Origin of the sequence: Streptomyces cyanogenus (assembly GCF_017526105.1) — a bacterium.
GTDB classification, from domain to species: Bacteria; Actinomycetota; Actinomycetes; order Streptomycetales; family Streptomycetaceae; genus Streptomyces; species Streptomyces cyanogenus.
This window is the reverse complement of record NZ_CP071839.1, coordinates 6,586,991-6,817,676: the sequence shown is the minus strand read 5'-3', so window position 1 is coordinate 6,817,676 and position 230,686 is coordinate 6,586,991. Positions and strand designations below refer to the sequence as shown.

The following is a 230,686-nucleotide window of genomic DNA, read 5'->3' as shown; positions in this document are numbered from 1 at the left end:
TGCACTACACCTCGGCACCGCCCGGCCCGGACGGGTCCGGCTTCCGCTTCACCGCGGTCAGTGCCGGGGTACCGGCCACGTTGCTGCGGGAGGCAGAACAGCTCGTCGGGTACGAGCCGCCACGCGATCTGCCGGACCGGCCGGACGCCGAGCAGCTGAAGTCCTTCCCGAAGGCCTTCGCCTGCACCGAACTCGCCGACGGCGGACGCCTGCTGTGCCGGTCGGTGTACACCGGCGCGGACTACAGCGGGCGTTGGGGCAACTTCCACGCGCACGCCGTGCATCTGCCGCCCGGGACCCGGCTGCCGGACGGGGCGCTGCCGATCACCGCGTGGGAGTCGCCGCGCTGGGCGGACACGACTCCGCCGGGCGGGCGGCCGGAGCCGGTCGACCGGTTCGAGCCGTCCGGACTGCTGCGCCGGGACGGGCTCGTGGCGTTCGCCCGGTCCCGCGCGGACCGGCTCGCCGCGTTCTTCGCCGACCTGCGCACGCTGACCGAGGGCAGCGACGTCCGGCAGATCGTGCTCGTGGAGCGGGACAGCGCGGACGTGGCCCAGTGGATCGCGCTGGCCTGCACGGTCCTGCCGCGCGAGCAGGCCCACCGGCTGACCTTCACGACGTACACCCGCCGGCCGCAGCAGGCCCGCCAGCAGATCGTCGGGGCGCTGCCCTCGTCGGATCCGGTCGGGCACGACCACCGTTTCCGGGTGCACGACTGCACCGGCCGGGCCGCCGGGGAACCCGTGGCGGACGCCTGGGCCGACGTGTGCGCGCGGATCTGGACGGCCGGGCGGCCCGAGCTCTTCCGCGACAGCGCCCGCGACGTCGGTGACACCGCCGGCGATGTCGGCCGGCTCGCCGTGGCCGCGCTCGCCGAGCGCATCGAGCTGCCGCCGGCCGCCCGCGCGGCGGCGGCCCGCTGGGCCACGGAACACGCCGCCGTCCTGCCCGAGCCGACGCTGTCGGCGCTGCTCGGGGAGCTGGCACGGGAGACCGGTACGGAGCCCCGGGACGCCGTTGACGACGAACCGGCGGCTCTGGCCGCCCTGTCGGCCCGGCTGGACGGGCAGGTACCCACGGTCGTCTCGGCGCCGCTCGCCGCACGCGTGCTGACCCTGGCGGTACGCGGACGGGGCCCGGTGCCCGCAGTGGGAGCGGGGTCGCTGACCCCCGAGGTACGGGCCGCCCTGGCCCGGGACCTCGCCCCGGCCCTGCGGCAGGGCATCGCCGACCCGTCCGGACCCGCGACCGGCCGGCCCCTGACCCTGCTGCACCTCGCCGACCTGCTCGACATCGACTGCACGGACCTGCTGCCGGAGTTCGCGGGCCGCATCGCCCGGGAGCTGGTGGCCGACCACGAGCCTTCCGGCGCACCGGGTACCGCCGGGACAGGCCCCACCGGACCGGGTGACAGGCGCCCGGGTACCGCCGGACCGGGTGACGCCCACCCGGGTACGCTCCCGACGGGCAACGGGCTGCCCCGGCCCGCCGACCCGGAGAGCGCCCGTCCCGCCTGTCCCCCGGCTCTCCTCGACGCCGTACACGGCCACCCCGCGCTGCGGTCCGCCCTGTTCGGGGCGTTGGATGCGCTCGCGGTGGTCGAGCCGGTCGTGGTGGCCGGACGGCTCGCGGGTGCGGGGCTGCCGGTGGCGCTGGACCCGGGCTTCCCGCATCTGCGGATGTGTGTCCTCGGCGACGCGGCGGCCGGCCCGGCCGGCGGTGACCGGCGTGGCCGGCTGCGCGCGGTGCTGCACACCGCCGGCGTCTCGCCGCACGCCGAACCTGCCGTCCTGCGCACCGCGTTCCGTCTGGTGTGGCCCGACGAGCCGCCCACCGGCGAGGAGGCGAGCCTGCTGCTGAACGAACTGGGCTCGGACGCGCACCGGCTGGCCGGCACCCGGGACCTGCTGGTGGCCGCCGCGCTCGCCGCCCCGGCCGAGGACGCCGCCGCCCCGCTGCTCGCCGCCGACCTGCTGCGCTGCTTCACCACGGAGCTGGACCCGGCGCACCGGGCCCCGCTGCTCCTGCTGGAGTTCGCGGCGCTGCTCGGCACCGAAGGCGAGGGCGAGAACTGGGTGGAGCGGGTCCGGGCGCTGCGGGACGGCGCGGTCGAGCCCGTGCCCGAGCAGGTGACCCGGCGGGTGTACGAGGCCGTCGGCCGGCGGCTGCTGACCGTGCCGGTGCCGGAGAGCGAGCTGTACGCGCTGGCCCGCTCCGGCGACACGGCGCTGCTGGCCGCCTACGAGCGGGCGGCCCGCGGTCCCGCGGCGGCCGAGCGGCTGCGTACGTCACCGTCGTACGTGGCCGCCCGCTTCTGCGACTGGAGCGCCTACCAGGACACCGATCCCGGCTGGGAGGCGACGCGCACGACGCTGCTGGCGAAGGTGTTGCGGCCGGTGGTGCGGGCGCTGCCCGCCGAGGACCGGGCCGCGGTCGAGGAGGCGCTGGGCCGCACCGGCCGGGGCAGGCTCGACGCGTTCCACGCGTGGAACCGGCCGGGCGCCCTGGGTCGGCTGGCGGGCCGGCTGACCGGGCGCGGCCGGCGCGAGGAGCGGACGGGCTGGCCCGGGGACGTCCAGCCGCCCGCCGGCGGAGGTGCCCGGTGAACGCCCAGGGCGGTGCCTCGGACCTGTACCTGGCGTTGCAGGTGGTGCTGGCCCTGTTCGGCTGGGCCGGGCTGGTCGCCGTCGCGGTGTGCCTGTTCCGGACGCTCTGGGAGTTCCTCGGCCGGGGTGTGCACGCGGTGTGGCGCAGTCTCGGCCCCTGGCAGGCGGGCCGCCTGGACCCGCGCCTGCCCGGTACCGGGGGTGCGGAGCCCGCCGAACCCGCCTACTGGTGGCGGCAGTCGTGGACGGACGCGGCGTCCGCCGGCCGCGACGGTATGCGGATGCTGTGGCGGGCGTTCACCGATCCGTGGCTGAACCGGACCGTGCGGAACATGTTCCGCGGCCGGCGGCCCGGGGGCCGCCGGGTCCGGGTGCCGCTCGGCCGGTTCCTGCTGGTCACGCTGATCGCCCCGGGTACGGCGGCGGGGGCGCTGATCGGCGCGGTGCTCGCCACCGTGCTGCTCGGCTGGGTCCTGCTGGTCCTCGCCCTCCTGCTGGGCGTGGTCTGGCTCGGCTGGGCGGCGGGCGTGCCCCTGCTGCGCGGGATGGAGCGGGGCTGGGCGCTGCTGCGGGGCCTGCGCACCACCTGCCCCCACCCGGGCTGTTACGTGCCGGTGCCGCTGGCCGTGCACCGCTGCCCCGGCTGCCCGGCCCGCCACGCCGAGCTGCGGCCGGGCCGGTACGGCGTCCTGTGGCACGTGTGCGGCTGCGGGCGCCGGCTGCCCGCCACCCGGCTCACCGGCCGGGGCCGGCTGGCCGCGCTCTGCCCGGGCTGCGAGCAGGTGCTGCCGGAGGCGGTGGCCACGACCCGGGTGGTGCACACACCCCTGGTCGGCGGGACGTCCTCGGGCAAGACGATGCTGATGGCGGCCATGGTGGAGGGGCTGCACGCGTGGGCCCGGGAGGGCGGACTGCGGGTCGAGTACGCCACGGTGGCCGACCGCAGCGCCCACACCGGGGTCAACCAGCAGCTGAACCGGACCGGTCGGGCGCACGCCACCACCGGCGGCCCGCCCCGCGCCCTCATGCTCACGGTGTCCCGGGGCCGCCGGCGCCGGCTGCTGTACCTGTACGACCCGATGGGCGAGTCGGTGAGCGACGCCGAACGCGTCCGGGCCCAGCGGTACCTGGCGCACGCGGACGGGGTCGTCCTGGTGGCCGACGTGCTCGCCGATCCCACGGTGCGCGCCCGGCTCGGCCCCGCGGACGCCGAGCGGGCGGAGCGGGCGCGGCCCTCGGCACAGGGCCCGCGGACCACGTACGAGCGGCTGACCGGAGAACTCGCCGCGCTGACCGGACGCCGGCGCCGGCTGCCGGTGGCCGCGGTCGTCACCAAGCGGGACGTGCTGGACCAGCTGACCTCGCTGCCGGCGCCCGGCGACGCCCGGATCGACCACTGGCTCGGCGACATCGGCCTGGGCGCGCTGGTGCGGGCCCTCGGCCACGACTTCGGGGCGGCCGGCTACTGGGCGGTCAGCGCCCACGCCGCCACCGGGACCGGCCCGCTGGAGAGCGAGCAGCGGCGGGCCGCCGAACCGGTGCTGTGGCTGCTCGCGGCCTCCGGGCTGCGCACCGGCCCGCTGACCGGGCAGACCGGACGCGGGGCGCGCCGGGTGCCGCCGCCCCGTCGGACGCACGACGGCACGGAAGCCGACAGGGAAGGCGGATACAGCCCGGCATGAATCACGTGACCCCCTCCGTCGGCCGGGCCCGTCGCGCGATGGCGGGCCTGTTCGTCACCGCCCTGGTGCTGGCGCCGGCCGCCCTCGTCTGCACGGTCTGGCTGCTGCTGGCCTGACCCGGCCGACTCCTCCGATTCCCCACCCCTTTGACGCGAAAGGAACCGCGGCGTGAGTGACATTCCCGGCGGGCCGATGGCCAACCGGCCGGTCCACTTCATCTGGCTGCTCGACTGCTCGTTCTCGATGCAGGGCGAGAAGATCGCCAAGCTCAACTACGCCATCAGGGAAGCCGTTCCGGAGATGCGGTCGGTGGCCCACGACAACCCGGCGGCACAACTGCTGCTGCGCACGGTCACCTTCTCCACGACGGCGCAGTGGCTCCACCAGACCCCGGTGCCGGTGGACGACTTCACCTGGCAGGACGTGCAGGTCGACGGCATGACCAACCTCGGTGAGGCACTGCACCTGGTGGCCCGGGAGCTGCAGACCCCGCCGATGCCGCAGCGGGCGCTGAAGCCGGTGCTCGCGCTGGTGTCGGACGGGGTGCCCACCGACGACTGGAAGGCGGGCCTGAAGGCGGTGGACGCCACCCCGTGGGGCCGCAAGGCGGTCCGGGTGGCCATCGCGATCGGCGCGGACGCGGACCGCGGGGTGCTCCAGGAGTTCCTCGGCAACCCGGAGCTGCAGCCGCTGGACGCCAACAGCCCCAAGCAGCTGGCCGCGGCGATCCGCTGGGCGTCGACGGCGGCCGTGAAGGCGGCCTCCCAGCCGGTCGCCGGTGACGGTTCCGGGGTGAGCCCGGTGAAGCAGCCGTACGCGCCGCCGGTGCTGGACGACGACGATGACGACGACGTGTGGTGACGCTCGGGGTGCGACGGTGGGAGACCCTGCGCCACAGCGTCCAGGGCGTGGGCAAGCGGCAGAACCAGGACTGGCACGACTGCCAGGGCAGCGGGTCCGGTACGGATCCGCTGGTGCTGGCGGTGGCCGACGGGCACGGCTCGGCGGTGCACGCGCGCAGCGCGCTGGGCGCGCGGTTCGCCGTGGACCGGTTCCTGGTGCTGGCCAGCGCCTTCGGACGGGCGGCGCACGACTGCCATGAGCCGGGGCGGCTGACCCGGCTGATGACCTACGCCCGGGACGACTTCCCGCGGGCCCTGGTGCACGAGTGGCGGCAGGAGGCCCTCGGCCACTGGGACCGGAACCGGCCGGTCGTGGAGGAGGCGGCCCGGGAGCCGCGGCCCGAGGAGAAGCTGGTGCTGTACGGCACCACGCTGATCGGTGCGGTGCTCACGCCGTGGCTGTTCGTGGCCTGGCAGATCGGCGACGGGGACCTCGCGGTCGTCGAGCACGACGGCACGCTCACCCGGCCGCTCGCACCCGCCGAGGAGGACCTGGGCGACGAGACCGAGTCGCTGTGCGGGCGGGAGGCATGGCGGTCGATGCGGATGCACTGGGCGCCGGTGTTCGAGCAGGCGCGGGCCCCGCGGCTGGTCGTCCTCTCCACGGACGGTCTGTCGAAGAGCTTCGCGTCGGCCGACGGGTACGCCGAGTTCGTCCTCGGGCTGGCCGGCCGTCTCGCCGAGGAGGGCGGCACCGGCGTCCGCGAGTCCCTGCCCGCCTGGCTCGCCCAGGCCTCCCGCTACTCCGGTGACGACACGACCCTGACGGCGGCGGTACGCCACCCGGAAGCCCCGCCTGAGGCGTCGGGCCCGGCAGCAGCCCCTCCCCCTGCGGAAGCCTCGGCCCCGGCTCCCGCGGCGGACACCTCGGCCCCACCGGACCCCCGAACCGCGGCCGGGCCTACCGGTGGCGACGTGGACATGGAACGAAAGACGGAGACGTAGATGAGCGGCATGCTCGATGGCGGGACGCGCCTCGTGGCGGAGAACGGTGACGGTGTCGAGATCCTCGGCTTCCTCGGTGCCGGTGGCCAGGGCGAGGTGTACCGGGTCCGGACCCCGGACGGTGAGCGGGCCCTGAAGTGGTACTACCCGACCTGCGCGACCCCGGACCAGGAGGCGATCGTACGGGAGCTGGTGACCCGGGACTTCGCCGACGACCGGTTCCTGTGGCCGGAGGCCTTCGTGCCGGAGCACCGCGGCTCGTTCGGCTATCTGATGGGGCTGCGCCCGGACCGCTACAAGGGTCTTCCGGCGCTGTTCCGGCGGCAGTTGCGCACCAGCCCGCGCGCGCTGCTGACGGCCTGCCTGTACACGGTGGAGGCCTACCAGGCGCTGCACTCGCGGGGCATCGCCTACCGGGACATCTCCTGGGGGAACATCTTCTTCGACCCGGACACCGGTGACGTGCTGGTCTGCGACAACGACAACGCCGTGGTGGAGGGCGACGCCAGCGGCATCTCGGGCACCATGGAGTTCATGGCGCCGGAGCTGGTGCGCGCGGATCCGGGGGCGCGCCCGGGCACCCAGTCCGACCTGCACTCGCTCGCCGTGCTGCTGTTCATGCTGCTGATGAACCATCATCCGCTCAAGGGCAGGCGCGAGTTGGGCATCCACTGCCTGGACGAGGCGGCGGAGCGCAAGCTGTACGGCAGGAGCCCGCTGTTCGTGTTCGACCCGGCGGACGACGCCAACGCGCCCGACCCGCTGGAGCACGCGACCGTGCTGGCCACCTGGGAGGCTGCGGCGGAGCGGCTGCGGGAGCTGTTCCGGCGGTCGTTCACGACCGGATTGCGCGATCCGGCGGCCCGGGTACGGGAGTCGGAGTGGCGTGACGCGCTGCGGGCGGTGCTGGACACGGTGGTCGAGTGTGCCGCGTGCGGGCGGCAGAACATGACCGAGCCGGGCGAGAACCCGCCGCCGCGGGACTGCTGGGGGTGCGGGGCCCGGCTGGTGCTGCCGCCGCGGCTGACGGTGACCACTCCCCCGCCCCGCACCGAGCACCACATCCGGCTGCGCCGTGCCGCCCGGGTGCAGGCCCACCATCTGCTGCCGGAGCCGGCGCGGCACGACTGCTCGGACGCGGCGCTCGTGGCCGAGCTGGTGGAACACCCCGAGAAGCCGGGGCGGTTCGGGCTGGCCAACCGCTCACGGGGGACCTGGACGGGCACCCGCTCCGACGGCACCGTGCAGACGGTCGAGCCCGGTCAGACGGTGCCGCTGCGGTCGGGGCTGGACCTGGACCTCGGCGGCGGGGTCCGGGCGGTGGTGCGGGCGCGGTGACGCCCGTGACCGGAGCCCCGTGCTGGCGGGGCTCCGGCCGCTCACAGCCCCAGAGCGGTGAGGAGCTGCTGGGTGAAGGCGAGACTGCCGGTGCCGGCCGAGGCCGCGATGGCGATCGTTTCCAGCGCGGAGCGGATCCGGCCCCGGTTGGGCGGCAGGCCGTCCTCGGCGGACTCCTGGAACTGGGCCTGGATGATCTCGCCCTGGCGCACCAGTTCCGGGTACTCGGCGCGCAGGGTCTCGGTGAGCCGCGCGGCGAGGTCCATCATGGTCGGCAGGTCGGGGTTGGCGTGGTTGATCTGGATCTGCCCGTGGTCGCCGAAGTTGGCCGGGCCGTTGACGTTGCCGATGTTGTAGGAGCTCATGTTCCGTCCTCGCTTGTGCTCCCGCGGCTCGGTTCCGGGCCGGAGGAGCCGTCGGATGGCTGGGGTCAGGGCTTCGGCGCGGGCTGACCGGATCCCGCGGGCCCGGGTGCGCCCTGGGCGCCCGGGCCGCCGTGGGGCCCGGGTCCCTGCTGCCCGCCCAGGAGAACTGTCCCGTGGGCGCCGAAGTTGCTGGGGCCGCTGACGTTACCGATGTTGTACGTCTGCGTGTTGATGACCTGTACGGCCTTGTCGAAGGAGCTGGTGTCGATGTTGTGGTCCTGCAGGAACCGTTCCGTGGCGGTGAGCACGCCCTGCTGGAGCCGGAACAGGTAGTCCTGCGCGTCGGTGCGTTCGATGTAGCCGGCCTCGTCCCAGGCGCCGAGGTCCTCGCGCAGGCTGCCGGTGGCACCGTAGTCGTGGCGGACGTGCTGCCTGGTGATGGCACGGCGGGTCCTGGCCAGGGCGCGTTCGCGGTCGCGCTGCCAGCGGTGGCGGCGCAGGATGCGGCCGAGGGCGCCGCGCAGCTCGGGACCGGTGCGGCGGGTGGCGTGGCGGACCAGGTCCCACCACCGTTCGAAGGGAGCGACCGGGATCCGGTCCACGCGGTGGAAGCGGCCGTCCAGCGGCGGTATCGCGTAGGCGGCGACCTCCCAGGTCAGACTGGGGGGCTGGAGGATCGCCCGCAGGTACATGGAGACGATGAGCCGGCCGCCCTCGCCGACGCGTTCCAGGCACAGGTGGGTGCGCATGCCCGCCCCCGGTGTCCGGAGGCCGGCCTGGACGAGCTGCTTGGGTATCTGGGCGCGGGGCGGCCGGGTGGGGTCGGGCAGCAGCTCGGGGATCAGGTGGGCGTTGCTGCCGCGGACGTAGAGCCGGTTCCTGGCCCGCAGACCCTGCAGCCCGGAGATGTTCTCCATGTGCCGTGCCACGTAGGTGTGCAGGTCGATGACGTCGAACGGGCGCAGCGGGAGTTTTCCGCCGCCGGGTGCGTCGGCGGGTCTGCTGATGTCGATGGGCTGCCAGACGACTTCCTTGATCTTCTCGCCGCTGCCGACGAACGGTGTGGTGTAGGCGGCCTTGTCGGCGTAGGGCAGGACGTTGGCGCGTTTGAGGTCGTGCAGCGCGGCCTCTGCCTCCGGTTCCACGGGGGGTGCCGTCTGCTCGGGCCTCTCGTTCGAGAGGAACACCTGCCGTGCCGTGTCGCGGCGGTGGGCCTCGGTGTGGCGGACCAGCGCCCACGCGATCGCGTAGGCGCCGAGAGGGCCGAAAATCGCCACCCATCCGAGTGACGGGTGCGCGTTGACCAGTCCCCAGAGTCCGACGAGCAGGGCGAGGGGTACGGCGATCTGGAGGCAGGCGAGCCGGTGGTCGAGGGTGGCGCGGCGGCGGGTGGCCACGCGCGCGTGCCGGGCCAGGGCGACGAAGTTGATGTTGAGGCTGAGCCCGAGGGCGTTGAGCCGGTCCCCGGTGAGCACCCGGTCGACGTACAGGGCGAAGTCGTCGTCGAGGTGCACGGAGGCGCTCAGGCGCCGGGTCACCCCGTCCTTGCGGTACTGCGGCAACGACGGCAATGGTCTGCCGGTCACACTCATCCGTCCGTTCCCCCTCAGGCCTTCCGCCGCGCTTCACCCTAGGGACAACTCCGGGGGTTTGTCGCGTGGTTCGGCGAGCCGGGGTGGCGGGGGACGGGCATGTGGTAAGCGAGCCGCCGCGGTCCGGCGCTCCCCTGTGACGTCGGACCGCGACGGCTCTTGGTTCTGCGTCGGCCGGGGCCGCCGTGTCACACGTGCGGCGCGAACGGCCCGCCGCAGGGTCACTTATCGGCCAACCTCTCGTCCGCTCAGTCGAACCGGAGCGCGCCGGTGCGGGTGCGCTTGAGTTCGAAGAGATCGGGGTGCCGGGCCAGCACCCGGAAACTGTCGAAGAGTTCGGCCGCCTCGGCGCCGCGCGGCACGGCGCGCAGTACGGGTCCGAACCACACGGTGCCGTCGAGGTGCAGGGTGGGGGTGCCGACGTAGCCGCCGGTCTCCGGTTCGGTGCCGGCCATGTGGCTGCGGCGGACGGCGTCGTCGTACGCCGGATCGCGGGAGGCCGCCGACAGGTCTGCGGGGAGCCCGAGTTCGGCCAGCGACTCGGTGATCACCGTGTCGAAGTCCTTGCTGCCCTGTTCGTGGATGCGGGTGCCGAACGCGGTGTACAGATCGCGCAGCACCGCGTCGCCGTGCCGTTCGGCGGCGGCCACGGCGACCCGTACGGGGCCGGTCGAGCGGTCCACCAAGTCGCGGTACCAGTCGGGCAGTTCGTTCCCGGTGTTGTGCAGGTACAGGCTCATCACCCGGAACCGGAGGTCGAGGGGGCGCAGCCGCTCGACCTCCAGCAGCCAGCGCGAGGTGATCCAGGCGAAGGGGCAGGCCGGGTCGAAGAAGAAGTCGACCCGGGTCGGGCCGGGGGCGGCGCGGGGAGCGGTGCCGGTGCGGGGAGCGGTGTCGGTGCGGGGAGCGGTGTCGGTGCTGCTGTGCGTCATGACGGCGACGCTAGTGCCGGGTCGGGCCGGAGTCCCGGCCCAATCAGCCACGCTGCGAGTGGTCCGATCGGCGAGCCGACCGCGGTCACCGGGCCGGTTCAACTGCCGTGCCGCACCGCCTCGTCGGCGAGCCGGACCAGTTCGGCGACCGGCAGCGAACCGGCCGGCCGGCCCTCGCGCGCGAACTCGCCGGCGAGGCGTTGCAGCAGTTCGTTCAGCGGAGTGGGGACGCCGTGCAGCCGGCCGAGCAGGACGATCTCGCCGTTGAGGTAGTCGGCCTCGATGGTGCCGGTGCCCCGGACCAGGGACTGCCAGGAGGAGCCGCCGCCGCGCGGGGCGCCGTCCAGCGGGACCACGGTGACCTTGTCGCCGCGGGCCGCGCGCTGTTCCCCGGCGTCGGCGTACGCGATCCCGGCGGCGTCGAGCACCGCCTCGCCCTCCGCCCGGACCCGCGTGAACAGCGCCCGGGCCGCCTCGCTCACCACGGGTCCGCTGACCGCCTCCAGCGCGTTGCCGAGGTTTCCGAGCAGCTTGGCGTACTGCCAGCGGGCCACGTCGGGCACGACCGGCGCCTCGAGGTGCGCGTCCGCGAGGTCGGCGGCGATCCGGCGGGCGGTGTCGTCGGTGCCGTGCGGGACGCGGCCGAGGTGCAGGACGCCGGTGAGCGGGGTGCCGGCGGCGGAGACGACACCGGGTTCCACGAAGGTGGCGGGCAGCCAGACGCAGACGCCGTACACACGCCGGAAGCGGCGCAGTGCCAGCCGGCAGCCCTCGACGCCGTTCTGCAGGCAGACGAGCGGCAGCCGTTGGGCCGCCGTGCCGCCGCCGGCGACGGGTGCGCCGGCCCAGGTCTCCAGGGCGGCCACGGTGTCCTGGGTCTTCACGGCGAGCACGAGGACGTCGTCGGGACGCAGCTCGCCGAGCGGGCCCGGTCCGTCGACGACGGGCAGCCGCTGCGTCAACTCCCCCTGCGGTACCCGCAGTCGCAGCCCGTGCTCACGGAGGGCGGCCAGGTGCGGGCCGCGGGCGACGAGGGCGACATCGCGCCCGGCCTGGGCCAGCCGACCGCCGACGGCACCGCCGACCGCGCCGGCTCCGATGATGATGTAGCGCATGCCGCCGAGCCTCGCACACACCCGGTCCACGGCGCTGTGCCGTGCGGCCGTCGTGCCCCGTGGGGGCGGGCACGACGGCCGCGCCCGGCGTGGGCCGGGTTGCCCGAAACTCTTGCTGATCAGCGGGGCATGGATCAACTCCTCCACGCAGCTGTGACTTGTTCAACAAACTTTCGCAATGACAAACCGGGAGCCCTGGCCGCGGATCGGACACCGGCGGCCCTGAGAGCCGTCCCCGAGAACCGGCGATAGATGTAAGGGGCCGCCGTCCTCCCCAGCGATGATCCGGCCACCGCGCAGTTCACCGGACAGTACGACGAGACGTTCCTGCACGGCCCCTACCGTCGAACCGAACGAGCACAGAGGTGACGGCAGGGGGCCGTCGCCGCACACGAGGGGGGCAGACCCGTCATGGGGAACACAGAGGTGCGGGTGCGGGGGCTGGCCGCCCGCGCCGGCGGCTGGAGCGCCCGGCACCGCTGGGCGGCCGTCGGCATATGGGTGCTGTTCGTGATCCTGGCCATGGGGCTCGGCTCCGCGGCGGGCCGGGTCGACGTCGACCAGAGCGACCAGCTCAAGGGCGAGACACACACCGCCGCGAAGATCATCGAGGATGCCGGGATCAAGGAGTCGGCCGGCGAGACCGTGCTGATCCAGGCGAGGACCGGTTCCGTCAAGGCCACCGGTCCCGAGTTCCGCGCGGCCGTCGCCGACGTCGTCAAGGCTGTCCAGGGCACCGGCAGGGTCACGGACGTCACCTCGCCGTACGACACGCACACCATCTCCCGTGACGGGCGCAGCGCGCTGGTCCAGTTCGACCTGCGCGGTGACGCCGAGACGGCCGCCGACCGGATCGAGCCGGTGCTGAACGCCGTCGCCGGGGTGCAGAAGGACCACGCCGGGCTGCGGATCGAGGAGATCGGCGGCGCCAGCATGCAGAAGCAGTACAAGGACGCCTTCGGGGACGACTTCCAGCAGGCCGAGTACTCGGCGGTGCCGGTCGCGCTCGGCATCCTGCTGATCGCGTTCGGCGCGCTGGTGGCCGCGCTGCTGCCGGTGGCCCTCGCGATCACCGCGATCATGGCGACGATGGGCCTGATGGGTCTGGTCAGCCACCTCCAGCCGATGAGCGACACCGCCAACTCCGTGATGCTGCTGGTCGGTATGGCCGTCGGCGTGGACTACTGCCTGTTCTACCTGCGCCGCGAGCGTGAGGAGCGGGCCGCCGGCCGGGACGCGGGCACCGCGCTGCGGATCGCCGCCGCCACCAGCGGCCGGGCGGTCGTCGTCTCGGGTGTGACGGTGTGCGTGGCGATGGCGGGCATGCTCTTCACCGGGCTCGCCGAGTTCGAAGCGATGGGGCTGGCCTCGCTGATGGTCGTGGCGGTCGCCATGGTCGGTTCGGTGACCGTGCTGCCCGCGTTGCTGTCGCTGCTCGGCGAGCGGGTCGAGAAGGGCCGCCTCCCGTTCCTGGGCCGCCGCCGGCGCAAGGGGAACGGGGACAGCCGGTTCTGGTCGGCCGTGCTGCGGGGTGTGCTGGCCAGGCCGCTGGTCTCGGTCGTCGTCGCGGCCGGTGCGCTGCTGGCGATCGCCGCGCCCGCACTCGGCATGAAGACCCAGCAGCTCACGCTGGACCAGGAGTTCGGCGACTCGCTGCCCATGGTGCAGACGTACAACCACCTCAACGAGGCCTTCCCGGGTGGCAGCGAACCGGCCCAGGTCGTCGTCAAGGCCGACGACATCAACGCCCCCGACGTGCGGCAGGCGCTGGCCGACTTCCGCAAGCAGGCGGTCGCCTCGGGTGCCTCGCGCGGCCCCGTCGAGGTCAAGCTGTACGACGCGCAGAACGTGGCCCTGGTGTCCGTGCCGCTGGTCGGCGGCTCCGACATGGACCAGGCGACGAAGAGCCTGCAGAAGCTGCGCGACGAGGTGCGGCCCGCCACGCTCGGCAAGGCCGACGGCGTGCAGGCGCCGATCACCGGGCAGGTCGCGGGCAACCACGACTTCAACGACCAGCTGATGGGCTCCGTCGTCCCGGTGTTCGTGTTCGTGGTCGTCTTCGCCTTCCTGCTGATGCTGCTGTCGTTCCGTTCGCTGACGGTCGCCATCACGTCGATCGTGCTGAACCTGCTGTCGGTGGCCGCCGCGTACGGCATCCTCGTCGCCGTCTTCCAGCACGGCTGGGGGGCCTCGCTGGTGGGCGCGGAGGGGGTCGGCGCGATCGTCACCTGGCTGCCGCTGTTCCTCTTCGTGATCCTGTTCGGGCTGTCGATGGACTACCACGTGTTCGTGGTCTCCCGGATCCGCGAGGCCCGGATGCGCGGCCGTACGACGAAGGACGCCATCCGGCACGGGGTGGTCACCACGGCCGGGGTCGTCACCAGTGCCGCGGTCATCATGGTCGCCGTCTTCGCCATCTTCGGCACGCTGTCCATGCAGTCCATGAAGCAGATGGGCGTGGGCCTGGCCGCGGCGGTCCTGATCGACGCCACGGTCATCCGCGGGGTGCTGCTGCCGGCGGTGATGGCGCTGCTCGGCGAGCGCAACTGGTACCTGCCGAAGTGGCTGCACCGGCTGCCGGACCTCACCCACGACGAGGCGCCGGAGCCGGTCGCGTCGCCGGCGCCCGGCCGGGGCGAGCGGCTGACCGTCTGATCCCGCCCGTCGGTGCAGGGCCCGCCGGTTCCCGCGGGAACCGGCGGGCCCTGTCCGCGCACGGCGGCGCCCCCGGCGCCGGGCGTGCTCACCGGGAGGCGGCGGCCGTCCGGCGCGGGCCGCGGCCGGGCAGTTCGGCCTCGATGAGGTCGGCAGCGCGCCGGGTGCCGCCCTCCTGGGCCATCTCCGCCTGCACCTGCTTGAGCCTGCGGGCCACCTCCGGGTCGTCCACCAGGGCGAGCGCGGCCTCGCGGAGCCGGCCGGCGGTGGCCTCCTCGGTGGGCAGGTGCCGGGCGACCCCGAGTCCCTGGAGCATGTCGGCGTTGCCGAACTGGTCGACGGCCTGCGGTACGGCGATCATCGGCGTGGCGGTGGCGAGCCCCTCCTGGCTGCCGCCGGCACCCGCGTGCGTGACGAACAGGTCGGCCTGCCGCAGGATCGCCGGCTGCGGCACCCAGCTGCGCACCTCCACATGGGCCGGTACGTCGCCCAGCTCGTCCCGGGTGACATGCCGGCCCACCTGGAGGACGACGTGCCACCCGGGCAGGTCCGCGAAGGCGCGCACGCACTCCCGGTAGAAGGCGGGTCGCTTGGTGAAGGACGAGCCGAGCGAGACCAGCACGACCTTCTCCGCGCCCGCGGGGCGCTGCCAGTCGCCCTGGCCGGCGCGGTCGCCCTGGCAGGAACCGACGAAGGTGTGGACGCGTTCGTCGACCCGGTCGGCGTGCGGCTGGAGTGCCCTCGGGATGAGCACCAGGGAGCGGGCCGGGAGGCCGACGAAGGAGTCCGGGTCCTGGCTGATCCCGTTCTCGGCCAGCCACGCCTCGAACCGGGCGTAGTACGCCCGTCCGCGCTCGGTCTGCCGCGGCTCCCGCCACATCGGCTCGGCGACCTCCTCCTCGTAGCCCTCCCAGGCGACGAGGTTCGGGGAGAGGGAGATCGCCGGGACGCCCCAGCGGTGGGCGAGGACGCGGGCCGGGTAGGAGGCGATGTCGTGCAGGACGAGGTCGGGGATGTCGCCGGCGTAGGCCTCGGCGAGCTGCGGGAGCGCCTGGATCGCGTCGTCCAGGAACGGCTCCACGGTGTCGAGCAGGGTGGACCCCCAGGCGTCGGGATCGGCGTCGGGTCCGGGCAGCGTGGAGGTGTAGGGCACGGGCCGGGCGCCGGTGGCGGCCACCTTGTCGGCGAAGGCCGGCGGGATGGCGTAGGTGACGCGGTGGCCGCGGGCGACGAGTTCACGGATCACCTCCACGCTGGGGTTCACATGGCCGTGGGCGGCGATGGAGAACATGGCGATGTGGGCGGGTGTGGTCGCAGAAGGCATGCCGTCGAGGCTAAGCGAGACGATACGTCTCGTCTAACTCTTTTCCGTGCACCGCCCCCTCCTCCGAGGTGTCGGCTCAGCGCTGGTAGCGGGCCAGCACCAGGTTGCCGTCCCGTTCGAGGCGGTGGCGCAGCTCCGCGAGGCCGATCGCGCCGCTGTAGTACTCCTGGTAGGCGGGCGTGGCCACCTTGTCCTTCCACTCCGGGTAGCCGCGCACGGACTGGGCGGGCGCCGGGCGCAGCCGGGCCGCGAGGGCGGTGCCGGTGGCCCAGCCGTACTCGGCGGTGTGCAGGGCGGGGTCCTTGAGGGCCTGGGTGCCGGTGGGCAGCATCCAGTCGCCGAGGGCGAGGCGGACCGTGTTCCGCGGCCGGAGCAGGAAGTCGATGAAGGCGACCGCCTCCTTCTTGTGCGGACAGTCGGCGGACACGGACAGCGTCTGCGGACTGACGCCCTGGGTGAGCCCGTCGGCGCCCGCCGGGGCCGGCAGCACCGTCCAGTGGAAGTCCTTCGGCGCCTGCTGCACGATCTGCTGGCGGTAGGAGAAGCCCAGCGGGACCATCGCGTACCGGCCGGAGAAGAAGCCGGGCAGGGTGTCCGAGCCGCCGCTGCCGAGCGTCGAGGCGGGCGCGCTGTGGTCGCGGGTGACCTGGTCGCGGATGGTGCGCGGCACGACCTCGTCCCCGGGCGTGAACCGCACGGTGACCCTGCCGTCCGCGTTCCGGTGGAAGAGCCGCCCGCCCGCCGACAGGGACAGGTTGAGCGTGGCGGAGACGGGTTCCTTCAGCGGCCAGGCCACGCCGTACCGCCCCGGCCCGCTCAGCCGCTTGGCGACCTGCCGGAACTCCGCCCAGCTCCAGGGGTGTCCGGGCGTCGGAATGCGCACCTTCGCCGCGCGCAGCCGGTCGGCGTCGGCGATCAGCACCCGGGGCTCCTGGAGGAACGGCACGCCGTAGACACCGTGACCGAAGGTGGTCGTCGCCCAGCCGGCGCGCGGGATACCGGACCGCAGCCGGGCGGGCAGCAGCCCGGTCAGGTCGGCGAGGTGGCCGCCGTAGGCGAAGTCGGCCAGGTCGTCGGAGGCGTCGTGGATGACGTCCGGGGCCTCACCGCCCTCGAAGGAGGTGAGCAGCTGGTCGTGCACGCTGTCCCAGCTTCCCTGTACGTACTCGACCTTGACGTCGGAGTGGGTGGCGTTCCACTCCCGGACCAGCTCCTTGTTGGCGGCGACGGACTCCTGCTGCCAGGCCAGGGACTGGAAGCGCAGGGTGACCGGGCCGCCGTCCGTGCGGCCGCCCGGGGAGCAGCCCGCGAGGAGGAGCAGGAGGACGACGAGCGCCGTGCCGATCGCGGTGCGCATCAGCTCTTCACCGCCCCGGCGAGCAGGCCGCCCGTGATCCGCCGCTGGAGGAGCGCGAACACGGCCACGGAGGGCAGGGTGGCGAGGAACGCGGCGGCGGCCAGCGGGCCGAGGTCGGCCACCCCCTCCGCGCCGATGAAGTGGGTGAGGACGACCGGGAGGGTCTGCTTGCCGGGGCTCTTGAGCAGCACCAGCGCGAAGAAGAACTCGTTCCACGCGGTGACGAAGGCGAACAGGGCCGTCGCCGCGATGCCGGGGCCGAGCAGCGGCGCCGTCACCGACACCAGCGTTCTCAGCCGCCCGGCCCCGTCGACGGACGCCGCCTCCTCCAGTTCGACGGGCACCGCCCGGACATGGCCGACGAGCATCCACAGCGCGAACGGCAGCGCCCACACCACGTACACCAGCACCAGTCCGGTCAGGGAGTCGATCAGCCGCAGCTTCTTCAGCACCAGGAACAGCGGGATGATCACCAGCACGAACGGGAACGCCTGGCTGACCACCACCCACCCCGTGGCGGCCCGGGCCGTCCGGGTGCGGTGCCGGGCCATGACGTAGGCCATGGGGGTGGCGATCAGCACGGCGACGGCGGCGGTGCAGAACGCCACCAGCAGCGAGTTGAGGGCGGCGTGCGCCAGCGGCTGCTCGGCGAAGGCCTGCCGGACGTTGGCCAGGGTCGGGTCGCGCGGGATCCAGGCCGGGTGCAGAGCGGCCAGTTCGCGGGGGGACTTCAGCGCGGTGGACAGCAGCCACAGCAACGGGAACGCCAGGAGCAGCAGATAGCCGAGGAGGGCGGTGTACTGTCCGGCCCGCGCGGCGCGGCGGGTCCGCGAGGTCGGCGGAGTGCGGGAGGTCTGCCGGGTCCTCATGCGCGGTCACCGCCTCGCAGCCTGCCGGCCAGGAACACCGCGAGCAGGACCGAGACCACCGCGACGAGCACGCAGCCCATCGCCGCCGCGTAGCCGAACTGGCCGTAACGGAAGGCCTCCTCGTAGGCGAAGAGCATCGGCAGCCGGGTCTTGCCGCCGGGTCCGCCGCTCGTGAGCACGTAGACCAGGGCGAAGGAGTTGAGGTTCCAGATGAGGTTGAGCGCGGTGATGGCGAGTGCCACCGGCCGCAGTGCGGGCCAGGTGACGGTGGTGAAGCGGCGCCAGGCGCCCGCGCCGTCGACGGCCGCCGCCTCGTGGAGTTCGCGGGGGACGTTCTGCAGTCCGGCGAGCAGGGCGACCGTGGTCTGCGGCAGGCCCGCCCAGACGCCGACGAGGATCACCGCGGGCAGCGCGGTGGCCAGGCCGCTCAGCCAGTCCCGGCCGGCGCCGAGACCGAGGTCGCGCAGGGTCTCGTTGAGGACGCCGGCGTCCGGGTTGTAGACGAGCCGCCACATGATGCCGACGACGACCTCGGGCATCGCCCAGGGCACGATCGCGAGGGCGCGGGCCAGGCCGCGCAGGCGTAAGTCCTGGTTCAGCAGCAGGGCCAGGCCGAGCGCCAGCAGGAACTGCGGCACGGTCACGCCGGCCGCCCACACCAGTCCGATGCGGAACGACTCCCAGAAGAGGGTGTCGTGCAGCAGGTCCCGGAAGTTGAGGGCGCCGATCCACCGGGTGGCGGCCGTCCGGCCGGACTGGGCGTCGGTGAAGGCCAGCAGGATGCCGTAGAGCAGCGGGCCGACGCTCAGCAGGAGGATCGGGATGAGGGCGGGCAGGACCAGGAACCAGGAACCGTGATCGGCGGCCCGGCGGACGGCCGGCCCGCGCGCTGCTGCCGGTGGTGTCCGCGCGTCGGCCACTGATGTCACGGAATCAGCCCCTTTGCCTGCACCGGTTGGCGTGTTCATGGTCGTGAAGGCCCGGTACCTCGTCAAGGGCCCGCGCACGGCGGCCGACCTGTGCGAATGCGAGACTGGCCGAGGACCGGTGACCGCACGGGCACGGCACGGGAAGACGGCACGGAGGCACGAGGATGGACGAGGCACGCGCACGGGACGTACTGGCCGCGGCCGGAGTGCTGCCGGGCCGTGCCCGGGACGCGCGACTCCTGGCCCTCGGCGAGAACGCGGTGTTCGCGGCCGGCGATCTGGTGGTGAAGGTGGGCCGGGACGCCGAACTGCTGGCCCGGGCCGAGCGCGAGCTGGCCATCGCCGGCTGGCTGGCCGAGGCCGGCGTACCGGCGGTCCGGGCGGCCGAGCCGAAACCGTTGCTGGTGGACGGCCGTCCGGTGACCGTGTGGCACCGGCTGCCGGATCCCGTACGGCCCGCCGAGCCGCGGGACCTGGCCGCACTGCTGCGCAGGGTGCACGCACTGCCCTCTCCTCCCTTCGGGTTGCCGCCCCGCGACCTGCTGGGCGGTGTGGAACGCTGGCTGCGGCTCGCGGGCGACGCGATCGACCCGGAGGACGCGGCCTATCTCCGGGCGCGCCGCGACGGCTTCGCGGCCCGGGCGGCGGCGCTGACGCCGCGTCTGACGCCGGGGCCGATCCACGGCGACGCGCTGCCCCGCAATGTGTACGTGGGGCCGGACGGGCCGGTCCTGGTCGACCTGGAGACCTTCTCCGCCGATCTGCGCGAGCACGACCTGGTGGTCATGGCCCTCTCCCGCGACCGTTACGGACTGCCCGCCGAGGCGTACGACTCCTTCACCGAGGCCTACGGCTGGGACGTGCGCGAGTGGGAGGGCTGTGCGGTGCTGCGGGGCGCCCGGGAGACGGCGAGCTGCGCCTGGGTGGCCCAGCACGCCCCGAGCAACCCGAAGGCGCTGGCCGAGTTCGAGCGCCGGGTGGCGTCGCTGCGGGACGGGGACGCGACGGTGCGCTGGTATCCGTTCTGAGGCTGCCCGTCGAACGCAGCCGGCCGAGAGCGCCGGAAGGGGCGCGGGGCCGTGTCCGGTCCATGGCCCCGCCGCGTGGGCGCGACCCGGCCGCGACGCGCCCGCGAACGGAAGGGGCCGGGGTCTTTCGTTCGGATCGGCTCCGCGAGCCCGGCAGGAACCGAACGCAAGGCCCTAGGCGGGCTGGCCCTCGGTCAGTTCCCGCAGCGGCCAGGTGCCGTCGACCACCGCGTCGGCCTCCCCCTTGCGGCGCAGGAACGCCTGGAAGTCGGCAGCCCAGTCCGCGTACCACTCGATCTGCCGCTGGTGCAGCTCGGCCGGGCCCAGGGAGGCGATCTTCGGGTGGCGCTCGGCTATCGCGGAGGCGAGCCGCGCCGCGGCGAGGGCGTCGGCGGTGGCGTCGTGGGCCGCGCCGAGGACTATGCCGTACTCGGCGCAGACCGCCTCCAGGTTCCGTTTGCCGCGGCGGTAGCGGTCGACCCAGCGGTCGATGGTGTACGGGTCGATGACCGGGGCGGGCCGGGTGCCGCCGAGCCGGTCGGTCAGGGACGGCAGGCCGTACCGCCGCAGTTCGGCCGAGAGCAGGGTGAGGTCGAAGGCCGCGTTGTAGGCGACGACCGGGACCCCCGTCTTCCAGTAGGCGACCAGGACGTCCGCGATGGCGTCGGCCACCCGGTCGGCAGGACGGCCCTCGGCCGCCGCGCGTTCGTTGCTGATGCCGTGCACGGCGACCGCGTCGGCCGGGATCTCCACGCCCGGATCGGCCAGCCATTCCCGGCGCCCCATGGGCTCGCCGGCCCTGACCTCTATCACGGCGCCCGTGACGATGCGCGCCGCGCGCGGATCGGTCCCGGTCGTCTCCAGGTCGAAGCCGATCAGCAGCTCCTGGTGCCAGCCCATGGGCGGCCCCCCTTCTCGGTGGTGCTTTCCCCCAGTGGCTCCCACCATTGCACGCGGCACTGACAATCCGAGGACCGCGTTCCGCTTGCCGTCACGAACAGTTCAGGACACCGGACGCGAATCCGCCCACGTCAGCTCGAATTCCTCGCGGTATGTCGGGAAGAGCCCGGCTTCACCAACGTCGTCCGACTTGACCAGCTTGCTGCCGTTGCGCAGCACCAGCACCGGCGACTCCATCCCCCGCGCCCCCCGCAGGTAGGACTGCACCACCGCGATCCCGTCGGCGCCGTCGCCGTCCACCAGGTAGGCGGTGAAGCGGGGCGTCTCGTCGTACACCTGGATCTCGAACGCGCCCGGGTCGCGCAGCCGGGACCGTACCCGGCGCATGTGCAGGATGTTCATCTCCACCGAGCGGCTCAGTTCGCCCCGCTTCATCCCGAGTTCCCGCTCGCGCCGCTTGACCGAGCTGGAGGCCGGGTTGAGGAAGAGCAGCCGTACCCGGCAGCCGGACTCGGCGAGCCGGACCAGGCGCCGCCCGGAGAAGTTCTGCACCAGCAGGTTGAGGCCGATGCCGATGGCGTCGAGCCGGCGGGCACCGCCGAAGATGTCCTCGGCCGGGAACCGGCGCAGCAGCCGCACCCGGTCGGCGTGGACCGCGACGACGTCGGCGTACCGGTCGCCGACCAGGTCCTCGACCGCGTCGACGGGCAGCCGGCGCGCCGAGGGGACGTCGCCGCCCGCGCCGAGCATCTCCAGCAGCCGGGCGGAGGCCCGCTCGGCCTGGCCCAGGACCGCCTCGGACAGGGCCCGGTTGCGGGAGACGACGTTCCGTGTCACCTCCAGCTCGTCCAGGGCGAGTTCGAGGTCCCGGCGCTCGTCGAAGTACGGCTCGAAGCACGGCCAGTGCTGCACCACCAGCTCGCGCAGCTGTGGCAGGGTGAGGAAGCTGAGCACGTTGTCGTCGGCCGGATCCAGCAGGTAGCCCTTGCGGCGGCTGACCTCGCGGACGGCGACCGCGCGCTGCACCCACTCCTGCCCGGCCGGTCCGGCCGCGGCCACCACCCACTCGTCGCCGTGGACGGGTTCGTAGATGGGCCGCAGGACGGCCGCCACGACCGCGCGCAGCCGCTGTTCGACGAGGTTCAGCCAGATGTAGGCCCGGCCCGCCCGCTGGGCGCGGGTGCGCACCTCGCGCCAGGCGTCGGCGTCCCAGTCCAGCTCCGGCCCGATGGACCCCGCTTCCATCGGCCGGGCCAGGGACACCGCGCCGGGCGGGACGTCTGCGGAGTTCCCCTCGTGACCCTCGTCACCAGGAGGCAGCTCCAGCCCTCCCGAGCCCACCCGTGCACCGCCTTCCGCTCCCCCGGGCCTTTCCCGTCTCAACGATCAAGGAAGGGTACTCCGCAAGCGGTCGGCGGTGCAGCCGGATGGGCAGGTCGGTTTCCCGACTGCCCGGCTCAACTACGCTATTCCCAGTGACCGTTCTGCCATGCCAGCTCCTTGGGAGTGAGCGGATTCATAGCCGTGACGTCCCGTGGGGCGATGGAGAAGCCCTGCCAGTGCACGGGCATGGGCTGCTGGTCCTCGTCCCGGGCGATGTGGTGGAAGCCGACGTTCATCCAGATCACCGGGTGAGTGAGGTTCTGGCCGTTGACCCACTTGTCGACGGACTTCGGATGGCCGGTGTCACAGGCGGAGTTCTTGACGGCGAACAGCTCGCACTTGTCGTACTCGGTCACGTAGATGTCGTGCCGGGTGAAGTCGCGGCCCGGGTACCTGGTGGTGGGCCCGGGGACCAGCTCGTACGAACGGGCGTGCCCGTCCTTGTTCTTGCCGGTCGCGCTGACCACCCGCCACCAGCGGTAGGCCTTGGAATCACCCGCGAGTTCCTTGGTGACCTTCGTCCGGGTGGTCTTGGCGGTCGGCCCCTCCTGCGAGCCGGAGGGGGCGCTGACGGTCGAGTCGTACTGCTCGACCTTCGTCCTGGACGAGCCGTCAAGCCCGAAGTCGAGCCGCCAGAAGACGTTGTGGCTGTGACTGGTGGAGTAGTCCCTGGCCCCCTTGCCGATGGGCCAGCCGCGGCCGTCCTGGGCGTTGTAGTCCTCCCAGGAGAGGCTGCCGGTGGCGCCGACGTTCATGGCGATCGTGCCGTCGTCCTGGAAGCGCCACTCGCTGATGTACTCGTACCAGCCGACCTGGTTGACGGTGTAGACCAGCAGGTCCTTGCCCTGCTGCTGGTAGGTCCTGCCCGACTGGAGGCTGTCGTGCATCCGGTAGGCGTGACCACGCGAACGGGTGGTGGTGCACAGGCCCTTGACGTTCGGGTGGCGCGGGTCGCCGTCCGGGACCTTGACGGTCTTGATGGTGCCGCCGGGGCACTCGCCGGGCGACAGTTCCATCAGGTCCTGGGCGAAGGTCTGGTCCGTCAGGTCGTACCACTCGTGCTTCCCGTCGTCGTACGGGACGTGGATCTGGCCGAGTCTGGCGCTGTTGAGGACCTTGATCGGCTTGTTCTCGCCCTTGGGCTGGTAGGAGACGTTCTGCAGGACGAGGCCGGCCTTGCTGTCGTAGCGCCAGCACATGCGCCAGGTCGTGCCGGTGGTGAGTTTCTGCTCGATGGTGTAGGCGGCGCTGCAGCCGGGTGCCGCCGCGGGCGCGGTCCGCGGCCGGGCCGCGGCCGGGCCGGCGACCGTCGTGGCGCCGGCGGCCAGCGCCGCGAGGGACAGCGCGACGGCCGCGCTCTTGCGGGCGGTACGGCCGAGGCCGGGCACGGCGCCGGTCAGGTGCTTTTCGGGCATGAAAGGGGTGACTCCCTTGCCAGAGGTGCGGTGGGAAAGGCGGGCGGCGGCCGGTCAGCCGCGGTCGAGGGCGGCGGCCTTGCGGGCGCTCAGGTCGATCACCAGGTCCCGGGTGTCGATCCAGGGCCCGTTACGGACCTTGGTGAACAGGCGCACGCACCGGTGCTCGCCGCACCGGTCGAGCACCGCGGGCTGGGCGCCCGGCGAGGCCTCGTAGATCCCGCCGCTCAGTTCGAGCTGGTCCGGTGAGGTGAGTTGCTTGCCGGTGGCGTCCTTGTAGTCCGCCCTGACTCCCGCGCCCAGCGGGTCGGCGATCAGGATCCGGGCCGCCTCGGCGCTCTCGGCGCGGCTCGGCGGCGGCTGGACACCGTGCTGGGTGCCGGTGTGCTCGACCTTCCCGGTCCCCAGGTCGACGGTCTTGGTGACGAGTGTGTCGTTCCCGTAGTCGTAGAAGGTCACGTCGGCCCGCCGCGGCGCGTCCGGGTCGTCCGCCTCGTCGGCCTCCGGTTCGGCGAGGTCGGTGCTCAGCCGCTGCGGTCCGCGGCCTCCGGCGACGTCCCGGCCCGTGGCCGAAAGCCGTCCGCTTTCGGCGATCTTCTCGACCCGCCGGATCTCGTCGTCGGTGAGCGGGTCCCGTCCGGTGCCCTGTTTCGGCTCGGCGGGTGCCTGCTCGACGGCACCGGGCGGTGCCGCGTCCTGTCCCTGCCCGGCCTGCCGCGCGGCCCGCGTACCGCCGCCGGGCCCTCCGGAGTCGTCCGCTCCGGCCGTGCCCGGCAGGGTGACCGCGACCATGGCGGCGGTCCCCGCCGCCGCCAGAGCCGCGCCGGTCAGTACCTTGCCCAGATGACGGTGGACTTTCTCGCGCACATCCTCCCCCTGCTCCCCTTGGGTCCCCTGGATCGCGTGTTGCCCCGCTGGTTCGGCGCACGGCGGGTACCAGAACCGCCGTGCGCGCTGGTCACTGTTCAAGAGGGCGGGTGAGCCACGGGAGGTTGCCTCACTTTCGGACGAGACGCGGGGCCAACGCGGCCCCACCCGGACGGCACACCTGGGAGAGTCGTATCCATGCAGGTCTGGCCTGGAGAGGCGTATCCGCTCGGCGCCACCTATGACGGCGCCGGAACCAACTTCGCGGTCTTCACGGAGGCCGCGGACCGAGTAGAGCTGTGTCTGCTGCACGACGACGGCTCGGAGACGGCGGTGGAACTGCGCGAGAGCGACGCGTTCGTGCGGCACGCGTACGTGCCGGGCGTGATGCCGGGGCAACGGTACGGGTTCCGGGTGCACGGCCCGTACGACCCCGGGCGCGGGCTGCGCTGCAACTCGGCGAAGCTGCTGCTCGACCCGTACGCGAAGGCGGTCAGCGGGGCGGTCCGATGGGGAGAGGAGGTGTACGGCTACCACTTCGGCGCGCCCGACAGGCGCAACGACCTCGACTCGGCGCCGCACACCATGACCTCCGTGGTGATCAACCCGTACTTCGACTGGGGCGACGACCGCCCGCCGCGCACCGACTACCACCACACCGTGATCTACGAGGCCCATGTGAAGGGCCTGACCATGCGTCACCCGGGGCTCCCCGAGGAGCTGCGGGGCACGTACGCGGCCCTCGCCCACCCGGCGATCATCGAACACCTGACCAAGCTCGGGGTGACGGCTCTAGAACTGATGCCCGTGCACCAGTTCGTGAACGACCACCGGCTGGTCGACATGGGCCTGAACAACTACTGGGGCTACAACACCATCGGCTTCTTCGCCCCGCACAACGCGTACGCCTCCTGGGGCGACCGCGGCCAGCAGGTGCTGGAGTTCAAGTCGGCGGTCCGGGCGCTGCACGAGGCCGGGATCGAGGTCATCCTGGACGTGGTCTACAACCACACCGCCGAGGGCAACCACCTGGGTCCGACGCTGTCCTTCAAGGGCCTCGACAACCCGTCGTACTATCGGCTCGCGGACGACCCCCGCTACTACATGGACACCACGGGCACCGGTAACTCGCTGCTCATGCGGTCCCCGCACGTGCTCCAGCTGATCATGGACTCGCTGCGGTACTGGGTCACCGACATGCACGTCGACGGCTTCCGCTTCGACCTCGCGGCGACGCTCGCCCGGCAGTTCCACGAGGTGGACCGGCTGTCGTCGTTCTTCGACCTGGTGCAGCAGGACCCGGTGGTCTCCCAGGTGAAGCTGATCGCCGAGCCGTGGGACGTGGGCGAGGGCGGCTACCAGGTGGGCAACTTCCCGCCCCTGTGGACCGAGTGGAACGGCAAGTACCGCGACACCGTACGGGACCTGTGGCGGGGCGAGCCGCGCACCCTCGCGGAGTTCGCCTCACGGCTGACCGGCTCCTCCGACCTCTACCAGGACGACGGCCGCCGGCCGCTCGCCTCCATCAACTTCGTCACCTGTCACGACGGTTTCACGCTGCACGACCTCGTGGCGTACAACGAGAAGCACAACGACGCCAACGGCGAGGACAACCGGGACGGCGAGAGCCACAACCGGTCCTGGAACTGCGGGGCGGAGGGCGACACCGACGACCAGGAGGTGCTGCGGCTGCGCGCCCGGCAGATGCGGAACTTCATCGCCACGCTGATGCTGTCCCAGGGCGTGCCGATGATCAGCCACGGGGACGAGTTCGCCCGCACCCAGCGCGGCAACAACAACGCCTACTGCCAGGACACCGAGCTGTCGTGGGTGGACTGGCCGGAGTCCCTGGAGAGCGACCTGCTCGAGTTCACGCGCGCGATGGTGTGGCTGCGCCGGGACCACCCCGTCTTCCGCCGGCGCCGCTTCTTCCACGGCCGTCCGGTGGAGGGCACCCATGACGAGCTGTCCGACATCGCGTGGTTCACCCCGGAGGGCGGTGAGATGACGCAGCAGGACTGGAACTCGGCGCAGGCGTCCGCGCTGACGGTGTTCCTGAACGGCCACGCCATCTCCGAGCCGGGCCCGCGCGGGGAGCGCATCACCGACGACTCCTTCCTGCTGATGTTCAACGCTTCTCCCGAGCCGCTGGACTTCCTGGTACCGGTCGACCACGGCCGGCAGTGGCAGGTGGTGGTCGACACGGCCCGGCCGGAGGGCGTGCCGCCGGGAACGGGCGAGAAGGTCGCGGCCGGGGACCGCATCACCCTGCCGGACCGCAGCCTGACGGTGCTGCAACGGCCGGCATAGCGGAGGCCGGGGGCGAGGGACGTCCCGCCGGCGGCCTGGGGCCGGTTCTCCGCCCCAGGCCGCCCCGCGGTGGGGCCGCGCGTCCCGCCCCCGCGCGTACAGGCCGGGCGGGGCCGGGTGGCCTGCACAACTTTCGGCGGCTCCGAGGCAACCAGGAGCCCCCACGGGGTTTCTGACATCTCGCGTCCTGCGCTCGACGGGAGAGACGAGATGACACCTCAGACCACGAGGAGCGGCCGGCCCCGTCCGGCGGTCCCGGGCCGTCCGTCCGGCTGGCTGCCGGCCACAGCCCTCCTCCTGGCCATGACGACGTCCTGCACGGGCTCCGCGCCGGCGGGCGGAGCCGCCGCGGCCGCGAGGCCCGGCACGGCCGGAGTGGGCGACCGGCTCTTCCCGGCGCTCGGCAACGGCGGCTACGACGTCGTGCACTACGGGCTGACACTGGACTACGTTCCCGAGACCAACCACCTGAAGGGCAGGGCGGTCATCACGGCACGGGCCACCCAGGGCCTGAGCCGCTTCGACCTCGACCTGACCGGACTGCGGGTGCGCACGGCCACGGTGCAGGGAGCGAAGGCCCACGTCGCACGCAGGGACGACGAGTTGGTCCTGACACCGGCGAAGGCGGTGCGCAAGGGCGAGACCTTCAGGACGGTCGTCACCTACGAGGGCACCCCCCGCACGCTCCAGGGCGACGACGGAGGCCTTGAGGGCTGGATCGAGACCGACGACGGCGCGACCGCCCTGGGCCAGCCGACCGGCTCCACGACCTGGTTCCCGGGCAACCACCACCCGTCGGACAAGGCCACGTACGACATCACGGTCACGGTGCCCAAGGACGAGGACGGCGACCCCTACGACGTGGTCGGCAACGGCACGCTGATCGCCGAGGAGGACAAGGGCGGTGCCGTGGTCCGGCACTGGCGTACCGAGGAGCCCATGGCGAGCTACCTCGCCCACGTCTCGGTCGGGCACTTCGAGATCCACAAGGGATGGACGGACGACGACCTGCCCGTCTACGTCGCCGTCGACCCGGACGAGTCCGAGGACGCCGCCGGTGTCGTGGACGCGGTGAAGGAGGTCGTCGACTGGGCAGGCGACCGCTTCGGCCCCTACCCCTTCTCCTCGACCGGTGCCGTCGTCGACCACCTGCCCGGGCTCGACTACGCCCTGGAGACCCAGACCCGGCCCTACTTCGACGAGGCGCCGGACGAGGCGCTGCTCGTGCACGAGCTGGCGCACCAGTGGTTCGGCGACTCCGTCACGCCCCGCACGTGGAAGGACATGTGGCTGAGCGAGGGGCTGGCCACCTACGCGGAGTGGCTCTGGGAGGAGGACCACGGCGGCAGGGACACCAAGGAGATCTTCCGGGACTTCTACGACGGCAGGGACACCGAGAGCGAGGGCATCTGGGCCTTCCCGCCGGCCGACCCGCCCGGTGCGGGGCACGTCTCCGACCCGCCGGTCTACGGACGCGGCGCGATGGTGGTGCACAAGGTGCGCGAGGCCGTCGGCGACGAGGCCTTCTTCGACATCCTCCGCACCTGGACCCGACGGCACCGGCACGGCAACGCCGACACCCGGCAGTTCGTCGACCTGTGCGAGGCCAGGTCGGGGAAGGACCTGACCGGCCTCTTCGACACCTGGCTCTTCACCGGGAAGAAGCCGTCCCGGACGTGAGCGGAGGTCGAACGACCGTTCGCCCCGGGTCCTTCCGGCGGGGTGGGCCGCATGCCGGCGCGGCTCCCCCGTTCGTTCCCGGTGCTCGTTGCGGGCACGCGCGCATGGGTCCGTCCGGGGGTCGATGACACGAAACCCGGCGAGCGGGGTACGTAGGTTCCCATGACTTCTGCGCGACCCGGACCGGGGGTGCCCACGGCCACCTACCGGCTGCAGCTCCAGCCCGCGTTCCCGTTCGCCGCCGCCGAAGCGGCCGTACCGTACCTGGCGTCGCTCGGCGTCTCGCACCTGCATCTGTCCCCCGTCCTGGAGGCCGTCCCCGGCTCCGCGCACGGCTACGACGTCGTGGACCACGCGCGCGTGCGCGAGGAGCTGGGCGGCGAGGAGGGGCTGCGCGCGCTGGCGCGCACCGCGCGGGAGCACGGCCTCGGCCTGGTGGTGGACATCGTGCCGAACCACATGGCGGTGTCGCCCCGGCACAACCGCGCCCTGTGGGAGGTGCTGCGGGAGGGGCCCGGGTCGCCGTACGCGCGCTGGTTCGACATCGACTGGGAGGCGCAGGGCGGCCGGGTGCTGCTGCCGGTGCTCGGCGGCCCGATCGGCTCGGAGCTGGCACACCTGGCGGTCGACGGCGACGTCCTGCGCTACCACGACCACGCCTTCCCGCTCCGCCCGGGCAGCGAGCACCTGCCGCTGCCCGAGCTGCTGGACGCCCAGTGGTACCGCCCGGTGTGGTGGCGGCTGGCCCGTACCGAGCTGAACTACCGGCGGTTCTTCAGCATCTCCGAGCTGATCGGGCTGCGGGTGGAGGACCCGGAGGTGTTCGAGGCCACCCACGCCACGATCCTGCGGCTGCTGGCGGAGGGCGTGGTCGACGGGCTGCGGATCGACCACCCCGACGGGCTCGCCGACCCCGACGGCTACCTGGCGCGGCTGCACGAGGCGACCGGCGGGCGCTGGACGGTCGTGGAGAAGATCCTGGCCGACGGCGAGCACCTGCCGGCCTCGTGGCCCGTCGCGGGCACCACGGGCTACGACGCCCTGCGGCACGTCGACGGCCTGTTCACGGACCGCACCGGGGCGTACGAACTGCTGGGCCGCTACCGGGCGTTCGCGGCACCGCAGACCGACCGGGGCGGCAACTGGGAGGCCACGGTCCGGCGGGCCGCGTACAAGGTGCTCACCCACGAACTGGCCACCGAGACGGACCGGCTCACCCGCGTGGCCGCCCGGCTGTGCGCCGTCTCGCCCGACCTGTCGCTGCGCGACCGCGCGCCCTGGGCGCTGCGCACGGCCGTGGAGGAGCTGCTGGTGCGGATGCGGGTCTACCGGCCGTACGCCTCCGGTGACGCCTCCGCCGTGATCACCGAGGAGGCCGCCGCGGAGGCCCGGCTGGCGTTCGTGGTGCCGGAGGAGGCCGAGGCCGTCGGCATCGTGCGCCGGCTGCTGGTCGAGCCGCCCGGCGACCCGTCGGCGCCGGACCACGCCGACCGCGTGGAGTTCCGCACCCGGTTCGCGCAGACCGCGTCGGCGCTGCGCGCCAAGTCGGTGGAGGACACGGCGTTCTACCGCTATGTGCCGCTGCTGTCGACGGCCGAGGTGGGCGGGGACCCGGGCAGCCCGGGCGTGGCCCCGGAGGAGTTCCACGCGTACTGCGCGCGCGTGCAGCGCGACTGGCCGCTCACCGGCACGGTCGTCTCCACGCACGACACCAAGCGGAGCGCGGACGTGCGCGCCGCACTGGCGGTCCTCACCGAGTGCCCGGACCGCTGGGGCGAGCTGCTCGCCGAGGTGAGCCTGGCCGAGGAGGGCGCGCCGGACGGACAGCTGGCCTGGGCGGCCTGGCAGACGGTGTTCGGGCTGGGGCCGGCCGAGGAGGACCGGGTTCGGCAGGCGCTGCTGAAGCATGTGCGCGAGGCGGGCATGTACACCAGCTGGACGGAGCAGGAGCCGCCGTACGAGGAGGCCGTGGCGGCGTTCGTCGCGGCCGGTCCGTGCGGGCCGCCCGGCGAGCGCGTGGCCGCCTTCCGCAAGGCGCTGGAGCCGCATGTCCGGGCCAACGTCCTCGGCACCGCGCTGGTCCATCTGACGATGCCGGGGGTGCCGGACGTGTACCAGGGCTCGGAGGGCGAGTACCGGGCGCTGGTGGACCCGGACAACCGTCGGCCGGCGGCGTTCCCGCCGGAGGCGCCCGGCGAGAAGGACGCGCTGACGGTGGCGGCGCTGCGGCTGCGCGCCCGGCGGCCGGCCGCGTTCGGCGCGGACGCGTCGTACGACCCGCTGGCCGCCGAGGGCCCGGCGGCCGAGCACTGCCTGGCGTTCGCGCGCTCCGGTGAGGTGGTCACGGTGGTGACCCGGCTGTCGCTGCGTCTCGCGGAGGCGGGCGGCTGGCGGGAGACGACGCTGCCGCTGCCGCCGGGCCGCTGGGCGGACGTGCTCGTCCCGGGGCGGGAGTTCACCGGCCACGCGCGCGTGGCGGACCTGCTGGACCGGCTGCCGGTGGCGCTGCTGGAGCGGGTCGCGCAGGACTGAGGGGCCGGCCGGATCAGGTGGCCGGTACGGCAGGCGGCTCGCAGTCCTCGTACGGCCCGGAGGTTTCCAGAGCCGGCCAGGTGGCGCGCAGGAGGTCCACGAAGGCCGCGGCGGCCCCGGTGGGCGGCACGCGCGCGTAGACGGCCAGGGGGCGCTTCCAGGGCGGGTCGGGGCTGAGGACGACGCAGTCCTCGCCGACGGCGCCGCGCACGATGTGGGCGGGCGCGGCGCACACCCCGACGCCGGCGGCGGCCATGCGTACGGCCGTCGAGGTGTGCTCGGTCCACACGGCGGTCCGGGGCCGGAACCCGGCCTTCCCGCAGGCCCAGTCGAGGAAGCGTTCGCCGTGCACGACGGGTTCCATGGCGCAGCGGATCCACGGGTGGTCGGCGAGTTCCGGGAGCGTGACCGTCGTACGGCCCGCGAGGCGGTCGTCGAAGGGCACGACGAGGACGACCTCCTCCTCGCCGACGGGCACGACGGTGCCGGACCGGACGGCCGGCTCGGGGCCGACGGCGAGGTCGGCGGTGCCGCGTTGCACGGCCTCCTCCAGGGCTTCGGCGGTGGCGTACTCGTGCAGGCGCAGCAGGACCCTCGGGTGGGCCGTGCGCCAGCGGGCGAAGACGTCGGGCAGGGCGCCGACCGCGATGGAGTGCAGGGCCGCGACATGCAGTTCGCCGCCCTCGGCTCCGACGGTGGCGCGGGCGGCGCGGCGGGCCTGCGCGGCGCTGCGGACGGCGAGTTCGGCGTGCGGCAGGAAGGCGCGGCCCATGGGGGTGAGGCGCACGCCCCGGGGCAGCCGCTCCAGCAGGGCGCCGCCGACCGACTTCTCCAGCGCCTTGATCTGGTGCGAGAGCGCGGGCTGGGTGACGTGCAGGGCGTCCGCCGCCCGTGTGAACGACGCCTCCTGGACGACCGTCACGAAGTACTCCATCTGGCGCAGGCTCAACTCCCCGTGCCCTCCCCGTCCACCTGGTCCACCTGGTCCGCCCATGAAGACCATGCATGGATTCCACAACAACATTGCCTTGGACTCATGACAAGAGGTGGACGGAAGGTGGATGCCATGACCATCGATACGGGCATCCATACATCCGACGTGATCGTCATCGGCGGCGGCACCGGCGGTTACGGCACCGCCCTGCGCGCCGCCTCCCTGGGGCTGGACGTCGTCCTGGTCGAACGCGACAAGGTCGGCGGGACGTGTCTGCACCGGGGCTGCATCCCGAGCAAGGCGATGCTGCACGCCGCCGAGCTGGTCGACGGGATCGCCGAGGCCCGCGAGCGCTGGGGCGTGAAGGCGACCGTGGACTCCGTCGACTGGGGGGCGCTGGTGGCCACGCGGGACGACATCGTGGCGCGCAACCACAAGGGTGTGGAGGCGCATCTTGCACACGCGGGCGTGCGGGTGGTGCGGGGCAGCGCACGGCTGACCGGGGCGCGCACGGTGCGTGTGGAGGGTGTGCGCGCGGACGCGGCGCCGGGCGCGCTCGGTGAGCGCACGGCCGGCGGGCAGGACCTCACCGCGCGCCGCGGGATCGTCCTCGCGACCGGCTCGCGGCCGCGCACGCTCCCGGGGCTCGCACCGGACGGGCGGCGGGTGGTGACCAGTGACGACGCGCTGTTCGCACCGGGGCTCCCGGGGTCCGTCCTGGTGCTGGGCGGCGGCGCGATCGGCGTGGAGTACGCCTCCTTCCACCGGTCCATGGGCGCGGAGGTCACCCTGGTGGAGGCCGCCGACCGGATCGTGCCGCTGGAGGACGCCGATGTGAGCCGGCACCTGACGCGCGGCCTGAAGAAGCGCGGGATCGACGTGCAGGCGGGCGCCCGCCTGCTGGACGCGGAGCTGCTGGACCACGGTGTACGCGCGCGCGTGCGCACCGAGCGGGGAGAGACCCGGACGGTGGCGGCGGACCGGCTCCTGGTGGCCGTCGGCCGGGCGCCGGTCACCGAGGGACTGGGCCTGGCCGCGGCCGGGCTGACGACGGACGAGCGGGGGTTCGTCGTCCCCGCCGACTGGGGCCGGCTGGAGACGGCCGTGCCGGGCGTGCACGTCGTCGGCGACCTCCTGCCGCCGCCCTCGCCCGGCCTCGCCCACGCCTCCTTCGCGGAGGGGCTGCTGGTGGCCGAGACGCTGGCCGGGCTGCCGTCGGCGCCGGTGGACTACGCGGCCGTGCCCCGGGTCACGTACTCCGCGCCGCAGACCGCCTCGGTCGGACTGACCGAGGCCGAGGCACGCGCGCGCGGGCACGAGGTCGACGTCAACACGATGCCGCTGACCGCCGTCGCCAAGGGCATGGTGCACGGGCAGGGCGGCCTGGTGAAGGTGGTGGCGGAGGCCGGCGGCGGGCAGGTCCTGGGCGTGCACCTGGTCGGCCCGCACGTGTCGGAGATGATCGCCGAGAGCCAGCTGATCGTCGGCTGGGACGCCGAGCCCGCGGACGTCGCCCGGCACGTGCACCCGCATCCCACGCTGTCGGAGGCGGTGGGCGAGGTGTTCCTGACACTCGCGGGACGCGGTCTGCACCAGCAGTGAACCCACGGAACGCAGTGGCCCGGACGGGGGCGGGCCACTGCGTCCGGGCGCCCCCGGGAGCCTCCCCGGCCGCACGCTTGACAGTTGACCCGCCGCATGCGGGACTGGGAGGGCGAAGCCGGGCGGACAAGTCGGGGGTGAGTCCTCTGCCGGAGCTGCGCTATCCCAGCGTTCCCGAACTGGTCGCCTCCGCTCGGGCCTTGGCGGCGCAGGAACCCGGGCTGTGCGCGCTGCGTCAGGTGGGCGTCTCGCGCGCGGGAAGACCCCTGCACCTGCTGTCGGTGGGGCACGCCCGCCGTGCGGTGCTCGTGGTGGCGGGCGCGCACGCCAACGAGCCGACGGGCGGCTCCACCCTGCGGGTGCTTGCCCGAAGAGTGCTGGCGGAGCCCGAGTTGCGGGCGGGCACCTCCTGGCACTTCCTGCTGTGCGCGGACCCGGACGGCGCGAGTCTGCACGTCACCCCGGCCCCGCGCAGCCTGCTCGACTACCACCTCGGCTTCTACCGGCCGACGGGCGCGGAGCAGCCGGAGTGGTCGCCCTCGGTGCTGCCGCCGGACCGGCTGCCGCCCGAGACCCGGGCGCTGACCGGGGTGATCGACGAGCTGCGCCCGTACCTCCAGGTGACCTTGCACGGCACCGATCTGGGCGGCAGCTGGGTGCAGCTGACCAAGGACGTGCCGGGCCTCGCCGAGCCGTTCGCCAAGTCCGCGGCGGAACTGCACATCCCGGTGGAGACGGGGGCCTCGGACGCGGCGGGCTGGCCGGCCTCCGGCCCCGGGGTGCACGTGATGCCCGGCCCGGAGAGCGGTGTGGCCTATCCGAGCATGCCGGACGACGCCCGGCACAGCACCTGGTACCACGCCCACCGGTACGGCGGTCTGACAGCCGTCGTGGAGGTGCCCATGTGGGCCAGCGACCTGGTGGACGACCCGGCACCGCACCCGGCACCGGCGGCGGCCATGCGGCGGCTGGCCGCGCGGCTGCTGCGGGACGCGCGGGAGGTGGAGCGCATCCTCGCCGAGGCGCTGCCCCGGCTGGACGGCGTGGACGGGCCGCTGCTGCGGGCCGCGCGGTGGGCGCTGGAGCTGATCCCGGGCCTGGCCGAGGACTGGACCCACACCTCTCCCGCGGGTACGACGATGGCCTATGTCGGCAGCGTGGACGCCTTCGGACGGCGGCTGCCGCTACGGGCCGCGGCGATGCTGCTGAGGGTGCTGCGGGAGACGGACGACCGGGCGGCACCCCGCCTGGAGCAGCTCGTCGCGACCTGGTGCGACGCCTTCGCGGAGCGGTTCAGGGCCCGCTGGGTGCCGGTGGCTCACCAGGTTGAGCACCAGTCCCGGACGGTGCTGGTGGCGGCGCAGCAGGCGCGCGAGCAGGCGTGGTGAGCCGGCCCCGGCCCACGCCACCGGGACCCCGGCCCACGCCACCCGGGCACCGCCCCACACCGCCCGGCCGTGGTGCGCCGGTCAGCCGTCCAGGGTGAAGACCGACCCCGTCCGCGCCCTCATGGTGCACGCGCTGCTGTAGGTCTCCTGGAAGTCGACCGACCGGCCGTTCCACTGCCCGCTCGCGTGGACGGTCACCGGCGCGAAGATCATCGGGCAGAAGACGTTCGCGGGCGGGATGCGGCCGATGTCTCCGCCGGCGGCGGACAGGTCGGCGCACGCCTCGGCCGCGTGCGCGTGCCCGAGGGGCGGGTCGCACAGCAGCAGCGTGCCGCGGGTCTCGGAGGACCGGGCGTCGCCCTTGGTGACCGTCAGGTAGAGCCAGTTGTCCGGGAGGGGGCCGCGGGAGGCCGCCCGGGCCGGGCCCGCGGTGAGAAGGCCGGTGGCGGCCAGCAGGGCGCCGGCCGCCGCTGCCGCTTTGGTGAGGTACGTCATGCCCGTTCCATCGGCACGGCGGCCCGGCTTCCGCAGTGCGGCTCACCCGATCGGGAGGGTACGCGCGCGTGACCGGGCACCAGTTCGACCGGGGTGGGCCGGTCAGCGGGCCGCGAGCCGGAACGCCGCCCGGCCGAAGGCGACCTGGTCGCCCTCGCGGACGACGACCGCCGCGATCACCCGGCGGCCGTTGACGGTGGTGCCGTTGGTGGAGCCCAGGTCCCGGAGGATCCACAGGCCGCCCTGATGGCGGAGTTCGGCGTGCACGCGGGAGACGGTCTCGTGGTTCAGGCGCAGTCCGTTGGCGGGATCGCGGCCGATGCGCAGCGGGTGGGTGTGCGACGGCTGCGGCAGCAGCAGCTTGGGCAGCCGCTCGGCCTGCCAGGCCCGGCGCAGCCGCACGGTGAACCCGGAGACGGCTTCCACGGTGCCGAGGACCGCGCGGGAGAACCGATTCTCCCGGGGCAGGTCGGCGACGAGGGCCGCGAGTTCGTCGGAGCGGCGGGCGACGAGCGCCAGCTCCATGCGGCGGACGAACGTGTCGTGCGAGAGCCGGCCCATGGCGACGCCGTCGCGCAGCACCCGCAGCGCCTTGTCCCGCTCCTCGTCGGACAGACGCGCGGGGTAGGTGGAGAACTCGAAGGACGACGTCACGCAGGTGATTGTCGGGCAGTGAACCGCGAGTGTCCAGAAAACGCGGAATCGGTGCGGGTGGGCGGGCAGTTCCGCGACACCTGCCGGCAAAGGGCGGATTCGAAAGCGGATTGATCGTCCGGGCGGCACGATGGAGACGCGGGACATCACGGTGAGCAGACGAAGGGGAACCGTCCGTGCAGTTCGAGGTGTGGGCACCGCAGGCAGACCGAGTGACGCTCCATTGCGAGGGCACCACGCGCGCGTTGGCGCGCGATCCCGCGCGCGAGGGGTGGTGGACGGGCGAGACGGAGGCGCAGGACGGCGCGCGGTACGGGTTCTCGCTGGACGACGGCCCGGTGCTGCCGGACCCTCGCTCGCGCCGCCAGCCGGACGGCCCGGACGGGCTGAGCGCGGTCGTGGACCACGGGCGCCACGAGTGGCGCACGCAGTGGCCGGGGCGCGGGCTGCCGGGCGCGGTGCTGTACGAGCTGCACGTGGGCACGTACACCCGCGAGGGCACCCTGGACGCGGCCGCCGCCCGTCTGGAGCACCTGGTGGAACTGGGCGTGACCCACGTGGAGTTGATGCCGCTGTGTCCCTTCCCCGGGCGGCACGGCTGGGGGTACGAGGGCGTGTCCCTGTGGGCTGTGCACGAGCCGTACGGCGGCCCCGAGGCCCTGAAGCGCTTCGTCGACCGGGCGCACGGGCTCGGTCTGGGCGTCGTACTCGACGTCGTGCACAACCACTTGGGCCCGTCGGGCAACTATCTGCCGCGGTTCGGGCCGTACTTCACCGACACGCACACCACCCCGTGGGGCTCGGCGGTGAACCTGGACGCGCCCGGCTCGGACGAGGTGCGCGCGTTCCTCCTGGGCAGCGCGCTGGCGTGGCTGCGGGACTACCGGATCGACGGGCTGCGGCTGGACGCGGTGCACAGTCTGTACGACACGCGCGCGTGCCACTTCCTGGAGGAGCTGTCGGCGGCCGTGGACGGCCTGGCGGACGAGGTGGGCAGGCCGCTGTTCCTGATCGCCGAGTCGGACCTGAACAACCCGCGGTTCATCACCCCGCGCGCGGAGCACGGCCTCGGCCTGCACGCGCAGTGGAACGACGACTTCCACCATGCCCTGCACACCGCGCTGACCGGTGAGTCGCAGGGCTACTACGCCGACTTCGCGCGGGACCCCTTCGGCGCGCTCGCCAAGACGCTCACCGGCGGCTACTTCCACGACGGCACGTACTCCAGCTTCCGGGGCCGCAGCCACGGCCGGCCGCTGGACCGCGCGCGCGTGGCCGGGCACCGGCTGCTGGGCTACAGCCAGACCCACGACCAGGTCGGCAACCGTGCCCAGGGCGACCGGCTCTCCGCCCTCGTCTCCCCCGGTCTGCTGGCCTGCGCGGCCACGCTGACGCTGACCGCGCCGTTCACGCCGATGCTGTTCATGGGCGAGGAGTGGGCGGCGGGCACGCCCTGGCAGTTCTTCACCGACCACACCGACGCCGAGCTGGCCGAGGCGGTACGGCGGGGCAGGCGGCGGGAGTTCGCCTCGCACGGGTGGGCCGAGGAGGACGTGCCCGACCCGCAGGACCCGGCGACCCGGGAGCGGTCCTGTCTGGACTGGTCGGAGCCGGAACGCGAGCCCCACGCGCGCGTGCTGGCCTGGTACCGCCGGCTGGTCGCGCTGCGCCGGGAACAGCCCGACCTCACCGACCCGGACCTCGCCGACACGAAGGTGGCGTACGACGCGGACGCCCGCTGGCTGGCCTTCCGGCGCGGGGACGTACGGGTGGCGGTGAACCTGGGCAGGCAGGAGGCGGCGATCCCGCTGGGCACCGGCCGGGTGGACGTCCTCGCGGCCTGGGACCCGGTCGAGGCACCGGGCCCGGACGGGCTGCTCCAGGTGCCCGGGGAGTCGTGCGTGGTGCTGACCCAGCCCTGAGGGGCCCTGCGGGCGAGAGGGAGGCCTTGAGGGGTTGTCCAAGGGCCCAGGCGCCAGGGCGGACCGCCTGGGGGCTCCGGGCCCGCGTCAGGGCTCCGGGGCGTCCTCCTGGAAGTCCGTCACCCGCTCCAGCAGGATCGGCTCCCAGGCGCGCCGCAGCTGGGTGCGCAGCAGGGGCAGCGAGCCGCCGGTGCGGCCCTCCAGGTGGCCGGTGAGGCGGATGACGGTGTCGCAGCGGGCCAGCCACAGGCCGCGCAGGCAGGGGCGGGCGCCGTAGCCGGCGAGGGTGGCGGCGCGGACGGCCGGCGGGGAGCCGACCGCGACGGCGAGGCCGGCGATGTCCTCGGCGGGGTCGCCGAGGGCCGCCGCGGTCCAGTCCAGGATGCCGCGCACCCGGCCGTCGGCGCTGACCACCACGTGCGCGCCGGTCAGCCCGTGGTGGGTGAGGACGGCGGTACCGGGCTGCGCGGCGAGCTGGGCCGCGCCGGGCGGGGTCAGCTGGTGCAGCCGGGCCGCGTCGAACTCGTCGGCGGCGGCGAGCCGTTCTGCCGCGTGCACGGCCATCCTGCGCAACGCCTCCAGGGAGCGCGGCGCCGTACGCGGCACGCCGAGCGCCTCCGCCTGGCGTGCGGGCACCGCGCGCAGCCCGCTCAGCAGCCCGGCGAGATCGGCCTCGCCGACGGCCGAGACGTCGTACTCGTCGGCCGTACCGCCGGGCACCCGGGTGTCGAGCGTGTAGGCGAGGCCGGGCGCCCAGTCGCCGTGCGCGACGCTGGTCGGCACGGCGACGGGCACGTGCGGGCGGATCAGGTCGCGCAGGCGCAGTTCCCGGCGGCGGCGGACGGAGGCCTCCCGGTCGGGCGCGAGGCGCAGCACATGGCGGCTGCCGATCCACCAGGTGTGCTCGCGGTCCTCCGTCACGGGCCGCACATCGGGTCCCCCGGCATCGTCGCCGCCCTCCTTGAGCAGCGAACGGACCAGTCGGCGGACGGTGTCCGCGGTGGGTGTCGGTGCCTGGGTCATGGGTCGCGCGTCGCCGTTCCGGGTGTCGTCGTGACGGGTTCTCCTCGGGCCTCTCAGTCCACTATGACCATCTCACGGGTGGTGTTGTTGAGGCGGCGGCCGCCGTCCTCGGTCACGGTGACGATGTCCTCGATGCGCACCCCGAAGCGGCCGGGCAGGTAGATGCCGGGCTCCACCGAGAAACACATGCCGGGCACCAGCGGCTGCTCCTCGCCCTCGATCATGTACGGCGGCTCGTGCGTGGTGACGCCGATGCCGTGCCCGGTGCGGTGGATGAAGTACTCGCCGTACCCGGCGTCCGCGATCACCGCGCGGGCGGCGCGGTCGACCTCCTGGCAGGCCACGCCCGGTCCTACGGCCCGGAAACCGGCCTCCTGGGCGGCGCGCACGACGTCGTGGACCCGGCGCTCCTCCTCGGTCGGCTCGCCGACGTGGACCGTGCGGGTGGTGTCGGAGCCGTAGCCGTCCTTCAGGCCGCCGAAGTCGAGGACGACCATGTCGCCGGGCTGGATGACGCGGTCGCCGACCTCGTGGTGCGGGTTGGCGCCGTTCGGCCCGGAGCCGACGATGGTGAAGTCGACCTGGGAGTGGCCGAAGCGGCGCAGCAGGCCGGCGAGGTCGTGACCGACGTCGGACTCCCGGCGGCCCGCGAAGGGAACTTTCCGGATCTCCTCGAACGTTGCGTCGGCAGCCGCTCCGGCGGCTGCGAGGAGTTCCAGCTCGGCCGCGTCCTTCACCGCGCGGAGCATGGGCAGGGCGTCGGTGAGGGAGGCGTAGGAGGTGTCGGGGAGGGCCCGCTGGAGGCCCAGCAGATGCATCGCCCAGGTGTTGTCGCTGATGCCGAAGCGGCCGCGGTCGTCGAGGAGGCCGGCGGTGACGGCGTAGGGGTCCTTGCCGTCGGTCCAGTCGCGCAGGGTCAGCGCGGCGGCGCCGGCCGCGTGCTCGGCGTCCGGGGCCTCCAGGGTGGGCACGACCAGCACGGGGTCCCGGCCGGGGGCGAGGACCAGCACGGTGAGCCGTTCCGTGACCGCGGTGGGCGTGTAGCCGGTGAGCCACACCATGTCCGGACCCGGGGCCACGAGCAGCCCGGCGAGGCCGGCGTCGGCGGCGGCGCGCGCGGCACGCTCCATCCGGGCGCTGTAGTCGGCGGCGGTGAAGGGCGCGGGCGTGGTACCGGTCATCCGGGCCTCCGGGCACGGGTGAGGAAACGGGGCGACGGCGTCTCGGGCAGCATCCTGCCCGCCCGGACGGGGCGACGCGAGCCGGTCCCGGGGACCGGTGTCCCGCGGTCCGTGGAGAAGCGGCTCGGCATGGGCCCATGATGACCCGCGGGACGCACGGTGACCAGCGGGTTTCCCGGCGTGTACGGGACGGGCGCGAACCGCGCGGCGGCATCGGCCACGAACTGGGCCACGTCTGCAACCGGGACGTCACCGCCGGCACCGGGGCGGCCCGACGCCGGGACCACTGGCCCGCCGCTCCTCCCCCGGCACCCGGCCGCCCGGAGGCGGTCCCGTCCCGTCCGTCGGGGGGCGGCCCCGCACCGGCCGGATCGCGGCTCGGTCAGGTCACCACCGCGGGCGTCACCGTCAACTGCTGGTAGCCGCCGCTGCGGTGGCGCACGGTGAGGAGCAGCGCCTTCCCCGGGCCGGCCCGCCTGACGGCGCGGGCGAGGTCGGCGGCGCTGTCGATGCGGGCCGCGCCGAGTTGCAGCACGACGTCCCCGCGGACCAGGCCGGCCGCGTAGCCGGGGCCGGGCACGTGCACACCCACCACCAGCGCGCCCGCCTTCTCGGCGTCGACGGCCTCCACGCCCAGTGCCGGGCCGGGTGCGACGGCGGAGGTGGTCGTGGAGGTGGCCTCGGCCGACTGGGCGGGCGGCGGAGCCTTGCGCTGCGGTTCGGCCAGTCTGCTCATGCCGATCACCGTGGCGCCGACCGTGCCGATGCCGACGCCGGAGAGCACCAGCACGACACCGGCACACAGGCCGAACAGCACGGTCCGCCGCCGCCGTCCGCGCCGGGGCGCGGCATGCGGTCGGCGGGCGGCACCCGGGGTGCCGTCGTCCCGCCTGTCCTGACCTGGCATCGGCTTGGGCCGCAACGCAGTCTGTTCCATGGTTCGCTCGCCTCCGGCTGGTGCTCTACCCGGGGCGACGGTCCGCGACGAGACACGAACGAGTGAGAATGGCCGAAGGGTGGCGGAGGGTAGCCATGGCCGTCGAGGACACGCGCCTCCGGCTGAGGCTGCGGCGCACCGGCGGGCGACAGGCCCGACCGTCACGGCACCCGGCCCTGCTCCCCGTCGCCTTCGCAGCCGAGCCCGCGTCGGCACAGCCCGCCGGGGGAAGTTCACCCAGCGAGCCCGACCGGTGCACGCCCCTGGTCCGGTGGAGCCTCTGGCCCGGTGGGGCCCTGTTCCCGCGCGGGTTCGGCGTGCCGTAGCGCCTCCCCTGTCACCCGCCGCCCACCAGGCGCCGCACCAGTTCCGCCGCCGCTCCTCCGGGGCTGCCGCTGTGGAGGAGTTCCGTGCGGTGGACGAGGCGGGGGGCGGTGAGGGGGACGGCGGTCGCGCCGGGGAGGGCCGTGGCCGCCGAACGGGGCAGCAGGGTGAGGCCGTGTCCGGCGGCCGTGAGGGCGGTGAGGGTGCGGACGTCGGTGCCCTCGTAGCGCAGGGCGGCCCGGAAGGCGCCGCCGGCGGTAGCGGCGCGCAGGTGCGCGAGCGGGAGTGCCGCGTCGGGCGCGTCGAGCCAGCGGGCGTCACGCAGGTCGCCGAGGCGCAGGCCAGGGCGACCTGCGAGGGGGTGTCCGGCGGGCAGCAGGACGCTCACGGGTTCCTCGGCGATGCCGTACGTGGTCAGCGGTGCCACGTCGGGCAGCCGCAGCGGATCGCTCGGCGCGGCCAGCCCGTCGACGAGGCCCAGGTCCGCGGTGCCGGTGGCGACGGCGGCGGGGATCTCCGCGCGGGTGAGGACGCGCAGGGTGACGCCGGCCGGCGGGAGCGCGCCGAGGACGGCGGGGCCCAGGGCGGTCGCGGTGGCGACGAGGGTCAGACCCTGCTGAGGCGCGGCGGCCATGCGGACGACGTCGGCGCGGGCCGCGTCGAGCCGCAGCAGCAGCGGGCCCGCGTGCTCCAGCAGCCGCTCGCCCGCCGCGGTGGGCACGACCGGCCGGCGGGTCAGCAGTGGGGCGCCCAGGTCCTGTTCGAGGGCGGCGATGTGCTGGGAGACGGCGGACTGGGTGTAGCCCAGCTCGCGCGCGGCCTTCGAGAAGGAGGCGAGACGCGCCACGGTGACGTACGTGCGCAGCAGATGCGGGTCCATACGGCACAGCATCCCACTGCATCAGTAACGCTTATCGACCGTGCACCAACCATCGTTGGACGTGAACCACCCGTCGTCCGGAGGATGGTGGCCATGTCGAACACCGCCACCCTCGCCCTCGTCGGGGACCGCTCCCCGCACGTCGCCTCGCACACCCGCGTCCCGCTCCTGCTGGACGCGCTGGCCGCCCGCGACCGGTTGGTCCTGGACGCGTACTGGATCTCCTCGCAGGACGCCGAGGCCGAGGGCGCGGTGCGCGGCTTCGACGCCGTGTGGGTACTGCCGGGCAGTCCCTACCGCAGCGAGGCGGGTGTCCTCGCGGCGGTGCGCACCGCGCGCGAGGAGGGCATCCCGTTCCTGGGCACGTGCGGCGGCTTCCAGCACACGCTGCTGGAGTACGCCCGGAACGTGTGCGGTCTGACCGGCGTCGCGCACGCCGAGAACGACCCGGACGCCGCGGACCCGCTCATCGAGCCGCTGGCCTGCTCGCTGCTGGGTCACGAGGCAGCGGTGACGATCGACCCCGGCTCGCTGGCCGCGTCCGTGATCGGCTCGGCGCGCACGGTGGAGCGGTACTTCTGCGCCTACGGCCCCTCCCGCCACCTGGAGACGCTCCGCGCCCACGGACTGCGGTTCTCCGGCCACGACCAGGACGGCCAGGTCCGGATGGCCGAGCTGCCCGGCCATCCGTTCTTCCTGGCCTCGCTGTTCCAGCCCGAGCTGGCCGGTGACGGCTCGGACCCGCACCCGATGATCCGGGCACTGGCGCGAGCCGCGGTCGCGCACGCGGCGGCCCGGGCCGCCCTGCCGGTGTGACCCCCGCCCGTCCTCAGCCCATGTGACTCCGCCCGTCCTCAGCCCGTGTGCCCCTCGCCGTGGCCGCCGTGGGCCCCGCCGTGGTCGAACTTGAGGGCCTCGGGCGGCATGACGACGAAGGGCCGCATCATGCCCATGTCCTCGTGCTCCAGCAGGTGGCAGTGGTACATGAACCGGCCGTACGCCCCGTCGAAGCGGCCCATGACCCGCAGCATCTGGCTGCCCGGGACCCGGAAGACGTCCTTGTGGCCGCGCTCGTTGGGTGCGAGCGGGATCGTCGTCCCCGCGTCGTACCGGATCGGGGTTCGCGTGCCGCCGGCCGCCGGGTCGAAGCCGGAGACGTCGTAGGCGTCCCGGCCCATCAGCTGGAAGTCGGCCAGGTGGATGTGCATGGGGTGCACGATGGGCGCGAGGTTGAGGAAGCTCCACTGCTCGTGGCTGCCCTCGCCGATGGTGAAGCCGAGCCCGTCGTTGAACGTCCGTGCGGTGCGCCGGTACGTCTTCGTGGTGCCGTCGGGTCCGGTGATCTGGACGATGCCGTCGGCCGGGAGCCGGAGCCCGGCGGTGTCCTGGACCTCGGTCATCTCCCAGATCTCCGGGTGCCCGCCGGCGCCCCTGGTGGGGGGCGGGGTGAGCAGGATCAGGCGGTGGCCGTGCGGGACGTCGTGGGTGAGGCGGCGGAAGGAGCCGGAGAGCACCTCGGGCAGTTCGAAGGTGTCCTCCTCGCAGCTCTCCCCGACCCGGAACTCCAGCACGGCCGGGTAGGGCACGTTACCCGCCGGATCGGGCACGCCCGCCGGCTGGTTGGGCCCCTTGTTCACCAGGCGGAGGGTCCGTCCGGCCAGCCCGCGGAAGTCCACCAGCAGGTCGAAGCGCTCGGCCGGCGCGGCGGTCAGGGCGGGCAGCTCCGCGTCGAAGTCGACCGGCACCGGGCGCGGCAGCAGGCCGCCGTCGCTGCCGATCTGGTGGACGGCCCCCGTGACCGGCTCGCCGTCCTCGTCGATCAGGACGAGCTCGAAGATGCGCGCGTTGGAGGCGTTGACCAGCCGGAACCGGTACCAGGCCGGGTCGACGTCGGCATACGGCCAGATACGGCCGTTGACCGTGGTGTACGGGCCGGTGAACGGGATGGAGACCGGCTTGCCCGTCTCCGGGTTGCTCTCCTGGACGACCACCGTCTTGTGCAGGAGCCGGCCGTTGAGGCGGCCGTCCTCGTCGGTGTCGAGGTTGCGGTCGGCGATGAGGAGCGGGATCTCCCGCTCGCCGGAGGGCAGGCGGAGGGCGTCCTCCTCGTCGTCCCGGACGAGGTAGGTGCCGTACAGGCCCGACATCACGTTCCACCGGGTGATGTTCATCGCGTGGTCGTGGTACCACCACTGCACCGCCTGGTGGTCGTTCGGGTACTCCGACAGCTGGGCGTCGCCGGAGCCCACGGCGTTGTCCGCCCAGCCGTCGTTGCCGCCGCCGGTCTGTGCGCCGTGCAGGTGGGTCACCGACCAGGCGGGCAGGGCGGCGACGTCCTTGTTCGGTTCGACGCCCTCGCGGCCGGGCTCGGTGGTGGCCTGCGGACGGCCGTCGGTGCGCAGTGGCACCTCGACGGAGGTGACCGGGTACTCGCTGTCCTTGGGAATGCGGTTGGTCCAGGCGATGCGGACGCGCTGTCCGCGCCGCACCTCGATGGTCGGGCCCGGCACGTGTCCGTCGTAGCCCCACATCAGGGTCGGCGGCAGCTGCGGGTGCAGTTGCACCCAGGCCGGGCGCAGGGCGATCTCCGTCTCGCGCAGCACGTCGTCGCCGGCGGGCCGCAGGACCGGCGGCACGGTCAGCGGTGCGGCGTACGGCGTCAGTTCGTGCGCCTCGGGCGCCGTCTCGGGCGCCCCCTTCCTCTCCTTCTCCCCCGCGCCGGCTCCGGCGGTCTCTCCGGTGAGCCTCTCGATGGTCTCGGTCAAGGTCGAACACCCCCGCGTGTTCGTGGTTTGTTGTTCCCCTTACTCCACAAGACTCCCGAGGGCTCACCGAAGTTCCCTGAATGCCCGATTCCGCACGAGAAGATTCGGCGATCGTCAGCCGAACGCCAGGGCGGGCACGGCGGGAGCCCGGTCGGGCAGGAAGCCGTGGGCGCGGCGGCCGAGCCACTCGGCCTTGTAACGGTCGACGCTCCGGTGCCAGTTCAGGATGCCGGCCAGCCAGTTCTGCAGGTCGACCACATAGCCGTCCATGGCGGCCCGCGCCTCCTCGGACAGTCGGAAGTCGTCGTACAGGACCGGGAGTTCCTGCGCGATCACGTGCTCGAACTGCTGCATGCGCTGGGTCGTCAGATCGTGCACGACGGCGAGCGCGGCCGGGTAGTCCACGCCGAAGAAGTTCTGCACGACCAGGACGGCGTTGTGGATCTCGCCGTCGTACTCGATCTCCTTCTGGTACGAGAAGATGTCGTTCAGGAGGCACGCGTAGTCGATGGCGGAGTTCTCCAGCGAGCGCACCGGGCCGCTGCGGTACACCGCCGGCGGGACCGCGGGTCCGTGGCCCATGCGGCACAGGCTCAGGGTGAGGTCGGAGCCGAAGGTGGCGCGGCGCATCTCCAGGTAGTCGACCGGGTCGGGGACGCGGTTCTGGAGCTGGTTGGACAGCTCCCACACCCAGCTCTCGGTCATCGCGTCCACGGATGCCTTCAGGGTGCGGCGCTGGCCGGCGGTCATCGTGGCCGTGGTGCGCGCCCAGAGGTCGATCAGACCGCGTTCCATGGCGTTGCCGGGGACGACGGCCGGTTCGCCCTCGACCGGCATGCACTGCGACAGCCGGGCCGTGGTCAGCCGGGCGGCGGCCAGGTCCCCGCGGTGGCCGTACACGAGCGGGTAGTAGTCGTCGCCGTAGGTTCCCCAGGCGAGCCACTGCGCGCTCAGGTCGAGGGCCTCCGGCGTGGCGTCCGGGTCCAGGCCGGCGGAGCACAGCGCGAGGTCGTACGCGGCGAGCTTGTCCTCGTCCCAGACGCCCTCCCGGACGATGCCCATGTGACGGCACCAGTCGACGAGGTGGCCGCGGGTGTGGTCGAGGTGGGGGCTGAGCTGGAGCTGGAAGGGCATGTACAGGTCGGGGATGCGGGACGGGCCGACCTGCTGGTACGGCACGTGGGAGTAGGCGCGCAGGCGTTCCTGGGCGGCCGAGGCGAGGAGTGCGCCGATGTCGGCGGCGGAGGTTCCGGGACCGCTCTTCGGCTGCCAGGGCGAGTCGGACCGTGCGCCCTTGTTCATGTAGCGGCTGGAGCGCAGGTGCCATTCGTGGCCGCCGGACTGCCAGTCCTGGAGTCCCTTGGTGTAGGCGGCGACGGCGGCGGCCTCGCCGGGCGTGAGGCCCTTCTCCAGGGCGACGGCCGGGACTTCCGTCAGCGCGGTGTGCTCGAACTGGTGCAGCCGGGAGGTGAGCACGTCGTTGACGGTGTCGGCGGCCTCCTGTGTGGTGCAGCCGAAGAACTTCTCCAGGACGAGCACGCCGTTGCTGTTCTCCCCCTCGTCCTCGACCTCGCGCTGATAGGAGAACAGGTCGTTGCGCAGGTGGACGGCGTCGGAGAACGTCTCCATGAGGACGCGCAGCGGCCGGGTGCCGGCGACCGCGGCGGGCACCTCGGCGGTCGCGTACTCCACGAGCCCGGAGGACCAGGGGGCGCCGCCGACCTTGCGGCGCATCTCGATGTACTCGACCGGGTTGGCGATCCGCCCCTCGTTGATGTTGGACAGCTCCCACATCGACTCGTTGAGCAGATGCTCGGTGGCGACGGAGAAGCGGCGGCGCCAGTCCACGGACATCGACGGCACCGTCCGCGCCCACAGGTCCTTCAGCCCGGCCTCCACCGGATTCTCCGGTTCCGGCACGGGGGTGGCGAGGTCGAGCGGCATGAACAGCGGCAGGCGGTCCAGGTGCGCCTTTCCGGCGGCGCGGTCCTGGGTGCGCTTGTACATGTCGAGGAAGTGGTCGTCGAAGAAGAACACCCACACGTACCAGTCGGTGATCAGCGAGAGGGCGGGTCCGTCGCAGTCGGGGTGGGTGTAGGCGCACAGGAGGCCGTAGTCGTGCGCCTCCAGGTCGGCCTGTTCCCAGATTCCGGAGCCCTCCAGCATGCCCGTCTCCCGGGCCCACTGCGTCGAGTGGGCCCGGGCCTCCTCCAGGTGCGGGTTGAGCCGCGCGGGATACGGCATGTAGAAGCGCGGGAGTTCGAACGGCTGCGTCATGGCCGGGCACTACCCGGGGCCCCGGACCCCCATCCACCCCGGGGTACATGATCACACCATCGCGTGAACCGCCCGTGAAAGGGGGAACTCGGGCGGGGGGTTGTGGCGTTGGTGCCCTTGCCGTGCCCGCGCGCGGGCGCCACGGTAGGCGCATGACCTCCTTCGTGTTGCCCCATGAGGTGCACGGCGACGGCGCCCACAAGGTGTTCGCCGTGCACGGCTGGTTCGCCGACCGGTCCGCCTACGCGGCCGTCCTGCCGGACCTCGACCGCACGTCCTTCGGTTACGCGCTGGTCGACCTGCGCGGCTACGGCGAGGCCCGGGACGCCACGGGCGCGTACACGACGGCCGAGGCGGCCGTGGACCTGGTGGAGCTGGCGGACCGGCTCGGCTGGGAGCGGTTCTCGGTGATCGGGCACTCCATGGGCGGTGCGGTGGCGCAGCGGCTGCTCGCCGTGGCCCCGCACCGGGTGCGCCGGATCGCCGGGGTCTCGCCGGTGCCCGCCTCGGGCATGCCGCTGGCCGGGGAGCAGGCGGCGCTGTTCGCGGACGCGGCGCACCGGGCGGAGAACCGGCGCGCGATCATCGACGTCACCACCGGGGGCCGGCGGCCCGCCGCCTGGCTGGACCGGATGGTCGCCCGCTCGCTGGAGCGCAGCGACCCCAAGGCCTTCCGGGCCTGGCTGGACTCGTGGGCGGGCGAGGACTTCAGCGCCGACGTCGTGGGCAGCGAGGTGCCGGCGCTCGCCGTGGCCGGCGCGCTCGATCCGGCGCTGTCGCCGGAGGTCATGCGGCAGACCTGGATGAGCTGGTACCCGCGCGCGCGGCTCGCCGTGCTGGACGCCGCAGGCCACTACGCCATGGACGAGACCCCGCTGGAACTGATCCGTACCGTCGAGGACTTCCTGCGGGCGGACGCGGCGGACGCGCCCGACCCGGCAACCGGGGCGCGCGAGGACGAGCCGGCGTGAGCGTGCCCGCGGCGCCGCCGGTCCCGGACGTCTTCGATCCGCGCCGCTACGCCAGCGGGGTTCCCTACGACGCCTACCGGGTGCTGCGCGACCACCATCCGGTGGCCTGGCAGGAGGAGCCGGAGGTGCTGGGCTGGCCGGCCGGGCCCGGGTTCTGGGCTGTGACCCGGCACGCGGACGTGGTCCGTGTGCTGAGGGACGCGGGGACGTACTCCTCGTACGCCGGTGCGACCCAGATCCGGGACCCGGACCCGGAGGACCTGCCGTTCATCCGGCGGATGATGCTCAACCAGGATCCGCCGGGGCACGGGCGGCTGCGGCGGCTGGTGAGCCGTGCCTTCACGCCGGGGCGTGTGGACCGGTTCGCGGCGGTCGCCCGGGAGCGGGCACGGACGCTGCTGGCGGGCGCCCTGGAGGCGGCGCGGCAGGGCGACGGCACGGTCGATGTGGTGGCCGCCGTCACCGACGAGTACGCCCTGCTGAACCTGGCGGATCTGCTGGGCGTCCCGGAGAGCGACCGGCGGCTGCTGCTGCACTGGACGCAGCGGGTCATCGGCTACCAGGATCCGGACGAGGCCGGTCCGCCGGTGCTGGACGGCGCGGGCAGGCCGGTGAACCCGCGGTCACCGGCGATGTTGCGGGACATGTTCGCCTACGTGCGCCAGTTGGCCGTACACAAGAGACGGCACCCCGCCGACGACATCCTGACGACACTCGCGCACGATGCCGAACTCGCCGACGGTGAGCTGGAGATGTTCTTCTTCCTGCTCACCGTGGCCGGCAACGACACCGTGCGCAGCGCGGCCCCGGGCGGGCTGCTGGCCCTGGCCGGGCACCCGGAGGCGTACGAGCTGCTGCGTGCAGGGAAGGTCGGCGTGCCCTCCGCCGTGGACGAGCTGCTGCGCTGGCACCCGCCGGTGCTGACCTTCCGGCGGACGGCCGTACGGCACACCGGACTGGCGGGCCGCGACATCCGGGCGGGCGACAAGGTCGTCGTGTTCCACGCCTCGGCCAACCGGGACGAGCGCGTCTTCGCCGAGCCCGACCGGCTCGACCTCGCCCGCTCCCCCAATCCGCACGTCTCCTTCGGGGACGGCCCGCACGTGTGCCTCGGCGCCCACTTCGCCCGGTTGCAACTGCGGCTGCTCCACGAGGAGGCGCTGCGGGTCCTGCCCGGGCCGCCGCGGCTCGCCGGACCGGCCGGGCGGCTGGTGTCGAACTTCATCAACGGCATCAAGTCACTGCCGCTGCAGCTCACCTGACGGATCGACCTGGATCAGCGCGTGTGTGCCGCCGGTCCGCCAGCGCTGCCCCTCGGCCGCCACCAGTGCGGCCTCGGTCGCGGCCGTGAGTCCGGTGATCACATCGGACTTCAGGGTGCGCAGCGCGGCGACCGGGCCGGGGAAGTACGCGGTGGTCTCACGGAAGGGCGTGGTGGGCGGCCAGAGCCGGTCGCCCACCAGGCGGCGGTAGTTCAGGTCGCCCTTGACGACGGTCAGCGTGGCCGCCGCGAACTCGGCGCGCAGGTCGTCGGGCATCGCGGCGTAGGGCAGCGGTGCGCAGGAGAAGGGATGGGCGCGGACGGTGAGCCGGCCGTCGGCCATCGCCGACCAGAGCACCCGCCCGTACTCGGCGGCCGCGCCGGAGGCCGCGCGCAGCCGGTGCAGGGCGTCGACCACGTCGGCGGTGGTGGCGTCGGAGACGTAATACGGGTACGGCTTGACGTGCAGGACGGCCTGTGCGGCGCGGCCTTCGGTGAGGAGGTGGGCGATCAGCAGGAGATCGGGGACGAGTTCGCGGCCCGCGTTGTCCGCGACGAGCACGAGCGTGCCCGTCCCACCGGGCGGCAGCAGCGACCAGAGGGTCCCGCTGTCGTCCGCGACGAGCGCGGGGGCCGGTTCCCGGTCCTCGGCGCCCGCGGCGGAGAGCCGGAAGCCGAGGTCGGCGCGGTTGCCCCACAGCGAGCCGTGCAGCAGTGCGCGGGCCCGCTCCTCCTCCGGCAGCTCGCGCAGGCCGTCCAGGGCGGCGAGTTCCTCGTCGGTCTCCGGGGCGTCGAGTTCGGCGCGTTTGAAGGGGCGGAAGGGGTCGATGCCCTGCCAGGCGCCCGGGCCGAACCAGCCGACGGCGTCCAGCAGCCGGCGGTAGAAGTAGCTCTCGGACCACAGCCACGGCACGTCGTACCAGGACCGGCCGGCGTACTCGGCCAGGTCCCAGCCGTGCCACCGGTCACGGTCCGGGGCGTCGGCCGGGAGCGGCTCGATCGTCCCCTGGGTGCAGCTCTTCAGCAGCTCGTCGAGAGCCGCCTGCTGTCGGGGGCCGTACGGAAAGGCCTCCCGTACCTGCCGGATGATCGCCGGGTGCCGCTCGGCCAGCACGCTGTGCGGGAAGGAGCCGGGTTCGTTGCCGAGGATCACAGGTGCGAAGGGGGTGTCGGGCATGTCCGTCACGGTATCGCGGGCGTCAGGCGGCGCGGATCTCCCGCTCCAGCTGCGTGGCGAGGGTGACGTAGCGGGGGCGGCGGTGCACCGGGACGAGTCCGCGGATCATGAGGTGCCACATCTCGGCGACTCTGCGCGGCAGCCGCCCGGCCGGTTCCAGCGAGCGGCCGGCGACGCGGGTGCCGATGAAGAAGCAGACGAGGGAGTGGGCGACGGCGCCGACGTCGAGGTCGCCGTGCACGTCGGCCTCTCTGACGGCCCCGCTGAACTTCCGGGTGGCGAACTCCAGCCACTCGGTGAACGGATGCCGCAGCGGCGGTCGTACGGCGATGTCCGCGGCGGCGAGACGCAGTCCGGCGCGCGGCACGGGGTCCTCCACGGCGAGCCGGGCGATCCCGAACGTGGTGCGCATCAGGGCCTCCAGCGAGGAGCAGCCACGGCTCTCGACCTCGGCGACGAGCCGTTGCGCGGCCTTGGCCTGGAGCTCCAGGATGGCGTGGGCCAGATCCTCCTTGGCGGCGAAGTGGAAGTACAGGGCGCCCTTGGTGACCTTCGCGTGTGCGACGATGTCGCTCAGGCTGGTGGATTCGTACCCGTGCCGGTCGAACAGATCGGCGGCGGCCGTGATGATCGTTGCCCGGGTCTGTTCAGCGCGTAACTGCCTCGCCATCCTCGACCCCTCCTCGCACCTCTAACGAACAGGACATGCGGTTTGTTTTTAACCCCTTGGATACGATAACTCACCCAACGGCGACGGGAGTCCGGTGTGTCACGCGCACTGCGACACGTGTCACCGGCCCGCCCGGCACCGGCTGCACGCTCGGCGCCAGGCGAAACGGGCGAGCCCACATCGGATTCCCCCTTCGTCACGGGCGGGCGCCCGGCAGCCGGGGCACGACGACTGCCGCGCCCATGATCGCCACGATACGAGGCGGACGGCCGGCTCCTCAACGGCACGTGGAAGCAGGCGCAAAACAGCCGAACCGGTCGGTGCTTTCACGCCCCCCGCGCACGGGCGCGCCGATCGGACTGAACGCGTCGGACGCCCGCGCCGTACTGGACGCCGCAGACCCTGTTCCCGCGCCCGCCGAGGAGACGTCCCGGATGACTCGGATGACCGCCCGCCTGAGCGTCAGGGTGGCCGCTGCGGCGGCACCGTTGCTGCTGCTGCCGTGGGCGGCGGGGCCCGCCCGGGCGCACGGAGCCCCGACGGACCCGGTCAGCCGGGTCTACGCCTGCTCGCCCGAGGGCGGCGCCGCCCGGACGGCGGCCTGCCGGGCCGCGATCGCGGCGAACGGCTCTCCGTTCACCGCGTGGGACAACCTGCGGGTGGCGGGGGTGGCAGGTCGCGACCGGAAGGTGATCCCGGACGGCAGACTGTGCAGCGGGAACCTGCCGGCGTACCGCGGCCTGGACCTGGCGCGGCGGGACTGGCCGGCGACGCGGCTGAGTCCGGGTGGCCGGCTGACGCTGACCTATGCGTCGACGATCGCGCACGAGGGCACGTTCAGGCTGTACCTGACCAAGCAGGGGTACGACCCCACGAAACCGCTGACCTGGTCGGACCTGCCGGAGCGGCCCTTCGCCCAGATCACGGACCCGCCGCTGCGCGACGGGGCGTACCGGATGAGCGCCACGCTGCCGGCCGACCGGACGGGACGCCAGGTGCTCTACACGATCTGGCAGAACAGCAGTACGCCGGACACGTACTACTCGTGTTCCGACGTGGTGTTCCCGGAGCGCGGGAAAGCCGCCGGGGCCAAGCGGCCCACGGGAGCGGCGTCTTCGGCACCCGCACAGGCATCGGCAACGGGTTCGCCGACCGCACAGGCGTCGCCTGCGCAGGGTTCCCCGGCGGCGAGTTCGACTCCCGGTGTGCGCGGGAGCGAGGGGCGGGCCGAGCGTGCCACCGTCCACGGGACCCCTGTTGCTCAGGCCACGCACGGCGGTTCGGGACCCTCGGCGCCGCTGCTGGCGGGCGGCGCCACCGCGGTGCTGCTGCTCACCGGTGGCGCCGCCCTGGTTCTCCGGCTACGGCGTCCGCGACGACGCTGAACCGGACCCTCCGGTCGGTCAGTTGACGTAGACCCGGGCACCGGCGTCGGTGACGGGCGCGTACTTGGCCGTGAAGTAGCCGTTGGCGAAGCACAGCGACGAGCCGGAGCTCTTGGTGAACTGCTGGTTCGTGAAGGTGATGCTGCTGTCGGCGTTGTCGGCCTTGCCGGTCAGGCTGGGCGCCTGGTAGACGCAGGTGACGGTGCCCAGCAGAGTGCGCAGCTGGACGGTGGCCTGGATGAAGGAGCCGCTCGGCGGCGAGACGGTGAGGGTGCCGGCCGAGGTGATCGTCGCGGAGTACGGCAGGTTGTTGATGGTGATCCCGTTGACACCGAGGACACCGGGGACGTTGCTGGAACAGGTGCTGTTGTCGAAGGTGTGCGCGGTGACGGACTCGGTGGCCGTACCGGGCGCGGCCGGGTTGCCGGTGACCTGGGCCGTGAACTGGGATCCCGTGCACTTCACGCCACTGGTGCCGGTCGGGCTGGAGTAGAAGGTGGCGGAGGTACCGGAGGCCAGGGGCGCGGTCAGGGTGTCGCCGACGGCGGCCGCGGTGCCGCCGGCACTGCCGGTGGTCAGGACCGTGTCGGCGGCGGAGGCCGGGGTGGCCCAGGTGAGGGCGAGCGCCGTGGCGGTGCCGGCGAGGGCGAGGAGGGAGCGCGTACGCATGCGGGTGCCTCTCTTCCGATGTGGGGGGGGACAGATGAGGTGGCGGGTGGCGGGTGGCGGGTGGTGCGGGGGATGCCGCCGGCGCGGGGCCGTGGCGCCTTCTCCGTACGCGGCGGTCCCGCGACGGCGGCACACCGGACACCGGCCGAAGGCCTCGGGGGAAGGCCTCCGGCCGGGCCGGACAAGGGAGCGGCCGGGCACGGTGAGAAAGAGGGAACGACGTGCCGGTGCCGCTGTGTGAGGTGGAGCGCTTGCCGTGACCGGGCCGGGAACGCGGCCGGTACCGCGGGGGCGCGGCGAGGGCCACGCCGGGGACGCGGCGGGTGCCGCCTGCTGGATCCGGCGCCACGGATCCGTGGAAACAGGGGAAGTTGTAGACCTGGTCAACCGCCAACGTCAAGGTCCGGAAGGGGAGTTGTAGCAGGCGGGTACGGGCCCGCGCACATCCGACACCCTTTTTTCACAACTCCCTTGACCCCTTAAAGTAACCGGCGGTAACTTCCTCGAAGGCTACCGCCGCGTAACGAGAAAGCCCTTGCACCCGCCGGGAGTTGCGAGGAGGCGTACGCGGCATCCGCTGTCCGCGCCAGGACACCGCGCCGCTGAAGCCCAACCCGCATTGATCCATGCATGGGAGCAGACATGGCCTCGTCCCCGGACCTCCCGTCCGCCCGCAACACCCCCGAGATCCCTGGAAGCGACGCCCCCTCCGAAACCCCCGACACCGCAGGCACCGGCTCCGGCAGCGAGAGACGGGGACGCGTCCGGGCCCGCCGGGCCGCGGTGATGGCGGTACCCGCCACCCTGGTCGCCGCCGGCCTCGCGGTCCTCACCTCGCAGGGCGCGCTGGGTGTGCAGTTCGCCATCTCCGGAATGCCGTTCACGGTCACCGCCACAGAACTGAACGGCACCGGGTTCGAGCAGTTCGGCGGACTCGACAACATGGCGGAGGGCAGCCCGAACGCCGGGGACACCGGCGGCCAGGTGCTCATCGTCACCTCCGCGATCAAGCACGCCACGCTCACCAGGCTGTGCCAGAGCGTCGACCTCGGCGGCACGAACCTGCTGATCACCGCGGGCAGCGGGGCGGAGAAGGTCAGCGCGACCGACCTGACCACCGACTCCACCGAACTGTCGGGCGACGCGGCGTTCAACAACATCGAGATCGGCAACGACGCCAGCACGCTGACCAAGGCGGGCGTGAAGGGTCCGATCGGCGTCTTCAGTCAGCAGGCCGACACCGTGCGGATCGCCAACCTGCGGCAGACCAACTACGCGACCACGGCCGGTGTGTTCAAGCTGCCGGGTCTCAAGCTCCGCTTCGGCGACTCGGGTTGCTGATCACCGTGCCGGACCGTCCACGCCGGGGACCGAGGCTCGCCTTCCGCGGATGGCGGGCCCGCCGGCCGTTCTGGGGCGGGTTGCTGCTCGCCCTCGGCGGCGGCGAGATCCTGCTCACCGAGAAGGCCTCGCTGAAGGTCGTGCTGCACATCGGCATGCAGGGCCTGGCCGGCTATCTGCTGCCGGGCCTCATGGTGCTGCTGGGCCTGCTGATCCTCTTCAACCCCGCCCAGCGGCTCTTCTACTCCATCACCGGCATTCTGCTCTCCCTGGGCACCTGGCTCACCTCCAATCTGGGCGGCTTCTTCATCGGTCTGCTCCTCGGCGCCACCGGCAGCTGCCTCACCTTCGGCTGGCTCCCCGACCAGGAGCCGCGCATCAGCCGCCGCAAGCGCCGCAAGCAGACACGCACCGGCACCCGCTCCCTGACTTCGGAGGGGGCGGAGGGGGCGGTCTGAGGGGGGCTGCCTGGGTATGGACGGGGGTCGGAAGTCGTGGACGAGATCGGGGACTTCTTCGAGGGAGAGGAGGACTGAGCGGAGAGGGGGTGGGCGGGAGAGCGGTCCAAGAGGCCAGGAGGGGGCGTGGGCCAGGGTGTTCTCGCCGACGGTGGCCAGCCGGGCGGCGGCCCCGGCGTCGGCGAGCCGGACCGGGGCGGGCAGGGCGAGGCCCGGCCGTCGAGCGGGACGCGGGGCGGGTGCCCCCGAGTCCGGGGGCACCCGCGCCTGTTAGGCCCGCGGTCGTACCGGTCGTTCCAGCGGGTCGTTCGAGTGGTGGGCGTCAGGCGAGACCGGCGGACTTCAGCCAGGCCTTGGCCACGTCCAGCGGGTCCTTGTTCTCCATCTGCACCTGGATGTCCAGCTTCAGCAGGGTCGCGGTGTCGAGCTTGGCGGAGACCGCGTCGAGGGTGTCGACGCCCTTCTGGGACAGCGCGCTCTTGTGGACGAGCGGCTGCACGTTCTCGAACCCGAAGAGGTTCTTCGGGTCCTGCAGGACGACGAACTTCTCCTTGGAGATGTTCGCGTCGGTGGTGAAGATGTCCGCGGCCTGGACGGCGTCCTTCTTCAGCGCCGCCAGCGTCAGCGGACCACCCGCGTCCAGCGCCTTGAAGGACTTGAACTCCAGTCCGTAGACGGACTTCAGGCCCACCAGGCCCTGCTGCCGGGTCTGGAACTCCGGCGAGGCGCCGATGACCAGATCCTTGGCGACGTCCTTCAGGTCGGCGATGGTCGAGTTCTCGGTGAGGTGGTACTTCTTCGCGGTGGCCGCGTTGACCGTGACCGAGTCCTTGTTCTCCGCCGCCGACGGGTTGAGCAGTGTGAGCTTGGAGTCCAGCTTGGCGTTGACGGCGTCCGTGGTCTGACCGAGGGTCTTCGGGGTGGCCTTCGGGTCGAGGTAGGCCAGCAGTGCGCCGTTGTACTCGGGCAGGACCGAGATGGAACCGTTCTTGATCAGTCCGTAGGTGGTCTCGCGGCTGCCGATGTTCGGCTTGTAGGTGACCTTGATCCCCTTGGCCTTGAGAGCCTCGCCGTAGATGTCGGCGAGCAGCGTGCTCTCGGGGAAGTTGTTGGATCCGACGACGACGCTGTCGCCGCTCGCCTTGTTCTCCGTGAGGGGGTTGTCGGCGTTGCCCTTGGAGGAACAGCCCGCCAGCAGAGCCGTCGCCGCCGCCAGGGCGACCACCGCCGCGCCTCGGTTCCTCCGGATGGACCTGCTGATGTGGGTCGTGTAAGTCACGCGCCGATCCAATCCAGCCGGTTCCTGGTCAGTCAAGGCCCACAGATCACCGATTGGCCTCGATCCGCGACCGCTTGACCACGGACAGCACCCTCTTCGTAACGGATTCTTGATGAAAGGTGAGCTGATGGTCACCTCAAGCGGACTGTAGTCTCGGCCCAGTTGGTATCGACCACAGCGGTGTGCGGGGCCCGCTTCGGTGTCGTGAGCACAGGCGTTCCGAGGGCGACGAGGCCCTCGGCGTCCGGGAGATCCGGGAGCGACTGTCTCTCCCGGACAAGACACCCACGAAGGAGGCCCGGTGTCCACGAACGAGGTGGACGCGCCCGACCGACACGCCCCCGTCCGGGGAGCGGCACGGGCATTCGCCGACCGCTGGCCCTTCCGGCGCAAGCTCAACCTGCTCGTCGGCATCCCCCTCGCGGTCATCGCCGGCCTGCTCGCGTACCTCATCACCGACCTGGTGCAGCAGTCGTCCAGCGCGGCCGCCGCGGCCCGGCTGGTGCGGGACAGTGCGCAGGTGGCGCGGCTGGTGGACCGGGTGGAGGCCGAGCACCAGCAGGCCATCCTGCTCTCGACGCGCTACGAGTCCGGGGACGCGCACCCGTCGACGGACGCCTACCGGGCGGCCCAGCACGCGGTGGATACCCAGGCGACCAGGGTGCGCGAGGCCTTCGGCGACCGGCTGCCGCGGAGCGAGGCGCAGGCCCTGCGCGGCGTCGAGGGTCTGAGCAGCCTGCGCACCTCGGTGGAGCAGTCGTACCTGCCGGCCGACAACATCGACCCGGCCTACGCGGGCGCCGCCCAGGGCCTGATCGACGGGCTCGGGCTCGACCGCAACACCGACCTCTCCGAGACCTTCACCGGCAGCCTGCTGGACTCCCTGCTGCGCGCGGACGCCGCCCACGGCGCCTTCGAGACCAACGTGTTCGCCGCCACCACGGGCGACACCAACGCGCTGATCGAGTTCACCAACGCGGTCGGCGCCTACGACCTCTACGCCAACCAGGCCGGCCGTTTCGGCCGGTTCGCCACCGAGGAGCAGGCCGAGCGACTCGCCGGCATCGAACACACCGGGGCCCAGCGCGAGATCGCCGAGGCGTACGCCGAACTCCAGGTAGGTGTCGGCCGGTTGCAGACGGATGACCAGGCCGCGCTGCGGCGTGCGGTGCAGGACGCGCTGGCCGACTACCCCGCCTACCCACGGCAGGCCACCGCCCGGCTGGAGATCACCACGGCGCTGGTCGGCCAGATCGCCGACCGGGCCGACGCGGCCGCCGACTCCGCCCGGTGGCGGGCCGGCCTGCTGCTGAGCGGCGCGCTGATCGCGTTCGCGCTGTGGCTCGCCTTCGCGGTGCTGGTGCGCCGCTCGGTGGTCCGGCCCGTGCAGGCGCTCACCGGCGCGGCGCGGGAGGTCGCCGAGGTGGCGGGGCGCGAACTGGCCCGGGTGGCCGACGACGACGCCGAGGACGACGGGCCGCCCCGGCTGCGGGACATGCCGGTCACGGCCCGCGACGAGATCGGCGACCTGGCGGCGGCCTTCAACCAGGTGCAGACCACCGCCGCCGCGCTGCTGGAACGCCAGGTGCTCAGCCGCCGCAACACCGCCGAGATGTTCGGCAACGTCGGCCGTAGGGTCAGCAACCTGACCACGCGGCAGCTCGCGCTGATCGACGCGGTGGAGCGCGGGGAGACCGACCCGGCGCTGCTGGAGCGGCTGTACTCCATCGACCACATCGCCGTACGGCTGCGTCGCAACGCCGACAGCCTGATGCTGCTGGCCGGCATCCGCGAGGCCGTCCTGGACGCGGGGCCGACCGCGCTGTCCACCGTGGTCCGGGCCGCGCTCGGGCAGATCGAGGGCTATCAGCGGGTACGGCTGTACGCCGCGTCGGACGCCCTGGTCGAGCCGGACGTCATCGGGGACCTCACGCTGATGATGGCCGAACTCCTGGAGAACGCGGTGTCGTTCTCGCCCGAGGGCAGCCCCGTCGAGGTCACCGTCCGCTCCGGCACCGACGGCACGCACGTGGTGGTCACCGACCACGGCCTCGGCATGAGCGCCGAGCGGCTCGCCGAGGAGAACGCCCGGCTGATCCGTCGCGAACGCCTGGACCTGGTGCCGACGAAGGTGCTGGGCCTGTTCGTGGTGGGTGCGCTGGCGCGCCGCTGGGAGATCGGGGTCGAGCTGACCCGGACGCCGGGCGGCGGTGTGACGGCGGAGGTGACACTGCCGGCCTCGCTGCTGCTGACGCCGAGCGCGGGTCCGGTGACTCCGGCCACCGCGACACCGGCACCCGGGCCGACCGTCCCGGCACCGCCAGGGGACACACCACCGTCGGCTCCGGCACCGGCCCTCACGGCGGCACGGAACACTGCCCGCACACCGGCACCGGACACGGCCCACACGCCGACCCCGGACGCCTCCCCCAAGCCGGCACCGGGCACCGCCCCTACCCCGGCCCCAGGCACCGCCCACGAGAAGGCACCGGCCGACGGTACTGCCCGTAACCAGCCCATCCGCGCGGAACACGGCGGCCCGCTCCCCCGCCGGATCCCTCGCCGCGCACCGGAGAACTCCGAGGCACCGGCACCGTCCGGGGAACAGACCCCGGACGGCGCCGAACACACCGCACGCCCCCTGCGCCGCCGGGTGCGCGGGGCCACGCTGCGCACCACCGCCGGTGCCGCGCCGGCGGTGCCGAAGACCGTGCTGCCGCTGGACGCGGAGGCCGTCCGCAGCGAGCTGGAGGAGTTCGAGCAGGCGGTGGAACGCGCCCGACGGGACGCCGACACGGGCAGCGTCCCCCGCCCGGACGGCACCACCGGCACCACGCACCCGCCCCACCAGCCGAACCACCTTCCGGAAGGAGCCGAGCAGTGAGCACCTCGACAGGTGACAGCCCCACGGACGGCAGCGCGCCGGCCGATCTGCGGGCCGCCGCAGCCGACTTCACCTGGCTGCTGAACCGCTTCGCGACCGAGACGGCCGGCGTCGTCGACGCGATCGCCGTGTCCTCCGACGGTCTGCTGATCGCGGTGTCGCAGCTGCGTGAGCACGCCGACTCGGAGCGGCTCGCGGCCATCGTGTCCGGCATCACCAGCCTCGCCGCGGGCGCCTCCGGCAACTACGGACTGGGCGGCCTGAACAAGGTCATCATCGATCTGGAGGGCGGACACGTCATCGTCTCCGCGATCGGCAGCGGCGCCGTGCTCGGCGTCGTCACCGACAAGGAGGCGAAACTCGGCAACATCGCCTACGAGATGACGCTGTTCGCCAACCGCGCCGGTGCCGCGCTCAGCCCGCAGCTGGTGCTGGAGCTGAAGAACAGCGTCGGCGCGGCGTCGGCCCGCTGAGAAGGAGAACCCTCCCATGGCGGACGGCATCCCGCCGCCGGGCCCGGACCCGGTCGGCCCCGCCCCCGCCGTACGGCCGTACCTGGTCACTGCCGGCCGGGTGGCGGACGCCGCCTCCGGCCGGGCGCTGCCCGTGGAGACCCAGGTGGTCGCCACCGCCGACGGTCTCGACGCGCTCGGCCGGCTCTCCTTCGAGCAGCACGACATCGTGGCCGCCTGCCGGCTGCCGCAGTCGATCGCGGAACTCGCGGCCCGGCTGCGGCTGCATCTGAACGTGGTCCGCGTCCTCGCCGAGGACCTGCGCGAGGAGGGCCGGCTGGCGGTGTACGTACCGGACGCCGAAGCCACCCACGACGCGTCCGTCCTGCGCAGGGTTATCGACGGCCTGCGGGCCGTCCCCGACTCCCGAGGGGTACCGAGTGACACCGACTGAACCGCTCCTGGCCGGGGGCCGGGCCGCGCCGGGAGCCGTCCGGCCGCCGCTGCCGGTCAAGATGGTGATCGCGGGCGGTTTCGGCGTGGGCAAGACCACGGCCGTCGGCGCGATCTCGGAGATCGAGCCGCTGACCACGGAGGCGTCGATCACCGAGGTCGCGGCGGGCGTGGACGACCTCACGCACACCCCGCGCAAGACCACGACGACCGTGGCGATGGACTTCGGCTGCCTCACCATCGACCCGACGCTGAAGCTGTACCTGTTCGGCACGCCGGGGCAGGAGCGGTTCGGGTTCATGTGGGACGACATCGTGGAGGGCGCCGTCGGCGGGCTCGTCATCGTCGACACCCGCCGGCTGGACGACTGCTACGCGGCCGTCGACTACTTCGAGCACAAGGGCATCCCGTTCGCCGTCGCCGTGAACGCCTTCGACGGGCGGGTGGAGCACTCCCTGGAGGAGGTCCGCTGGGCGCTGGACGTCTCCGACGGGGTACCGGTGGTGGTGTTCGACGCCCGGGAGCGGGGCTCGGTGCGGGACGCGCTGCTCGTCGTACTCGAACTGGCGCTGGCCCGCACCGAGCGGTGACCGTCAGCCGCTGCGGCGTACCCCCGGCGACACGGTGAGCCGGGCGGCCGCCCAGAACACGGCGAGGGTGACGAGGGCGAGCCCGGCGACAAGGGTGGCGCCGCCGATGACCTTCTCGTAGTTCCTCTGGTAGAGGCCGTCGATGATGTACCGGCCGAGGCCGCCGAAGCTGACGTAGGCGGCGATGGTGGCCGTGGAGACGATCTGGATGGCCGCGGTGCGCAGGCCGCTCAGGATCAGCGGGAGCGCGACCGGCACCTCGACTTGGAGCAGCACGCGCGCCTCGGACATCCCCATGCCCCGGGCCGCGTCCACCGGGGACGGGTCGACGGAGCGGATCGCCTCGTAGGTGGTGACCAGGATCGGCGGTACGGCGAGCACGACCAGCGGGATCATCACCGGCAGCATGCCGAGGCCGAGCCAGATGAACATCAGCACCAGCAGGCCGAAGCTGGGCAGCGCCCGGCCGGCGGTGGCGACGAGTGCGAGGGCGTTGCCGCCGCGGCCGTAGTGGCCGGTGAGCAGGCCGACGGGCAGCCCGATCGCGGCGGCGACCAGCAGGGCTTCCAGCGAGTACTGGACGTGCTCGACGAAGCGGGTGGGGATGCCGTCGTAGCCGTGCCAGTGGGCACTGTCGCTGAAGAAGGCCTGCGCGAAGTTCAGGACGTTCACCGGGTGGCCCCCTTCCGCGGCATCCAGGGCGTGAGCAGGAGCCGTACGAGGACCAGCGCGGCGTCGACGAGGACGCCCAGCACCCCGATGGTGAGCACCGAGTTCACGGCCAGGGCGGGCCGGTGGTACGTCTGGGCGTTCCAGAGCATGTTCCCGAGGGCGCCCTGGTTGCCGATGAGCATGCCGACGCTGACCAGGGAGATGCTGGACACGGCCGCGACCCTGAGCCCGGCGATGATGGCGGGTACGGCGATGGGCAACTGGACCTGGAAGTACCGGCGTACGGCTCCGAAGCCCATGGCCTGCGCCGCGGCCAGGGTCTCCGGCGGCACCGAGCGGACGCCGTCCACGATCGCCGGGACCAGCACCACCAGGCTGTAGAGGGCGAGCGGGATCATCACCGTGGTCTCGCTCTGCCCGAAGTAGTCGATGAGGACGACGAAGAAGGCGAGCGACGGAATGGCGTAGAGCACGGTGGTGATGCCGAGGACGGGCGGGTAGATCCAGCGGAACCGCACGCACAGCTGGGCGATGGGCAGCGAGACGAGCAGCCCGGCCAGCACCGGCAGCAGGGCCTCGCGCAGATGCAGCCCGACGAGGCCGAGGTAGCTGTGCTGGAGGTCGCTCGGGAGGTCGAAGAAGCCGCTCATCGCCCGGCCTTCACGTCGGCCTGCTCCGCCACCCGGCCGTGGGCGGCACGGATGGCCTCGCCGATGACCTGCTGGGAGACGACGCCGACGGCGCGTCCCTCGCCGTCCACCGCCACCGCCCAGCCGGTCGGCGAGAGCACGGCACCGTCGAGCGCGGTGCGCAGCGAGTCGGTGCCGGGCACGAACGGCCGCCCGAAGTCCAGCAGCCGGTCCCGGTCGACGGCGCCGGCGGTGAGCCGGTCCGGCTCGCTCCAGCCGAGCGGCCTGCCGTCGAGGTCGGTGACGAGGAGGTAGGGGGCCGTGGCCCGGGAGGCGAGCTGGTCGGCGCCGGCGTCGATCGCGACGATGGGCGCGGTCTGCAACTCCAGTTCCGCGGAGGGGAAGAAGGAGAGCCGGCGGATGCCGCGGTCGGCGCCGAGGAAGTCCTCCACGAAGGAGTCGGCGGGCGCGCTCAGCAGTTCGGCGGGCGGGGCGAACTGGGCGAGCCGGCCGCCGGTGCGCAGCACGGCGACCTTGGTGCCCAGCTTGATCGCCTCGTCGATGTCGTGGGTGACGAAGACGATGGTCTTGCCGAGTTCGTCCTGGATGCGCAGGAGCTCGTCCTGGAGTCCCTTGCGGACGACGGGGTCCACGGCGGAGAACGGCTCGTCCATCAGCAGCACCGGCGGGTCGGCGGCGAGGGCGCGGGCCACGCCGACGCGCTGCTGCTGGCCGCCGGAGAGCTGGTACGGGTACCGCTTGGCCAGCGCGGTGTCGAGCCCCACCCGTTCCATCAGCTCCGCGGCCCGGGTCCGGGCCTTCTGCTTGGTCCAGCCGAGCAGGCGGGGCACGGTGGCGATGTTGTCGAGGATGGTGCGGTGCTGGAAGAGACCGGCGTTCTGGATGACGTAACCCATGGACCGGCGGAGGGTGTTGACCGGCTGCTGCCGGATGTCCCGGCCGTCGAGGAGGATGCTGCCCTCGGTGGGCTCCACCATCCGGTTGATCATCCGCAGGGTCGTCGTCTTGCCGCAGCCGGAGGGCCCGACGAGGACGGTGATCGCGCGGTCCGGTATCTCCAGCGACAGCCGGTCGACCGCGACCGTGCCGTCGGGATACCGCTTCGTGACTGCCTCTATCCGTATCAAAACGCCGCGTACCCTTCGGGCCGACCGATCCTGGGCTGGTGCGGGGAGAGTCTAGACGGCGACTGTTTCAGCAGTTTGGCGGCGAGCGCCAGTCCGCACGCACCGCTCGAAGCGGGTCTGCCGTTCCGCTACGCCCACGCCGCGCGGGGTGCGCGGCACGGCGAGGTCGTCCCGGGCGGGGCACCGACGTGCCGGCGTACGGAGGGCGGCAGACGCGGGATCGCCGCACCCTGCACGCCCGGCTGCGGTCCGCCCTGGACCGGCTGCGCGCGCTGCGCCGGAGCGCGGAGCCCGGCCGCTGGCCCGGCCCGGAGGAGATCACCGAGCAGCGCGCCGCCACCGAGCACGCGGCGCGGCTCATCACGGAATTCCAGCGACGGCCGGACTTCCAGCGGTTCCTGACCCCGTTGCCGCTCGGTCTGGACGATCTCGTGCCGGCCGCCGCCGAGGGCCCGGTGGTGAGCGTCAACGTCCATCCGCGACGCTGCGACGCGCTGGTGCTGCGGCCGGACGGAGTGCGCCCGGTGCCGCTGCCCGAACTGGACGCGGCCGGCCTCGCCGCGCAGGCCGTCGGCGCGCTCGCGGCCGGTCCGCGCGATCCGCTGTTCGGGACGGCGCGGGAGATCTTCACCGGCACGCTGGCCAGGTTGTGGGACGTCCTGGCCGAACCGGTCCTGGACGCACTGGGGTTCACCGGTCCGCCGGCTCCGGGCGCGCCCTGGCCCCGCCTGTGGTGGTCGCCGTCCGGCGTGCTCAACTCCTTCCCGCTGCACGCCGCCGGGCGCCACGGCCCGGGCGTGCCCGCGGGGGCGGCCGTCCTGGACCGGGTGGCCTCCTCCTACACGCCGACGCTGCGGGCCCTGCTGTACAGCCGGGCCCGCCGGCGTGCGGCGCCGGGCCGGCGGGTGCTCGCTGTGGCCATGCCGCAGACACCGGGGCAGGCGCCGCCGGCCCGGACGGTGGCCGAGGCCGGGGCGGCCGGTGCTCATGGGGCTCGTCACGGACATCGGCCGCAAACTGGCCAAGCGCCGGGCGGCGGCGCTGGTGCTGCCGGGGCTGGTGTTCACCGCGCTCGCGGCCACCGGACTGTCCCTGGGCCAGCGGCACTGGGCGGACCTGGAGCTGCTGCGGCACCTGCTGGTCGGGCCGGACGCCACCCGGGCGGCGGTGTGCGGAGCGCTGCCGGGCGCCGCGGTGGTGCACTTCGCCTGCCATGCCGGCAGCGATCCCGAGGACACCGCGGCGAGCCGGCTGCTGCTCGTCGACGGCGACCTGCGTGTCGGGGAGATCGCCGAGCTGCATCCGGAGTCGGCGGAGCCGGCGTATCCGTCGGCGTGCGGGGCGGCCCGTGCGAGTGCCTCGCCCGCCTTCGTGGACGAGGTCATCCACCTGGCCTCGGTCTTCCAGGTGGCGGGCTACACCCAGTCGGTGGCCACGCTCTGGGAGGTCGGGGACGCCTTCGCCGCCGAGGCCGCCGCCGCCTTCCACCGCGCGCCGGCCCCGGCGCTGCCGGACCCCGCCCCGCTGCCCGCGGTCCTCGCCCTGCACCACACGGTCCGGGCGCTGCGCGCGGCCGGCCCGGACCACCCGTGGACCTGGGCCGCCCTGGTGCACGCCGGCGCCTGACGCGTCGCGCCGGGCGCCGGTGGGTGGCCGACGCGTGCCCGCCGAGTCCGGTGCCCAGCGGCGGCCCGGCAGTCATCCGGGTGCGGCTCAGCTCTCCTCGGGGACCAGCCGCAGGGAGATCGAGTTGATGCAGTACCGCTGGTCGGTGGGGGTCGGGTAGCCCTCGCCCGCGAAGACGTGCCCGAGGTGGGAGCCGCAGCGGGCGCACCGCACCTCGGTGCGGACCATGCCGTGGGAACGGTCCTCGACCAGTTCCACGGCGTCGGTGTCCTTCGGGTCGTAGAAGGACGGCCAGCCGCAGTGCGACTCGAACTTGGTGTCGGAGGTGAACAGGTCGGCGCCACAGGCCCGGCAGGAGTACACGCCCCTGGTCCTGGTGTCCGTGTACTCACCGGTGAAGGCCGGCTCGGTGGCGGCCCGGCGCAGCACGGCGTACTCGGCCGGGGTCAGCTCCGCGCGCCACTGCTCGTCCGGCTTCTCGACGTCGTACGACATCAGCTCTCAGCCCCTTTACTGCGACAGGCGGTCCAGGATCAGCGGGCCCAGGTCGGTCACGTCGCCCGCGCCCATGGTGAGAACGAGATCACCGGGCTTCGCCATTCCCGCGATCACCGAGGGGATCTCCGCCTTGTCGTGCACGGCGGTGACGTCGGCGCCGGCCGCGCGGGCGGCCTCGATGATCAGCTCGCTGGTCACACCGGGGATCGGGTCCTCGCGGGCCGGGTAGATGTCGAGCACCACCGAGGCGTCGGCGAGGGTCAGCGCCTGGCCCATCTCCTTGCCCAGTTCCTGGGTGCGGGAGAACAGGTGCGGCTGGAAGACGACGAGGATCCGGGCGTCGCCGGCGGCGGCGCGCATGGCCTCCAGGTCCGCGGTCATCTCGGTGGGGTGGTGGGCGTAGGAGTCGATGACCTGGACGCCGGCCGCCTCGCCCTTGAGCTGGAGGCGCCGCTTGACGCCGGTGTAGGCGGCGAGCGCCGGTGCCAGTTCCGCGGCCGGGACGCCGAGGGCGGCGCCGGCGGCGAGCGCGGCGACGGCGTTGAGGGCGTAGTGCCGGCCGGGCACGGAGACGGTGAAGGTCAGCTCCTGCCCGTCGAGCACCACGGTGACCCGGCTCCTGAGCCCCTGCGGGACGATCGACAGCACGCGGACGTCGGCGTCCTCGGCCTCGCCGTAGGTCACCACCCGCACCGCGCCCCCGGCGACGCGCCGGGTCAGCTCCCGGGCGCCCTCGTGGTCGGCGGAGACGACCAGGGTGCCGCCCTCGGTGACGCGGCCGACGAACGTCTCGAAGGACTCGTAGATCTCGTCCATCGAGGCGTAGTTGGCGTGGTGGTCCAGCTCGACGTTGAGGACGATGGCGACCTCGGGCGTGTACTTGTGGAAGCTGCGGTCCGACTCGTCCGCCTCGGCGACGAAGATGTCGCCCTCGCCGTGCAGCGCGTTGGAGCCGGGCGCGTCCAGGTCGCCGCCGATGGCGTACGACGGCTTCAGCCCCAGCTCGGTCAGCGAGACGGCCAGCATCGAGGTGGTCGTGGTCTTGCCGTGCGTCCCGGCCACGGCGATCGGCCGCAGCCCCTCCATGAGCGCGGCCAGCGCGTCGGAGCGGTGCACGACCGGGACGCCCAGCTCGGCGGCGCGGGCCAGCTCCGGGTTGTCGTCGCGGATCGCCGAGGACACGACGACACAGCTCGCGTCGTCGGCGAGGTGCCCGGCGGCGTGGCCGATGTGCACGGTCGCGCCCAGCGCCCGCAGCGCCTCGGCGGTCGCCGACTCCTTGGCGTCGCTGCCGGCCACCTTCGCCCCACGCTGCGCGAGGATCTTGGCGATGCCCGACATCCCGGCGCCGCCGATGCCGATGAAGTGCGGTCGGTCCATGGCGGTAGGAAGGCCGGGTGCCATGCGTTTCTCCCCAGAGACGGTACGAGCTGGAAGCAGCCCTAGCCTATGCGCTCGAGCACCCGCCACCCTGCAAGGGGCGTGGGGCGGCCGACCCGGGGGCGCGGGGCTGCACCGATGTGCGGCTCCGCCGCGTGGGCGCGACGCGCCACCCTCTTCGCGCCCGCCGTCACACGGCACCCCGAACGGCGCTCACCGCCCGGCCCGGCGGAGCGTCTACGCCTTGCTGTGCGAGAAGAGCTTCAGCACCGGCACCCCCACCTTGTGCCGTGCCCGTGAGGCCCAGTCCCGGTGGAAGAACTCCTCCACATAGTGCGGATCGGTCAGCACGATCACCTCGTCCGCGCCCACCTCCGCGACCAGCGACTTCAGCGCGTCCAGCGGATGGTCCTCGACCAGCCGGCCCTCCGCCGCGCTCCCCGCGGAGCGCAACGCCCGCAGGGACACGTCCAGGGCCTGCTGTCCCACGCTGCGCGCCTCCTGCCCCTCCGGCGTCTCCCGCTCGCGCACCGCTTCGTCGAGTTCGCCGAGCGCGATGTCGTCGATGGCCCGCAGCAGCCGGTCCGCCTGCTCGCCGCGCGGCTGGAGCAGTACGTGGAAGGCGACGGGCTCGTCTCCGTGCAAGGTGGTGACGAACTCCACGTCGGCGGAGGTCAGAGCCTTCTCGATCATCAGAACGCTTGTGAACACCAGGCGGCCTCTTCTCCTTGGAGGGCCCGGCAGGGCCCCTGCGGAAACCATCCTTCCCCGTGATCGCACGGGTAGCGCCGGACCGGGTCCACCCGCCGCAAACTAACCGGAACGGCATATTCCGCTACCTTCAGGACCGACGGTAACGACCGAACAGGAATCCGTCCTCCTCCAGCAGGGACGCGAGGGTGAACCGGTGCGGCACCGCGACCGACGGCCCCCCGGCGATGCGCTGGGCGCTGCCCGCGGTGAGCGTCGGCGAGAGGGTCAGGCACAGCTCGTCCAGCACCTCCGCGGCGATCAGCTGGCCGAGCAGCCGGGGGCCGCCCTCGGTGAGCAGCCGCGTGTGGCCGAGGCCGGCCAGGGCCTGGACCGCGCGGGCCGGCTCCACGCCCATGCCCTCGCCGGCGATCAGCACCTGCGCGCCGGCCCGCTCGGCGGCGGCGATCCGGTCGGGGGCGGCCGCGGCCCCGGTCAGGATCATCGTCGGCACCAGCGGCGAGGTGAACAGCGGCAGCGTGAAGTCCAGCTCCAGGCTCGCGGTGACGACGGCGATCGCCGGGACCGGGCCCTGCCCGGCGGCCTTGCGCGCCCCGGCGAACTCCGTCCGCACACGGGCGGGCCGGTACCCCTCCTGCCGCACCGTCTCCGCGCCCACCACCACGACGTCCGCGAGCGCCCGCAGGGTGCCGAAGATCCGCATGTCGGTGGCGCTGGAGATGGGCTGGGAACGGCCCTCGTGCTGGGCGGCGCCGTCGAGGGAGGAGACCATGTTGGCCCGCAGCCACGGCCGCGGGGCACCCTGCGCCGGCTCCGGATAGGCGTAGGCGGCGGCCAGCTCGGCGAGGCTCCACTCCCGGTTCTCCGCGTGGGCGGGAGCGGCCTGGGCGGCGGCGGCTCCCTCCGCTTCCGGGCCCCCGGCCGAGGCCGGAGCTGCTGTCTCTTCGGTCACAGGGAACAGGCGTCGCATGCCGTGCAGTGTGACACGGCGCTTAGCATGAGTAACTGTGTCGTCCTCCTCCACCACCCCCGGATCCAGCCCGCTGCCGGACGCCGGCCCCCTGTCCCTGTGCGCCCGCGAGCCGCACGTCCCCGCGGACCGGCTGGTCGCCGAGATGGTGCCGCCTCCGCGTTTCGACTCGGTCCGCTTCGCCACGTACATCCCGGACCCGGACCAGCCCAGCCAGACCGAGGCCGTCCGGGTGCTGGAGGGCTTCGCGGCCGGGCTCGGCGGGACCCAGGCCGCCGGCAACGGCAAACGCGGCCTCTTCGGTTTCGGCCGGGCCAAGGCGCCCAAGGCCCCCGCGGGCCCGCGCGGGGTGTACCTGGACGGCGGCTACGGCGTCGGCAAGACCCACCTGCTCGCCTCCCTGTGGCACGCCGCCCCGGCCGAGCCGTCCCGCAAGGCCTTCGGCACCTTCGTGGAGCTGACCAACCTGGTCGGCGCGCTCGGCTTCCAGCAGACGGTGCGGACGCTGTCCGGGCACAGCCTGCTGTGCATCGACGAGTTCGAGCTGGACGACCCGGGCGACACGGTGCTCGTGTCGACGCTGCTCGGCAAGCTGGTCGAGGCGGGCGTGGCGCTCGCCGCCACCTCCAACACACTGCCCGGCAAGCTGGGCGAGGGCCGCTTCGCCGCCGCCGACTTCCTGCGCGAGATCCAGGGCCTGTCGGCCCACTTCCGCACGCTGCGCATCGACGGCGAGGACTACCGCCACCGCGGCCTGCCCGAGGCACCGGCGCCCTTCTCCGACGAGGAGGTCATGAAGACGGCCTTCGCCACCGAGGGCGCCTCGCTGGACGACTTCCCGCACCTGCTGGAGCACCTGGCGAGGGTGCACCCGAGCCGGTACGGCGCGCTGACCGACGGGCTGCGGGCGGTGTGCCTGACCGGTGTCCGGCCGGTGCCGGACCAGTCGACGGCGCTGCGGCTGGTGGTCCTCGCGGACCGGCTCTACGACCGCGAGGTCCCGGTGCTGGCCTCGGGCCTGCCGTTCGACAAGCTGTTCAGCGAGGAGATGCTGAACGGCGGCTACCGCAAGAAGTACTTCCGCGCGATATCCCGGCTCACCGCGCTGGCCCGCGACGCGAAGGGTCTGCTCGGCGCCTAGCCGTCACCCGGGCGTCCAATAGTCGATCAAAACACGCGGGTCAAGGGCTGGTTCACGCCACGCCACCCGCACTTTTCACGCTGTCTTGGGCGCGTAACGTTCGGTTAACCCTGCAAAGGCCTCCGCCGGGTTAACGTGTTTCTTGACCATCCATTGACCAACCCTTGGTCTGGACAAGAAACGTGAATGCGGTGGAGGGGGGCTCATGTTCCGAGGTACAGCCGTCCGGAGCCTGCTCACCCTCCTCGGCGCCGCACTGCTGGCGTTCCAACTCTTCACTCCCACGGGAACCTTCGCACCCGCGCATACGTTCCGTCAGGCCTTGACCAAGGCCCAGACCGGAATCACTACCTCCGCGCTCCCGGTGCGCGAGGGCACGGACAAGGTCCGCGCCCCCAGCTGCCCGGGCGACCCCCTGGGAGCCCCGCACGTCCGCGACCGGCAGCGCTGCCCGGCGTCCTGCTGCTGCCAGGAACGCGGCCCCATATCCGGCCGGACGGCCGGAGCGGACCCGTCGGCACCCTCCGAGGTCCGGCACCGCCCCACTCCCAGAGCCTCCAGAGCCCACACCCCGGCAGCGCTCCAGGTCTTCCGCTGCTGAGAGCCGGCTGCTCTCTCTCCCCCCCAACCGTTGTTCAAGTCCGACGCGCCAGGCAGGCGCGCCAGGAGGAACTCATACCCATGCAGCCCCTCATCGACAACGCCCGTACCTTCGGACAGCGCCCTGAGGAGTTCGCCAAGCTCGCCGAAGGCCAGTCCCCGCAGGTGCTGTTCATCACCTGCTCCGATTCCCGGGTCGTCCCGGCCCTGATCACGGGCGCCCGCCCCGGCGAGCTGTTCGAGCTGCGCACCGCGGGCAACATCGTCCCGCCCTACGTCTCCGAGCACCCCACCAGCGAGGCGGCCACCATCGAGTACGCCGTGGAGGTGCTCGGCGTCCGCGACATCGTGGTCTGCGGCCACTCGCACTGCGGCGCCGTCGGCGCACTGGTGCGCGGGGACGACCTGACCGCCGTACCGGCCGTGCGGGACTGGCTGGCCTCCGCCACCCCGCGCCCGGCCGGTGCGGCCGAGGACCCGGAGGTCGCCGAGGGCGTGCAGTCCCATGTCCTGACCCAGCTGCTGCGGCTGCGCTCGTACCCGTGCGTGGAGCGGAAGCTGGCGGAGGGTCAGCTCGACCTGCACGCCTGGTACTACGAGGTGCACACCGGCGCCGTACGGACGCACCGCCCGCAGACCGACACCTTCGAGTCCCTGTGAGCGCGCCGATGACCGACAACCGCACACTCATATCCCGTTTCCCCCACCTCAAAGAGGACTTCGCCGCCTCCCTGGTGGTCTTCCTGGTCGCGCTGCCGCTGTGCGTGGGCGTGGCCGTCGCCTCCGGGGTGCCGGCCGAACTCGGCCTGGTCACCGGCATCGTGGGCGGCATCGTCACCGGGCTGATGCGCGGCAGCAGCCTGCAGGTTTCCGGTCCGGCGGCCGGCATGACCGTGCTCGTCTTCGAGGCGGTCAAGGAGTTCGGCCTGCCGGTGCTCGGCGTGATCGTGCTCGCCGCCGGAGTGCTCCAGGTCACCATGGGCCTGTTCCGGCTGGGCCGTTACTTCCGCGCCATCTCCGTCTCCGTCGTGGAGGGCATGCTGGCCGGTATCGGCCTGGTCATCATCGCCGGGCAGCTGTACCCGGCGCTGGCGGCCAAGGCGCCCGACTCCGGCCTGGACAAGATCCTCCAGCTGCCCGGCGCGTTCCTCGACGCCCCCGGCGACACCGACGCCCTGGCCTCCCTCGCGGTGGCCGGGGGCACGATCGCGGTGCTGCTGCTGTGGAAGCGCACCCCGGCGAAGGTGCGCGCGGTACCCGGCCCGCTCGCCGCGGTGGGACTCGCCACGCTGGCCGCGTTCGCGCTGGACCTGCCGGTGGCCACCGTGGAGGTGCGGGGCCTGCTCGGCTCGGTCCAGCCGCCGCCGCTGAGCGCCTTCGGCGAGCTGGCCGGCGTCGGGCTGCTGGGCACGATCGTCGCGTTCACCCTGATCGCCTCCGCCGAGTCGCTGTTCAGCGCGGCGGCCGTGGACCGGCTGCACTCCGGTCCGCGCACCCAGTACAACCGGGAGCTCGTCGCCCAGGGCGCCGGCAACATGGTGTGCGGGGTGCTCGGCGCGCTGCCGATGACCGCGGTGATCGTGCGCAGCGCGGCCAACGTCCAGGCGGGCGCCCGTACGAAGGCCTCCCGGGTGCTGCACGGCGTCTGGCTGCTGCTGTTCGCGGCGCTGCTGCCCGGCGTGCTGGCCTACATCCCGATCCCGGCCCTCGCGGGCATCCTGATCCACGCGGGTGCCAAGCTGGTGCCGCTCCGGGCGCTGTCCGTGCTGTGGCGCGAGCACCGCGGGGAGGCGCTGGTGCTGGCCGCCACGGCCGTCTCCATCGTGGCGGTCAGCATGTTCGAGGGCGTGCTCATCGGCCTCGCGCTGGCGGTGGTCAAGACCGCCTGGGAGGCCTCGCACGTCAAGCTGGAGGTCGTGGACAAGGGCGCCGGCCCGGTGGAGGCACACCTGTCCGGGAACGCCACCTTCCTGCGGCTGCCGAAGATCCTGGACAGCCTGGAGTCGCTGCCCCAGGACCGCCCGGTCCGGCTCGACCTGTCGGGGCTGCACCACCTGGACCACGCCTGCCGTACCGCCCTGGACAACTGGGCCGCACGGCACAGCGCGGTCGGCACGGAGCCGGTCAAGCTGGTCACAGCGGCCTGAGTGCCCGCCCGTGGGGCCGGGACGCGGAGAACTCTCGGCATCCCGGCCCCACGGGCCTATCGTGGCAACAGCAGACAAAGCGGCCTCTGGGTGAGGAGGTCACCATGGTCGAGGACCTTGTGGTGGCCGTGGCGGCGGCGGGCTCCGCCGGTCTTGTGTACCTGGCGGCGGCGGCCCGGGTGGTCAAGCAGTACGAACGCGGTGTGCTGTTCCGCCTCGGCCGGGTCGCCGGTGAGGTGCGGTCGCCCGGCCTGAACCTGATCGTTCCCTTCGTGGACCGGCTGCAGAAGGTCAACATGCAGATCGTGACCCTGCCGATCCCGGCCCAGGAGGGCATCACCCGGGACAACGTCACCGTCCGGGTGGACGCGGTGGTCTACTTCCGGGTGGTCGACGCGACGAGCGCCCTGCTGAAGGTCGAGGACTACAAGTTCGCGGTCTCGCAGATGGCGCAGACCTCGCTGCGGTCCATCATCGGCAAGAGCGATCTGGACGACCTGCTGTCCAATCGCGAGAAGCTGAACCAGGGCCTGGAACTGATGATCGACAGCCCGGCGGTGGGCTGGGGCATCCAGGTCGACCGGGTCGAGATCAAGGACGTGTCCCTGCCGGACACCATGAAGCGGTCGATGGCCCGCCAGGCCGAGGCGGACCGCGAGCGCCGGGCCCGGATCATCAACGCGGACGCCGAGCTCCAGGCCTCCAAGAAGCTCGCCGAGGCCGCCCAGCAGATGGCCGACACACCGGCCGCGCTCCAGCTGCGGCTGCTGCAGACGGTGATGGCGGTGGCGGCCGAGAAGAACTCCACCCTGGTCCTGCCCATCCCGGTGGAGCTGCTGCACTTCCTGGAGCGGGGCGGGCAGCAGCCGGGGCTGCCGGAGCAGGAGCGGGATCCGGCCGCGCACCCCGACGGCGGACCGCACCCCGACTGACGGGCACGCACCGCACCCCGACTGACGGGCACGCACCGCCCCGCGACTGACGGGCACCCGGAGCCACCCCGACCCGGACCGAAGGAGCACCCGTGCCGAAGAAGCCGGCCAGGAAGCACGAGGAGCCGCTTCGGGACCTGCTGCGCCTCCCACCGGGCGAGCGGATCGAGCTGTCCGGGTACGACGCCCGGGCCACCCCCGGAGCCCCGGACGGCAAGCAGGCGGCGCTGACGGACACCGAACGCATGGGCAAGCACCTGGCCCGGCTCCAGGAGCGGCTCTGGGCGGCGGGCACCGCGGGCGACCGCCGCCGGGTGCTGCTCGTGCTGCAGGGCATGGACACCAGCGGCAAGGGCGGCACGGTCAAGCACGTGATCGGCCAGCTCAATCCGTCCGGCTGCCGGATCAGGGCGTTCGCGGCGCCCACCGAGGAGGAGCGGCGGCACGACTTCCTGTGGCGGGTGCGGCAGGCGCTGCCGGAGCCCGGCGAGATCGGCATCTTCGACCGCTCGCACTACGAGGACGTGCTCATCGCCCGCGTCCGGCACCTGGCCCGGCCCGCCGAGATCGGCAGCCGCTACGGCCTGATCAACGACTTCGAACGCACTCTCGCCGAGGACGGCGTCACCCTCGTCAAGTGCTTCCTGCACATCTCCTACGACGAGCAGCGGCGCCGCCTGCTGCGCCGCCTGGACCGACCCGACAAGCACTGGAAGTTCGACCCGGCCGACATCGGCGAACGCGCCCTGTGGCCCGCCTACCAGGAGGCGTACGAGCTGGCCCTGGAGCGCTGCGCGGCCCCGTACGCGCCCTGGTACGTGGTCCCGGCGGACCGCAAGTGGTACCGCAACTGGGCGGTCAGCCGGCTGCTGCTGGAGCAGCTGCGGGAGCTGGACCCGCGGTATCCGGAGGCGGACTTCGACGTGGCGGAGTGCCGCGAGCGGCTGCTGGAGCAGAGCTGAGCCGCCGGCGCCGGCAGACGTGGGCCGGGCCGTCCGGGGTACCCGGCGGGCATGCGCGAACAGCGGAAGGTCACCGATTCGTACTGGCTGCAGACCGCCCCCGGGCCGTCCCATCCCGCCCTGGACGGGGACCTCGTCGTGGACGTGGCCGTCGTCGGCGCGGGCATGGCCGGGCTGAGCACCGCGCACGAGCTGGCCCGGGCCGGGCGGCGGGTGGCGGTGCTGGAGGCCGGGCGGGCCGTGGCCGGGGTCACCGGCTACACCACCGCCAAGCTGACCGCCCAGCACACCCTGGTCTACGACCGGCTACGGCGCACCCGGGGACCCGAGGGGGCGCGGCTGTACGCCCGTTCGCAGACCGAGGCGATCGAGCACGCGGCGGCGCTGGTGGCCGAGCTGGGCGTCGACTGCGAGTGGGAGACCAGGGACGCCTACACCTACGTCCGGGACCGGTCGCGGGTGGACGAGGTGCGCGCGGAGGCGGAGGCCGCCCGGGAGGCGGGGCTGCCGGCCTCGTTCACCACGGAGACCGGGCTGCCGTTCCCGGTGGCGGGAGCGGTCCGGGTGACCGGGCAGGCACAGTTCCACCCGGTCAAGTACCTGCGGGCGCTCACCGCCGATCTGCTCGCGCACGGCGGCCAGGTGTTCGAGCACACCCGGGTCACCGGTCTGACGGAGGGCGAGCCGTGCCGGCTGACGACCGAGGGGGGCGCCACGGTGACCGCCCGGGATGTCGTCGTCGCCACCCACTACCCGGTGTTCGACCGGGCCCTGCTGTTCGCCCGGCTGTCCCCGCGCCGGGAGCTGGTGGTCGCCGGTCCGCTGGGCGACGGACCGGATCCGCACGGGATGTACATCACGCCGGACGAGAACACCCGCTCGGTGCGTACGGCGCCCTATGGCCCGGACGGGCAGCGGCTGCTCGTGGTCACCGGGGAGCACTTCACGCCCGGCACCGGCGATCCGCAGGCCGGCTTCGACCGGCTCGCCGGCTGGGCGGAGGTGCACTTCCCGGGGGTGACCCTGGACCATGCCTGGGCGACCCAGGACAACGAGTCCACCGACACCGTCCCGCTGGTCGGCCCGCTGCACCCGGGTGCCCGGCACGCCTACGTCGTCACCGGCTTCGGCGGCTGGGGCCTGAGCGGCGGGATCATGGGCGGGCTGCTGCTGACCGCGCTGATCACCGGCCGGGACTGCGCGTGGCGGGAGCTGTACGACCCGCGCCGGCTGAAGTCGGTGGTGCGCGAGGCGCCGTCGCTGCTGAAGACGCAGGCCGAGGTGGCCCGGCACTTCGTCGGCGACCGGCTGAAGCCGCCGGCCTCGGTGGCCGACCTGGCCCCGGGCGACGGCGCGGTGGTCCGCTCCGGCTCCGCCCGGCTCGCGGTCCACCGCGACGAGGCGGGCGCCCTGCACGCCGTGTCGGCCCGCTGCACCCACCTGGGCTGCCTGGTCTCCTTCAACCGCGCCGAACGCGCCTGGGAGTGCCCCTGCCACGGCTCGCGCTTCGCCGTCGACGGCACGGTGCTCCAGGGACCGGCCGTCAAACCCCTGGAGCGGCGCGAACTGGAGTGACGGGAGCGCGGGTCGCCGCCGCCGCGCGGGTGACCGTACCGCCGTGTCGCGGGCCGAAATAATCACATAAACAGACATTCAGCTTTATGTTCGCACGGTGATCCCACACGTACGCTCCATCACCGTCGTCTGCGTCCTGGGCGCGGCGCTCACCGCCTGCGGCGCTGCGGGCAGTGGGCGCCCGTCCGCCTCCTCGTCCCCAGCCGGTCCGCCCGTGCTCGCGCCGGGCCCCGGCGGGCTGACCCCGGTCTTCGAGCACGGTCCGCGCACCCGGGGCAAGACGGTCGCGCTCACCTTCGACGCCGACATGACCGCCGACCAGGGGCCCCGCGCGGCCTCCGGCGAGCACTTCGACAACCCCGGTCTGATCGGCGCCCTGCGTGAGCTGAAGGTGCCGGCGACCGTGTTCATGACCGGCCGGTGGGCCGACCAGTACCCGGCCCAGGCCCGCGACCTGGGCCGGGACCCGCAGTTCGAGGTGGCCAACCACTCCTGGAGCCACTACGCCTTCACCGCCGACTGCTACGGCCTGCCGACCGTCGACGCCGACGGGATGCGGGCCGACGTCCAGCGCGCCTACACCTCCCTGCGCAAGGCGGGCGTGCCGAAGGCGATGCCCTACTTCCGCTTCCCCGGCGGCTGTTACGATCAGCGGGCGCTGCGCGCGCTGAGCGGGCTCGGGGTGACCGCCGTGCAGTGGGACGTGGTCAGCGGGGACGCCTTCGCCACGGACGCCGACGCGGTGGTCAGACAGGTGCTCGACGGGGTCAAGCCGGGGTCGGTGGTCGTCATGCACTGCACCCGCAGCGCCGCCCCGACCACCGAGCAGGTCGTGCGCAGGGTCGTACCGGAACTGCGGGAGCGCGGCTACCGGTTCGTGAAGGTCTCGGAACTGATCGGCCAGGCGGGCACGGGCCGCTGACGTCCTACGCTGAAGGCATGAGCGACGAGGACTACTGCACGATCGTCGAGACGGTGAAGCCGGCGAAGGCCGACGGTCCGCCGTACGCGGACTGCGTGCTGTGCCGGGAGCCGACGGAGTACCCCGAGTCGTACAAGGGCATCACGCTGTGCCCGGTCTGCGAGTGGCAGGAGGCCCAGCGCACGGCCTGCTCAGGGTGAGCGGCGCGAGACGAGCCGGCCGGTCGCGGCGAACGCGGCCGCGGTGAGCAGGGCCGCGGCCGCCAACGGCAGCAGCGGCACCGGTGCCCGGCCGGTCTGCGAGCCGGTCACCAGGCCGCTGACCGCCGCCTGCGCCGGGGAACCGGCCGACACCACCGCCAGCAGCGCGCCCAGCAGCATCGCCGACACCGCGCGGCCGGTGGAGCGCAGCACCGGCCGGTTGGTGAGCGCGCCGACGGCCGTACCCAGCAGGGCGCAGGCGAGGACGGCGGGCAGTCCCGCGGCGGCGGCGCGGAGCCGGGGGACGTGGATCCGGTGGCCGTTGCTCGCCGGGTCGCTGACCAGCGTCACCACCACGGTGGCCGCCACCCCGAGCAGTGCGGCGACGAGCAGTGCGGTGAGCAGACAGGCGAGGTGTGCCCGGACGGGGCCGCGGGCAGCGGCGACGCAGGCCCGGGCCGCGGGCGGCTCGCCGGTGACACAGATCCGTACCAGCCAGGCGGCCACCGGGAGCAGACCGGCGGCCGTGTAACCGAGCGAGTCCAGCACCGGCTGGCCGCTCTGCACGCCGACGCCGAGGAACGCGACGTACAGGATCACCGGGGGCAGCCAGCGCTGGGAGCGCAGCAGCAGGTCGGCGTGGTAGCGCAGCAGCGCGGTCATGGGCAGCTTCCGGGGTCGGCGGACGGCGGACTGGCGGGCGGTTCGACGCGCACCACGTGCCAGGGCGGGCGGGCCGTGAGCAGGGCGCGCAGCAGGATGTCGGAGTGGGAGGCCGGCACGGCGAGCCGGTGGCTGCCCGGGGCCGTCTCCTCGGCGGAGACGGCGACCCGCACCGCGTCCGGCGGCAGCTGCCCGCCCGGCGCCCCCTGCACGGTGACGAGCGTGACCGGTCCGGCCGGCCGGGTCCGGTCGCCGGTACGGCGTTCCAGGCCTCCGCCGGTCACCGCGTAGGTCGCGTCCGGCGCCCCGGCGAGCCGGCGCGGGTCGTGGTCCACGAAGACCACGGCACCCCCGGCGGCCGCCCGCTCGGCCACCGCCCGCTCCAGCTCGCCCCGCGCCGCCGTGTCGAGGCCGGTCCAGGCCTCGTCCAGCACCAGCAGTTCCGGGTCGCCCAGCAGGGCCTGGGCCACGGCGACCTTCTGGCTGCTGCCCTTGGACAGCCGCGCCATCGGCGTACCGGCGTGCGCGCCCGCGCCGAACCGCTCCAGCCAGGTGGCCGCGGCGCGTGCGGCGGCCCTTCGGCCGAGGCCGTGGACGGTGCCGAGGTGGGTCAGGTAGCCGGCGGCCGTGAAGGGCAGGGCGGACGGGAACCGCTCCGGCACGTACGCGGTGCGCGGGCGGCCGGTGATCCGGCCCTCGCTGGGCGCGTCGAGCCCCGCGAGCAGCCGCAGCAGAGTGGACTTCCCGGTGCCGTTCGCCCCTTCGATCCGGGTGAGGGTGCCGGGGGCTATGACGAGGTCGACACCCCGCAGCACCCAGGGGCCGCGGATGCCGTAACGGCGGCCCACGGCGGTCAGGCGCAGGTCACTGTCCATGGAGGTCATTGTGTGGGCCGGGGGGGTCGGGTGCAGGGGGCCGTTCCGGTACGGCGGCCGCGGCCGGGCGCCGCTCAACGGGCCATGCCCCGGCCCAGTTCGGCCGCCCTGGCACGCACCGCCGCAGCCCAGGGTCCGCCGTCCTCGGGCGGGGCGGACACCCCGGTGGCCGAGACCTGCACGTCGGACAGGGGGCCGTCCGGGAAGGCTTCGAGCCGGCCCCAGTCGATGTCGATCCCGGCGCGCTCGGCGAGGGCGACGACGGTGCCGACGAAGCCTTCGGAGAGGGCCAGGACGACGGTGTGGCCGGTCCGCCGGTGCCGGGCGAGCAGGGCGTGCACGAAGGCCCCGAAGACAGCCGGATCGATCTGGCACTCATCGTTCCGCATCGGCCCGATGCCGGACGGCAGCTCCAGTTCGGCCTCGAAGACCTCCACCTGCCGCTGGAAGAGCCGCGACGCCCCGTTGGACGGATTCCACAGCGTCTCGTCCCCCATGTCGAAGTACTGGCTCACCGCGCCCCCTCACGTCCGCTCACTCGGTCAAGAGGGCCGAGCGTGCCGGCCGGTTCACCGGCGTCGCCGGAATTTCCCGCGCGCGCCCCGCGCGTTGATCGGTGCGGTCGCGGCTTCGTAGGCTGGGCGCCCGTGAGCCACGTTCCAGCCCCCACCGCCGACAGTCCCTTCCGGTCCGCACGCAGCCCCCGCGACGAGGCACCCCAGTTCGTGCTGCCGCTCGTCGTACGCATCGAGCGCAGCGCACCGCCTGCCCGCACCGACGCGCTGGAGACGGCGGCCCGGGCCGTGCTCGTCCTGCTCGGCGACGACCGGACGCAGGGCGACGGCGAGTGGGCCGAGGCCGTGCGGAACTGGGAGGACGCCCGCATCCGCAAGGTGGTCCGGCGGGCCCGCGGCGCCGAGTGGCGGCGCGCCGGGACACTGCCCGGGATCACGGTGACCGGCAGCTCCGCGGAGGTCCGCGTCTTCCCCCCGATCCCCCTGGACGGCTGGCCCAAGGACCTGGCCAGGCTCCAGGTGTCGGGCACCGAACTCGACGACCCCGAGCCGCCCCTCCCCGCCGACCCGGCCGCCGGGCCGGTGCTCTGGCTCAACCCGGAGCTGGAGATGTCGGCCGGCAAGGCGATGGCCCAGGCCGGCCACGGGGCCCAACTGGCCTGGTGGGCCCTGTCCCCCGCGGAGCGCACCGCGTGGCGCGACGCGGGCCACCCACTCGCCGTCCGCACGGCCGACCCGGCCGACTGGCCCCGGCTCACCGCCGGCGGCCTGCCGGTGGTGCGGGACGCCGGCTTCACGGAGATCGCTCCGGGGTCCTGCACGGTCGTCGCCGATCACCCCGCGCTGCGCTAGGCGGTCGGCCGGAACCTCAAATGTTGCTCTGAACGCGTCAGGGTGGGGGTTCGCGGGCGGCCGACGGGGCCATACCCCCGTCACTCGGCGCAGGAGCGCGGGGCGAGGAGGGGGGAAGCGGCATGCGGCGACTGGGGACCGGGATCGGGTGGCGGCCGGAGATCGCGGACGCTGTGGAGGCGATGCCGGGCATCGACTGGGTGGAGGTCGTGGCGGAGAACGTCTGCCCCGGCCACCTTCCCGAGTCGCTGCTGCGGCTGCGCGAGCGCGGTGTGACGGTGGTCCCGCACGGTGTCTCCCTCGGCCTCGGCGGTGCCGACCACCCCGACGAGGGGCGGCTGACGGCGCTCGCCGAGCGGGCGGAGGCCCTCGGCTCGCCGCTGGTCACCGAGCACATCGCCTTCGTCCGGGCGGGCGGCGCGCTCACCGCCTCCCCGGGTCTGGAGGCCGGCCACCTGCTGCCCGTGCCGCGGACCCGGGACGCCCTGGACGTGCTGTGCGAGAACGTCCGTATCGCCCAGGAGGCGCTGCCGGTGCCGCTGGCGCTGGAGAACATCGCCGCGCTGTTCTCCTGGCCGGACGAGGAGCTGACCGAGGGGCAGTTCCTGTCCGAGCTGGTCGAGCGGACCGGCGTACGGCTGCTGATCGACGTGGCCAACCTGCACACCAACCACGTCAACCGGGGCGAGGACCCGGCCGAGGCGCTGGCCGCGCTGCCCCTGGAGGCGATCGCCTACGTCCATGTCGCGGGCGGCTTCGAGCGCGACGGCGTCTGGCACGACAGCCACGCGCACCCCGTGCCGGGCCCGGTCCTCGACATCCTGACCGGTCTCGCCGCCCGGGTGGCGCCGCCCGGGGTGCTCCTGGAGCGGGACGAGAACTTCCCCGGACCGGGCGAGCTGGAGCGGGAGCTGGACGCCGTCCGGGAGGCGGTGGCGGCCGGGCGCGGGCGCGCGGCGGAGCCTGCGGTGGGGGGTACGGCGGTGAGGGGGGCCGTCGGTGCCGGGGCCAGGGGCGTCGGCGTGCTGGCGCGGCCGGTGGCCGGGGCGCGCGAGCGGGTGGCGGTGGCCCAGACCGCCGTGCTGTCCGCCCTGGTGGCGGGGACACCGGTGCCGGAGGGGTTCGACCGGGTGCGGATGGGGGTGCAGGCGCGGGCGCTCGCGGCCAAGCGGGCGGGGGTGGTGGCCAAGGTGGCGCCCGAGCTGCCGGTGATCCTGGGGGCGGGGTACCGGGAGGCGTTCCTGGAGTACGCGCGGCAGCGGCCGATGCGCGGCGGGTACCGGCAGGACGCGCTGGACTTCGCCGGGCACCTGCTGAAGCTGGGGCGGGCGGGGGACGCGGGGTCCCTCCGGGAGCTGCGCGAGTGGTGGCTGGACCGCTCGGGCCCGGCGCCCCGCAAGCGGGGCTTCGCGGCCCGGGTGCTGCGGCGCCGGGCCTGAGGGAGTGCCCGGGCCGGTGGTCGTCCGCGCCGACGGGGTGCCGTCCGTCCGCGGCCCGCAGGCCGCGCGGGCACGGCCACGGCCGACGCACTGCGGTTCACCGGGGGCACGGCGAACCGCGCGACCGGCCACGGTGCACCGGTGGTCGCCGACGGGACCGCAACCGCCCCGCCGGCCCGCGAACGGCCACCGCCCACCCGCGCGCGGAACCCGGCCCCCGTCCCCCAGTAATATGCCAACCCCGCACCCATCCCCAGCACATCCCCGGCGTGCGGTGCAGGAGGCACCATGCGACCGCGTCCACCGATCAACGGCCGTGGCATATTCAGCGGCACCGGTCTCGTCATCACCGCCCTGGCGGCCACGGTCGTCGCGCTGCTGGTCCCGCTCTGGTCGTACGCCGGCCGGCAGGACCCGGCGAGCGCGAACGTGCTGAGCGCCCAGACGGTGACGACGCCGTACGGCCCGTTGTCGGCGCAGGACCGGGACTTCGTCACCAAGGTCCGGCTGGCCGGGCTGTGGGAGCTGCCCGCCGGGGAGCTGGCGCAGCGCAAGGGGACGACACCGGCCGTCCGCACGGCCGGGCAGCACCTCGTCGACGGCCACACCTCCCTGGACGCGCACGTCCGCACGGTCGCCACCCAGCTCGGCCTGGCCCTGCCCAACGAGCCGAACGAGCAGCAGAAGCAGTGGCTCGCCGCCCTGAACGCGGCCGACGGGCAGGACTTCGACCGCCGGTTCGCCGGCCTGCTGCGGCTCGCGCACGGCCGGGTGTTCTCCCTGGTCGCGCAGGTCCGGGCCGGCACCCAGAACTCCCTGGTCCGTGATCTTGCCGACGACGCCAACGCGACGGTGCTGGACCACATCAAGGTCCTGGAGGCGACGGGGTACGTCGACTTCGCCGTACTGGCCGAGGACCTGGCGGCCTCCGCGACCCCGGTGCCGACCCCGCCGCAGGTCGACCCGAGTGCCGCCGTACCGGTCACGCCGTCGCCGGGCGAGACCTACTCCCTGCCGCCCGCCGCCGCGAGCCCGCCGCCGGCGACGAGCAGCCCCTGACCGCCCCGGACGGCCACGGACCAGCCCGGGAAACGGAACGTCACATACCAGCAACAGTCCGTCCGGATGATGAAAGGGCATGGCGTTCGCCCAGTCCTCTGGCATACAAACACGTCATGTTCTGGGTCCTTCTCCTGCTCCTGGCCTGGGCTTTCGCCGGGTCCGCCTGCACCCGGCTGTGCCTGGCGGCCGTCCGCGCGGCAGCCGTGGACGCACCCGGTGCGCCGGCGGACGGGGAGCGCGGTCTCACGCTGTACGAGGCGGCCTTCCTCTCCGGCGGCCCCGCACGGGTCGCCGATGTGACGCTCGTCTCCATGGCCCGCCAGCGCCGGCTGCTGCTCGCGCACACCGGCTGGGCCACGGTCGTGGACCCGTGGGGCCGTGACGAGATGGAGCAGTCCGTCATAGGGGCCATAGGGCCCGAGGGACAGTCGCGGATCGCTCCGGTACGGGCGCGGGCGGCCGGCGCGGAGGCCGTACGGCGGCTCGCGGACGGGCTGGTGCGCGCCGGTCTCGCGGTGCCGGAGGGCGCGGCCACGACCGTGGGTGCCGCCGTCCGCCAGGTGCGGGCCGCCGCACTGGCCGTCGCCCTGCTGGGCGTGACCGCGCTGCTGCTGCCCATCGAGACCGGCACACCGCGCCCGCTGGTGGGCGCCTGGTTCGCCCTGCCCCTCACGCTGACGCTCAGCTGCCTGGCCATCGCCCGGTTCGAGGTGCACCCGTACTCGCGCTGGGCCTCCCCGGCCGGGCAGCGGCTGCTGAGCGCGCTGGCCGGCAGGCCGGCCGGCGACGAGCGGTCGTTCCTCACCTCCGTCGCCGTACGCGGCGTCCGCGCCATCGGCGAACCGGAACTGCGCGCGGCCTTCACCCACCGCGACCAGCCCTGGCGGGAGTGAGGCGGCTTCCGGGGGCGCACGGGGGGCATTGACGCCGACACCGGCCGGGTGGTGCTTGCCTTCCTCCACAGCCGGACGAAACATCCCTTGTGTGGTCGCCGCGCCGTGGCAGCCGTGCCATCGCCGCCGCACCGAAGGGATACGCGATGAAAGCTGCCGCTCTCTGCTCGGCCGCCGGTTCCTTGCTCCTGACCTCACTGGCCGCGGCCCCGGCGGGCGGCGCACCCGGCACCCCGGGCGGCGCGGGTGCCCCCGGCACGGCCGAGCTGCGCGGCACCGCGGTCGCCGTGGCGCGTGCCCGGGCGGCCGGGGTCGACTTCGGTCCGTGCGCCGCCGCCGACCTGCCGGAGCCGCCGGCCGATGTGCGGTGCGGCACGGTGACGGTCCCGCTGGACTACGCCCGCCCGGACGGCCGGCAGATCCGGCTGACGGTCAGCCGGGCCCCGGCCACTCAGAAGGATCCGCACAACAGCAAGCGGAAGGTTCCCCGGCAGGGCGCCCTGGTCTACAACCCGGGCGGCCCGGGCGCCTCCGGCATGTACTTCCCGCTGATCGGCGCGGTCCCGGAGTGGAAGCGGATCGCCGCCGCCTACGACCTGATCGGCTACGCCCCGCGCGGGGTGGGCCGTTCCGCGCCGCTGTCCTGCGAGGACCCCGCGCGCTTCTTCAAGGCACCCACCGCGTCCCCGGTGCATCCGTCGGAGGCGTACAAGCGGCAGCGGGTCGACCAGGCGAAGGCGTACGCGCGCGGCTGCGTCCAGCGCTCCGGGACCGCGATCCGCTTCTACAACTCGCTCAACAACGCCCGGGACCTGGACGTGCTGCGGGCCGCGCTGGGCGAGGACCGGCTGACCTTCGTCGGGGCGTCGTACGGCAGCTACTTCGGCTCGCTGTACGCGGCGATGTTCCCCTCGCACGTGCGCCGCATGGTGCTGGACTCGGCGGTGAACCCGGACCCGCAGAAGATCTGGTACCGCAGCAACCTGGACCAGTCGGCGGCGTTCGAGGAGCGCTGGGCGGACTTCCGGGACTGGATCGCCCGGCACCACGACGTGTACGGGCTCGGCGCCACGCCCGCGGCGGTGCAGCGCAGCTACGACACCGCGCGCGAGCGGCTGACCGCGAAGGCGGCGGGCGGCAAGGTCGGCCCCGGCCAGTTGCAGAAGGCCTTCCTGACGGCCGGGTACTACGACGACTTCTGGCCGGGCCGGGCCGAGGCCCTGTCGGCGTATCTGCACGGCGACCCGGGTCCGCTGGTCCGGCTGGCCGCGCCGAGCCCGGAGACGGCCGCCGAGGCGGAGAACGGCAGCGCGGTGTACACGGCCGTGGAGTGCAACGACGCGCCGTGGCCGACGGACTTCGCGGTGTGGGACCGCGACAACACCCGGCTCGCCCGGGTGGCGCCCTTCGAGACCTGGGACAACGCGTGGATGAACCTGCCGTGCGCCTACTGGCCGGTGTCCCGGCAGCAGCCGCTGGACGTGCGGACCGGGCCCGGTGAGCTGCCGCCGGTGCTGATCCTGGCCGCCGAGCGGGACGCCGCCGCGCCGTACCAGGGGGCCCTGGAGACGAACCGGCGGCTGGCCGGCTCGGTGCTGGTGACCGAGCGGGACGCGGGCACGCACGGCATCGCGGGCGGGCCCAACAGGTGCGTCAACGGGCACCTGGAGGCGTACCTGCTGGAGGGCCGCGTTCCGGCGCGGCACGCGTCGTGCGCGCCGCGCCCCGAACCGCCGGCCTCCGGCGGTCCGGCCGACGAGGGGGGTCGCCGGGACGCGCTCAAGGGCAAGGGCGAGCGGCGCTAGGCACCCCCGTGGCCGGGCCCCTTCGGGGCGCTGTCAGGCGAGGTCCGCCACCAGTTCGCCGATGTCCTTGCGGCGGCCCGTGAAGAACGGGATCTCCTCGCGGACGTGCATCCGGGCCTCGGAGCCGCGCAGGTGACGCATGAGGTCGACGATGCGGTACAGCTCGTCGGCCTCGAAGGCCAGGATCCACTCGTAGTCGCCGAGGGAGAACGAGGCGACCGTGTTGGCGCGCACGTCGGGGAAGCCACGGGCCATCTTGCCGTGGTCGGCGAGCATGCGGCGGCGGTCCTCGTCGGGCAGCAGGTACCAGTCGTAGGAGCGCACGAAGGGGTAGACGCTCACGTAGTTCCGGGGCGTCTCGTCGGCCAGGAACGCCGGGATGTGCGAGCGGTTGAACTCCGCCGGGCGGTGCAGCGCCATGTTCGACCAGACCGGCTCCAGCGCACGGCCCAGCCTGGTGCGGCGGAAGAGGTTGTACGCCTCCTGGAGCTGGTCGCTGGTCTCGGCGTGCCACCAGATCATCAGGTCGGCGTCGGCGCGCAGACCGGAGAGGTCGTAGGTGCCGCGGACCGTCACGTCCTTCGCGGCGAGCTGGTCGAACAGCTCCTGGACCTCGTCGGCGTAGCCCGCGCGGTCCGCCGGCAGCACGTCCTTCAGCTTGAAGACCGACCAGAGGGTGTAGCGGATGACCTCGTTGAGGTCCTTGGCCAGCTTGCCCTTGTTCGGGATCCTGCCGGACTCGGTGGTGGGGGCGTCGTCACTCATGGTCCCTATTCTCCCGCTCCGCCGTGCAGGCTCTGCACCGGGTTGGCCGTCAGCTCCGCCACCCCTGACGGATCACCGGCCAGCTGGTCCACGGCGGCGTGGGCGCTCGCGATGCACGCGGGGATGCCGACGCCGTCGTACGGGGCGCCGCACACCGCGAGACCCGGGACCTTGGCGACCTGCTCGCGGATGCGGGCCACGCGCGCGTGGTGCCCGACGGGGTACTGGGGCAGGCCGTCGGCCCAGCGGGTGACCCGGGTCTCCAGCGGCACGGCGTCCAGGCCGGTGGCCTCCCGCAGGTCGTGCCGGGAGACCTCCACCAGGCCGGCGTCGTCCCGGCCGAGCACCTCCGTCTCGCCGTAGCGGCCCACGGAGGTGCGCAGCACCACCACCTCCGGGTCCTCCTCGGCGATCCAGCCCCACTTCTGGGAGGCGAAGGTGGAGGCCTTGATGGTGCGGCCGTCGACGGGCGGCACCAGGAAGCCGCTGCCCTCGGGCAGGCTCAGGTCCGAGCGCCGGTAGGCGAGGGTGACCAGGGCCATCGAGGCGTACTCGACGGCGGCCAGCTCGGCCGCGGCCCCCGGGGACTCGGGGCGCAGCAGCGCGGCGGCGGCCGGGGCGGGTACGGCGACGATCACCGCGTCGGCGTGCAGCACGCGCTCCCCGGCGGTGATCCGCCAGCCGCCGGCCGCCTCCCGGCGCAGTTCCCGCGCGGGTGTCCCGGTCAGGATCTCGCCGCCCCGCGTGCGCACGGACTCGGCGACCGCGAGCGGCAGCCGGCCGATGCCGCCGGCGATGCCCATGAAGACCGGCCCGGTCTGCTGCTGCGCGGCGGCCCTGGCCTGGATCTCCCGGACGCCCTCGGTGAGGGAGGTGTGGGTACGCGCGGCCTGGAAGAGCTGCGGGACGGCCGAGCGCATCGAGATGCGGTAGGCGTCGCCCGCGTAGACCCCGCCGAGCAGGGGTTCCACCAGCCGGTCGACGACCTCGCGGCCGAGCCGGGCCGCCACGTACTCCCCCACGGCCACGTCGTCGCCGATCTCGGTGCGGGGCAGGTCGGCGTCGCGCCCGATCCGGGCCAGGCCCTCGGCGGAGAGGACGCCGGAGAGCGCGGCGGCGGTACCGGGCACGCCCATCACATGGCCCTTGGGCATGGGCCGCAGGGCGCCCCGGGTCCAGATCGAGGCGGTCGCGGTGGCCGGCGGCTGGAGCGACTCGCCCAGCCCCGCCTCGCGCGCGAGCGTCAGCGCCTCGGGGCGGCGGGCGAGCATGGACTCGGCGCCCAGGTCGACCCGCACACCGGCGACCTCGCCGGGCAGCAGCTTGCCGCCGACCCGGTCGCCGGCCTCCAGCACGGTCACGCGAGCGCCGCGCCCCAGCAGCCGGTGCGCGGCGGCCAGCCCGGCGATGCCGGCCCCGATCACGACGACGTGCCCCAAGCCCCTACCCGTTGCGCTCATGTGCCCCACTCTCTCAGACCCCGCCGGCACTCCCGCCGGGACCCGGTGTCCGGTGCGAGTCCGGACCGTGACCGCATCGGGACCGGAGCCGTCAAACGTTTCCGGCCGCCGCGCCGTCGAAGGACCGACACAGACCACAGCTCTCGGGGGTACCGTCCATGCGCACACCACACACCGCACCTCGCCTCCGGACCCTGTCCGGGGTCCTGCTCGCCGCCTCCCTCGCGCTCGCCGGGTGCAGTGGCGCGGACGACACGAGCGGCGGTTCCGCCAAGGCCGCCTCCGGCAGCCGGGCCGAGCGGGCCGGCGCCCTCGGCGGCACGGCGGATCCCGGGAACGGGAAGACCCCGCACGCGACGCCCGTACTGGCCCCGGGCGCGATCATCCGCACCGCGTCCCTCACGCTGGAGGTCGAGGACGTGCCCAAGGCCTTGGCGGCGGCCCGCACGACCGCCGAGGAGGCGGGCGGCTTCGTCGGCGACGAGACGACGAGCCGGGACGCCGGCGGCCACGAGCGCACCCGGGTGGTGCTGCGCGTGCCCACCGAGCGGTACGACGAGGTCCTCACCGGACTCCAGGGCACGGGCCGGCTGGTCGGCCGCACGGCCAAGGCCGTCGACGTCAGCGACCAGGTCGTGGACGTGGACAGCCGGATCAGGTCGCAGCGGGCCAGCGTGGACCGGATCCGCGCGCTGATGGACAGGGCGACCAAGCTGAGCGACGTCGTCGCCTTGGAGGGCGAGCTGAGCAGCCGTCAGGCCGACCTGGAGGCGCTGCTGGCCCGGCAGGCGTCCCTGAAGGACCGCACGAGCCTGGCCACCGTCACCCTGTCCCTGTCGAAGACCCCGGTGAAGCACGCGTCCGGTGACGACACTCCGGGCTTCACGGACGCGCTGGCGGGCGGCTGGCACGCGTTCGCCGGCATGCTGCGCTGGATCGCGCTCGCGCTCGGTGCCGCCCTGCCGTTCGCGGTCCTCGCCGCGCTCCTGGCGCTGCTGTGGCTGCGGGTCGTAAGGCCCCGGCTGCCGCGCCGCGCGCACCGCGTGCCCGCGACGACCGCGCCCGGCCCGCTGCCGTCGGCCCGCCCGGCGCCGGACTCCGCCGAGGAGACCGGGCGGGACTGAAGTCCCCGCGCCCCGTAGCGTGTTCCCATGAGCATGAGCGAGGGGCGGGACGGCAGGGAACGGCTGGTCGTGATCGGCGGCGACGCCGCGGGCATGTCCGCGGCGTCGCAGGCACGGCGGCTGAAGGGGCCCGAGGAGCTGGAGATCGTGGCCTTCGAGCGCGGCCACTTCACCTCCTTCTCGGCGTGCGGCATCCCGTACTGGGTGGGCGGCGAGGTCCCCGAACGGGACCGGCTGATCGCCCGGACACCCGAGGAGCACCGCGCGCGCGGGATCGATCTGCGGCTGCGCACCGAGGTCACGGAGATCGACGTGGCCCGGCAGCGGGTACGCGCGCGTGACGTCGATTCCGGCGCCGAGTCCTGGACGCCGTACGACAAGCTCGTCATCGCCACCGGCGCCCGCCCGGTCCGCCCGGAGCTGCCGGGCGCCGACGCCCCGGGTGTCCACGGCGTGCAGACCCTCGACGACGGCCAGGCCCTGCTGGACACGCTGTCCGGCACGCGCGGCCGCAGGGCGGTGGTCGTGGGGGCGGGCTACATCGGCGTGGAGATGGCCGAGGCCCTGATCAACCGGGGCTTCGAGGTGACGGTCGTCAACCGCGGCCGGGAGCCGATGTCGACGCTCGACCCGGACATGGGCCGGCTGGTGCACCGGGCCATGGAGGGCCTCGGCATCACCATGGTGAACGACGCCGAGGTCACCAAGCTGCTCACCGGCGAGGACGGCAGGGTCCGCGCGGTGGCCACATCGGACGCCGAATACCCGGCGGACGTGGTGATCCTGGGCATCGGCGTCCGCCCGGAGACCACGCTCGCCCGGACGGCCGGGCTGCCGCTCGGCGCCCACGGCGGCCTGCTCACCGACCTGGCGATGCGGGTGCGCGGGCACGAGAACATCTGGGCGGGCGGCGACTGCGTGGAGGTGCTGAACCTGGTCTCCGGGCAGGAGCAGTACGTCCCGCTCGGCACCCACGCCAACAAGCACGGCCAGGTCGTCGGCACGAACGCCGGCGGCGGCTACGCCACCTTCCCCGGTGTCGTGGGCACGGCGGTCAGCAAGGTGTGCGACCTGGAGATCGCCCGCACCGGCCTGCGCGAGAAGGACGCCCGCCGTGCCGGCCTGCGCTTCGAGACGGTCACCATCGAGTCGACCAGCCGGGCCGGCTACTACCCCGGGGCCGCCCCCATGACGGTCAAGATGCTCGCCGAGTCCCGCACCGGGCGGCTGCTGGGCGTACAGATCGTCGGGAGGGAGGGTGCGGCGAAGCGGGTCGACATCGCGGCGGTGGCGCTCACCGCCCGGATGACGGTGGAGCAGATGACGGCCCTGGACCTGGGCTACGCCCCGCCGTTCTCACCGGTGTGGGACCCGGTACTGGTGGCGGCGAGAAAGGCGGCGGCGAAGGTACGGGCCGCCTAGGCGGTCCCGCTGATCCGCGGCAGCGACGTCACCCCGGAGGAGACGGCGGCCGGCTGCTCGCCGGAGGGCTTCGCGTGGGAAGCGGACGGCCGGGCGGACCGGAGCCGGTAGCTCACCGCCTCGTCCAGCGTCACCGGCCGCTGCATCTGCGAAGCGAGCCGGCCCGCCTCCTGGCCGAGCCGCGCCACGTCCTCCCAGGGAAGCCGTACCACCAGAGACAGCTCGGCCTCGCCGTCGGGCAGAGCGTGCATCGCCGGAACCTGTGGAGCGTTCGTCATCGCCTGATCCTCACGTCGGTTGAGAACACATACGCACGCCCGCCCGGTCGCGTTCACCGATTCACGGGCCCGATCGCGGGCACTACTCCTGTGTGGTCATCCCCGTCCATGACGTGAACCCGGCGCGCCGCACACCCTGGGTGACGTACGCCCTGATCGCCGCCAACGTGCTGGTGTTCCTCACCATGCCCGGCACAGCCGGTGCCGTGTCCGGGGGCGGCGAGCTGGCCCGGCTGTGCGATCTGCAGGCGTTCATGGACCACTACGCGGCGGTCCCCCGGGAACTGATCCACCATCAGCTGCCCCGGCTCGTCCCGACCGGGGAGGTCGGTCTGGGCCCGCACGGCCCGGGCTGTGTCGTGGCACCGCCCGCCTACGACAAGTCCCCGGCGCTGTCGGTCTTCACCGCGATGTTCCTGCACGGCGGCTGGCTGCACCTGCTGGGCAACATGCTCTTCCTGCTGATCTTCGGCAACAACGTCGAGGACCGGATGGGCCACATCCGCTACTTCCTCTTCTACGTCGTCTGCGGCTACGCCGCCGGCTACGGCTTCGCGTTGCTCAACGACGGCTCCGGCGACCCGCTGATCGGCGCGTCCGGCGCGATCGCCGGGGTCCTGGGCGCCTATCTGGTGCTGTACCCGAAGGCCAGGGTGTGGGTGCTGGTGCCGTTCCTGGTCTTCCTGCCGCTGCGGCTGCCCGCCTGGCTGGTGCTGGGCTTCTGGTTCGGGCTGCAGGCGGTGTACTCGTCCGGGCACGGGGTGTCCGGCGCCGGCACGGTGGCGTACGCCGCGCACGTGGTCGGCTTCGTGGCGGGCATGCTGCTCGCCTGGCCGCTCAAGCCCGGCACGCCTCCCCCGCCGGAGCCGCCCGGCCTGCTGTTCGGCAGGCGCGCGCGGCCCCACTACTCCTGGTGAGCGGGCCGGCGGCTCAGCGCGCGGTGGCGGTGTGGACGTACTCCACGAGCCGGGTCAGCGCGTCCGGGTCGGTGTTCGGCATGACGCCGTGACCGAGGTTGAAGACGTGACCCTCCAGGCCGGCGGCGGCGTCGAGCACCTGGCGGGCCTGGGCGGCGACGGTGTCCTTGTCGGTGAACAGGACGGTCGGGTCCAGGTTGCCCTGGAGCGCCTTGCCGGGGCCGACGCGGCGGGCGGCCTCGTCCAGCGGGACGCGCCAGTCGACACCGACGACGTCCGCGCCGGCCTCGCCCATGAGCTTCAGCAGCTCACCCGTGCCGACGCCGAAGTGGATGCGCGGGACGCCGTACCCGGCGACGGCGTCGAAGACCTTCGCGGAGGCCGGCATGACCGACTTCCGGTAGTCGGCGGGGGCCAGCGCGCCGGCCCAGGAGTCGAAGAGCTGGACGGCGCTCGCGCCGGCCTCGATCTGGACCTTCAGGAACGCGGCCGTGATGTCGGCGAGCCGGTCCAGCAGGTCGGCCCAGAGTTCGGGGTCGCCGTACATCATCGCCTTGGCGTTCTCGTACGTGCGCGAGGGACCGCCCTCGACCAGGTAGCTCGCGAGGGTGAACGGCGCGCCGGCGAAACCGATGAGCGGGGTGGCGCCCAGTTCGCGGGTGAGCAGGCCGATGGCCTCGGTGACGTAGGGGACGTCCTCGGGGGTGAGGTCGCGCAGCCGGGCCAGGTCGGCGCGGGTGCGGATCGGCTGCTCGACGACCGGGCCGACGCCGGGCTTGATGTCGAGGTCGAGGCCGATGGCCTTCAGCGGGACGACGATGTCGCTGAAGAAGATCGCCGCGTCCACGTCGTGCCGGCGCACCGGCTGCAGGGTGATCTCGGTGACCAGCTCGGGCCGCATGCAGGACTCGAGCATCGGGACGCCCTCGCGCACCTTGCGGTACTCGGGCAGGGAGCGGCCGGCCTGGCGCATGAACCACACCGGGGTGTGCGGCACGGGCTCGCGCCTGCACGCCCTGAGGAAGGCGCTGTCGTACGTCGCTGTCGGCTGCGGGGTGTCATTGGCGGTCACGAGGCAAGTTTCGCATGCGCCGGAGCGGCACCGGCCCCCCGGCTGCGCCACCGCGCGCGGCGGCGCCATGCGGCGCACGGCCCCGCGTGGCGCCCATGGCGCCCATGCCGTAGGGGTGTCTTGCCCTGCACGACGCCTCGCTTCCCCTTACTCTTCCCCGCATGGCTGCGGCTCACGGACGAAGGTCGGACAGCGCTGATGGAGCGGGCGAAGTGAAGGACACCGAGGAGGCGGACGGGCACCCCGGTGTCCCGGGGCCGCCGGCTTTCCGCACCGCGGTGGAGGCCCTGCGCGGCAGCCGGCTGCGGCCCCAGGTCGAGGTGGAGCCGACGCCCGCCCCGCAGCGCCTGGCGCCGTACGCGTACGCGCTGGAGGCGGTGGTGGTCGACGGGGACCAGGAGCTGGCCGACGGGCGGCTGGTGCTGCTGCACGACCCGGCCGGGCACGAGGCCTGGCGGGGCACGTTCCGTCTGGTGACGCTGGTGCGGGCGGAGCTGGAGCCGGAGATGGCGGCCGATCCGCTGCTGCCCGAGGTGTGCTGGTCGTGGCTGACCGGGGCGCTGTCGGCGCGCGGGCTGGGCTACGGCGAGCCGAGCGGCACGATCACGCGCGCGAGCTCGCACTACTTCGGCGGTCTCGCCGAGCGGCCGGCCGCCTCGCAGATCGAGATCCGGGCGTCCTGGACGCCCCGGGAGGGCCTGGGCGGGGTGCCGGACAGCGCCGCCCACCTGGCCGCGTGGTGCGATCTGCTGGCGCAGGTCGCGGGGCTGCCGCCGGCCGGGCCGGGGGACGCTTCGGTGGTGACCCTGCCGCAGCGCAGGGGCCCGGAGTCCCGGTGAGCGGTCGCTGCGAAACGCCCGATTGACCATCTCTTTGTCGATACGGCCACTTTCCGTACTCGAATCGCACCCGCTCGAACCGACTCGATCTTCGCATGATCGATCGCGTGTCCGAATTGCACAGATTGTTACTCACTAGATCGTGATCATTCCCTAAAGGCGGACGAGTTTGCTGCCGAAGACGACTGTGACCTTGAAAGCACGGTTCGTCCCGGCTTCATCCCCACAAGCCGGCCCCGTCCCCCCACCCAGGAGGCCTGGTGTCCGTTCTCCTCGAGCAACCCGCAAGCCTGGTCGCCTACCGCCCGAACAAGCCGACCGCCATGGTGGTCGTGGCCGACCCGCGCGTCCGCTCCACCGTCACCCGCCACCTGTGGGCGCTCGGGGTGCGCGATGTCATCGAGGCCTCGTCCATCGCGGAGGCTCGTCCCCGCATCGGCAACCCGCGCGACATCTGCGTCGCCGACGTCCACCTCCCCGACGGCTCCGGCCTCACCCTGCTGTCCGAGACCCGCGCCGCGGGCTGGCCCAACGGACTCGCGCTGTCCGCCGCCGACGACATCGGCGCGGTCCGCAACGCGCTGGCCGGCGGTGTCAAGGGCTACGTCGTCACCGGCACCCGCACCAACATCGGGCTCCCCACCCGCCCCGGTGCCGCTCCCCTCGGCGCCGCCGCCCGTATGCACCGCCGCCCCCCGGGTGCCCCGAGCCACCCGGGCGGCTACCGGGAGCTGTCCGGACGCGAGGTCGAGGTGCTGCGGCTGGTCGCGGAGGGCCAGTCGAACAAGGCGATCGGCGTGTCCATGGGCCTGTCCGCCCTCACCGTGAAGAGCCACCTCGCCCGCATCGCCCGCAAGCTCGGCACGGGCGACCGGGCCGGCATGGTGGCCGTGGCCCTGCGCACGGGGATCATCCACTGAGCCCACCCTCCACCCCCTTCGGCGGAATCCGCCGTTCACTCATGTGAACCGCACCGAGCCCCTGACTGACTTGTTTATGACCCTGGCACGCCCGTCGACGGAACGTTCCGTCGACGGGCGCCGTCCCCACACGGATACCCTTGACAGGTGACCGACGCCCAAGACACCGCAGCAGACAGCTCCCTGCGCACCACCGGAGGCACTCCTCCGGACGACGCCGGATCTTCTGTGATGGGGGCGCCGACTCCTCTGCTCGAACCGCGCGAGGGCATTCCGCCCGTGATCGCCGACGAGGCGGCCCTCGCCCGGGTGATCGCCGCCTTCGCCGCCGGCTCCGGCCCGGTCGCCGTGGACGCCGAGCGCGCCTCCGGCTACCGCTACGGCCAGCGCGCCTACCTGGTGCAGCTGCGCCGCGAGGGCGCCGGCACCGCCCTGATCGACCCGGTCGCCTGCCCCGACCTGTCCGGACTCGGCGAGGCCCTGTCCGGCGTCGAGTGGGTGCTGCACGCGGCCACCCAGGACCTGCCCTGCCTGCGCGAGATAGGCATGGTCCCGAGCCGCCTGTTCGACACCGAGCTGGCCGGCCGGCTCGCCGGGTTCCCCCGGGTCGGCCTCGGCGCCATGGTGGAGGGCGTCCTCGGCTTCGTCCTGGAGAAGGGCCACTCCGCCGTCGACTGGTCGACCCGGCCGCTGCCCGAGCCCTGGCTGCGCTACGCGGCGCTCGACGTCGAGCTGCTGGTCGACCTGCGGGACGCCCTGGAGAAGGAGCTGGACCGGCAGGGCAAGCTGGAGTGGGCGCTCCAGGAGTTCGACGCGATCGCGTCCGCGCCGCCGGCCGAGCCGCGCAAGGACCCCTGGCGCCGTACGTCCGGGATGCACAAGGTGCGCCGGCGCCGGCAGCTCGCGGTCGTGCGCGAGCTGTGGGAGACGCGGGACCGGATCGCACAGCGCCGGGACGTGTCGCCGGGGAAGGTGCTGAGCGACGCGGCCATCGTGGAGGCCGCGCTGGCCCTGCCGGGCAACGTCCACGCCCTCGCCGCACTCAACGGCTTCGGGCACCGGACGGGGCGGCGGCAGCTGGAGCAGTGGCAGGCCGCCGTCGACCGGGCCAAGGCCCTTCCCGACAGTGCGCTGCCGCAGCCTGGGCAGCCGGTGACCGGTCCGCCGCCGCCGCGTGCCTGGGCCGACAAGGATCCGGCCGCCGCGGCTCGGCTGTCCGCCGCCCGGGCCGGGGTGACGGCGCTGGCCGAGCGGCTCAACATGCCCCAGGAGAACGTGATCTCCCCGGACACGGTGCGGCGGGTCTGCTGGGAGCCGCCGAAGACCGTCGACGCCCGGTCCGTGGAGCTCGCGCTCGCCGGGTACGGCGCGCGGCCGTGGCAGGTGGAGCTGGTCACGCCGGTGCTGGTGGACGCGCTGTCGGCGAAGGGTGCCCAGACGCCGTAGGGGCCGCGAAAGCGGAACAGGGACGTCGAGATCACGCCAAGATCCTGTGGGGGTGCAGGTACAGGAAGGTGACGCCGGACCGAGACGCCGACCGGTGAGGGATGTGACGTTCACCGCTCCAGCCCAGGGGGCTGGGCAGTCACGTTACTCGTAAGTAGCATGGGTGCTGAGCGCGCGCTCAGCGCAACGCAGCAGTGCCATCCCGCATCTGGAGGAGAGCCATCGTGCCTCGTACCGTCAGGGACGTCGTCTTCGTCGACGGCGTCCGCACCCCGTTCGGCAAGGCGGGCCCGAAGGGCATCTACCACGAGACCCGTGCCGACGACCTCGTCGTGAAGGCGATCCGGGAGCTGCTGCGCCGCAACCCCGGTCTGGACCCGAAGAAGATCGACGAGGTCGCCATCGCCGCGACCACGCAGATCGGCGACCAGGGCCTGACCCTCGGCCGCACGGCCGGCATCCTCGCGGGCCTGCCGCAGTCCGTCCCCGGCTACTCGATCGACCGCATGTGCGCCGGCGCCCTGACCGCCGTCACCACCACCGCCGGTTCGATCGCCTTCGGTGCCTACGACGCCGTCATCGCCGGCGGTGTCGAGCACATGGGCCGCCACCCGATGGGCGAGGGCGTCGACCCGAACCCGCGGTTCGTGTCGGAGAAGCTGGTGGACGAGTCGGCCCTGTTCATGGGCATGACCGCGGAGAACCTGCACGACCGCTACCCGCAGATCACCAAGCTGCGTGCGGACGAGTACGCGGTGCGCTCGCAGGAGAAGGCCGCCAAGGCGTACGCCAACGGCAAGATCCAGCAGGACCTGGTGCCGATCTCGGTGCGCCGGAGCAACCCCGAGGCCGGCGAGACCGGCTGGGGTCTGGTCACCGCCGACGAGCCGATGCGCCCGGGTACGACCCTGGAGAGCCTGGCCGGCCTGAAGACGCCGTTCCGCGTGCACGGCCGGGTCACCGCGGGCAACGCCGCCGGTCTCAACGACGGTGCGACCGCCTCGATCATCGCCTCCGAGGACTTCGCCCGCGAGAACAACCTGCCGGTGAAGATGCGTCTGGTCTCGTACGCCTTCGCGGGCGTCGAGCCGGAGGTCATGGGCTACGGCCCGATCCCGGCCACGGAGAAGGCGCTCGCCAAGGCGGGCCTGTCCATCTCCGACATCGGCCTGTTCGAGATCAACGAGGCCTTCGCCGTGCAGGTGCTGGCCTTCCTCGACCACTACGGCATCGCCGACGACGACGAGCGCGTCAACCAGTACGGCGGCGCCATCGCCTTCGGCCACCCGCTGGCCTCCTCCGGCGTCCGCCTGATGACGCAGCTGGCCCGCCAGTTCGAGGAGCAGCCGCACGTCCGCTACGGCCTGACCACCATGTGCGTCGGCTTCGGCATGGGCGCGACGGTCATCTGGGAGAACCCGCACTTCGAGGGGGACAAGTGAGCACCACCGCCGAGCTTCTGAAGCAGGCCTCCGAGCTGTTCCCCGACGAGGTCGTCACCAGTGCGCACGTACGCCACTTCGACCTCCCCGCCGGTGCCGGCCGCTTCGCGCTGATCACGCTGGACAACGGCCTGGACCACACCAAGCCGACCACCTTCGGCCCGGCCTCGCTGGCGAACCTGAACACCGCCGTCGACCAGGTCGAGAAGGAGGCCGCGGACGGCGAGATCGTCGGCGTCGGCATCACCGGCAAGCCGTTCATCTTCGCGGTCGGCGCCGACCTCAAGGGCGTCGAGCTGCTGAAGGAGCACGAGCACGCGCTCGCCATCGGCAAGGGCGGCCACGAGGTCTTCAAGCGCCTGGCGAAGCTGGCCGTCCCGACCTTCGCCTACTACAACGGCGCGGCGATGGGCGGCGGCGTCGAGGTCGGCCTGCACTGCACCTACCGGACCGTCTCCAAGGCGATCCCGGCGTTCTCGCTGCCCGAGGTCTTCCTCGGCCTGGTGCCCGGCTGGGGCGGCTGCACGCTGCTGCCCAACCTGATCGGCGCCGACAAGGCCGTCTCGGTCATCATCGAGAACTCGCTGAACCAGAACAAGCAGCTCAAGGGCAAGCAGGTCTTCGAGCTCGGCATCGCCGACGCGATCTTCGAGGGCGCCGACTTCCTGGAGCAGTCGCTGATCTGGACCGCCCAGGTGCTCAAGGGCGACGTCAAGGTCGAGCGTCCGGTGATCGACCGCGGCGAGGCCTGGGACCAGGCCGTCGCCAAGGGCCGGTTCATCGCGGACAGCAAGGTGCACGGGGCCGCTCCGGCCGCGTACCGCGCCCTGGACATCATCGCCGCGGCGAAGAACGAGGACCTCCAGCAGGGCTTCGACGCCGAGGACCAGGCCCTCGCGGACCTGATCATGGGTGGCGAACTGCGTGCCGGCATCTACGCGTTCAACCTGGTGCAGAAGCGCGGCAAGCGTCCCGCCGGCGCCCCGGACAAGAACCTGGCCCGCCCGGTCACCAAGGTCGGTGTCGTCGGCGCCGGTCTGATGGCCAGCCAGCTCGCGCTGCTCTTCCTGCGCCGCCTGGAGGTGCCGGTCGTGCTGACCGACATCGACCAGGAGCGCGTCGACAAGGGTGTGGGCTACGTCCACGCCGAGATCGACAAGCTGCTCGGCAAGGGCCGCATCCACCAGGACAAGGCCAACCGCCTCAAGGCGCTGGTCACCGGCGTCCTGGACAAGGCCGAGGGCTTCGCGGACGCCGACTTCATCATCGAAGCGGTGTTCGAGGAGATGGGTGTCAAGCAGAAGGTGTTCGCGGAGGTCGAGGCGGTCGCCCCGGCGCACGCGATCCTCGCGACCAACACCTCCTCGCTGTCGGTGTCGGAGATGGCGTCGAAGCTGAAGCACCCCGAGCGGGTCGTCGGCTTCCACTTCTTCAACCCGGTCGCGGTGCTGCCGCTGCTGGAGATCGTCCGCGGCGAGAAGACGGACGACGCCTCCCTGGCCACGGCCTTCGCCGTCGCCAAGAAGCTGAAGAAGACCGCGGTGCTGGTCAAGGACGCCCCGGCGTTCGTCGTGAACCGCATCCTGACCCGCTTCATGGGCGAGATCCAGAACGTCATCGACGAGGGCACCCCGGTCGAGGTCGCCGAGAAGGCCGTCGAGCCGCTCGGTCTGCCGATGTCTCCGCTGGTGCTGCTGGAGCTGGTCGGCCCGGCGATCGGTCTGCACGTCTCCGAGACGCTGCACGGCGCGTTCCCGGACCGCTTCAAGGTCTCCCCGAACCTCAAGGCGGTCGTGGAGGCGGGCAAGCGCGGCTTCTACGTCTACGACAGCGGCAAGCCGGAGCTGGACCCGGAGGTCGCCGCGCTGCTCCAGCAGGGCGATGCCGTCCTGACGGAGGAGCAGGTGCGCGCCCGCGTGCTGGACGCCGTCGCCCAGGAGATCGGGCTCATGCTCGACGAGGGCGTCGTCGCCGAGGCCCAGGACATCGACCTGTGCCTGATCACGGGTGCCGGCTGGCCCTTCCACCTGGGCGGCATCACGCCGTACCTGGACCGTGAGGGCGTGTCGGAGCGTGTGAACGGCAAGAGGTTCCTGGCGCCGGGCGTGGCCAGCGTTCCCGCGTAACACCGGTCGACATCACCGAGGGCCCCCGCCACGGCGGGGGCCCTCGCGCGTGTCAGACCTCCCGCCACGCCTCCAGCGCCAGCCCCGGCTCGTCCTTGCGCCGGGTCAGCAGCAGGCGTCCGGTCGACGGGGACAACGTTGCCGCCGCCACGCGGCCCTCGGCGTCCTTCGTGAGGGAGACCAGCGCGTCCAGCGGCAGTTCGGGGCCCGACTCGGTCCACCAGGCGCCCGCCGACTCCGTCTCGGTCGGATACGCGGCGAAGGCGACCCGGCGGCTCGCCGAACGCTGGACCAGCAGGGTGCAGTCGTGGCCGTCCAGGTCGCAGCGGACCGCCGACACCGGGCCGGACCCGGCCGCGGGCAGCAGGGTGACCGGCTTGCCGCCCGGGCGCCAGGCGCACAGGTCGCCGGAGGTGTCGGTGTAGAAGACGGTCGTACTGTCCGGGGAGGTGGCCAGGGCGCGCAGGGTGCCGGGGCGGACCGGCGTCTGGAGGGCCTCCTGCAGCACGGGCTGGGCGCCCGGCTCCTCCTGACGCCAGTACAGCAGGCCCTGCGGGACGGCCGCGTACAGCTCGACCCGCCCGGACTCCCCCGTCGCCGCCGCCAGACCGTCCTGGACCTCCTTGCCCTTGAGGTCCCGCCAGGGGTCCCAGCCGCCCTTCTCCTTCTGGGCGAGCATGCTCACGCCGCCGCCCTTGTTGCGGACGAAGAGATGGGCGCGTCCCTGGGCGTCCACCGCGACGGCGGGCGTGCCGGTCCGGTCGCCCTTCCGGTTCGGGTGGCCGACCGGGTTCCAGTCCAGGGCGGCCAGGTGCGGGCGGAAGTGCGTGGAGTGCACCAGCCCGGACTCGCCCTTGACCGTGGGCCGCCAGGAGACCAGGTGGGCATAGCCGTCGGCACCCTGGCCGACGGCCAGGACGGGATGCAGTCGCTGCTCGCCGCCCACCTTGCGGGGGGCGGACCAGGGGCCGCCGGGGCCGCGCTCCGCCCGGCACAGGACGGCGTCGCCCGACAGCTGGTAGACACTGAGCCGGCCGTCGCGGCCGCGCAGGAGCCAGTCGCCGTTCACCGGTTCACTCTAAGCCGCTCGGTCGCGGCCCCGGGGCCCGGCCCCCGTGCCGTGCGGCCGTGGGACCCTGTGGTGCATGACCGATGCCCGCCTGCCTGTGCACCCCGCCGGCTCCCCCGCCCCGCTGCTCGTCGTCGTGGACGGCGCGAACGTCGTCGGTTCCCGGCCCGACGGCTGGTGGCGGGACCGCAAGGGAGCGGCCGAGCGGCTGCGGGACCGGCTGGCGGGCCGGGGGCTGCCCGGGCACGCGGGGCCGGTGGAGATCGTGCTCGTGGTCGAGGGCGCGGCCCGGGGTGTGGCGTCCGTGCCCGGCGTCCGGGTGGAGTCGGCGCCGGGCAGCGGGGACGACCGGATCGTGGAGCTGACCGCCGAGAGCGCCGGCCGGGCCCGCCTGGTGGTCACCGCCGACCGGGAGCTGCGGCGCCGGGTGACGGAGCTGGGGGCCGAGGTGGCCGGACCGCGTACGGTCCTGGGCTGAGCCGCGCCCGCTGCCCGGCCGGCACCCGGGCGTACAGCACCGCCCCGTCGACCCGGCCCACCTCCTCGTAGCCCGCGGCCAGCAGGCGGCGCAGGGTGGGGAGGCGGTCGGGGGCGTAGGGCTCGCCCCGGGAGTCGTCGACGACCAGGGCGGGGGCGTGTGCGGTCATCTCCCGGCGGAAGACCGGCCAGGTGCCGGCGACGGCGTACTCCTCGCCGACCTGGGGGCCGTCCCGGCCGCCGCTGTAGTTGGTGAGCAGGCCCGCGGTGAGGTACCGGGTGGCGGGGGTACGCCCGGCCAGCCAGTAGGTCTCCGGGTGTATGCCCCAGACGAGGACCCGGTCGGCGGGTGCGGTGCGGTGCGCGAGGGCCGCCGCGAGCCGTTGGGCGTGCGCGAGTTCGGGGCGCGGGGCGAGCAGGCCCCAGCCGACGAACAGGGCGCAGGCGCAGGCGGAGGTGAGGACGGCGGCCAGGTGCCGTTCCCGGGGCAGGACGTGCAGCGCGGCGGTGGCCAGCAGGGCGAGCGGCGGGGTGAGTTGCAGGTAGTAGTGGCCGAAGAAGTGGCAGCCGAGGACCACCGCGACGGCCGAGGAGCCCAGCCACAGCCACAGTTCGGCCGCTCCGGCGCGGGTGGTGCGCAGGGCCCGTACGACCGGTGGCAGCAGCCCCGCGCAGGCCGCCGCCAGGATCGCGGTGTTGGTCAGCGCGCGGGCCAGCACGTGGAGTTCGGAACCGGTGGGGGTGGCATAGGTGGCGGACCCGGTCACCGTCCAGAACAGGAAGCCGGCCGGATCGGTCAGCAGGGCCGCGCCGAGCACGGGTACGGCGAATCCGGCCGCGAGCCCGGGCAGGCCCGCGCGGGTGCCGCCCCGGCGGTGCAGCAGCCAGGCCACCGGCAGCAGGACCGCGCCGCCGGTCTGCTTGGTCAGGAACGCGGCGGCCACGGCGGCCCCGGCCGCGCCCCAGCGCCCGCGGTCGGCGCACCACAGGGCGGCGGCCGTCCAGGGCAGCATGAACACCTCGAAGGTGGCGGCCTGTGCGTCCTCGGGGTTGAGCCCGACCGAGACGAGCAGGTACAGCACTCCGGCGGTGCGGCCGGCGCGGTCGCCCCAGCGGCGGCGGGCCAGGGAGGCCAGCAGGGCGGCGGTGAGCAGCTGGGCGAGAACGGCGAGGACCCGCAGCGGGGTCAGCGAGCCGGACCCGAACAGCGCGAACGCGGCCTGGTACAGCCAGGGCAGCAGCGGCGGCTTGCGGTCCACGACCGTGTCGTACAGCTGTCCGCCCCCGGCCAGCAGCCGGGCCTGTACGGCGAGGAAGCCCTCGTCCGGGTTCCACAGCGGCCGGGCGAAGGAGGGGAGCCTGGTGAGGGAGGCGAGGGCCGCCAGAAGGGGCAGCAGCCGGGACCAGTACGCCGTCGGGGTGACCGCGGTCCGTGCGGGGGCGAGCGGGACGGCGAGCATGCGCAGCACGCTATCCGGCCCCGAGGTCCCGGGCGAAGCGGGACATACGGGGCCGGAGCGGGGAGTCCGTGGGATTTACTCGGTGGTGCCGTGCGGCGGGTGCACGACCTCCTCGACCGTGGTCTCCTGGTGCCGGCCGAGGCGGCTGTGCGAGCGGCCGTAGAGGAAGTAGACGAAGAAGCCGATGACCATCCAGATGGCGAACCGGATCCAGGTCTCCGCGGGCAGGTTGACCATCAGCCACAGCGTGGCGCACACGGACAGGACCGGGACGAACGGGACCCAGGGGGTACGGAAGGCGCGGTGCAGGTCCGGGCGGGTCCTGCGCAGGATGATCACGCTGATCGCGACGACGACGAACGCGAACAGCGTGCCGATGTTCACCAGCTCGGCCAGTTCGCTCAGACTGGTGAAGCCGGCCACGACCGAGATGACCACACCGAGCAGGATGGTCGACCGGTACGGCGTGCGGAACTTCGGGTGGGTGTGCGAGAAGAACCGGGGCAGCAGCCCGTCGCGGCTCATGGCGAAGAAGACCCGGGACTGGCCGAGCAGCAGGATCATGCAGACCGTGGTCAGGCCGACGGCGGCACCGAAACTGATCAGGCCGGCGAACCAGGGGTGGCCCGTGGCCTTGAACGCGTCGGCGAGCGGCGCCTTCACGGACAGCGCGGTGTACTTCTGCATGCCGGTCACGACGATCGCCACGGCGACGTACAGGGCGGTGCAGATGATCAGGGAGCCGAGGATGCCCCGCGGCACGTCACGCTGCGGGTGCCGGGTCTCCTCCGCGGCGGTGGCGACGACGTCGAAGCCGATGAACGCGAAGAAGACCACCGACGCCGCGGTGAAGATGCCCATGACGCCGAAGTTGGAGGGCGCCCAGCCGAACATCAACTGGATCAGGGGGGCCTTGAGGTTGCCGGCCGCCTCCGCGGACTGCGCCTTCGGGATGAACGGGTCGTAGTTGCCGCCGTGGATGAAGAAGGCACCCGCGATGATCACGACGAGGACCACGGCCACCTTGATCGCGACGACCACGGAGGTGACCCGCGCGGAGAGCTTCATGCCGATGACGAGGATGGCGGTGAGCAGCAGCACGAGGGCCGCGGCGAGGATGTCGAACCCGAAGCCGTGGGCGCCGTCGCGGCCGGAGAGCGCCTCGGGCAGCTGCCAGCCCGCGTTGTCGAGCAGCGAATGGATGTACCCGGACCAGCCGACCGCGACCACCGCCGTGCCCAGTGCCAGTTCGAGGACCAGGTCCCAGCCGATGATCCAGGCGGGGAGTTCACCGAGCGAGGCGTAGGAGAAGGTGTAGGCGGAGCCCGCCACGGGGAGCGTGGAGGCGAATTCGGCGTAGCAGAGGGCGGCCAGCGCGCAGACGACACCGGCCACGACGAAGGACAGGGCCACGGCCGGCCCGGCGGTGTTCTTGGCGGCCGTGCCGGTCAGGACGAAGATGCCGGTGCCGATGATGACACCGACGCCGAAGACGGTCAGGTCCAGGGCCGTCAGCGACTTCTTGAGCGAATGCTCGGGTTCCTCGGTGTCCAGGATGGACTGCTCGACGTTCTTCGTCCGGAACAGCGTGTTGCTCACGTGCCTGCCTCCCACGCTTGTCGTCCTCGACATGATCGAGAGGGCCGGGACCGGGTATGCCCCGGCACAGGCAGGTTCACGCAAAAAAGCCGGTTCCGCCACCCGGAGAAGCGGCGGAACCGGCCCGTGGGATCGCTTTCTAGTCGCGCGCGGTCTCCACGGAGTCCACCGCGCCGGCCGTGTCGCCGAACCGGCCGTCGAGCTTGGCGACCAGCCCGGTGACCTGGCGGGCGATGTCCGGCGCGGTCAGCCCGATCTCGGCGAGCACCTCGGCGCGGGAGGCGTGGTCGAGGAAGCGCGGCGGGATGCCGAAGTCGCGCAGCGGCACGTCCACGCCCGCGTCCCGGAGGGTCTGGGCGATCGCGGAGCCGACGCCGCCGACACGGCTGTTGTCCTCGACGGTGACGACGACCCGGTGCCGCTCGGCGAGCGGGGCCATGGCCTCGTCGACGGGCTTGACCCAGCGCGGGTCGACGACGGTGGTGGAGATGCCCTGCCGGTCCAGCAGCTCGGCGATCTCCAGGCACATCGGGGCGAGGGCGCCCACGGAGACCAGCAGCACGTCCGGCCGGTCGGTGCCTGGCTCCCGGAGCACGTCCATGCCCCCGATCCGGCCCACGGCGGGTACGGCGGGGCCGACGGCGCCCTTGGAGAAGCGCACCACGGTCGGCGCGTCGTCGACGGCGACGGCCTCGCGCAGCTGGGCCCGCACCTGGTCGGCGTCGCGCGGCGCGGCGAGCCGCAGCCCGGGCACCACCTGGAGGATCGACATGTCCCACATGCCGTTGTGCGAGGCCCCGTCGGTGCCGGTGACACCGGCACGGTCCAGTACGAACGTCACCCCGCACCTGTGCAGGGCCACGTCCATGAGGACCTGGTCGAAGGCGCGGTTCAGGAACGTGGCGTACACGGCGAAGACGGGGTGCAGCCCGGCGTAGGCGAGGCCGGCCGCGGAGACGGCGCCGTGCTGCTCGGCGATCCCGACGTCGTACACCCGCTCGGGGAACCGCTTGGCGAAGCGGTCCAGGCCGACCGGCTGGAGCATGGCCGCGGTGATGGCGACGATGTCCTCGCGCTCCTCGCCGAGCCGGACCATCTCCTCGCCGAAGACCGACGTCCAGTCGGCGCCGGAGGAGGCGATCGGCAGCCCGGTGTCCGGGTGGATCTTGCCGACGGCGTGGAACCGGTCGGCCTCGTCCTGCAGGGCGGGCTGGTAGCCGCGGCCCTTCTCGGTCAGGCAGTGCACGATCACCGGCCCGCCGAACCGTTTGGCCCGGGCCAGCGCCGACTCCAGCGCCTCGATGTCGTGGCCGTCGATCGGGCCGACGTACTTCAGGCCCAGGTCCTCGAACATGCCCTGCGGGGCGATGAAGTCCTTCAGCCCCTTCTTCGCGCCGTGCAGGGTCTCGTACAGCGGCTTGCCGACGACCGGGGTGCGGTCGAGGATGTCCTTGGTCCGGGCGAGGAAGCGCTCGTAGCCGTCGGTGGTGCGCAGGGTCGCCAGGTGGTTGGCGAGGCCGCCGATGGTCGGGGCGTAGGAGCGCTCGTTGTCGTTGACGACGATGACCAGCGGTCGGTCCTTGGCCTCGGCGATGTTGTTCAGCGCCTCCCAGGCCATACCGCCGGTCAGGGCCCCGTCACCGATGACCGCGACCACATGGCTGTCCTGTTTGCGCAGCTGGTTGGCCTTGGCGATGCCGTCGGCCCAGCCGAGCACGGTCGAGGCGTGGCTGTTCTCGATGACGTCGTGCTCGGACTCGGCCTGCGAGGGGTAGCCGGACAGGCCGCCCTTCATCTTCAGCCGCGAGAAGTCCTGCCGGCCGGTGAGCAGCTTGTGCACGTAGGACTGGTGGCCGGTGTCCCACAGCACCTTGTCCTTCGGGGACTCGAAGACCCGGTGCAGGGCGATGGTCAGTTCCACCACACCGAGGTTGGGACCCAGGTGCCCGCCGGTCTTGGAGACCTCCTGGACGAGGAAGGTCCGGATCTCCTGCGCCAGCTGGTCCAGCTCCTCCAGGCTGAGCCGGTCCAGATCGCGCGGTCCCCTGATGCGGGTCAGCAGCGGCACCCGTGCCTCCTTGCAGTAGCTGATCGAGCTTTCGCCGGGCTCGCCCGAGTCTAATGTTCATGCTTTGTGGGACACGACAGCGCCCGGCCCCTTCCGGGCGCCGGGCACTGGTCCCGCAGAAGGGGCGCGGGGAACCGCGGACCGGCCACAGCGGACCGGTACCCGCAGGTACACCCGCGCCCCAGGGCGGCTGGGCGCTAGGCGCGCCCCGCCGTCTTCTGCGTCTTGCGCGTGACGGAGTCGATGACCACCGTGGTCAACAGCACAGCCGCGGTGATCATGTACTTCACCGGCTCCGCGATGGACTCCAGCTGGAGACCGTACTGGATGGAAACGATCACCAGCACACCGAGCAGCGCGTTCCAGGTACGGCCCCGGCCGCCGAAGAGCGACGTGCCACCGATGACGGCCGCGGCGATCGCGTTCATCAGCAGGTCGCCCGCGCCGGCGCTCTGGTTGGCGGAGGCGATCTTCGAAGCCAGGAAGAGACCGCCGATCGCCGCGAAACCGCCGGAGATCGCAAAGACGGAGATCCGCACCGCGGTCACGCTGATACCCGACGGCGGGACGCCTCCACGCTGCCGCCGAGCGCGAAGACCTTGCGGCCGTAGGTGGTGCGCCGCAGCACGAAGTCGGTGGCGACCAGGAAGGCCAGGAAGATCACCGTGGCCAGCGGCAGGCCCTTGTACTGGTTGTACATGTAGGCCGCGGCGAAGGAGACGACGGCCAGCAGGCCCGTGCGCAGGAGGGTGTCGCCGAGCGGCCGGGACGGGACGCCCGCGGCCTCCCGGCGCCGGTTGCCCAGGAAGGAGCTGAGGAAGAACAGTGCGACCACGACGACGGCCAGGCCGTAGGCGGCGGCGACGTCGGTGAAGGTGTACGTGGTCAGCTGGCCGATCAGACCTTCGCTGTCCAGGTTGATCGTGCCGTCCTCGCCCAGCACCTTGAGCATGAAGCCGAGCCAGAAGAGCAGACCGGCCAGCGTGACGGCGAAGGCGGGGGCGCCGAGCACCGCGAAGAAGAAGCCGTGCAGCGCGCCGATGGCGGCACCGGCGGCGATGGCGACGAGCACGGCCAGCCACTCGGGCCAGCCCTGGTTGACCGTGAGGACGGCGGCGAGGGCGCTGGCCGCACCGCTGACCGAACCGACCGACAGGTCGATCTCGCCGAGCAGCAGCACGAAGACGATGCCGACGGAGATCATGCCCGTGCCGACCATCGTGACCGTGATGTTGCTGATGTTCTGCGCCGAGAGGAACTCGGAGTTCAGCACCTGGAAGATGATGCAGATGATCGCGAGGCCCAGCACGACCGGGAGGGAACCCAGCTCGCCGGCCTTCATCTTGCGCTTGAACTCGCTCCAGTACCCGAGCAGGCCCTGCTCGCGCACGAGCAGGCGCGGGTCGACGGCGGTGACCGCGGCGGCCGCGGCCTCCGGGTTGACGACCGGGGCGTCCTGCGGCTCCTCGGGGGTCTTGCCGAGGTTGGCGGAGGTCTTGTCGATGCTCACTTGGAAACCTCCCCGGACGTGCGCGCCGCACGGCGGGTCACGGCGTTGTCGGTGGCGCCGGTGATGGCGGAGATGATCTCCTCCTGCGAGGTCGTCTTGACCTCGAAGACGCCGTTGTTGCGGCCGAGGCGCAGAACGGCGACCTTGTCGGCCACCGCCTTCACGTCCGCCATGTTGTGGCTGATGAGGATGACGGCGTGGCCGCGCTCGCGCAGCCGCTCGACGAGGTCGAGCACCTGGGCGGTCTGCTCGACGCCGAGGGCGGCGGTCGGCTCGTCCAGGATGACCAGCTTGGGGTCGCCGAGCATGGAGCGGGCGATGGCCACGGTCTGGCGCTGGCCGCCGGAGAGCGAGGCGATCGGGATGCGGACGCTCGGGATGCGGATCGACAGCGTGGTGAGCAGCTCGCGGGAGCGGCGCTCCATCTCGACCTCGTCGAGGACGCCCCACTTCCTCAGCTCACGGCCGAGGAACAGGTTGCCGACGACGTCGATGTTGTCGCACAGCGCGAGGTCCTGGTAGACCGTCGCGATGCCCAGCGCCTGGGCGTCGTGCGGCTTGCTGATCGACACGGGCTTGCCATCCCACTCGATGGCACCCTCGTCGATCGGGTGAACGCCGGCGATCGTCTTGACCAGCGTGGACTTTCCGGCACCGTTGTCGCCGACCAGGGCGACCACCTCACCGGCGTGGACCTCAAGCTCTACGTCGGTGAGCGCCTGAACGGCACCGAACCGCTTGGAGACCCCGCGCAACGCCAGCACGGGCGTAGCGGACACGTGAACCATCTCCTTCGCCGCCTGACCCGGCGGGAGGTTGTGCAGAAGTTTTGGGGGAGTTTCCGTCCGGCGCCCCGAGGCCGAGCTTGCGGGGCTGTCTGATGCGCCGGGGCGCCGGAGGAGCCTGGGGCAGCCGGTCACCTCCGCCGCAGGCGTTCAGGTCGTGAACGCCTGCGGGCCGGAGGGGACTGTCGGACTGCTTACTTGAGGCCGAGCTTGTCGCAGGCGGCCTTGTACTTGCCGGTGCAGATGTCGGCGATGGTGTAGACGCCGTCCTTGACGACGGTGTCCTTGATGTTGTCCTTGGTCAGCGAGGTGACCGGGACCAGGACCGAGGGCACGTCCTTCTGGGAGCCGCTGGAGACCTTGTCCTTGGCGACGGAGTCCAGCGACTTGCCCTGGGCGAGCGCGACGGCCATCTCGGCGGCGGCGTCGGCCTCCGGGGCGTACGGCTTGTACACGCTCATGTACTGCTCACCGGCGACGATGCGCTGCACACCGGCCAGCTCGGCGTCCTGGCCGGTCACCGGGACCTTGATGCCGGCGGCGTTCAGGGCGGTGATGATACCGCCGGCCATGCCGTCGTTGGCCGAGTAGACACCCGCGATGTTCTTCTTGCCGACCGCGGAGATCGCCGCCTCCATCTCGGAGTTGGCGTTGTCCGGCGACCACTCCTTGGTGTCGTACTCCTTGGCGATGGTGACCTTGCCGTCGAGGACGGAGTGCGCGCCCTTCTTGAACTGGGCGGCGTTCGGGTCGGTCACCGAGCCGTTCACCATGACGATCTTGGTGGACTTCTTGGCCTTGTCACCCAGCGCCTTCAGCAGGGCCTCACCCTGGGTCTTGCCGACCTCCTCGTTGTCGAACGAGGTGTAGGCGCTGATCGGGCCCTCGGCGAGGCGGTCGTACGCGACGACCTTGATGCCCTGGTCCACGGCCTTCTTGACGGAGTTCTGGATGGCCTTGGCGTCCACCGCGTCCACGATCAGGACGTCCACCTTGTTGGTGATCATGGTGTCGACCTGCTGGGCCTGCAGGTTCGCGTCCTGGCGGGCGTTGTTGTACTCGACCTCCGCCTTGCCGTTCGTCAGCTCCTTGATCTTCTTCTCGATCAGCGGCTTGTCGAACTTCTCGTACCGGGCGGTCTTGTTCTCCGGCAGGAGCAGACCGACCTTGATGTTGTCGCCCTTCTTGGCCGACGCGGAGGAAGAGTCGTCGTTGCCCTTCGACTCCTTGGCGCTGCCACAGGCGGCCAGCGAGACGGCCATCGCACCGGCGGCAACGGCAACGGCGGCACGACGCATACGTGCGTTCACTTGAGAAACCTCCCTGACGAGGCCGCGTCGCTGCGGCCGAGGTGGCTGGAAGTCAACTCGGCCACACGTGCGACGTCAAGAAGTAAATCCTTAACGAGATAGCAACGGTGCCATCCGTTCTCTAAGTGAAGACAGGGGCCGCCACGGGCAGCGCCCCCTCCAAAAGAGTTGAATCGCCCATTTCGCTGAGGGCGAGGGCGAGCGCTCCGAGCACCTCGGCACGGCCCCCAAGTGCCCCCGGGAGAACGGACAGTTGGCGCGCCGCGCTGGGAATGGCGTAGCGGCCGACGGACTCCCTGATCGGCCCGAGCACCAGCTCACCGGCCTCGGCGAGATCACCGCCGAGGACCACCCGGCTCGGGTTCAGGAGATTGCAGAGATTGGCCACTCCACTGCCGATGTGGCGGCCGACGTCGGCGATCACCCGACGGCAGCCCGGATCACCGTCCCTGGCCAGCCGTACGACGCCTTCCATGGTCAGGTCGGTGCCGTGGCTGGGCTGGAGCAGCGGGAGCACATAGCGCGCCGCCGCAAACGTCTCCAGGCAGCCGCGGTTCCCGCAGCGACAGACCGGGCCGGATTCATCGAGTGTAATATGTCCGATTTCTCCAGCTGTGCCACCGGGGCCGCGATAAATCTTCCCGTCGATCACCAGACCGGCGCCGACACCGCTCGCCACCTTGATGTACGCCAGGTCGCGCACGCCCTTGCCGCTGCCCCAGACCAGCTCGCCCAGGGCGCCGAGGTTGGCGTCGTTGTCCACGTGTACGGGCACGCCGAGCCGTTCGCGCAGCTCCTCGGCGGGCTTGGTGCCGCCCCAGCCGGGCAGGATCGCGGTGGATCCGAGCGTGCCCGACTCGACGTCGATCGGACCCGGCACACCGAGCCCCACGCCGGCCACCTTGGTCCGGTCCACGCCGGTCGCCGCGATCAGCCGGTTGACCAGTTGTTCGGCCCGGTCGAAGCCCTGGTCGGCGGAGGCGTCGACGTCCAGCGGCTCCGCCTCCTCGGCCAGCACCTGATGGGCGAGGTTGCCGATCGCGACGCGTAGGTGGGTGTGCCCGAAGTCGACCCCGATCACAATCCCGGCGTCGCCGCTCAGGCTGACGCTGCGGGCCCGCCGCCCGCCCGCCGACGTGGGCGTGACCTCGACGGTTCCGCCGTCCTTCAGCTCCCGCACGATGTTGGAGACGGTCGCTGCGGACAGCCCGGTCGTCCGCGCGATCTCCGCCTGCGTGAGGGACCCGGCCAAACGTACGGCCCGGACGACCCGCTCCAGGTTGGCTCGGTGCAGCGACGACTGCGACCCTGGAGTCTCCACGACGACCTCCTGAGCGCGGGGCCGCTTCGGCGGGGCCCCGTGTATGTCCAACTAGTGAACTCTAAGCTGAGCCGTTCGGGGTGACTTCCGTCAAGAGGTTGAACTGTTTCGGGGTACCCGCTACACGCGCGAGTACGCCGCCCCCGAAGCCGGGGACGGCGTGCGCGCGGGCGGTCGCGGGCCCGGTTACTTCAGCGTCGCCGAGGTCAGACCCGCCTGCACCTGGCGCTGGAAGGACAGGTAGACCACCAGCATCGGAATCATGGCAATCGTCACACCCGCGAAGAGAACGGGCAGGTCGGAGGCGTACCCCTGCTGCTGTTGCAGCTGGATCAGACCCTGGGTGAGGACGTACCGCTCGGGGTCGTCACCGCTCTGCGGCTGCATGAGGACCGTGGGCAGGATGAACTGGTTCCACTGCCCCAGAGTGTTGAAGATCCCCACGCTGATCAGTCCGGGCTTGGCCATCGGCAGCATCACCCGGAAGAAGGTCCGGGTGTGCGAGGCCCCGTCCAGGATCGCCGCCTCGAAGACCGCCGTGGGCAGGGTCCGGAAGAAGGCGTGCATGAAGAACACCGTGAACGGCATCGAGTAGGCGATGTAGACCAGGATCAGCCCCTGGTAGGTGTTCAGCATGTCCAGCCGCTTGACCATGAAGAACAGCGGGACCAGGGCCAGGAAGACCGGGAACATCGCGCCGGCCACGAAGAAGTAGTACAGCAGCCGGTTGCCCCAGAACCGGTACCGGGCCAGCACGTACGCGGCCATCGACCCGAACAGCATGGTCAGCGGCACGGAGAACACCAGTACGATCACGGTGTTCAGGAAGTAGTCCCCGATGCCCTTGTCCCAGGCTCGGCGGAAGACGTCGACGGTCCAGTTGTCCGGCCAGCCGAGGGCCGAGCCGCCGATCTGGGCGTCGGTCTTGAAGGCGCTGAGCACCAGCCACAGCAGCGGCAGCACGATCAGCAGGGCCCACAGGGCGAGGAAGCCGTGGGAGAAGACGTTCAGGACCACGCCCTCGCTGCGCCGGTCGCCCGGCCGGACGGGGACCTTGGCCACCGTCCGCCCGGCCGGTGCGGGGGCGGTCTCCTTGATGGGTGCGCTCATCGTCGTCGCTCCGCTCAGAACTCGATGCGCTCGCGGCGGGTGGCGCGCAGCGTGACCACGGACAGGACCAGCGTGAGCAGCAGCATGACCACACCCATGGCGCAGGCGTAACCGCTCTTGCCGTAGTAGAGGAAGTTCCGCATCATCACCGTCGACATCACGTCGCTGTGGTGGTCGGGACCGCCGCCGTAGGCGCCCATGTTCTGGGTCATCGAGGAGACCAGTACGAACATGTCCATGGCGACGATGCCGAGGTAGACCCAGGCGGTCTGCACCGAGTCCCACAGCAGCGGCAGGGTGATGCGGAAGAAGGACTGGTTGCGGCTCGCCCCGTCGATCAGGGCGGCCTCGTAGATGTCCCGCGGGATGGACTGCATGGCGGCCGAGAACAGCACCAGGTAGAAGCCCACGCCGTGCCACACCACGACCAGCAGCAGCGCCCACAGGACCATGTTCGGCTCGTTGAGCCATTCCACCGGATTGTCGGCGTCGACCAGGCCGAGCTTGATCAGCAGGCCGTTGAGCAGACCGCCGCCGTCACTGCGGTACACCGCGTTGAACAGCACCGCGAGGATGGCCAGCGACAGCACCTGCGGGAAGAAGTAGAGGATCTTGTAGAACTTCGCGCCGGCGACTCCCTGCACACCGCCGGCCCGGCCGCGCCCGCCCGCGTTCAGCATGAAGGCGAAGAACAGGGCGAGCAGAATGGTGATCACCGGGATGAAGACCAGGAAGAGGATGTTGTGCCAGATGGCTTCCAGGAAGACGTCGTCCTGGAACAGCTTCCTGTAATTGTCCAGACCAACGAAACGGAAGGTCTGCGACTGCCCCTTCCAGTCGGTCAGCGAATAGCCGAACGTCTGGAGGTACGGCCAGATCACGAAGATCACATAAAGCGCCACGGGAACGAGGAGAAACCCCGTGACGAACCGGTACTGCCCTTTGCGCATGACTTTCGACCGCCCTGTGGTATCGCGCCCCGAAGGGCGCGGGGAACTGCGCGACCAGCCACGACGAACCGGTACTCGCAAGCGCACCCGCACCCCTGCGGCGACTAGGCGAAGCTAATCCCGGTGGTTCTTCTTGGACGCGGGGTCCTTGGCCTGCTTGTCCACCGCGGCCTGACACCGCTTCAGCCACTCCTTCGGCTGGATCCGCTTGGACATCAGCTCGTTGGACGCGGCCTCGATGGCGGTCCCCATCTCGCCGTACCACTCGGTGTACAGGTACCGGAAGGTGTTGTCGCCGGCCGCCTTGGAGGCCTCCACCGTGGACTGCGTACCCGGCCGCAGCCGGACGCTCGGATCGACGCCGTCCTTCAGGATCGTCAGCGAGTTGGCCTGCTTGGCGAAGAGCGTGGACCACTCCTTGGAGAGCATGCGCCGCATGAACTCCTTGGCCGCCGGCAGGTTCTTCGCCTTGGCCGGGATGACGAAGGGCTCGCCCGAGCCGGCCCGGATCGCCTCGAACGGCAGCTTGCTGCCGGGCAGCAGCGGCATCGGCAGGAACTTCATGTCGAAGTCGGTGGGCGTCTGCTTGAGCTGCTCGTTCTCCAGCCAGGAGCCGGAGGTGATGAACACGGCCTTGTACTGGTTCCAGCGGGTCTGCGACTCGGTGTGGGTCAGGCCGTTGGTGCCGGGCATCAGATAGCCCTTCTCGACCACCTCGTAGATCGCCTCGATGGCCTCCTGGGCCGCCTCGGAGCCGACGAACGCCTTGGGGTCGAGGTTGTCGATCGCCTTCATGGCGTCCAGGCCGCCCTTCTTGGCGATCAGGTCCATGATGGCGACGTTGATGTAGTACGGGTACTTGCCCTGGTGGGCGAGGCCGCCGATGCCCTGCGACTTGGCGTCCTTGCAGATGGCGAGGAAGTCGGCCCAGGACTTGGGCTCCTCCCAGCCCTTCTCCTTGAAGAGCTTGCCGGAGTACCACAGCCCCCACACCGTGTAGATGTAGTTCAGGGCGACGATCTTGCCCTCCTGCAGGCCCGGGTCGAGCGTGCCGGGGATCAGGGTGTCGCGGACCTTCTTGGCGGGGTCGTCCACCGAGGGCGCGTCCAGCACCTCGGCGAGGTCCAGCAGCTGCCCGTTCTTGTAGAGGACGTCGATATTGATCTTCTGGGCGCCGGAGTCGTCCACGATGTCCGGCGGGTTGCCCGCGTTGAAGCGCGGCTGGAGCTTGCCGGTGATCTCCTGGGTGCCGGTGTGGGTGGAGGTGACGCCGAGCTTCTTGCCGAAGTCGGCCTCCCACGCCTTGGCGTAGTCGTCGCCGTATCCGCCCTTGAAGACGACGACGTCGAGCTTGCTGCCCTTCTTGGCACCGAACGGGTTGTCCTTGGACGTCTTCCCCTTGGTGCCGCCCTCCCCCGAGTCGCCGTCCCCGCCGCCGCTGGCACAGGCGGAAAGCAGGCCCATTCCGGGGGCGGCGACCAGGCCGAGCGCCGCGGACCGCTTGATCAGATCGCGACGGCCCACACCTTCACCATCGTGGTGCGCAGTGGATCCCATGCTCAAGTCCTCGCCTTCTCCAGGACTCAGGCGGTGAACCGGATCCTCCCCGGCACCGCTGTCGGGTAGTGCTGGGTCGTGCTGGAAACGCCGACAGGTATAGTCCACTTCCGGGCGGCGGAGCAAGATCGAATGCAGGGTTCGCGTTGGGTCTTTTCCGAGTTGAGACCTCGCGGAAATATGACGGACCGACGGAGGAACCGGCGGAAAAAGTCGCTCCACAACTCCCTGAATGCCACAGCCAACACCCTTGACAGCACGGGCCACTTGGCCACCTACTGGTTCCTGCGCCCGGTGGTTGACAACGTTGTCCTGGTGGGGCGCAGGAGGGGAAATCCTTAGATGCAGCGGAGAACGCGGCACAGATGGGCTCCGGCGGCCGTCCTCACGGCCGCCTTTGTCATGGCCGTCGGCGCGCAGGGCGCCGCGGTCGCCCTGCCCGCCAGGGCTCCGGCGGCCGACCGGGAGTTCGCATCCTCGTTCGAGGCGGGCGACCCGGCGCCGGACTGGCTGAACACCGTCGACACCGGACCCGACGGCGGCAAGCGCGCCTCGGGCGTCGACGGCGGCTACAGCACCGGCATTCCGGGCAATGTCACCGACCACGTCACCGAAGTCCGGGCGAGCGCCCGGAACACGGGCGCCGGCGAGGTCGAGGAGAACCTCGTCGATGGCGAGCCCGGCACCAAGTGGCTGACCTTCGCGCCCACCGGCTGGGTGGAGTTCGACCTGGACAAACCCATCAAGATAGCGACCTACGCGCTCACCTCGGCCAACGACTACGCCGAGCGCGACCCGAAGGACTGGACCCTGAAGGGCTCGGCCGACGGCAAGGACTGGAAGACGGTCGACGCCCGCTCGGGCGAGACCTTCGCCGAGCGGTTCCAGACGAAGTCGTACGACCTCGCCGAACCGGCGGAGTACCGGTACTTCCGGCTGGAGGTGACGGGGAACGCCGGCGCCGCGGACATCCTGCAGCTGGCCGATGTGCAGTTCTCCACCGGAGGCACCGGCGGACCGGTGCCCCAGGACATGCTGACCCTGGTCGACAAGGGACCGAGCGGCTCCCCGACCGCCAAGGCGCGGGCCGGGTTCACCGGAAAGCGTGCCCTGCGCTACGCCGGCCGGCACACGGCGGGCGGCCGGGCCTACTCCTACAACAAGGTCTTCGACGTGAACGTGAAGGTGAGCGGCGACACCCTGCTGTCGTACCGCATCTTCCCGTCGATGGCCGACGGCGACCGCGACTACGACGCCACGAACGTCTCCGTCGACCTGGCCTTCACCGACGGCACCTATCTGAGCGGCCTGGGCGCCCTGGACCAGCACGGCTTCCCGCTCACCCCGCGCGGGCAGGGCGCGTCGAAGGCCCTGTACGTCAACCAGTGGAACAACGTGGCCGCGCGGATCGGCTCGGTGGCGGCCGGCCGGACCGTCGACCGGATCCTGGTGGCGTACGACTCCTCCGACGGCCCGGCGAAGTTCCGCGGCTGGCTGGACGACGTGGTCCTGAAGCCGGTGCCGCCCGAGAAGCCGAAGGCGCATCTGTCGGACTACGCACTCACCACCCGGGGCACCAACTCCAGCGGCAGCTTCTCGCGGGGCAACGACTTCCCGGCGACGGCTCTGCCGCACGGCTTCAACTTCTGGACGCCGGTGACCAACGCGTCCTCGCTCAGCTGGCTGTACGAGTACGCACGTGCGAACAACGCCGACAACCTGCCGACCATCCAGGCGTTCAGCGCGAGCCACGAGCCGAGCCCGTGGATGGGCGACCGGCAGACCTTCCAGCTGATGCCGTCGGCCGCGTCCGCCACCCCGGACACCGGCCGCGAGGCGCGGGAGCTGCCCTTCCGGCACGAGAACGAGACCGCGCGGCCGTACTACTACGGGGTGCGGTTCGAGAACGGTCTCAAGGCCGAGATGACCCCCACCGACCACGCGGCCGTGCTCCGCTTCACCTACCCCGGCGACAACGCGAACGTGCTGTTCGACAACGTCACCGAGCAGGCCGGGCTGACGCTCGACAAGGAGCACGGGATCGTCACCGGCTACTCGGACGTGAAGTCGGGCCTGTCCACGGGCGCGACCCGGCTGTTCGTGTACGGCGAGTTCGACAAGCCGGTCACCGACGGCGCGTCGAGCGGTGTGAAGGGGTACCTGCGGTTCGACGCGGGCGCCGACCGGACCGTCACGCTGCGGCTGGCGACCTCGCTCGTCGGCATCGACCAGGCGAAGGCAAACCTGCGCCAGGAGATCCCGGACGGCACCTCCTTCGACGCGGTCCGGACGCGGGCCCGGCGGGCCTGGGACACGCTGCTCGGCAAGGTCGAGGTGGAGGGCGCGACCCCGGACCAGCTGACCACGCTGTACTCCGGTCTGTACCGGCTGTACCTGTACCCGAACTCCGGCTTCGAGCGGGTCGACGGCGAGGACCGGTACGCCTCGCCGTTCTCCCCGATGCCGGGTCCGGACACCCCGACGCACACCGGCGCGAAGATCGTGGACGGCAGGGTGTACGTGAACAACGGCTTCTGGGACACCTACCGGACCACCTGGCCGGCGTACTCGTTCCTGACACCGTCCCAGGCGGGCGAGATGGTCGACGGGTTCGTGCAGCAGTACAAGGACGGCGGCTGGACCTCGCGGTGGTCCTCCCCCGGCTACGCCGACCTGATGACCGGCACCTCCTCGGACGTGGCGTTCGCCGACGCCTACGTCAAGGGGGTGAGGTTCGACGCGAAGGCGGCGTACGACGCGGCCGTGAAGAACGCGACCGTCGTCCCGCCGATGTCGGGCGTGGGCCGCAAGGGCATGAGCACCTCGCCGTTCCTCGGCTACACCACGACCGGCACGCACGAGGGCCTGTCGTGGGCGATGGAGGGCTACGTCAACGACTACGGCATCGCGCGGATGGGCGAGGCGCTGTACCGGAAGACGGGCGAGAAGCGCTACCGGGAGGAGTCGGAGTACTTCCTCAACCGGGCCCGGGACTACGTGCACCTCTTCGACGCCAGGGCCGGCTTCTTCCAGGGCCGGGACGCCAAGGGCGACTGGCGCGTGGACTCCGCGAAGTACGACCCGCGCGTGTGGGGCTACGACTACACGGAGACCAACGGCTGGGGCTACGCCTTCACCGCCCCGCAGGACAGCCGGGGCCTGGCCAACCTGTACGGCGGCCGGCAGGGCCTCGCCGACAAGCTGGACGAGTACTTCGCCACCCCGGAGACGGCCTCCCCGGACTTCGTCGGCTCCTACGGCGGTGTCATCCACGAGATGACCGAGGCGCGGGACGTCCGGATGGGCATGTACGGCCACTCCAACCAGGTCGCGCACCACGTCATCTACATGTACGACGCGGCCGGCGAGCCCTGGAAGGCGCAGGCGTACGTCCGTGAGGCGCTCTCCCGGCTCTACACCGGCAGCGAGATCGGGCAGGGCTACCACGGCGACGAGGACAACGGCGAGCAGTCGGCCTGGTACCTCTTCTCCGCGCTCGGCTTCTACCCGCTGGTCATGGGCAGCGGCGAGTACTCCATCGGCTCCCCGCTGTTCAAGAAGGTCACCGTGCACCTGGAGAACGGCCGGGACCTGGTGGTGCGGGCACCGCGGAACAGCGCGAAGAACGTCTACGTCCAGGGCGTGACGGTCGACGGCCGCCCCTGGAAGTCGACGTCGCTCCCCCACTCGCTGCTGTCCAGGGGCGGGGTGGTGGACTTCTTCATGGGGCCGAAGCCGTCGACGTGGGGCACGGGCAAGGACGCGGGCCCGGTCTCCGTCACCGAGGACGACAAGGTGCCGGCGCCGCGCGCGGACGTCCTGAAGGGTGCCGGGGCGCTCTTCGACGACACCTCGGCGACCAGCGCGACGGTCGCCTCGGCGGACCTGCCGGCCGAGGGCGCCGTGCGGGCGGTCCAGTACACGCTGACCTCGGGCGCGGACCGCACGAAGGCGCCGACCGGCTGGACCCTTGAGGGCTCCGACGACGGCACGACCTGGCGGACCCTGGACCACCGCTCCGGGGAAACCTTCACCTGGGACCGCCAGACCCGCGCCTTCACCATCGCCTCGCCGGGCACGTACACGAGGTACCGCCTCGTCCTGAACGGCGAGTCGACCCTGGCCGAGGTGGAACTGCTGGGCTGACCGGCCGGGTGCGTACCGTTCCCGAGACGGGACGGCGTACGCGCCGAGCGACGCGGAAGCGGCCCGCACCCGGATCCCGGGTGCGGGCCGCTTCGTGCCTCGGGGTGCGGGGATCAGCCCGTCGCGAGGGTGAAGACGTGCAGGTCCGCGTTGCGCGGGAGGGTGACGGTCCGGATCTGCCTGCCCGCCGGGGCCCGGTACGGCTCGGTGGCGAAGACGTACGTCGCCACCGGGTCCTTGTCGGCGCCGGCGACGTTGCGGTACGCGGTCTTGGCGACGACCCTGTTGCCGTACTGGACGGTGCCGCCTCCGCCGCCCACGGTCCAGTCGGTGAAGGACAGGTCGACGGTGTCGGTGCCGCCGTCGGTGTAGGTGACGGTCGCCCGGGTCTGCTGGTTGCCGTTGACCGCGCTGCCGATGAAGGACAACGCGCCCGCCGGGGCGGCCAGTCGGATGGTCTGGCCGGACGCCGAGGCGTTGTCGGGGCGGCCGGCCGGTGAGGCGGGCCAGGTGAAGGCGAGGCCGTCGACCGTGGCCTGCTTGCCCGGGGTGAGGCCGGCCGCCGCGAGGGCCTGCCGGGAGTAGCTCCAGCCGCCGCCGTCGTAGTCGGCCTCGTCGTGGTCGCCGTCGTCGTCGGAGACACCGGTGCTGTTGTAGGCGGCGAGCAGGGTGCCCGGGGCGGCCACGGTGAGCGCCACCGGCTGCTCGTAGGAGGAGTCGCCCGAGGTCACCGTGACCTGGACGTCGGCGAAGCCCTGCTGCGCGTCCCGGGCCGCCGTGAGGGTGATCTCCTGGGCGCCGTCGGTGACCGTGCCCTCGGCGGGCGCAGCCGTCACCCCGGCCGGGGTCCGCACCCGGAAACGCACCTCGGGGCCGGGGCCGCCGGTCATCGACAGCGCGCGGACGCCGATCTTCGTGCTGTCACCGGGGGCGAGCGTGGCCGTGGTGGGACCGACGCCGATCTGGTACGGCTGCTCGCCCTCCCGGAAGGACGGCGGCGGGCTGTCCGCCCCCCAGCCGCGGTCCGCAGTGGCGGACAGGGTGTAGTCGAGCCGGCCGCCGTCGCGGACGAAGGACGCGGGCAGCCAGGGCCGGTCGCTGCTGCGGCCGTTCACCTTCAGGGACCGGACGTACGGCGCGTCGGCCGCCGCTCCGGCGGCCCGTACGGAGATGTCGCGGCCGTGCGGCCGGTCGATCTCGATCCGCTCGAACAGCGGTGAGGCGAGGACCAGTTCGGCGCGGGACGGCACCTGCGGGTACATGCCGAGGGCGGAGAAGACGTACCAGGCGGACATCGCGCCGAGGTCGTCGTTGCCCGGGATGCCGCCGGGCTCGGCGGACCACAGCTGCCGCATCGCCGCGCGGACGGTCTCCTGCGTCTTGTAAGGGGCGCCGGCGTAGTCGTACAGGTAGGGGACGTTGATCGACGGCTCGTTGTCCAGCTCGGACTTGGTGCCGCCGTTGCCGGTGAAGGCCCATCCGCCGTCGGCGTCGTGGAAGAAGTCGTCCAGCCGGGCGAGCGCCTTGTCCCGGCCGCCCAGTGCGGCGAAGAGGCCCGCCGGGTCGTGCGGGACCATCCAGGTGTACTGGGCGGCCGTGCCCTCGACGAAGCCGTTGCCGGTGTCCGGGGTGAAGCCGGTGACCCAGCTGCCGTCGGCCTTGCGGTTGGCGATGTACCCGCCGTTCGGCGCGGCGGCGACGTCGAAGTTGTTCTGCCACCACTGGGCGCGGCGGGTGAAGGTGTCCGCCGTGCCCTTCTGCCCTGCCGAGCGGGCGAGTTGGGCGATGGCGAAGTCCGCGGTGGACATCTCCAGCGTCTCGGCGGCCCCGCCCCAGGCGTTGGACACGCTCGGCATGTAGTGCAGCTTGAGGTACTTGTCGAGGGAGGGGCGCTGGCCCGCCGACAGCACGGGCTTGCCGGCCGGGGACAGGTCCTGCGGTGTGGGCACGGTCGCCGCCCGCACCAGGGACTTCAGGGCGCCGCGGAGGTCGAAGTCCGTGCCGCCGAAGGCGTGGATGCCGGCCAGCGCGGTCGCCGAGGGGTCGCCGTTCATGACGTGCGTGCCGCTCGCCCCGTGCAGCCAGCGGTCCCACACGCCGCCGTTCTGCCGGGACAGCTCGTACAGGGACTGCGCGATGTCCGAGCCAGTGCGCGGGTCGAGCAGCGTCAGCAGTTGCACCTGGTCGCGGTAGACGTCCCAGCCGGAGAAGGTGCCGTACTGGGCCTGCCGGCGCCGGCCGACCGTGTGCACGCGGCCGTCGGCGCCCCGGTACCTGCCGTCGGCGTCGCTGATGACGTTCGGGTGCAGCAGCGCGTGGTAGAGCGCGGTGTAGAAGGTGGTGCGCTCGGCGTCCGTGCCGCCGCCGACCCGGACGGCCCCGAGCCGCTCCCGCCAGGCCCGCCGGGCCGCCTCCCGGACCGCGCCGAAGGACCGTCCCGGCGGGTTCTCGGCGGCCAGGTTGGCCGCGGCGGCCTCCCGGCTGACGTAGGAGACGCCGACCTCGACGCCGACCGGGCCGTCGCCGGGCGCGAACTCGATGTATCCGCCGGCCCCCTTCCCGGCGACCGGCCGCCCGCCGTGCGAGAAGCCGCCGGTGCCGCCGGACGCCTCGCGGGAGCCGGGGTCCAGGCGGTCGTCGTGCCAGGTGCCGGTGGCCTGGAAGGCGCGGTCGAAGCGGGCGGTGAAGTAGAGCGTGTAGTAAGGGCGTTGGCCTTCGGGGTCGAGGTAACCGCAGAAGTTGCCGGAGGTGACCGAGCCGGAGATGGTCCGGGCGTCCGGGTCGATCGTGACGGTCGACTCCTCCGAGCCCACCTCGGAGTTGGCGGTGCGCACGAGCAGGGAGGCGGGCTTGCCGGCCGGGTAGGTGAAGCGGGCCGAACCGGTGCGCGCGGTCGCGGTGAGGTCGGCGGTGACACCGGAGGCCAGCCCGACCCGGTAGTGGCCGGGCTCGGCGGTCTCGTCGGCGTGGCGGAAGTCGGAGGCGTAGACGGCGTCCTTGGTGTCGCTCGCCGGGGAGGAGGTGACCTCGCCGGCGTACGGGAAGAACGGGATGTCCCCGCTGCCGCCCGCGCAGCCGGTGCCTGACATGTGGGTGAGGCTGAAACCGCGGATGCGGGTGGCGTCGTACTGGTAGCCGCCCGGGGCGGCGGTTCTGGTGGCGTCGCCGCGCGTGTTCTCCGGGCTCCAGGAGAACATGCCGAACGGCACGACGGCGCCCGGGAAGACGTCGCCGCCGTTCCTGGTGCCGATCAGCGGATCGACGTACGGGGTGGGGTCCTTGACGAGGACGGGGGGAGCGGCGGTCGCCGCCAGGGCGGGGGTTGCGGTGCCGCCGGTCGCGAGGAGCGCGGCCAGCAGCAGGGACGCGGATCTCAAACGCATGACGCGGCCCTTCCTCCTAACGGACGGGTCGCGCACCACAGGTCGCACAAGCCGCTGGGACAGTAGCGCGTGTCACCGGTACCACGGAAGACCGCGTACGCGCCGTCAGGCGTACGCCCGCATCACCCGGTCGGGCTAACCAAGCAGGTTGACATCGTTGTCTGTTGAGGCGGTAGAGTCATGTACAGACCATGTGACAACGATGTCGCGCACCCAACTCGCCGCACAAGCCACGCAGTTCGCAGGCCATTCCCTCCGGGCAGGTACCCCACCCCCCTCACCTGTCCGGCTCGCGGACCCGGTGCGCACAGCCACCGGGTCCGCCCAGAGCGGCTCAACCGACCCGACAGGGCAGGGTGGTGACGCTGTCACCCTCCCCGGGCGGTGCAGCCGAACGGGTCGACCACCCGGGACTCGACGAGCCGTTCCCGCCGGCGTTGTGGACCATGACGTCCCGTCCGGCGTAGGCGGCGGTGCCGTTCCAGAGGTCGGCCACCTTCTGGCCGGCCGGCAGGGACCAGTCGACCGTCCAGCCGGGCATCGGCACGTCACCGCTGTCGGCAACCATGGTTCGGTGGGATTGCCGGGGTCGTGGACGCCGGTCACCTCGCCGTCGCCGCCGTCGCACACGAGGTCGGAGCAGGAGCAGACGAACCGTGCAGCGGCGGGTGGTCGACGGTGAGGAAGGGCCGGCCCTCCTCCTTGGTCGTGGTGAGCGGACCCGGAACGGTGACCCACGGGAGCGCTCCCACTACATGCCTTTCCTGGAAGCCGGCACCAAGCGCTTCCGGTGTGAACGGTCGTGCGGCGACGGGCCCGGCGACCGGGCGGCCGGAGTACCCTTGACAAGGGTCAACTCAAGTTTTATTCGGAGTGGTGAGGCAATTCCCGGTCCGGAGCCACAGTCGGTGGCGGGTGAGGAGGTGGCCCAGATGCAGGAGCCGGACCTGTACGCGGTGCTGGGCGTACCGCCCTCGGCCACGGTCGGGGCGATCACCTCGGCCTTCCGCCGCAGGGCTCGGGAACTGCGCCCGGACACCCGGGTCGACGCGGTCACCGCCGCCCGGTTCGGTGAGGTGCGGGCGGCGTACGAGACGCTGCGGGACCCGGTGCGGCGCGCGGCCTACGACCAGGCGTACGAGCGCTCGTACAGGCCGTCGTACCGCCCGGCCGGCGCCGCCGGGCCGCGCCGGTACCTCGTCGTGCCGGGCGTCCCGGCTCCCGAGCCGCCGCTGCGCGCAGGACCGGTGCGCCGGGTACCCGGTGGGTCACACGTGCGGCGCACGGGGTGAGGACGAGGAGGGAGAACGCAGATGGCGCGTCCGGTCGGTATCGACCTCGGTACGACGAACTCGGTGGTCTCGGTCCTGGAGGGCGGCGAGCCCACCGTCATCACGAACACGGAAGGCGCACGGACCACACCGTCGGTCGTGGCCTTCGCCAAGAACGGCGAGGTGCTGGTCGGCGAGGTGGCCAAGCGGCAGGCCGTGACGAACGTGGAGCGCACCGCGCGCTCGGTCAAGCGGCACGTGGGCGACCACGCCTGGCGGTTCCCCGAGCAGGGGGACGTCGACGGCAAGCGGTACACCGCACAGGAGATCTCCGCGCGCGTGCTGCAGAAGCTGAAGCGGGACGCGGAGGCGTACCTCGGCGAGGACGTCACCGACGCGGTGATCACCGTACCCGCCTACTTCGACGACGCCCAGCGGCAGGCCACGAAGGAGGCTGGTGAGATCGCGGGCCTGAACGTCCTGCGGATCATCAACGAGCCGACGGCGGCGGCGCTGGCGTACGGGCTGGACAAGGAGAACGACCAGACGGTCCTCGTCTTCGACCTGGGCGGCGGCACCTTCGACGTGTCGCTGCTGGAGATGGGCGAGGGCGTCATCGAGGTGAAGGCCACCAACGGCGACACGCGCCTCGGGGGCGACGACTGGGACCAGCGGGTCGTGGACCACCTGGTCCAGCAGTTCAAGAACAACTACGGCGTCGACCTGGCCAAGGACAAGATGGCCGTGCAGCGGCTGCGGGAGGCCGCGGAGCGGGCGAAGATCGAGCTGTCGTCCTCGACCGAGACCTCGATCAACCTGCCGTACATCACCGCGTCCGCGGAGGGTCCGCTGCACCTGGACGAGAAGCTGACCCGCGCCCAGTTCCAGCAGTTGACGGCGGACCTGCTGGAGCGGTGCAAGGCGCCGTTCCACAATGCGATCAAGGACGCCGGGATCAAGGTGTCCGACATCGACCACGTGGTCCTGGTGGGCGGCTCGACGCGGATGCCGGCCGTGACCGAGCTGGTGAAGGAGCTGACCGGCAAGGACCCGCACAAGGGCGTCAACCCCGACGAGGTGGTGGCCGTCGGCGCCTCCCTGCAGGCCGGTGTGCTCAAGGGCGAGGTCAAGGACGTCCTGCTCCTCGACGTCACCCCGCTGTCCCTCGGCATCGAGACCAAGGGCGGCATCATGACCAAGCTGATCGAGCGCAACACCACGATCCCGACCAAGCGCTCGGAGATCTTCACCACGGCCGAGGACAACCAGCCCTCCGTGACGATCCAGGTCTACCAGGGCGAGCGGGAGATCGCGGCGTACAACAAGAAGCTCGGCATGTTCGAGCTGACCGGCATCGCGCCCGCCCCGCGCGGGGTGCCGCAGATCGAGGTGGCCTTCGACATCGACGCCAACGGCATCATGCACGTCTCGGCGAAGGACCTCGGCACCGGCAAGGAGCAGAAGATGACCGTCACCGGCGGTTCGGCGCTGCCCCGCGACGACATCGACCGCATGGTCCGGGAGGCGGAGCAGCACGCCGAGGAGGACCGCAAGCGGCGGGAGGCCGCGGAGACCCGCAACCAGGCCGAGCAGCTCGTCTACTCCACCGAGAAGCTGATCAAGGACAACGCCGAGCAGATCCCGGCGGACGCGAGGTCCGAGACGGAGACGGCGCTGGCCGAGCTGAAGGAGAAGCTGAAGTCGGAGGACACGGAGGCGATCCGGCAGGCCCTGGACCATGCCGCGCAGGCCGCGCAGAAGATCGGTACGGCGCTGTACGAGCGGTCGCGGACCGAGCAGGCCGCGCAGCCCGGTGCCGGCGGCACGACGCCCCCCGCCGGGGACGACGAGGTGGTGGACGCCGAGATCGTCGACGACGACAAGCCGGAGGCGGGCTGACGATGGACGGGGCGCGGACGACGAGCACCAGTGAGGTGGAGCGCCTGCTCCAGGAGCGCACCGCCGATCTGCAGAGGGTGAAGGCGGAGTACGACAACTACCGCAAGCGGGTGCGGCGGGACCGCATGGCCGTGCGCGAGATCGCCGTCGCCAACGTGCTGACCGCGCTGCTCCCGGTGGTGGACGCCGTGGACCGGGCCTGTGCGCACGAGCCGCTCACGCCCGGTCTGAAGGACATCGCCGACACGCTGCGCACGCGGCTGGGATCGCTGGGGCTGGAGGCGTTCGGGGAGGAGGGCGAGCCGTTCGACCCGGCGTGCCACGAGGCGGTGGTGCACCGTGCGGCCCCGGGCGCCGAGCGGCTGGTCTGCGCGGAGATCCTGCGCCCCGGCTACCGGATCGGCGACCGGCTGCTGCGGCCCGCGTACGTGGCGGTCGGCGGGTCGCCATGACGCCCGGGCGCGGTCCGGCGGCACGCCGGGGCCGGCGGGCCGCTCGGGCCGCCGGTGCCGGTTTGAATATGTCCACCTCGTGGACGCACCATAGCCACACGGAAAAAACCAGTGCTACAAATGCGGGCATGTCGGACGCATCTGTCCGATACAGGCGTCTCGGATGGCGCGCTGTCATCGGCAAGGTTCCCCGGAGCGTCGCCGGACAGGTCTTCCTGTTCCAGGTCGCGCTCGTGGTACTCCTCGTCCTGTGCGCCGTCCTCGCACTCGTCATGCAGTCGAGACGGGACACCACCGCCGAGGCCAAGCACCGTTCGATAGCCGTCGCGCAGACCTTCGCCCACTCTCCGGGCCTGCTCCAGGCGCTGCGGTCCCCCGAGCCCTCCCGGATCCTGCAGCCGATGACCGAGGCGGGCCGCAAGTCCGCGGGGGTCGACTTCATCGTGGTCATGGACACCCACGGCATCCGCTACACCCATCCGATGCCCGGCCGGATCGGCAAGCGGTTCGTGGGCACCATCGAGCCGTCGCTGGCCGGCAAGGTGTACACCGAGAGCGTGCACGGCCCGCTGGGCCACGAGGTGCAGGCCACCGTGCCCGTGGACGACGCCCACGGCAAGGTGGTCGCTCTGGTCTCCGCCGGTCTGAAGGTCAAGAACGTCACCAGCGAGCTGGACCGGCAGCTGCCGATCATCCTGGGTGCGGGGGCCGGCGCGCTGGTGGTGTCGACCGGTGGTACGGCCCTGGTGGGGCGCCGGCTGCGGCGGCAGACGCACAGCCTGGCCCCGGACGAGATGAGCCGCATGTACCAGCACCACGACACCGTGCTGCACTCGGTGCGCGAGGGCGTGCTCATCATCGGGGCCGACGGCCGGCTGCTGCTCGTCAACGACGAGGCCCGGCGCCTGCTGGAGCTGCCCGCCGACGCCGAGGGACGCGTGCTGCGGGAGCTGCCGGATCTCGACCCGGCGACGCTGGAGCTGCTCGCCTCCGGGCGCCCGGCCAGCGACGAACTGCACTTCGCCAAGGGACGCCTGCTGGCGGTCAACCAGCGGCCCACCGACCGCGCCGGCTGCCCCGGCGGCACCGTCGTGACGCTGCGCGACTCCACCGAGCTGCAGGCGGTGTCCGGCCGCGCCCAGACCGCCCTGGAGCGGCTGGAGCTGCTGTACGACGCGGGCCTGTGCATCGGCAGCACGCTGGACGTGATGCGCACGGCCGACGAGCTGGCGCGGGTGGCCGTGCCGCGGTTCGCCGACTTCATCACCGTCGACCTGGCCGACGCCGTGCTGCACGGCGAGGAGCCGGCTCCGACGGCGACGGACATGCGGCGGGTCGCCGTGTGCGGCATCCGGGACGACCACCCGCTCTACGAGCAGGGCCGGCTGATCGACTTCCTGCCCACCACCCCGCAGGCCCGCGGTTACGGCGCCGGGCGCTCGCAGCTGGTGACCGACCTGGCGTCCGCCGACGGCTGGCGGGCCCAGGACCCGGAGCGGACCCGGCAGATCCTGGACTTCGGCATCCACTCGCTCATCTCCGCGCCCATCCGGGCGCGCGGGGTCGTCCTGGGCATGGCCAACTTCTGGCGCTCCAAGCGGGAGCCGTTCGACGCGGACGAGCTGTCCCTGGCGGAGGAGCTGGTGGCCCGGGCCGCGGTCAGCATCGACAACGCCCGCCGCTACACCCGCGAGCACGCCCTGGCGGTCACGCTGCAGCGCAGTCTGCTGCCCCGGGCGCTGCCCGAGCAGAGCGCGCTGGACGTCGGCTACCGCTATCTGCCGGCGCAGTCCGGGGTGAGCGGCGACTGGTTCGACGTGATCCCGCTGCCGGGCGGCCGGGTGGCGCTGGCCGTCGGTGACGTGGTGGGGCACGGTCTGCACGCCGCCGCGACGATGGGCCGGCTGCGGACCGCGGTGCACAACTTCTCCACGCTGGACCTGCCGCCGGACGAACTGCTCCAGCACCTGGACGATCTGGTCGGCCGCATCGACCAGGACGAGGCCTGCCCGGAGACGGCCGGGGAGATCGTGGGTGCCACCTGTCTGTACGCGATCTACGACCCGGTGACGCGCCGCTGTGTCATGGCCCGGGCCGGGCATCCGGCGCCGGCGCTGGTGCACCCCGACGGCAGCGTCGTCTTCCCCGAGCTGCCGGCCGGGCCGCCGCTGGGCCTGGGCGGCATGCCGTTCCGCACGGCCGAGCTGGAGCTGGCCGAGGGCAGCCAGCTCGTCCTGTACACCGACGGTCTGATCGAGGACCGCAGACGGGACCTGGACGAGGGCATGGAGCTGCTGCGCCGGGCCCTGGCGGGCCATCCCGGCCGGCCGCCGGAGGAGAGCTGCCAGGCGGTGCTGGAGCAGTTGCTGCCCGAGCGGCCCGGGGACGACGTCGCGCTGCTCATCGCGCGCACCCGGGTGCTGCCGGCCGACCGGGTCGCCGACTGGGACGTGCCGCGCGATCCGGCCGCCGTGTCGGGGATGCGCGGCGCGGTCTCCGCCAAGCTGGAGGAGTGGGGGCTGTCCGAGCTGGGCTTCGGGATGGAGCTCGTGCTGAGCGAGCTGATCACCAACGCCATCCGGTACGGCTCCGACCCGATCCACGTACGGCTGATCAACGACCGCACGCTGATCTGCGAGGTGGCCGACGGCAGCAGCACCTCGCCGCATCTGCGGTACGCCGCGACGACCGACGAGGGCGGCCGGGGCCTGTTCCTGGTCTCGCAGCTGGCCGAGCGCTGGGGCACCCGGTACACCCCGCACGGCAAGGTCATCTGGGCCGAGCTGAACCTGCCGGACCTGGACGCGTTCGCCGTCGACTGAGCGGGACGAGGTGCGGCTGCCGACGAGTGAATTCGGCCGTGCGGTGCGGGCTGCCGGTGTGACGGCGGGAAACACCTACGCGTACCGGACACCCATGGGCAGGAGCACTCCGATGCCGAAGTTCCTCATCCAGGCCGCCTACACGCCCGAGGGCACGCAGGGGCTGCTCGCGGAGGGCGCGAGTGGCCGCCGCGCCGCCGTCGACCAGGTCGTCACCGGGCTCGGCGGCACGGTGGAGGCCATGTACTACGCCTTCGGCGAGGACGACCTCGTGTGCATCGTCGACTTCCCCGACCCGGTCTCCATGGCCGCCGTCAGCCTGAGGGTCAAGGCGAGCGGCGCGCTCCGCACCCGGGCCACTCCCCTCCTGACCGTCGGCGAGCTCGACGAGGCGGCCCGCCGCGAGGTCTCCTTCCGCGCACCCGGCGCGTGACGGGGGTTCCCGGCCCGGGGACGAGGACCCGCCGGGCGGGGTGCGGGCACCGTACGGCGAAGGGCCGCACCCCCGGTGCCGGGGATGCGGCCCTCGTCCGCCGGGCGCTGCCGCTTACTTGCGGATCAGGTTGCGCAGCACGTACTGCATGATGCCGCCGTTGCGGTAGTAGTCGGCCTCACCGGGGGTGTCGATGCGGACGACCGCGTCGAACTCGACACCGGTGTCGGTGGTGACCTTCACGGTGCGCGGCGTGCGGCCCTCGTTCAGCTCGGTGACGCCGGAGATGGAGAAGGTCTCCTCGCCGGTCAGACCGAGGGACTCGGCCGACTGGCCCTCCGGGAACTGGAGCGGGAGCACGCCCATGCCGATGAGGTTCGAGCGGTGGATGCGCTCGTACGACTCGGCGATGACGGCCTTGACGCCGAGCAGCGCGGTGCCCTTGGCCGCCCAGTCGCGGGACGAGCCGGAGCCGTACTCCTTGCCTGCCAGGACGACCAGCGGGATGCCGGCGGCCTGGTAGTTCTGCGAGGCGTCGTAGATGAAGGAGACCGGTCCGCCGTCCTGCGTGAAGTCGCGGGTGTAGCCGCCCTCGGTGCCCGGCGCGATCTGGTTGCGCAGGCGGATGTTGGCGAACGTACCGCGGATCATGACCTCGTGGTTGCCGCGGCGCGAGCCGTAGCTGTTGAAGTCACGGCGCTCCACACCGTGCTCGGTGAGGTACTGGCCGGCCGGGGTGTCGGCCTTGATGGCACCGGCCGGGGAGATGTGGTCGGTGGTGACCGAGTCGCCCAGCTTGGCCAGCACGCGGGCGCCGGCGATGTCCTCGACCGGGGCCGGCTCCATGCCCATGCCCTCGAAGTACGGGGGCTTGCGGACGTAGGTGGACTCCGGGTCCCACTCGAAGGTGTTGCCCGTCGGGACCGGCAGGGACTGCCACTGGGCGTCGCCCGCGAAGACGTCCTGGTAGGACTTGGAGAACATGTCCTCGCCGATGGCGCTGGCGACGACCTCGTTGACCTCGGCCTCGGACGGCCAGATGTCCTTCAGGTGGACCGGGTTGCCGTCCTGGTCGGTGCCCAGGGCGTCCCGGGTGATGTCCACCTTCATGGAGCCCGCGAGGGCGTAGGCGACGACCAGCGGCGGGGACGCCAGGTAGTTCATCTTGACGTCGGGGTTGATACGGCCCTCGAAGTTCCGGTTGCCGGAGAGGACCGAGGTGACCGCGAGGTCGTGGTCGTTGACGGCCTTGGAGACCTCCTCCGGCAGCGGGCCGGAGTTGCCGATGCAGGTGGTGCAGCCGTAGCCGACGAGGTTGAAGCCGACCTTGTCGAGGTAGGGGGTGAGGCCCGCCTTCTCGAAGTAGTCGGTGACGACCTTGGAGCCCGGGGCGAGGGTGGTCTTGACCCACGGCTTGCGGGTCAGGCCCTTCTCGACCGCCTTCTTGGCCACCAGCGCGGCGGCGACCATGACGTACGGGTTGGAGGTGTTGGTGCAGGAGGTGATGGCCGCGACCGTCACCGCACCGTGGTCCAGCTCGTAGGTGGTGCCGTCGGGGGCGGTGACCCGGACCGGGTTGGACGGTACGGCACCGGTGCCCTGGCCGTGCTGCGGGGCGCCGGCACCGTTCTCCTGGTGGCCGTAGGCCGGGGCGTCGGAGGCCGGGAAGGACTCGGCGCTGGCCTCGTCGACCGGGGAGGCGGCGGCCTCCGGCGTCTGCGCGACGGGCGCCTCGACGTAGTTGAGGACGTCCTTGGCGAACTGCTGGGCGGCCTCGGCGAGGACGATGCGGTCCTGCGGGCGCTTCGGGCCGGCGATGGACGGGACGACCGTGGACAGGTCCAGCTCGAGCTTCTCGGAGAAGTCCGGCTCGGCCTTCGGGTCCAGCCACAGGCCCTGCTGCTTGGCGTAGGCCTCGACCAGGGCGACCTGCTGCTCGGAGCGGCCGGTCAGGCGCAGGTAGTTCAGGGTCTCGTCGTCGATCGGGAAGATCGCGGCGGTGGAGCCGAACTCCGGCGACATGTTGCCGATGGTGGCGCGGTTGGCCAGGGAGGTGGCGGCCACGCCCTCGCCGTAGAACTCGACGAACTTGCCGACCACACCGTGCTTGCGCAGCATCTCGGTGATGGTGAGCACGAGGTCGGTGGCGGTGGTGCCCGGCTGCAGCTCACCGGTGAGCTTGAAGCCGACGACGCGCGGGATGAGCATGGAGACCGGCTGGCCGAGCATGGCGGCCTCGGCCTCGATGCCGCCGACGCCCCAGCCGAGGACGCCGAGGCCGTTGACCATGGTGGTGTGCGAGTCGGTGCCGACCAGGGTGTCCGGGTAGGCCTTGCCGTCGCGGACCATCACGACACGGGCCAGGTGCTCGATGTTCACCTGGTGGACGATGCCGGTGCCGGGCGGGACGACCTTGAACTCGTCGAAGGCGGTCTGGCCCCAGCGCAGGAACTGGTAGCGCTCCTTGTTGCGGCCGTACTCCAGCTCGACGTTCTGCTTGAAGGCGTCGTTCGTGCCGAACTTGTCGGCGATGACGGAGTGGTCGATGACCAGCTCGGCCGGCGCCAGCGGGTTGATCTTGGCCGGGTCGCCGCCCAGCTCCTTCACGGCTTCACGCATGGTCGCGAGGTCCACGACACAGGGCACGCCGGTGAAGTCCTGCATGATCACGCGAGCCGGCGTGAACTGGATCTCCTGGCTGGGCTGGGCCTGGGAGTCCCAGCTGCCGAGGGCGCGGATGTGGTCGGCGGTGATGTTCGCGCCGTCCTCCGTGCGGAGCAGGTTCTCCAGCAGGACCTTGAGGCTGTACGGCAGGCGGGCCGAGCCCTCCACCTTGTCCAGCCGGAAGATCTCGTACGACTCGTCGCCCACCTGCAGCGTGCTGCGGGCGTCGAAGCTGTTCGCCGACACGACAGTCTCCTTCATTGATGTGCGCGTACCACCGTCAATCGTGCCGCCACGCCGGCTTGGCCGAACCAGTGAGGTGAGGCTAAGTTAGGCAAACCTTACTGGAGTGGCGGGCTACGGTGCGCCTCGGCAGATATCTCGATGTCGAGATAACTCTAGTACATGGGCGCTGGATGGTCATGCCCAACCGCCTACCAGTCCGCTTCGGCGTCGGTCTTGGCCGGCCCGGTGACGCCCACGTGCCCATGGTCGCCGTAGACGGAGGACCGCCAGCGGGCGAACGCCTTGGCCGCGCGGTCGGCGTCGTCCTGCTCCATCACCCCGTAGGTCACCCGGACCCACGCCTCCGTACGGTCGCCACCCTCGGGGTTGCGGACGTAGACGCTCAGCACGTGGGAGGCCATGGCGGCGTCCGCCTTCCGGCCGTCCGCCTTCAGATACGTCCGGAAGTCGCGGGCCATGGGGAACCAGCGGTGCGGGCCGGCCGTGGCACCGCAGGGCGGCCCCGGGTCGTCACTCGTGAGGTCCGGGCCACCGTCACCCTGGTCGTCGCTCGTGAGGTCCGGGCCACCGTCACCCTGGTCGTCACTGGTGAGGTCCGGGCCACCGTCACCCTGGTCGTCACTGGTGAGGTCCGGGCCACCGTCACCCTGGTCGTCACTGGTGAGGTCCGGGCCACCGTCACCCTGGTCGTCGCTCGTGAGGTCCGGAAGCTCCTGGTCGTCACTGGTGGTGTCGGGAATTTCCTGGCCGTCGCCGGTCGTGCCCTCGCCCGTGTACTCGTCCTGGCACTGGTCGTCGCTCGTCCCGTCCGTCGCGGACGAGCCCGCCGAGGGCGCGCCGGCCGCCGGGCCGCCCGCACGCTCCGAGCCGCACGAGGTCAGCACGGAGCAGAGCACGAGCGCGGCGGCAACGGGAAGGTGTCGCATCCTGGTGTTCATGTGTGTCCCCCTTTCAGAGGAGGAGAGGGGGACACACATGCGGGGGTTCCGGATACGCCGGACGGGGTAACCGAGTTGGGTGGCACGTTGTACGACATCGATGGATTTGCCCGATCTATCCGGTGCCGCACCCCGTCCCACCAGCGGTGTTGACGGGGCGTCACCGCATCACCGGTACGGCCCTCACCCGAACGGACCCCCCAACGGGCACCATCTCATATCTGAGATAACCTCAACCTCATGTCAGACGACTACCTCGTACGCATCGGCAAGCTCATCCGTGACGCCCGGCAGCACCGGGGCTGGACGCAGACGCAGCTCGCGGAGGCGCTCGGCACCAGCCAGAGCGCGGTCAACCGCATCGAGCGCGGCAACCAGAACATCAGCCTTGAGATGATCGCCCGAATCGGTGAAGCGCTGGACAGCGAGATCGTGTCGCTGGGCTACGCGGGTCCGATGCATCTGCGTGTGGTCGGCGGCCGCCGGCTGTCCGGCGCCATCGACGTGAAGACCAGCAAGAACGCCTGCGTGGCACTGCTGTGCGCCTCCCTGCTGAACAAGGGGCGCACGGTCCTGCGCCGGGTGGCGCGGATCGAGGAGGTGTACCGCCTGCTGGAGGTGCTCAACTCCATCGGCGTGCGCACCCGCTGGGTCAACGACGGCGTCGACCTCGAACTCGTCCCGCCCGCCGAGCTGGAGATGGCCGCGATCGACGCGGAGGCGGCCGTCCGCACCCGCTCGATCATCATGTTCCTCGGCCCGCTGCTGCACCGCATGGACCACTTCAAGCTGCCCTACGCCGGAGGCTGCGACCTGGGCACGCGGACCATCGAGCCGCACATGATCGCGCTGCGCCGGTTCGGTCTGGACATCGCGGCCACCGAGGGCCAGTACCACGCCCGGGTCGACCGCTCCGTCCGCCCCGACCGCCCGATCGTCCTGACGGAACGCGGCGACACGGTGACGGAGAACGCGCTGCTGGCCGCCGCCCGCCACGACGGCGTGACCGTCATCCGCAACGCGTCCTCCAACTACATGGTCCAGGACCTGTGCTTCTTCCTGGAGGCGCTGGGCGTCAAGGTGGAGGGCATCGGCACCACCACGCTCACCGTGCACGGCGTGCCGAACATCGACGTGGACGTCGACTACTCCCCCTCCGAGGACCCGGTCGAGGCGATGAGCCTGCTGGCCGCCGCCGTGGTGACGGAGTCCGAACTGACCGTACGCCGCGTCCCCATCGAGTTCCTGGAGATCGAGCTGGCGGTCCTGGAGGAGATGGGCCTCGACCACGACCGGTCGCCGGAGTACTGTGCGGACAACGGCCGTACCCGCCTGGTCGACCTCACGGTCCGCCCCTCCAAGCTGGAGGCGCCGATCGACAAGATCCACCCCATGCCCTTCCCGGGCCTGAACATCGACAACGTCCCGTTCTTCGCGGCCATCGCGGCCACCGCGCAGGGCAAGACCCTCATCCACGACTGGGTCTACGACAACCGCGCCATCTACCTGACCGACCTCAACCGCCTCGGCGGCCGGCTCCAGCTCCTCGACCCGCACCGCGTCCTGGTCGAGGGCCCGACGCGCTGGCGCGCCGCCGAGATGATGTGCCCGCCGGCCCTGCGCCCCGCCGTGGTGGTCCTGCTGGCGATGATGGCGGCCGAGGGCACGTCGGTACTGCGCAACGTGTACGTCATCAACCGCGGTTACGAGGACCTCGCCGAACGCCTGAACTCGATCGGCGCGCAGATCGAGATCTTCCGCGACATCTGATGAGCGGATGCCGTCGCACCCTGTCTGACTTGCGGTGAAGCGGGGCAGGAAGAGGTGCGGCGGCATCCGTGGGACTTCTTTCGAAGTGCCCCAGCCAGCGTGCCGGCGAGGTCGGCCGTGCACACGATCTCTCCGCCCGTCGCCGAGGGCCGGGGCCTTCTGGTCCACGCCGTCCCGCCGGGCGAAGCCCGCCACGAGCGGCTCCGAACCGGCGCCGCGGTCAGCCGGCGCCGTGTTCATCGCAGTGCGGCAAAGTCGTAGGGCAGGTCGGGAAGCGAGCAGGTGCCCTGGATCGGCACGGTGGTGCCACCACACAGGACCGGCTAACGGGCAGCGGTCCCGGCTGTGAGCGGCGCTTCCTCCGTGCCGGGCTCCTGCGTGGGCGCGGGCGTGATGGTCGGCACCGGTCCGGCTGCCGACGCCGCAGAGGTGGTCGCGACGGCGAGGCAGGCGGCGATGAGGACGATGTTCTTGATGATGTACTGACCCTCCATCGTGGGAACGAGCGGCACGGTCGACCACGCGTCGTCGGGGAGGAGAACCAGCGTCGAGAACACGCCGAGCATGTGCACGAAGAAGACGGCGAGCGCGAGACGCAGCAGGACGCCGGTGACGAGCCCGAGACCGATGGCCACCTCCATGGTCGCCAGCAAAGGTCGCGAAACGTCCGGCGGCACGGCGTGAAAGGTCATCACGCTCATCGCGTGGACGGCGATGTCCTCGGCCGGGCTCATGGCGGGTGTGAACTTCAGGCCGCCGAACCAGAGGAAGAGGATTCCGACGCTGATCCTGAGGACGGCCGAGCTTCGACGGTGGTAACCGGCAGCGAACGACGTCCACATGGTGTGCAGGCGTCTGCTGGATCCTGCGCTGCGGGACATCAGGGTGGTCCTCCTGTCTGACGGTGGGTACGGGGAGTTCGGCCGTGGTCGAAGGTGCCGAAGTGGTTGGTGACCTCTCCGGAGCCGTTGAGAGCCCACACGTCGGCTCCGCCGCTTGCCGTTTGCCCTTCCGGTGTGCCCCTCCGATGTGCGAGGGAGCCACAGGCCCACGGCCGGCGCCCGGCCGCCGCGGGACCACCCGACAGGAGCGCCTGTGCGAGTGGTCCCCTCGTTCGAGGAGGTCAGCGGAACGCCTGGCCTCAGGCGGTGCCGTTGATGTACTTCATGGCCACCGCGAAGGTGGCCTTGGCCACGTTCCGGCCGACCTTCTGGCCCTCGTCGATGTCGAACGTCCAGTGACCGCCGCCGTAGACGCGGGAGAGGCCGTCCTCCCTCGCGGCCTCGCTCAAGGTGTCCCACTTCAGGGTCACGTCCGAGGCGGGGGTCACGCCCGGCTCGTAGGTGGACGAACCGGCCTTGGCGGTGTAGGAGTCACCGAACTTGTCACTGCCGGTCCACAGCTTCAGCGACTCGGCCGCCGTAGCGCCCCACACCGCGTGTCCGGAGACGTACGAGGCGAACGGAGGCGTCGTGACGTACGGCAACCAGGTCTCGCCGGCAATCGTCTGCGTGCCCTTGCCGCGACCGGCGTAACCGCGCACCTGCTGGCCCGACTGGTTGTAGCGGATCACCGTCATCGGACGGGCGTAGTCGTAGTGCACCTTGCTCTTCCAGGCCACGATGCCGGCGTCGGCCATGGCCAGGTTGAGCGTGAAGAACATCTTCACGTCCTCACCGAGCGTGTGGTGGTCGCGGCGAGAGATGTACTGGGCCCACTTGTTCTGGTGGCCGGCGGGCGTCTCGCGGTTCTCGAGCCAGTACTCCGCGATCACCTTCTGGCGATCGGTCAGGTTGGCGTTGTAGTCCATCATCGTCTTGATGTCCGCCTTGAGCTTCTCGCTCCCGTAGGCGGGCGGCGGGGGCGGCAGGAAGGCCTCCGGATCCTTGATCGCGAACGGCTTGACGTTGCCCCACTGCGGGGTGGCGAACGGCGGGACGAACCCGTTGATGCTGAGCGGGGTCCAGCGCACCGGGTCCACGACGGTCGACTTGTCCAGCACGGACATGTCCTGGGGCGGATTGAGAGGGGTGTAGCCCGTGGTGTCGGCGTACTCGTTCTCCTGGTTGGAGCCGTCCGTCCGGCGGTCGGCGATCACCGCGTCGCAGGCCGTGTGCGCCACCCCGGCGGCGGTTCTGGTGTCCCGCGACGTGTTGGCCGGGTCCTGGCCGAGGGCTCGCAGCTTGGCGTCGAAGTCGCTCTTGTAGGCAGGGAAGAGGTAGTTCAGAGCGTCGTACGCCGCGTAGTCGACCGCGGTCTTCCGGTTGGCGAGCGTGCGCTTGTAGTACGGCTGCCGCAGGTCGTCGCCCAGCTGGGTCCCGACCGCCCGCGCGTCGTACGCGGCCCACGCGTCGTATATGCAGGTGTGGACGATGGCGAGCACGCGGCTGCCGAGCGGCGGGCGCTTCAGGCCGTTGGTCTCCGCGGCCTTCTTCACCATGGCGTCGTACGCCACCTGGTTCCACTGGAGGACGACGTTGTCCTCGCCCCGCGTGGCCTCCCCGCTCTCCGCCGCCGCGGTGGCGGTGCCGCCTCCGGCGCCGAGGGCGGTACCCAGCAGCATCGCCACTACGGCGGCGGAGGTACCGGCACGCCGGCGGTGGTTGATCAGTGTCCTGGATGGACGCATGTGAACTGCTCCCTACTGGATAATGGAACACGTGAAAACCGGTCGGGACCGGACGGCCCGGTGGTTCCTGGTCGGTGAAGTGATGCGTGGAACGGCGTGGGCGACGACCGCGAGGTCCGGGACCTGGGCGTCGCCCGCGAAGCAGGGGGATGGCCGGGCCGTTCCCGCCCGGGCCTACGCGGTCGCCCCCTAGGTCACGCGCATCTCGCAGGTTCGAACGGGAGCCCGTGTGCGTCGACGCATCGTTCACGTTGCGTCAGCGCCGCCGGCGCGGACTGGTGACAGGGTGGTTCGACGGTCGACGGTGACAGTCGCGCGTTGCGGGCCGACCAGGGCGTCACCCCGACGCCTGGTCGGCGCCGCTGGATCAGCAGCTGGGCGGCGTCGACCTCATACACCGGTTTACGACTTCCGCCACGGCCCCGGGCTCGGTCGAGGAGTGCACGGCGACGAGTGCGCCGTCCCACCCGAAGCGCTCGACAATGGCCCGGTCGATCCTCCCCACCCGGGCCCCGGTGGCGAATCGGTGCCCGGGAAAGGCCACTTCGGCGGAGACTGCTTCACAGCTTCTTCGGCCGCACGACGTGGGGCAAGCAATTCACCGAGAGTTGACCCTGAGCGCACCGTCCTCTGTATCTCTGGTGCGTTCCGGCAGGAGACCTGACTTCGCCACGCCCCGTGCCGCCGCCGGGTGGGATGGGACGGAGCGGGCACGCGGCCGCGCGAGACCGCCCGTGACAGTGTGTCGCGCGGCATCAGGCACTCACCGGGTCACAGAGCGCTCGCAGGTGGTGCGCGCTCCGCCCAGCCGATGTTCCGGCGGTGCCGAGGGAAGGCCGGGCAGGGAGTACGACCGGAGGACGAGCGTGATCGACGTCGGCGATCCTCATCGTCGTCGGCGACGGATCCGGCTCCCCCCTCCGCACCTCGCCGCCTGCGCCGGACCTGCCCCAGCGACCAGCGACTGCCGGATGTCTTCAGCCACAACGACTTCCAGCGAATCGCGTTCCGTGACTGGCGCAACAGTGAGCGGTCCCGTTGAAGGCCTTGGGGTGCCTTGTCGTTCACGGAGAGCGCCAGACAGGGGTGTGGCGGCGGCGAGGTAGCCATGTGCTCGCTGCGACCAAGACAGCTGGCCAGAGCCGGTCGGCCACGCCTCCGCTGCTCTGCGCAACCCGGCGCTGGTCTTCCGCGCCGGTAAGGATCTCGACCGGGGCAAAGGCCTGGGCGCGAGGGTGCGAACGCTGGCGGGAAGCAGGGTTGGCAAGCACCCTGGTTTCGTGTTGAATCGATCCTGATCATCGAGCTGTCATGTACGACCGGGACGGGGGCTGAAATGGTGCACCACAGAGGCTTCGTTTCCCGTAGACGGGGGAACGGAAAGACGTCCAAGCCCACTGAGCAAACGCCCGTTTGGTTCACTTGTCGAGGACGCAACGGACATGCGGGGCCTTGAAGTATCCTGCGGCAGCGCAAGTAGGCCTCGGTGGCGTTTTCGGTGTGGTTTCGTGCCCGGCGAACTGGAACAGACCGGCTTGAGGTCGGCGTCGACCGGCTCACCTGACGTCTCCGTGAAGAGAATGAGACATATTCGGGCGCGGATGTCGATCGCGGACATCGTGTACACGGAGAACCAGTTCTCCGCCCGATGCACGATGAGAGTCGCACCATCGGTGCCCCAGATACGACCAGCGACCTGGCCCGGTCGGTCCCCGTTCGCTCCCCCGAGGTGGAATTCCGCTTTCCCCACCTTCAGCCTCGCCCAGGAAGCCTGTCAGGTTTCCGCGCGCGAGACACGGACCGCCTCCAGTTCTCGCCAGGCCGCCGGCTCACCCGGACGCCGGAAGGTCACTTTTCAACGAAACCTGTGAGGCTTGAGGAACGTCTTGGCCCCCATTCCCCGCGTCCCACGCTGACCGAGCGGGGCACTCCCACACTCCCCGTCAGCCGACCCCCACCCCCCACCACTTGCCCTCGGCTTTGGCGCACACCCTGAAACAGGGCAGCGAACCCATATCGCGAGAATTCACTCCACCAAGGCGCTGCGGGCTATTCCCGTGCGCCTCGATACAACTGGTGCCGTTTGTCACACGTCACACACAAAAAATCTCACTTGCCCGCACGGAATCCGATTGTTACGCTCAAACCAGAAACGTGATCAGAACGAAGACATCCTCCACACCATATCCATGGAGGAATTTTTCGACCCTGTGCCGGAATCGCCACGAGCCGATGCGCCGTACCAGGCATGTCACGGATCAATTCTTCTACGATGACCAATCGCGCGAAGAGGGAATTTTCACACCAAGGGGGAGCAAGTGGGTCAGTTTTCGACGGGCACGATACGGCACGGGAAGCCAAAACGTCTTCACGCGAACTTACCAACGCGGCGGTCCCTCCACCCTGTTGTTCCACAGCGGACAGAGCAACAGGGCCAGGGAGTTCTGGCGATCCTCGCGGTCGGAAGCGAGGAGAGCGGAATGAGTGAGCTCGCGCAGGGGCTGCGACGACACGGCTACCGGGTGGAGGGCGCCGCCACCGGGACCAAAGCGCTCCAAGTCCACCGAAACGCTGACCTCGTCCTGCTCGACCTGGACCTGCCCGACCTGGACGGACTCGAGGTCTGCCGCAACATCCGGGCCTCCAGTCAGACTCCGGTCATCGCCGTCACGGCGCGGGAGTCCGAACTCGACCGCGTGCTGGTCCTGCAGGCCGGCGCTGACGACTGCATGACCAAACCGTACGGCATCCGTGAGCTGATGGCCCGTATGGACGCCATCATGCGCAGGATCCAGCCGCAGTGGCCCCTGGAGCAGGTGATCGAACACTGGCCCCTTCGGATCGACGTGAACTCACGGGAGGTACGCCTCGACGGAAGGTTGATCGAGGTGACCCGTAAGGAATTCGACCTCCTCCACCTCCTCGCTTCCTGGCCTGACACGGTCATTCCCCGCCAGCAGCTGACGGCTCAGGTGTGGGGTGACTCCGTGCCGCTGCGCGGGCGGACCATAGACACGCATGTCAGCAGCCTGCGCAGCAAGCTCGGCTCCAGTAGCTGGATCGTCACCGTACGCGGCGTCGGATTCCGGCTCGGTAACCAGTGAGGCACGGCGTAGCCGTGTCGCGGGATCTCGTGTTCATGCTGTCGCTGAGATCGTAGAGCCTCTCGGCGCGCTCACCAGTGCCAGGTGATCAGGCCGGAGACACATCCCCACGGGACCTGGTTTTTCGGTGTTGCGGACGTGGACAGTTCTCACACCGGAAACAGGTCCCGTTGCCATGCCCCGATCCTGCCAAGCGTTCTCAGGCCTCGCGCGCGGATCGACGGAAGGACGGGATGAGGACCGCGCCCACCATCAGGTGCATCACAGTCAGCGTCAGACGTGTGCCGGCGGTGGCATCAGCCAGGATCGTGGGGAACAAGGACAACAAAAGGACTGCACCGGCGACATACGTCCATGCCGTTCGCGCCCGTGGCGTGAATCGTTCGAGAAGGGCAAGCAGGCCCCAGCCGACGAGGCCGGCAAAGAGAGTGGTGACGAGAGCTCCTGCGAGAGTGATCTCCGTTACCCCGTTCTGGTTCACGGTGAGTGCGGCACCGGCCGCATTGCCGATCAACCATGTTGCTGCGGCTACCACTTCAGCCATGGCCAAGGCGATGAGCCGGTTCCGAACCCGGGTGCCTGCGGGGACTCGGCCTGCGGAGCGAGCGTCTGCGGACATGAAGGAACTCCAATTGCATACGGGATGGTCCGGTCAAGTGGTGTGCGCCGCCCGTCGAACCGGGATCGCGCGAAAGAGTCGGCATTTCAGCCGTGCCCGCGGACGCGATCGCCGCTGAGTCTCCCGGCCGACAAGGCCGGCCTTTCAATTCCTGCCATCGGGACCGGCTTTGCGAGCATATCGCACGAGTGGTTAGGCCTCGACCACAACTGCCGTACAGATCAAGCCGCGTTCATCTGTCCAGTTGCCGGTAACAGTCGTTACGGACTGCCCATGGAGAACAAGGCCGGCCGCGTACAGCCGGGCCCGGAAGTGTCGTACCAGTGGGTCGAATGTGATGGCGATGTCATGGAACCCCAGGCGACGCCGTGCCAGCGGAAACCACGCTTTGTAAACGGCTTCTTTGGCGCTGAAGGTCAGACGGTCCCAGTGCACGGTGGGATCACGCCTCCCCAATTGCGCGATCCTCAAACGCTCCTCCGGGCGCGCGACCTTCGTGAGAAGGCCTGGAGGAAGAGGTTCATGCGGCTCGGCGTCGATTCCGAAGGATGCGATTTCCTGACTCCAGGCCACAGCAGCCCCACGAAATCCCTCGCAGTGCGTCATGCTGCCGACGATGCCTGGAGGCCATCGGGGCTCCCCCCTCGTTCCGGGCAGGATGGGTACGGGCGCCACTCCAAGCCTTACCAGGGACCGCCTCGCACACTCACGGACCGTCCCGAACTCGTTGACGCGTCGCGGTACGGCATCGCGCACCAACACCGCCTCCTCCGGGAACAGTTCGACGGACGCGGAGTCACCGAACTCCTCCTCCCAGACCACCGCTGATGGCAGAACGCTGCCGAGCACTCCATCCCACTCTCTGTCATGCCAGGAGGCACGCGCCTCGGTTCGCGCACTCGCCGGCCCATGCCCCGAATGCGCTACTTCGTGTCGGGCAGGTGTGCCGAGACCGCCGACGCGTAGGCCATCGCGGCGGGCTCGAACTGCAGGCCGATATGGGTGGCCGCGGCGTTGGCATCCCGCCAGAAGCGCTGAAGCGAGCTTGCGGTGGAGTGACCGCTGGTACCAGCGGCAGCGAATATCCGGTTCACCGCGGTCACCGAGGTCTCGACGGCCAGGGCGCAGTCACGCGTGTTGCGGGCCGCTTCCAGCGGTGTCACGCCTGCACCCCGGTCGGCAACCCTGCCGGCCCTGTCGAGCAGCAGGTACGCCATATCGATTTCCCCGGCCGCACGTGCCAGCGTGGTCGCGTAGAAGCCGCGACTGATTCCCGGGCCGCCAGGCTCCCTCGGTGCACTGCGGAACTTCGCCGTGGCGTAATCCGACCAGACGGCGAGTGCCCCGCGTGCGGCACCCAGGGCCGGCGCCGCAAAGGAGAGACCGTTGACGGCCTGCAGCGGGACACTGTGGCAGGCAGCGGACGAGCTGCGGGGACGCCCTTGGAAGAGGTCGTCTCCTTCGAAGGTCCGCGCGTCGGGGACGAAGACGTCGTCGACGACGAGTGTGTTGCTGCCGGTCGCACGCATGCCGACGTTGGACCAGGTGTCCTGAATCTCGTAGCCGGCCCGCGGGACCACGAAGACGCGTAGCGCCTGGCCCTCGCTGTCCGCAACCACCGCACGCACCAGCGCCCAGTCGGAGAAGTCGACAACGCTGATGGAGGGCCATGTGCCGGACAGCCGCCAGCCGCCCGGCACCGCCTTGGCCCTGCCCAGCGGCGCGAGCGAGCCGACCACCACGGCATCCGGGCCGTCCTTCCACACCTCCGCACGCCCCTCGGCGGGCAGGAAGCCCGCCATCCGGCCGACGCCCGCGACGATCGAGGCGCTCCAGGACGAGGCGGCACAGGCCGTCCCCACCGTGACCAGGGCCTCGGTGAGCTCAGTGAACGTGCCCGCCGCACCACCGTGTTCCACGGGGACGAAGTGCCGGGCGAAGCCGGCGCCGAGCACGACCTTCATGACATCCGGGTCGAGGCGGCGCGTCTCGTCCGCGCGGGCCGCCTGGTCACCTGCCAGGGCAGCGACGTCCTCGGCCGCGCTGAGCAGGGTCCCTGCCTTCTGTGGTGACGTCACTGTTTCCTCCACTGTCCCGACGTCGTTGTTCGTTCTCATGCTGTGTAGGGCCGTTTCGCCCGGGCCTCGGTCAGCGACCGCGCCCACCAGGAGAGCTGGTCGAGCATGATCTTCGCGGCCGTGCCGCAGCCCACCGGGTCCTTCGGCGCGCCGCCCTCGTCGAACTGCTCCCGGGTGCGGTGGAAGCTGACCGAGTCCCGGATCGGCACGGCGTGCAACTCGCCGAAGACGAGGCGGAGTTGCTCCACCGCACGCAGTCCGCCGGAGATACCGCCGTAGGAGACGAAGGAGACCGGCTTGGCATACCACTCGTGCCTGAACCAGTCGATGGCGTTCTTCAGCGGGGCGGGGAAGCTGTGGTTGTACTCCGGCGTCACCACCACGAAGGCCTCCGCGGCGTCGATACGCCGGGCCAGGTCCGCCACGACCGGCGGTGGTCCTTCCCCGGTGACGGCGCCCGTCACCACCGGCAGCTCGATCGCGGCCAGGTCGATCACGTCGACGTCCCTGAAGCCGTGTTCCTCGGCACGGGCGAGGAACCACCGCGCCACGGTGCGGCCGGCACCGCCCGAGCGGGTGCTGCCCACGAGGAGCGCGAGGTGAGGTGACGATGCCGGCACGACGGCCCTTGCTGACACGGCGGTCCTTCCTTTCCTGACGGGCGGAGAGCCTCGGCGGCTCAGCGGCGGTGACGGGCGGTCAGTTCCTCCAGCACCGGCACCAGGTCGCCGGGGCTGGGTGCTGCCTGCATCTCCTGGTACAGCGCGGCCGCGCCGTCCCGGAAGGAGCGGTCGTCCAGGAGCCGGGTGAGGGACTTGCGCAGTGCGTCCGGGGTGAACTGGGAGCTGTCGATGACCAGTCCCGCGCCGTTGTCCGCGACGTACTGGGCGGTGGCGGCCTCGCCCCAGAAGGGCATCGGCGTGACGAGCTGCGGCACCTGGTGCGCCACGGCTGCCGCGAAGGTGCCGCCGCCGCCGTGGTGGATGATCGCCGAGCAGGTCGGCAGCAGGTGGTTGAGGGGCATGTACTCGATCAGCCGGATGTTGTCCGGTGTCGTGCCGACGGCTTCCCGCTCCGCGGCGCCGACCGTGGCGACCAGCTCCACGTCGAGCCCGGCCACCGCCTCGACCACCTCGGGGAAGGAGACGCCGCTCTGCCGGAAGAGCTGCCGCCCGCGGCCGCCGATGCCGAGCGTCAGGACCACCCGGGGGCGTTCGGGCCGCTGGTGGACCCAGGCGGGCAGTGCGGCGGTTCCGTTGTAGGGCACGCGCCGCACGCCGGTGTACGGCAGGTCGAGGGGAAGCCGCATGCCCTGCGGCATCGGATCGATGGTCCACTGGCCGGTGAGGAACTCCTCCTCGTACTCCAGGCCGTAGGGCGCCAGCATGTCGCTCATGAGGGGCACCAGCGGGTCGTCGGCCGGCCCCGCGCCGCGGGCCGCGAGCTGCTCCAGGGACTTGGCCCGCAGCCAGCCGATGTTGTCCCGCCCCCACAGGAAGCGGGCCTGCGCGGCGCCGCCGACCCGGGCGGCGACGGCGGCGGGGACGCAGAACGGGTCCCAGACGACCAGGTCGGGCTTCCAGTCCTGGACGAAGTCCACCAGGTCGGGCAGGACCGGTTGGTAGACCAGGAGGACGTTGCGCATCACCTCCCACTGGGTCTCCCAGCGGGCGCTGTCGTCCTCGGTGTCCAGCGAGAGGGTGTCATCGAGCGAGTCGAGCAGGTCGAGGTTGGAGTTGAACTCGACGACTCCGGCGAGCTTGTGGCGGGCCCCGAGCGGCACGGCCGCGAGGCCCGCCTCCGTGACGAGGCCGACGGCGTCGGGGTGGATGGCGACCCGGACGTCGTGACCCGCGTTCTGCAGGGCCCAGGCGAGCGGAACGATCGGATGCACATGGGCGGCGGCGGGAAAGACTGCGAAGAGGACACGCATCAGGTTCTCCGTTGTGGATTCCGGCGGTGGCGCCGACGGCGGGCTCGGCTTCGTTCGTTCGGGGGACGTCACTCGCGCGGGCGGCGTCACGCGAGGGAGAGGCTGGACAGCAGCCCCGACAGCGAGGCGTCCAGGTCCCGGCGCGGCTCCCAGCCGAGGAGCCGCCGGGCGCGGGAGACGTCCAGCTTCTGGCAGTCCGCGGCGGCGCCCGGGGCGGCCCCGTCGGCCGCCCGTTCCACGAGTCGGACCGGCAGCCCGCTCAGCGCGAGCAGCCGCTCGACCACCTCGCCGGTCCGGACCGCGCGTCCGCTGCCGATGTTGATGACGCGGCCCGAGACCTCGGCACGGGGCGCACGGGCGGCGGCGAGCACGGCGTCGACGACATCGCGTACGTCGACGAAGTCCCGCTCCGCGCGCAGCGGGGGGAAGAGCAACTCGGCATCGGTGGCCCCGGGGTCCTCGGCGTACCGCTCCAGGCGGGCCGCGATGTCGCCGAGGAGGCTGCCGGCCGGGACGCCGGGGCCGACGATGTTGGCCATGCGCAGGACGACACCGTCGAGCGCGCCGGCAGCTGCCGCGTCGAGGACGCTCCGCGACGCGGCCAGTTTCGAGCGTCCGTAGGGGGTGACGGGGGCCTCCGTGCTGCCCTCGGTCAGCCCGCTGTCGCGGGTGCCCGCGCCGTACTCGTGCACGCTGCCCAGCTGGATCAGCCGCGGGCCAGGGGACGTCTCGCACAGCGCGGCTGTCACGGTGGTCGTCAACTCGGTGTTGGCCCGGTGCATTTGCTGCGGCGTCACCTTCCACACCGCGCCCGCGGCGTTGACCACGACGTCCGGGGCGGTGTCGGCGAACAGGGCGCGCAGCTCCCGGGGAGTCGCGGTGAGCAGGTCGAGCGCGATGAAGCATTCGTCCGGCGCACCGGTGCGGGCCGACGGTCCGGGTGACGTCCTGGAGACACAGACCACTTGGGCGCCTTCGGACCGGAACGCGGTCCGTAGGTGCCCGCCGAGGAATCCGGTGCCGCCGAGCACCATCACGCGGCGCTGCCCGCCCGTCCCGGTCACTCCGCCACCTCGACCCGGGCGTGGTCGCCCACGACGAGGCTCCGGCGCGGCGCTCCGTCCCGGCCGGCCGCGCTGACGTGCGCGAACCGGCCGATCAGGGAGCCGTGGAGACGGCCGACGGGCGACACCGTGGCGCCTTCGAGGACGAGTGAGTCGTCGACGTGCGTGCCGTGTACCGAGCAGTCCCTGCCGATCGTGGCGTGCGGGCCGATGTGGGACTCCTCCACCAGCGCGCCCGCGGAGACGACCGCGGGGCCCTCGATCCAGGACCGTACGACCTTGGCGCCGGGCTCGATGACCACGTGGCCGGTGATCCGGCTCTGCGCGTCGACGTCGCCGTCCATCGCCGGGGCCAGCCCGTCGAGCAGGGTGCGGTGGGCCGCCAGCACGTCCTCGGCGGACGCGATCCGCCGCCAGTACCCCGTGTACGTTCCCGTCCGTACGTCGCCGCCGTGCGCGCGGAGCCACTGGGCGGCACCGGCCGGCGTCACCGCGTCGCCGGGGCGGTCCGCCGCGAGGGCGGCCACCGCCTCATGGACAGCGGGGGTGAAGAAGTGGACGAGCTCGACGTCCGGGGCGGCCTCCGGCACGACGACGCCCGCGGCGGGTCGCTCCGCGGCGAAGGCGGCGGCCCGGTCGGCGATGCTTTCGGTGACGAGGGTGTCGCCGCGGTACACGACGAAGTCGTCGTCCCCGAGGAAGTCGCGCGCGAGCGAGAGGGCGTGGCCGAAGCCGCGGGGCGTGTCCTGCCGGAAGTACGTGAGGGAGAGGCCCGACCGGGAGCCGTCGCCGAGCGCCTGCTCGATCTGCTCACCACCGTCTGTGACGACGATGCCGGTCTCGCGCACGCCCAGGTCCCGGACGCTGTCGAGGACGTGGGCCACGACCGGCCTGCCCGCCAGCGGGATCAGTTGCTTGGGCAGGGAGTGGGTGAGGGGCCGTAACCGGGTGCCTGTGCCACCCGACAGCACCAGTGCCTTCATCGAATTGCCTCTTCTCGTGAACCAGGGGTGGCGAGGAACAGCGCGTGGGAACGGACCGGGACCGGCCGGTGCGGACGAGGGGGGTCAACCCGCATGTCCGACCAGCCTCTCGAGGCCCTCGACGACGCGGGACGGCGCGGGCATGTCGGCCATCTCCCGGCCGAGCGACGCCGCGGCCTTCGTGTACCGGGGCTCGGCGAGGAGTTCGTCCAGGGCGGCGCTGATCCGCGCGGGATCGTCCTGCTCGGCCGCGGTCTCCAGGGCGATGCCGGCTCCGGCGCGGACGAGCTGTCCGGCGCTCGCGAACGTGTCGGCGAACTGCGGCAGGACGAGCTGGGGCAGCCCCGCGTAGCCGGCGCTCATCGTGGTCCCGGCTCCCCCGTGGTGGACGACCGCGTCGGCGGTGCGGAACAGCATGTGCAGCGGGACGGGGTCGGCCAACCGTACCCCGGCGGGCGGCTCGCCCAGTTCCGCCCGGTGTTCCCGGTCCACCGTCACCACGGCCTCGACTCCGGGCAGATCCACGAACGCCCGCAGGATGCTCCGGAAGAGGGGCACGCCGTTGAGTGCGAGGGTGCTGCGGCCCAGGGAGACGATCACGCGCCGGGGCCGGTCGGCCGCGGGGTCCGCCGCCGCGGCCGCCCACTCGGCCCGCAGCCAGTCCGGCAGGTTGCCGTTGCCGTGCGAGTGGACGTGCCGGATCGGCGTTCCCGGTGTCACGTCGGGCAGTTGGAGGGTGGGCGGGCACGGGTCGAGCACGGTCTCCGGGTCGGGTAGACCGGGCAGGCCCAGCGCCGCGCAGAGGTCCGCGTGGGTCTCGCGGGCCTGGACCCGGGTGGGCTCCGACAGGGGGTCGACGCCCCACCGGTGCTGCACCACGGGGACCCCGAGAACGCCGCCCACGATCAGCGCGCTGTACTCCAGTACATCGCTGACCAGCAGGTCCGGGCCGTAGGCGCGGGCGAGGTCCAGGTAGCCGGGCAGCACGGTCCTGTTGTGGTCCGCCCAGGAACGAGCGAAGTCGGCAGCCTGCGCCAGGTCGGGGAAGCGCCCCCAGGACTGGAGCAGCCGCTGCCCTGCGGGGAGCCGTCCGAGCAGCATCTCGTCCATGCGGAAGGGCTCACCGACGGTCGCGGTGTGCAGGCCCGCCGCACGGGCCGTGGCGAGGATGTCGGGCTGTCCCGCCACCAGCACCTCGTGCCCCGCGTCTCGGAGCGCCCAGGCCAGCGGCGCCAGGGGGGAGAGATGGCCTGCGACGGGCGTGACGACGAAGAGGACACGCATCATGTTCCTTGGGAGAGAAGGCACGCACCCCGCCCGCACCGCCCAACGGGGGGTGGTCCGCGATGCGAGCAGGGTGCGTGGGTCGGAGGAGACCGGGGAAGGGGCCCGCGGTCAGCTGCCGCCGGGCCACTCCGAGAGGAGTCCGGCCTCCAGGGTGGCGGCGAGCGAACGCGCCGTCCTGTCCTTCTCGGAGATCAGCGGCGGCTCGGTGAAGCCCCACGGCAGGGCGAGATCCGGGTCGAGGGGGTCGATGTCGATCTGGGTGCCGGGGACGTACGTGCTCGACAGGACGTAGCAGATGCAGGCGTCCTCGGTGAGCGTGAGGAAGCCGTGCCCCACGCCCTCCGGGATGTAGAGGGCGCGGCCCGATGCGGCATCGAGGAGGTTGACGTCGTACTGCCCGAAGGTCGGCGAGCCCACCCGCAGGTCGACGACGAAGTCACGGAACGCGCCGCGGACGCAGGAGACGTACTTGGCCTGCCCCGGCGGGCTGGTGACGCTGTGGATCCCCCGCAGGGTGTTGCGGCGAGACACCGAGTAGTTGATCTGCTTCACTTCGAAGGGGTGCCCCACGACGTCCTGGAGCAGGTCGGTGCGCAGCGACTCGAAGAAGGCACCGCGCTCGTCCTTGATCTGCCTCGGTGCCAGGACGTGGACACCCGGCACTTTCGCCTCGACTGCCTGCACGGTGCAGCCCCCGTTCTCGCGTCGTTGTCGTGTGGGTTGGTCCGACCTCGTGGCGTGTGGTCGCTCAGCCGGCGGCGCCGACCTGGTCGGTCGGGGCGGTCGCGAGCGGCGGAGCCGCGGGCTTGGGCCTGGCCTTGATGAACCACGAGGCGGCGAGTGCGGCCGCAGCGACCACCGAGACGGTCAGGAAGGCCCAGTGCGTGCCGTCGGCGACTGCCTTCTCGTAGACCTCGCGCACCGGCTCCGGCAGCTTCAGCAGGCTCTCCGCGCTCAGCCTGTTGATGTCACCACCCATGGCGCCGCGCTCGGCGCCCATGCCCGCGGTGACCCGCTCGTTGAAGATGATGCCGGCGAGCGAGACACCGAAGGCGCCGCCGATCGTTCGGGTGAGCGTGACCATGGAGGAGGCCACGCCCAGGTCCTTCATCTCGACGCTCTCCATCGCCACGGACAGGGTCACCTGCATCAGCAGGCCGAGGCCGACCCCGAAGACCACCATGTAGGTGCCGGTCTCAAGGCGTCCGGTCTTGGTGTCCATCAGAGAGAGCAGAAGGATGCCGGCGAGGAGGAGGACGCCGCCGGCGATCGCGTACAGCTTGAAGTTGCCCTGCTTGGACATGAGTTGGCCACCGAACGCGTTCGTGCCGACCATGCCGAGCAGAAGCGGGAGCATCAGCAGTCCCGCGCTGGAGGCCGAGGCGCCCTGCACGGTCTGCTGGTAGATCGGCAGGAAGGTCATCGCGGCGACCATCACGAAGCCGAAGAGGAAGGAGACGACGTTGGCCCAGCTGAAGTTGGCGCTGCGGAAGACGGTCAGCGGCAGCACCGGCGCGACGGCACGGCGTTCCACGGCCGGCAGGGTGAAGGCCCCGGCCACCGCGATCGCGATCAGGCCGATGATCACCGGCGACGACCAGTCATACTGCCTGCCGCCCCAGGTGGTGACCAGCACCAGCGAGGTGATCACCGCGGCAAGCAGGGCGGCACCCAGATAGTCGATGGGAGCCTGGGAGCGCCGCTTCGGCAGCTTCAGCGCGACCGCGATCGTCACGAAGGCGGCGAGGCCGAACGGCACGTTGACGTAGAAGCAGTAGCGCCAGCCCAGGTGATCGGTGAGGAAACCGCCGGCCAGCGGGCCGCCGACCATCGCCACGCCCATGACGGCCGACGACATGGCCTGGAACTTGCCGCGCTCCCGCGGAGTGACCAGCTCGCCGATGAGGGAGAGCGCGCCGACCATCAGGCCTCCGGAGCCGAGGCCCTGCAGCACCCGGCAGCCGATGAGCTGGCCCATGGACTGGGCAAGGCCCGCCACGACGGAGCCCGCGAGGAAGAGGGCGATCGACGTCAGAAAGACCCCCTTGCGGCCGTACATGTCGCCGAGCTTGCCCCAGATCGGCGTCGTGGCGGCGGTTGCGAGCATGTACGCCGAGGCCACCCATGAGAGGTGTTCGAGGCCGCCCAGCTCGCCGACGATGGTCGGCATGGCGGTGCCCAGGATGAGGCTGTCCAGCGCCGCGAGCAGCATCGCCACCACGGCCGCCGTCATCACGGCGAACAAACGGCGATTCGGCGGTGCCACGACGGCCGCCCTTCCCGCGGTCGGGTCGTGCGACATGGTCTGCTCCCTTGATCAGGTCTGGCGAGCCGACCCGGTGACACGGGCCGGAAGTGCGGCGGGGCGGCCTGGCGACCCTACTTACCAACCGCACGGTAAGTGAATACAATGGAGAAGCTAAGGCACCCACTTACCGACCGTCAAGTAGAATCGGCCCCAGGCGGTCGATGCGGCACACAGGAGAAACCCATGGGCGGCACACCGCACGTGCGCGGGGCCAACACCCGCGACAAGATCCAGTCCGTCGCCCTCGAGCTCTTCATCGAGCGCGGCTACGAGAAGACATCGATGCGCGAGATCGCCGAAGGGCTCGGCATCACCAAGGCGGCGCTCTACTACCACTTCAAGGCCAAGGAAGAGATCCTCGTGGCGATCTCCCAGGGCCTCGGCGGACCCGTCGACGAGCTGGTCGCCTGGGCACGGACGCAGCCACGGACCCTGGAGACCAAGCGGGAAGTGCTGCGCCGCTACAGCGAGGCGCTCATGGGCGCCGCTCCGCTCTTCCGCATCATGCAGGAGAGCGGGGCGGCACTCCGTACCCTCGGGATCGGCCAGACCCTCAACGACCGGATCGCCGCCATCGGTGAGCTGATGTACCAGGACGGCGCGTCCGTCCGCAGCCAGGTCCGCATCTCCGACGCCCTGGCCAGCGTGCACTTCGGCGCCTTCTTCCTGTCGGCGATCGAGGGCGACCCGGAGGAGAAGCGGAAGGCGCTGCTTGAATCCGCGCTGGAGACCCTGGACTCGTCGGCCGAGGAGGACCTGTGAGTCCATGGCCGGGGTCGGGTGGCGACTCGTGAAGTCACGCGGTCGGTCACCACGGTCTCAGCGGGCCGCGACCAGCTTCTCCAGGTCGGTCACGACCCGAGACGGGGCCGGCATCGCGGCGATTTCCGCGCGCAGTTCCCCCGCCGCCTTCTCGTAGGCCGGGTCGCCGAGCAGCGCGGCCGCTGCCTCGCGCACCGGCTCCGGCTCGTCCTGCCGCTCGACACTCTCGATGGTGATGGCCGCGCCCACCCGAGCCAGAGCGTCGCCGTGCCAGAACTGGTCCGCCAGCTGGGGCAGGACGAGCTGCGGCAGGCCGAAGGCGCTCGCGGTCATGGCCGTGCCCGAGCCGCCGTGGTGGACGACGGCGTGGCAGGAGCCGAGCAGCAGGTGTAGCGGGACGGGATCGATGACGCGTACGTTGCCGGGGACCTCACCGAGCGCCTCGCGGTACTCCTCCTCCACGGTCGCCAGCACTTCGACGTCCGGCAGCGAGCCGAGCGCGTCCAGGATGTTCCGCATGAGGGGGACACCGTTGTACGCGAGAGTGCGCCCTCCCAGAGAGACGGCGACGCGCCGGGCCGTTCCGCGCTCCCGGGCATCACGCCGGAGCCACTCGGGCAGTCGGCCGTTGCCGTTGAAGGGCACATAGCGCATCGGGGTGCCGGGAGTCACGCCGGCCAGCTGGAGGCTGGGCGGGCACGGGTCGAGCAGGACGGCCGGGCGCGGCAGGCCGGTCAGGCCCCGCTCCGCGAGGATGTCCTTGAACCAGGTCTCGCCCGCGCCGCGGACCTGGTCCGAGATGGGGTCGACACCCCAGCGCTGCTGCACCACGGGGACGCCGAGATCCTCCCCCACGATCAGCGAGATGAACTCGATCGGGTCGGAGAGAACCAGGTCGGGTCCGAAGTCGCGGGCCAGGTCCAGGTACGCGGGCAGTACCTCCAGCGTCTGGGGCATCCACAGGGAGCCGACGTTGGAGAGCTGGTCCAGGGCCGGCCTGCCCCAGGACTGCAAAGGCCGCTTGCCGCCGAGCCGCTCGACCAGTATGTCGTCCAGCTTGAGCCAGTCGCCGATGCTCACGGCGTTCAGGCCCGCTGACGCGGCCGCGCCGAGGACGTCCTCGCGGCCGAGCACCAGCACCTCGTGCCCTGCGGCGCGCAGCGCCCACGCGAGCGGGACCAGCGGGGTGAGATGAGTCGAAACGGGTGTGTTGATCATGAGGACGCGCATCGTCGTCTCCTGCCGATCCTGCCGAGATGAAGGTGAGGGAGGTGCTCTGTCTCCCGCGACGGGCACCGGTGCCCGTCGCGGGAAACGGCGGTGTCAGACGCCGGACGAATCACGGACGTGGTCGCGCACCCACTCCGCCGCGGCCCACGGCGGCGTGCCGGAGGAGAAGATCTCCGTGACGCCGCGTTCCTTGAGCACCGCTATGTCGGCCGTCGGGATGATGCCGCCGCCGATCACGGTCACCTGCCCGACGCCCTGCTCGGAGAGGAGGTCGAGGACTCCACCGAAGAGCGCCTCGTGCTCGCCCAGCAGGCTTGAGATGCAGATGATCTGGGCGCCCTCACGGACGACAGTGGCGACCAGGCCCGCCGGGCTCTGGTCGTCGCCGGCGTGGACGACCTCGATGCCTGCCTTGGTGAAGGCGTCGACGAGGACCGGCGGTGCGGCCGACCCCTTGCCTCCCGCCTCGGGCTTGGCCATCACCACGCGGATCGGACGTGACTCACTCATGCCGTGCTCTCCATTTCTCGTTCTCATCGTTCTGTGCTTCGACCGGCCGTCTGCCGTCGGCCCGCCGGATTGATCGGCCTGTTCTCGATGCGAAGCGTCAGACCAGACCCTCCAGCGCTCCCACCACTTCGGCGGGCAGCGGCAGCGCCGCGATCTCCGCGGAGAGCTCCCGCGCCCGCTCGGCATAGGAGGGGTTGCCGATCAGCTCCCCGCAGGCCTTCTCGACGGCCTCCGGGGTGTTCTCGTCGACGGTGATGGCTGCTCCGAAGTCGGAGATGCGCAGCCCCGCCTCCACGAAGTTGCCGCCCTGCGGCACGATCAGCTGCGGCACACCGGCATTCATCGCCGTCAGGGCGGTGACGCCGCCCGCGTGGTGTACGACCACGTCGCAGGTCGGCACCACCACGTCGAGCGGCACCCAGCCGGCCCGTACGCCGGGCAGTTCGGTCCTCAGCTCCTCCGCGACCTCGTCCAGCGTCGCGATGACCACTTCCGCGTCGAGCGCGGCCATGTCGGCGACCAGTCCTCGCAGGAACCCGGTCTTCTTCGCGAACACCAAACGGCTGCCCGAGGTGACGAGGATGCGCGGCCGGTTGCCCTTGGTGTACATCCACGGTTCGAGCCGCCGCTGCCCGTTGGCCGGGACCCAGCGCATCATCTGGGCGGGCGGCGCGTCCGCCGGCCGCAGGCTCGGCGGGCAGATGTCGACGAAGAGGGCCGGATCAGGCAGCCGGTCGAGCCCCAGTGCCCGTAGCTCCGGGCGAAGTTCATCGCTCGCGGCGGGGTCCGTGCGCCAGGCGTCGCCGGTGTCCCAGGCCTGTCGTACGTAGGGAACGCCGAGTTCGGCGGCGATCAGCGCGGCTGCGAAGGACATCGAGCCGCCGACCACCAGGTCGGGGCGCCAGTTCGCGGTGACCTCCCGCAGCGCGTCCATGCTGCCTGCCGCCATCCGCCCGAACCAGTGCCCGGCGAAGTCCAGCTCCTCCTCCGGGGTCTCGGGCATCCTGACCGGATTGCCCTCCCGGTCCATGGTGGCGTATCGCCGGATCGAGGACGGCGCGATGGAGAGCGCCGGAATTCCCGCCGACGCGATGTAAGGAACCATGTCCTCCACGGCGCCCATGAACACGTCGTGTCCCGCATTGCGCGCTGCGGTGGCGAGCGGTGCGAGGGCGAACACCGTCGCGGGACTCCCGCTCGCGACGAAGAGGATTTTCACGGATACTCCCTGCTGCGTCTGGATGATGAGGTGGCGCCCGGATTCAGTCGATGATCAGGACGGTGTTGCCGTCCGGGTCTTTCACGAAGAACCGATGCATGTCGGAGTGCTTCTCGATCTCCGTGGGACCGGAGTCCCTCAGGCCTTCCCTGGCGGGGCCGAGTTCGGCCCCGGTGAAGGCGATGGCCATGGTGTCGCCCCCGGTGTCACCGCCCAGGACGAGTTCGCCGCCGGAGCCGGTGTCCAGGACGATCCACCCATCGCCTTCCTTCACCGTCGCCATGTTCAGACGGTCCCGGTAGAAGGCTTTCATTTCTTCGAAGTTGTCACACTTGATCAGAACAGCGGACAGCGATCCGAACATGACGGTAGTTTTCTCTCTCTTCGGAATTCGGCTGCATCCGGCGCTCAGCCGAGCAGTGTGCCGCCGCTGGCGTCGATGAAGGCCCCGGTGATCCAGCGGGCGTCCTCGGACGCCAGGAAGGCCACCACATCGGCGATGGCCGCCGGTTCCGCGACCTCACCGAAGGTGCTGAGCTGCGACAGCGTCTCGCGGACCTCGGGGATCTGGAACAGTGCGCTGCCGTTGTCCGTGCTGCCGGGCGCCACGCTGTTGACGGTGATCCGCCGGCTCCCCAGATGGCGGGAGAAATGCAGCGCTATCTGTTCAAGGGCGCCCTTACTCATTCCGTACGTCACCTGGTCCGGGCTCGCGACCCGGGTGAGGCCGGACGAGACGTTGATGATGCGGCCGCCGTCGGGCATGACGGACAGGGCGCGCTGCACGATGAAGAAGGGCGCCTTGGCGTTGACCGCCATCATGCGGTCGAACATCTCGGGCGTGACCTCTTCGGGTGCTCCCATGGCCATGACGCCGGCGTTGTTCACCAGGATGTCCAGATCGGTCGCGCCGGTGCGCTCCTTCAGGCCGCGCTCAAGGCCTTCGAAAAGCACGTCGACATCGCCGGGGACGCCGAGTTCCGCCTTCACGGTAAAGGCGCGGCCGCCGTCCTTCTCGATGGATTCGGCGACCTCCGCAGCGGCGTCGGCCCCGGTCGCATAGTGCACGGCGACGAGGGCGCCCGCGTATCCGAGCTTTTCGGCGATGGCCCGGCCGATTCCCCGGCTCGCCCCCGTGACCAGTGCCGTTTTTCCGGTGAGATTGCCCATGCTTGTCTGTCCTGTCGGTGAGGGAAGGTGTCCGGATGGCCCCGGCAAGAAAGTGAGTTCGGTGGAGACTGGTGACCAGCTTCTTCGGCAGCGAACGACAAGGCAATGCCGTTCACCGGGAATTGACTTTCAGCGAACCGCACTCTGACATGCGAGTTCCGTGACGGGGGCCCCGGGGCGCGCACCGGAAGCCTGGACGGCGGCGTCGCGCGTCAGCAGGCACTCTTCGAGGAACGCCGGCGCGCTGCGGTGGCAGGTTCGGGGCGCCGCCCACAGCCGGCTCGTCAGGTCCGCCGTGGCCTCGTCGGCGTGCCGCCACCACTGCTCCTGCCCGGCGAAGGTGAAGTGGACGGGAGTACGCACACGTGCGCGATGCCGGGATACATGTCAGGCCACAACGGCCCCTCCGACGCCTCCTGCCCGGAAACCGGCGCCACCAGCTCCCTGCCCTGCTGGCACGCGCCGGGCTGGTGGAACCGCAGCGCCTCCAGTGGCGCCGCCGTTCGCCGTGGCCGTGCACGCCCGGCAGCCGGGGCAGCCCTACGGCGAAGCGATGGCCGTGCCGCGAGACGTCGAAGCCGACGAAGGCGTCGCCGCCCGGCTCGGCAGCCGCCACCAGGGCCGGCTCGCCGCCGTCGGAGTGGGCGACCACGACGTGGCCGGCGCCGGTCCGGGGGTTCGCGGCGAAGGCGGCCCGCCCCGGTCCGAGATCGTGGCCTGCTCCCAGGGGCAGACTCGCGGCGGACCGCCCGTAGCCGGGACCGACGGGGAGTCCACTCCCGGCGCGCCGGCCGCGCGGCCGCCCCTCCTCGGTAGCGGGGGGACCGTCAGGGTCGGCTCGGCAGCGCGCGCTCGCGCAGCTCGTGCAGCAGCTCCGCCTGGCGCACGCACACCGAATCCCGCGCCGCACCGTCGCGTACCGCCGCGGTGAACGCCCGGAGGGTGGCGGCCACCTGGTCGTCGGGGCTCAGCGAGATCTCCTCGACACCGCGGCGCTCGACCCGGATCAGGGGACGGTGGTCGGCGGGTGGTGTGAAGGCCCGCTCCACCGTGATCCGCCCCTGGCTGCCCCAGATCTCGTAGGCCGATCGGTAGCCGTGGTCGAGCCCGAACGTCAGCTGGACGCCGACGCCTTCGGGCGTGCGCAGCAGCGCCGAGCCCGCGGTGTCCACCCGCCGGCCGGGTTCCTGGGTGAGCATGGCGCCGAGCACCTGGAGGTTGTCGCCCAGAAAGTGCAGGGCGGCACGCACCGGATAGACGCCGGTGTCCCACAGTGCCCCGCCGCCGAGCTCCGGGACGTACCGGATGTCGTCGTCGGGCAGCCTGGGGATCGCGAACGCGGCGTGGAAGGCGCGCAGCTCGCCGATCACGCCGTCCCACACGAGTTTCCGTACGGCGTCGTGCTGGGAGTGATGGATGAACATGACGTTCTCCATCAGGGCGAGACCCGACTCCTGTGCCAGGGCAATCAGCCGGCGACTCTCGGCCAGGGACGTGGTGAGCGGCTTCTCGGCGAGGACGTGCTTGCCCGCCCGCAGGGCCGCCTCGGTCCACCGCGCGTGCAGGGCGGCGGGCAGCGGGACGTACACCGCGTCGATGTCGTCCCGCTCCAGGAGCTCGGCGTACCCGGTCACGGGCCGGGCGCCGAACCGCCCTGCCAGCTCGCCCGCCCTCGCGCTGTCGCGGCTGGCGACGGCGGCGATGGTGATGCCGGGCTCCGCCGCCATGGCGGGCAGCATGCGGCGGCGTGCGATGTCCGCGCAGCCGAGGACTCCGATCCGCACGGTCTTCATCCGGAGAGCACCGCCGTCGCGTTGAGGCAGGCGAGCAGGGTTCGGGCCTGGACGTTCACGTAGTGGCCGTGCCGTACGAGGGAAGTGAGCTGGGCGGGCGTGACCCACTGGAAACCGGCGGGCGGGTCCAACGGGGCCTGCTCCTCGTCGGCCTCGATCAGAAGGTATCGGCTCTCCGCGTTGAGGAAGCGGCCGCCTTCCTCCGAGTGGACGGCCTCGTACTGGATGCGGGCCGGGTCGGCGTCGAGGACCAGGTCGAGGAAGGGCGGCCGGTCCTCGCCGGTCAGGTGCCCGTAGTTGTCCGGCGTGTACTGGACGGTGGGGCCGAGCTCGACGGTGTCGAGGAAGCCGCCCTCCACGCGCGCGTGCACCAGGACGTGCGGCACGCCGCCGATCCGCCGGGTCAGGAAGGCGGTGACGCCGAGGCCAAGGGGCTCGAACAGGGGCTGGGTCCAGCCGGTGACCTCGCGGCTGCCCGCCTCCACGGAGACGGCGACGACGCGGAAGTACCGGCCCAGCTCGTGATCGATGGTCGACGTGCCGCGGACCCAGCCGGGGAGGTCGTGGAGCGGGACGCGCTCGGCGCGCACGTCGTGCCGGGAGCGCTCGGCGGTGAACCACGAGACGAGTTCGGTGTCCGAGAGCAGGGCGTCCGCCCCGTCGTCGGGGAACGGAGCGCAGGCGAGGACCGTGCGCGAGTCCATGTTCACGACATTGTCGCGGTGCAGGAGCTGGCCGATCTGGCCGAGGGTGAGCCAGCAGAAGTCGTCGTCGAGCGGCACGTCGCCGACGGCCTCGACGATCATGTTGCGGTTGCTCTTGTGGAAGAACCACGATCCGTGCTCGGACTGCAGCACATCGGCGATGACCCGGCCGCGGCCGGGCTGGGTGAAGTACTCGATGTACTTCACATCGGCGCCCTTGTGGACCTTGGTGTAGTTGCTCCGGGTGGCCTGCACGGTCGGCGAGAGCTGCAGCAGGTTGCGGTTGCCCGGCTCCATCTTGGCCTGCATGAGGAAGTGCAGCACCCCGTCGAACTCCTTGACGAGAATGCCGAGGATCCCGACCTCGGGCTGCTTGATGATGGGCTGGTACCACTCGCGGTGCGGCCCTTCGTCCCGGGTGACGTGCAGTCCCTCGACGGAGAAGAACCGGCCGCTGCGGTGCACCAGGTTGCCGGTGGCGTCGTCGAAGGACCAGCCGTCGAGCGCATCGAAGGGGATCCGGTCCACGGTGAACCGATGGGCCCTTCGGCGCCCTTCGAGCCACTGCGGGAAGTCCTCGGTGCGCAGGCTCGCGCCCGTGACGGCGGCGGCCGACGCGGCGATGCGCTCGGCGACCGAGGGGTCGTGGCGCGGCCGCAGCCGACCGGTCCCGGATCCAGTCCTGACAAGGGAGGAAAGCACGTGGGTAACTCCTCTGGTCGGCGGAGGGGTTTGGGGGAATCAGACCCCGGACGATGCGCCCTCCGACGCGAGGAACGCGTCGAGGACCTGACGGTAGTAGAAGGGGCCGAAGCCCATCGCGGCGGTCTCCGGGACGAGGGAGCGCAGTTTGTCGATGGAGATGTCGTGCTGGGCGCCGGCGTCCTGGTACGCCCTGTTCACCCGCAGGCCGAGCCGTTCCTCCAGGTGGTCGACGATGTGTCCCACGGGGACCGCCACGCCGGATGCCACGTTGACGATCTCGCCGCGCAGGCCCTGGGCGAGCAGCCGGTCGATGACCGTGACGACGTCGCGTACGTCGATCAGGTCGCGGGCCGCGTCGCGCTGCACGCGCACATCGCCTTCGCGCATCTGCCGGATCAGGGCAGGAATCAGCTGGTGCGCGGGCTGACCGGGGCCGACGAGATGACCGAGACGCAGAATCAGGTAGTCGGCGCCGCTGGCCCGCAGCTGCTGCTCCAGGGCGAACTTGTGGGCTCCATAAGGGGTGCAGGGCACGATGTGGCTGTCCTCCCGCCCCGGCCCGTCCATGGCGCCGTACATGCCGGTGGCCGCGGTGGAGAAGAAGAGCAGACGCCGTCCGGTGGCACGGCACCGGACGGCGACGTCGGCGAGCAACGCGGCCTCGCGGGCGAAGTCGGCGTCGGAGGTGCCGCTCGCCCAGGAGACGCCGGCCGCCACCGCGACGGTGTCCGGGTGACGGTCCGCGTACGGGTGCAGGTTCCTGGCGAGGAAGCCGTTGCCCACGATCTCCATGGTCATCCGCGGGCCTCCACGAATTCCTTCACCGAGGAGATCACGTAGTCGAGCATCTCGTCGGTCAGGCCCGGGTAGACGCCGACCCAGAAGGTCTGCTCGGTGATGATGTCGCTGTTGTCGAGGTTGCCGACGACCCGGTGGGGCTGGTCGATGTAGGCGGGGTGCCGGGTGAGGTTGCCGGCGAAGAGACGCCGGGTGCCGATCTTGCGGCCCTCCAGGAAGTCCACCAGCTCCGCGCGCTTGAAGGGGGCGTCCGGACTGACGGTGAGCACGAAGCCGAACCAACTCGGGTCGCTGCGCGGTGTGGCCTCGGGCAGCAGGAGGTGCGGGACGCCGTCCAGGCCGTCGCGCAGCCGCCGCCAGTTGCGCTTGCGTGCCTCGACGAAGTCGTCGAGCTTGGCGAGCTGGGTGAGGCCGAGCGCCGCCTGCAGATCGGTGGCCTTCAGGTTGTAACCGACGTGCGAGAAGATGTACTTGTGGTCGTAGCCGGCCGGCAGGGTGCCCATCTGGTACTTGAACCGCTTGAGGCACTTGTCGCTCTCACCGGGCTCGCACCAGCAGTCGCGACCCCAGTCACGCAGGGACTCGACGATCCGGGCGAGTGCCAGGTCCGCCGTCAGGACGCAGCCGCCCTCGCCCATCGTGAGGTGGTGGGCCGGGTAGAAGCTGACGGTGGTCAGCTCACCGAAGGTACCGGTGAGTTTGCCGTCGTACGTCGAACCGACCGCGTCGCAGTTGTCCTCGATGAGGAACAGGTCGTGGTCGACGGCGAGTTGGGCGATCTCGGCGACTTCGAAGGGGTTGCCGAGCGCGTGCGCGATGATGATCGCCCGGGTCTTCGGACCGATGGCCTGGGCGACGCGGTCCGCTGTCGTGTTGTAGGTGCCGAGTTCGACGTCGACGAAAACCGGAATGAGGCCGTTCTGCAGGATCGGGTTGACCGTGGTGGGGAAGCCCGCCGCCACGGTGATGACCTCGTCGCCGGGCCGCAGCCTGCGGTCCTCCAGGAGGTGTGAGGTCAGAGCCGTCGTCGCGAGCAGGTTCGCCGAGGAGCCGGAGTTGGTGAGGTGGGCCTTGCGCCGTTTCATCTTGCGGGCGAAGGACGACTCGAACTTGCGAGAGCTGCGGCCGGCCGCGATGCGCATCTCCAGGGCTGCCTCGACGAGAGCGATCCGGTCGTCCTCGTCGAGCACCGCTCCGGACGGCCAGATCTCCGTGGTGCCGGGAACGAACACGCCGTCGCCCTGGGTGTCCTGGTGGTACTTGCGGACCTCGTCGAGCACAAGTTTCCTGTGCACGCTCATGGATTCCTCCGTGGTAGCCGATGGTGGGGGGCCGTCCCGCTCCGTGCCGCACGGTCGGCGACCGGCGACACGGAGCGAGTGGCTTTCATCCCTGCTTGTTGTGCTTGGTCCCCTTCCACCAGCCGGGGTTGTCGTGGTACCAGGCGACGGTGTCGGCGAGGCCCTGCTCGAAGGTGATGCGCGGGGCGTAGCCGAGCTCTTCGCGGATCTTCGACTCGTCGAGGGAGTAGCGCAGGTCGTGCGCCTTGCGGTCGGGGACGTGACGGACCTTGGACCAGTCCTGTCCCGTCAGAGCGATGAGCCGCTCGGTGATGGCCCGGTTCGTCTGCTCGTTGCCGCCGCCGATGTTGTAGATCTCCCCGGCCCGGCCCTTGTTGAGGACGAGGTCGATCGCACGGCAGTGGTCGTCGACGTGCAGCCACTCGCGGATGTTGCCGCCGTCGCCGTAGAGCGGCACCTGCTCACCCTCCAGCAGGTTGGTGACGAACAGCGGGATGAGCTTCTCCGGGTGCTGGTACGGGCCGTAGTTGTTGGAGCACCGGGTGATGGAGAGGTCGAGGCCGTGGGTGCGCCAGTACGAGCGTGCGAGCAGGTCGGACGCGGCCTTGGAGGCGGAGTACGGGGAGTTGGGCGCCAGCGGCCACTCCTCGGTCCAGGATCCCTCGTCGATGGAGCCGTAGACCTCGTCGGTGGAGACGTGGACGACGCGCTTGACTCGGGTGGCGAGCACCGCGTCGAGCAGTCGCTGGGTGCCGGTGACGTTGGTGTGGACGAACTCCTCCGCGGACTCCAGAGAGCGGTCCACGTGCGACTCGGCGGCGAAGTGGACGACCGCGTCGTGTCCCGGCAGCAGTTCGAGCAGCAGCTCGAAGTCGCAGATGTCGCCCTGGACGAAGGTCAGGCGCGGGTGCGCCTCGGGCAGGTTGTCGCGGTTGCCGGCGTAGGTGAGCTTGTCGAGGACGGTGACGTGGGCGCCCTTCCAGTCCTCGTAGCCGTCGTTCAGGAGGGTGCGCACGTAGTGCGAACCGATGAAGCCCGCGCCACCGGTGATCAGGATCTTCTTCATGCCGCTACCTCGACTCGGGTGTGGTCACCGACGACGAGCCGGTGATGGCGGGTGCTCCGGTCGGAGGGACCGACCGACGCGGAGCGCCCGATGACGGAGCTGTGCAGGTCGCGGACGTGGGAGATGGTGGCGTCGTCCAGTGCGATCGAGTACTCGATGCTCGTGCCGGTCAGCCGGACGTCCCTGCCGATGGAGGTGTGCGGGCCGATGTGGCTGTCCTTCACCACCGATCCGGCGCCGATCACGACGGGGCCCTCGATGCGGGAGCCGATGACCTTGGCACCCGCCTCCACCACGACCGTGCCGATGAGCGTGCTGGCCGCGTCGACCTCGCCCTCGGTGGCCGGCTTCAGGTCGTCCAGGAGCTTCCGGTTGCACTCCAGGACGTCCTCGATGCGTCCGGTGTCCTTCCAGTAGCCCTTGTACTCGCTGGCCTTGACCTCGTCGCCGTTGGCGACGAGCCACTGGATGGCGTCGGTGATCTCCAGTTCGCCGCGAGCGCTCGGCTCGATGGCGGCAACGGCCTTGTGGATCGCCGGGGTGAAGAAGTAGACGCCGATGAGCGCGAGATCGCTCTTGGGCTCCTGCGGCTTCTCCACCAGGCGCTCGACCCTGCCGTCCGCGGCCAGCTCGGCGACCCCGAAGGCACGCGGGTCCGGCACCTTGTGGACCACGACCTGGGCGGCCGGGCGGCCGGCCGTGAACTCGTCGGCGATCCGCTCGACGCCTTCGGGCAGCATGTTGTCGCCGAGGTACATCACGAAGTCGTCGTCGCCGAGGAAGGGCCGGGCGAGTTCCACGCAGTGGGCGAGGCCGAGCGGCGCCTCCTGCGGGATGTAGGTGATCTCCACGCCGAGCGCGGAGCCGTCGCCGATGACCGCCTGGATCTGCTCGGCGCGGTCGCCGACGATGACGCCGATCTCCGTCACGCCGAGGTCCCTGACGTTCCGGAGGACGTGCTCCAGGACCGGCTTGTTGGCGATCGGTATGAGCTGTTTCGGCATCGAGTGGCTGAAGGGGCGCAACCGGGTTCCCGACCCGCCCGACAGGACCAGAGCCTTCATGTCGTTTCCTTTGCTGATGTGTGCTGACGAGGAGAACGGTCGAGGGTGCGCGGCCGACGTTCCGCGTTCATGAGCGCCAGCTGCGGGGAGTCGGGGGCGCCGCCGGATTCCCGGTTCGGCGCCAGGGGACGAGGGTCCGCTCCCGGTCCGCGGACTTCCGGTCCGCGGGCTTCCGGTCCGCGGGCTTCCGGTCCGCGGCGCACCGGCCGAGGAGCACCGCGGTGAGGGCGGCGAGCTCCAGGGCGTCCGGAGCGCCCTTCTCCACCCGGATGAGGGCCGCGGAGGTGGTCTCCCGGCCGCTCACTGCGGGGGGTTCCCGTGCTTGCGCGAGGGGAGATCCGCGTGCTTGGCGCGCAGCATGGCGAGCGACCGGATGAGCACTCTGCGGGTGTCCCGGGGGTCGATGACGTCGTCGATGAGTCCGCGCTCCGCCCCGTAGTAGGGGTGCATGAGCTCGGTCCTGTACTCCTTGATCCGCTGGCGGCGTACGGACTCGGGGTCGTCGGAGGCATTGATCTCGCGGCGGAAGATGACGTTGGCCGCGCCCTCCGCGCCCATCACCGCGATCTCGTTGGTGGGCCAGGCCAGGGCCAGGTCGGCGCCGATGGAACGGGAGTCCATGACGATGTAGGCGCCGCCGTACGCCTTGCGCAGCACGAGCGAGACGCGGGGCACGGTCGCGTTGCAGTAGGCGTACAGCAGCTTGGCGCCGCGCCGGATGATGCCGCTGTGCTCCTGGTCGACGCCCGGCAGGAAACCGGGTACGTCCACCAGGGTCACGAGGGGGATGTTGAACGCGTCGCAGAACTGCACGAACCGCGCGCCCTTCTCGGACGACTCGATGTCCAGGACACCGGCCATCACGGTGGGCTGGTTGGCGACGATGCCGACGACGTGCCCGTCCAGCCGGGCCAACGCACACACGAGGTTGGCACCCCAGGCGGGGTGCACCTCGAAGTGCTCTCCGCCGTCGACGATTTCCTCGATCACCGCGCGGATGTCGTACGACCGTCCCGAGTCCGCGGGGACCAGGGTGAGCAGTGCCTCGGTGAGCCGCTCGGCCGGGTCACCGGAGTCCTCCACGGGTGCGAGTTCGCGGTTGTTCGCGGGCAGCAGCGACAGCAGGAAGCGGACCTCCTGCAGGCAGCTCTCCTCGTCGTCGTACGCGAAGTGCGCGACGCCGGATGTGCCCGCGTGGACGTCGGCGCCGCCGAGGCCGTTCTGGGTGATCTCCTCGCCGGTGACCGCCTTGACGACGTCCGGGCCGGTGATGAACATCTGGGAGGTCTCGCGGACCATGAAGACGAAGTCCGTGAGGGCCGGGCTGTAGGCGGCGCCGCCGGCGCACGGGCCGAGCATCACGGAGATCTGCGGGATGACACCCGAGGCCTTGGTGTTGCGCTGGAAGATGCCGCCGTAGCCGGCGAGCGCGGTGACCCCTTCCTGGATACGGGCGCCCGCGCCGTCGTTCAGCGAGACCAGAGGGGCACCGGCCGACAGGGCCATGTCCATGATCTTGTGGATCTTGGTGGCGTGGGCCTCGCCGAGCGCGCCACCGAAGATCCGGAAGTCGTGCGCGTAGACGAAGACCGTACGGCCCTCCACCGTGCCCCAGCCGGTGATCACACCGTCGGTGTACGGCTTCTTGGCCTCCAGGCCGAAGCCCTGCGCGCGGTGCCGGCGCAGGGGCTCCACCTCGTTGAACGAGTCTTCGTCCAGGAGCAGTTCGATGCGCTCGTACGCGGTGAGCTTGCCCTTGGCGTGCTGGCGCTCGGTGGCGGACGGGTCCAGGCCTTCGCGGGCCTGTCTCTTGAGCTCCCGTAACTCGTCGAGCCTGTCCTGAATGTCTGGGACGCCCTCTTCGACGGAGGTCACGTTCAGATTCCGTACGGGGTCTTGGCACGAGCCTCGCGCAGGGCGTTGCCCCACCAGACGAGCTGGTCGAGCAGCACCTTCGCGGCCTGGGCGGGGCCCTCGTCCTTGGGGGCGCCGTCCGGACCGAACCGCTCCCACGCCATGTGGAGGCTGACCACGTCACGGACGGTCACCGCGTGCAGCTCGGCGAAGACCGGCCGCAGGTGCTCGACGGAGCGAAGGCCGCCCGACAGGCCGCCGTAGGAGACGAAGCCGACCGGCTTGGCCTGCCACTGGGTGTGGTGCCAGTCGATGAGGTTCTTCAGCGCGGCCGGGTAGCTGTGGTTGTACTCCGGCGTCACCACCACGTAGGCATCCGCTTCGGCGAGGCGCGGCGAGACCTTTTCCAGCTCGGCCGCGACCCGGGGCGAAGGGTTCTGCGACAGCACCGTGGGCAGCTCGTGGTCCGCGAGGTCGATCACGTCGACGGTGAGATCCCCGCGGCGCTTCGCCACGCCGGCGAACCAGTCGCCGACGACCTCTCCGAAGCGGGCTTCGCGGTTGCTGCCGATGATCAAGGCAAGGCGGAGGGGCTCCTGCGACATGAGTGTCCTTTCGACGAGGTGTTGCGAGGGTCATGAGAAGCGTCGGCCGCGGAGCTCCTGGGCTCCGCGGCCGACGGGGCCGACGCACCGGGGGTGTACGCCGACGTCTTAGGGGGGCGGCGGGGGCGCCGGCCTCATCGTGCGCCGGTTCCCGTCAGCCGGCCGGCCGTCCGTGCACCGGGCTGCCGTCGGCGTCGAACACGGCGCCGGTGATCCCGCCCGCGTCGTCACCTGCGAGGAAGGCCACCACCGTGCCGACGCGTTCACCGTCGTCCGTGGTGCCGGGCGCCACGCTGTTGACGGTGATGCCGCGTGGTGCCAAGGCCACGGCGTAGTGCCGGGCGAGCGTCTCGACGGCGCCCTTGGCCATCGCGTACGCGACCGCCTTCGGCTCCACCGGCTCGACCGCACCGCGCGAGATGTTGATGACGCGGCCCCCGTCGGCGAGGCTCCTCAGCGCCCGCTGGATGACGAAGTACGGCGCCTTGGCACCGGCCGCGACCAGCCGGTCGAACTCCTCCGGCGTCGCGTGCTCGGGAGCGACGCCGTCGACGTCATCGGCACTGTTGACCAGGATGTCCAGATCGGCCCTACCCGTACGGTCCGTCAGCTCCGCTTCCAGATCGGCGAAAAGGCGCTGGACGTTCCCGTACCCGCCGAGTTCCGCGCCGAGCGCGAAGGCGCATCCGCCGCCCTCCCCGATCGCCCGGACGACATCGTCGGCCGCCTGCTCATCGCCTGTGTGGTGGATGGCGACGAGGGCTCCCGCGGCCGCGAGGCGCATGGCGGCCGCACGGCCCGCTCCCCCGCCCGCGTGGGTCACCAGGGCGGTCCTGCCGGCGAGTCCGCCCCCACGGGTGGACGAACCGTGGGCCCGGAACCGGGTCCCGGCCGTTCCGGCGGGCTCCGGTTCGCCGAACCAGCGGCGCAGCACGGCGTGCAGTTCCGCTTCTCCCGCACTGCCGGTCCATACGACATGACCGTCCGGCCGTGCGAGAACGGCGTCGACGTCCGCCAACGGGGCCGAGTGGTCGACAGGTTCGGCCAGGGTCACGGTGACCCTCGGGAACCACGGGGTGGCCGCGGCGCGCAGCCGCGCCCCCCGGAGCGGATCACCGGACAGGCCGATCAGCACCGCGCGGCCCGGCCTGAGCAGGGCGGTGGTGGTGACCGTACCTTGCTCACCCGCCAGTTCCACGTGGGGGAGGCGGGCACCGAGCAGCGGATGGTGACCCGGTCCCACCTCGTAGCGGGATTCCAGGCCGGAGATCATTCCGGCCAGGCGGGTGCGCACGTCCTCCATGGCCGTGATCTCGGCGAACACCCCCCGGACGCCCTCCACTTCGCCACCCCCGAGCAGCAGCAGGGACTGTGCCCTGATGTTGCTCAGCGTGCGCCGTCCGACCGCGTGCCGTTCGGTGTGGTAGCTGTCCAGGAGCCCGTCCGGCTGCCGTCCGGTGACCTGCGCGGCCAGTTTCCAGCCGAGGTTCACCGCGTCCTGCAGGCCCAGGTTGAGTGCCTGGCCGCCGACCGGCATCTGCTGGTGGGCGGCATCGCCCGCCAGCAGAACCCTGCCGTCCCGGTACCGCTCCGCCAGTCGTGACGCGTTGCCGAAGGCGTTGACCCAGAGCGGCTCGCCGCCACTGATGTCCTCGCCGGTGACACGCTTCCAGATCTCGGCGACCTCGCTGAACTCAGGTTCCGCCGAGCGGGGTTCGGCCGTGCGGCCGAACTCGTGCACCATCACGCGTGTCACCCCGTCGGGACGGCGCGCGGCGATGGCGAGTCCGCTTTCGAGGCGCTGGAAGCGGCGCGGTGGGATGTCGATGCCGGCCACGTCCGCGCGGATGAGCTCGCGAGAGGCGTCTTCGCCGGGGAAGGCGATGCCGCTGAGGCGGCGCACCGCGCTCTGCTCGCCGTCGCAGCCGACGACGTACCGTCCCCGCATCCGCACCGGGCCGTCCGGGCCGAGGACGTCCACGGCCACGTGGCCCTGGCCGACCGTGAGACCACGCAGCTCGTGGCCGCGCAGGACGACGGCGCCGAGGCCGGTCGCCCAGCCCTGGAGCAGCTCCTCGACACGGGTCTGCGGGACCTTCCACTGGCCGGGGTAGGCCGATGGAAGGGTGAGGTCGAGTGGTATCCCGCCGAAGTGGCCCATGACGTCGTTCGGAACGGGGACCAGCTCGTCGAGCAGGCCCCTGCTGTCGAGGATCTCCATGGTGCGGGCGTGCAGGGTGGACGCCCGGGATTCCGTGGTGGGGGTGGACAGTTTTTCGACGACCACCACGTCGGCCCCGCCGAGCCGCAGCTCGCCGGCGAGCATCAGCCCGACCGGACCCGCCCCGACCACGATCACCTGGGTGTCGGTGTGCTTCGCGGCCATGGTCAGCGCTGCTGCTGCTCGGCGTAGTCCTTGGCGAGACCCAGGGTGGCCCGGCTGTTGGCGCTCAGGGCCGTCTGCACGTGTTCCCTGGCCTCGGCGATCCCGGCGTCCGGGCCGAGGTACCTGGTGATGTTCTCGGTGTTCAGCACGACGGTGTGCTGCGAGGAGGCGGTGACGCCGTCCTCGTTCTCCGTGAACGTCCAGTAGCCGGTGTGCAGGGTCATCAGGGCGGGCAGGGTGACCTGTTTGTACGCGATCTTCTGGTGCGAGAAGCACACGCGGTAGGACTTGGTGGTGTGCGTGTGCCCGTCCTTGGTACGGGTGTCCATCTCAAGGATCTGCAGGCCCGGGGAGAGCTCCTCAAGCCGCACGGACGCCACGTGCGGCAACCGCTCCTCCCACTTGTCGGCCTCGTCGATGAAGTCGTACACGTCCTTCGCGGAGCCGTTGATCCGCACGGTGTCCTCGAAGGAGAACGTCACCTCCTCGGTGGCGTGGGCGAGTTCGACATTGGTCTTCAGTGCGGCGAGCTCCGAGCGGGAGTTGCGGTCGACGGCCTCGTCGATCCACTTCAGGGAGTCGGGATCGTCGTCGATGGCCCGATAGTCGTGGAGCAGCCGGATCCTGGACTCGTCCGCGGCGAGCGGCTCGATGATCCAGGTGCCGCCCATCGCCGCGACCGGCGGCGCGGACACTTCCTGGCGGAAGGTGATGCGCAGGGCCTGCGGGTCGAGAGTGCGGCGCGAGGTCCAGTTCTTGGCCGTGCCGTTGGCGGTGGCCCAGATGCGGATGCGCTCCTCGCTCACGCCGGTCTCGCCGGGAGTGCCCCGCTCGACCTGGTCGACGTAGATGGTCGGCGGGAAGACGCGCGGCCAGTTCTCCACCTCGGCGATCAAGCGGTAGACCTCGGCGGCGGGGGCCTGCACGGTGATCGCGTGCTCGACCTCACGGACCGTCATGGTGAACTCCATTCACAGCTGCGGATGTACGGGTTGGGGGGCGGGATTCAGAAGTTGCCGAGTCCGCCGCAGACGTTGAGCGCCTGGGAGGTGATGGAGGCGGCGGTGTCCGAGGCCAGGTAGCCGACCAGGCCGGCGACCTCCTCGGGCGTGGAGTAACGGCCGAGCGGGATCTTCGCCTGGAACTTCTCCAGGATCGCGTCCTCGGTCGCGTTGTAGGCGGCCGCGTATCCCTGGCGGACGCGCTGGGCCATCGGCGTCTCGACGTAGCCGGGGCAGACCGCGTTGACGGTGATGCCGGTGGGCGCGAGCTCGTTGCCCAGCGCCTTGGTGAAGCCGACGACGCCGTGCTTGGACGCCGAGTACGGGGCGCCGAGGACCACGCCCTGCTTACCCGCCGTGGAGGCGATGTTGATGATGCGGCCACGGGACTTCCCGCGCATCCCGCCGGTGTTGAGCACCTCTCGCGTCATCCGGAAGACGCTGGTGAGGTTGGTGGCGATCACGTCGTCCCACAGCTCGTCCGCGATGTCTGCGGTCACCCCTCCACCGGACCGGCCCGCGTTGTTCACCAGCACGTCGACCGTGCCGAACCGGTCCACCGCCGACTGCACGAAGGCCCGCACCCCGTCCGCGGAGCGCACGTCGAGAGCGGTGCCGTCGACGTCGAGGCCCTCGTCCTGCAGCTGCTTGACGGTCTCCGCCACGTTCTCCGCATTGCGCGCGCCGATGAACACCCGGTGCCCCTGGGTGGCGAGCAGCCGGGCGGCTGCGAGGCCGATCCCGCTGGTGGCTCCGGTGACGAGGGCGACACGCTGGTCCTGCTGCGACATCTGTATCTCTTCTCCAGTCTTCTCCGGACGAAGGGGGGTCAGGCGGCGAGGGAGCCGGGCAGCTTCGCGTTGACGGCCGCCACCAGCTCACGCGGCGTGGGGTTGTCGATGAAGACCTCGTCGTCGAGGGTGATGCCGAACTCGCGCTCGATGCGCCCGGCAGTCTCCAGGAGGGCCAGCGACTCGTAACCGAGGCTCTCGAAGTCGGTGTCGAGGATGTCGCTGTCGAGGTCGACGCCCTCGTCGGCGCCCGCGCCCTCCACCAGGATGCGCTTGAGGTCCTCGACGGTGAACTCGGGCTGAGACATGAACGTGCCTTTCGTGGTTGTCGACAGAGATGGGTGGTTCTCGGCGGAAGTGGGTGGCGTCATCGGTCCGTGCCGCGCACGACCATCGCCGAGTTGAAACCGCCGTAACCGCGGGCGACGACGAGAGCGTTGCGGACGCGCGCCGTGCGCGGCTGGGCGGTGACCAGGTCGATGTCGTACTCCGGAGAGAGCGAGACGTTCACGGTGGGCGGGATCAGGCCCTCCCGCATGGCGAGGACCGCCGTGACGACGTCCACCGGAGCGGCTCCGGAGTACAGCCGCCCGGTCATCGTCTTGGGCGCGGTGACGGGCACCCCGGCTGCCCCGAAGACCTCGATGAGCGCCTCGGCCTCGACGCGGTCGAGCTCGGGCGTACCCGCGGCGTCCGCGAACACCACGCCGATGTCGGAGGGTTCGGCGTCGGCGTCGGCGAGGGCGAGCTCGATCGCGCGCCGCAGGCCGGGTTCCCGTCCGCTGCCGGGCCTGGGGTCGAAGGTCGAGCCGTACCCGGCGATCTCCCCGTAGACGTTCTCCGCGCCGCGCTGCCGTGCGGCTTCGGCGTCCTCCAGGATGAGCAGCGCGCCGCCCTCGCCCGGCACGTAGCCGGAAGCATCGGCGTCGAAGGGCAGATAGGCCCGCTCGGTGTTCTCGCTGGTGCTGACGCGCCCGTTGGCGAGCTGTGCCACCCATCCCCACGGGCAGATCGAGGCGTCGACGCCGCCGGAGCAGATCAGCTTGCTGCCTTTGCGGATCTGCCGGCGCGCCTGGGCGATCGCGTCGAGGCCGCCCGCCTGGTCGCTGACGACCACGGCGCTGTGCCCGCGCATGCCGTTGCGGATGGAGATCTGGCCGCTGTTGACCGCGTAGAACCAGGCGAACGACTGGTACGCGCTCACGTGCTGGCTGCCCTTGCTCCACAGCGCCTGCAGCTCGTTCTGGCCGAACTCGAAGCCACCGGCCGTGCTGGCGGTCACGACACCCATGTCGTACTCGGGAATGTCACCGGGCTTGACGCCGGCGTCCTCGAACGCCGAGTCGGTGGCGACCAGGGCAAGTTGGGTCATCCGGTCGGTCTGCGGAATGAGTCGGCCCGGCAGGTGGTCCCGGGCGTCGAAGCCCCGGATCTCACCGGCCAGCCTGGCCGGGTACTGCGTGGGGTCGAAGCGGGTGATGCGGCCGATGGCGCTCTTGCCGACGCGGGTCGCGGCCCAGTAGTCCTCCACGCCGAACCCGTTGGGTGCGGCAATGCCGATACCGGTGATGACGACTCTTGCGGTCATGCCGCGCTCCTCTCCGGGCGGGCCAGCACCATCGCGCTCTGGAATCCACCGAATCCGCTGCCGACCGTCAGGACCGTGTCCGTGGTGTGCTCACGGGCGACGAGCGGGACGTAGTCGAGGTCGCACTCCGGGTCGGGCGTGTGCAGGTTCGCGGTGGGCGGCACCACGTGGTTCTCCATGGCGAGCAGGGACGCCGCGATCTCGATCGAGCCGATGGCGCCCAGTGAGTGACCCACCATCGACTTGATGGAGCTGATCGGGGTCCGGTAGGCGTGCTCGCCGAGGCTGAGTTTGAACGCGGCCGTCTCGTGCCGGTCGTTCTGCTTGGTGCCCGAGCCGTGCGCGTTGATGTAGTCGATGGCCTCGGGGTTGATCCGGGCCTCGTCCAGCGCGACCCGGATCGCCTCCCCCATCTCACGTCCGTCGGGGCGCAGCCCGGTCATGTGGAAGGCGTTGCACCGCGAGGCGTAGCCGGCGATCTCCGCGTAGATGTGCGCGCCACGGGCGCGGGCGGCGGTCAGCTCCTCCAGGACGAACACCGCCGAACCCTCGCCGAGCACGAAGCCGTTGCGGGTCCCGTCGAAGGGCCGCGAGGCATGCTCGGGCTCGTCGTTGCGGGGCGTGGTCGCCTTGATCGCGTCGAAGCACGCCATGGTGATCGGCGAGATGGGGGCGTCCGTCGCACCGGCGATCATCACGTCGACGCTGCCCTCGCGGATCAGCTCGACGGCCTGGCCGACCGAGTCGATGCCTGAGGTGCAGCCGGTGGACACCACGGTGTTGGGTCCCTCGGCCCCCACGGCCCACGCCACCTCGGCCGAGAAGGAACTCGGCACGAAGTGGTTGTACAGGTGCTGCGGGGTGTACCGGTGGTCGACGAGGTCGAGTCGGCCGCCGTCGCTGACCACCCGGTACTCCTCGTCGAGGCCCATGGTGGCGCCGACCGCGCTTCCGATGGTGACTCCGGTGCGGTAGGGGTCCAGGCCTGCCTGGTCCAGTCCGCTGTCCGCCAGCGCCTCGCGCGCGGTGACCACTCCGAACTGGGCGGCACGGTCCATCCGCCGTATCTCCTGAGGGCTCAGCCCGCTCCGCTCGGCGTCGAAGTCCGCCTCGGCGGCGATCTGCGAACGGAACGAGGAGGGATCGAAGAAGGTGATCCCCCGCGTCGCCGTGCGGCCCTCGCTGAGCAGACTCCAGAAGTTCTCGGCCCCGATGCCGCCCGGTGCGAGGACTCCGATTCCGGTGACGACTACACGACGTCCCATCCGAGGTCACCTCCCTTCTTGTCGGTCGACGTGGTCACGAGGAAGCCGTCCAGTCGTAGAAGCGGGTGGCCATGGCGTCGGCCGGGGAGCGCCAGGTCTCCGGGTCGTACGCCTGGATGAAAGGCTTCAGGTCCTGGCTGATGGCGACGAATCGCGGATCGGTCTTCGCTTCTTCTATGAGTTCACCGCCGTTGTTCTCGTCGAAGTCCTGCAGATGGAAATACAGGCCTCGGTACGAGAAGAGCTGTCGGCGCCTCGTGCCCATACGATGGGGCATTTCGGTGCGGTCGAAATCACCGAAGAGCTTGGCCACGTCGATACTCGACGCGGGGTCCATCTTCGCCACGATCAGAGTGCTGTGCATTTCAGTTCTCTCCTCAGAACGACAGAAATCGGGAACCGAGGTCGCGCCACCACCCGGGCAGGGGGAGGCCGCGGCACGGCTTCAGAAGGCGCGCCCGACCCGCGGTGTACCGAACCAGCGCGTCAGGGCCATGGGCAGGTCGTGACAGCTGCCCGGGGCCGCCCAGGCGACGTGGCCGTCGGGCCGGATCAGCACGGCGGACGTGCCGTGCAGCACGCTGTCCTCGGACACCCCGTGCGGCTCTGCCGTGACGACGTCCACGCGCGCCGACCAGGGCGCGGCGCGCTCCCGCAGCCTTGCGTTGTCCGCCAGGTCGAGGAGCACGCCACGGCCGTGGTGCAGCAGCTCCGTACTGCTGGACTTGGCGTGCTCGCCGACCAGTTCGAGGTGCGGCATGCGCTTGCCGAGCAGCGGGTTGGTTCCGGCACCCACGTCGTACGTGATCTCCAGGCCGCTGACCATGCCGGCGAGGTGGCGGTCGACCTCCTCGAAGGCGACCAGCTCGGCGAGCACCTCGCGCAGCGGCTGCACCTCCGGGCCCCCGAGCAGGAGCAGCCCCTGCGCACGGGTGTTCATCAGGAGCCGCTCGCCGACCGGGTGCCGTTCACTGTGGTAGCTGTCCAGCAGGCCGGGTCCCGCCAAGCCGTTGACGACGGCGGCCAGCTTCCAGCCGAGGTTCACCGAGTCCTGGATGCTGGTGTTCATCCCCTGGCCGCCGGCCGGCAGATGGATGTGCGCGGAGTCCCCGGCCAGCAACACGCGACCCCGGCGGTATTCGGACGCCTGACGCGCGGCGTCGCCGAAGGCGCTGAGCCACACCGGTTCGCCGTGCGTGATGTCGCCGCCGGTCAGTCGCTTCCAGACGGCCGCGATCTCCTCGTAAGCCGGCGGTGTCGCACGCCGCCGTGGCGAGGTCCCGTACTCCCCCGCGATGATGCGGGTGATGCCCCCGGGCAGCTTGGCGACCATCACCATGCCGCCGGGCAGCTTCTCGCCGATCATGCGCGGCTCCAGGTCGAGCCCCTTCACGTCGGCGAGGAACATCTCCAGTGTGGCCGCGGTGCCGGGGAAGTCGAATCCCGCGGCCTTGCGGACCGTGCTGCGGCCGCCGTCGCAGCCCACGAGGTAGGCGGCGCGCAGGGTCCGGAGGCCTTCGGGACCGCGGACCTCGACCTCGACCGCGTCGCCATGCTCCCTCAGGGAGAGCAGTTCGTGGCCGCGCCGGATGTCCGCACCCAGCTCGGCCGCCCACTCCTCCAGCCTGGTCTCCGTCACACTCTGCGGCACGGTCTTGGCGGCCTTCCAGGCGCCTTCGAGCAGCCCGAAGTCCAGGGGGATTCCCCCGAAGTGCCCCAGCGCGCTGGTCTCGACGTCACCGAAGCGCGCCAGCAGGCCCCGCTGGTCGAACACCTCCATGGTGCGGGCGGTGAATCCGAGACCGCGGGATTCGCCGGTCCGCTCCGCGAGGCGCTCCAGCACGATGACGTCGACCCCCGCGAGCCGGAGCTCACCGGCGAGCATGAGTCCGGCGGGACCGGCACCCGCGATGATCACCGCAGCGTCCATTTTCCGCTCCTTGAATAGGCTGGGGGAATATCGGGAATTCCATGTGTCCTGCGAATCCGACGGTGAAGCACCGTAGCGCCCAGCGGCGACGTTTCCTTCAAGCCGACTGGAATTCAACACAGTTCGGCGGAAGCTAACGAATAGCTTCTTCGCCGGGCGGAGCAGAGTCAACCCTCTGCTGTCCAGACTTCCGTCAACTTACGTCAGCCGTCGTGCGCAGCGACAGAACGACGACATCGCACCGTCAGGAGAGTTACAAATGACGCCTCCCGCCTTGCCCGGCTCCGAGGCCCGGAAATAGCTTCTCCGTGCTCAAAGAAGCGAAGAGGCGAGGGGGATGCACGTGGGACAGGACGACACACGCACGGCACCGATGGCCGCCGGCTGCGTGGGGAGCACGTGCCGCGCCAGGGCGGCCGACAACCGGCCTCGGCGGACCGCGGCACGCGGATCGCGGCTGTGCCCGGTGTGCCGGGACCGCCTGATGGGGGAACTGAGGCAGTTGCCGGCGCTGTACGAGGAGTGCGGCCGCCGGCTGAGCGGCACCAACCAGCCGCGCGAGCGCACGTCCGGGGGTCCGCTCCCCGGCATGCCTTTCAACACGGCTGCCTCCGAGGCGCGTTCGGAGATCCTCGGCGTGCTGCGCTCCTGGGCGGGTGTGGTCGTCGACGCCCGGCGCTCTGGCGCCGCCCGGGACACGGTGCCGGTGCTCGCCGCTTTCCTCTTCCGGCATGTGGAGTGGCTGGCGGCGCACGCGGCGGCGGCCGACGTGTGCGAGGAGATCGCCGGCCTGGTGCGCAGGACCCGCCGGGTGATCGACCCCGAACCACTGAGCCGTGTGGCGATCGGCGCCTGCGTCGAGACCGCATGCTCCGGCGAGTTGACCGCCATGGTCCGCCCCCAGCAGGCGCACCGCCCCGCGGAGATCGTCTGCTCCGCCGACCCGGCCCACCAATGGCCCGGCCACGAGTGGCTGCGGTTGAGCCGTCGCCTCGCTCAGGAGGAGACGCGCTGGCTGAGCGCTGCCGACATCGCCCGCCTGTGGGGCATCGCGCCCGGCAGCGTCTACCGCCACGCCAGCGAGCGGAGCTGGCGCCGGCGAAGCCGGTCGGGCCGCACGTTCTACCACGACGGCGACGTGCGGGGGACGCTCGACCAGCCCGCTCAGCGCGCCTGACGGAAGCACCACTGCCTGTGGCCTGGCCGCATCCATCGAGGCCGGACTACAGGCAGTAGAGGCCGTCCTCGGTGACCTCCACGAGCGCTTGAAGGCCGTCCATGCAGGTCACGGCGTTGGCTGGTCTCTTCCGGGACATCGGAGGGCGTTCTGGCACGCGGAGATGCCGGGGGCACCCGTGCCCGGCCGCACCCGCACGGAGCGCAGCCGACGATCTTCGGTGTGGCCGGCAGATGGCGGGATACCTGCAGTTCATGACGGTTCGCGGTTGTGTGGAAAAGGTGGATCAGCTGCTGACCCGGCAGGCGGCTTCCCGCATCCCCGACGGGGTCGGCCGGGTGTTGTCGGCGGTGGAAGAGGCGGCGGAGAGCAGCAAGCTGTGGTGGGGCGCCGCCGCGGCGATGGCCGTGGCCGGTGGATGGCGGGGCCGGGTGGCGGCGACCGCGGGGCTGTCCGCTCTGACGCTCGCGCAACTGGTTTCGAACGGGTTGTGCAAGCAGCTCGCCGACCGGCCGCGGCCGCCCAAGGAATGGATTCCGCACGAGGAGGTGCACGACCGGCCCGACTCCTCTTCGTTCCCCTCCGGACACACTGCGGCGGCGGTCGCCTTCACGGCGGCGGTCGCACCCACCTGTCCCTCGGCCGGTGTCGCGTGCGCGCTACCGGCAGCGATGATCGCCCTCGAACGGGTTCAGTCCGGCGCCCACTACCCCAGTGACGTCGCCACCGGTGCCGTGATCGGTCTGGCGTGCGCCTGGCTGACGCGGCGTGCACCGTCGCTGCTGCTGCGCCGCGTGCTTGCCTGACCATCGCCTCACCGAGGCGGATGGATCGGATGGCTGCCCGGACACCTCGTCTCCGTTTCAAGCGGTTCGAGGGGTTCACCGAGTCGCGCGGCGGCACGCCAGACCGGCGTCTGGCGCGGCGCAACCCCGAGACCGGAAGGCCGGCACCCAGCGGTGCCGGCCCATCTGGCCTGTTCGTTTCCCCCACCGTGTGCCGGGCACTCCGGCATCATGCAGACTCGTCGGGTTCCGGTACGGACCATCCTCGCCACGATCGGCTTGGTACTCGCCGCGTACGTCGGGCTGCAACTGGTGATCGAGGCACGCCGCGTTCTGGTCTGGGCGGTGATCGCGCTGTTCTTCGCCGTCGCCCTGTACCCCGCGGTCGACGCGGTGGAGCGACGGGTGACACGGTGTCACCGGTCGGTGGCGACACTGATGGTCTTCCTGGTGGCGGTGGTGGCCGTCGGCGCGCTGGTCGCCTTGTTCGTCACCCCGCTGGCGCAGGAGGGGACCCGGCTCGCCGGCCGGCTGCCTCACATGATCGAGGACGTGCGGGCCGGCCGCGGGCCCGTGGGGGATCTGCTGGAGCGCACCCACGCCCTGCGGTACGTCCAGCAGCATCAGGAGCAGATCCGCTCCTTCGCCACCGGGCTGGGCACCCCCGCGCTGGCGTTCGTCCGCAGCGCCGCGACCACCCTGGCCGGCGTCGTCACCATCGTCGTTTTGGCGTATCTGATGGTGCTGGAGGGCCCCAAGGCCGTCGATGGCGCCCTGAAGCTGGTGGACGAGGCTCGTGCCGCCCGCATCCGCCGCGTGGGCGCGGAGTGTGCGCGGACCGTGACCGGCTACCTCACCGGCAACCTGCTGATCAGCGTCATCTGCGGGGCGCTGACCTACGTCGTGCTGCTGATCGCCGGGGTGCCGTTCGCGGGCCTGCTGGCCCTGTTCGTCGCCATCGCCGACCTCATCCCGCTGGTGGGGGCCACGCTCGGCGCCGTCGTGGCCTCCTTGGCAGCGTTCATCCACTCCATACCGGCCGGCATCGCCGCCGTCGTGTTCTTCATCGTCTACCAGCAGGTCGAGAACCATCTCCTGCAGCCTGTGATCCTGTCCCGGGCGGTGAAGCTCAACCCCCTCACCGTGCTGCTGGCCATCCTCGTCGCCGTGGAAGTCGCCGGGATCCTCGGCGCTCTGCTGGCGATCCCCGTCGCCGGCATGATCCAGGTCGTCCTCCGCGACATCTGGGCACACCGCGAGGGACGACCGCTGCGGCTTCCCATGCGGGGGGACGACAGCGCCGGCGAACCCGAGCGGGCCACCGAAACCAAGTGACCTCCTTGGGTACGCGGTGCGCCGGGCCGAGCACCGTCCGGGGCGCGTAGCCCCCACACGCCCGTCCGGCAGCGCTTGGAGCTCCGGCTGCGGGAAACCCGCCCCGTATGACGAAACTGCTTCCCTTTGGCCGGAAACATCACGCGCCCGACGAACGGACACTGTCCTCCACGCAGCCGGAGCAGCCCGAGCCAGGACCGCACCGGACGGTGGAGCGAGCCGCACCGGACACGCCGGCGAAGCTGCCCAAGCGAGCCTGGGGTGCGGTGCTCAGGGGCAGCCTGAAGGAGTTCAAGGACGACGAGCTCACCGACCGGGCGGCCGCCCTGACCTACTACGGGGTGCTGTCGCTCTTCCCGGCCCTGCTCGTTCTGGTGTCCCTGCTGGGCGTGACGGGCAGGTCGACGACCGACAAACTGCTCAGCAACCTCAAGCAGCTCACCCCCGGCTCGGCCCGGGACATCATCAGCCGGGCCGTGGAGCAGTTGCAGGGCAACGCCGGAACCGGGTCCGTCGTGGCCGTCGTCGGCCTGGTGGTGGCCGTGTGGTCCGCCTCCGGCTACGTGGCCGCGTTCATCCGCGCGGCCAACGCCGTCTACGACATGCCCGAGGGCCGGCCGGTGTGGAAGATTCTGCCGGTGCGGCTCGGCGTGACCGTCGTCCTGATGGTGCTGGCGGTGGCGAGCGCGCTGATCGTGGTGTTCACCGGTGGCCTCGCCCGTCGGGCCGGCACCGCGCTCGGAATGGGTGACACCGCGCTGACGGCGTGGTCGATCGCCAAGTGGCCGGTTCTCGTCCTGCTGGTCGTCCTGATGATCGCGATCCTGTACTGGGCGAGCCCGAACGCCAAGGTCAAGGGCTTCCGCTGGATCACGCCCGGCAGCTTCCTGGCCCTGGTCATCTGGATGATCGCCTCGGCGGGCTTCGCGTTCTACGTCGCCAACTTCGGCTCCTACAACAAGACCTACGGCACCATGGCCGGTGTCATCGTCTTCCTCGTCTGGCTGTGGATCAGCAACCTCGCGATCCTCCTGGGCCTGGAGTTCGACGCCGAGACCGTCCGCCAACGGGCCATCGTCGGCGGGCATCCTCCCGAGGCCGAGCCCTACACCCAGCCACGCGACACCAGCACCTGGGACGAGGACGACCGGCGCCGCGTCGACGACGTGTAAGCGCAGAACTCGCAACCGGTGGGCGAGCTGGGCAGGCGCAGGCCGCCGAGCCGGCCCACCAGGTGCGATGGACCTCACCACCCTCGGCGCCGGACACGTCCGCGAGGCGCACGAACGGTTCGAGAAGATGCAGGAGCGGATCCACGGCGGCGAGGCCCCGCCGAGCGACCGGGTCATGGCCGAGCACGACGAGATGTTCGGCGCGAGTACCGCGTCCAGACCGAGGGCGAGCACCCCGACCCCGCCCAGCGCGAGAGGAACGCCGGGACACCTTCCGTCGTCTCGTACGGCTCTTGGCCGTGCACGAGACCACCGAGGAGGAGGGGGAGGTCGTCAGGGATCGCCTGACGGAGGAGTCGGCGAAGGAGACCCAAACGCTACGAGTTCTCCCACATCCGCCGCAGCACCGACGTCACGAACCTTGCCGCGACGGCCAAGGCCGTCAAGGCCGCCGCAGCTGACATACCCGGGTGACGTGGCCGTCCTCGCCTTGGATGCGGCACTCGGGCACCGCGAGTGGCTCACTTTCCGCCGTCTGCTCCGTAGGCGTGCCTGCGGGGCAGGGGGCCGAAGCCGGCGTGGCGGCCGGGGCGGGCGGCGGCATGGCGCTGTCCGGGGCCGGGCCCACCGCGGGCGGCGAGGGCGTCGGCGACGGCGCCGGTGGTGAAGGCGTAGACGGCCTTGTGGAGAAGGTCCACGGCGAGCTCCTGGCGGGGCCAGGTGGTGGGTGGGGCGCCGACGCCTGTCGCGTTTTCGAGGATCTGGTCGTTGGTGAGGCGGACGACGGTGAACTTGGCGGAGGCGACCGGTCCGCGCAGTCCGGTCTGGGCCATGATCGACCGCAGCACTCCGAGAAGGGCGGCCTGGCCGTAGTGCATGGCCCAGTTGACCGGCAGCGGCTGTCTGCCCGGACGTTCGGGCAGGCCGGTGAGCCGCTGGAGAACCCGCGCGGGCACATGCGAGTCGGGCCGGCCGGTGACAGCCTGCTCGATCTTCTCACCGAGGGTCATCACGACTCCTCCGGCGGTGCCGGCGAGCAGTCCCTGCCACAGTGCGCGCTTGAGCATGCCCCGGCGGGTACCCTCTGCCACCGCCTTCACCCACACGGCCGGCGCCCCGCACAACAGCAGAGCGCGCACGCCATATGGCGGATCATTCGCCGGTTGTCTTCTCGATGAGCGCGCTGTATGCCAGTTGCAGCGTGTCCGCCCCGGCGAGAGCGGCCAGCGCTCCCATGGCGGTGCGTGTCGCACGCGGCCACAGAAGCTGGCCGGCGGTCAGGGTCGAGGCCACCCAGACGCTCATGCAGAAGGGGCAGGTGGCCAGTTCACCGACGGTGTGCCTGGCATCCTCGGGCTGTGCCTCCTCGTGCAGTTCGGCCGGCCCCTGCGGGGCGACGTACCTGGTGAACGGGGCGCGCAGCGGGCTGGTGACCGACGCCTTGGTCAGCAGCCGGCTGAGCCGGAACGTGGCGACCGAGGTCAGGACCACGTCCCACGGCTCGGGCCGGTCGGGCAGCGGCCGCCCGCGGAGCCGTACGGCGGTGGCCCAGGCCGTCGTGTACGCGGCGAAACCCGCCATGGCTGCGAGGTAGCCGCCCAGCGGCCGGTCGTGTCCTGCCGCGTACTGCCTTTGGGTGCGCTGCAACAGCCCGTGCAGACGTCGGGCGAGGCGGCCGTCAGCTGCCGTGTCCATGGGCTCCCGTCTCCGTGCGTCGCTGCCCCGTTTCCACCTCGTCCGGCGCCTGCCCGTCCCGGTCCTGCCGGCGCAGGCGTATCTCGACGTGGCCGCCGGTGATCCGGGTGTCGAAGGCCGGCTGGGGTGCGGTGGCCGGGCCGCGGACGTTCCAGCCGTCCGCGAGCCGGAAGACGCTGCCGTGCCAGGGACACCGGACGCATCCGTCGCGGACCGTGCCCTCGGAGAGCGGCCCGGCGAGGTGGCTGCACCGCTCGGCCAGGGCGTGGATCGCCCCTCCGGTTTCCCGGACGACCAGGATCGGGACGTCGTCCACGCTGCGCCGTACCGGCCGGTCGACCGGGAAGTCCGCCACGGCTCCGATCCGGTGCCAGCCCTGGGTGACGACGTGCGGGACCTCTTCGGCGTGGTTGGCGCCGGATGCCTGGCGATAGGCCAGGTGGCCGCCCAGCATGCCGCCGACTGCGACCGCCGTCAGCCCCAGGAAGCCGTAGGCCCGGCCTGTCGCGTGCCGTCCCTTGGCGCGGCTGGTGAGCGAGGCGGCGTACAGGCCGACGGCCGCCGAGTTGGCGAGGGCGTGCACCAGTCCGACACGCTGCTGCCGTCGGTGCAGCTCCGCCCAGTCGACCCAGCCCGCCAGGGCCGCGGGCGCGGCGGAGGCCAGGCCGGCGCCGACCAACAGGCCCGCCTCGCGGGAGCGGCCGGGGTACAGGTCCAGTACCGCCGCCGACAGCCAGCTGCCGATCGGTACCTGCACCATCAGCGGATGGACCGGGTGTCCCAGCCACCTGCCGTGCAGAAGGTCCCGCCCGTCGCCGAGCGGCAGGGCCCGCACCCCCTTGCGGATCGCGTCGATCACCGCGTCGGCCCTGGGCTCCCGCTCCAGGCGGTCCAGCAGCCGCAGGAGGCGGCTCTGCCGCATCCGGGGGCGGCGGCGTGGCGTAGTGCTCATGGTCGGCCGGGTCCCCACCTGTGTGGACGGCAAACGGAGCGGTCAGTCGCCCGGCCGGATCACCGCGCGCACGCAGCCGTCCGTCTTCTCCTTGAACATCTCGTAGGCCCGCGGCGCCTCGTCGAGGGGCACGGTGTGGGTCGCCAGGTGGGCCGTGCTCAGCTCGCCGGCGGCCAGCCGCTCCAGCAGCATCGGGATGTAGCGCTGACCGTGCTGCTGGGCGCCCCGCACGGTCAGGCCCTTGTTGATCACCGCGCCGAGGGGGAACTTGTCGACGGCGCCGGCGAAGACGCCGAGGACGAAGACCGTGCCGCCCTTGCGGCAGGCGTGAATGGCCTGCCGTACGGCGGTGGGACGGTCGGTCTGGAGCCGGAGCTGCTGCTTGACCTGGTCGTAGAGGTGGACGGGGCTGTCGCTGTGGGCTTCCATGCCCACGGCCTCGATGCACACGTCCGGGCCACGGCCGCCGGTGCGCTCGCGCAGTTCCGCCCCGACGTCGGTACTCGTGTAGTCGATGACCTCGCTGCCGATGTGCCGCTCGGTCATCTGAAGGCGTTCGGGGATCCGGTCGATGGAGATCACACGTTCCGCGCCCAGCAGGATGGCGGCGCGCGCCGCCATCTGGCCGACGGCCCCGCAGCCCCATACGGCGACCACGTCGCCGGGCTTCACCCCTGCCAGGTCGGCGCCCATCCATCCGGTGGGCACCGAGTCGGACACGAACAGGGCGCTGGTGTCGTCGACGCCCTCCGGGACCGGGAAGGCCCCGTAGTCGGCGAAGGGGACGCGCACGTACTCGGCGTGGCTGCCGCGCAGCCCGCCCATGGCGTGGGAGTAGCCGAAGATGCCGCCGGTGTCGGCGCCGAAGAGGGCCTGACCGATGCCGGGGTTGGTGTTGGTGTTGTCGCACAGGGACCACAGGTCGTGGGCGCAGTACCAGCAACGGCCGCACCCGACGAACGAGCAGACCACCACCCGGTCGCCCACCTTGTGCCGGCGTACCGCCGAGCCCGCCTCCACGACCTCGCCGAGGAACTCGTGACCGATGACGTCCCCGGACCGCATGAAGGGGATGTACCCGCCGATGAGGTGCAGGTCCGAGCCGCAGGTGGTGCCGGCGACGAGCCGTACGATCACGTCCTGGTCGTTGCGCAGGGCGGGATCGGGCACCTGCTCGACGGAGAGCTTGTTGACGCCTTCCCAGCACAGGGCCTTCACAGCACTCCCTCCCCACCGGCGCGGCGGCTGAGCAGACGCACGAGGTTGCCCGGGGTGTCGTGTGTGGTGGGCGGTGCGTCGGGCTGAAGCACCTCCCCCGCCTCCAGCAGCGCCTTCGCCTCGCGCAGGGCACGGCGCAGATCCTGACGCGGATCGGCACCGGCGAGCCGCGCGGGCACCGAGTACGCGGCGTCCGGCTCGGTTTCCCTCAGGCGCACCGCCAGCTCCGTGCCCCGGTCACCGGGTGCCGGACGGATGCGGGTCTCGATGCGGCCGCCGTACTCCTGCAGCGGCGACGGCAGCTTGTCGGCCTGCACGTCGTGCGGCGGGCAGTTGACCGTCACTGTCAGCCAGCGGTCCCCGGCGGCTGTGCCGGACGGGCGTGCCTTCGCTCGCCGCATGACGACGAAGGCCCCGGCGGCCAGCCCAGCGGCGGCCACCGTCAGCGATTTCCCAGCGGGAGTCATGCGCGGTCACATCCTCGTGAAGCGGGAGACGTACGGGTGGGCGCGCACCACGGAGGAGGGTGAGCGCCTGTGTGCCGCGAGTACCCCAACTCCGTTCCGCTACCGGTCCGGTGGCCGAACACGGCTCGGCGAAGAGCCCCCGCACAGTGCTGCGGACGCGTGAGCCGTGAGCGGTCACCTCGTGTCGGGGCGCCCGGCGCACCGTTGGGTCCCAGACCCTGCTGTCGCCGCGAGACGGCGGTCCCGCCAGGAGGGATGTGCTCGGCAACGTACGGCCTTCGGCACAGCCTGTGCACCTCATCAGGCCCACCCGGGAGGTACCCACCATCGGCGTGGGGCCCCTCGGAGTCGGGCAGCGGCCGGGGGGTGGAAAGGGCATGGCCGGGCAGCGTGCCGTCGACCGTGTAGACCACGGTTCTTCGAAGCGACGCTCCCGCCCGGGCGGCGACAGTCCGAGCACCTCCACCCGCTCGGGCACGCGGGCCAGCAGGGGCGCGCCCCGGCGGCGGTCGGCTCAGGGGCAGCGGATGATCTGGCCGGCGTACGTGAGGCCGCCGCCGAAGGCGAACAGCAGCACCGGTGAACCCTTCTCGATCTCGCCGCGTTCGATGAGTTTGGACAGCGCCAGCGGGATGCTGGCGGCGGACGTGTTCCCGGACTCCACCACGTCCCGCGCGACCACGGCGTTGACGGCGCCGATCTTGCGGGCGAGCGGCTCGATGATGCGCAGGTTGGCCTGGTGCAGCACGACACCGCCCAGCTCCTCGGGGCGGACCCCGGCCCGCTCGCAGACCTTCAGGGCGATCTCCGGCAGGGCCGTGGTGGTCCACCGGTAGACGGTCTGGCCCGCCTGGGAGAAGGTGTTGGACGGCGCCTCGATGCGCACGGCCTCCCCCATCTCGGGCACGGAGCCCCACAGCACGGGGGAGACCTCCGGTTCGTCGCAGGCCTCCAGGACGGCTGCTCCCGCACCGTCGCCGATGAGCACACAGGTGGTGCGGTCGGTCCAGTCGGTGAAGTCCGACAGCTTCTCGACACCGACGACCAGCGCGCGCCGGGCGCTGCCCACGCGGATCGACTGGTCGGCGAGGGCCAGCGCGTGCGGGAAGCCGGAGCAGGCGGTGTTGACGTCGATGGCGGCCGGGGCGGGCACACCGATCGTGTGGGCGACCCGCGCGGCGATGTTCGGGGACCGGTCGACGGCCGTGCACGTGGCCACGATCACCATGTCGATGTCGGCGGCACGCACGTCCGCGTTCGCCAGTGCCCGCTCGGCCGCCTTGCCGGCCATGTCCGCCACGGACTCGAAGTCCGCTGCGATGCGGCGGGACTTGATGCCGACGCGGCTCTGGATCCACTCGTCGCTGGTGTCGACCACGCGTGCGAGGTCGTCGTTGGTCAGCACCTTGTCAGGCTGGTAATGGCCGAACGCGAGCACCCGGGATCCGGTCATCTGCTTCCTCATTTCGTCGGCTCGGGGAGGAATGCGCTTCTTGCGGACATGACTCCCGGCCGCGCGGGCCGGGTTGACACTGTCTACCAGCCCCGATCTTGCTGGACCGGTGAGCAATGCGTCAATCCGGCCCCCATTGCCGCACAAAGAACCCTCCCCGTTTTCCAAGGGCCGATCGACAACATGCCGAAGGGGCAGGCAAAATCGCCGCGACCGCGGCCACCACGTCGTCCGCCTCCGGCTCTTCAAGCCGCCGGACGACCCCAACGCCGAGTGGTACGGGGACAAACTGCCGGGCCGCAGGGGCACGCCGGGCGCGGAAACGGACGTCGGCCCGTCAACCGCCGCGATCGACACGCGGTCCGACCGGGCCGCCGGCAGCTCCGCCACCTCGGCCTCCGTCTCCTCGACGGAGGCCATGGCCCCGCCCGCGGGGAGGCGGCCCATCAGCCTGGCCCGGGCCGCCACCAGCGTGCAGGCATCGGCCAGGGAGAACACCCCGGCGACATGCACGGCAGCGATTTCGGCCACCGAGTGCCCCATCAGGAAGTCCGGGCGTACACGTCAGGACTCCAGCAACCGGAACAGGGCGACCTCGAAGGCCGGCAGCGCCGGCCGCGTCCACTCCGTGCGGTCGAGGAGTCCGGCCTCGGCCGACTCCGGTACCGCGAACAGCACCGCGCGCACGGACCCGTCCATCAGCGGGTCAAGGTGCTCGCACCCCGCGTCCGGAGCCCGCGTGAAGGCGGGGAAGAACTCGTGGAGTTCACGGCCCATGCCCGCCCGCCGGCTGCCCTGCCCGGTGAAAAGGAACGCCGGCCGGCCCGGCGTGGCGGTGCCGGTGTGCAGCGAGGGGCGGGAGCGGCCCTCGGCCGGCGCCCGCAGCGCCTGGACGAAGGGGTAGAGCGGGGAGGACGACCGGGCGTCCGGTGGCCACGCCGGGTGCCGCGGCGACATCGGTGCGCGCGCCCGCGTGGGCCTCCCCCACCGACAGCGGGAAGCGGTCGAGCCCGCCCTCGTCCCGCTGGAGGGCTGTGGCGTTCCCACGGCGTGGAGCCCGATGCCGTGGTCGGGCACTCGCAGGGCGAGATCGCGGCGGCCTGCGTCGCGGGAGCCCTCGGCCTCGACGACGCGGCCCGCGTGGTCGCGCTGCGCAGCCGTGCGATCGTACGGCTCGCGGGCACCGTCGGGCTGATGTCGGTCGCCCTGCCCCCGGGCGGCTCCCCCTCCTGAGGGGGGCCGCCGTTCGGGTGAGCCGTGGCGGGCCCCACCCGGCGCGGACACCGGGAAACACGGAGGCGTCGGGGTTTTCGAGGGCGCGGGCGGACCGATGCGAAGTGGCAGCCTGCGGTGTGCCTGGCCACACTGAAAACCGGCCGTTCCCGATCAGGAACGGCCCGGCCGGCCATTGGCGATCCACACGTCCTCAGGAGATCGAATGGTGGAGCAGTCCTCCGAGGTCCCCATACCGGGACCGGACGAACCTGCCGTCACCCTGAGCTCCACCGGGCCGGACAGGACGGACACCGAGCGCAGACTCGCGAAGACCCTGGCCGAGCTGACCGGCGCCGACCATGTTCCGGCCGACAGCCACTTCTTCACCGATCTCGGCGCCAACTCCCTGGTGATGGCGCAGTTCTGCGCCCGGCTCAGGAAGAACCCGGACCTGCCGTCCCCTTCCATGCGGGACATCTACCGGCATCCCACGATCCGCAGCCTGACGGCGGCGCTCGTGGCGGCCGCTCCCGCTTCCGCCGCCGCGCCCGGCTCCTCGTCGCAGCCGGCACCCACGACGTCGCCGGCCCCGGTGACCCGCGTGAGCCGGCGCAGCCACCTGCTGTGCGGAACGGCGCAGCTGCTGGTCTTCCTCGTGTACTCCCTCGTCTGGGGATACGTCACCGCCGGCGGATACGAGTGGATCGCCACCGCTTCGGGGCCACTCGGCGTCTACCTCCGGTCGCTGCTGTTCGGCGGCATCGGATTCCTCGCCCTGTGCCTGTTCCCGGTCGCGGCGAAGTGGGTGCTCGTCGGCCGTTGGACACCACGCGAGTTCCCCGTGTGGGGCCTGACCTATCTGCGCTTCTGGCTCGTGAAGGTCCTGCTGCACGCGAATCCGATGGTGTTCCTCGTCGGAACCCCGCTGTACGTGCTGTACCTGCGGGCGCTGGGCGCGCGGATCGGAAAGGGCGTCACGATCCTTTCCCGTTCCGTCCCGGTCTGCACCGACCTGCTGACGGTCGGCGCCGGGACGGTGATCCGCAAGGACTCCTTCTTCCTCGGCTACCGGGCCCACGCGGGCCGCATCCAGACCGGCCGGGTCACCCTCGGCCGGGACGCGTTCGTCGGCGAGCGGACCGTCCTGGACATCGACACCTCGGTGGGCGACGGCGCGCAGCTGGGCCACTCCTCCGCGCTGCACAGCGGCCAGGCGGTCCCGGACGGCGAGCGCTGGCACGGATCACCGGCGGAGCCCACGCGGACCGACTACGTGCGGGTGGAGCCGGCCCGGTGCGGCACCGCGCGCCGGACCTGGTTCGGCCTGGTCACGCTGGTGCAGCTGGTCTTCGTGTACATTCCGGTCACCATCGGCGGGGTGTACATGGTGTTCACCGGGATCCCGGCGATCGGCAAGCGGCTCGACCCGCAGACGGCCGTACTGACCCGGCCGGAACTCATCCCCGACGCGCTGGGCGTCTCGCTCGCCCTGTTCTGCGGCTTCCTCGTCCTGGGCCAGGTCACGCTGTACGCGGTCCCGCGTCTGCTGGGTCTGCTGGTCAAGCCCGACCGGGTGTATCCGCTGTACGGATTCCACTACACGGTGCACCGGCTGGCGGCCCGCATCACGAACGTCAAGTTCTTCGCCTGGCTGTTCGGCGACAGTTCCTACATCGTGCCCTATCTCCGCTGTCTCGGTTACGACCTGACCCGGGTCGAGCAGACGGGTTCCAACTTCGGCACCGAAATGCAGCACGAGACGCCGTTCCTGGTCACCGTCGGCACCGGGACGATGGTGGCCGACGGGCTCTCGGTGGTGAACGCCGACTATTCCAGCACGTCGTTCAAGCTGTCCCGGGTGACGATCGGGCGCCGCAACTTCCTGGGCAACAACATCGCCTATCCCGTGGGCGGCAGGACGGGGGAGAACTGCCTCCTGGCGACGAAGGTGATGGTCCCCCTGGACGGCGAGGTCCGCAAAGACGTGGGACTCCTCGGCTCACCGTGTTTCGAGATCCCCCGGTCGGTGGACCGGGACGCCCGGTTCGACCATCTCCGCACGGGCGAGGAGCTGCACCGGCATCTCACCGCCAAGAACCGCTACAACCTGCGCACGATGGCGCTGATGCTGTGCGTGCGCTGGGTGCACACCTTCGCGCTCACGCTGTTCGCCCTCGCCTCCGTGGACCTGTACGGCGTGCTCGGGCACGTGGTGATCGGCACGTATCTGGCGCTGCTGCTGGTGTTCTCCACCGCGTACTACGTCCTGGTGGAGCGCTGCCTGATGTCGTTCCGCCGGATGAGCCCGCAGTTGTGCTCCATCTACGACCGCACCTTCTGGCTGCACGAGCGGCTGTGGAAGGTGCCGTCGCACTACCTCAACATCTTCAACGGAACCCCCTACAAGAGCCTGGTCTGGCGTCTGCTGGGCGTCCGCATCGGCAAGAGGGTGTTCGACGACGGCTGTTACGTGACCGAGCGGACGCTGACCGCCATCGGGGACGAGTGCACCCTGAACGCCGGCAGCAAGCTCCAGTGCCACTCGCAGGAGGACGGCACGTTCAAGTCGGATCACACCACGCTCGGCGCGCGCTGCACGCTGGGCGTCGGCGCCCATGTGCACTACGGCGTGACGATGGGCGACGGCGCGGTGCTGGCAGCCGATTCCTTCCTCATGAAAGGCGAGGAAGTCCCCCCGAACGCGCACTGGGGCGGCAATCCGGCCGTGGACATGCCCGAGTCCGGCCGCGGCCGGGCCCTGCGCACGACCGACGCCCCCGCGACTGCCACGAGTTGAGGAAGGCCTTCCCATGGACACGCGCGTGGAGACGGACCGGGAGTTCTGGAGCCGGGTGCTGACCGCCGGCGGTGCCACCGCCGTGCCCCGGTGGGCCCCGGTGCCCGAACCGGGAGCGGCCGAGCAGGAGACGGCGGTCCCGGACGACGTGGCGGCCTCGGTGCGCAGGCTGGTCCGCCGGTCGGGGCTGCCGGTCAGCGCGGTGCTGCTGGCGGCGCACGCCAAGGTGCTGTCCGCGCTGTCCGGCGAGCGGGAGCTGGTGACGGGCTACACCGCCGGAGTGCGCGGCGAGCCGCTGCCGTGCCGCCTGACCGTGCCTCCGGGGTCCTGGCGGGCGCTGGTGTCGGCCGCCGAGCGTGCCGAGGCGGCGGTGCTGGCCCACCGGGAGTTCCCGGTGGCCGGCCTGGCCCGGGAACTCGGGCTGAGCGAGCCGCCGTACGAGGTGGTGTTCGGCCCCATGGGCGCCGAGGACGCGCACGCCGGGGACGGTGTGCTGCATGTGCGCTGGTGCGACCGGGGTGGCCGGCTGCTGCTGCGCCTGCGGTACCGCACGGACGTGCTGGACGCCGGGAGCGCGGCGCGGATCGGCGGCTACCACCTCAAGGCGCTGCGGCTGCTGGCGGCCGACCCGGACGCCGAGCACGCGCAGCAGAGCCTGCTGTCGGCCGAGGAGGTGCGCGAGCAGCTGGAAGGGCTGGCGGGGCCGCACCGGCCGCTGCCGGACGCCCGCGCGCACGAGTTGTTCGAGCGGCGGGTACGGGCGCATCCGCAGGCGGTGGCCGCGGTGCACGGCGAGCGTGCGTGGACGTACGCGGAGCTGAACGCGCGCGCCAACCGGCTGGCGCGGGCGCTGCTGGCCCGCGGGCTGGGCCGGGAGGACGTGGTCGCCGTCGTCACCGAGCGGAACCTCGACTGGCTGGCGGCGACGCTGGCGGTGTTCAAGGCGGGCGGGGTGTACCTGCCGATCGAGCCGCACTTCCCGGCCGGCCGCATCGCGGCAACGTTGTCGCGGGCGGGCTGCCGGCTGGTCCTCACCGAGTCGGGCAGCACCGAGACCCTCGACCAGGCCCTGGCCGAGGTCCCGGGAACCGAGAAGCTGCCGGTCGAGACGGCGTACGCGGAACCGCACGCCGACGACGACCCCGGTGTGCGGGTCGACCCCGGTCAGCTGGCCTACATCTACTTCACCTCCGGCTCCACCGGCGAGCCGAAGGGCGCGATGTGCGAACACGCCGGCCTGCTCAACCACCTCCACGCCAAGATCGACGACCTGGGCATCGGCGAGGGGGCGGTGGTGGCGCAGACGGCCCCGCAGTGCTTCGACATCTCGCTGTGGCAGCTGGTGTCCGCGCTGCTGGTCGGCGGGCGGACCCTGCTGGTCGGCCAGGACGTGGTCGTGGACGTGGAGCGGTTCGTCGACACGCTGGTGCGGGGCCGGGTCACCGTGACCCAGCTGGTGCCCTCCTACCTGGAGGTCGTGGTCTCGTACCTGGAACAGCACCCCCGGGACCTGCCGGACCTGCGGTGGGTGTCGGTGACCGGGGAGGCGCTGAAACGGGAGCTGGTCCAGCGCTGGTTCGCGCTCCAGCCGGGCATCAGGCTGCTCAACGCCTACGGGCTGACGGAGACCTCCGACGACACCAACCACGAGGTCCTGGACGGTGTGCCCGACCGCGTGCTGCTGGGACGCGCGGTCAACAACGTGCGCGTCTACGTCGTGGACGAGCAGCTGTCGCTGGTGCCGCTGGGCGCGCCGGGGCTGATCGCGTTCTCCGGTGTCTGTGTGGGCCGGGGGTACGTCAACGACCCCGAGCGGACCCGGGAGGCCTACCGGACCGACCCGTACCGGCCCGGGGAGCGGCTCTACCTGGGCGGTGACTGGGGCCGCTGGCACCCCGGCGGCAAGCTGGAGTTCCTCGGCCGCCGGGACAGCCAGGTCAAGATCCGCGGCTTCCGCATCGAGATCGGCGAGATCGAGAACACCCTGCTGCGGGTGGACGGGGTGCGGGACGGCGCGGTGGTGGTCGTCGAGCGGGGCGGCGGGAACACGCAGCTGATCGCCTTCCACACCGGCCGGCGCCTGGAACCGGACGTGCTGCGCGAGGCGCTCGCGGCGGCGCTGCCCGCCTACATGGTCCCCGCCGCCTTCCACTGGCGGGAGAGCCTGCCGCTGACCGCCAACGGCAAGATCGACCGCAAGGCGCTGACCGCGCAGGCCGCCGAGACCGGGCCGGCCGCGGGCAGGGACGGCGCGGAGCGGGACGGCGGGGAGCAACAGGCGCTCAGCCCGGCCGAGCGGCGGCTGGCGGCGGCCTGGGCCGAGCTGCTGGGCGTGCCCGAGCACCGGATCGGCCCCAAGGACCACTTCTTCGACTCCGGGGGCACCTCCCTGACGGCCGTCAAGCTCAGCATCGCGCTCGACCGGGCGGTCTCCCTGAAGGACATCACCCGGCACCCGGTCCTGGCCGACCTGGCCGCCCTCCTCGACGGAGCCGGCCGGCGGCGCGCGGAGCTGCTCCAGCCCCTGTCGGACGGGGACGGCACGGCGGAGTGCGTACTGGTGTGCTTCCCGTACGCGGGCGGCAACGCGGTCAACTACCGGCCGATGGCGGCCGCGTTGGCGGGCAGCGGCCTCGCGGTCCTCGCGGTGGACCTGCCCGGCCACGACCTGGCGGCCCACCGCGAGCCGTTCGCGTCGATCGAGGAGGTGGCCGGCCAGGTCGTGGACGAGATCACGGCGCGCGGCCCGGCCCGGGTCATGCTGTGGGGCCACTCGTCGGGCGCCGCACCGGCCCTGGAGACGGCCCTCCGGCTTGAGGAGCGGGGCGTGCGGGTGACGCGGGTGTTCCTCGGCGCGCAGCTGCTGGGCACCGCCGCCGAGCGGAGCGCCGCCGTCGCCGACCTGACGGGCCTGAGCGACGCGGAGATCGCGGCGCGGCTGACCGCGGACACCGGTTACACGGAACTCGCCGAACTCAACGAGCGGCACGCCGAGCACATCGGTGCCGCCTACCGGCACGACTGCGTCCGCGCCCACCGCTGGTTCCAGGCGGTCCTGGAGAACCCGCCGCCGGTGCGGCTGTCCGCGCCGGTCTCGGTGGTCGTCGCCGCCGACGACCCGCACACGGCGGGCCACGCCGACCGCCACCGCGACTGGCTGCTCCTGGCCAAGCAGGTCGACCTGCACGAACTGGCCGACGGGGGCCACTACTTCCTGCGCACCCGGCCGGCCGAGGCGGCGCGGGCCGTGCTGAGCGCGGCCGTCCCCCTGGCCTCCACCTGAGGCCCGTACCCCCACCCGACGGGCGACCGAAAGGAATCCGAGATGCCGTCCTCATCCCTGGCAGCACCGCTCGACGTGGAGCTGCGGCCGGACAGACCCGCGATGCTGCGCGTCGATCCCCCGGACGACGTCGCGGCCTGGGCGGCCCGCTACCGCGAGGCGCTCCGGGCGCAGGTCACCGAGCACGGGGCGCTGCTCGTGCGCGGCCTCGGCCTGCGGGACACCGACCAGGCCGGTGCCGTCTTCACGCGGCTGGCCGGCGACCTCATGCCGGAGCGGGAGGCGTTCGCGCCCCGGGAGGCGCACGGGCCTGGGCTGTACTCCTCCACGCCCTGGCCGGCCAACCAGCCGATGTGCATGCACCACGAGCTGAGCTACCAGCTGGAGGTGCCCGGCCTGCTGCTGTTCGCGTGCCTGACGCCGCCCGAGCAGGGCGGGGCGACGGCGGTGGCCGACGCGGCGGAGATCCTCAAGGCCCTGCCCGCCGAGCTGGTGGAGCGCTTCGAACAGGAGGGCTGGCTGCTGACCCGTACCTACAACGAGGAGATCGGCGCGTCCCTCGCGGAGTCGTTCGGCACGGAGGACCGCGACACGATCGAGCGGTACTGCCGCGCGAACGCCATCGACTTCCGCTGGCTGCCCGACGGCTCCCTGCGCACCGAGCAGCGCCGCTGCGCCGTCGTGGAACACCCGCGCACCGGCAGGCGGTGCTGGTTCAACCAGATCGCCTTCCTCAACGAGTGGACGCTGGCCCCGGAGGTGCGCGAGTACCTGGTGGACGAGTACGGCGCGGACTCGCTGCCGTTCAACACCCGTTACGGGGACGGCAGTCCGATCGGCGAGGACGTCGTCCAGCTCCTCAACACCACCTACGAGGAGCACACCCGGCGCGAGCCCTGGCAGGCCGGTGACCTGATGCTCGTGGACAACATCGGCACCGCGCACAGCCGAGAGGCGTTCACCGGGGAGCGGCGGGTCCTGGTCGGCATGGCCGAGCCGCGGCGCCTGGCCGACTCCTGCCCGACGGGGGAGGCGAGCCGGCGATGACCCATCTGCTGTCGACCTCACCCCAGCCGGCCATGCCCGGCCCCGCACCGGCGCCCACCTTCGCGGTGATCTCCGGCCGGCAGGTGCAGCAGGCGCTGACCGGGCGGGAGCGGGAACTGGTGGAACTGGTGGCCGCCACCTACCGGCTGCACGGCGCCGGGGACTCGGTCAACCCGCCGTCGTACTTCCTGCGCTTCCCCGACCGGCCCACGGCCCGGATCATCGCGCTGCCCGCCTCCATCGGCGGCCCGACGCGCGTGGACGGCGTGAAGTGGATCTCCAGCTTCCCCGACAACGTGCGCTCCGGGCTGCCCCGGGCCTCCGCGGTGCTGATCCTCAACGACCACGACACGGGCTACCCCTTCGCCTGCCTGGAGAGCTCCGTCATCAGCGCGACCCGGACCGCGGCCTCCGCCGCGCTGGCCGCCGACTGGCTCAGCCGCACCCGGACCCGGCCGCGCCGCGTCGGGTTCTTCGGGACGGGCCTGATCGCCCGGTACATCCACACCTTCCTGGCCGGCACGGGCTGGACCTTCGACGCGATCGGCGTGCACGACCTGTCCGCCGACAGCACCGCCGGCTTCCGCGGCTACCTGCGCCAGGCCGGCGCCACCGGGCAGATCACCGTCCACGACAGCGCCGAGGACCTGGTCCGCTCCAGCGACCTGGTGGTCTTCGCCACCATCGCCGGCCGGCCGCACGTCACGGCCCCGGGCTGGTTCGAGCACAACCCCGTGGTCCTGCACGTGTCGCTGCGCGACCTCGCCCCCGAGATCCTGCTCACCGCGGCCAACTTCGTGGACGACGTGGAGCACTGTCTGCAGGCGGACACCTCCCCGCACCTGGTCGAGCAGCGGACCGGGAACCGGGACTTCCTCAACGGCACGCTCTGCGACGTGATGCTCGGCCGCGCCGCCCCGCCGCAGGACCAGCCGGTGATCTTCTCGCCCTTCGGCCTCGGCGTCCTCGACCTGGCCGTCGGCAAGTACGTCTACGACCGGGTGGCCGGGGCGGGAGAACTCCACCTCATCGACGACTTCTTCCACGACCTGCGCCGCTACGGCTGAGGCCGTTGCCCTTCAGCCCTGGCACCAGGAGGCTGCCGTGCCCGTCATCTCCGCTCCCCACGCCTTCAACGAAGGCAGTCTGTTCGTCGATCTGGAGTCGATCTTCGGATACCGCCTCTACCTGAAGTGCGAGGGCTTCAACTTCGCCGGCTCCATCAAGTTGAAGGCCGCGAACGAGATGGTGGACAGCGCCGAGCGGGACGGACGGCTGAGGCCGGACTCCATCCTCGTCGAGTCCTCGTCCGGAAACCTGGGCGTCGCGCTGAGCGTGATCGCCGCGAGCAAGGGATACCGGTTCCTGTGTGTGACGGACCCCCGGTGCAACCTGTCGACCAAGCTGCTGATGGAGGCCCTCGGCAGCCAGGTGCACGTGGTGACCGACCTGGACGGGAACGGCGGCTTCCTGGGCACGCGGCTCGAGTACGTGCGCGCGCTGTGCGCGTCCGACGAGCGGTACGTGTGGCTCAGCCAGTACACCAACCCGGGGAACTGGCGGGCCCACTTCCGTACCACGGCACCGGAGATCGCCAGCTACTTCCCGCACCTGGACGTGCTGTTCGTCGGGACGGGCACCGCCGGAACGCTGATGGGCTGCGGGCGCTACTTCCGCGAGTGGCACCGGCCGGTGCGGATCGTCGCCGTGGACAGCGTGGGCTCGGTGGCCTTCGGCGGCGAGCCCGGCCGCCGGATGATCCCCGGTCTGGGCATGAGCATGCGTCCGCCGCTGCTCGACGAGTCGTACGTGGACGAGGTGATCCGGGTGGAGGAGGCGGACACCATCCGCACCTGTCACCGCATGGCCAGGCGGGGCTTCCTGTTCGGCGGCTCCACGGGGTCGGTGGTCAGCGCAGCGACGGACTGGCTGGCCCGGCACGGCACCCGGGACCTCACCGCGGTGGCCATAGCGCCCGACCTCGGCGAGCGCTACCTCGACACCATCTACCAGACCAACTGGCTGCAGGACCTGTACGGCGAACACCTGCTGGACTCCGCCCGGACGGACACCCCGTGGGAGGAGAGGTCCGCGTCCCGGGGGCCGGACCGCCGCCCAAGACCGTGACCCGATCCGGCCGCGGCCCGGCCTCACGGTCCGTGACTTCCGCACAGACGCTCCATGGACGCCCCCTGCACGATGCCGGCGCGGCCGCATCCACCTGCAGAGAACGCCACAGGAGCATCCTGTTCACTCGGACCTCGGGCGGCCGGCACGCTCCCCCAGGGCGAGGAGGTCGACCAGTTGTCCACCACCCCCGACGGGGCGCTGTACGCCACCTCCAGCGAGGGCGGCGTCCGGAGGAGTTCCGCGCCTACCTGGCGCGGCTGGCTCCGCCGGCCGCGGGCTGACCGGGCGCGCCACGGGCCGGCGACCGGTGGTGTCAGGCCACCGGCGCCGGGGTGCGGGCACGCCACGGGATCCGGAAGGCGGTCACCGTGACGATCAGCGCGCAGGCCGCCACCGTGGCCATACCCAGGGTCAGGTTCGCCGCGCCGGCCACGAAGCCGATCAGGGCGGGACCGGCCAGCAGACCCGTCGTACCCATCGCGGCGACCAGCGCCAGCGCGTCCGGGCCGCGGCCGGCCGCCGCCACGTACACGCACGGGGTGACGGCGGCCGCGCCGAGGCCGACGCAGGCGAAGCCGAGCAGCGTGGGAACCACTCCCCCGGCGAGCAGGGCGAGGGCCAGACCCACGGCGGCCATCGCACTGCCGGTGCGCACCACGCGCCCGTCTCCCCAGCGGGTGCGCCAGCGGTCCGCGCACAGCCGGGCCAGCAGCATCATCACGGAGACGACCGCGATGCCGAGCGGAGCGACGGTCGCCGACGCGTCGACGACGTCCTTCAGGTAGAGCGTCGACCAGTCGTTCATGGCGCCCTCGGTGATCGTGCCGAAGGCCATGGCGCAGCCCAGGAGGAGGGTCGTACCGGAGAACAGGCCGCGACGGGCGCGCCGCTTCGGCTCCCCGGCGACGGCGGGAGCCTCCTCCTCGTGCGGCAGCAGGCCCGGGCGGGCGCCGCCGAGCAGGAGCAGCAACAGGGCGCCGGCGACGGCGAAGTGGGCCGGAACGGACGCGGTCACGGTGGTGACGCCGGAGGTCAGCAGGGCGGCGCCGAGCAGCCCGGCGCTGAACGTGGCGTGCAGCTGGGACATGGCCGTCCGCCCGTGGGCGCGTTCCAGCGCGGCGCCCTGCGCGTTCATGGCGACGTTGAGACAGCCGACCGCGACCCCGTCGGCGCACACGGCGAGCAGCGCGAGCGGGAAGTTCGGCACGGCGGACAGCGCGGCCAGCACGGCGACCAGGGCCGCGGCGGAGGCGAGGGACAGCAGCCGGGAGCCCAGCCGCCGCATCAGGGCGGCGACCAGTGGGAAGGAGGCCGCCGCGCCGGCCCCGCAGACCATCAGCAGCAGGCCCACCTCGCCGGCGCCCAGATCCAGCCGGGCCTTCAGCGCGGGCAGCCGGGAGACCCAGGTGCCGTACTGGAAACCGAGGAAGCAGAACAGCGCGGCGATCGACCACTTGGCGCGCCGGAAGGAGGGTGCGGTCATCAGCTCGCCTCCCGCGGGACGGCGAGCTGCGCCGACATGTACAGCGCGCCGCCGCCGTAGCCGGCCGGCACCCGCGCCCCGGGGTGGGGGCGGTAGCCGTTGGCCCGCCAGAACGGCTCCTTGCCGGCGACGGCGACCAGGGACATGGTCGTGAAGCCCCGGGCGCGGGCCGCGTCCGTGAGGTGCCGGACCAGACGGGTGCCCAGGCCCCGGCGGCGCAGCGGCGCGCTGACGACCAGGTCGTGCAGGTGGAGGTTGGTGGTGTGGTGGGCGACCTGTTCCGGGCGGGTCAGGTCGGGACAGTGGAACCGGCGGTAGGGCAGGGCGAGGACGTAGCCCGCGATCCTGCCGTCGAGGTCCAGGACGAAGCTGGTGCCCGCCGGGGCCCGGGACCGCAGTCCGGCCTCTCCCTCGGTGAGCGAGGTGTCCGCGTACGCCCCGGCCTCCAGGGCGGCGACCTGGGGCCAGTCGGCCTCGGTGATGCCCCGTACGAGGCCTGTCATGTCAGTGGTGTCCTTCCTGGCCGCGGGTGCACACGGTCGGCAGCGGGCGGATGCCGTTGAAGCCGCGGGTGGTGTAACTGCCGGCGTAGGCGCCGGCGGAGAGGATCCGGACCGGGTCGCCGGAGGCGAGGGACGCCGGGACCGGCACCGGGTACCGGCCGGCGCCGTAGGCGTCGTCGCTGTCGCAGGTGGGGCCGGCGACGATCGCGGGGACGTGTTCCTCGGTCTCCCGCCCCGGGAAGACCAGCGGGTGGGTCACCTGGTCCATCTCGTACAGGCCGTTGAACTTGCCGACGCTCAGGTACAGCCAGCGGGCGCGCCCGCCGTCCGGCTGCGTGCGTTCGGTCAGCCGGACCACGTGGGCGCGGATCACGCCGTGGTCGGCGACCAGGTGACGCCCCGGCTCCAGCACGAAGCCGAGCGGGGCGGGGACCAGCGCGTTCAGGCGTTCCATGCCCTCGCGGAGCACGGTGAAGATCTTGTCCAGCGGCGGGTGGAGGGGGTTGCCGCGCCGGTCGCGATAGCCGAGCGCGGGCAGCCCGCCGCCGAGGTTCACATGGTCGGGTGCGATCCCCCGCCCGGCCAGTGCCGTCAGGGTCCCGGCGAGGGCGTCCAGTGCCTGCTGCCAGGCCTCGCCGGTCATCTGCTGGGAGCCGACGTGCACGGACAGGCCGGCCGGGACGAGGCCGGCGTCCCGGGCCGTGCCCAGGATGCGGACGGCGTCGTCCGGGGCACAGCCGAACTTGCGGTTCAGCCCCCACAGGGCGCCGTCCCCGCTGGTGGCGAGGCGGCAGAACACGCGGGCGCGGGGCGCGTGCGCCGCGATGGCGGTGACGTCCTGGATGCTGTCGGTGGCGAACGTGCGGACCCCCAGGCGGTGGGCCTGGGCGATGTCGTGGTCGGACTTGATGGTGTTGCCGTAGTGGATGTGGTCGGGGTGCGCACCGGCGCGCAGGGCCTGCTCGATCTCGGCGGGGCTCGCTGCGTCGAATCCGGCGCCTCTGGCCGTCAGGCAGCGCAGGACCTCGTCGACCGGGCAGGCCTTGAGGGCGAAGCGGATGCGGGTTCCGGGCAGTTCGTCGAGCAGGGCGTCGTACTGGTGCTCTATGCCGGTGAGGTCGTAGACGAGGCGGTCCGTGGCGACGGTACCGGTCCGTCGCGGCTGGTCGCGCCCACGCGGCGGCAGCCGCATGTCGGACGGGGCCGCGCGCCCCTTCGGGGCGCTCATGACCGGGCCGCCCTCACCAGCGCGGACCAGGAAACGGTCAAGTGAACGAAGTCCTCGATGTCCTGCTGGGCTTGGTCGAGTAACCGGTGACGTTCCAAGCCCAGTTGGTCCGCGAAGTCCGCGTACCGGCCGCCCAGTTTGCGGTAGGCCGTGTCCACCCGGTCCAGGCGCCAGATGTTCTCGGCCCGGTCCAGGCCCGTGCTCTCGCGGAGGAACTCCACGATCCGGTCGGGCCGGACCTGCTGCCGCTCGTCCAGCAGCCCCGCGCCCTCGGCCGCCATCCGGTCGTACACGTCGTGGAAGTAGAGCATCGACAGGAGGAACTTCACGAACCGGCGCTGGTAGGCCGGGAAGCCGGTGTCGGTGCGGCGCTCGGGGGTGTGGAAGTTCTCGATGTGACGGTTGTGGAGGATGCCGGGCAGGCCCGCGTCGTGGACGAGGTGCAGCAGGAAGTAGTCGCTGCCGATGGTGTCGGTGGCGGGCGTGAGGGGGACGCGCTCGTACACCGCGCGGTCGAAGGCGATGTTGCACATGTCGACGCGCATCGGGTCGACCAGCGTGAGGGTGGAGTGGTCCCCGGCGAAGGGTGCGGTGCCCGCACCGGTGAAGGACTCCTCGACCAGCGCGCGGGTGCGGTCCTCCGGCCAGTCGCCGGGGGCCCACAGGCTGACCACGTCGTGGTAGACGGCCTCGTCCAGGCGTCGTATCTCCCCGATGTCCACGGAGAGTGCGCCGATGAAGGAGGCTCCGGCCAGCGAGACCGGGCGGTGGGCCAGTGCCGGGTCCAGGTCGGTGCGGGTGACGGCGGCCGAGGCCTCGGCGGCCGGCCGGCCCAGCCACGGCAGCTCGTGGTGGACGGGGAACACCGGCTGTCCGGCGTGGAGTTGGTAGGCGCTGTCGGAGTCGCGGCGGTGCACCGAGTCGCAGCCGAGGGCGGCGGCCAGCAGGAAGGCGCGGTTCGTGCAGGCGCCGTAGGAGACCGCGGACGGGAGCATCAGGCGCAGCAGGCGGTCCGGCTCGGGCAGGCCGGCCTTCCGGACGACGCGGCACAGGAAGTCCCGCTGGGCCTCCTCGTCGAGGTGGTGGACGGTCACGCCCGGCTCCGGGGGCAGGGCGGCGACCGTGCGGGCGTGCTCGGCGCGGGTCGCGGCGTCGGCGGAGTCCAGGACCAGCAGCTCGACGTCGGCGCCGAAGTGCCGGGCCGCGTACGTGGCTTCGGCGTGCAGGGCGGTGACGGTGGCGGAGCAGGCCCGGTTGGTGGGCAGCGTGAGGCAGACGCGGTTCACCGGGCACCGTCCGCGGCGGTCCAGGAGTCGAGGCCGAGCAGCCTGCGCCCCAGGTCGTCCAGTTCGGCGGGGCCGTAGCGGAGGGCTTCGGGCTCGCGGGCGTCGCCGAGCAGGGTGGCGTTCCAGTCGGGGGTGGCGAGGGTGCGCCAGGACTCCACGCGGGAGTCGCGCAGGGCCGTGTGCTCCTCCAGCGCGGGCATCATCGACAGGTACTGGACGGCTCGGACAGCGTTGTCGGAGAGGTTGGGCGCCACGCCGTGGGCGAGCAGCCCGTTGAAGATCAGCAGGTCGCCTGCCTGGAGGTCGGGGCGGACCACCGGGAACTCGGCGCGGTCGGTGTTCGGGCGGACCGGGTCGCGGCCGGGCGGCTGGGCGACGCGCCACTCCTCGAAGCGGCGGAAGAGTTCCGGCGCGCACTGGAAGCCGCCGAGTTCGGGGCGGGTGTCGGTGAGCGCGATGATGCCCTGCACGCGTTGCGGCAGGACGGCGAGGGTGGTGTCGACGTCCCAGTGCAGCTCGATGTCGAAGCCCTCGTCGGTGGGTTCGATCAGGGAGCGGGAACGGGTGCGTACGTTGGGCGGGTTGAGGTTGAGACGGTCCAGGGTGACCCACAGCTCCGGGCTGTCCCAGACGTCCACGAAGGCGTCGTAGACGCGCCGGCTCTGCCGGCTGTCCCACATGAGCTGGTGGTGGTACGCCTCGACGAAGCCGTAGATGTACAGGTGCCGGTCGAGTTCGGACCGGAACTCCGGTTCCTCGTACCAGGTGTCGGGGCGGTCGGGGGCGAGCCCCTGGAACTCCCAGGCGAAGTCGAGGAGTTCCTTGGCCTCGCCGGGCGTGATGGCCTCGCGCACGACGACGTAGCCGTACGTCTGCCAGAAGGCGAAGTCCTCCTCGGACAGCACGCGCAGCGGCTGGGTCTTCTCCAGGTCACGCAGGGGGGTCGGGGCGAGGTAGGTCTCGCCGTCGGCGCTGAAGTAGGGGCGGCCGGTCGCCGCGCGGTGGAGGAAGGGGTGGGGCGTCTGCATGCGATTCCTCTGGAACTGGAACACAGAGTGCGGTGGAGATCCGGGAATGGAGCACGATCGAGTGGGCCGCCCGCTGCGGCGGGCGGCCGGTGAGCCCGTGGGTCAGCCCGCGACGACGGCTTCCGCCGCCGCCACACCGCACACCCGGGCGGCGCCGTAGGTGGCGATGTGCAGGGCGCCGCGCGGCGGGGCCTGCGGCAGGCCCATCTCGACCACGACGGTGTCGGGCCGGGCGGCGAGCAGCGTGTCGAGCGCGGAGCGCATCCAGTCGTGCCGGTGCTCGTCGCGGACCACGGCGACGATCCGGCGGTCCTCGGCCGCGGCGAGGACGGCGGCACCGGCGCCCTCGCCGGTGAAGGAGCCGGAGGCGGTGCCGGGCAGCCGCCGCTCCAGCTCGGCGGCGACGCCCCAGGGGGTCTCGTCGCCGACGGCGATGTTGGGCGTGGGGTTGAACTGGGCGACGTACACCGGTGCGGTGACCGGTGCGGCGGCGCCCGCGCGGGTCACGGTCAGCGCGCGGCGGGCCGCGACCAGGCCGATCTCCGGGGCGGCCGGCGTCTTCTCCGCGTCACCGCGGGCCGCGACGGTCCAGGCGGCCAGGTCGCGGACCCGGGCCGCGGCGTCGGCGAGCCGTTCCTCGGGCAGTTCCCCGGAGCGTACGGCGGCCACGAGCGCGTCCCGCAGCTTCAGTACGGTGCCCTCGTCGCACAGTCCGCCGCCCACGCAGATGGCGTCGGCGCCGGCCGCGATGGCGAGGACCACGCCGTGTTCCAGGCCGTAGGTGCCGGAGATCGCACGCATCTCCATGCCGTCGGTGACGATCAGGCCCTGGTAGCCGAGTTCGCCGCGCAGCAGCTCGGTGAGCACGCGCCGGGACAGGGTGCCGGGGCGGTCCCGGTCGAGCGCCGGCACGAGGATGTGCGCGCTCATGATCGCCCGGGTGCCGGCGGCGATCGCCGCGCGGAACGGGGGCAGTTCGCGTTCGTACAGGGTGTCGGCGTCCACGTCGATGCGGGGCACGGCGTGGTGGGAGTCGACGTTGGTGTCGCCGTGGCCGGGAAAGTGCTTGGTGCAGGCGGCGACGCCGGTGGACTGCAGGCCCTCGACCCAGGCGGCGGTGTGCCGGGCCACCAGGTCGGGGCTCGCGCCGAAGGAGCGGACGCCGATGACGGGGTTGTCGGGGTTGGCGTTGACGTCGGCGGAGGGTGCCCAGTCGAAGGTGACGCCGCAGGCGGCCAGGCGGCGGCCCAGCTCGCGGGAGACGGCCCGGGTGAGACCGGGGTCGTCGACGGCGCCGAGGGCGTGGCTGCCGGGGAAGGAGGAGCCGGTGCGCACGTCGAGGCGGGTGACGTCGCCGCTCTCCTCGTCGATGGCGACCAGCAGGTCGTCGCGCTCGGCGCGCAACTGCCGGGTGAGCGCGGTGACCTGCTCCTCGCCGACGACGTTGCGGCCGAACAGGGCGACGGAGGCGAGGCCCTCGCCGAGGCGGCGGCGCACCCAGTCGGGGGCGGTGGTGCCGTCGAACCCCGGCTGCAGCACCGCGAGGGCGTCCCGGGCGAGGGTGTCACCCGCTGCGGAGCCGCCGCCGGACGCGGTGGTGGCGATGGTGGTCATCGGGGACGTCATCCCTTCACGGCGCCGTCGGTGAGACCGCTGACAGCCTTGCGTTGCAGGAAGATGAAGAGGATCAGGATGGGCAGCGCGAACAGGGACGAGGCGGCCATGGTGGCGCCCCAGTCGTCGCCGAAGGCGGTCTGGAACTGGGACAGCCACAGCGGCAGGGTCTGCTTCTCGATGTCCTTGTTGAGGATCAGGACGAGCGGGAACTCGTTCCAGGCGGTGACGAAGCCGAACAGCGAGGTGGCCATCAGGCCGGGCGCGAGCAGCGGGAAGATCACCTTGACGAAGGCCTGGGTGCGGGTACAGCCGTCGATCATCGCCGACTCCTCCAGCTCCTTGGGCACGGCGGCGACATAGCCGCGCAGCGTGAGGAGGGTGAGGGGCAGCACCATCACCGTGTAGAAGACGGTGAGCGGGACCAGGCTGTTGAGCATGTCGTTGTCCCGGACGATCATGTAGATGGCGATGATCATGACCTCCCAGGGGGCCATCTGCGCCAGCATGAACGTCACGATGAGACCGCGCCGGCCCTTGAACCGCATCCGCGCCAGGGCGAAGGCGGCGAACAGGGCGATGACGAGCGAGAAGACGACCGACAGGACCGTGACGGTGACGGAGTTGAGGACCAGGGTCCAGAAGTGGTCCGCGTCGACGGCCTTCTTGAAGTGTTCGAGGGTGGCGTCGGTCGGGAACCACACCGGGTCCTCGGCGATGATGTCGCCGGTCGGCTTGAAGGCCGTGGCGAACATCCAGTACACGGGGAACACGAAGCCGACGAAGAGGACGACGGCGGTCGCGTTGGGCCAGAAGCGGCCGAAGAGCGAGCGCTTCACAGCTCGTCCTCCTCTTGCTTGAGCACCATGCGCAGGTAGTACGAGGTGATGACGAGCAGGACCAGGATGGTCAGGAAGGAGATGGCGGCGCCGACTCCGAAGTGCTGGTTGCCGACACCCTCGACGTAGGCGTAGATCGGCAGGGTCTCGGTGAGGTGGTCGGGGCCGCCCTCGTTCATCGCGAAGATCTGCGGGAACGCCTTGAAGATCCAGATGACCTCGAGGAAGGTCGTGGCGTACAGGAAGGGCCGCAGGAACGGCAGGGTCACCGAGGTGAAGCTCTTCCAGGCCCCGGCGCCGTCCAGGGAGGCCGCCTCGTACAGCTCCCGGGGGATCGTGGTGGTCGCGGCGTAGAGGTTGATCGCCACGAAGGGTATGGACTGCCAGACCAGGAGCAGGGTGATCACGGCGAAGGTGGAGAACTGGGTCTGCAGCCAGTTGTGGTCGGCCATGGAGTGCCAGCCGAGCTTGTCCAGCACCCAGTTGACGACACCGAAGCGCTGGGCGAACAGCCACTGGTAGACGGTGGTGGCCGCGATGACCGGCATGGCCCAGGCGAGGACGAGACCGATCATCAGCAGCAGCCGCATCCTGCCGCCGAGCCGGGCCAGCAGCAGGCCGACCAGGGTGCCGAGCACCATGATCAGTGCGACGTTGACGGCGGTGAAGAAGACGGAGCGCTCGACGACCCGCCAGAAGTCCCCGCCGCTCAGCACCTCCCGGTAGTTCTCGACGCCGTTCCACTCGGTGAGGTGCTGGATGAGCTGGCGCGGATTGAGGTTCTGGAACGACAGCATGCCGTTCTTGACCAGGGGCCAGCCGAGCAGCACCACGGTGGCCAGCAGGGCGGGCAGCAGGAGCAGGTAGGGGGCGGCGGATCGGCGCCGGGACGGGGCGCCGGCGGTGCGGCTGTCACCGCCCGGCGGGACCGGCACCCGGGCCTTGCGGACAGCGGGCTCCCCGGCCGTGTCCGTGCCTTCGGTCTGCACTGACATGAGTTGCCATCTCTTCCGTGGCCGTACGGACGACACAGGTGAGCCGGGGGCGCGGGCGTGGCGCCCCCGGCGCGGTCATCAGTTCTGCTGGGCCAGGCGCTTGTTGATCTCGCTCTCGACCTGCTTGGCGGCGTCCGCGGGGGACTTGCCGTTCAGCACGGCCGTCATGTACGACTTGATCGGGTTCGGGTTGTTCTCCACCGCGCCCCACTCGGGGATCAGCGGGGTGGTGCCACCGACGGCGGCAGCCGGAGCGGCGGCCTCGGCGACGGCGTTGCCCTTGAGGCTGGTCTCCAGGGACTTCTTGTTCGGGATGACGCCGTTGAGCTTGGCCAGTTCGCCCTCGTACTCGTCGGAGAGGGCCACCTTCAGGAACTCCTTGGCCAGGGCCTGCTTCTTGCTGCCCTGGGCGACGGCGAGGTTGGAGCCGCCGAGGAAGACGCCCTCGGGCTTGCCCGCGGTCTCACCGGGGATGGTGAAGTAGCCGAGGTCCTTCTCGATGGCCTTGTTGGCCTGGACGGCCGTACCGGCCTCCCAGCCCATGCCGATGAACGCGCCGGTCCTGCCCTTGGCGAAGACCTCGGCCTGCTGCGGGGTGGCCTCGTCCTTGTCCTTGGGCGCCTTGGAGTAGGAGGCGTACTTCTTGTAGATCTCCATGGCCTTGGCGACCTTGGGGTCACCGAGGTTGGAGACGTACGTGTCGCCTTCCTTCTTCACCAGGTCGGCGCCCTGGCCGATGGTCAGGCCGTCGAAGAAGTACCAGTTCTGGCCGGGCAGGTAGATCGGCTCGGCGTCGGTCTTCTTGCCGATCGCCTCCAGGTCCTTGAAGAACTCGTCCCGGGTCTTCGGGGTGTCCTTGATGCCGGCCTTGGCCCAGATCTTCTTGTTGTAGACGACGACGCGGTTGGCGAAGTACCAGGGAGCGGCGTACTGCTTGCCGTCGTAGACGGAGGACTGCGAGACCGACGGCGTCCAGTCGGCGCCGATCTCCTTCTTCAGGTCGCTCAGGTCGGCGAGGCCGCCGGTCGCCGCGTAGGCCGGGGTCTGGGTGTTGCCGACCTCCAGCACGTCCGGCGGGGTGGACTCGGACAGGGCGGTGGTGATCTTCTGCTGGATCCCGTCCCACTTCTGCGTCTCGAACTTCAGCTTGGCGCCGGTCTTCTTCTCGAACGCGGCCGTGACGTCCTTGACCCACTGGTCCGGCGTGGAGCCGTCCATCGCCCAGACCGTCAGGGTCTGGCCCTTGAAGCTGTCCGGTCCCGCGTTCTTGCCGCTGTCGTCGCCGTCGTCCCCGCCGCACGCCGACACGGAGACCATCATGCCCGCGATCACGATCGCGGCCGCAAGCTTGCGCTTCACGCCACCCTCCTCAGGGATGCCACTAACCCCCCACGCCCTCTGCGGTGACCTGCGCACGACGCTGCTGACACGTAGGGCTCGGGATCTGGCCACTAATGGTGTAGACCAGTACGCTGGAGCTTGGCCTAGACCTTTCGGGGTGTCAAGGGTGGTTCAGGAAGCCGGTCCCGGCCGTTACGAGAAAGTCACCGGAGTGCGGCCGTCCGCATTCCGCCCCTTTCGCCCGGACCGTTCAGTTGGACTAGACCATAAGGGAGTTGGTCGCTATAACGGGAGCCCATCGACACAGCCGGGAAGGCAGGCATGACCACCGACGTCAGCAGCGCCCAGCCGCACAGAGGGGCGTCCGGCCGCACCGCGCGCGTGCCGAAGTACTACCGGATCAAGCAGCAGTTGCTCAGCATGGCCGAGGCTCTGCAGCCCGGCTCGGCCATGCCCGCGGAACGTCTGCTCGCCGTCCGGTTCGACACCTCGCGGACCACCGTCCGGCAGGCGCTCCAGGAACTCGTCGGCGAGGGCCGGCTCGACCGGATCCAGGGCAAGGGCACCTTCGTCGCCCAGCCCAAGCTGTACCGCACGCTCCAACTCACCTCGCACACCGAGGACATGCGCGCCCAGGGGCTCACCCCGGCCTCGCAGGTGCTGGACCTCGCGGAGGTGCCCGCGGACGAGAAGCTGGCGGACCTGCTCGGCATCGGGATCGGCGAGAAGGTGCTGCGCATCGAGCGGCTGCGGCTGGCCGGCGGCGACCCGATGGCGATCGAGACGACCCACCTGTCCGTACGGCGCTTCCCCGGTCTGCGCCGGTCCCTGGCCACCTGCCCGTCGCTCTACACGGTGCTCACCGAGGTGTACGGCGTCGATCTCGCCGAGGCCGACGAGACCATCGAGACCTCGCTGTCGACCCCGCGCGAGGCACAGTTGCTCGCCACCGACGTGGGGATGCCGATGCTGCTGCTGTCCCGGCACTCGCGGGACGCGCAGGGCTCACCCGTGGAGTGGGTGCGCTCGGTGTACCGGGGGTCCCGCTACAAGTTCGTGGCCGCCCTGCGCCGGCCGGACGCCCCGGTGATCCGGCGGAGGCCGGCTCCGGACCGGGACGGGCTCGGCGGCGCCTGAACCGGCCGCGGACCAGGAAACCGGGGTGACCGGCGTCGTCGGCGGTCGAGGCGGTGCGGTACCGGCCGCCGGGCGTCCGACGGTCCGCCGGACCCGCGGCCGTGCGGCCCCTTCGGTGACGGGCCGGACGGCGGACGGGTAGGCCCCCCGGCGTCACTCCTGGCTCAGCGTGATGGTCCGGCTCGTCACCGCGCGGAGGGCCGGCAGCGGGGTGCCGCCCGAGGGGCGCAACTCCCTGAGCGTGGCCTCCGCCTGGGCCGCCCCCGCTCTCAGCGTCGCCGCCGAGACCTTGCCGGAGTTCTCCCAGTGGTGCTCGGCGCCGTCGCACCGGGCGGCGCCGCCGCCCCCGGGTTCGAGGCGGGCGTCACCCTGACTGAGCGAGGAGCCGACGAACACCGGCCCGGTGGCGCCGGTGCAGCGGTAGGTTCCGGACAGCGTCACGGTGCCGTCGGACGCGAGCCGGCCGACCGGGTCGACGGTGATCAGCTCGGAGGGGCCGGCGGCGGCCGGGCCGGCGGCGGGGCACAGCAGCGCGACGGCGCCGAGGGCCGTGGCGAGAACGGGGCGTACGGGCATGGGATACCTCCCGGTTCCAGGGGCCGAGGGTCTCCACTGGTACCGGGCGTCCGGGCCGCAGGACGTGACCGTAGCCCCATCGGTGGCGCGTCACGGCCACGTCCGGGCCGGTAACGGCGGGGGTACGGCCCAGGGGGGCGAGGGTGCCGGGGCTCCGGTCCGGACCGAGCCCGGCGTGATCCGGACGGGGCCCTAGGGCAGTACGGCGAACCCGTCCAGCTCCACCAGTGCCCGCTCGTCCCACAGCCGTACGACCTCCACGACGGCCATCGCGGGGTAGTCACGGCCCGCCGACTCCCGCCAGATCCGGCCGAGTTGCGCGGCGTGGGCGCGGTACGCGGCGACGTCGGTGGCGTAGACGGTGACCCGGGCGAGGTCGGCGGGGGTGCCGCCGGCCGCGCGCAGGGCGGTGAGGAGGTTGCCGAGGGCCTTCCCGAACTGCTCGGGCAGCGTCTCGCCGGTGATCTTGCCGTCACCGTCGAGGGCGGTCTGGCCCGCGAGGAACACCACGCGGGAGCCGGTCGCGACGACGGCGTGCGAGAAGCCCGTGGGCGGGGCCAGTCCGGGCGGGTTGACGCGCTCGGTCGTCACCGGTCCTCCTCGTGTGCCGTGGCGTACAACTCCTTGGCGATGATGCCCCGCTGGACCTCGCTGGCGCCCTCGTAGATGCGCGGCGCGCGCACCTCGCGGTAGAGGTGTTCGAGGAGGTGGCCGCGGCGCAGGGCGCGGGCGCCGTGCAGCTGGACGGCGGTGTCGACGACGTACTGCGCGGTCTCGGTGGCGAGCAGCTTGGCCATCGCGGCGCGCCGGGGGACGTCGGCGGCTCCCGCGTCGTGGGCCGCCGCGGCCGCGTACACCATCAGCCGGGCCGCCTCGGTACGCAGGGCCATCTCGGCCACCTGGTGGGACACGGCCTGAAGGTCCATCAGCCTCCCGCGGAACGCCTCGCGCCGGCGGGTGTGGCCGATGGTGGCGTCCAGCGCGGCCTGCGCCATGCCGACCGCGAACGCGCCCACGCTGGGGCGGAAGAGGTTGAGGGTGCCCATGGCGACGGCGAAGCCGCGGTCGGGTGCGCCGAGCACGTCGGCGGCGGTGACGGGCACGGCGTCGAAGTCGAGGGCGCCGATGGGGTGCGGCGAGATCATCTCCAGCGCGCTGCCGGTGAGTCCGGGCCGGTCGGCCGGGACCAGGAAGGCGGTCACCCCGCGGGCCCCGGCGCCGGGTGTGGTGCGGGCGAAGACGGTGTAGAAGTCGGCCTCCGGGGCGTTGGAGATCCAGCACTTGGCGCCGGTGAGCCGCCAGCCGTCGCCGTCGGCCTCGGCCGCGAGGGCCAGCGCCGCCGCGTCCGAACCGGCGCCGGGCTCGCTCAGCGCGAAGGCGGCGACCGCGCTGCCGTCGGCGACGCGGTGCAGCCAGCGCCCGCGCTGGGCCGGGGTGCCGTGGGCGTGCACCGGGTGGGCGCCCAGGCCCTGCAGGGCGAGTGCGGTCTCGGCCTCGGTGCAGGCCTGGGCGAGGGACTCCCGCATCAGGCACAGGTCCAGCGCGCCGGCGGAGAACAGCCGGGCGAGCAGACCCAGTCGGCCGAGTTCGGCGAGGAGCGGCCGGTTGACGCGGCCGGGCGCGCCCCGGTCGGCGAGCGGGCGCAGCCGCCGGCCGGCCAGCTCGCGCAGCTCGGCGCACCAGGCGGTCTGCTCGGGTCCGAGCGAGAATGCGGACACGGCCGGTCCTCCCTCCGGGATCGCGTCCCGAGGCGGGTCCCCGCCCCGTTCCGTACCCCACCTCGCGACGTTATCGCGTGCAGTTGACTGCCGTCACCAACACGATACGCTCAAGGCGCGAGCCCACCAGGTAGCCCGTTCGGACATCTGTCCCGGACATCTGTCACGGCAAGGGGGCGGACCGCCATGCATCTCTCGGCCCACGTGGACACCTTCGCGCGCGACCATCTGCCCCCGCCGCACGAGTGGCCCGAGCTGCGGTTCGACCTGCCGGAGCTGCGGTACCCCGATCGGCTGAACTGCGCCGCGGAACTCCTGGACCACACCGAACCGGACCGCCCGGTGTTCCGCACCCCGGACGGCGCCGTCTGGACCTACGGCGAGCTGCGCGCGCGGGTCGACCGGATCGCGCACGTGCTCACCGGTTCCCTGGGCGTGGTCCCGGGCAACCGGGTGCTGCTGCGCGGCCCCACCACGCCCTGGCTCGCCGCCTGCTGGCTGGCGGTGCTGAAGGCGGGCGCGGTCGCGGTCACCGTACTGGCCCAGCAGCGCCCGCACGAGCTGGCGACCCTGTGCCGGATCGCCCGGGTGAGGCACGCGCTGTGCGACATCCGCGTGGCGGACGACCTGGCGAGGGCCTCGATACCGGGGCTGCGCGTCACGACGTACGGCGGTGACACACCCGGCGACCTGCTGCACCGCCCGGCGCCCGCCGGCCCCTACCCGGCGGTGGACACCGCGGCCGACGACGTCGCCCTGATCGCGTTCACCTCCGGTACGACGGGGCGCCCGAAAGGGTGCATGCACTTCCACCGCGATGTGCTGGCAACAGCCGACACCTTCTCACGGCATGTGTTGCGCCCCCATGCCGACGATGTCTTCGCCGGCAGTCCCCCGCTGGGTTTCACCTTCGGTCTCGGCGGGCTCGTGATCTTCCCGCTGCGGGCCGGCGCCAGCGCCCTGCTGCTGGAACAGGCGGGCCCCCGCCAGCTGCTCCCCGCCATCGCCGAACACCGCGTCTCGGTCCTCTTCACCGCGCCGACCGCCTACCGCGCCATGCTGGAGGAGCTGGACAGACACGACGTGACGTCCCTCAGGCGCTGCGTCTCGGCCGGCGAGAACCTGCCCGCGGCGACCTGGCGGGCCTGGCACGACCGGACGGGCCTGCGCATCATCAACGGCATCGGCGCCACCGAGCTGCTGCACATCTTCATCTCGGCCGCCGACGAGCGGATCCGGCCCGGCAGCACGGGGGTGCCGGTGCCCGGCTGGCAGGCGCGCGTCCAGGACGCCGACGGCAAGCCGGTGCCCGACGGCGAGCCCGGGCTGCTGGCCGTACGCGGCCCGGTCGGCTGCCGCTACCTCGCCGACCCGCGGCAGCGGGAGTACGTCCGGGACGGCTGGAACATCACCGGCGACACCTACATACGCGAGGCCGACGGCTACTTCCGCTATGTGGCCCGCGCCGACGACATGATCATCTCGGCCGGGTACAACATCGCCGGCCCGGAGGTGGAGGAGGTGCTGCTGCGCCATCCCGACGTGGCCGAGACGGCGGTCGTCGGCCGTCCCGACGAGGCCCGTGGCCAGGTCACGGTGGCCTACACGGTGCTGCGCACGGGCGCCCGGCGCGACCCCGAGGCGCTGCGCGCGTTCCTCACCGCCGAGCTGGCGCCGTACAAGTGCCCGCGCGAGTTCGTCTTCCTCGACGCGCTGCCCCGCACGGCCACCGGCAAGCTCCAGCGCTTCCGGTTGCGCACCGAAGGTGACCAGCAGTGATGCAGACGACCTAAAATGATCAACGTGTCCGAGCAGCACGCCCCCAGGTCCCTCATCGTCACGCTCTACGGCGCGTACGGCCGCTTCATGCCCGGCCCGGTGCCCGTCGCCGAGCTGATCCGGCTCCTGGCCGCGGTCGGCGTGGACGCACCGTCCGTGCGTTCCTCGGTGTCCCGGCTCAAACGGCGCGGGCTGCTGGTGCCGGCCCGCACGCGGTCCGGTGCCGCCGGGTACGAACTCTCCGCCGAGGCGCGCCAGTTGCTGGACGACGGCGACCGGCGCATCTACGCGGGCGCGCCCGTCGCGGACGAGGGCTGGGTGCTCGCGGTGTTCTCGGTCCCGGAGTCGGAGCGGCAGAAGCGGCATGTGCTGCGCTCCCGGCTGGCCGGCCTGGGCTTCGGCACGGCGGCCCCGGGGGTGTGGATCGCCCCGGCCCGCCTGTACGAGGAGGCCGAGCACACCCTGCGCCGGCTGCGCCTGGATCCGTACGTGGACTTCTTCCGGGGCACGCACCTGGGGTTCGCGGCCACGGCCGACGCCGTGGCCCGCTGGTGGGACCTGGCGGCGATCGCCAAGGAGCACGAGCGCTTCCTGGACGCGCACGCGCCGGTCCTGCACGCCTGGGAGGAACGCGCCGACACCCCGCCCGAGGAGGCGTACCACGACTACCTCCTCGCCCTCGACTCCTGGCGCCACCTCCCCTACACCGACCCGGGCCTGCCCATCCACCTCCTCCCGGCCGACTGGCCCGGGCTCCGCTCGGCGGAGGTCTTCCGCGGCCTGCACGAGCGGCTTAGGGACGCGGGGGCCGGGTTCGCGGGGCTGTGAGGCGGGCCCGGCCGACGCGCCGTCTCAGCCGCCGAGCGACAGTCGCGGTTTGGGGGCGTCCGTCCGGCCGGTCTGCGGTCGCCTGCTGCCGGCCCGGTAGGGGGCGGGCCAGACGACGCCCGGTCCCTCGTAGCCCTGCTCGGCCGCCGCGTGCAGGGTCCAGTGCGGGTCGAACAGGTGCGGCCGGGCCAGCGCGCACAGGTCCGTACGGCCCGCCAGGACGAGCGAGTTGACGTCGTCCCAGGAGGAGATGGCGCCGACCGCTATCACCGGGACGCGGACCTCGTGCCGGATCCGGTCGGCGAACGGCGTCTGGTACGAGCGCCCGAACTCCGGCCGCTCCTCGGCCACCACCTGCCCGGTGGACACGTCGATGGCGTCGGCGCCGTGCGCGGCGAAGGCGCGGGCGATCCCGACGGCGTCCTCGACGGTCGTCCCGCCCTCCGCCCAGTCGGTGGCCGAGATCCGGACCGTCATCGGCCGCTCGGCCGGCCACACCTCGCGTACGGCGTCGAAGACCTCCAGCGGGAACCGCAGCCGCTTCTCCGGCGAGCCGCCGTAGGCGTCGGTGCGCCGGTTGGTGAGCGGGGAGAGGAAGCCGGAGAGCAGATAGCCGTGGGCGCAGTGCAGTTCGAGCAGGTCGAAGCCGGCCCGCGCGGCCCGCCAGGCCGCGGCGGCGAACTGCTCGCGCAGGTCGGTGAGCTGGGCACGGGACAGCTCGCGCGGCGTCTGGCCGCCCGGCTTGTACGGCAGCGGGGAGGCGGCGACCAGGGACCAGTTGCCGGTGGGCAGCGGCTCGTCCATGCCCTCCCACATCGGCTTCGTGGAGCCCTTGCGGCCGGAGTGGCCGAGCTGGACACCGATCGCGGTGCCCGGGGACCGGCGGTGCACGAAGTCGGTGATCCGGCGCCAGGCCTCGGCCTGCCGGCCGGTGTAGAGGCCGGCGCACCCGGGCGTGATCCGGCCCTCCGCGCTGACGCACACCATCTCGGTCATCACCAGGCCGGCCCCGCCGAGGGCGCGGGCGCCCAGGTGGACGAGATGGAAGTCGCCGGGGACGCCGTCGGCGGCGGAGTACATGTCCATCGGCGACACGACGACCCGGTTGCGCAGGGTCAGGCCGCGCAGCCGGAACGGCGTGAACATCGGCGGTGTGCCGGCCGGGCAGCCGAACTCGCGCTCCACGGACGCGGTGAAGCGGGAGTCGCGCAGCCGCAGGTTGCCGTGGGTGACCCGGCGGCTGCGGGTGAGCAGGTTGAAGGCGAACTGGCGGGGCGGCTGGCCGAGGTACAGCGGCAGGTTCTCGAACCACTCCAGGCTGGCGCGGGCGGCCCGCTGGGTGGAGGCGACGACGGGTTTGCGCTCCTCCTCGTAGGCCGCGAGTGCCTTGTCCAAGGAGTCCTGTTCCGCCAGGCAGGCGGCCAGCGCGAGGGCGTCCTCCACGGCGAGCTTGGTGCCGGAGCCGATGGAGAAGTGGGCGGTGTGCGCGGCGTCGCCCAGCAGGACGAGGTTGCCGTGCGACCAGCGTTCGTTGGTCACCGTACGGAAGGTGGTCCAGGCCGACGTACCGGAACGCAGGGGGCGTCCGCGGAGCGCCTCTTTGAAGATCTTGGCGCAGCGCGCCACCGATTCCTGCTCGCCGAGTTCGCCGAAGCCGGCCTTCCGCCACACCTCCTCGCGCATCTCGACGATGACGGTCGAGGCGTCCGCCGCATAGGGGTAGCCGTGCAGTTGCAGCACGCCGTGCTCGGTCTCGGCGATCTCGAAGCGGAAGGCGTCGAAGGCGAAGTCGGCGGCGAGCCAGATGTAGCGGCAGCGGTGTCCGGTCACCTGGGGGCGGAACACGGAGGCGTACGTCTCGCGGGTCGTGCTGCGGACTCCGTCGGCGGCGACGACGAGGTCGTACTCGGCGCAGAGGGTGGCCGGGTGGGGGGCCTCGGTGCGGAAGACGAGCCGCACGCCGAGCGAGCGGCAGCGTTCGTGCAGGATCGCCAGGAGCCGGTGCCGGCCCAGCGCGGCGAAGCCGTGGCCGCCGGAGCGGTGGCGGGTGCCCCGGTGCACTATGTCGATGTCGTCCCAGCGGACGAAGTCCTGCCGCAGCGCCTCGTAGACGACCGGGTCGGCGTGTTCTATGCCGCCGAGGGTCTCGTCGGAGAGGACCACGCCGAAGCCGAAGGTCTCACCGGGGGCGTTGCGTTCCCAGACGGTGACGTCGCGGGCCGGGTCGAGGCGTTTCAGCAGGGCTGCGGCGTAGAGCCCGCCGGGGCCTCCGCCGATGATCGCCACGCGCACCGGACCTCACCTCCCCCGCCACTTCGGCGGGCGCTTCTCCGTGAAGGCCGCGTGGAACTCCGCGTAGTCCTCCCCGTTCATCAGCAGGGCCTGGGTCGAGGCGTCGAGTTCGACCGAGGCGGCCAGCGGCATGTCCAGCTCGGCCGTCAGCAGCGCCTTCGTCTGGGCGTACGCCAGGGCGGGGCCGTCGGCCAGGCGGCGGGCCAGCGCGGCGGCCGCCTCGTCGGTCCGGCCCTCCTGCGTCAGCTCGCTGATCAGGCCGATGCGCTCGGCCTCGGGGGCCCGGACCGGGTCGCCGAGCATGAGGAGCCGGGTGGCGTGGCCGAGGCCGACGACCCGGGGCAGCAGATAGGCCGCGCCCATGTCACCGCCGGACAGGCCGACCCGGGTGAAGAGGAAGGCGAACCGGGCCGAGGGGTCCGCGACGCGGAAGTCGGCCGCCAGGGCGAGGACGGCCCCGGCGCCCGCGGCCACGCCGTGCACCGCGGCGATCACCGGGAACGGGCACTCGCGGATCGCCCGGACGACCTGGCCGGTCATCCGGTTGAAGTCGAGCAGCCGGGCGGTGTCCATGTCCAGCGTGGCGCCGATGATCTCGTCCACGTCACCGCCGGAGCAGAAGCCGCGGCCCTCGCCGGCCAGGACCAGGGCGCGCACCGAGCGCTCCCGGGACAGTTCGGCGAGCAGGTCGCGCAGGTCGGCGTAGGCGCCGAAGGTGAGGGCGTTGAGCTTCTCGGGCCGGGCGAGGGTGACGGTGGCCACCCCGTCGGCGATCCGGACCCGCAGGTGCGTCCAGTCGGCGGTGCGGGCGGCGGAACCGGTGAAGGGACTCATGACGTGCGGCCTCCTAGCGCGGCGGTGCCGTACGTTGCTCTGCCCCACGAAGTTATCACTTGTTTGTGACTGTCGTCACGGGGGCGCGACATACCGGGCTCCGACCGGCGGTTTCCGGTCACGTCGGTCACCGGTTGTCGACAGCGGCGTAACAGTGGGCTCGGGCGGGAGAGGCCGGCCGCACGCCTGGGTAAGCCGCCCGGTACCGGGGCCGGGAGGTTCCGGGCGAAGCCCCCCGACCGTCCGCGGTGGCCGGGCCCGTACCATTCCTACAGTCGAAAGCAGGACAGCCTGCTCCATGAACGGACTCGCCTTGCACGAACGCCCTGCCGAATCGGCCTCCTGGCGCATCGCGCTGCCGCACACGACAGCGGCGGTGCCGGTGGCGCGCGCTCTGGTGCGCTCGGCTCTCACCGAGGTGGAGCACGTGGCCGACTGCGACACGGCGGAGCTGCTCACGGCCGAGCTGGTGGCCAACGCGGTGGAGCACACCGCCGGGCGCGGCCCGATCGAGCTGGTGGTGGAGCTGCAGCCGACCGGCTGCCAGGTCGAGGTGCACGACCCGGACCCGGCGCCGCCCGGCCAGCTGACCCGGCCCGTGCTGGAGGAGCCCGACGTCTGGCAGGAGGGCGGGCGCGGGCTGCTGCTGATCCGCGCCCTCAGCTCGTCGTGCGGGCACCGCCCCACCCCGTCGGGCAAGGCGGTGTGGTTCAGACTGCCTGTGGTTCCCGCTCAGCGGCGGCCGGTGTGACCTCGGCGGCCGGCGGCCGGGCCAGCGTGGAGTGCCGGCGGCCGTAGACGCCGTAGACCAGCAGGCCCACCGCGAGGAACACGGCGAACTGGAGCCAGGTCCGCCAGCCGGTCTCGTACATCAGGTACAGGCAGAAGCCGACGCCGAGCAGCGGGGCCACCGGGTACAGCGGCACCCGGAAGCTGCGGGTGAGGCCCGGTTCGCGGCGACGCAGGGCGATCACCGTGATGTTGACGACGGCCATGACCGCGAGCGTGCCGATGGTGCACAGGTTCATCACGGCGTCGAGGGAGGCGAAGGCCGCGGGGACGGCGAAGACGACGGCGACGATCAGCGTGCCGGCAACCGGCGTGGAGGTCCGCGGGGAGACCTTCTCGAAGACGCGCGGGATCAGTCCGTCCCGGGACATCGACATCAGGATGCGGGTCTGCCCGTACATCACGGCGAGGACCACGGAGGCGATGGCGACGACCGCGCCGAAGGCGACGACACCGCCGCCGACGGTGGAGCCGGTGACCTCGTTGACGACGTAGGAGAGCGCGGCGGGGCGGCCGGCGACCTGGTCGCCGCCGATGGCGCCGATCGCGGCGAGCGCGACCGCGCAGTACAGCAGGGTGACCAGGCCCATGCAGACGAGGATCGCGACGGGGATGTCCCGGCGCGGGTTCTTCGCCTCCTCGCCGGCGGTGGTGATGGCGTCGAAGCCGATGTAGGAGAAGAACGCCGCGGTGGTGCCGGCGCCGATGCCGCCGAGGCCGGCCGGGGAGAACGGGGTGAGGTTGCCGTCCTTGAAGGCGCTGTAGCCGATGGCGCAGAAGGCGAGCAGGATCGCGAGCTTCACGGCGGCCATGGCGGCCGTGGCCCGGGCGCTCTCGCGCACCCCGCGCACCAGCAGCACGGAGGCCAGGGCGATGACGATCACGGCCGGGAGGTTGACGATGCCGCCGTCACCGGGGCCGGCGGAGAGCGCGGCCGGGAACTGGAGGCCGGTGAGGCTGTGCAGCAGCTCGTTGACGTACTGGCTCCAGCCGACCGCGACGGCCGAGATGGAGATGCCGTACTCCAGCAGCAGGCACCAGCCGACGAGGAAGGCGGTGGACTCGCCGAGGCCGGCGTAGGCGAAGGAGTACGAGGAACCGGAGACCGGGATCGCGCCGCCCAGCTCCGCGAAGGACAGGGCGGTGAAGACGCAGGTGATCGCGGCGAGGACGAAGGAGACGACGACGGCCGGGCCGGCCTGGGCGACGGAGTCGGAGAGGCCGACGAAGATGCCGGTGCCGACGATGGCGCCGACGCCGAAGCAGATGAGCTGGAAGAGGCCCATGGTGCGCTTCAGGCCGTGTCCCTCGCGGTCGGCTCCGGATTCGGCGACGAGCAGGTGCGGGGACTTGATGCGGGGAGCGGGCATGCGGGTGGTGCTCGTTTCTGGTGGTGCGGGCGCCCTGCGTAGGGGCGCGGCGACGGCAGCGGAAGGGGTGGTTCCGGGCCGCCGGTCAGGATAAGGCCTGGTGAGGCGGGTCAGGCAAGGCTTTCCCGGGCGAGTGTGGCCACCAGCACCGCCTTGATGGTGTGCAGGCGGTTCTCGGCCTCGTCGAAGACGACCGAGTGGGCGGACTCGAAGACCTCGTCCGTCACCTCCAGCGACGCCAGGCCGTGGGCCTCGTGGATCTGCCGGCCCACGGCGGTGCCGAGGTCGTGGAAGGCCGGCAGGCAGTGCAGGAACTTCACGTCCGGGTTGCCGGTGGCGCGCAGGACGTCCATGGTCACGGCGTACGGGGCGAGGGCCGCGATCCGCTCGCTCCAGACCTCCTTGGGTTCGCCCATCGAGACCCAGACGTCGGTGGCGACGAAGTCGGCGCCCAGGACGCCCTCGGCGACGTCCTCGGTGAGGGTGACGCGGGCGCCGCTGGCGGCGGCCAGCTCGCGGGCGCGGTCGACGATCTCCTGGGCGGGCCAGTAGCTCTTCGGGGCGACGATCCGCACGTCCATGCCGAGCAGGGCGCCGGTGACCAGGTAGGAGTTGCCCATGTTGAAGCGGGCGTCCCCGAGGTAGGCGAAGGCGATCTTCCGCAGCGGCTTGGCGCTGTGCTCGGTCATGGTGAGCACGTCGGCGAGCATCTGGGTGGGGTGCCAGTCGTCGGTGAGGCCGTTGTAGACGGGCACGCCGGCGTACGCGGCCAGCTCCTCGACCTTGGCCTGGCTGTCGCCCCGGTACTCGATCGCGTCGTACATCCGGCCCAGCACGCGGGCGGTGTCCTTCACCGACTCCTTGTGCCCGATCTGCGAGCCGACCGGGTCGAGGTAGGTGGTGTGGGCGCCCTGGTCGGCCGCGGCGACCTCGAACGCGCAGCGGGTGCGCGTCGAGGTCTTCTCGAAGATCAGCGCGATGTTCCTGCCCCGCAGGTACCGTGTCTCGGCCCCGGCCTTCTTGGCGGCCTTCAGCTCGGCGGCCAGCTCGACCAGGCCGCGGAACTCCTCCTCGGTGAAGTCCGCCTCCTTGAGGAAGTGGCGGCCGGCGAGGGCGGTCGGGACTGTCGCCATGGCGGGGCGCTCCAGGGGTGAGGGCTACGGGACGCTGGAAGTCTATACGATCCTTCACATTTATATGCGACGTCATACGGGATCCCGCTCCACGGGACAGCTCATGCACCGCGGGCCGCCCCGGCCCCGGCCCAGCTCGCTGCCCGGGATCTCGATCACCTCGATGCCCTGCTTGCGCAGATGCGTGTTGGTGGTGGAGTTCCGCTCGTAGGCGACGACGACCCCGGGCTCGACGGCGAGCACGTTGCAGCCGTCGTCCCACTGCTCGCGTTCGGCCGCGTGCACGTCCTGCGTGGCGGTCAGCACCCGGATCTCGCCGAGGCCGAGCGCGGCGGCGATCGCCCGGTGCATGTGCTCCGGCGGATGGTCGGTGACCTTCAGCTCACGTTCTCCGACGCCCGGTTCGATGGTGTACGAGCGGAGCATGCCGAGGCCGGCGTACTGGGTGAACGTGTCGCCGTCGACCATGGTCATCACCGTGTCGAGGTGCATGAAGGCGCGCCGCTTGGGCATGTCGAGCGCGACGATCGTACGCGCCGAGCCGGCCGCGAACAGCTTGTGCGCCAGCATCTCCACGGCCTGCGGGGTGGTGCGCTCGCTCATGCCGATCAGGACGGCGCCGTTGCCGATCACCAGGACGTCACCGCCCTCGATGGTGGAGGGGTAGTCCACCTGCCCCCGGGACCACACGCGGAACGTCTCGTCACGGAACAGCGGGTGGTGGCGGTAGATCGCCTCGAAGTGGATCGTCTCCCGCTGCCGGGCGGGCCAGCGCATGGCGTTGATGGAGACGCCGTCGTAGATCCACGCCGAGGTGTCCCGGGTGAACAGGTGGTTCGGCAGCGGGCGGAGCAGGAAGTCGTCCAGCTCCATGACGTGGAAGCGGACCGAGGTCGGCTCCGCGTGCCTCGCCAGGAACTCCCGCTTGGTCATCCCGCCGACCAGGGCGTCGACCAGCTCGCCGGGGGTCATCCCGTCGAAGGCGGCGCGCAGGTGGCCGGTGGCGAGCGGGCCGTACTCCTTCTCGTCGAAGACCCGGTCCAGGACGAGCGCGCGGGCCTCGGGCAGCGCCAGGGTCTCGGCGAGCAGGTCACCGAAGAGGTGGACCTCGACCCCGCGGTCGCGCAGTACGTCGGCGAACCCGTCGTGTTCGGCGCGCGCTCGGCGCACCCAGAGCACGTCGTCGAAGAGCAGGGCGTCCTTGTTGCTGGGGGTGAGCCTCTTGAGCTCCAGATCCGGCCGGTGCAGGATGACGCGGCGCAGCCGCCCGGCCTCGGAGTCGACATGGAATCCCATGCCTCCATCCTGACCACCGGGGCCCCGCTTCACCCGCCGCTCGGCGGTTTCCGCATCGCCGATTTCCGCCCCGGGAGCGGCGCGGCGGGGCCCGGAAGCGTTCCGGAAGCGGGCGGTGACTGTCGGCGGAAGCGGACGGGGAGCTTTGCTGGGGGTGTGAACAGGTCAGACCGTGCCGGTCGGCGGCAGTACCGGGCCCCGCTCGTCCGCGCCGCGCAGGAACGCCTCGACCGCCGAGAGGTCGGTCCGCTCCAGCTCCGCGTCCCGGACGACGATCCGCAGCTCGGGGCAGACGGCCGGGTCCTGGCGCAGGCTCTCGGTGAAGGTCTCGACGATCAGCGACAGCAGCTGGGTGTGGTCGAGTTCGACGAGGCGCGACAGGCCGGCGCCGATCAGCGGTATCGCCACGGGTCTGAACAGGCCGTGCAGCGCGACCGACGGCCACAGGCGTTCCAGGCTCAGCCGCAGGTCGGCCGGGGCGGACCGGGCGCGCAGGTCGTTGCCCAACCGCGAGTAGGCGAGGGCGAAGACGCGGCGTCTGCCGACCGGGACCGGCACGGTCGTGCCGATCGGGTAGCGGGTGCGCCGGCCGCGCGGCTTGGCCCGGACGCTCTCGGTGGCCAGCGGGACGACCTCCTTCAGCCCGCGCCGCAGTTGGTCGTCCAGCAGCCGGTGCCGGCCCGCGAAGAGGCGGTCGACCAGCTGCCCCTGCACGCTCTCCCGGCTGATGACGATGTCGTCGGTGGAGGTGTCGAAGGTGTCGGAGAACCCCACGACCAGGTTGGCGTCCTCCTGGTCGAACAGGTCACCGCGCACCACGACGACGTCCACCCGCAGCCCGCGCAGGGTGTGGCGCAGCAGTTCGTCTCCGTGCCGCTCGCGCAGCCGGGCGTTCAGCCGGGCGAGGACGGCGGCGGCCTCGGGGTCCTCCGGCCGTTCCCGGACGGTCTGTTCGGCCACCGGGAGGGCGAGGTCGTAGCGGCCCAGCGCGGTGTGGCCGGCGATCAGTTCCCGCAGCGCGGTCTCCCGCAGCTGGGTCAGCCGCCGGGCCGGTGCGCGCGCGAACTCCTCGCCCTGCACCTCGGTCAGCGGCCGGCCGCGCCACAGCCGCAGGGCGTCGGTCAGCAGCCGGACGGCCGAGGCCGGTGCCGCGCGCAGCGCGTCGCCCACCAGGCGCGTGAACTCGGCGCTGTCCAGCTCGTCGTCGGACAGGTCGAGCCGGTAGGTGCTCTCGGCGCCGCGCGCGGTCGGCAGCCGGTCGGTGCGCACGATCCGGGCACCGTGTCCCGGCCCCGCCCGGTCGAAGGCGCGGCGCAGCTCAAGGATCCGTTTCTGCACCTCGTTGCGGTTGCGCAGGTCCTGGTGCGGCAGTTCCACGGTCGGCTGCCAGACGTCCAGGTACAGCCGGCGCGCCGTGACGGCCTCGCCGTCGGCGGCGACCAGCCGGGCCAGCAGCCGGGCGGTGAGCGGGGTGAGGCGTACGGCGGTGCCGTTCACGTCCAGCCGGACGGGGCCCAGAACGCTCACCCGTATGCACGGTGCACGGGTCTGCACGCGCCTCGCCCCCTCCGCCGCGTGACGTCCCGTCGACAGTGCCGTCAGCGTACCAAGGTGACCTGGAGCGAAGCATGCGATTGACCGGTCGGCACTCCTCGCCGCGGCCCGGGCGGCTGCGTCCCCTGCGGTCGTGGCGCGGGCGGCGGGTGTTCGCGGGCAGCGTGCTGGCGGCCTTCGGCGGGGTGTCGGCCGTGGTGCAGTTCGCCGGCCAGCTGTTCCCGGGCGTCGTCTCCCGGCCCGGGCTGGTGCTGGCCGGCTCCGTCACCCTGTGCCTGGCCTGGGGGCTGGCCCGGGCGCGCCCGCAGGCCGCCGTGCGGCAGGAGTTCACCCGCCCCGGGATGACGGTGGTGGTGGAGGAGGGCGATCTCTTCGACCAGCCCGGCCAGCTGGTGGTGGGGTTCACCGACACCTTCGACACGGTCGTGGACGACGGCGTCGTCATCAACGACGGCAGCGTGCAAGGGCAGTTGCTCGCCCGCCGCTACGCCGGGGACGCACGCCGGCTGGACGCGGAACTGGCCACGGCGCTGGCGGGGGTGACGCCGGTGGCGTGGGAGAGCGCGCGGGACAAGCCGCGGGGCAAGCGGGCCCGGTATCCGGTCGGCACGGTCGCCGTCCTCGGCACCCGGCCCGACCTGGTCTTCGCCGTCGCCTACAGCCGGATGGGCAACGACTGCGTCGCCTCCTCCAAGGTCCAGGACCTGTGGCTCGGCCTGGACCGGCTGTGGGACGCCGTCCACCGGCACGGCCAGCTGGAACGCCTCACCATGCCGTTGACCGGGGCGGGTCTGGCCCGGCTGCACGACATGGACGAGGACAGCCTGCTGCGGCTGATCCTGCTGTCCTTCGTCGTGCACTCGTGGGAGCGGAGGATCTGCCGCGAGCTGCACGTGGTGATCCGCCCCGGTGAGCTGGGGCGGATCGACCTGCCGGAGACCGGCGCGTTCCTGGCCGGTCTGGCGGCGGGCGCCCGGCGCCATGTCTGACGCCGGGCGGCAGCGGTGCGCTGAGCGGTACGGGCCCGTCCCCCGACCGTGGACGACCACCGGGCCCGTACCGCGGCTCAGCGGGCCGGCGGGGTCGCCCGCCCGGTGCGGCCGTACGCCGACAGATGGCGGTAGGGCCAGGTCTGGAGCCAGTCGGAGCGGGTGTCGTCGACCGCGCAGCCCGCCAGCTTCAGCCGCTCGGCGATCTTGCGCAGGGCGTTCTCCGTGCCGTCGAAGCGGATGACGTTCCGGCCGGCGATGTCGGCGATCGTGCGCAGCTCGCCGACCTCCACCATCAGGGTGCGCTCCGGGTAGGCCATCAGCACCATGCCCAGCTCGATGAGCACGTTGGGCCGGGGCTGACCGGTGGGCTCGGTCTCGTACGGCGGCTCGGCCCTGCCGCGCAGGTCCGGGTGGAGCTGGACGATGTCGTCCGGGGTGAGCAGCACGAGGGCCGCCTGGGCCAGCGCGGGGGCCCCGGCGACGACCTCGCCGAGGAAGGGCGCCGTCCTGCCGGTGGCCTTGACCAGGTCCTCCCACTCCAGCGGACGCAGGTCGAGCAGGCGCAGCAGGTCGAACATCCGCAGCCGCACCTCCTCGTCACGCCCGTGGACGACGAAGACGTTGCGGCGGCGGTCCGGGGCCGGTGCGGAGTCGTCCCGGTCCGGGGGGACGGGGCGGAGGGGACGGGCCGGGACGGGGACGTGGAAGTTCTGCGTCCCCGAGTTGGTGGTGTTGTTGTTCCCCGTGACGAAGCTGTTGTTCCGCCCGAAGTCGTTGCTGCTTCCGTAGTCGCTGCTGTTGCCGCCCGTCGAGGTGTGCGTCATGCGGCTCCCGCCCCCTGACCGCCGGTCGGGCCGCCGAAGTTCTGGGTGCCCGAGTTGGTGGTGTTGTTGTTCCCCGTGACGAAGTTGTTGTTCTGCCCGTAGTTGTTGAGGATGTTGGTCTGGCGGGCCTCGTGCTCGGCCAGGTCCACGTTGTGCTCGTACAGGAAGTCACGGACGACGTGGAGGAACTGGCGCTCCACGATCTGCGTGTACTTGATGGTGTCGGTCTCCTGGAAGAAGACGTGGAAGTGGGGGCTGGTCGCCATCTCCCGGACGCTGGTGACCGCACCGCGGTTGAGCACGGCGTCCGCGTAGCGGCCGAGGCCGAACTCGCTGGTGTCGGCCGGCTGCGGCACCCGGATGCGCTCCTTGGCCCACGGCAGCCGCGGCAGCAGCCGGGCACCGGCCGCCTTGGCGGCGGCCGACCGTACCGCGGAGTGGGGCGTGCCGCGGACGGTGTGCCAGGCCAGCTTGAGCAGCAGCCGCTCGTCCAGGGCGGCGGGGAGCCGGTCCACCAGCTGGAAGCTCGCCCGGACCGGCGCCAGCACGTACGAGTAGAACTCGGTGTGCAGGGTGTTGCCCTTGAGGTCGAAGCCGACGAACGCCGTGGTGACCAGCTCCTGGTCCCAGGACCCCACCCGGATGCACAGATAGCTGCGTCCCGTGTCGTGGGCGTCCTCCCACCGGCCGTCGAGCCGGTCGAGCTCCTCGGGGGTCGGCTCGGACACGCCCCGCAGCGTGGTGACGGCCGTGGTGAAGGTGCTCCGCTCCACGGCGAGGCCCTCGATCCGCTGCGTCGGGCGGGCCTGGGCGCGCAGCCGGGCGGTCATGCGGTCGGCGACGTAGGCGGTCAGTTCCTCGACGGTGAAGGGGATGACCTCCTTGCGCTTGGGCTCCTGCCCGGTGGCGCCGGGTGCCGCGGGCGCGACCGCGCCGGGCCGGCCGTCGAACACCCCGAGCGGCGCGCCGATCAGCAGTTCCGCGTTGGACCAGCGGCGCACCTGCGCGCCCGCGCCGACGAACGGCTTGTAGCCGCCGTAGCGGATCACCGTGCCGTCCGAGGTCTGCTCCCGCTGGATCTTGGCCACCAGCTCGGGCGTCAGCTCGGGGTGTTCGGGGTACGAACCGTCGAACCCCCGGCCCCGGCGTCCCTCCCCGGTGCGGGCGGCCAGCCGGCGCGTCAGCGTCTGCAGGGTGACGACCCGCCGCAGGTACGCGGTGATCCACAGCAGCCAGAGCACGGCCAGCAGCGCGGTGAACCCGTTCAGCGCGCCGACGGCCATCAGGAAGAACGTGACGGCGGCGCCCGCGGCGAACACGGCCAGCCGGATGCGTTGCAGGCGGCGTGCCGCCAGCGCGTGCGCGAGCACGGGTACCGCGTCGTAGCCGTACGACGGGGCCACGACCCGGTACCGGTGGGTCAGCAGCTCGCGGATGACACCGGCGCGGTAGACCGGGTCGAGGTAGGTGCCCGCGCACAGCAGCCGGGTGGCGTTGCTCGTCGCGTCCGGGCCCGGGCGGGCCGCGACCGGTCCGCCCGGTTCCGGTGCCGGAGCGGGCACGGTGAGGAAGTCGCTCGCCATTGTCTTCTCGCTCCGTTCCGGTCAGCCGGTGGGGGTCATGGAGGCGTCGGTGATGACACCGTCGGCCACGGTGTACCGGCCGCTGTACGACTTCTGCGTGCCGTCGGTCTGCCGGGCGAGGAGCTGCACCCAGACCGTGTCGCCCTGAACGGACGCGATGGTGACGTCGTCCCGCTCTGTGGTGGCGAAGCCCGACACGAAGGAGGTGTAGGACGCGTCGAGGTTCTTGCCGCCCAGGTCCCAGGCGGTCGCGAAGTCCCGCTGGTTGATGGCGTCGAAGAAACGGGTGACCGTGCCGGCGGGGCCGTCGGCCGCCTCGGTGCTCGCGGTGACGGCCGGGTCGGAAGCGGTGTCCGTGGGCTCGGCGCTGTCGGTGGGCGCCCAGGTCGGTGTCTCGTACGCCGTGGAGATGTCCGGTGCCGGCGTGTTCGAGGACGACGGGTCGTAGTCGCCGGAGTAGCCACCGGAGTAGCCGCCCGAGTAACTGCTGCCGGAGTAGCCGCCGCCGTCGAGGGGCGGCGTCCCGGGTCCGCTGCCGCTCTCCGTGTCCAGGTGGGACGCGATGCCCATGAGCAGGATCAGCAGGAAGGGGACACCACCGATGAGCAGTGCGTACGTCCGCTCCCTACCGCCGGCGGGTAAGAGGCTCGGCGGCTCGTAGGTGTGGTTCATGGGTCCTCGCAACTCCCGGCAGACGTCCGGGATCTCGCTCGTTCCGTCGGTATGACGACAGTCACTCTGCCCGACATCCGTCGGGCTGGAGCCGGTTTCACGCTTCCGATGCACTTCCGATCCACCACGCGCCGGGGCGTGCGTCGGACCGGGGGTTCAGATGGCGGTGCAGGGCACCGGCCACTGCCGGATGCGCGGGGGCAGGGTCACCGCCCAGCCGCCGCCGGCCAGCACCAGCCGCTCGGCCGTGAGCAGCCCCAGTGCCTCCCGCTCGACGGCGTCCAGGGCGGCGACGGCTGTGGGCTCCAGGAGCCGGAGGAACGTGGCGTGCAGTGCGGGGTGGTCCAGGGTCAGCCGGACGGCCGTGCCCCGCTCCCGGCGGTCCACGACCGTGACGAAGTCCGGGCCGCGCCGGTGGTAGAGGGCGCCGTGGGCGTGACCGGCCCGCCAGGACGCCAACAGGTCCGGATCGCCCGGGAGTTCGGCCGGCGGGGGGAGGTGGCGCAGCACGCGGGGGTCGTACGACGGTGTGCCCGTCGCCCGCCAGCTCACGCCGAGTCCCAGGCCCTGGCACTCGCGCAGGAACCGCACCGCCTCCGCCGTCGCCCGCCCCCCGCCGCTCAGGTCCAGCGGTACGGCGGTCTCGACGCGGCGCCCGGTGCGCCGGTGCGGCACGGTGCCGGGCAGCCCGGTCATCCGGCCCCCTCGGGCAGCCGGACCGGCTCGCCCCAGGTCGGCAGGGAGACGAACGTGGCGCCGTCGCGGAACAACAGGCCCAGCTCGAAGGCCTCGTGGACCCATGTCTCCAGCGCCTCCGCCGCCACTCCGTGGCCGTCGGCGGTGAGCAGGCGGTGCAGCGCGGGCACGGTCCGGCCGTCCTCCAGGCGGCGCAGGGCGGCGGCGCGCCAGCCGGTGAAGCGGTGGGTGACGGGGGGCCGGCCGTGCCGGCGGTCGTGCACCAGGAGCCGGGCGCCGTCCTCCTCGAACAGCAGCCGGGAGTGCGCGTGCCCGGCCCGCCAGGCGGCCACCGCCTCCTTCAGCCGCCGCTCGACCGGGTCGCCGATGCCCGCGGGCTCGGTGTCGAACAGGTAGACCAAGTCGGCGAGTTCGTCCTCGGGCAGGTCGTAGACGTGCTGGTACATCGCGGCCGGGCGGCGCTTGCCGAAGCCGAGGTCCGGGTCGGTGAAGTGCGGGCTGAACCGCTCCAGCTGGATGCGGTGGGCGCCGCTGGGCGGCTGGAGGTGGACGAGGGCGGGGAGCTGGTCGATGACGGGCGTGTAGTCGTCGGCGCGCTCGCCGGGGAAGCCGTACAACAGGTTCCAGGAGCAGGTCAGGGCGTGGTTCTCGCACTCGCGCAGGGTGCGCACGTTCCGGGCGCCGGTGACGCCCTTGGCCATGAGGTCCAGGACGCGGCTGCCCAGGCTCTCGATGCCGGGCTGGATGTGCACGGTGCCGGACTCGCCGAGGAGCCGGAGCTGGGCGGGGGTGAGGTTGGACTTGACCTCGTAGTGCAGCCGCAGGTCCCAGCCGGCGGCCGCGACGCGGGGCAGGAAGTCGCGGAAGTAGGCCATGTCGATGATGTTGTCGACGGTGACCACGTCGAGCAGGCGGTGGCGGCGCACCAGCCGGTCGATCTCCGTCCACAGCCGCTCCCCCGGCTTGGCGCGGAAGGCCATGGCGGAACCGTTCAGCCCGCAGAAGGTGCAGTGGTGCTTCTCGCCCCACCAGCAGCCCCGGGCCCCTTCCACGACGAGCTTGGGATGGATGTACTCCTGGACCGGGGAGGCCTCCAGCGCGGACTGCCACTGGTCGTAGTCGGGCGAGGGTATGTCGGCCGGGGCCACGGTCCGCCGGGTTTCGGTGTTGGCCCGGGACACCGCGCCGTCCCACCAGCACAGGCCGGGGACGTCCACGGGCGCGGTGCCCGCGTCCAGGTGGCGTAAGAGCGCCGGGAAGGCGTACTCGGCCTCGCCGCGCACCACGTGGTCGACGAACGGGTGGTTGCGGTGCAGGGCGTGCCCCATCGGCCCGTCGCAGTTGCTGCCGCCGAAGACGACCGTCACCTGTGGCCTTCTGCGCTTGAGTGCGCGGGCCAGGGCCAGGGACGGCACGTTCTGCATGAAGGTGGTGGTGAAACCGACCACGTCCGGGTCGGCGGCCAGGATCCCGGTGGCGCAGGCGTCGACGAACGGGGCCGCGTACGGGCGCATCTCCAGGGCCGTGTCGATGAGGACGCCCCGGTCGGCCGCGTACTGCCGCAGCCGGGCCGTTCCCCAGCCGGGGTCGTCGTACAGGGCGCCGGAGAAGACCCAGTCGCCGAGGCCGTGGAAGATCGCGTCGCTGCCGACCGCCACGTAGTCCCCCGGCCGCAGCCGGCCGCCGGAGTGCTCCAGCAGGAACTCCGCCCAGCGCAGGGAGCCGTGGAACTCGGTGACCTCGTCACCGGGGCGGGCCTGCCGCACGATCCGGTTGAGCAGGCCCAGTTGCAGCGAGGGCAGGTCGAGGGGATGCCACGGCATCGTGACCAGGTGGACGCGCATGCTCAGCGGGTCGGCCGCTTCTCCAGGATCGCCGGCCGGCGGGTGGTGCCGGCCTGGTCCTCGCGGACCACGACCTTCTTGATCTCCACGGCCACCACTCCCCTCGCGGCATGCGAACGCCCCTGCGCCGCACGGCTGTCCACCATATGGACAGATGTGTGTGCGGCACAAGGGCGTTCCGTGACGGCGTGGTCACAGCCGCGGGTCGACCGGCTCCGACTCCAGCGCCAGCACCCCGAACACCGCCTCGTGCACCCGCCACAGCGGCTCTCCGTCCGCGAGCCGGTCCAGGGCCTCCAGACCCAGGGCGTACTCGCGCAGGGCCAGGGAGCGCTTGTGGTTCAGGAACCGCTGCCGCAGCCGGGCCAGGTTGTCCGGCCGGGTGTACTCGGGACCGTAGATGATCCGCAGGTACTCCCGCCCGCGGCACTTGACGCCGGGCTGCACCAGCCGTCCCTCGGCGTTGCGGACCAGCGCGCCGAGCGGCTTGACGACCATGCCCTCGCCGCCCCGGCCGGTCATCTCCAGCCACCAGTCGACGCCCGCGCGGACCGACTCCGGCTCGCCGGTGTCGACGTACAGCCGCCGGGTGGTCTGCAGCAGCCCGGTGCCGTCGTGCGCCACCAGCCGGTCGATCAGCGCCAGTTGCTCGTCGTGCGGCAGCGCGGCGAGGCTGCGGCCCTGGACGGCCAGCAGCTGGAAGGGGGCCAGCCGGACGCCGTCCAGGCCCTCGGTGGTCCAGCAGTAGCGGCGGTAGGCCGCGGTGAACGCCGCGGCGGCCTCGGCCCGTTCCCGCTGCCGGGCGAGCAGGCCGCCCACGTCGGCACCGCGCGCGGCCGCCGCCTCCAGGGCCGCGAGCGCGCCCGGGAACACCGCGCCGGACGCGGCGCCCACGGCCGCGTACTGGCCGCGCAGCAGTCCCGAGGCCTTCAGCGACCACGGCATCAGCTCGGCGTCCAGCAGCAGCCAGTCGGTGGCCAGTTCCTCCCACAGACCGGCGCCGTCGATCGCCGAGCGCAGCCGGCCGAGGATCTCCTCGGTCACCTCCGCGTCGTCGAGGAACGGCCGTCCGGTACGGGTGTACAGCGAACCCGTGGGCCCGTCCACACCGAACCGCCTCCGCGCCGCCTCCGCGTCCCGGCAGACCAGCGCCACGGCCCGGGAGCCCATGTGCTTCTCCTCGCACACCACCCGCGCGACCCCGTCCCGCGCGTACTGCGCGAAGGCCTCCTGCGGATGTTCCAGGTAGCCGTCCACCTGCGAGGTGGCCGTCGGCGCCATGGTCGGCGGCAGGTACGGCAGCAGGCGTGGGTCGGTGGCGAAGCGGCTCATGACCTCCAGCGCCGCCGCCGCGTTCTCCTCCCGGACCGCCACCCGGCCCGCGTGCCGGGTCTCCACGGCCCGGCGGCCGTGCACGTCCGCCAGGTCCAGCGGCCGGCCGTCGTGCCCGCCGGGCGCCTCGGTGCGCAGCGGCCGCGCCGGCTCGTACCAGACCCGCTCGGCCGGTACGTCGACCAGCTCGCGCTCGGGCCAGCGCAGCGCGGTGAGCTTGCCGCCGAAGACGGCACCGGTGTCCAGGCAGATGGTGTTGTTGAGCCAGGTGGCCTCGGGCACCGGGGTGTGGCCGTACACCACGGCCGCGCGGCCCCGGTAGTCCTCCGCCCACGGGTAGCGCACCGGCAGCCCGAACTCGTCGGTCTCGCCGGTGGTGTCGCCGTACAGGGCGTGCGAGCGGACCCGGCCGGAGGTGCGGCCGTGGTACTTCTCGGGCAGGCCGGCGTGGCACACCACGAGCTTGCCGCCGTCCAGCACGTAGTGGCTGACCAGGCCGTCCAGGAACTCCCGGACCTCCGCCTCGAACTCCTTGCTCTCGCCCTCCATCTGGGCGATGGTCTCGGCCAGCCCGTGGGTGTGCTGGACCTTGCGGCCCCTGAGGTGACGGCCGTACTTGTTCTCGTGGTTGCCGGGCACGCACAGCGCGTTGCCCGACTTCACCATCGTCATCACGCGGCGCAGCACGCCGGGGCTGTCCGGGCCGCGGTCGACCAGGTCGCCGACGAACACGGCGGTACGGCCCTCGGGGTGCACCCCGTCCACGTAACCCAGCCTGCCCAGCAGCGACTCCAGTTCGGCGGAGCAGCCGTGGACGTCGCCGATGATGTCGAAGGGGCCGGTGAGGTGGGTCAGGTCGTTGAAGCGCTTCTCGGTGACGACGGTGGCGTTCTCGGCCTCCTCCACCCCGCGCAGCACGTGCACCTTGCGGAAGCCCTCGCGCTCCAGGTGGCGCAGCGAGCGGCGCAGTTCGCGGATGTGCCGCTGGATGACCCGGCGGGGCATGTCGGCCCGGTCGGTGCGGGCCGCGTTGCGCTCGGCGCACACCTCCTCCGGCATGTCCAGCACGATGGCGATGGGCAGCACGTCGTACTTCCTGGCCAGCTCGATCAGCTGACGGCGGCCGTCCTGCTGCACGCTGGTGGCGTCCACGACGGTGCGGCGGCCGGCGGCCAGCCGCTTGCCGGCGATGTAGTGCAGGACGTCGAAGGCGTCCCGGCTGGCGCTCTGGTCGTTCTCGTCGTCGGCGACCAGGCCGCGGCAGAAGTCGGAGGAGATCACCTCGGTGGGCTTGAAGTGCCGTCGCGCGAAGGTGGACTTGCCGGAGCCGGAGGCGCCGACGAGGACGACGAGGGAGAGGTCGGTGACGGGCAGGACCCGTCCCTTGTGCTGTGTCTCGGTCATGCCGCCTTCGCCTCCTTCTCCTTGTCCTTGTCCTTGTCCTTGTCCTTCTTGATCGTGAACACGGCCATCTGGGTGGGCGGCCCGACCTCGGGGTCGTCGGTGCCGACGGGGGTGAACCCGACCGCGTAGCCGTGCCGTTCGGCCACGGTCGCCGCCCAGTCGCGGAACTCCTCACGGGTCCACTCGAAGCGGTGGTCGGCGTGCCGGACGTGGCCGGCGGGCAGGCTCTCCCAGCGGACGTTGTACTCGGCGTTCGGGGTGGTCACGACGACCGTGCGCGGGCGGGCGTGCCCGAACACGGCGTACTCCAGGGCGGGCAGCCGGGGCGGGTCGAGGTGCTCGACCACCTCGCTGAGCACGGCGGCGTCGTAGCCCTTGAGCCGGTTGTCGGTGTAGGCGAGGGAGCCCTGGACAAGCCGGACGCGCGCGGCCTGCCGTTCGCCCATCCGGTCCAGCTTCAGCCGCCGGGCGGCGATGGTCAGGGCGCGTACCGACACGTCGACACCGACGATCTCGGTGAAGCGCACGTCCTTGAGCAGCTCCTGCACCAGCTGGCCCTGTCCGCAGCCGAGGTCGAGGACCCGGGCCGCGCCGGACGCGCGCAGCGCCTCCGTGATCGCCTCCCGCCGCTGCACGGCGAGCGGGGTCGGCCTCTCCTCCGCGCCGGTGTCCTGTGCGACGGCGTTGTCGAGGTCCTCCACCTCGCTGTCGTCGGCCTCCGCGAGCCGCACCAGTTCCAGCCGCTCCATCGCCTGCCGGGTCAGCGACCAGCGGCGCGAGAGGTACCGGCTGGTGATCAGCTTGTGCTCCGGGTGCTCGGCCAGCCAGCCCTCGCCGGCCCGCAGCAGCTTGTCGACCTCGTCGGCGGAGACCCAGTAGTGCTTGGCGTCGTCCAGCACCGGCAGCAGCACGTACAGGTGGCGCAGCGCCTCGGCGAGGGTCAGCCGGTCCGACTCCAGCACCAGCCGCACGTACCGCGATTCGCCCCACTCCGGGAACGCGGTGTCGAGCGGCACGGGGTCGGCGGTGACGGTCCAGCCGAGCGGTTCGAAGAGGCCGCGGACGAGACCGGCCCCGCCACGCGCGGGCAGCGCCGGCACCTCGATGCGCAGGGGCAGGGGTGCGGCGGCCCGCTCCGGGCGGGCGGTGCACACGCCGCGCAGGGCGCTGGAGAACACGTTGCCCAGCGCGACGGCGAGCAGCGAGGAGGCCGCGTAGGGGCGGTCGTTGACGTACTGCGCGAGGGCGGCGTCGGGTGCGCCGCCACGGCCCTTGCC

Annotated in this window: 189 protein-coding genes and 6 pseudogenes (2 of these 195 cut by a window edge); 72 read left to right on the top strand and 123 right to left on the bottom strand. The window is 72.0% G+C overall.

Annotated elements, in window-relative coordinates:
• The 5 genes from S1361_RS30590 to S1361_RS30570 all read left to right on the top strand — a co-directional run.
• Window positions 1-2,606, top strand: the 3' portion of a protein-coding gene (locus tag S1361_RS30590) for a GTPase-associated protein 1-related protein (RefSeq protein ID WP_208035121.1). It extends 16 nt beyond the left edge of the window; only the last 2,606 of its 2,622 coding nucleotides appear in the window; its start codon lies off the left edge, out of view; its stop codon occupies window positions 2,604-2,606.
• Window positions 2,603-4,288, top strand: coding sequence for a TRAFAC clade GTPase domain-containing protein (locus S1361_RS30585; RefSeq protein WP_243769357.1), 1,686 nt, complete (start codon window positions 2,603-2,605; stop codon window positions 4,286-4,288). Before S1361_RS30590 ends, S1361_RS30585 begins: the two co-directional genes overlap by 4 nt.
• 192 nt (window positions 4,289-4,480) lie before the next feature.
• A complete protein-coding gene (locus S1361_RS30580) occupies window positions 4,481-5,149 on the top strand; it encodes a vWA domain-containing protein (RefSeq protein WP_208036839.1) in 669 nt (222 codons plus the stop codon).
• Window positions 5,143-6,135, top strand: a complete 993-nt coding sequence (locus S1361_RS30575; protein WP_208035120.1) for a PP2C family serine/threonine-protein phosphatase — start codon at window positions 5,143-5,145, stop codon at window positions 6,133-6,135. Before S1361_RS30580 ends, S1361_RS30575 begins: the two co-directional genes overlap by 7 nt.
• Window positions 6,136-7,473 carry a protein kinase domain-containing protein gene (locus S1361_RS30570; RefSeq protein WP_208035119.1) on the top strand — a complete coding sequence of 446 codons (1,338 nt, stop codon included), beginning with the start codon at window positions 6,136-6,138 and terminating at the stop codon, window positions 7,471-7,473.
• Between the two features lie 41 nt (window positions 7,474-7,514).
• Here the strand turns inward: S1361_RS30570 and S1361_RS30565 are convergent, their stop codons facing one another.
• From S1361_RS30565 to S1361_RS30550, 4 genes are all read right to left on the bottom strand, one after another.
• Window positions 7,515-7,838: a hypothetical protein gene (locus S1361_RS30565; protein ID WP_208035118.1), complete on the bottom strand. Its 324-nt coding sequence runs from the start codon at window positions 7,836-7,838 to the stop codon at window positions 7,515-7,517.
• Window positions 7,839-7,903: 65 nt separating this feature from the next.
• Entirely contained in the window at window positions 7,904-9,430 is a 1,527-nt protein-coding gene (locus S1361_RS30560; RefSeq protein ID WP_243769356.1) for a hypothetical protein, read from the bottom strand.
• A gap of 248 nt (window positions 9,431-9,678) precedes the next feature.
• The gene (locus tag S1361_RS30555) at window positions 9,679-10,362 is read right to left on the bottom strand and encodes a mycothiol-dependent nitroreductase Rv2466c family protein (RefSeq protein WP_208035117.1); all 684 of its coding nucleotides are present in this window, start codon (window positions 10,360-10,362) and stop codon (window positions 9,679-9,681) included.
• 98 nt (window positions 10,363-10,460) lie between these two features.
• Window positions 10,461-11,477 (bottom strand): ketopantoate reductase family protein, encoded by a 1,017-nt coding sequence (locus S1361_RS30550; RefSeq protein WP_208035116.1) that lies wholly within the window; start codon window positions 11,475-11,477, stop codon window positions 10,461-10,463.
• 411 nt (window positions 11,478-11,888) lie between these two features.
• Between S1361_RS30550 and S1361_RS30545 the strand changes: the two genes are divergently transcribed.
• Window positions 11,889-14,132, top strand: coding sequence for an MMPL family transporter (locus S1361_RS30545; RefSeq protein WP_208035115.1), 2,244 nt, complete (start codon window positions 11,889-11,891; stop codon window positions 14,130-14,132).
• An 88-nt stretch (window positions 14,133-14,220) separates the two neighbouring features.
• On the opposite strand, the gene mgt is transcribed toward S1361_RS30545, so the two are convergent.
• The 4 genes from mgt to S1361_RS30525 form a co-directional block, all read right to left on the bottom strand.
• Window positions 14,221-15,456 (bottom strand): macrolide-inactivating glycosyltransferase, encoded by a 1,236-nt coding sequence (gene mgt / locus S1361_RS30540; RefSeq protein WP_208035114.1) that lies wholly within the window; start codon window positions 15,454-15,456, stop codon window positions 14,221-14,223.
• Window positions 15,457-15,532: 76 nt separating this feature from the next.
• The gene (locus S1361_RS30535; protein WP_208035113.1) at window positions 15,533-16,813 is read right to left on the bottom strand and encodes an ABC transporter substrate-binding protein; all 1,281 of its coding nucleotides are present in this window, start codon (window positions 16,811-16,813) and stop codon (window positions 15,533-15,535) included.
• A complete protein-coding gene (locus tag S1361_RS30530) occupies window positions 16,813-17,682 on the bottom strand; it encodes a carbohydrate ABC transporter permease (protein ID WP_208035112.1) in 870 nt (289 codons plus the stop codon). The genes S1361_RS30535 and S1361_RS30530 overlap by 1 nt, the downstream gene beginning before the upstream one ends.
• Complete coding sequence (locus S1361_RS30525) at window positions 17,679-18,602, bottom strand: carbohydrate ABC transporter permease (protein WP_208036837.1); 924 nt, start codon at window positions 18,600-18,602, stop codon at window positions 17,679-17,681. Before S1361_RS30525 ends, S1361_RS30530 begins: the two co-directional genes overlap by 4 nt.
• 173 nt (window positions 18,603-18,775) lie before the next feature.
• Between S1361_RS30525 and S1361_RS30520 the strand changes: the two genes are divergently transcribed.
• Window positions 18,776-19,639, top strand: coding sequence for a phosphotransferase enzyme family protein (locus S1361_RS30520; RefSeq protein ID WP_208035111.1), 864 nt, complete (start codon window positions 18,776-18,778; stop codon window positions 19,637-19,639).
• 174 nt (window positions 19,640-19,813) lie between these two features.
• On the opposite strand, the gene S1361_RS30515 is transcribed toward S1361_RS30520, so the two are convergent.
• The 4 genes from S1361_RS30515 to S1361_RS30500 all read right to left on the bottom strand — a co-directional run bounded on the left by S1361_RS30515 (window position 19,814) and on the right by S1361_RS30500 (window position 24,204).
• Complete coding sequence (locus S1361_RS30515) at window positions 19,814-20,539, bottom strand: 3'-5' exonuclease (RefSeq protein ID WP_208035110.1); 726 nt, start codon at window positions 20,537-20,539, stop codon at window positions 19,814-19,816.
• Window positions 20,540-20,641: 102 nt separating this feature from the next.
• A complete protein-coding gene (locus S1361_RS30510; protein ID WP_208035109.1) occupies window positions 20,642-21,880 on the bottom strand; it encodes an SAV2148 family HEPN domain-containing protein in 1,239 nt (412 codons plus the stop codon).
• Between the two features lie 125 nt (window positions 21,881-22,005).
• Window positions 22,006-23,337 (bottom strand): copper amine oxidase, encoded by a 1,332-nt coding sequence (locus S1361_RS30505; protein WP_208035108.1) that lies wholly within the window; start codon window positions 23,335-23,337, stop codon window positions 22,006-22,008.
• 54 nt (window positions 23,338-23,391) lie between these two features.
• Window positions 23,392-24,204 carry a Tat pathway signal sequence domain protein gene (locus S1361_RS30500; RefSeq protein ID WP_208035107.1) on the bottom strand — a complete coding sequence of 271 codons (813 nt, stop codon included), beginning with the start codon at window positions 24,202-24,204 and terminating at the stop codon, window positions 23,392-23,394.
• 198 nt (window positions 24,205-24,402) lie between these two features.
• Between S1361_RS30500 and glgX the strand changes: the two genes are divergently transcribed.
• From glgX to treY, 3 genes are all read left to right on the top strand, one after another.
• Complete coding sequence (gene glgX / locus S1361_RS30495) at window positions 24,403-26,514, top strand: glycogen debranching protein GlgX (RefSeq protein WP_208035106.1); 2,112 nt, start codon at window positions 24,403-24,405, stop codon at window positions 26,512-26,514.
• Window positions 26,515-26,724: 210 nt separating this feature from the next.
• A complete protein-coding gene (locus S1361_RS30490; protein WP_208035105.1) occupies window positions 26,725-28,194 on the top strand; it encodes a M1 family metallopeptidase in 1,470 nt (489 codons plus the stop codon).
• A gap of 162 nt (window positions 28,195-28,356) precedes the next feature.
• Window positions 28,357-30,726 (top strand): malto-oligosyltrehalose synthase, encoded by a 2,370-nt coding sequence (gene treY / locus S1361_RS30485; RefSeq protein ID WP_208035104.1) that lies wholly within the window; start codon window positions 28,357-28,359, stop codon window positions 30,724-30,726.
• Window positions 30,727-30,739: 13 nt separating this feature from the next.
• Here treY and S1361_RS30480 read toward each other — a convergent pair whose 3' ends face one another.
• Window positions 30,740-31,675, bottom strand: coding sequence for a LysR family transcriptional regulator (locus S1361_RS30480; protein ID WP_208035103.1), 936 nt, complete (start codon window positions 31,673-31,675; stop codon window positions 30,740-30,742).
• A gap of 117 nt (window positions 31,676-31,792) precedes the next feature.
• On the opposite strand from S1361_RS30480, the gene lpdA reads away from it, so the two are divergent.
• Together lpdA and S1361_RS30470 are read left to right on the top strand one after the other, a co-directional pair.
• Window positions 31,793-33,262: a dihydrolipoyl dehydrogenase gene (gene lpdA, locus S1361_RS30475; protein WP_208035102.1), complete on the top strand. Its 1,470-nt coding sequence runs from the start codon at window positions 31,793-31,795 to the stop codon at window positions 33,260-33,262.
• 137 nt (window positions 33,263-33,399) lie between these two features.
• Window positions 33,400-34,650: a M14 family zinc carboxypeptidase gene (locus S1361_RS30470; protein ID WP_208035101.1), complete on the top strand. Its 1,251-nt coding sequence runs from the start codon at window positions 33,400-33,402 to the stop codon at window positions 34,648-34,650.
• An 81-nt stretch (window positions 34,651-34,731) separates the two neighbouring features.
• Here the strand turns inward: S1361_RS30470 and S1361_RS30465 are convergent, their stop codons facing one another.
• Together S1361_RS30465 and S1361_RS30460 are read right to left on the bottom strand one after the other, a co-directional pair.
• Window positions 34,732-35,145, bottom strand: a complete 414-nt coding sequence (locus S1361_RS30465; protein WP_208035100.1) for an SSI family serine proteinase inhibitor — start codon at window positions 35,143-35,145, stop codon at window positions 34,732-34,734.
• A gap of 102 nt (window positions 35,146-35,247) precedes the next feature.
• Entirely contained in the window at window positions 35,248-35,799 is a 552-nt protein-coding gene (locus tag S1361_RS30460; protein ID WP_208035099.1) for a DUF1707 and FHA domain-containing protein, read from the bottom strand.
• 176 nt (window positions 35,800-35,975) lie between these two features.
• On the opposite strand from S1361_RS30460, the gene treZ reads away from it, so the two are divergent.
• Window positions 35,976-37,721, top strand: a complete 1,746-nt coding sequence (gene treZ / locus S1361_RS30455) for a malto-oligosyltrehalose trehalohydrolase (protein WP_208035098.1) — start codon at window positions 35,976-35,978, stop codon at window positions 37,719-37,721.
• Between the two features lie 87 nt (window positions 37,722-37,808).
• Here treZ and S1361_RS30450 read toward each other — a convergent pair whose 3' ends face one another.
• From S1361_RS30450 to S1361_RS30435, 4 genes are all read right to left on the bottom strand, one after another.
• Window positions 37,809-38,744: a phosphotransferase family protein gene (locus tag S1361_RS30450; RefSeq protein WP_208035097.1), complete on the bottom strand. Its 936-nt coding sequence runs from the start codon at window positions 38,742-38,744 to the stop codon at window positions 37,809-37,811.
• Window positions 38,745-38,797: 53 nt separating this feature from the next.
• On the bottom strand, window positions 38,798-39,925 hold the full coding sequence (locus S1361_RS30445) for an aminopeptidase P family protein (RefSeq protein ID WP_208035096.1): 1,128 nt from the start codon (window positions 39,923-39,925) through the stop codon (window positions 38,798-38,800).
• A gap of 382 nt (window positions 39,926-40,307) precedes the next feature.
• Window positions 40,308-40,862: a PDZ domain-containing protein gene (locus S1361_RS30440; protein WP_208035095.1), complete on the bottom strand. Its 555-nt coding sequence runs from the start codon at window positions 40,860-40,862 to the stop codon at window positions 40,308-40,310.
• Between the two features lie 337 nt (window positions 40,863-41,199).
• The gene (locus tag S1361_RS30435) at window positions 41,200-42,066 is read right to left on the bottom strand and encodes a LysR family transcriptional regulator (protein WP_208035094.1); all 867 of its coding nucleotides are present in this window, start codon (window positions 42,064-42,066) and stop codon (window positions 41,200-41,202) included.
• Between the two features lie 93 nt (window positions 42,067-42,159).
• Here S1361_RS30435 and S1361_RS30430 point away from each other — a divergent pair, with 93 nt between their 5' ends.
• Window positions 42,160-42,882, top strand: a complete 723-nt coding sequence (locus S1361_RS30430) for a CTP synthase C-terminal region-related (seleno)protein (RefSeq protein ID WP_208035093.1) — start codon at window positions 42,160-42,162, stop codon at window positions 42,880-42,882.
• A gap of 38 nt (window positions 42,883-42,920) precedes the next feature.
• Here the strand turns inward: S1361_RS30430 and phsA are convergent, their stop codons facing one another.
• Both phsA and cyc2 read right to left on the bottom strand, forming a co-directional pair.
• Window positions 42,921-44,831, bottom strand: a complete 1,911-nt coding sequence (gene phsA, locus S1361_RS30425) for an O-aminophenol oxidase PhsA (RefSeq protein ID WP_208035092.1) — start codon at window positions 44,829-44,831, stop codon at window positions 42,921-42,923.
• Window positions 44,832-44,945: 114 nt separating this feature from the next.
• Entirely contained in the window at window positions 44,946-47,108 is a 2,163-nt protein-coding gene (cyc2, locus tag S1361_RS30420; protein WP_208035091.1) for a germacradienol/geosmin synthase Cyc2, read from the bottom strand.
• 152 nt (window positions 47,109-47,260) lie between these two features.
• Here cyc2 and S1361_RS30415 point away from each other — a divergent pair, with 152 nt between their 5' ends.
• Both S1361_RS30415 and S1361_RS30410 read left to right on the top strand, forming a co-directional pair.
• A complete protein-coding gene (locus tag S1361_RS30415) occupies window positions 47,261-48,079 on the top strand; it encodes an alpha/beta fold hydrolase (protein WP_208035090.1) in 819 nt (272 codons plus the stop codon).
• Complete coding sequence (locus S1361_RS30410) at window positions 48,076-49,341, top strand: cytochrome P450 (RefSeq protein WP_208035089.1); 1,266 nt, start codon at window positions 48,076-48,078, stop codon at window positions 49,339-49,341. The genes S1361_RS30415 and S1361_RS30410 overlap by 4 nt, the downstream gene beginning before the upstream one ends.
• Here S1361_RS30410 and S1361_RS30405 read toward each other — a convergent pair.
• Complete coding sequence (locus S1361_RS30405) at window positions 49,318-50,517, bottom strand: damage-control phosphatase ARMT1 family protein (protein WP_208035088.1); 1,200 nt, start codon at window positions 50,515-50,517, stop codon at window positions 49,318-49,320. The two genes, S1361_RS30410 and S1361_RS30405, sit on opposite strands and share 24 nt — an antisense overlap.
• A gap of 22 nt (window positions 50,518-50,539) precedes the next feature.
• Window positions 50,540-51,187, bottom strand: a complete 648-nt coding sequence (locus S1361_RS30400; protein ID WP_208035087.1) for a ScbR family autoregulator-binding transcription factor — start codon at window positions 51,185-51,187, stop codon at window positions 50,540-50,542.
• A gap of 434 nt (window positions 51,188-51,621) precedes the next feature.
• Between S1361_RS30400 and S1361_RS30395 the strand changes: the two genes are divergently transcribed.
• Entirely contained in the window at window positions 51,622-52,572 is a 951-nt protein-coding gene (locus S1361_RS30395; RefSeq protein ID WP_208035086.1) for a lytic polysaccharide monooxygenase auxiliary activity family 9 protein, read from the top strand.
• Window positions 52,573-52,590: 18 nt separating this feature from the next.
• Here S1361_RS30395 and S1361_RS30390 read toward each other — a convergent pair whose 3' ends face one another.
• Complete coding sequence (locus S1361_RS30390) at window positions 52,591-53,241, bottom strand: Tat pathway signal sequence domain protein (RefSeq protein WP_208035085.1); 651 nt, start codon at window positions 53,239-53,241, stop codon at window positions 52,591-52,593.
• A 642-nt stretch (window positions 53,242-53,883) separates the two neighbouring features.
• Here S1361_RS30390 and S1361_RS30385 point away from each other — a divergent pair.
• Window positions 53,884-54,582 (top strand): DUF6230 family protein, encoded by a 699-nt coding sequence (locus S1361_RS30385; protein ID WP_208035084.1) that lies wholly within the window; start codon window positions 53,884-53,886, stop codon window positions 54,580-54,582.
• Window positions 54,583-54,587: 5 nt separating this feature from the next.
• Window positions 54,588-55,040 carry a DUF6114 domain-containing protein gene (locus S1361_RS30380; RefSeq protein ID WP_243769355.1) on the top strand — a complete coding sequence of 151 codons (453 nt, stop codon included), beginning with the start codon at window positions 54,588-54,590 and terminating at the stop codon, window positions 55,038-55,040.
• 322 nt (window positions 55,041-55,362) lie between these two features.
• Here S1361_RS30380 and S1361_RS30375 read toward each other — a convergent pair whose 3' ends face one another.
• Window positions 55,363-56,319 carry an ABC transporter substrate-binding protein gene (locus S1361_RS30375; protein ID WP_208035082.1) on the bottom strand — a complete coding sequence of 319 codons (957 nt, stop codon included), beginning with the start codon at window positions 56,317-56,319 and terminating at the stop codon, window positions 55,363-55,365.
• A gap of 301 nt (window positions 56,320-56,620) precedes the next feature.
• Here S1361_RS30375 and S1361_RS30370 point away from each other — a divergent pair, with 301 nt between their 5' ends.
• Genes S1361_RS30370 through S1361_RS30355 form a run of 4 tightly spaced genes read left to right on the top strand, consistent with a single transcriptional unit; the run spans window position 56,621 to window position 60,698 of the window.
• Window positions 56,621-59,203: a sensor histidine kinase gene (locus tag S1361_RS30370; protein WP_208035081.1), complete on the top strand. Its 2,583-nt coding sequence runs from the start codon at window positions 56,621-56,623 to the stop codon at window positions 59,201-59,203.
• Window positions 59,200-59,676 carry a roadblock/LC7 domain-containing protein gene (locus S1361_RS30365; protein ID WP_208035080.1) on the top strand — a complete coding sequence of 159 codons (477 nt, stop codon included), beginning with the start codon at window positions 59,200-59,202 and terminating at the stop codon, window positions 59,674-59,676. The genes S1361_RS30370 and S1361_RS30365 overlap by 4 nt, the downstream gene beginning before the upstream one ends.
• Window positions 59,677-59,692: 16 nt before the next feature.
• Complete coding sequence (locus tag S1361_RS30360) at window positions 59,693-60,109, top strand: DUF742 domain-containing protein (RefSeq protein WP_208035079.1); 417 nt, start codon at window positions 59,693-59,695, stop codon at window positions 60,107-60,109.
• On the top strand, window positions 60,096-60,698 hold the full coding sequence (locus S1361_RS30355) for a GTP-binding protein (RefSeq protein ID WP_208035078.1): 603 nt from the start codon (window positions 60,096-60,098) through the stop codon (window positions 60,696-60,698). The genes S1361_RS30360 and S1361_RS30355 overlap by 14 nt, the downstream gene beginning before the upstream one ends.
• 3 nt (window positions 60,699-60,701) lie before the next feature.
• Here the strand turns inward: S1361_RS30355 and S1361_RS30350 are convergent, their stop codons facing one another.
• The 4 genes from S1361_RS30350 to S1361_RS39440 all read right to left on the bottom strand — a co-directional run bounded on the left by S1361_RS30350 (window position 60,702) and on the right by S1361_RS39440 (window position 63,623).
• Window positions 60,702-61,370 carry an ABC transporter permease gene (locus tag S1361_RS30350; protein ID WP_208035077.1) on the bottom strand — a complete coding sequence of 223 codons (669 nt, stop codon included), beginning with the start codon at window positions 61,368-61,370 and terminating at the stop codon, window positions 60,702-60,704.
• Window positions 61,367-62,020, bottom strand: coding sequence for an ABC transporter permease (locus S1361_RS30345; protein WP_208035076.1), 654 nt, complete (start codon window positions 62,018-62,020; stop codon window positions 61,367-61,369). Before S1361_RS30345 ends, S1361_RS30350 begins: the two co-directional genes overlap by 4 nt.
• Complete coding sequence (locus tag S1361_RS30340) at window positions 62,017-63,147, bottom strand: ABC transporter ATP-binding protein (RefSeq protein WP_208035075.1); 1,131 nt, start codon at window positions 63,145-63,147, stop codon at window positions 62,017-62,019. The genes S1361_RS30345 and S1361_RS30340 overlap by 4 nt, the downstream gene beginning before the upstream one ends.
• Before the next feature lie 128 nt (window positions 63,148-63,275).
• Window positions 63,276-63,623, bottom strand: coding sequence for a hypothetical protein (locus tag S1361_RS39440; RefSeq protein WP_243769354.1), 348 nt, complete (start codon window positions 63,621-63,623; stop codon window positions 63,276-63,278).
• Between S1361_RS39440 and S1361_RS40390 the strand changes: the two are divergent.
• Together S1361_RS40390 and S1361_RS30330 are read left to right on the top strand one after the other, a co-directional pair.
• Window positions 63,579-64,112 (top strand): annotated as a pseudogene (locus S1361_RS40390) (CHAT domain-containing protein); the annotation flags it as partial. The gene S1361_RS39440 and the pseudogene S1361_RS40390 sit on opposite strands and share 45 nt — an antisense overlap.
• 22 nt (window positions 64,113-64,134) lie before the next feature.
• Window positions 64,135-64,773 carry a CHAT domain-containing protein gene (locus S1361_RS30330; protein WP_208035074.1) on the top strand — a complete coding sequence of 213 codons (639 nt, stop codon included), beginning with the start codon at window positions 64,135-64,137 and terminating at the stop codon, window positions 64,771-64,773.
• 87 nt (window positions 64,774-64,860) lie between these two features.
• Here S1361_RS30330 and msrB read toward each other — a convergent pair whose 3' ends face one another.
• The 4 genes from msrB to S1361_RS30310 form a co-directional block, all read right to left on the bottom strand.
• Window positions 64,861-65,268, bottom strand: a complete 408-nt coding sequence (gene msrB, locus S1361_RS30325; RefSeq protein ID WP_208035073.1) for a peptide-methionine (R)-S-oxide reductase MsrB — start codon at window positions 65,266-65,268, stop codon at window positions 64,861-64,863.
• A gap of 15 nt (window positions 65,269-65,283) precedes the next feature.
• Window positions 65,284-66,675 (bottom strand): UDP-N-acetylmuramate--L-alanine ligase, encoded by a 1,392-nt coding sequence (gene murC, locus S1361_RS30320; RefSeq protein WP_208035072.1) that lies wholly within the window; start codon window positions 66,673-66,675, stop codon window positions 65,284-65,286.
• A 213-nt stretch (window positions 66,676-66,888) separates the two neighbouring features.
• Window positions 66,889-67,362, bottom strand: coding sequence for an indole-3-glycerol phosphate synthase (locus tag S1361_RS30315; RefSeq protein WP_208035071.1), 474 nt, complete (start codon window positions 67,360-67,362; stop codon window positions 66,889-66,891).
• 130 nt (window positions 67,363-67,492) lie between these two features.
• Window positions 67,493-68,332, bottom strand: coding sequence for a pyrimidine reductase family protein (locus S1361_RS30310; RefSeq protein WP_208035070.1), 840 nt, complete (start codon window positions 68,330-68,332; stop codon window positions 67,493-67,495).
• A 37-nt stretch (window positions 68,333-68,369) separates the two neighbouring features.
• Between S1361_RS30310 and zapE the strand changes: the two genes are divergently transcribed.
• The 9 genes from zapE (at window position 68,370) to S1361_RS30265 (ending at window position 76,811) form a co-directional block, all read left to right on the top strand.
• Window positions 68,370-69,473 (top strand): cell division protein ZapE, encoded by a 1,104-nt coding sequence (gene zapE, locus S1361_RS30305; RefSeq protein ID WP_208035069.1) that lies wholly within the window; start codon window positions 68,370-68,372, stop codon window positions 69,471-69,473.
• Window positions 69,474-69,678: 205 nt separating this feature from the next.
• A complete protein-coding gene (locus tag S1361_RS30300) occupies window positions 69,679-70,074 on the top strand; it encodes a hypothetical protein (RefSeq protein ID WP_208035068.1) in 396 nt (131 codons plus the stop codon).
• Between the two features lie 80 nt (window positions 70,075-70,154).
• The gene (locus S1361_RS30295; protein WP_208035067.1) at window positions 70,155-70,733 is read left to right on the top strand and encodes a carbonic anhydrase; all 579 of its coding nucleotides are present in this window, start codon (window positions 70,155-70,157) and stop codon (window positions 70,731-70,733) included.
• An 8-nt stretch (window positions 70,734-70,741) separates the two neighbouring features.
• Window positions 70,742-72,220 carry a SulP family inorganic anion transporter gene (locus tag S1361_RS30290; protein ID WP_208035066.1) on the top strand — a complete coding sequence of 493 codons (1,479 nt, stop codon included), beginning with the start codon at window positions 70,742-70,744 and terminating at the stop codon, window positions 72,218-72,220.
• A 104-nt stretch (window positions 72,221-72,324) separates the two neighbouring features.
• A complete protein-coding gene (locus S1361_RS30285) occupies window positions 72,325-73,152 on the top strand; it encodes a slipin family protein (RefSeq protein WP_208035065.1) in 828 nt (275 codons plus the stop codon).
• Between the two features lie 92 nt (window positions 73,153-73,244).
• Entirely contained in the window at window positions 73,245-74,114 is an 870-nt protein-coding gene (locus tag S1361_RS30280) for a PPK2 family polyphosphate kinase (protein ID WP_208035064.1), read from the top strand.
• Between the two features lie 51 nt (window positions 74,115-74,165).
• Window positions 74,166-75,689: an FAD-dependent oxidoreductase gene (locus tag S1361_RS30275; protein WP_208035063.1), complete on the top strand. Its 1,524-nt coding sequence runs from the start codon at window positions 74,166-74,168 to the stop codon at window positions 75,687-75,689.
• 97 nt (window positions 75,690-75,786) lie between these two features.
• Window positions 75,787-76,611, top strand: a complete 825-nt coding sequence (locus tag S1361_RS30270; protein ID WP_208035062.1) for a polysaccharide deacetylase family protein — start codon at window positions 75,787-75,789, stop codon at window positions 76,609-76,611.
• A 17-nt stretch (window positions 76,612-76,628) separates the two neighbouring features.
• Window positions 76,629-76,811 (top strand): hypothetical protein, encoded by a 183-nt coding sequence (locus S1361_RS30265; RefSeq protein WP_208035061.1) that lies wholly within the window; start codon window positions 76,629-76,631, stop codon window positions 76,809-76,811.
• Here the strand turns inward: S1361_RS30265 and S1361_RS30260 are convergent.
• From S1361_RS30260 to S1361_RS30250, 3 genes are all read right to left on the bottom strand, one after another.
• Window positions 76,803-77,474 (bottom strand): ABC transporter, encoded by a 672-nt coding sequence (locus S1361_RS30260; RefSeq protein ID WP_208035060.1) that lies wholly within the window; start codon window positions 77,472-77,474, stop codon window positions 76,803-76,805. The two genes, S1361_RS30265 and S1361_RS30260, sit on opposite strands and share 9 nt — an antisense overlap.
• On the bottom strand, window positions 77,471-78,349 hold the full coding sequence (locus tag S1361_RS30255) for an ATP-binding cassette domain-containing protein (RefSeq protein ID WP_208035059.1): 879 nt from the start codon (window positions 78,347-78,349) through the stop codon (window positions 77,471-77,473). The genes S1361_RS30260 and S1361_RS30255 overlap by 4 nt, the downstream gene beginning before the upstream one ends.
• A gap of 74 nt (window positions 78,350-78,423) precedes the next feature.
• Entirely contained in the window at window positions 78,424-78,864 is a 441-nt protein-coding gene (locus S1361_RS30250; RefSeq protein ID WP_208035058.1) for a DUF6086 family protein, read from the bottom strand.
• 132 nt (window positions 78,865-78,996) lie between these two features.
• Here S1361_RS30250 and S1361_RS30245 point away from each other — a divergent pair, with 132 nt between their 5' ends.
• From S1361_RS30245 to S1361_RS30225, 5 genes are all read left to right on the top strand, one after another.
• Window positions 78,997-79,716, top strand: a complete 720-nt coding sequence (locus tag S1361_RS30245; RefSeq protein ID WP_208035057.1) for an aminoacyl-tRNA hydrolase — start codon at window positions 78,997-78,999, stop codon at window positions 79,714-79,716.
• 122 nt (window positions 79,717-79,838) lie between these two features.
• Window positions 79,839-81,155, top strand: coding sequence for an MbnB/TglH/ChrH family RiPP precursor modification enzyme (locus S1361_RS30240; RefSeq protein ID WP_208035056.1), 1,317 nt, complete (start codon window positions 79,839-79,841; stop codon window positions 81,153-81,155).
• A gap of 288 nt (window positions 81,156-81,443) precedes the next feature.
• Entirely contained in the window at window positions 81,444-82,214 is a 771-nt protein-coding gene (locus S1361_RS30235) for a DUF4142 domain-containing protein (RefSeq protein ID WP_208035055.1), read from the top strand.
• Between the two features lie 116 nt (window positions 82,215-82,330).
• Window positions 82,331-83,110 carry a TIGR04222 domain-containing membrane protein gene (locus S1361_RS30230; protein ID WP_208035054.1) on the top strand — a complete coding sequence of 260 codons (780 nt, stop codon included), beginning with the start codon at window positions 82,331-82,333 and terminating at the stop codon, window positions 83,108-83,110.
• Between the two features lie 146 nt (window positions 83,111-83,256).
• Window positions 83,257-84,915 (top strand): alpha/beta hydrolase, encoded by a 1,659-nt coding sequence (locus tag S1361_RS30225; protein WP_208035053.1) that lies wholly within the window; start codon window positions 83,257-83,259, stop codon window positions 84,913-84,915.
• 33 nt (window positions 84,916-84,948) lie between these two features.
• On the opposite strand, the gene hemQ is transcribed toward S1361_RS30225, so the two are convergent.
• The gene (gene hemQ, locus S1361_RS30220) at window positions 84,949-85,680 is read right to left on the bottom strand and encodes a hydrogen peroxide-dependent heme synthase (protein ID WP_208035052.1); all 732 of its coding nucleotides are present in this window, start codon (window positions 85,678-85,680) and stop codon (window positions 84,949-84,951) included.
• 5 nt (window positions 85,681-85,685) lie between these two features.
• Entirely contained in the window at window positions 85,686-87,140 is a 1,455-nt protein-coding gene (hemG, locus tag S1361_RS30215) for a protoporphyrinogen oxidase (RefSeq protein WP_208035051.1), read from the bottom strand.
• 158 nt (window positions 87,141-87,298) lie between these two features.
• On the opposite strand from hemG, the gene S1361_RS30210 reads away from it, so the two are divergent.
• Window positions 87,299-88,264: a DUF4349 domain-containing protein gene (locus S1361_RS30210; RefSeq protein ID WP_208035050.1), complete on the top strand. Its 966-nt coding sequence runs from the start codon at window positions 87,299-87,301 to the stop codon at window positions 88,262-88,264.
• Window positions 88,265-88,291: 27 nt separating this feature from the next.
• Complete coding sequence (locus S1361_RS30205; RefSeq protein WP_208035049.1) at window positions 88,292-89,686, top strand: FAD-dependent oxidoreductase; 1,395 nt, start codon at window positions 88,292-88,294, stop codon at window positions 89,684-89,686.
• Here the strand turns inward: S1361_RS30205 and S1361_RS30200 are convergent.
• The gene (locus S1361_RS30200; RefSeq protein ID WP_208035048.1) at window positions 89,683-89,964 is read right to left on the bottom strand and encodes a hypothetical protein; all 282 of its coding nucleotides are present in this window, start codon (window positions 89,962-89,964) and stop codon (window positions 89,683-89,685) included. The genes S1361_RS30205 and S1361_RS30200 overlap by 4 nt on opposite strands.
• A 92-nt stretch (window positions 89,965-90,056) precedes the next feature.
• Between S1361_RS30200 and S1361_RS30195 the strand changes: the two genes are divergently transcribed.
• Window positions 90,057-90,881, top strand: a complete 825-nt coding sequence (locus tag S1361_RS30195; protein WP_208035047.1) for a rhomboid family intramembrane serine protease — start codon at window positions 90,057-90,059, stop codon at window positions 90,879-90,881.
• 13 nt (window positions 90,882-90,894) lie between these two features.
• Here S1361_RS30195 and hemE read toward each other — a convergent pair whose 3' ends face one another.
• A complete protein-coding gene (gene hemE / locus S1361_RS30190) occupies window positions 90,895-91,953 on the bottom strand; it encodes a uroporphyrinogen decarboxylase (protein ID WP_208035046.1) in 1,059 nt (352 codons plus the stop codon).
• Window positions 91,954-92,114: 161 nt separating this feature from the next.
• Here hemE and S1361_RS30185 point away from each other — a divergent pair, with 161 nt between their 5' ends.
• From S1361_RS30185 to S1361_RS30165, 5 genes are all read left to right on the top strand, one after another.
• Window positions 92,115-92,792, top strand: a complete 678-nt coding sequence (locus S1361_RS30185) for a DUF3000 domain-containing protein (RefSeq protein ID WP_208035045.1) — start codon at window positions 92,115-92,117, stop codon at window positions 92,790-92,792.
• A 260-nt stretch (window positions 92,793-93,052) separates the two neighbouring features.
• Entirely contained in the window at window positions 93,053-93,712 is a 660-nt protein-coding gene (locus S1361_RS30180; protein ID WP_030777669.1) for a response regulator transcription factor, read from the top strand.
• A gap of 147 nt (window positions 93,713-93,859) precedes the next feature.
• Window positions 93,860-95,158 (top strand): ribonuclease D, encoded by a 1,299-nt coding sequence (locus S1361_RS30175; protein WP_208035044.1) that lies wholly within the window; start codon window positions 93,860-93,862, stop codon window positions 95,156-95,158.
• A gap of 224 nt (window positions 95,159-95,382) precedes the next feature.
• On the top strand, window positions 95,383-96,600 hold the full coding sequence (locus S1361_RS30170; RefSeq protein ID WP_208035043.1) for a thiolase family protein: 1,218 nt from the start codon (window positions 95,383-95,385) through the stop codon (window positions 96,598-96,600).
• Window positions 96,597-98,726 (top strand): 3-hydroxyacyl-CoA dehydrogenase NAD-binding domain-containing protein, encoded by a 2,130-nt coding sequence (locus S1361_RS30165; RefSeq protein ID WP_208035042.1) that lies wholly within the window; start codon window positions 96,597-96,599, stop codon window positions 98,724-98,726. Before S1361_RS30170 ends, S1361_RS30165 begins: the two co-directional genes overlap by 4 nt.
• A 52-nt stretch (window positions 98,727-98,778) precedes the next feature.
• Here the strand turns inward: S1361_RS30165 and S1361_RS30160 are convergent, their stop codons facing one another.
• A complete protein-coding gene (locus S1361_RS30160; RefSeq protein ID WP_208035041.1) occupies window positions 98,779-99,795 on the bottom strand; it encodes a PLL family lectin in 1,017 nt (338 codons plus the stop codon).
• Between the two features lie 76 nt (window positions 99,796-99,871).
• On the opposite strand from S1361_RS30160, the gene S1361_RS30155 reads away from it, so the two are divergent.
• Entirely contained in the window at window positions 99,872-100,273 is a 402-nt protein-coding gene (locus S1361_RS30155; protein WP_208035040.1) for a PIN domain-containing protein, read from the top strand.
• Here the strand turns inward: S1361_RS30155 and S1361_RS30150 are convergent.
• The 10 genes and pseudogenes from S1361_RS30150 to ngcE all read right to left on the bottom strand — a co-directional run bounded on the left by S1361_RS30150 (window position 100,194) and on the right by ngcE (window position 113,942).
• A complete protein-coding gene (locus S1361_RS30150; protein ID WP_208035039.1) occupies window positions 100,194-101,732 on the bottom strand; it encodes a glycosyltransferase family 39 protein in 1,539 nt (512 codons plus the stop codon). The two genes, S1361_RS30155 and S1361_RS30150, sit on opposite strands and share 80 nt — an antisense overlap.
• Window positions 101,733-101,807: 75 nt before the next feature.
• Complete coding sequence (locus tag S1361_RS30145; protein WP_208035038.1) at window positions 101,808-103,331, bottom strand: amino acid permease; 1,524 nt, start codon at window positions 103,329-103,331, stop codon at window positions 101,808-101,810.
• Between the two features lie 139 nt (window positions 103,332-103,470).
• A complete protein-coding gene (gene dxs, locus S1361_RS30140) occupies window positions 103,471-105,399 on the bottom strand; it encodes a 1-deoxy-D-xylulose-5-phosphate synthase (RefSeq protein ID WP_208035037.1) in 1,929 nt (642 codons plus the stop codon).
• A 197-nt stretch (window positions 105,400-105,596) separates the two neighbouring features.
• Window positions 105,597-106,909: pseudogene (locus S1361_RS30135) on the bottom strand (sugar ABC transporter permease).
• Entirely contained in the window at window positions 106,906-107,697 is a 792-nt protein-coding gene (locus S1361_RS30130; RefSeq protein WP_208035036.1) for an ATP-binding cassette domain-containing protein, read from the bottom strand. Before S1361_RS30130 ends, S1361_RS30135 begins: the two are co-directional and overlap by 4 nt.
• A gap of 191 nt (window positions 107,698-107,888) precedes the next feature.
• Window positions 107,889-108,992, bottom strand: a complete 1,104-nt coding sequence (locus S1361_RS30125; RefSeq protein ID WP_208036836.1) for a substrate-binding domain-containing protein — start codon at window positions 108,990-108,992, stop codon at window positions 107,889-107,891.
• Window positions 108,993-109,125: 133 nt separating this feature from the next.
• Window positions 109,126-110,325 (bottom strand): ROK family transcriptional regulator, encoded by a 1,200-nt coding sequence (locus tag S1361_RS30120; protein ID WP_208035035.1) that lies wholly within the window; start codon window positions 110,323-110,325, stop codon window positions 109,126-109,128.
• A 186-nt stretch (window positions 110,326-110,511) separates the two neighbouring features.
• Window positions 110,512-111,435, bottom strand: a complete 924-nt coding sequence (locus S1361_RS30115; protein ID WP_208035034.1) for a carbohydrate ABC transporter permease — start codon at window positions 111,433-111,435, stop codon at window positions 110,512-110,514.
• A gap of 14 nt (window positions 111,436-111,449) precedes the next feature.
• The gene (locus S1361_RS30110) at window positions 111,450-112,385 is read right to left on the bottom strand and encodes a carbohydrate ABC transporter permease (RefSeq protein WP_208035033.1); all 936 of its coding nucleotides are present in this window, start codon (window positions 112,383-112,385) and stop codon (window positions 111,450-111,452) included.
• 114 nt (window positions 112,386-112,499) lie between these two features.
• A complete protein-coding gene (ngcE, locus tag S1361_RS30105) occupies window positions 112,500-113,942 on the bottom strand; it encodes an N-acetylglucosamine/diacetylchitobiose ABC transporter substrate-binding protein (RefSeq protein WP_208035032.1) in 1,443 nt (480 codons plus the stop codon).
• A 342-nt stretch (window positions 113,943-114,284) separates the two neighbouring features.
• On the opposite strand from ngcE, the gene S1361_RS30100 reads away from it, so the two are divergent.
• Window positions 114,285-118,088, top strand: a complete 3,804-nt coding sequence (locus S1361_RS30100) for a GH92 family glycosyl hydrolase (RefSeq protein WP_208035031.1) — start codon at window positions 114,285-114,287, stop codon at window positions 118,086-118,088.
• A gap of 113 nt (window positions 118,089-118,201) precedes the next feature.
• Here S1361_RS30100 and S1361_RS30095 read toward each other — a convergent pair whose 3' ends face one another.
• Together S1361_RS30095 and S1361_RS30090 are read right to left on the bottom strand one after the other, a co-directional pair.
• Complete coding sequence (locus S1361_RS30095; RefSeq protein ID WP_208035030.1) at window positions 118,202-121,471, bottom strand: GH92 family glycosyl hydrolase; 3,270 nt, start codon at window positions 121,469-121,471, stop codon at window positions 118,202-118,204.
• A 334-nt stretch (window positions 121,472-121,805) separates the two neighbouring features.
• A pseudogene (locus S1361_RS30090) lies at window positions 121,806-122,187 on the bottom strand (cellulose binding domain-containing protein); the annotation flags it as partial.
• A gap of 216 nt (window positions 122,188-122,403) precedes the next feature.
• On the opposite strand from S1361_RS30090, the gene S1361_RS30085 reads away from it, so the two are divergent.
• From S1361_RS30085 to S1361_RS30065, 5 genes are all read left to right on the top strand, one after another.
• The gene (locus S1361_RS30085; protein WP_208035029.1) at window positions 122,404-122,763 is read left to right on the top strand and encodes a J domain-containing protein; all 360 of its coding nucleotides are present in this window, start codon (window positions 122,404-122,406) and stop codon (window positions 122,761-122,763) included.
• 21 nt (window positions 122,764-122,784) lie between these two features.
• Window positions 122,785-124,641 carry a molecular chaperone DnaK gene (dnaK, locus tag S1361_RS30080; RefSeq protein WP_208035028.1) on the top strand — a complete coding sequence of 619 codons (1,857 nt, stop codon included), beginning with the start codon at window positions 122,785-122,787 and terminating at the stop codon, window positions 124,639-124,641.
• 2 nt (window positions 124,642-124,643) lie between these two features.
• Window positions 124,644-125,093 (top strand): nucleotide exchange factor GrpE, encoded by a 450-nt coding sequence (gene grpE, locus S1361_RS30075; RefSeq protein WP_208035027.1) that lies wholly within the window; start codon window positions 124,644-124,646, stop codon window positions 125,091-125,093.
• 128 nt (window positions 125,094-125,221) lie between these two features.
• Complete coding sequence (locus tag S1361_RS30070) at window positions 125,222-127,915, top strand: SpoIIE family protein phosphatase (RefSeq protein WP_208035026.1); 2,694 nt, start codon at window positions 125,222-125,224, stop codon at window positions 127,913-127,915.
• Between the two features lie 112 nt (window positions 127,916-128,027).
• Window positions 128,028-128,348 (top strand): GYD domain-containing protein, encoded by a 321-nt coding sequence (locus S1361_RS30065; RefSeq protein ID WP_208035025.1) that lies wholly within the window; start codon window positions 128,028-128,030, stop codon window positions 128,346-128,348.
• A gap of 114 nt (window positions 128,349-128,462) precedes the next feature.
• Here S1361_RS30065 and S1361_RS30060 read toward each other — a convergent pair whose 3' ends face one another.
• Together S1361_RS30060 and S1361_RS30055 are read right to left on the bottom strand one after the other, a co-directional pair.
• The gene (locus tag S1361_RS30060; RefSeq protein ID WP_279577633.1) at window positions 128,463-131,258 is read right to left on the bottom strand and encodes an aconitate hydratase; all 2,796 of its coding nucleotides are present in this window, start codon (window positions 131,256-131,258) and stop codon (window positions 128,463-128,465) included.
• Window positions 131,259-131,446: 188 nt separating this feature from the next.
• Window positions 131,447-132,196: an ICP22 family protein gene (locus tag S1361_RS30055; RefSeq protein WP_208036981.1), complete on the bottom strand. Its 750-nt coding sequence runs from the start codon at window positions 132,194-132,196 to the stop codon at window positions 131,447-131,449.
• Window positions 132,197-132,436: 240 nt separating this feature from the next.
• On the opposite strand from S1361_RS30055, the gene S1361_RS30050 reads away from it, so the two are divergent.
• Window positions 132,437-133,966 (top strand): helix-turn-helix domain-containing protein, encoded by a 1,530-nt coding sequence (locus S1361_RS30050; RefSeq protein WP_208035023.1) that lies wholly within the window; start codon window positions 132,437-132,439, stop codon window positions 133,964-133,966.
• A gap of 323 nt (window positions 133,967-134,289) precedes the next feature.
• Here the strand turns inward: S1361_RS30050 and S1361_RS30045 are convergent, their stop codons facing one another.
• On the bottom strand, window positions 134,290-134,808 hold the full coding sequence (locus S1361_RS30045; RefSeq protein WP_341829372.1) for a DoxX family membrane protein: 519 nt from the start codon (window positions 134,806-134,808) through the stop codon (window positions 134,290-134,292).
• Between the two features lie 299 nt (window positions 134,809-135,107).
• Complete coding sequence (locus S1361_RS30040; protein WP_208035021.1) at window positions 135,108-136,595, bottom strand: vanadium-dependent haloperoxidase; 1,488 nt, start codon at window positions 136,593-136,595, stop codon at window positions 135,108-135,110.
• Window positions 136,596-138,913: 2,318 nt separating this feature from the next.
• Here S1361_RS30040 and S1361_RS30035 point away from each other — a divergent pair.
• Window positions 138,914-139,699, top strand: coding sequence for a response regulator transcription factor (locus tag S1361_RS30035; protein WP_425087533.1), 786 nt, complete (start codon window positions 138,914-138,916; stop codon window positions 139,697-139,699).
• A 199-nt stretch (window positions 139,700-139,898) separates the two neighbouring features.
• Here S1361_RS30035 and S1361_RS30030 read toward each other — a convergent pair whose 3' ends face one another.
• From S1361_RS30030 to S1361_RS29985, 10 genes are all read right to left on the bottom strand, one after another.
• Entirely contained in the window at window positions 139,899-140,318 is a 420-nt protein-coding gene (locus tag S1361_RS30030) for a DUF6069 family protein (protein ID WP_208035019.1), read from the bottom strand.
• 192 nt (window positions 140,319-140,510) lie between these two features.
• On the bottom strand, window positions 140,511-141,080 hold the full coding sequence (locus S1361_RS39435) for a 4'-phosphopantetheinyl transferase family protein (protein ID WP_279577660.1): 570 nt from the start codon (window positions 141,078-141,080) through the stop codon (window positions 140,511-140,513).
• Window positions 141,081-141,241: 161 nt separating this feature from the next.
• A complete protein-coding gene (locus S1361_RS30020) occupies window positions 141,242-142,483 on the bottom strand; it encodes an acyl-CoA dehydrogenase family protein (RefSeq protein ID WP_279577632.1) in 1,242 nt (413 codons plus the stop codon).
• On the bottom strand, window positions 142,432-143,034 hold the full coding sequence (locus S1361_RS30015; RefSeq protein ID WP_243769351.1) for an NADPH-dependent FMN reductase: 603 nt from the start codon (window positions 143,032-143,034) through the stop codon (window positions 142,432-142,434). Before S1361_RS30015 ends, S1361_RS30020 begins: the two co-directional genes overlap by 52 nt.
• Before the next feature lie 41 nt (window positions 143,035-143,075).
• Window positions 143,076-144,329, bottom strand: a complete 1,254-nt coding sequence (locus tag S1361_RS30010; protein WP_208035017.1) for an activator-dependent family glycosyltransferase — start codon at window positions 144,327-144,329, stop codon at window positions 143,076-143,078.
• An 86-nt stretch (window positions 144,330-144,415) separates the two neighbouring features.
• The gene (locus tag S1361_RS30005; RefSeq protein WP_208035016.1) at window positions 144,416-145,393 is read right to left on the bottom strand and encodes an NAD-dependent epimerase/dehydratase family protein; all 978 of its coding nucleotides are present in this window, start codon (window positions 145,391-145,393) and stop codon (window positions 144,416-144,418) included.
• Window positions 145,390-146,376, bottom strand: a complete 987-nt coding sequence (locus S1361_RS30000; RefSeq protein ID WP_208035015.1) for a sugar phosphate nucleotidyltransferase — start codon at window positions 146,374-146,376, stop codon at window positions 145,390-145,392. Before S1361_RS30000 ends, S1361_RS30005 begins: the two co-directional genes overlap by 4 nt.
• Before the next feature lie 84 nt (window positions 146,377-146,460).
• On the bottom strand, window positions 146,461-147,660 hold the full coding sequence (locus S1361_RS29995; RefSeq protein WP_208035014.1) for a nucleotide disphospho-sugar-binding domain-containing protein: 1,200 nt from the start codon (window positions 147,658-147,660) through the stop codon (window positions 146,461-146,463).
• Window positions 147,661-147,771: 111 nt separating this feature from the next.
• Window positions 147,772-148,347, bottom strand: a complete 576-nt coding sequence (locus tag S1361_RS29990; protein WP_208035013.1) for a dTDP-4-dehydrorhamnose 3,5-epimerase family protein — start codon at window positions 148,345-148,347, stop codon at window positions 147,772-147,774.
• 64 nt (window positions 148,348-148,411) lie between these two features.
• Window positions 148,412-149,965, bottom strand: coding sequence for an MDR family MFS transporter (locus S1361_RS29985; protein ID WP_208035012.1), 1,554 nt, complete (start codon window positions 149,963-149,965; stop codon window positions 148,412-148,414).
• A gap of 189 nt (window positions 149,966-150,154) precedes the next feature.
• Here S1361_RS29985 and S1361_RS29980 point away from each other — a divergent pair, with 189 nt between their 5' ends.
• Window positions 150,155-150,733, top strand: a complete 579-nt coding sequence (locus S1361_RS29980; RefSeq protein ID WP_208035011.1) for a TetR/AcrR family transcriptional regulator — start codon at window positions 150,155-150,157, stop codon at window positions 150,731-150,733.
• A 57-nt stretch (window positions 150,734-150,790) separates the two neighbouring features.
• Here S1361_RS29980 and S1361_RS29975 read toward each other — a convergent pair whose 3' ends face one another.
• The 23 genes and pseudogenes from S1361_RS29975 to S1361_RS29865 all read right to left on the bottom strand — a co-directional run bounded on the left by S1361_RS29975 (window position 150,791) and on the right by S1361_RS29865 (window position 173,713).
• Window positions 150,791-151,963 carry a nucleotide disphospho-sugar-binding domain-containing protein gene (locus S1361_RS29975; RefSeq protein WP_208035010.1) on the bottom strand — a complete coding sequence of 391 codons (1,173 nt, stop codon included), beginning with the start codon at window positions 151,961-151,963 and terminating at the stop codon, window positions 150,791-150,793.
• A gap of 93 nt (window positions 151,964-152,056) precedes the next feature.
• A complete protein-coding gene (locus S1361_RS29970; RefSeq protein WP_208035009.1) occupies window positions 152,057-152,473 on the bottom strand; it encodes a cobalamin B12-binding domain-containing protein in 417 nt (138 codons plus the stop codon).
• Between the two features lie 97 nt (window positions 152,474-152,570).
• Complete coding sequence (locus S1361_RS29965) at window positions 152,571-153,692, bottom strand: nucleotide disphospho-sugar-binding domain-containing protein (RefSeq protein WP_208035008.1); 1,122 nt, start codon at window positions 153,690-153,692, stop codon at window positions 152,571-152,573.
• Window positions 153,693-153,735: 43 nt separating this feature from the next.
• Window positions 153,736-154,056, bottom strand: coding sequence for a VOC family protein (locus S1361_RS29960; RefSeq protein WP_208035007.1), 321 nt, complete (start codon window positions 154,054-154,056; stop codon window positions 153,736-153,738).
• A gap of 44 nt (window positions 154,057-154,100) precedes the next feature.
• A pseudogene (locus tag S1361_RS29955) lies at window positions 154,101-154,865 on the bottom strand (SDR family oxidoreductase); the annotation flags it as partial.
• 126 nt (window positions 154,866-154,991) lie between these two features.
• Window positions 154,992-155,225, bottom strand: coding sequence for a hypothetical protein (locus tag S1361_RS29950; protein ID WP_208035005.1), 234 nt, complete (start codon window positions 155,223-155,225; stop codon window positions 154,992-154,994).
• Between the two features lie 464 nt (window positions 155,226-155,689).
• Window positions 155,690-156,655 (bottom strand): Gfo/Idh/MocA family protein, encoded by a 966-nt coding sequence (locus S1361_RS29945; RefSeq protein ID WP_208035004.1) that lies wholly within the window; start codon window positions 156,653-156,655, stop codon window positions 155,690-155,692.
• Window positions 156,652-158,061 (bottom strand): NDP-hexose 2,3-dehydratase family protein, encoded by a 1,410-nt coding sequence (locus S1361_RS29940; protein WP_425087527.1) that lies wholly within the window; start codon window positions 158,059-158,061, stop codon window positions 156,652-156,654. The genes S1361_RS29945 and S1361_RS29940 overlap by 4 nt, the downstream gene beginning before the upstream one ends.
• Before the next feature lie 39 nt (window positions 158,062-158,100).
• On the bottom strand, window positions 158,101-158,862 hold the full coding sequence (locus S1361_RS29935) for an NAD-dependent epimerase/dehydratase family protein (protein ID WP_243769350.1): 762 nt from the start codon (window positions 158,860-158,862) through the stop codon (window positions 158,101-158,103).
• The gene (gene rfbH / locus S1361_RS29930; protein ID WP_208035003.1) at window positions 158,859-160,163 is read right to left on the bottom strand and encodes a lipopolysaccharide biosynthesis protein RfbH; all 1,305 of its coding nucleotides are present in this window, start codon (window positions 160,161-160,163) and stop codon (window positions 158,859-158,861) included. Before rfbH ends, S1361_RS29935 begins: the two co-directional genes overlap by 4 nt.
• Window positions 160,164-160,248: 85 nt before the next feature.
• Window positions 160,249-161,229 carry a dTDP-glucose 4,6-dehydratase gene (gene rfbB / locus S1361_RS29925; RefSeq protein ID WP_208035002.1) on the bottom strand — a complete coding sequence of 327 codons (981 nt, stop codon included), beginning with the start codon at window positions 161,227-161,229 and terminating at the stop codon, window positions 160,249-160,251.
• Window positions 161,226-162,293, bottom strand: coding sequence for a glucose-1-phosphate thymidylyltransferase (locus S1361_RS29920; protein WP_208035001.1), 1,068 nt, complete (start codon window positions 162,291-162,293; stop codon window positions 161,226-161,228). Before S1361_RS29920 ends, rfbB begins: the two co-directional genes overlap by 4 nt.
• A gap of 67 nt (window positions 162,294-162,360) precedes the next feature.
• Entirely contained in the window at window positions 162,361-162,597 is a 237-nt protein-coding gene (locus tag S1361_RS29915; RefSeq protein ID WP_208035000.1) for an acyl-CoA carboxylase subunit epsilon, read from the bottom strand.
• Window positions 162,594-164,168 carry an acyl-CoA carboxylase subunit beta gene (locus tag S1361_RS29910; protein WP_208034999.1) on the bottom strand — a complete coding sequence of 525 codons (1,575 nt, stop codon included), beginning with the start codon at window positions 164,166-164,168 and terminating at the stop codon, window positions 162,594-162,596. Before S1361_RS29910 ends, S1361_RS29915 begins: the two co-directional genes overlap by 4 nt.
• 2 nt (window positions 164,169-164,170) lie before the next feature.
• A complete protein-coding gene (locus S1361_RS29905; RefSeq protein ID WP_208034998.1) occupies window positions 164,171-164,752 on the bottom strand; it encodes an NADPH-dependent FMN reductase in 582 nt (193 codons plus the stop codon).
• 154 nt (window positions 164,753-164,906) lie between these two features.
• The gene (locus S1361_RS29900) at window positions 164,907-167,138 is read right to left on the bottom strand and encodes an SDR family oxidoreductase (protein WP_208034997.1); all 2,232 of its coding nucleotides are present in this window, start codon (window positions 167,136-167,138) and stop codon (window positions 164,907-164,909) included.
• A 2-nt stretch (window positions 167,139-167,140) separates the two neighbouring features.
• Window positions 167,141-168,097 (bottom strand): aromatase/cyclase, encoded by a 957-nt coding sequence (locus tag S1361_RS29895; protein ID WP_208034996.1) that lies wholly within the window; start codon window positions 168,095-168,097, stop codon window positions 167,141-167,143.
• 47 nt (window positions 168,098-168,144) lie between these two features.
• On the bottom strand, window positions 168,145-168,930 hold the full coding sequence (fabG, locus tag S1361_RS29890) for a 3-oxoacyl-ACP reductase FabG (protein WP_208034995.1): 786 nt from the start codon (window positions 168,928-168,930) through the stop codon (window positions 168,145-168,147).
• Between the two features lie 38 nt (window positions 168,931-168,968).
• The gene (locus S1361_RS29885; protein WP_208034994.1) at window positions 168,969-169,238 is read right to left on the bottom strand and encodes an acyl carrier protein; all 270 of its coding nucleotides are present in this window, start codon (window positions 169,236-169,238) and stop codon (window positions 168,969-168,971) included.
• A gap of 59 nt (window positions 169,239-169,297) precedes the next feature.
• On the bottom strand, window positions 169,298-170,518 hold the full coding sequence (locus S1361_RS29880; protein WP_208034993.1) for a ketosynthase chain-length factor: 1,221 nt from the start codon (window positions 170,516-170,518) through the stop codon (window positions 169,298-169,300).
• A complete protein-coding gene (locus S1361_RS29875; RefSeq protein ID WP_208034992.1) occupies window positions 170,515-171,783 on the bottom strand; it encodes a beta-ketoacyl-[acyl-carrier-protein] synthase family protein in 1,269 nt (422 codons plus the stop codon). Before S1361_RS29875 ends, S1361_RS29880 begins: the two co-directional genes overlap by 4 nt.
• Window positions 171,784-171,817: 34 nt before the next feature.
• Window positions 171,818-172,147, bottom strand: a complete 330-nt coding sequence (locus tag S1361_RS29870; RefSeq protein WP_135792284.1) for a TcmI family type II polyketide cyclase — start codon at window positions 172,145-172,147, stop codon at window positions 171,818-171,820.
• 81 nt (window positions 172,148-172,228) lie between these two features.
• Window positions 172,229-173,713 carry an FAD-dependent monooxygenase gene (locus S1361_RS29865; protein WP_208034991.1) on the bottom strand — a complete coding sequence of 495 codons (1,485 nt, stop codon included), beginning with the start codon at window positions 173,711-173,713 and terminating at the stop codon, window positions 172,229-172,231.
• A gap of 484 nt (window positions 173,714-174,197) precedes the next feature.
• Between S1361_RS29865 and S1361_RS29860 the strand changes: the two genes are divergently transcribed.
• The 4 genes from S1361_RS29860 to S1361_RS29845 all read left to right on the top strand — a co-directional run bounded on the left by S1361_RS29860 (window position 174,198) and on the right by S1361_RS29845 (window position 178,182).
• A complete protein-coding gene (locus S1361_RS29860; RefSeq protein WP_208034990.1) occupies window positions 174,198-174,890 on the top strand; it encodes a hypothetical protein in 693 nt (230 codons plus the stop codon).
• A 233-nt stretch (window positions 174,891-175,123) separates the two neighbouring features.
• Window positions 175,124-175,696, top strand: coding sequence for a phosphatase PAP2 family protein (locus S1361_RS29855; protein WP_243769349.1), 573 nt, complete (start codon window positions 175,124-175,126; stop codon window positions 175,694-175,696).
• A gap of 210 nt (window positions 175,697-175,906) precedes the next feature.
• On the top strand, window positions 175,907-177,010 hold the full coding sequence (locus S1361_RS29850; RefSeq protein WP_208034989.1) for an AI-2E family transporter: 1,104 nt from the start codon (window positions 175,907-175,909) through the stop codon (window positions 177,008-177,010).
• A gap of 107 nt (window positions 177,011-177,117) precedes the next feature.
• On the top strand, window positions 177,118-178,182 hold the full coding sequence (locus S1361_RS29845) for a YihY/virulence factor BrkB family protein (protein ID WP_208034988.1): 1,065 nt from the start codon (window positions 177,118-177,120) through the stop codon (window positions 178,180-178,182).
• 521 nt (window positions 178,183-178,703) lie between these two features.
• On the opposite strand, the gene S1361_RS29840 is transcribed toward S1361_RS29845, so the two are convergent.
• The 7 genes and pseudogenes from S1361_RS29840 to S1361_RS39930 form a co-directional block, all read right to left on the bottom strand.
• Window positions 178,704-179,249 carry a hypothetical protein gene (locus tag S1361_RS29840; protein WP_208036830.1) on the bottom strand — a complete coding sequence of 182 codons (546 nt, stop codon included), beginning with the start codon at window positions 179,247-179,249 and terminating at the stop codon, window positions 178,704-178,706.
• Between the two features lie 85 nt (window positions 179,250-179,334).
• On the bottom strand, window positions 179,335-179,877 hold the full coding sequence (locus tag S1361_RS29835) for a DUF1360 domain-containing protein (protein WP_208034987.1): 543 nt from the start codon (window positions 179,875-179,877) through the stop codon (window positions 179,335-179,337).
• The gene (locus tag S1361_RS29830) at window positions 179,861-180,829 is read right to left on the bottom strand and encodes a Rieske (2Fe-2S) protein (protein ID WP_425087519.1); all 969 of its coding nucleotides are present in this window, start codon (window positions 180,827-180,829) and stop codon (window positions 179,861-179,863) included. Before S1361_RS29830 ends, S1361_RS29835 begins: the two co-directional genes overlap by 17 nt.
• Before the next feature lie 42 nt (window positions 180,830-180,871).
• Window positions 180,872-182,047 (bottom strand): zinc-dependent alcohol dehydrogenase, encoded by a 1,176-nt coding sequence (locus tag S1361_RS29825; protein WP_208034986.1) that lies wholly within the window; start codon window positions 182,045-182,047, stop codon window positions 180,872-180,874.
• Window positions 182,044-182,514 carry a hypothetical protein gene (locus S1361_RS29820; protein ID WP_208034985.1) on the bottom strand — a complete coding sequence of 157 codons (471 nt, stop codon included), beginning with the start codon at window positions 182,512-182,514 and terminating at the stop codon, window positions 182,044-182,046. The genes S1361_RS29825 and S1361_RS29820 overlap by 4 nt, the downstream gene beginning before the upstream one ends.
• A gap of 514 nt (window positions 182,515-183,028) precedes the next feature.
• Window positions 183,029-183,967, bottom strand: coding sequence for a beta-ketoacyl-ACP synthase III (locus S1361_RS39420; RefSeq protein ID WP_243769568.1), 939 nt, complete (start codon window positions 183,965-183,967; stop codon window positions 183,029-183,031).
• Between the two features lie 321 nt (window positions 183,968-184,288).
• A pseudogene (locus S1361_RS39930) lies at window positions 184,289-184,924 on the bottom strand (acyltransferase domain-containing protein); the annotation flags it as partial.
• A gap of 75 nt (window positions 184,925-184,999) precedes the next feature.
• Between S1361_RS39930 and S1361_RS40385 the strand changes: the two are divergent.
• The 6 genes and pseudogenes from S1361_RS40385 to sbnA form a co-directional block, all read left to right on the top strand.
• Window positions 185,000-185,179 (top strand): annotated as a pseudogene (locus S1361_RS40385) (acyltransferase domain-containing protein); the annotation flags it as partial.
• A 226-nt stretch (window positions 185,180-185,405) separates the two neighbouring features.
• The gene (locus S1361_RS29800) at window positions 185,406-187,979 is read left to right on the top strand and encodes a Pls/PosA family non-ribosomal peptide synthetase (protein WP_208034981.1); all 2,574 of its coding nucleotides are present in this window, start codon (window positions 185,406-185,408) and stop codon (window positions 187,977-187,979) included.
• Between the two features lie 13 nt (window positions 187,980-187,992).
• A complete protein-coding gene (locus S1361_RS29795; protein ID WP_208034980.1) occupies window positions 187,993-191,262 on the top strand; it encodes a non-ribosomal peptide synthetase in 3,270 nt (1,089 codons plus the stop codon).
• A gap of 42 nt (window positions 191,263-191,304) precedes the next feature.
• Window positions 191,305-192,309, top strand: coding sequence for a TauD/TfdA family dioxygenase (locus tag S1361_RS29790; protein WP_208034979.1), 1,005 nt, complete (start codon window positions 191,305-191,307; stop codon window positions 192,307-192,309).
• A complete protein-coding gene (gene sbnB / locus S1361_RS29785) occupies window positions 192,306-193,376 on the top strand; it encodes a 2,3-diaminopropionate biosynthesis protein SbnB (RefSeq protein ID WP_208034978.1) in 1,071 nt (356 codons plus the stop codon). Before S1361_RS29790 ends, sbnB begins: the two co-directional genes overlap by 4 nt.
• A 37-nt stretch (window positions 193,377-193,413) precedes the next feature.
• Entirely contained in the window at window positions 193,414-194,436 is a 1,023-nt protein-coding gene (gene sbnA, locus S1361_RS29780) for a 2,3-diaminopropionate biosynthesis protein SbnA (protein ID WP_208034977.1), read from the top strand.
• 316 nt (window positions 194,437-194,752) lie between these two features.
• On the opposite strand, the gene S1361_RS29775 is transcribed toward sbnA, so the two are convergent.
• From S1361_RS29775 to S1361_RS29735, 9 genes are all read right to left on the bottom strand, one after another.
• Window positions 194,753-195,922 (bottom strand): MFS transporter, encoded by a 1,170-nt coding sequence (locus S1361_RS29775; RefSeq protein ID WP_208034976.1) that lies wholly within the window; start codon window positions 195,920-195,922, stop codon window positions 194,753-194,755.
• The gene (locus S1361_RS29770; RefSeq protein WP_208034975.1) at window positions 195,922-196,425 is read right to left on the bottom strand and encodes a GNAT family N-acetyltransferase; all 504 of its coding nucleotides are present in this window, start codon (window positions 196,423-196,425) and stop codon (window positions 195,922-195,924) included. Before S1361_RS29770 ends, S1361_RS29775 begins: the two co-directional genes overlap by 1 nt.
• A 1-nt stretch (window position 196,426) precedes the next feature.
• Window positions 196,427-197,617, bottom strand: coding sequence for a type III PLP-dependent enzyme (locus S1361_RS29765; RefSeq protein WP_208036828.1), 1,191 nt, complete (start codon window positions 197,615-197,617; stop codon window positions 196,427-196,429).
• 32 nt (window positions 197,618-197,649) lie between these two features.
• Window positions 197,650-198,939: a DUF6271 family protein gene (locus tag S1361_RS29760; protein WP_208034974.1), complete on the bottom strand. Its 1,290-nt coding sequence runs from the start codon at window positions 198,937-198,939 to the stop codon at window positions 197,650-197,652.
• Complete coding sequence (locus tag S1361_RS29755) at window positions 198,936-199,967, bottom strand: phytanoyl-CoA dioxygenase family protein (protein WP_208034973.1); 1,032 nt, start codon at window positions 199,965-199,967, stop codon at window positions 198,936-198,938. The genes S1361_RS29760 and S1361_RS29755 overlap by 4 nt, the downstream gene beginning before the upstream one ends.
• Window positions 199,968-200,069: 102 nt before the next feature.
• The gene (locus tag S1361_RS29750; RefSeq protein ID WP_208034972.1) at window positions 200,070-201,581 is read right to left on the bottom strand and encodes a glycoside hydrolase family 3 protein; all 1,512 of its coding nucleotides are present in this window, start codon (window positions 201,579-201,581) and stop codon (window positions 200,070-200,072) included.
• 8 nt (window positions 201,582-201,589) lie between these two features.
• Window positions 201,590-202,420, bottom strand: a complete 831-nt coding sequence (locus S1361_RS29745) for a carbohydrate ABC transporter permease (protein ID WP_208034971.1) — start codon at window positions 202,418-202,420, stop codon at window positions 201,590-201,592.
• On the bottom strand, window positions 202,417-203,415 hold the full coding sequence (locus S1361_RS29740; RefSeq protein WP_208034970.1) for a carbohydrate ABC transporter permease: 999 nt from the start codon (window positions 203,413-203,415) through the stop codon (window positions 202,417-202,419). The genes S1361_RS29745 and S1361_RS29740 overlap by 4 nt, the downstream gene beginning before the upstream one ends.
• A gap of 78 nt (window positions 203,416-203,493) precedes the next feature.
• A complete protein-coding gene (locus S1361_RS29735; RefSeq protein WP_208034969.1) occupies window positions 203,494-204,774 on the bottom strand; it encodes an extracellular solute-binding protein in 1,281 nt (426 codons plus the stop codon).
• A gap of 303 nt (window positions 204,775-205,077) precedes the next feature.
• Between S1361_RS29735 and S1361_RS29730 the strand changes: the two genes are divergently transcribed.
• Entirely contained in the window at window positions 205,078-205,893 is an 816-nt protein-coding gene (locus S1361_RS29730; RefSeq protein ID WP_208034968.1) for a GntR family transcriptional regulator, read from the top strand.
• 153 nt (window positions 205,894-206,046) lie between these two features.
• Here S1361_RS29730 and S1361_RS29725 read toward each other — a convergent pair whose 3' ends face one another.
• From S1361_RS29725 to S1361_RS29715, 3 genes are all read right to left on the bottom strand, one after another.
• Complete coding sequence (locus S1361_RS29725; protein ID WP_208034967.1) at window positions 206,047-206,469, bottom strand: DUF6299 family protein; 423 nt, start codon at window positions 206,467-206,469, stop codon at window positions 206,047-206,049.
• Window positions 206,470-206,661: 192 nt separating this feature from the next.
• Window positions 206,662-207,060: a RidA family protein gene (locus tag S1361_RS29720; protein ID WP_208034966.1), complete on the bottom strand. Its 399-nt coding sequence runs from the start codon at window positions 207,058-207,060 to the stop codon at window positions 206,662-206,664.
• Complete coding sequence (locus S1361_RS29715) at window positions 207,057-208,187, bottom strand: acyl-CoA dehydrogenase family protein (protein WP_208034965.1); 1,131 nt, start codon at window positions 208,185-208,187, stop codon at window positions 207,057-207,059. Before S1361_RS29715 ends, S1361_RS29720 begins: the two co-directional genes overlap by 4 nt.
• A gap of 186 nt (window positions 208,188-208,373) precedes the next feature.
• On the opposite strand from S1361_RS29715, the gene S1361_RS29710 reads away from it, so the two are divergent.
• The gene (locus tag S1361_RS29710) at window positions 208,374-209,966 is read left to right on the top strand and encodes an AMP-binding protein (RefSeq protein WP_279577630.1); all 1,593 of its coding nucleotides are present in this window, start codon (window positions 208,374-208,376) and stop codon (window positions 209,964-209,966) included.
• A 15-nt stretch (window positions 209,967-209,981) separates the two neighbouring features.
• Window positions 209,982-210,794 (top strand): PaaX family transcriptional regulator, encoded by an 813-nt coding sequence (locus S1361_RS29705; protein WP_208034964.1) that lies wholly within the window; start codon window positions 209,982-209,984, stop codon window positions 210,792-210,794.
• A 24-nt stretch (window positions 210,795-210,818) separates the two neighbouring features.
• Here S1361_RS29705 and S1361_RS29700 read toward each other — a convergent pair whose 3' ends face one another.
• Both S1361_RS29700 and S1361_RS29695 read right to left on the bottom strand, forming a co-directional pair.
• A complete protein-coding gene (locus tag S1361_RS29700) occupies window positions 210,819-213,086 on the bottom strand; it encodes a bifunctional salicylyl-CoA 5-hydroxylase/oxidoreductase (protein ID WP_208034963.1) in 2,268 nt (755 codons plus the stop codon).
• A 6-nt stretch (window positions 213,087-213,092) separates the two neighbouring features.
• Window positions 213,093-213,920, bottom strand: a complete 828-nt coding sequence (locus S1361_RS29695) for an enoyl-CoA hydratase family protein (RefSeq protein WP_208034962.1) — start codon at window positions 213,918-213,920, stop codon at window positions 213,093-213,095.
• Between the two features lie 298 nt (window positions 213,921-214,218).
• Here S1361_RS29695 and S1361_RS29690 point away from each other — a divergent pair, with 298 nt between their 5' ends.
• Window positions 214,219-214,671: an ATP-binding protein gene (locus S1361_RS29690; RefSeq protein WP_208034961.1), complete on the top strand. Its 453-nt coding sequence runs from the start codon at window positions 214,219-214,221 to the stop codon at window positions 214,669-214,671.
• On the opposite strand, the gene S1361_RS29685 is transcribed toward S1361_RS29690, so the two are convergent.
• The 4 genes from S1361_RS29685 to S1361_RS29670 form a co-directional block, all read right to left on the bottom strand.
• Window positions 214,631-216,079, bottom strand: a complete 1,449-nt coding sequence (locus S1361_RS29685) for an amino acid permease (RefSeq protein ID WP_208034960.1) — start codon at window positions 216,077-216,079, stop codon at window positions 214,631-214,633. The two genes, S1361_RS29690 and S1361_RS29685, sit on opposite strands and share 41 nt — an antisense overlap.
• A 110-nt stretch (window positions 216,080-216,189) precedes the next feature.
• Complete coding sequence (argF, locus tag S1361_RS29680; protein ID WP_208034959.1) at window positions 216,190-217,212, bottom strand: ornithine carbamoyltransferase; 1,023 nt, start codon at window positions 217,210-217,212, stop codon at window positions 216,190-216,192.
• A 72-nt stretch (window positions 217,213-217,284) separates the two neighbouring features.
• Complete coding sequence (locus S1361_RS29675; protein ID WP_208034958.1) at window positions 217,285-218,508, bottom strand: arginine deiminase; 1,224 nt, start codon at window positions 218,506-218,508, stop codon at window positions 217,285-217,287.
• 165 nt (window positions 218,509-218,673) lie between these two features.
• Window positions 218,674-220,035, bottom strand: coding sequence for an AfsR/SARP family transcriptional regulator (locus tag S1361_RS29670; RefSeq protein ID WP_243769348.1), 1,362 nt, complete (start codon window positions 220,033-220,035; stop codon window positions 218,674-218,676).
• Window positions 220,036-220,136: 101 nt separating this feature from the next.
• On the opposite strand from S1361_RS29670, the gene S1361_RS29665 reads away from it, so the two are divergent.
• Window positions 220,137-221,051 carry a macro domain-containing protein gene (locus S1361_RS29665; RefSeq protein WP_243769347.1) on the top strand — a complete coding sequence of 305 codons (915 nt, stop codon included), beginning with the start codon at window positions 220,137-220,139 and terminating at the stop codon, window positions 221,049-221,051.
• Between the two features lie 77 nt (window positions 221,052-221,128).
• On the opposite strand, the gene S1361_RS29660 is transcribed toward S1361_RS29665, so the two are convergent.
• The 8 genes from S1361_RS29660 to S1361_RS29625 all read right to left on the bottom strand — a co-directional run.
• Entirely contained in the window at window positions 221,129-221,878 is a 750-nt protein-coding gene (locus tag S1361_RS29660; protein ID WP_208034957.1) for a TIR domain-containing protein, read from the bottom strand.
• Window positions 221,875-223,461, bottom strand: a complete 1,587-nt coding sequence (locus S1361_RS29655; RefSeq protein WP_208034956.1) for a hypothetical protein — start codon at window positions 223,459-223,461, stop codon at window positions 221,875-221,877. The genes S1361_RS29660 and S1361_RS29655 overlap by 4 nt, the downstream gene beginning before the upstream one ends.
• Before the next feature lie 21 nt (window positions 223,462-223,482).
• Window positions 223,483-224,133, bottom strand: a complete 651-nt coding sequence (locus tag S1361_RS29650; RefSeq protein WP_208034955.1) for a hypothetical protein — start codon at window positions 224,131-224,133, stop codon at window positions 223,483-223,485.
• Between the two features lie 156 nt (window positions 224,134-224,289).
• Complete coding sequence (locus S1361_RS29645; RefSeq protein WP_208034954.1) at window positions 224,290-224,829, bottom strand: DUF5825 family protein; 540 nt, start codon at window positions 224,827-224,829, stop codon at window positions 224,290-224,292.
• Complete coding sequence (locus tag S1361_RS29640) at window positions 224,826-226,673, bottom strand: RiPP maturation radical SAM C-methyltransferase (protein ID WP_208034953.1); 1,848 nt, start codon at window positions 226,671-226,673, stop codon at window positions 224,826-224,828. Before S1361_RS29640 ends, S1361_RS29645 begins: the two co-directional genes overlap by 4 nt.
• Before the next feature lie 2 nt (window positions 226,674-226,675).
• Window positions 226,676-226,819: a hypothetical protein gene (locus tag S1361_RS29635; protein WP_208034952.1), complete on the bottom strand. Its 144-nt coding sequence runs from the start codon at window positions 226,817-226,819 to the stop codon at window positions 226,676-226,678.
• 46 nt (window positions 226,820-226,865) lie between these two features.
• Window positions 226,866-229,409 carry a polynucleotide kinase-phosphatase gene (locus tag S1361_RS29630; RefSeq protein ID WP_208034951.1) on the bottom strand — a complete coding sequence of 848 codons (2,544 nt, stop codon included), beginning with the start codon at window positions 229,407-229,409 and terminating at the stop codon, window positions 226,866-226,868.
• Window positions 229,406-230,686, bottom strand: partial view of a 3' terminal RNA ribose 2'-O-methyltransferase Hen1 gene (locus tag S1361_RS29625; protein WP_208034950.1) — the 3' portion only. It continues 207 nt past the right edge of the window; the window shows 1,281 of its 1,488 coding nt (coding positions 208-1,488); its start codon lies off the right edge, out of view; the stop codon is at window positions 229,406-229,408. Before S1361_RS29625 ends, S1361_RS29630 begins: the two co-directional genes overlap by 4 nt.

Excerpts from the sequence above, each read along its gene's own strand:
- S1361_RS30580 (WP_208036839.1), top strand. The coding sequence starts at position 4,481 with ATGGCCAACCGGCCGGTCCACTTCATCTGGCTGCTCGACTGCTCGTTC.
- S1361_RS30570 (WP_208035119.1), top strand. The coding sequence starts at position 6,136 with ATGAGCGGCATGCTCGATGGCGGGACGCGCCTCGTGGCGGAGAACGGT.
- S1361_RS30565 (WP_208035118.1), bottom strand. The coding sequence starts at position 7,838 with ATGAGCTCCTACAACATCGGCAACGTCAACGGCCCGGCCAACTTCGGC.
- S1361_RS30560 (WP_243769356.1), bottom strand. The coding sequence starts at position 9,430 with ATGAGTGTGACCGGCAGACCATTGCCGTCGTTGCCGCAGTACCGCAAG.
- S1361_RS30555 (WP_208035117.1), bottom strand. The coding sequence starts at position 10,362 with ATGACGCACAGCAGCACCGACACCGCTCCCCGCACCGACACCGCTCCC.
- S1361_RS30550 (WP_208035116.1), bottom strand. The coding sequence starts at position 11,477 with ATGCGCTACATCATCATCGGAGCCGGCGCGGTCGGCGGTGCCGTCGGC.
- S1361_RS30545 (WP_208035115.1), top strand. The coding sequence starts at position 11,889 with ATGGGGAACACAGAGGTGCGGGTGCGGGGGCTGGCCGCCCGCGCCGGC.
- mgt (WP_208035114.1), bottom strand. The coding sequence starts at position 15,456 with ATGCCTTCTGCGACCACACCCGCCCACATCGCCATGTTCTCCATCGCC.
- S1361_RS30535 (WP_208035113.1), bottom strand. The coding sequence starts at position 16,813 with ATGCGCACCGCGATCGGCACGGCGCTCGTCGTCCTCCTGCTCCTCCTC.
- S1361_RS30530 (WP_208035112.1), bottom strand. The coding sequence starts at position 17,682 with ATGAGGACCCGGCAGACCTCCCGCACTCCGCCGACCTCGCGGACCCGC.
- S1361_RS30520 (WP_208035111.1), top strand. The coding sequence starts at position 18,776 with ATGGACGAGGCACGCGCACGGGACGTACTGGCCGCGGCCGGAGTGCTG.
- S1361_RS30515 (WP_208035110.1), bottom strand. The coding sequence starts at position 20,539 with ATGGGCTGGCACCAGGAGCTGCTGATCGGCTTCGACCTGGAGACGACC.
- S1361_RS30505 (WP_208035108.1), bottom strand. The coding sequence starts at position 23,337 with ATGCCCGAAAAGCACCTGACCGGCGCCGTGCCCGGCCTCGGCCGTACC.
- glgX (WP_208035106.1), top strand. The coding sequence starts at position 24,403 with ATGCAGGTCTGGCCTGGAGAGGCGTATCCGCTCGGCGCCACCTATGAC.
- S1361_RS30490 (WP_208035105.1), top strand. The coding sequence starts at position 26,725 with ATGACACCTCAGACCACGAGGAGCGGCCGGCCCCGTCCGGCGGTCCCG.
- treY (WP_208035104.1), top strand. The coding sequence starts at position 28,357 with ATGACTTCTGCGCGACCCGGACCGGGGGTGCCCACGGCCACCTACCGG.
- lpdA (WP_208035102.1), top strand. The coding sequence starts at position 31,793 with ATGACCATCGATACGGGCATCCATACATCCGACGTGATCGTCATCGGC.
- S1361_RS30465 (WP_208035100.1), bottom strand. The coding sequence starts at position 35,145 with ATGACGTACCTCACCAAAGCGGCAGCGGCGGCCGGCGCCCTGCTGGCC.
- S1361_RS30450 (WP_208035097.1), bottom strand. The coding sequence starts at position 38,744 with ATGACCCAGGCACCGACACCCACCGCGGACACCGTCCGCCGACTGGTC.
- S1361_RS30445 (WP_208035096.1), bottom strand. The coding sequence starts at position 39,925 with ATGACCGGTACCACGCCCGCGCCCTTCACCGCCGCCGACTACAGCGCC.
- S1361_RS30440 (WP_208035095.1), bottom strand. The coding sequence starts at position 40,862 with ATGGAACAGACTGCGTTGCGGCCCAAGCCGATGCCAGGTCAGGACAGG.
- S1361_RS30435 (WP_208035094.1), bottom strand. The coding sequence starts at position 42,066 with ATGGACCCGCATCTGCTGCGCACGTACGTCACCGTGGCGCGTCTCGCC.
- S1361_RS30430 (WP_208035093.1), top strand. The coding sequence starts at position 42,160 with ATGTCGAACACCGCCACCCTCGCCCTCGTCGGGGACCGCTCCCCGCAC.
- cyc2 (WP_208035091.1), bottom strand. The coding sequence starts at position 47,108 with ATGACGCAGCCGTTCGAACTCCCGCGCTTCTACATGCCGTATCCCGCG.
- S1361_RS30415 (WP_208035090.1), top strand. The coding sequence starts at position 47,261 with ATGACCTCCTTCGTGTTGCCCCATGAGGTGCACGGCGACGGCGCCCAC.
- S1361_RS30405 (WP_208035088.1), bottom strand. The coding sequence starts at position 50,517 with ATGCCCGACACCCCCTTCGCACCTGTGATCCTCGGCAACGAACCCGGC.
- S1361_RS30400 (WP_208035087.1), bottom strand. The coding sequence starts at position 51,187 with ATGGCGAGGCAGTTACGCGCTGAACAGACCCGGGCAACGATCATCACG.
- S1361_RS30395 (WP_208035086.1), top strand. The coding sequence starts at position 51,622 with ATGACTCGGATGACCGCCCGCCTGAGCGTCAGGGTGGCCGCTGCGGCG.
- S1361_RS30390 (WP_208035085.1), bottom strand. The coding sequence starts at position 53,241 with ATGCGTACGCGCTCCCTCCTCGCCCTCGCCGGCACCGCCACGGCGCTC.
- S1361_RS30385 (WP_208035084.1), top strand. The coding sequence starts at position 53,884 with ATGGCCTCGTCCCCGGACCTCCCGTCCGCCCGCAACACCCCCGAGATC.
- S1361_RS30360 (WP_208035079.1), top strand. The coding sequence starts at position 59,693 with ATGGCGGACGGCATCCCGCCGCCGGGCCCGGACCCGGTCGGCCCCGCC.
- S1361_RS30345 (WP_208035076.1), bottom strand. The coding sequence starts at position 62,020 with ATGAGCGGCTTCTTCGACCTCCCGAGCGACCTCCAGCACAGCTACCTC.
- S1361_RS39440 (WP_243769354.1), bottom strand. The coding sequence starts at position 63,623 with ATGGACGTTGACGCTCACCACCGGGCCCTCGGCGGCGGCCGGCACGAG.
- S1361_RS30330 (WP_208035074.1), top strand. The coding sequence starts at position 64,135 with ATGGGGCTCGTCACGGACATCGGCCGCAAACTGGCCAAGCGCCGGGCG.
- msrB (WP_208035073.1), bottom strand. The coding sequence starts at position 65,268 with ATGTCGTACGACGTCGAGAAGCCGGACGAGCAGTGGCGCGCGGAGCTG.
- murC (WP_208035072.1), bottom strand. The coding sequence starts at position 66,675 with ATGGCACCCGGCCTTCCTACCGCCATGGACCGACCGCACTTCATCGGC.
- S1361_RS30310 (WP_208035070.1), bottom strand. The coding sequence starts at position 68,332 with ATGCGACGCCTGTTCCCTGTGACCGAAGAGACAGCAGCTCCGGCCTCG.
- S1361_RS30300 (WP_208035068.1), top strand. The coding sequence starts at position 69,679 with ATGTTCCGAGGTACAGCCGTCCGGAGCCTGCTCACCCTCCTCGGCGCC.
- S1361_RS30295 (WP_208035067.1), top strand. The coding sequence starts at position 70,155 with ATGCAGCCCCTCATCGACAACGCCCGTACCTTCGGACAGCGCCCTGAG.
- S1361_RS30290 (WP_208035066.1), top strand. The coding sequence starts at position 70,742 with ATGACCGACAACCGCACACTCATATCCCGTTTCCCCCACCTCAAAGAG.
- S1361_RS30285 (WP_208035065.1), top strand. The coding sequence starts at position 72,325 with ATGGTCGAGGACCTTGTGGTGGCCGTGGCGGCGGCGGGCTCCGCCGGT.
- S1361_RS30275 (WP_208035063.1), top strand. The coding sequence starts at position 74,166 with ATGCGCGAACAGCGGAAGGTCACCGATTCGTACTGGCTGCAGACCGCC.
- S1361_RS30265 (WP_208035061.1), top strand. The coding sequence starts at position 76,629 with ATGAGCGACGAGGACTACTGCACGATCGTCGAGACGGTGAAGCCGGCG.
- S1361_RS30260 (WP_208035060.1), bottom strand. The coding sequence starts at position 77,474 with ATGACCGCGCTGCTGCGCTACCACGCCGACCTGCTGCTGCGCTCCCAG.
- S1361_RS30255 (WP_208035059.1), bottom strand. The coding sequence starts at position 78,349 with ATGGACAGTGACCTGCGCCTGACCGCCGTGGGCCGCCGTTACGGCATC.
- S1361_RS30240 (WP_208035056.1), top strand. The coding sequence starts at position 79,839 with ATGCGGCGACTGGGGACCGGGATCGGGTGGCGGCCGGAGATCGCGGAC.
- S1361_RS30235 (WP_208035055.1), top strand. The coding sequence starts at position 81,444 with ATGCGACCGCGTCCACCGATCAACGGCCGTGGCATATTCAGCGGCACC.
- S1361_RS30230 (WP_208035054.1), top strand. The coding sequence starts at position 82,331 with ATGTTCTGGGTCCTTCTCCTGCTCCTGGCCTGGGCTTTCGCCGGGTCC.
- S1361_RS30225 (WP_208035053.1), top strand. The coding sequence starts at position 83,257 with ATGAAAGCTGCCGCTCTCTGCTCGGCCGCCGGTTCCTTGCTCCTGACC.
- hemQ (WP_208035052.1), bottom strand. The coding sequence starts at position 85,680 with ATGAGTGACGACGCCCCCACCACCGAGTCCGGCAGGATCCCGAACAAG.
- hemG (WP_208035051.1), bottom strand. The coding sequence starts at position 87,140 with ATGAGCGCAACGGGTAGGGGCTTGGGGCACGTCGTCGTGATCGGGGCC.
- S1361_RS30210 (WP_208035050.1), top strand. The coding sequence starts at position 87,299 with ATGCGCACACCACACACCGCACCTCGCCTCCGGACCCTGTCCGGGGTC.
- S1361_RS30205 (WP_208035049.1), top strand. The coding sequence starts at position 88,292 with ATGAGCATGAGCGAGGGGCGGGACGGCAGGGAACGGCTGGTCGTGATC.
- S1361_RS30200 (WP_208035048.1), bottom strand. The coding sequence starts at position 89,964 with ATGACGAACGCTCCACAGGTTCCGGCGATGCACGCTCTGCCCGACGGC.
- S1361_RS30185 (WP_208035045.1), top strand. The coding sequence starts at position 92,115 with ATGGCTGCGGCTCACGGACGAAGGTCGGACAGCGCTGATGGAGCGGGC.
- S1361_RS30155 (WP_208035040.1), top strand. The coding sequence starts at position 99,872 with ATGACCGATGCCCGCCTGCCTGTGCACCCCGCCGGCTCCCCCGCCCCG.
- S1361_RS30150 (WP_208035039.1), bottom strand. The coding sequence starts at position 101,732 with ATGCTCGCCGTCCCGCTCGCCCCCGCACGGACCGCGGTCACCCCGACG.
- S1361_RS30130 (WP_208035036.1), bottom strand. The coding sequence starts at position 107,697 with ATGGTTCACGTGTCCGCTACGCCCGTGCTGGCGTTGCGCGGGGTCTCC.
- S1361_RS30125 (WP_208036836.1), bottom strand. The coding sequence starts at position 108,992 with ATGCGTCGTGCCGCCGTTGCCGTTGCCGCCGGTGCGATGGCCGTCTCG.
- S1361_RS30115 (WP_208035034.1), bottom strand. The coding sequence starts at position 111,435 with ATGAGCGCACCCATCAAGGAGACCGCCCCCGCACCGGCCGGGCGGACG.
- S1361_RS30110 (WP_208035033.1), bottom strand. The coding sequence starts at position 112,385 with ATGCGCAAAGGGCAGTACCGGTTCGTCACGGGGTTTCTCCTCGTTCCC.
- ngcE (WP_208035032.1), bottom strand. The coding sequence starts at position 113,942 with ATGGGATCCACTGCGCACCACGATGGTGAAGGTGTGGGCCGTCGCGAT.
- S1361_RS30100 (WP_208035031.1), top strand. The coding sequence starts at position 114,285 with ATGCAGCGGAGAACGCGGCACAGATGGGCTCCGGCGGCCGTCCTCACG.
- S1361_RS30095 (WP_208035030.1), bottom strand. The coding sequence starts at position 121,471 with ATGCGTTTGAGATCCGCGTCCCTGCTGCTGGCCGCGCTCCTCGCGACC.
- S1361_RS30085 (WP_208035029.1), top strand. The coding sequence starts at position 122,404 with ATGCAGGAGCCGGACCTGTACGCGGTGCTGGGCGTACCGCCCTCGGCC.
- dnaK (WP_208035028.1), top strand. The coding sequence starts at position 122,785 with ATGGCGCGTCCGGTCGGTATCGACCTCGGTACGACGAACTCGGTGGTC.
- grpE (WP_208035027.1), top strand. The coding sequence starts at position 124,644 with ATGGACGGGGCGCGGACGACGAGCACCAGTGAGGTGGAGCGCCTGCTC.
- S1361_RS30070 (WP_208035026.1), top strand. The coding sequence starts at position 125,222 with ATGTCGGACGCATCTGTCCGATACAGGCGTCTCGGATGGCGCGCTGTC.
- S1361_RS30065 (WP_208035025.1), top strand. The coding sequence starts at position 128,028 with ATGCCGAAGTTCCTCATCCAGGCCGCCTACACGCCCGAGGGCACGCAG.
- S1361_RS30055 (WP_208036981.1), bottom strand. The coding sequence starts at position 132,196 with ATGAACACCAGGATGCGACACCTTCCCGTTGCCGCCGCGCTCGTGCTC.
- S1361_RS30050 (WP_208035023.1), top strand. The coding sequence starts at position 132,437 with ATGTCAGACGACTACCTCGTACGCATCGGCAAGCTCATCCGTGACGCC.
- S1361_RS30045 (WP_341829372.1), bottom strand. The coding sequence starts at position 134,808 with ATGTGGACGTCGTTCGCTGCCGGTTACCACCGTCGAAGCTCGGCCGTC.
- S1361_RS30040 (WP_208035021.1), bottom strand. The coding sequence starts at position 136,595 with ATGCGTCCATCCAGGACACTGATCAACCACCGCCGGCGTGCCGGTACC.
- S1361_RS30030 (WP_208035019.1), bottom strand. The coding sequence starts at position 140,318 with ATGTCCGCAGACGCTCGCTCCGCAGGCCGAGTCCCCGCAGGCACCCGG.
- S1361_RS30010 (WP_208035017.1), bottom strand. The coding sequence starts at position 144,329 with ATGCGTGTCCTCTTCGCAGTCTTTCCCGCCGCCGCCCATGTGCATCCG.
- S1361_RS30000 (WP_208035015.1), bottom strand. The coding sequence starts at position 146,376 with ATGAAGGCACTGGTGCTGTCGGGTGGCACAGGCACCCGGTTACGGCCC.
- S1361_RS29995 (WP_208035014.1), bottom strand. The coding sequence starts at position 147,660 with ATGCGTGTCCTCTTCGTCGTCACGCCCGTCGCAGGCCATCTCTCCCCC.
- S1361_RS29985 (WP_208035012.1), bottom strand. The coding sequence starts at position 149,965 with ATGTCGCACGACCCGACCGCGGGAAGGGCGGCCGTCGTGGCACCGCCG.
- S1361_RS29980 (WP_208035011.1), top strand. The coding sequence starts at position 150,155 with ATGGGCGGCACACCGCACGTGCGCGGGGCCAACACCCGCGACAAGATC.
- S1361_RS29975 (WP_208035010.1), bottom strand. The coding sequence starts at position 151,963 with ATGCGCGTCCTCATGATCAACACACCCGTTTCGACTCATCTCACCCCG.
- S1361_RS29970 (WP_208035009.1), bottom strand. The coding sequence starts at position 152,473 with ATGAGTGAGTCACGTCCGATCCGCGTGGTGATGGCCAAGCCCGAGGCG.
- S1361_RS29960 (WP_208035007.1), bottom strand. The coding sequence starts at position 154,056 with ATGTTCGGATCGCTGTCCGCTGTTCTGATCAAGTGTGACAACTTCGAA.
- S1361_RS29945 (WP_208035004.1), bottom strand. The coding sequence starts at position 156,655 with ATGAAGACCGTGCGGATCGGAGTCCTCGGCTGCGCGGACATCGCACGC.
- S1361_RS29935 (WP_243769350.1), bottom strand. The coding sequence starts at position 158,862 with ATGACCATGGAGATCGTGGGCAACGGCTTCCTCGCCAGGAACCTGCAC.
- rfbH (WP_208035003.1), bottom strand. The coding sequence starts at position 160,163 with ATGAGCGTGCACAGGAAACTTGTGCTCGACGAGGTCCGCAAGTACCAC.
- rfbB (WP_208035002.1), bottom strand. The coding sequence starts at position 161,229 with ATGAAGAAGATCCTGATCACCGGTGGCGCGGGCTTCATCGGTTCGCAC.
- S1361_RS29920 (WP_208035001.1), bottom strand. The coding sequence starts at position 162,293 with ATGAAGGCTCTGGTCCTGTCGGGCGGGTCGGGAACCCGGTTGCGCCCC.
- S1361_RS29905 (WP_208034998.1), bottom strand. The coding sequence starts at position 164,752 with ATGTCGCAGGAGCCCCTCCGCCTTGCCTTGATCATCGGCAGCAACCGC.
- S1361_RS29900 (WP_208034997.1), bottom strand. The coding sequence starts at position 167,138 with ATGGCCGCGAAGCACACCGACACCCAGGTGATCGTGGTCGGGGCGGGT.
- S1361_RS29895 (WP_208034996.1), bottom strand. The coding sequence starts at position 168,097 with ATGACGGTCCGTGAGGTCGAGCACGCGATCACCGTGCAGGCCCCCGCC.
- fabG (WP_208034995.1), bottom strand. The coding sequence starts at position 168,930 with ATGTCGCAGCAGGACCAGCGTGTCGCCCTCGTCACCGGAGCCACCAGC.
- S1361_RS29885 (WP_208034994.1), bottom strand. The coding sequence starts at position 169,238 with ATGTCTCAGCCCGAGTTCACCGTCGAGGACCTCAAGCGCATCCTGGTG.
- S1361_RS29880 (WP_208034993.1), bottom strand. The coding sequence starts at position 170,518 with ATGACCGCAAGAGTCGTCATCACCGGTATCGGCATTGCCGCACCCAAC.
- S1361_RS29875 (WP_208034992.1), bottom strand. The coding sequence starts at position 171,783 with ATGGGACGTCGTGTAGTCGTCACCGGAATCGGAGTCCTCGCACCGGGC.
- S1361_RS29870 (WP_135792284.1), bottom strand. The coding sequence starts at position 172,147 with ATGCACAGCACTCTGATCGTGGCGAAGATGGACCCCGCGTCGAGTATC.
- S1361_RS29865 (WP_208034991.1), bottom strand. The coding sequence starts at position 173,713 with ATGGACGCTGCGGTGATCATCGCGGGTGCCGGTCCCGCCGGACTCATG.
- S1361_RS29860 (WP_208034990.1), top strand. The coding sequence starts at position 174,198 with ATGGGGGAACTGAGGCAGTTGCCGGCGCTGTACGAGGAGTGCGGCCGC.
- S1361_RS29855 (WP_243769349.1), top strand. The coding sequence starts at position 175,124 with ATGGCGGGATACCTGCAGTTCATGACGGTTCGCGGTTGTGTGGAAAAG.
- S1361_RS29850 (WP_208034989.1), top strand. The coding sequence starts at position 175,907 with ATGCAGACTCGTCGGGTTCCGGTACGGACCATCCTCGCCACGATCGGC.
- S1361_RS29845 (WP_208034988.1), top strand. The coding sequence starts at position 177,118 with ATGACGAAACTGCTTCCCTTTGGCCGGAAACATCACGCGCCCGACGAA.
- S1361_RS29840 (WP_208036830.1), bottom strand. The coding sequence starts at position 179,249 with ATGCTCAAGCGCGCACTGTGGCAGGGACTGCTCGCCGGCACCGCCGGA.
- S1361_RS29835 (WP_208034987.1), bottom strand. The coding sequence starts at position 179,877 with ATGGACACGGCAGCTGACGGCCGCCTCGCCCGACGTCTGCACGGGCTG.
- S1361_RS29830 (WP_425087519.1), bottom strand. The coding sequence starts at position 180,829 with ATGAGCACTACGCCACGCCGCCGCCCCCGGATGCGGCAGAGCCGCCTC.
- S1361_RS29820 (WP_208034985.1), bottom strand. The coding sequence starts at position 182,514 with ATGACTCCCGCTGGGAAATCGCTGACGGTGGCCGCCGCTGGGCTGGCC.
- S1361_RS39420 (WP_243769568.1), bottom strand. The coding sequence starts at position 183,967 with ATGACCGGATCCCGGGTGCTCGCGTTCGGCCATTACCAGCCTGACAAG.
- S1361_RS29800 (WP_208034981.1), top strand. The coding sequence starts at position 185,406 with ATGGTGGAGCAGTCCTCCGAGGTCCCCATACCGGGACCGGACGAACCT.
- S1361_RS29795 (WP_208034980.1), top strand. The coding sequence starts at position 187,993 with ATGGACACGCGCGTGGAGACGGACCGGGAGTTCTGGAGCCGGGTGCTG.
- S1361_RS29790 (WP_208034979.1), top strand. The coding sequence starts at position 191,305 with ATGCCGTCCTCATCCCTGGCAGCACCGCTCGACGTGGAGCTGCGGCCG.
- sbnB (WP_208034978.1), top strand. The coding sequence starts at position 192,306 with ATGACCCATCTGCTGTCGACCTCACCCCAGCCGGCCATGCCCGGCCCC.
- S1361_RS29775 (WP_208034976.1), bottom strand. The coding sequence starts at position 195,922 with ATGACCGCACCCTCCTTCCGGCGCGCCAAGTGGTCGATCGCCGCGCTG.
- S1361_RS29770 (WP_208034975.1), bottom strand. The coding sequence starts at position 196,425 with ATGACAGGCCTCGTACGGGGCATCACCGAGGCCGACTGGCCCCAGGTC.
- S1361_RS29765 (WP_208036828.1), bottom strand. The coding sequence starts at position 197,617 with ATGCGGCTGCCGCCGCGTGGGCGCGACCAGCCGCGACGGACCGGTACC.
- S1361_RS29755 (WP_208034973.1), bottom strand. The coding sequence starts at position 199,967 with ATGCAGACGCCCCACCCCTTCCTCCACCGCGCGGCGACCGGCCGCCCC.
- S1361_RS29750 (WP_208034972.1), bottom strand. The coding sequence starts at position 201,581 with ATGACCACCATCGCCACCACCGCGTCCGGCGGCGGCTCCGCAGCGGGT.
- S1361_RS29740 (WP_208034970.1), bottom strand. The coding sequence starts at position 203,415 with ATGTCAGTGCAGACCGAAGGCACGGACACGGCCGGGGAGCCCGCTGTC.
- S1361_RS29730 (WP_208034968.1), top strand. The coding sequence starts at position 205,078 with ATGACCACCGACGTCAGCAGCGCCCAGCCGCACAGAGGGGCGTCCGGC.
- S1361_RS29725 (WP_208034967.1), bottom strand. The coding sequence starts at position 206,469 with ATGCCCGTACGCCCCGTTCTCGCCACGGCCCTCGGCGCCGTCGCGCTG.
- S1361_RS29710 (WP_279577630.1), top strand. The coding sequence starts at position 208,374 with ATGCATCTCTCGGCCCACGTGGACACCTTCGCGCGCGACCATCTGCCC.
- S1361_RS29705 (WP_208034964.1), top strand. The coding sequence starts at position 209,982 with ATGATCAACGTGTCCGAGCAGCACGCCCCCAGGTCCCTCATCGTCACG.
- S1361_RS29695 (WP_208034962.1), bottom strand. The coding sequence starts at position 213,920 with ATGAGTCCCTTCACCGGTTCCGCCGCCCGCACCGCCGACTGGACGCAC.
- S1361_RS29690 (WP_208034961.1), top strand. The coding sequence starts at position 214,219 with ATGAACGGACTCGCCTTGCACGAACGCCCTGCCGAATCGGCCTCCTGG.
- S1361_RS29685 (WP_208034960.1), bottom strand. The coding sequence starts at position 216,079 with ATGCCCGCTCCCCGCATCAAGTCCCCGCACCTGCTCGTCGCCGAATCC.
- argF (WP_208034959.1), bottom strand. The coding sequence starts at position 217,212 with ATGGCGACAGTCCCGACCGCCCTCGCCGGCCGCCACTTCCTCAAGGAG.
- S1361_RS29675 (WP_208034958.1), bottom strand. The coding sequence starts at position 218,508 with ATGGGATTCCATGTCGACTCCGAGGCCGGGCGGCTGCGCCGCGTCATC.
- S1361_RS29665 (WP_243769347.1), top strand. The coding sequence starts at position 220,137 with ATGCGATTGACCGGTCGGCACTCCTCGCCGCGGCCCGGGCGGCTGCGT.
- S1361_RS29660 (WP_208034957.1), bottom strand. The coding sequence starts at position 221,878 with ATGACGCACACCTCGACGGGCGGCAACAGCAGCGACTACGGAAGCAGC.
- S1361_RS29655 (WP_208034956.1), bottom strand. The coding sequence starts at position 223,461 with ATGGCGAGCGACTTCCTCACCGTGCCCGCTCCGGCACCGGAACCGGGC.
- S1361_RS29650 (WP_208034955.1), bottom strand. The coding sequence starts at position 224,133 with ATGAACCACACCTACGAGCCGCCGAGCCTCTTACCCGCCGGCGGTAGG.
- S1361_RS29645 (WP_208034954.1), bottom strand. The coding sequence starts at position 224,829 with ATGACCGGGCTGCCCGGCACCGTGCCGCACCGGCGCACCGGGCGCCGC.
- S1361_RS29640 (WP_208034953.1), bottom strand. The coding sequence starts at position 226,673 with ATGCGCGTCCACCTGGTCACGATGCCGTGGCATCCCCTCGACCTGCCC.
- S1361_RS29635 (WP_208034952.1), bottom strand. The coding sequence starts at position 226,819 with ATGGTGGACAGCCGTGCGGCGCAGGGGCGTTCGCATGCCGCGAGGGGA.
- S1361_RS29630 (WP_208034951.1), bottom strand. The coding sequence starts at position 229,409 with ATGACCGAGACACAGCACAAGGGACGGGTCCTGCCCGTCACCGACCTC.